The following is a 229,638-nucleotide window of genomic DNA, read 5'->3' on the forward strand; positions in this document are numbered from 1 at the left end:
ACAAGACGTTTCGACAACTCGTCGGTCACAAACCGAACATCATGCAGCACAACCGGATCCGATGCAGCGGAACCGAATCACAACCACGTAAGACGCCGTCTTAGTGCACATCCGCCGCCGGGATGGTGCGGGAGCGGCATTCGGCGGAGGACGTTGTGGCTGGTGGGCCCCTTCGGCACCGCGGCGCTGTGCGGGCAGCCACCGGCCACCCGCCTGCGGATCCTCGGTGGCGTCGTGCGTGTGCTGCGTCGGCGAGGAGGCTGAACGTTCGGCAGGTGATGTGCCACAGCGATTCGGACTCGTGCTGGAATCCTGCCGGGAATTGGCCTGGCGGATGCGCGAAGTGGGGACGCCGACACCCACCGATCCCGCCTCGCACGACGGCTGCGACCATGCTGCCCGGTTGCGCGTCGATGCCGGTAAACACAGCGCACACACCAGCGTCCTGTCACCCGTGTAGCTCTTGGCACGCAACGTGAGCATCCCGTGATCGGCGGCATCGATTGGCACACAGGCCATTCGCCCAGTCGTCGTGTCCAGCGCGACAACGAGATTGTCATATGGACACATCAGGAGCACCCCTTGTCGAATAGGCGAACGCCCGTCCGGAGATCCGGAGTGTCAACAGCACGCCAATCCGGGGTCTGGCACTGATTTGGTGATCTTGAATCCCGGGTTGTCCACTTGCTCAACAGGATTCGTTTGCGGAGGAGGTCGGTCTTCGCGCGGACGAAACATTTGCCGTTTGAGCATCTTGATGCGGTTGACGTGGCCCTTCGATCGTTCCACTGCTCCATGCCATGGTGAGGCCCGCGGTGACTGCGTCCTGGTCGCGGCGCAGTCCCCGGACGAACGAGTGCAGTGCCGGTCGATCGTCGGAGTCGACGGCGACCATCCACCGCTCGAGATCTCGACCGTGCACGGGGCAAGCGAGCCACACTCGAAACCGCTGGTCGGAGAGCGAACAGATATGGACTATTCACGCGGACCACTGTCCGTCTCCGGCAGTCCGCACCCAGAGTGAATGTGCGCCTGACGAATTGGTTCTTCCGGCTGGGGGTATGGCGGCTACTGTGAAACACAGTCACTACGAACTGCTTCGACACACTGCCGCAGGAAGCTACTGGAGAACTGTTCTGAGCACCCCCGATCAGATGGATGATACCGCAGCCGCCGAACGTCAGGCCGGGCCTGACCACGCAAGATCTGCGGCAGAAGGTCTGTATCCGGTCGTGAACCTGATTGGCTTTACACTGCTGGCGATCCCTATCTCGCTGTCCGGCTACCGTGGTTCGTCGGGTTCTGCGCCGTGGCGTGGTTCGCCTTCCACATCCGCACCCGAACCATATCCTGCGTCCCCTCAGCACCGGCAAACACTCCGAGAGGCCGCGAGTGTGCCGCGGCGTGCTCGCATCGACACCCCCGATTAAACACGGAGTTCACATTGCAGAGTAAATCACCTCTCGACCCCGACAACATTCCCCGGCATGTCGCCTGTATTCCGGATGGAAATGGAAGGTGGTCCCAGCTGCAAAATGGTTCCCGGATCGGAGGCCACAACCAGGGCGTGCGAGTAATTCGCGATCTAGCGATCAGCGCATCCGATCTAGGAATCGAATGGTTCACGGTATATGCGTTCTCAACGGAGAACTGGCAACGTCCCGAGCTCGAGGTCAGATTCATTGCAAGTACGATCGAACGAGCGATCTACCGGTGGCTAGACGAATGCGGTCGGCACAATATACGGATCCGATGGATCGGGCGCGCGGAGATGCGCATACCCCGCGCCCTGCGCAGGGCGATCGACTATGCGACATCGACGACAAAGAACAATACCGGAATGACATTCACCATCGCCTTGAATTACGGCGGCCGAGATGAAATCGTCGATGCCATCCGCAAAATAATCGAGAGCGGCGTAGATGCCGCGGATCTGAATAGTGAGCTGGTGAGTCGATACCTGTACGCTCCGGATATGCCCGATCCGGATCTCGTTATCCGCACATCAGGCGAGAGCAGGATCTCCAACTTCCTGCTCTGGCAGCTCGCTTACAGCGAACTGGTGTTCACACCTGCTCTCTGGCCTGATTTCACCGTTGATCACCTGTTGGATGCGATCCGCGAATATCAGCGACGCGATCGAAAATTCGGGAGCATCGATGACGGCAATAGAAAATTGGATACGCAGCTACAATAGGCCCCCGGTAAACCCATCACAACCCTCAGATGATAATTTGGAGGTATTCATGAGCACGGATTGGGCAGCTAAGATACCGAACCTACCGTTCGAGGATTCCTATATCGAGAGTTCCCTCATCAACCCCTTTCGGGAGCAGGTCGACGAGAAATCACGGTCATTGCGTACACAATGGTTTGGGACGCCAACAGCTACCGAAGAAGAACGGTTGCGCGGAATAGACTGCGCGAAAATCGTATGTCAGATATTTCCGGACTCCGATCCCGATGACCTGGTTATACTTACGATACTTTGCGAATGCAGCTTCCTGCTCGACGATCGAGTCGGATTCGATGAATACGACTCACCGGAGGATCTCCAAAGCCATATTTCCCGCTTCGACCGCATACTCGAAACAGGGCGGGCGGAAACGCCCGAGCCCGGACTCGAAACCGCGCTCGCAGAATGCCTGCAGAGGATTTACCCCAGGCAATCGCACAGCTGGAGGAGACGAATGCGGCAAAATTTTCTCGACTGCAGTTTTGCCATGGCGATCGAACTCGACAACCGGCGAGAAGGGCATTTTCCGGGTCTCCAAGAGTACATTTCGATGCGGCGAAATACGGTCGCCTTATACATTTTTCTGGATTTAGTCGAGTTCATGCAGCGCACAGAATTGTCGGACGCGCTGTACGATAGCACGGAAATGTGTGATCTTCGTGAAAGTTGGGTCGACATTGCGGCCTGGGTGAACGACATGGCGTCGTATCACAAGGAAGACGCAGCCGGTGAAGTGAACTTGATACACGTCATCAGAGCAGAGAAAGGTCTGACACTCGTCGCGGCATTCGACGAAGTGGCTCGCATGATCGAATCTCGGGTCACGGATTATATTGAGGCCGAACACTCATTGAAAGCTAGTTCCGCATATCGACACAGTACCGACAGTGAGCGCGATGCGGTCGATATTGTGGTGCAAACAGTACGGAACGGATTGGGAATGTACGTGCGACTACACCGGGAATCGCCAAGGTATGCGAATCAGGACAGCAGGGTGTAACTCGCCGGGCAGGCCCAGGGCCTGCGCTCGGTGCTGCTGGCGGCGAAAGCCGCCGGCTACGAGCTCGTGATGCTCGACGGCACCTTGATCACACCGACCGGGTGTCCGAACCGGGGATCCCACGCCCCGGAAAGGCAACCCTCCGTCACAGCGATATGAAGACTCTCGAGGTCGCATCACCGTTCTGGGTAGCTTCCACTTTCGGTCGCAGAAACCGCAATCTCGCTCTACGTTCGAGGGCTCCGCGGCCGTGCAATCTGGGGACAATTTGAGGCCACACTCTATGAGCGGCCTTGCGCGGAGCAGGCGCAAAGCGAGCGAATCCGAATGGTGGGCATCATGATTGACGTGCACAACGTTGGACCGGGATAGCGGGGGTCAGGTGGTCGCAGGTTCAAATCCTGTCAGCCCGACCGCTTTCTCGTTCGTGAGGACCGGGCGGATTCGAACGGTTCTCACAGAAATCTCACGTTTTCGGGCCGATGGAGCCCCGGGCCCCTCGTTCGAGCACGTCTCGATTGTCCGGAACGGTCTCGGGCGCGTCGATGTAGTGCGTCTTGGCCACCGCGCGAGTGTTGCCGAGCTGGCGTGCGGCGCGTTCGGGGTCACCGTAGGCGTGGTCCACCGCGGTCGCCGCACCTTGGCGGAACGTACGCGGAGTCACCCACGCGAAGTTCTCCCCTCGGGCCGCACGCCAGATCCGGCCGAAGTTGTTCGGGTTGCGCACCGACCCGTTGCGAGCGGGAAGCAGCAGCCCCATCGGGTTGGGTCGAGCTGATGTCTCCAGGTCCTTGATCGCCTCGCGGATCGCCTCGACGGTGTGGTCGGGCAGCAGGATGCGCCGCCACCCGTTGTCGGACTTCGGGGCCGGTTTGCGCACCCACTTCCCTTTCACCTCGACCAGCGTCCCAGTGACATCGAGATAGGAATCCCGCACATCGAGATCGATATCCTCGAGCAACAGCGCGAACACCTCGTGCGGGCACATAGCACTACCGGTGATCACGTCGACCACCCACACCACCGCCCAGTCCCGCGACGGTCCGCAGGTGTAGGCCGCAGTGCCGGGTATTGCTTCCCCGGCTGCCCAGGCCCGCACCTGGGCACGGAACGCCGGCAGCGCGTCTTGGTCCTGCACTTTGCCGCGGGCCGACGGTTTGCGCCGAGTGAACGCGGCGACCCGGTCCATCGTTTCTCGGCTACTTGCACAACACCGACGCGCCGATCAGCGCCGATTCCGAGTTGGCGTATCACCGGGCGGTCGAGATCTGCGGCAGCCTGGACTACGGCACGACCGTTGACCAGTTGCAGCAGGCCTGGACGAACGTGCTGACAAGCGATGGCGCACTGCTTACATCAACGATGCAACGACCATTGTGTGTACGGAGCACGCCGCGAAGTTGCGCGCTCGGTAAATAGCTGAGGGCATGAGATGTGCTCATGCCCTCACGCAACCCCCACTTGCCAGGGCGTTAAACCGCCTGACGGTACTGATCGATCACCGCCTGCGGCACCCTGCCGCGAGCGGGGACAGCGATCCCCTTTCCGATCGCCCACTGCCGCGCAGCAGCAGCCTCATTCTTGTCGTTCGGCCCAGCGGTGCGGCGCACACTCCTGCGCCCACCGACTCGCCTGGCAGCCGTAATGTAGGGGTCCAACAGCTTGTGGAACTTATCGCGGTTCTTCGCACCCAGGTCGATCTCGTACTCGACCCCGTCGACAGAGAAGATGGTCGTGGGTTTGTCGACGATGTTCAGATCAATTTCGTCGCCGCTGATGTCGTCATAGTGTTTAACCACCGTCTTTTGAGCCATCGCGTCAGATTAACACCGTACTGGCGCAATAGCTAAATGAGCTACGGGTGGCTGCTTTCCCATGCGAAATCGAACGGCCAGCCGCCGCCCACTTGGTCCATCCCAAATGGGAACGGCCAACAGATGTTCGGTGCCGAGTTGGTCAGGTGGCCGACCTGCGCCCCATGCCTGCCTCACTCGGTCGTCTTGCCACTTGCGCCTCCGCGCGATGACCATTGCGAGTGTTCAAGGTTGCGTCATGGCGGCTCACCGCTTGGATCGCAATGAGCTCTCATACTGTCTAGTACGACACCGAATAGACGGTTCGTGCCCGTCCAGGGGCGGTTGCTCGTGCGACCATGACTTCGGCAAGATCCGCGCGCGATATCCGCATTCCACCGGAAGGAAGCCCGGACGTCGATAACCGATATCGGCCAGTTGGCGGCTCGTCGGTAGCCAGTTTGGAACCCAGCTCGGATAAAGTCAGGATGACGCCAGGACGCTCGCGCCCCATGTGCGGTGCCACAGCCTTGCTCGTGATGAACAGCGTCCGCAGAAAGCCATCAATCGGCCGCATGAACTCCTCCAGCGAGAGGTCCGCCAGCAAAGTTCGCTGGTCGTGCAGGACACTCGCGGCGTTGAGGGCGATGTCGATGCTGCCGGCCGTCGCCGCGACCGCATCGGCGTGCTTGTCGACCGCCTGTTGATCGAGATTGTAAGGTCGCCGCAGGCTTACCCCAGCGACTGCGAGCCTCGGTCGACAGAGACGCCTTGCTATGGGCCGTAGCGATCAGATCATGCCCGGGTGCTCTACCACGCCGGCTCGAGCCCGCCATACTCGTAGGTCAGGCCGTTGATCGGAGTGCGCGCCCGCCATACCCGTATCGAGGCCCCCTCGGCGAGCGGTGGCACCGCGGCGGCGTTCCTGATGGTCGGAGCGCCGTTATCCACCAACAGCATCAACACTGTCGTGTCGGTCGTGATCTCGTGGTTGGGGTCCCGATTCCCTTCTCGCTGAGGTCGTGTACCAGTTTCAGTACCTCGCGCAGGTTTCGGCCGAGCAGGTCGAGGATGTAGGCCACGATGGTGTCGCCGGGCGGGCGAATTCGAGCAGTTCGGTCATGGCCGCTGCCCGCATCGAACGACGGACAGCCCCACCAACAGACTGCCGCGAGTCCCATTCTGGTCGCGGCAATATTATGTTGCCCGACTGCTAGGCAGGGGCCACGATCGTCAAATGGAATCCGGGCTTCCCCCAGCGCTGGCGCCGAAAGTTGCGCCGCCTCCGCGCATAGACCTCGGCGACATCCTGATCCGCCGCTGGCAGTCGCAGGACCTCGTAGCCCAATTCGAGGCGATCACCGCGTCGTTCGACCACCTCCACGCATGGATGCCGTGGTTGACCGAGCCTAGGACGCTGGACCAGCAGCGGGAGTTCAACGAAGTCGCGACCGCGAGCTGGCCCACAGCCGCCGGGGACTTCAACTATGGCATCTTCGACTCCAGGGGAACGCTGCTCGGCGCAATCGGCCTGCACGATCGGGTGGGGTCCGCAACGTTGGAAATCGGGTACTGGTGCCATGTCATGCACACCGGCCGCGGCGTGATCACCCGGTCCGCCGCGGCGCTGACCGAGACGGCGTTGAGTCTGCATGGGATCAGTCGCGTCGAAATCCATTGCGACGCAGCCAATACTCGCAGTTCTGCCGTTGCCCGCCGTATCGGGTACCGACTGGATCGGATCGTGCCGCGCGAACAGCATGCGCCGGCCGAGTCCGGCCGCGGGATGGTATGGGTGACACACCGATCTCGGCGTCGGGCCGGAAACCCTGCAACGACTGACCCGTGACAGCCGGATCTGACCACATCGCGACCCACCCATCTGTTGCGAATACAGCACGAAGCATATCGACCACGATGCTGTCTTCCTTGGCTGTTCCCAGCAGACCCTCCTTCGCGCAGATATTCGACGCGATGGCGACGACTTGCTGCCGCACTGGAAGGTGATCCCCGCGTCGAGCGGCATCGGCTGCGGTGAGGGCATCGCACCCAGGTGTTCGGCAACGGGAATCACGGCGCGCAGCCCGGTATTGTTTGTCCGTCAGAGATCGTGGGAGCGACGGAGTCAAAAGCCGTCACCGCCACCGCATAACGCGGGTAGGCTTGCCGCAGCTCGGCCAATTCGGCTTTGTCACCGGACATCTCCGTGAGAATTTGCCAGAGTCTTTCGATGAACCGCGTCGGACAGATGCCGAATTTGATAAAGGTCTCCTCCTCCGGGGCACCGCCGAAGGGTGCCCAGATGCGGGCGAAAGCAAGGATGTCTTCTACTTCTTTTTCCTGTTTGCTGAGCTGCTTCGGGCGGTGGCGTTCGGCTTCTCGTTGTCGTTCGCGCCGTCGCCGGTAACGCCGAATATCTGACTCCACCGGATCGAATCCGCCCGGTACCGTGTGGGCCGGTCGATCCGGGCTCCTCCTCGGGTATGCCCCATTGTCGGGTATAGACATTGGTTCTCTGTTCAACAGTGCGGTTCTAGGGTCGAGGCTGGCCGGACGGGGTGATCGGCTCGAGCGTCATATCTGCGGGTTTGCGTGACTTGGAGTGTCCACGGACGTCTCGACCTGCGAGTTGTTGCGCAAGTCTTGCTAGTTGCGCCGGCTGTGCAACCGTCCTGGATGTGGGGCGGAAGGCCGACTGGCGGAGAGTGGGAAACCGTCCGCCGGCACGGTGTTGGTTCAGGAACAGCGCCGGTCGTGTGCGGTGTTCGGTGGGCATGATCGTGAGTCCGGTGTCGGGAATCATGACGCGGAGTCCACTAGCGCTTGGCCGTCAGCGATCATGCGGTGTTCCGACAGAGTCAGGACCCGGCACCGCGACCGCAGTAGGCATCCCTTCCGTGGTGCGGGCTTGTGGATTGGCCAGGTGCTCGGGGCGCAGAATTTCGTCGAGCTCAGTGGCGGTGAGCAGTCCACTTTCGAGCACCAGGGAGGTGACGCTGCGACCGCCGGTCAGGGCCTGGCGGGCAATAGAGGTTGCTGCGTCGTAGCCGATCAGCGGGTTGAGGACGGTGACGACTCCGATGCTCGCTTCGACCTGGGAGCGCAGGAATTCCTTGTTGGCGGTGATTCCGTCGATGCAGTGGTCGGCCAAGCTGGTGCATGCCGCGGTCAGAGAGGCAAGGCTGGCGAACAGTGAGCGCGCGATGATCGGTTCGAAGGCATTCAGCTGCAACTGTCCGGCCTCGGCCGCCATGGTGACGGTGAGGTCATAGCCGATGACCTCGAAGGCCACCTGGTTGACCACTTCCGGGATGACCGGGTTGACCTTTCCGGGCATGATGCTCGATCCCGCCTGTCGTGGGGGAAGGTTGATCTCGGCGAAGCCGGCCCTGGGTCCGGAGGACAGCAGCCGCAGGTCGTTGCAGATCTTCGACAGTTTCACCGCGACGCGTTTGAGCATCCCGGAGAACAGTACGAAGGCCCCGCAGTCCTGGGTGGCTTCCACGAGGTTGCCGGCCGTCACCAGCGGCAGCCCGGTGATGCGTTGCAGGTGAGCGCAGGCTCGGGCGGCATACTGTGGATGAGTATTGAGGCCGGTGCCGATGGCAGTTGCCCCCAGATTGATCTCGTGTAGGTGAACCAGGGCTTCGTGGATTCGGCGTTCGTCCTCGCCAACCATCACCGCATAGGTGCTGAACTCTTGGCCGAGGGTCATGGGCACGGCATCCTGCAGCTGGGTTCTACCGACTTTGACCACATCATCGAACTCGCGGGCTTTGCGCGCCAAGGCCAGGCGGAGATGACCCATGGCGGCCAACAACCGTTGGGTGGCTTGGATGGTCGCGATCCTTATCGCGGTGGGATACACGTCGTTGGTGGACTGCCCCATATTCACGTCCCCGTTGGGGTGAATCCTGGAGTACTCGCCCTTGTCGGACCCGAGGATCTCCAGTGCACGGTTGGCGATGACCTCGTTGGCGTTCATGTTCGTCGAGGTGCCTGCGCCACCCTGGATGACATCGACCACGAATTGGTCCAGCAGTCGGCCTTGTTCGATGTCCTGGCAGGCCTGGCTGATGGCGTCCTTTTTTACCGCGTCGATCAAGCCCAGATCGAAGTTTGCCAGTACTGCCGCATGCTTGATCTGGGCGAGTGCCTTGACGAGCAGTGGATACGAGGATATTTCGATACCGGTGATCGCGAAGTTCTCTATTGCGCGCAGTGTCTGGATGCCCCAGTAGGCGGCGGACGGAACTTCGCGGGCACCCATGAAGTCTGTCTCGATCCTGCCTCCCTTGGCTTCCACCAGGGACGGTTCGGTCATCTGTGCCATTGCTCTCGGTTCTCGCGATGGTGGTCTGGGGTGAGTGAACGGATGTTGTCGGTGGGATGATCTCCCGGCCTGCCCGGCAGTCCGCGACCGTTGTGGCGCTGCTCCCGGGCCGCGGAATGCGGCGGATTCAGGTAGTGGGAACGAATCCGAGCGCTTTGTCTACGACATTGTGTAGTGGTTCGCGATCGCGGAATCGTTTCAGATTGTCGACGAACAATTTGCTGAGGTCATCGAGATAATTATCGGTGTCCCCGCTCATGTGGGGGGTGATGATGACATTGTCCATGCTCCATAACGGGTGTTCGTCGGGCAAAGGCTCGGGGTCCACGACATCAAGGGCAGCGCCGGCGATCGAACCCGATTCCAACGCCTCGGTCAGGGCGCCGGTATGAACAAGTTCCCCGCGTCCGACGTTGATGAGGCAGGCGGACGCCTTCATCGCGGATAGCACTTCGCCGCTGACCAATCCCCTCGTCTGATTGGTCAGCGGCGCTGCGAGCACGACGTAGTCGTAGTCATGGACCATCCTCGCCAGGTCCCGGGAGGAATGGATCTGGGCGAAATCGTCATCACCGGGCCGGCTGGAGCGGGCGGCGCCGCTGACCTTTATGCCCACAGCATGGAAGAGACGGGCGATTTCGCGGCCGATGGAGCCGGTGCCTACCACCAGCGCAGTTTGCCCCCGGAGCTTGCGAGTGACTCGGTGTTGCCAGCGGTGTTGTCGCTGCAGCCGGAATGAGTTCTGCGCGTCTTTGGCCATGTTCAAAACGAATCCGAGCGCGAATTCGGCGATGGCCCGGCTCAGGACGCCCCGGGAGTTGGTGTAGATGATGTCGCTGCCGATCAGGTCGTCGAACAGGAGTTGGCTTACCCCCGCCGCGGAGACATGGACCCACTGCAGGGAGGCGGCGGCATCCCAGTTCTGCCGCAAGGCCGGCGAGAACGAGTGCCATTGGTATAACACGTTCGCGCCGTCGAGCGCGGTGGCCAGACCGTCGGCTTTGGTCAGTCGAACCTCGGAGATCTCCTCGATCTCCGCCAACCGGGGCGGCAAGGCCTCTCGGTAGAGGACCGCGACGACGGGCCGGGTACGTTCGGCGACCGTCGTCATGACACCGGTGATGGCTTGGCGGCCGACTCTGGCAGGCCGCCCAGCAGTTGCCAGAGCGCCCCCGATTGTCCGAGGTTGACAATGGTGTTCTTGGGTTCGGTCATCGCGTGCACGGCGTACCGCACCCCTTCGCGGCCGACACCGGATTTCTTGAAGCCGCCGAACGGCATCGAATCGATGCGGACGTCGCTGGTCTCGTTGATGACCACGGCGCCGACGTGCAGTTTGTCGGCGATGGTCAGGGCGAGCTCTATCGATTGGGTGAAAATACCTGCTTGGAGTCCGAACTCGGAGTTGTTGGCGGCGTGGACGGCGTCGGAGACCTCCACGAACGGCAGGATGGTCACGACCGGACCGAACACTTCGTCGCGGATAACCCGGCACTCCGTCGGCACGTCGGTCAGGACGGTGGGTTCGTAGAAGGCGTTCCGTCGCTGGCCTCCCACGTGGACCGACGCCCCCGCGGCGGTGGCCTCATCCACCCATTCCTCGACGCGCCGGGCCTCGGCCTCGGAAATGAGCGGGCCGACGTCGGTGCGGCGGTCGAACTTCGGCCCCGTGCGGAGTGCCTGGGTGCCGCGGGTGACCTCCGCGAGGACCCGCTCGAAGAGCGATGTGTGCACGTACACGCGTTGCACCGAAAGGCAGTTCTGGCCGGCGACCCCGAACGCTCCGGCGACGATCGCGTCGGCGGCATAGACCGGGTCGGCGTCGGCGCAGACGATCGTGGCGTTGTTGCCGCCGAGTTCGGAGAGGATCTTCTTGGCGCCGGCGGCGGCAGCGATCCGTTCGGCGGTCCGGGGACCGCCGGTGAAGGAGATCAGGTCGATCTGGTCGTCGGTCACGAGCGCCTCGGCCACACCGGGACCGCCGACGATCGCGGCGATCCGTCCCGACGGGACTCCCGCCTCGAGCAGCAGCTGGACAAGGGCCAGCCCGCTCAGCGGGGTCCGCTCGGAGGGCTTGAGTACGACACCGTTGCCGGCGATCAGGGCCGGGCCCAGCTTGTGCGCGACCAGGTTGAGGGGATCGTTGAACGGTGTGATCGCCGCGACGATACCCACCGGTTTGCGGCTGTACCAGCCGATCTTTTTCCCGGCCGCGGTGCTGTCATCGAAGTCCAGGGTCGATCCGGACAGCTCACTGGACGCGGCTGCCGAGAGCCGCAGCGTCTCGATGCAGCGGACGACCTCACGCTCCGCCTCGGTGATGGTCTTGCTGCTTTCGGCGGCGATGATGGTGGCGAACCGCGCGGACTGCTCGTCGAGCAGCCGAGTTGCCTTTTCCAGCGCCTGCCGGCGCGAGCGCAGCGGCCATGGGTCGACCTGTAGGTGACGGTGGATGTGCGCGATAGCGCGCCGCACGTCCTGCGCCGTCGAAGTGCACACCCGGCTGAGCAGGAACCCATCCTCGGGATCGCGCACGTCCAGGGTCATCTCGGTGGACTGCCATCGGCCTTCGAGAAAGGCCCCTCCGGGCAGAGTGGCAATCCCTGACCGACTGTCGCTTGTTTTCGGACGCGAGTCGACGACGCTTGAAGACGGAACCATGAGATTGCCTACCTGCCTATTTGATGCGGTCGATGATCTTCGCGGCGCCGCCGATGATCGGCAGGAACCACGGGGGCCCGAAGTGTCCCGGGACGGGGGGATTCTTCAGGTCTTCCCAAACGTTCGCGGTTTTGTCGCCGCCCATGTAGCGGACCATCTTCTTTCCCATGTGGGCCGCCATCTGGACGCCGTGGCCGCTGTAACAGAGGGAATAGAACACTCCGTCGTGAACGCCGGCATGGACCATCTGGTCCATCGACAGATCGACCAGTCCACCCCAGGTGTAATCCACCTTGGCGTTCGACAGGTACGGGAACAGCTCGATCATCGCCTTGCGAAGAATCTTGCCGCTCTTGACATCCGAATCCGGGCTGGAGAGCGCGAAGCGGGCGCGACCACCGAACAGCAGTCGGTTGTCCGGGGTGATGCGGAAATAGTAGGTCAGCATCTTGCTGTCCGAGGACTGTCGCCGGTTCGGCAGAATGCGGTCGACCACCTCGTCCGGCAGCGGTTCGGTGACGATGATGAAACTGCCCACCGGAATCACGCGCCGCTGCAACCACGGCGTCACGGCGCCTGTGTAGCCACTGGTAGCCACCAGCACCTGCTTCGCTCGGACTACCCCGCGGGTGGTGTGCACATCGTGAACGGTTCCCGAGACCTTGTGCAGTTCGGTGACCGCTGCGTTTTCGCAGAGAACAGCGCCCGCGGCATCGGCGGCCCCGGCCAGGCCGTGCGCGAACTTCCCGACGTGCAGTCCGGCTCCCAGCGGATCGAGCATCGCTCCGTGATAGAAATCGGTACCGACCTCGCTGTGGATCTCGGACTTCGGGATGGTGATGACATCGTGGTCGGCCAGGGCGGCCAATTGCTCCTGCGACTTCAGCATTCCCTCGTAGTGGGAGGGATGAAAGGCCAACGAAAGCTTTCCGAACCGCTGGAAGTCGCAGTCGATGCCATAGTTCTGCACCAATTTCTCGATGGTGTCGATGGCATCGTTGTATTCCCGGAACATTTCCACGGCGCGGGTGCCCCCGTACCGCTTCACCGCTGTGTGGAAGCTGATCGCCAATCCCGTGGTCGCCATCCCACCGTTGCGGCCGGACGCACCCCAACCCACAGTATGCCGTTCGAGAACAGCAACGCTCGCACCTTGCGCGGCGAACTCGACCGCCGCCGAGAGCCCGGTGAATCCGGCGCCGATGATGGCGACGTCGACCTGTGCGGGAACTGGTGTCCGGCGGTAGTCGCCGGACGGCTCAGCAGTATCCAACCAATAGGGGATGAGTTTCACGATTGACCTTTCGCCTTGACCGCGGATCAGAGACCGAGCAGTTTGTTGAGTTCGTCGAGCGAATCGACGGTGGTGTAGTCGTAGCCCGCGGTGATGGGGTCATAGCCACGGTCCAGCAGCACCAGGTTCCGGAAGCCCATGTCGTGCATCGGCATCAGGTCGTACCGGGTGTGCGAGGAGACGTGGAGGAAGTCCTCCGGCTCGGCGTTCAGGGTGTCGAGCATGTACTCGAACGCCTGGTAGCGCGGCTTGTAGGCCTGGGCCTGCTCGGCGGTGAGGACGGCGTGGAAGTCTGCACCGAGCCTCGGAACGCTGATGTCCAGGAAGCTGTCGTCTGCGTTGGACAGAATCACCAGCTTGTAGTTGTCGCCCATGAGCTTCAGCGGAGCCGGCACGTCCTCGTGGGCAACCCAGCCGCGTACAGCCTCAGCGAACTGTGCGCCGGCGCCTTCGGCCGGCCCGATGCCCCACCGCTGGCACACCCGGTCGAAGGAATCCTGAAGAATCTGCTCGTAGGGCTTGTAGTCGCCGCAGACCTCGTCGTACCGGTACCCGCGGAACACCTTCTTGAACGCGGGCCACTGCTCTTCAGGAAGACGGCCCGCGAGCAGTCGGCGGGTGGTGGGATCGATGTCGAAATTGATCAGCGTGCCGTAGCAATCGAAGGAAACGTACTTCGGCCGGAAAGTCTTGTCTGCCATGGTCATCCGTTTCATTGAAGGTGGGGGTGGCAACAGTTCGGGGACCACTGCCGTTCCCGGGGGGATGCGGAGTTGCCGGGCCGTCGTGGCCACCCTCACTCAGGACTCTGTTGCCTGCTGATCTGACCCTAAGCGGCACAATTGTCAATTGTCAACAGTTCGCAAGAGGGGTAGTGTGATCCACTGCACTGCCAAACCGACTGGTTGGATATGGTCTATCCGGCAGTGCAGATGCCTCGCACACATGCCCCGCCACCTGCGGCGACGGAAGACCTACCGGCCGGGAATCCGAAAACCCGCGACCGTTCAGCAAACCCTCTTTCGCTGAATCATTCGAAGGAAACCCATGAAGACAAGAACAAGACTCCAGGCCGCAGTGGCCGGCTTCGCCCTCCTGGTTGCCCTGAGTGCGTGTAGCACGGTCGACAGCGAGGGGGCAGCGGGCTCGACGTCGAATACGGCCGATATCTCCGAGGGCGTGCAGCCGGACGCCGCCGCGGTCGCACTGCTGCCCGCCTCATACAAAGACAAGGGCGAACTGACGGTGGCGATGGACCTCCACTACCCGCCGACCACCTTCTTAGCCGATGACAACACCACTGCGATCGGCCTCAACCCAGACGTCGCCCGCCTGGTCGCCAAGAAGCTCGGACTGAAGATCAAGTTCGCGAACACCAGTTTCGACACCATCATTCCCGGCATCGAGGGCGACCGATACGACTTCACCGCCACGTCCATGTCACCCACACCCGAGCGGCTCGAGGTCCTGGACATGATCGACTACTTCGATGCGGGGGTGTCCGTGGCCGCTGCCGCCGGAAACCCGCTGGGCCTGAGCAATGACAATCTGTGCGGCAAGAACATCGCCGTGACAAAGGGCTCCAACGCGCAGCTCAAGCACCTACCCAACATCTCCGAATGGACGTGCGTGTCCCAAGGAAAGCCGGCGATCAATGGCATCACCCTGCCCAACGTCCAGGAAGCGCTGACCCAGCTGGCCTCCAAGCGGGTCGACGGTGTCTTCTACGACACCGCGGCCCTGGTGTGGGCAGAAAAGCGCCAACCCAACGCCATTACCGTCCTCACCCCCCAGGTCGACACGCACACGGAGCACATCGTCACCGTCGCCCTCAAGAAGGGATCGCCGCTGACTCCCGCCTTGCAGGCAGCCGTCCAATCCGTCCTCGACAGCCCCCAATACCAGACCTCCCTGTCCAACTGGGGTCTCACCGCGGGCCGCGTTACCGAAGCCAAGCTCAACTAGGGAAACACCATGGTGCAACCGACTACCCACGGAAGTAACGCGATAATGAACGGGATGGATCCTGCCCTCAAACCGAGGCTTCGGCGGCGAAGTGCGTTCGAGTACACGACTTGGGTGGTGTGCATCCTGCTCGCCATGGGGATACTCGTCTCGGTCTCGATCAATCCCAACTTTCAGTGGGAAGTGGTCGCAAAATACTTCACCCATGAATCAATCCTGCGCGGGCTGGTCCTGACGATCTACCTGACGGTGGTCAGCATGGTCCTCGGCACTCTGCTGGGGCTGATCCTGGCGATCATGCGGTCCTCGAGCATCAAACCGATCGCCGCAACGGCAGGGATATACATCACCTTCTTTCGTGGCACACCGGTGCTGGTACAGCTCATCTTCTGGTTCAACATCGCCGCGCTGTACCCGAACCTGTCGATCGGCGGCATGGGCATCGACGTCAATGCCCTCATCACCCCCATCACGGCCGCGGTTATCGGCCTGACGCTCAATGAAGCGGCGTACATGGCGGAGATCATCCGCGGCGGGTTCTCCTCGGTAGGCAAGGGCCAGATCGAGGCCGCTGACTCATTGGGAATGAGTGGCGCGATGAAAATGCGCAAGGTCATCATTCCCCAAGCGATGCCCTCGATCATTCCGGCAACCGGAAACCAGGTCATCGGAATGTTCAAGGAGACATCACTCGTCAGCGTTCTCGGCGTCGCGGAGCTGCTCCAAAGCGCCCAACTCATCTACGCACGCACCTACGAGACCATTCCCCTGCTGATCGTCGCCAGCCTGTGGTACCTCGTGATGACCCTGATTCTGAGCTACCCACAATCCCAGCTCGAGAAGAAGTACTCCCATTCAGCTTCCAGGCTTCCCCGGAAAGCCAAGAACGTTCTGCTGACAGACCCGGAAGGTATTGCCCGATGACTTGCGACGGTACGATCCACGGCCGAGGGATCCGTAAATCCTTCGGCTCCAAAACGGTTCTGCAGAACATCGATCTCGATATCGCCAGCGGGGAGATCTGTTGCATCATCGGCCCCAGCGGCTCCGGAAAATCGACCTTGCTGCGCTGCGTCAACGGCCTCGAGACCATCGATCTCGGAGTATTGAAGGTCAACGGAGAACACTTCGGCTACTACGAGACCGACACCGCATTCCATGCCCTGAGCCGCAAACGCCTGGCCGAACAGCGCACCAAGGTCGGCATCGTTTTCCAACAGTTCAACCTGTTTCCCAACATGACCGCCGCCGAAAACATCATGGCCGGCCCCGTACTGGTCAAGCGCGGCGACAAACAACAGGCCGCCGAACAAGCGAAGCAGCTGTTGGCGAGCGTGGGACTGAGCGGGTTCGGCGGCCACTATCCCGCGCAGCTGTCCGGAGGACAGCAGCAGCGCGTAGCGATCGCGCGAGCGTTGGCCATGAATCCACAGATCATGCTGTTCGACGAGCCGACCAGCGCCCTGGACCCCGAAAAAGTCGGTGAAGTCCTCGCCGTCATGCAGGACCTGGCTCAAAAGGGCATGACCATGGTCGTGGTCACCCACGAGATGGGCTTCGCGCGCGAAGTCGCCGACACCCTGCTGTTCATGGACGAGGGCTGCATCATCGAACGCGGAGACGCCCGCGAAGTCCTTGCCCACCCGAAGGAACGCCGGACCCAGGCTTTCCTCGAAAAGGTACTGTGACGATGAACGGACAACTCGCCGTCATCGGCCTGGGCAGCATTGGCAGCATGGCATTGTGGCAAGCGTCCCGCTCGTCCGACTCGGTGGTCGGATTCGAGGCGCAATCGCCGGGCCATGCCCGCAGCGCCGTCGGTGGTGACACACGCCTGTTCCGCATGCTGTATCGCGGAACGCCGAACTACTACCCCATCCTGAAACGCTCCCGCCGTCTCTGGGCCGAACTCGAGGCCGACTCGGGTCAGCACATCCTGACCCGTTGCGGCGGACTGTCGATCGGAACGGTGGACGGTCCGTATCTTCCGAGCCTGCTCGAAACCACCCGGTTGAACGGAGCGGACCACGAAATACTGAGCCGGGAGGCGATGGCCGAGCGGTACCCGCAACACAACCTGCGGCCGGATGACCGAGCGGTGTTCGATCCCCATGCAGGCGCCCTGCGAACCGACCGCGCAGTCACTGCCGCGGTGGCCGCCGCACAGGCGAACGGGGCAACGGTACTCACCAACACTGCGATCGACGACGTACGCGAAGCAGGCGACGGCGTCGTCGTCACGGCCGGCGACGATTCCTGGAAGTTCGAAAAAGTCATCATTTCCTCCGGCGGCTGGTCACAGCACCTCATGCCCGATTACCTGAAGGCAGCAACCGAAACACGCCGGATCTTCCTGTCGTGGTTCGTGGCGCGGGACGCCTCCGAATTCACGCCGGAGAAATTCCCCATCTTCATCCGCATCTCCGGAGATCGCTCCATGTACGGGGCCCCCAGCGTCGATGGGGTGACCGTCAAGGCAACCCTGGACGGTCGCGGGGCACCCACCCCGCGGGCCGAGACAGTGCCCAGGGAGCTCACGGCAGACGAGATTGCGGAGACCACCGAGACGGTCACCGAGTTCTTGCCCGGCCTTTTTCCCAATATTGTCCGCTCCGACGCTTTCCCGGACCTCTTTACCGCGGACCAGCACTCCCTTCTCGGCCCCCTGCGGGAGGACAGCGGAATCTATTGCGCCACCGGATTTTCCGGCGCCGGCTTCAAGATGGCCTCCGGCTTCGGTGAGATCGCCGCCAACGAGGCCTTGGGCACGCGGTCCTTCCGAGGGCTCGACTTCCTGCGGCCCCAACGGTTTCAGCCACCCCACCCGCGCGAGGGCTAGGTCCCTGCCGACGAGGTGCGTGGCAACCGTCAGCGCGCAAGGTCCCTACGGCTCGAGGTAGGTCACGTGCCGCGTGGCGAGCCAGGGGTTCAACCTCGCCACGCGGCACGTGACAAACCCATCAACCGAATTGTCGATTGTTGACAATTGACAATTCTCAAGAAAGAATGACTGCCATGGCAACTCTCAGCCCGGTTCTCAAGCAGGCCACCCCCGTCGTCGTCGAGTACGCGGCCGGCAGTTGGGTGTACGCGACCGACGGCAAGAAGTACCTCGACTTCACCACCGGCATCGGCGTCACCAGCACAGGGCACTGCCACCCGGATGTCGTGGCCGCGGCTCGCGAACAGGTCGGCAAGATCGTTCATGCCCAGTACACGACGGTGATGCACAAGCCACTGCTCGAGCTCACCGAGAAACTGGGCGACTTCCTGCCGGCGGGACTCGACAGTGTCTTTTACGCCACCTCCGGCTCCGAAGCGGTCGAGGCCTCGGTCCGTCTGGCACGCATGGCGACCGGACGACCCAACATCATCTCGTTCCACGGCGGATTCCACGGCAGGACGGTGGGTGCCGCCTCGCTGACCACCGCCGGCACCAAGTTCCGTTCCGGGTTCTCCCCTTTGATGGGCGGGGTGCATATCGCTCCCTTCCCCCATGCCTTCCGATACGGCTGGGACGAAGACTCAGCTGTTGCCTTCGCCCTGAAGGAACTCGATCACCTCCTGCAGACCATCAGCACCCCCGCCGACACAGCGGGCTTCATCATCGAACCCGTCCTCGGCGACGGCGGCTACATTCCCACCCCCGCCACCTTCCTGCAGGGGCTGCGTGAACGCGCCGATCTGCACGGCATCGTGCTCATCGTGGACGAAGTCCAGGCAGGCGTGGGGCGCACCGGGAAGTTCTGGGGACACGACTGGGCCGGGATCAGGCCGGATGTCGTCATCACCGCGAAGGGCCTGGCCAGCGGATTCCCCATCTCCGCGATCGCCGCCCCCACCGAGCTGATGGCCAAGGCATGGCCGGGCTCCCAGGGCGGCACGTATGGAGGAAACGCGGTCGCCGCCGCCGCGGGCGTCGCAACGCTGGGCGTCATCGAGCGCGAGAACCTGGTGTCCAACGCCCAGATTCGGGGCGAGGAGTTGCGCGCGGGCCTGGAAAGCCTCCGGACCGACTTCGCCGGGATCGGGAACATCCGCGGCCGCGGCCTGATGCAGGGAGTCGAGTTCACCACCGCTGACGATGCTCCCGATGCTGCGATGGCACTGGCCGTGCAACAGGCCGCTGTCACCGAAGAACTGCTGCTTCTCACCTGCGGTCCGTACGGCAATGTCATCCGCATCATTCCGGCGCTCAATGTCACCAGCGACGAAATCCGAAGCGGCCTGACCAAATTCACCCAGGCCCTCAAGACGGCCACCACATAGGCACATCCCCCATGGTTCCGCCGGCGACGGACTCACCCTCCGGACCGGCGGAACCCGTCTCCCTCGATCACTGAAAGTGTCACATGAACTCTTCCTTGGACCCCTCCACCTTCCACACGGACCTGTTCATCGACGGTGTCTGGCGGAAAGCCACGGGCGCAGCCACCTTCACCGTGGAAAACCCGGCAACGCAGGAAGTCATCGCCGAGGTGGCCGACGGCGGGCTCGACGACGCCCTCGATGCCATCGCGGCGGCCGGGCGCGCGCAGGCGACGTGGCGCACATCCACCCCTCGGGAGCGGGCGGACATCCTGCGCCGCGCCTTCGACCTGGTCATTGCCAACACCGACCGGCTGGCCGCCATCATGACCGCCGAGATGGGCAAGCCTCTTGCCGAAGCCAAGGGCGAAGTGGCCTACGGCGCCGAGTTCCTGCGGTGGTTCTCCGAGGAGGCCATTCGTATCGGTGGAGACCACACCACCTCCGTTGACGGCAACACCCGAATCCTGATCAGCAAGGAACCGGTCGGGCCGTGCGTGTTGGTGACGCCGTGGAACTTCCCGCTGGCAATGGGTGCCCGTAAGATCGCCCCGGCCATTGCCGCCGGGTGCACGATGGTATTCAAACCGGCGGAACTGACACCCCTGACCTCTCTGGCCTTGGTGGAGATCTTCCAGCAGGCCGGCCTTCCCGACGGCGTTCTCAACGTCGTCACGACGTCCGATGCCGCCAGCGTGGTGCAGCCATGGATGAGCAGCGGGATCGCACGCAAGGTCAGCTTCACCGGGTCCACCGAGGTCGGCAAGATCCTGTTGCGTCAAGCAGCGGAGAACGTTATGCGCTCTTCCATGGAACTGGGAGGCAACGCTCCCTTCATCGTTCTGGCAGACGCCGACGTGGACCGGGCCGTCGACGGCGCCATGAAGGCCAAGATGCGGAACATGGGCGAAGCATGCACAGCCGCGAACCGCTTCTTCGTACACCGCACCCTCGCAGAGGAATTCGGGGAGAAGCTGGCCAAGAGAATGGGCGAACTACAGGTAGGCAACGGCGCGGTGGAAGGAACCGAGGTCGGTCCCCTCATCGAACAGGCAGGACTGGACAAAGTCGAGGGTCTGGTCGCCGACGCCGTCGCCAAGGGTGCCCGCATCCTGACCGGCGGAAACCGACCGCAGGGTCCCGGGTACTTCTACACACCAACGGTCCTGACGGACGTCCCCCTGGATGCGGAACTGATGAGAACCGAGATCTTCGGGCCGGTCGCGGCAATCACACCCTTCGACAGGGAGGACGAAGCGGTGCACCTGGCAAACGACACCGAATGGGGGCTCGTCGGATATGTGTTCACCGAAAGTGTCGACAAAGCCATGCGGTTCTCCTCCGCGCTGGAAGTAGGAATGGTCGGCCTTAATACAGGCCTCGTGTCGAATCCAGCAGCGCCGTTCGGCGGCGTCAAGCAGTCCGGACTGGGACGCGAAGGCGGAAAGATCGGAATCGACGAGTTTCTCGAGTACAAGTACACCGCAATAGCGCATTAGATCTCTTTGCGCCGATGACTGAATCAAGGGAGTTCGCATGGCGACACCCGAGGGACCGCTTGTATTAGATGGACGACCCACTGCACAATTGATTGCCGATCACCTGCGGGAACGAATCATCCAAGGGGACTTCCGTCCCGGTCAGCAGATCAACGAATCTGTTCTGGCAGGTCAGCTGCGGACATCCAGGGGACCAGTCCGCGAAGCACTGCAGCGGCTGGCCCAGGAGGGAATCCTCGTCAGCTTCCGGAACCGCGGTGTTTTCGTGCCGGAGCTGTCGATCGACGATATCAAGGAGATCTATGCCGTCCGCGAGGCAGTGGAATCAGCATCCGCAAACATCCTCCTTGTCGCCGGACAGGAACAAATCAGCCGCACTTGCCAGTCCCTGAAAGAAATTTTGACAGAAATGGCAGCGCGGGTTGCTTTGTCGGACTGGCAAGCGCTCACCCGACTGGATATGAAATTCCACACCTCGTTTGTTGAAAGGACAGGAAACTCGCGTTTGATCCGGATTTACGACACGCTCGTAGCCGAATCGAGAATGTGCATTCTCAACCTCCGGGTTTCCTATCCGCGAGTGGACGTTCTGGTCCAGGAACACCAGAATCTCCTGGACTTGCTGGAAGCCGGCGATAACGAAGGACTTCAGCAGGCGATCAGTCGTCACATGCGCAAGGCCGTTGACGATCTCACCACAACAACGCACCAGAATTGACTGGGCCCAGGATCGGGATCTCGGGGATGGCACTGCTCCGACCTATCGGCGGGTAGGCCACGGCGTACGGCGTTCCACTGAAGTGTAGGCTTGCCAACTGTCAACATGTCGACAAAGGCGGCAACAACCGTCCATCAGGAGGTGCGACGGACCTGACCAACTTCGAGATCGCCACTGTGGGCCTGCCCAGCCGACGGCCGCCCGTCGCGGAACGTCATCGACATGCGACTCGGATTCGGTCACATCCTTGATCCACCACAGGTGACGGTGCACCGGGAAAGCAGCAGCAGATGACAGGTATCGATAACATGGTTCCCATGCCTCTTCGGGTCACCTCTGCGGTGATCGCGGAACAGCTGCGGGAGCGGATCCTCGAGGGCAGCTTCGCACCGGGTGAGCAGATCAGCGAGGCACAGCTGGCCGCTCGGCTGAAGATGAGCCGTGGTCCCGTCCGAGAGGCCGTGCAGCGCCTCGCCCAGGAGGGACTCCTGGTCAGCCACCGCAACCGAGGCGTGTTCGTCGTCGAGCTCGACGACGGCGACATCGAGGACATTTACCGTAGTCGTCGCGCCGTTGAGAAGGAAGCGGCGAGCACCGTGTATGAACGCGGAATTCCAGCCGGACTCACGGCTCGCCTCGAAGAAATCCTGGGAAACATCGCGCAATACATGGACGCCGGCGACTGGCCGAAACTGGCCCGCGAGGACCTCTTGTTCCACGAAACGATGGTCGAAGCCGCGCAAAGCCCACGGCTGATCCGAATGTTCTCCACGCTGGCCGCCGAGACCATGCTGTGCATGTCGTCTTTCGACGAGCGGTACATCCGGCCGCCTACAGCGGTCGAGGAACACCAGAGGTTGCTCGACCGGCTGCTCGGGGGCGATCTCGCCGAGATGCTGGCGGAGATCGATCGGCACTTGACTCACGCGGTCGACTCGCTGACCAGTGCACGCCGGGAGGACGGCGACGGAGCACCGAACGTGTAGCCGCGTCGTTCACCCAGTGCGCGGCAATCACGGAGTCGCTCTCGCGAATCAGCCGAAGTTCCCGCAGGCCGATGGCGCGGTGCAGGAAAGCATGCGGGCGGCGTGGGAAACCAGTCGTTTCCCACGGCCTGCATTGCGACTTCGCTGTCGCGGCGCGCGATGTACGACGAACATAGGATGGCGAACGACGAGCGAGCGCTCGAGGAATGGTGCGATCGGCTGATCGCGTTCCTGGACCAAGCGCAACGAGACAATGAACACCGGCGGGGATACACCACTGGTCAGATCATGATGGGTGCGCAGATCGTCGGCGTTCGCACGCCGCGGACGATTACCGTTCGGAACAGCCCACGGTCGGCGCCAACAGAACCGACGAGGCCGGAATTGGCACGTTACGCGCCTGAGGGAGCTTGTCCGGTGAGGGTGCGGTACAGCCAGGCCGCTGCATCCGGCTCGGTGTCGAACCGTTCGCGCACATCGTATTTCCCGCGCTCGTAAGCGCCGACCTCCCAGTCGCCGCGTGCTCCCTTCCGGAGGAACCAGAAGTCGGTCGGGAGCGGATCGTGAGTATGGGTGCCCGGGATCTGGAACGATTCCGGGGGTAGTCCGGCCGCCAGCAACGCGACGTTGAGTTGCTTACGATCCATGTCAGGCAGGCCTTTCTTCGACGAGGTATCCGTTCTGCAGGAGCCACGTGACGCTCAGCGCCGACCCGGCTTCGGGGAGGTACGTGGCCTGTAGGAGGAATTGGGTTCCACCACCGGGTTGCTCGAACCACGCGGCGATCGGACCCGCCTCGACCTTGAACGGTTTGAGAACACAGTAGAGGTGGTAGTTGCTCGGTGGAGTTCCCGTGGGCGTGTTGAGGTTCTGCGGCGGCAGCGCCCGCGCTTCGAACTGATCATTTGCCGGTGCGAGGAAACGTCCACCTGGGTAACCGAACCGGTCGATCCGCTTGCCGGGCGGCAATTCCCGCGGGTGCCGCACGGCCTGCCCACCGATCACCTGGAATCCGTCCTCAGGAGGGTAGATCCAGTCGGAGTCGTGGCGGTACTTGGCCACGAAGTCATCCGCGGTGAGCCTGCCGAACCTCTGGTACCCGATCAGCAGCGGCTGTACCGGCAGATCCTGTGGGAGCGGATCGGGGCCGAGATACTGCCGATTCGGGTCGTAGAAGCTCGTCGTCGGTGGTGCGTTATCCGGAATGGCTGGGGCGCAGGTCGACTGCGCTGACCCTGGTTGGGCAGGTGCCGTCCACGGTTGTCCGACCAGAAGCATTAGTAAGGTGAAGATCACGGTGAGGAAAGATCGGTAGCGCACGATACCCCCAAGCGCTTGAAAGTAGTTACAGCTCAGAGGATAAGGCCGATCAGTACCTGCCACATGTGGTTCGAGAGCATCTGGGGTCTTGGACCGGCGGGCCGCCGAGGTGTCGACACGAGCCTTGCGAATCGGCCTTCCGACCCCGAGGACGCGCACACGTCTGTGCAGCGACGGCTGGTAGCGCAACATCCGACCAGGTGACCGCCGTCAAACGGAACCGTCCGCCAGCAACCGCACCCGTACCACAATTCGCCTGTGACCCACCGCCCCCGGGGCAACAGCAAACCTTGTGTTTGTGGTTGTCAGGTCAAATGTCCAGTGATTACACGACATCATCCCATGAATTACACACATCCGAAACATATCAGCAACAGGATCCTTCTAGGTTCGTGGTGTCCATCCGCCGATCGAGATCACGAGGTAGCAGCATGAACAACGATGGCGGGCTCGACGCCGCTCAAACGCTGGAGCAAGGTCTCGGACGCCGTGGTTTTCTGCGAGCCGTCGCTGCGATCAGTGGTGGTGTAGGGGTCGCAGGTGCCGCCGCTGCGTGCTCACACGGTTCCGGGGCAGGGGTTTCGACGGCATCGACTTCTCCTGTCGGCGTGCTGCAACCAGGCAGGGGCGACGTCCCTGGCGCTCACTACCTGCACTCGAATCCCGATGAGGTGTTGTGGGGATATGTGCCGACGGTACACAGCACTCCAGTCATGCGGATAAAGTCCGGCGAAACGGTGACCATCGACAGCATTTCCCACGAGGGCATCCTGGAGGACCAGGGCCGTAATCCTGTGGAGTACTTCGGTAGTAAAGGGGTGGCCGCGTCGGACGTACTGGAGGACGCCATCGCCGTTGCCGCCGAGTACAACCGTACCCCGCGCTCCTTCGACAAGGACGGCCCGCACGTGGTGACCGGTCCGATCTTCGTCGAGGACGCCCGCCCCGGGGACGTTCTCAAGATCGAAACGCTCGGGGCCACCCCCCGCGTTCCATACGGAGTGGTATCCAGTCGGCACGGGAAAGGCGCGCTCGGGGTCACCGCAGATCGTGCCGCGCCAGCAGGCATTTCGCTGGACGAGGTGATGCCGCCGATCGCAAGCGACGGCCGCGCGAACGGCACCCCGACCGAATACGGCAATGTCTCGACCTTCACCGCGATCGAGGACGGACATGGGGTGCTGCCCGTCGGTGACAAATCCAAGGTGCGATTTCCCTTGCGGCCCTTCATGGGAATGATGGGCGTGGCGTTCGCGAGTGACACAGATCCAACGTCACCGAACGCGAATTCGATCCCACCGACCCTCGGCGGCGGCAACATCGACATCCGCCAGCTCGGCATCGGATCAGCGTTCTATCTTCCCGTTTTCGCGGACGGCGCACTGTTCTATGTCGGCGATCCGCACATGTCGATGGGCGACGGCGAGGTCTCGCTCACGGCGATGGAAGGGTCGCTGCGGGGAACGTTTCGACTGACGGTGTGCAAGCCTGGCTCCGGCGAAGCGCCGTCGGTCGCCTTCCACTATCCGTTCGCTGAAACCGACGAGTCGTGGATCCCCATCGGCCTGTCCGATCCCAACGGCGCCGTCGACGGCCAGATCAGCGACCTCAACGTCGCAATGCGCCGTGCGGTCGTCAACGCGCTCGACTTCCTCGAACACGATCGCGGCATGGACCGCGCCACCGCCTACGCGTACCTCTCCGCCGCCGCGGACTTCACCGTTTCACAGGTCGTGGACCGTACAGTCGGCGTTCACGGGCTGATCTCCAAATCCCACTTCGTCTGAGACCGACCAGGGTGAGTGCCTTCGGTGCCAACGTCGTTGACGGCCCGGGGGACGGCGGTACTGAACGATCGCTGGTCTTCATCGTAAGACCAGCCGAATCGATGGCGTCACCGCCAGGGCCCGTGCGTCCCGCCAGCGGGTAGGTTCGTATGAATGAAGGTCGGTGAACCCAGCCGAACAGCGCTGGCTACTGCATTTTCCCGCGCATACCATCAGATCGCCCCGGAACCGCGAATTCTCGTCGATCCTGTGGCCGTGCGGATCACAGGCGCCAGTCCGAAGGAACTGATCGACCGCGCCACCGCGATCCTCAACGAGGTCGGGATGGACCCGATGCTGCAACGTCGACGTCGGATGTTCCTCGCCGCGCGCAGCCGCTTCGCCGAGGAAACCATCGCCACAGCTGTCGCAGAAGGTATCCAGCAGGTTGTGATTCTGGGCGCGGGGCTGGACACCTTCGCCTATCGCAATCCCTACGACGGCGTCCGGGTCTTCGAGGTCGACCACCCCGATACCCAGGCGTGGAAGCGCGAACGCCTAGCAGCCGCTGGGATCGACATTCCGGACTCGCTGACCTTCGCGCCGGTCGATTTCGAAAGCCGAACCCTCGACGAAGGGCTGTCCACAGCAGGATTCGATCGCGGGCAGCCGGCCGTGTTCGTCTGGCTCGGCGTGGTGATGTACCTGACGAAGGACGCGATCGTCACCATCCTGGAGTTCATCGCCGGGCAGTCGGCGTCGACGCGAGTGGTTATCGACTACCTGTACCCGCCCACCAGCGATACCTCTCAGCAGGCCAGAGTCGACCGGGTCGCCGCAATCGGCGAGCCATGGCTCAGCTTCTTCACCGCCGAAGAATTCGCCGACCAGCTGCGGGCGCTCGGCTTCGACCAGATCGAGGACCACACAGGTGCAGTTCTGGTGGACCGCTACCTCGAGCGGCCCGCGCCGAGCACGGGCGGCGAGGCCGGGCCGCATGTGGTGCGGGCCGTTTCACTCGGTAGCAAACGCGAAGGACATTACGGCCCGGCCTCATAGCGCTCGACTCAGTCGTCCCCGAAACAGCCCGGTCGAAACGGAGATTTCCAGTTCTACGGCTAAATCACCTTGCCTGAGAACACCAGCGCATTCACCAGAACGACTACCAGGTCGCGGCCCGATCAACCGACAACTGCCCGGGACTGACCGAAACATCCCGCGCACAGCAGTTTTTACTACGCACGTCAATAACCCCGGCTCGACAGGTACGTGTTGGTGACAGCCGGGAGGTTTCCATGGACCAGAACACTCGATACGTGCGCAAGAGAATCGGCGAGAAATTTCCACTGCCGTGATCGGATAGTTCCGAATTGTGTCACAAATGATCTCCTCTTTCACCGGGATGACGGCGAGCCACCACTCCACTGATCTCAAATCACAACTACCCCGGCGAGGGCCGGAACTCGGAGTCGGCGTTCGACTTGCTCGGAAGGCCAGGATGCACTCGCACCAGGAAAATTCGGGAATCAAGCGGAGGTAAATTCTGCGCCTCGCACGCTCGGATGCCGTCTCGCGCAAATATTCTCGGCACATACGAGAATGGGCCGACGGCGAGTGCGCCGACGGCTCGCGGACTCCCCCTTTCACGCGTAGCGAGAGAAGCCGACGATGACACGGTCCACTGTTCCCGACCCGACCACGCACACACCGCCCTCCGCCGGTATCCGGCCCGGCCTGATCCGCGATCCCTTCCGCTTCGTCATGGACGCTGCCGCGCGCCATGACGGCTTGGTGCGGATCGGGGCAGGACCGCTGGAAACCTACATCGTGAGCCACCCCGAGTATGTGCGCCGGATCCTGGTGACCAACGCCGCGAACTATGTCAAGGGTTCGCTGATGAAACCGTTCCGCACCGCGCTCGGCAACGGGCTCGTCACCAGCGAGGGCGAGCACTGGAAGCGACAGCGGCGCCTGATGCAACCGGCCTTTCACGCCGCGCAGCTGCGGACGATGGAAGGACATATCACTGCGTGTGTCGAGCGTGCCGTGCAGCGCTGGGAATCCGCGGCCGACGCGGGCCAGGCGGTGAACTTTCTCGACGACTGCATCGAGCTCAACGTCGAGATCGTGCTGGGGGTACTGTTCAGCACGTCGATCGATACGGCGCGAGCGGAGCGGCTGCGCGAACTCACTTCCCAAGTGTTCGTGGGACTCTCATCGAAGGTATGGACGTTCTTTTTGCCCGGCTGGTTCCCGATGCCTGGCGCGGTCCGGTACCGCCGCGCGGTGGCGGCACTGGACGCCGAGGTGTACGCGCTCATCGAGGAGCGGCGCGCTGCGGATGCCGAAACCGAGGATCTCCTCGGATTGTTGCTGGACGCCGTGGATGCCGAGACCGGGGCGGGAATGAGCGATCTGCAGCTGCGCGACGAGATATTCACCCTCTTCATGTCCGGATACGAGACGACGGCCACCGGATTGACCTGGGCTGCTTACGAGCTCGCTCGAAACCCGGAGGTAGTGGCGGCGATGGCGGCCGAGCTCGATCGGGAGACAACCGGTGTGATCCCCACGTTCGCCGAGCTGCCGCGTCTCGAGTACGGAAAGCGCGTCATAGATGAGGCGTTCCGGCTGCACCCGGCGTTCCCGATCTGGTTCCGCAGTACCGTGGAACCAGATTTGCTCGGCCCCTATCAGCTGCCCGCGAACGCCAAGATCGTGATCAATCCCCATATCACGCACCGTGATCCGCGATTCTGGGACGATCCCGAGACATTCGATCCGCAGCGCTTCACCACCGAGCGGTTCGACGCTCGCACCCGGCACGCGTACTACCCGTTCGGCAAGGGTAGCCGCGTCTGCATCGGAGAACGGCTGGCGGTGACCATCACCCAGATGGTGCTGAGCGCGTTCACGCGCCGGTTTCAGTTCGCCGTGCAGCCGGATTTCGAGGTCGTACCCCACTATGTGGTCACCTGTCAGCCCAAAGGAGGGCTGCCACTGATCCTGCGCAGCCGCTGAGCCGATTCCAGTCGCACACGGACCTCGGCCTGAGATTGCAGTCTCGTCTGTCCAGTCCGTCCAGCGGATTCGTCCATGGCTCCGCCTGCGCGGCCGCTTGTTCGCGGAGCGGTGAATCGCTTTTCATCAGGAACTTTCTAGTCAGGCGAAGGTTTCGGTCGCTGCGGATTCGGTGTGGCGGTGTCCGCGCCGCAGGATGTTGTCGATAACCAGAACGCTGAGAATCAGCGCGATCTGCAGCGTCCCGTACGCGGCCGCGGTGCCGAACTCGGAGGAGTAGATGCGGTTGTAGATCTCGACCGACAGGGGCGGATAGCTGGCTGGATAGATCACGACCGAGGCGACGTACTCGCCGACACCGTCGACGAATGCCAACAGCGCACCGCCGATGATTCCCTTCGAGATCAGTGGGATGGTGATGGTGCGCAACACCATCCACCAGCTGGCACCGAGGTTGCGGGCGGCTTCTTCCAGCGACGGGTCGACGGTCTCCAACGCCGCGCTGGTCGAGCGGAAGACCAGCGGCACGAACCGGACGAGATAGGCGATCGGCAGGATCCAGAGCGTGCCGACAAGGGATACGCCGAGGTTGGACGGTTTCGGCTCGTTGAACGCGGTGACGAGGTTGAGGCCGATGATGGTGCCGGGCAGCGCCCACGGCAGCATGATCATGAAGTCGACCGAATTGCGCCCCGGCCCCCGCCAACGGGCGACGATGTAGGCACCGGCGACACCGAGCACGATGGCGCCCAGAGTCGCGAGAAAACTCATCTGGACACTGACCGAAATCGGCATCAGACTCTCCGGATCGGTGAACAATGCCGTGTAGTTGGCGAACGTGTAGTCCGGCGGCAGGATCTGTGTGGTCCACGAACCATCGACGGAGAACGACACCAGCACGACGGTGAGCACCGGAGCCATGAGCAGGATCGCGAGCGCCGCCGAGCCGGCTCCGGCGAGCCAACGGATCGGACCGTGGCTGACGACGCGATCCCGCTGCACACCCTTGGAGAGGCTGCGGTGCACGCGGCGGGCCTGGTACCACTTCATCGAGACCAGGAAGAGAATCGACACCATCGCGAGCACGGTCGCTTGGGTCGCGGCCAGTTCTTGATTGCCAGCGGTTTTCGTGGCGACGATCTGCATGGTGAGGGTCTGCACGTTGTAGAGCTGCGGCGCGGTGAACGATGCCATCGAGATCATGAACGTCAAGAGCGTTCCCGATACCAGCGCGGGGGTGAGCATGGGCAGAATGACAGTGCACCACACGCGGACCCGGTGCGCGCCCAGATTGTAGGCGGCCGACTCGAGTGAGGAATCCAACCCGGCCAGGCCAGCGGCGACCGGTAGGTAGAAGAACGGGTACATCGTGAAGATGTGCACCATGAGCACGCCGGCGACGCCGTTCACCGAAACCACCGCGGGATCGGCGCCGACCACAAGCGACAAGCCGCGGGCAACGATCCCGGTCTCGCTGTAGAGCAACACGAACGACACGGCACCGATCAGTGGGGGCAGCGCCATCGGTAGCAGGGCGGTGATCTCGAGGGTCCGGCGGCCGGGAAAGTCGAAGCGCGTGAGCAGGATTGCCAACAGAGTTCCGACGACGCCGCAACCCAGCACCGACCCCAGCGAGATACCGACCGACAGCAGCAGAGCGGTGCCTGAGGCTCCGCTGAGAAACGTGCCGTAATTCGTGGCGGCGCCGTCGCCATCGACGCTGACGACCGCAGTGCGGGCCATCGGGATCACGACGAGGAACGCGAGGATCACGAGCACCGGCGCCGCGAGCACATAGACGAACCGGTCGCCGGAACTGCCGGGCAACCGCGGCCGGCCGATCGGCCTCCGCCGGGGGCGCCGCACGTGCGCGGTGGTCGTGGTCACGGCCGCATCAGCTGTGGACGTCCGGAGGTGACGCCGACCGACGTACCGTCCCCGGTTCCCTGGCCCACGGCACTGTCGGGCACCGTGACCTGCAGGATCACATTCTCGCCGGCACCGATGGTGGTGTCCGTTCCGATATCGGCTGTGGCGCTGTATCTTTTGTGCTGTCGGTCGAAAGTTATCGATGTCACGCGTACTCCAGTCGATCCGTATTCGAGCGGGCTGGTCAGCCGCGGTTTTTGATGTTCTGCACCCAATAATTGACCCATCCGGACTCCTCCCGACTCACGGTGGTCCAGTCGACCGGCATCTCGCGCAACCCCACCTCGGCCAGCCACCCCGGCTCCCTTGGCAACGCGACCGTGGAAATCTGAAAGAATTTGTCCGAGAGCATCTGTTGTGTGGATGGACGGAGCAGAAACTCCATGAACAGATCCGCGGCGTCCCTGTGCGGGCCGTTCTTGATCTTGCCGACACCGTCGGGCAGCATCGGAGCACCCGACGCCGGCATCACCACCGTCAACGGCGCTCCCGCACCGCGCTGGACCAGCACGTCCTGCAAATTCCAGACGCTGACCGGCGCTTCCTGACGCCGGATCCGCAGATACAGATCGCTGGGATTGGCGACATAGTCTTTCGTATTGCGGTCCAGTGCACGCAGATACGCGTACCCGACCTGCGGATCGCCGGATCGCGCGATCAAGGCGGAGATAATACTGCGCATCGTCCCCGATGCCGCGACGTCGCGAATCAGTAGCTTTTCCCGCATATTCGGGGTGACCAGATCGTCCCAGTCCTTCGGCGCCCCGTCCGCTGTGAGCATCGTATGGTTGTAGAAGATGATTTCGGCCGTGCGCATCTCCGCCAGCCATAGCTCGTCCGGCCCTCGGTACCGTTCTGGCACCCGCGCGACGATATCCCGGCGAGCTTCGGTCAGCACACCGGCCTGTATCCCCTGCGTGAACTGTTGCGACGTGCCTCCCCACCACACATCGGCCTGCGGACGGTGCGTCTCCGCACGGACGCGATGCACCAACTCGCTCGCCCCCAGGGTGAGTATCCGAACCCGGCCCCGAAATTCGGGATTCGCGGCCTCGAAGGCATCCACGACACTCCGCGCGATCGCTTTCGGGCGCGCGGTGTAGATAGTAAGCGCAGTGGAGTTCGGCCCCGATGCCAAGCCGCAGGCCACCAATGTCGATACCAACACGATCAGCAGAGCGAGCACGGCCGGTCTGGTCTTCATCAGTTCGTGACGTCCTCTCACCGGCCCGCGGAGCAGCGAGCCCAGGCACGCGAACCGCAGGAAGACATGTGAGTAACCATGTTCCAAGGAATCGGGGCCGGCCGGTCCCACCCCGGCGATGTAGGTGACAGTTTTTACAGCCGTCTGATATTCGACGTTTCGGCCGCACATTGTCCATCCACTATCCGCACCGCGGTCGACACGAGCCGAAGCGTCCGAGTTCCCGTGGTCTCCGGCTGATCAGGCGGCGGTGAACGCCGCGCTACACGCACCGGCCCCACCGCGCCGCGTCACCGACTCGATGTGCTCGTACCAGCTCTACGTCGGCGTCGTATTCGACGCCAACGTAGAGCTGCTGGAACGGCGCCCGCCACCGACCGCCTCGACTCCGACCGCCTGCGCTCACAGCCGACACCCCAACCGTGGGCATATAGATTTGCACAACACCGGCTTGATGCAATCAGATTTGCATTACGCTACAGGGTTGCTTCCACCACCACGAACAGGCATGTACATGAACACCCTTCAACTAACCGCGCTAACGGTCATCACCGTGGAGATGCTCGCCATACTGGCGGCCCTATGCTGGCCCCAGCGGGGCGGCTCGGCTCGCCGGCGGCCTACGACTCCGGATCGCCTTCGCAGACGAGAACACGATGTCCATCGCTGACCGGCTTCCGGTGCAAACGTTCGCGGTGTCTCCACCTCAAATTGCTGTAAGTCCTCGGATTTCACTGGACATCATGGCCTTTGGCGACCGTATTCTCATGATGGGGAGTCGGCAGTCCCCTCATCCTGCCGACTCCCCTCCGCGCGGTGGCTGGGCTTTCGAGACGGCGAAGGCAGCCGCCTCAGCCGATCCCACCTTCGGGTCGCCTGCCGCGTACGCGTCGCACAACGCAACCGCGGCCCGCCGCGGATCCGCCGAGATATTCCCCGAAAATTGTTGCATGCCAGTACCTCCGGTATGCGATCACGATGTGCGTCGACACGATCTCCGCCGCCCGCCCGGAACCCGCTCACCGGACAACGGAGAACTCGTCGCGGCGGCGCACAGTCCGCAGACCGCACGCCTGCCCGACGCCGCCACCTTCTTCCGCCATCGCCATCACGGCAAGCAAGACGAAGCCAGTGAGCCACCGGGCGACCGACCGCCAGAAACCCGGTCGGCAACCGTCTTTCGCGCGCACCACTCGCAGACCGAACAGCAGTTTGGCGATACTGCCGCGGAACAGCAGGTTTCCGAACACGTGGTTGACGAACGAGCACACCAGTGCGCAACCGAGAAAGACCGGAACGAATGCAAGATCGCCGAAGTCGTAATGGAAGACGCCCACCGTGATGGCGGAGGAGGCACCCAGCGCAAAGAGGCCATCCGTCATCGCCGCGAAGACCAACCGCCCCTCACTCGCCTCCTCCGGCACGTGCACCGGCCGCGGAAACGAGTATGGTTGCCGACTTCCTCCAAGACCTGGGCGTGACACACTCACCTGCGCATTGTGCCACGAACACCGTCATGGAACACCGCTTGAATGAAGGGTTCCCGACACCCAGCCAGTGTTTTTACACATAGCTGAGATTCGCCCGCATGATGCCGGAACTTCAGCGAGACAGTGCATACCGAGCCGAAATCGGCGGCCCGACCGAGTCGGGGACGGAGGCGCAGAAAGCGGGACGATGCCGCACGACAGGACAGCGTCCCATATCCGTGCCCACCGGGATGCAGGAAGCACCGATGCTAAAGAGAATGTAAATAGTAATCCCGTTGATTGCCCAGCGGAGCCGCTCCCACCAGAATCTCCGCTCGGGGACCTTCCGATCCGAAATGACGACTCGGCAGCGACGCCGAAGGTGTCGGGGCGAAGATCGCCGACGATCGCACACCCGGAGATGAAAGGACCGCAGCCACCTCGCCGCTCGCCATCCTCCCGGTCGTGGCCCTCGCCGCGGCAGGCCTGATGAAGATCTCACGCACCTACTCGTCGAAGATCTGGCCGTAAATGCCACCGGCGCCCGGTCTTCGGTGTTCTGTTGGCGATCGCGGCCCTCCACAGTTCTATACATTTTCGGCCCCCGAAGGTGACTCTTGAATTCATCTCCCGATGGAATGCACCACAAGTCCATCTTTTCCACACCGTTGATCACCGCATACGGCCGAAGGCGAACTCGGTATCGCGGCGAAGTCCACGACCTGAACACGCTGCCGCTGCAAGAGGTGGCCATTGCGGCGACACTGAACGATATCCGGACCGGCCCCCAGGGTTCCAGCGTCGGGGCGTTCTTCGACTTCGACGGCACCCTACTGCAGGGGTTTCGTCGAAGCCTTTCCGGTCGTTTGATGCCGTTGCGAGCCAGGAGATCTCGAACTCTGATCTGGTCACTGCTCGCCGGACTTTCCGGCCGGAAGACCACCGCCCACCTCGACCGCATCCACCGACTGATATCTCAGGTATGGCGTGGCCGCACGGAGGAAGATTTCACGGACATCGAGGATCGGCTATTCTCCCGTTTCATTGCCGGACACCTGTATCCGGAAGTCTGCCAGTTGGTTCGGGCACACGTTGCTGCCGGCCACACACTCGTGATCGCGACGGCGGCGGTGCCCTTTCAGGTTCGTTCCACGGCTAGGGAGCTCGGCATCGATCGTATTCTGTGCACCGAAACGGCTGTTTCCGAGGGGATACTGACCGGCGGTGTCGACGGAGAAATCTTGTGGGGCCAGCGCAAGGCGGACGCTGTGTCGGGGTTCGCGACCGCCAATGGCATAGAACTCGCACGCAGCTACAGCTACTCCAACGGAGCGTCGGATATCCCGCTGCTGTCGCTCTTCGGCAATTCGATCGCAGTGAATCCCGGCCGCCGACTGTCCGCCGTCGCGGACCGTCGAGGCTGGCGAGTACTGCGATTGCGTCCACGCTGTTCCGCAGGCCCCCACCGCATAGTGCGAACCATCCTCGGGCTTCTTGCCGTCCTTGCCGCGGCGGCTGCGGCGGCGGTCTGCTCACTCGGTCGTGACCGACAGTCGGCGATCGACAGAATGTATGTATGGGTTTCCACCGCTGCGCTTCGCTGTGCTGGAGTGCGGGTGCGGATAACCGGGTCCGAGCACATCCGTGCCCACCGGCCAGCGGTCTTCATCTTCAACCATCAAAGCCAGATCGACGCTTTGATCGTCCCCTATGTGCTCCGAACCGCGTTCACCGGAGTCGTCGCCATGAAGGCGCGCCGCTACCCGATATTCGGTTCCCTGCTGCGATTCGTCGGAGTCATCTTTGTCGACCGGTCCGCACCCGACCGCGCCAAGCGGACACTGGAACCTCTTGTCACTGACCTGCAGTCCGGACGTTCGGTCGCGATAGCGCCCGAAGGCCGCGTATCACCCACCCCGCACCTGCTGCCCTTCAAGAAAGGAGCGTTTCACCTCGCAGCTCGAACAGGTGCTCCGATCATCCCGATCGTCATCCGGAACGCCGGTGAAATCCTTTGGCGGAGTTCGGTGTTGGTCCATCCAGGAACTATCGATGTAGCGGTACTCGAACCAATCGACATCAGCTCATGGAACCCGGACACTTACAACCAGAACATCGAAGAGATCCGCAACCTGTACCACGAGACACTCACCCACTGGCGAACGAGCAAAGATGACGAGTACTCGCACGGGCACGGAAAAACGTCAGGCACGAAAAAATACGGTAGAACGTCGATGTCCCAGACGGAAGCAGCGGGTGAATCCCGGACTCGTGCGCAGCAGTGAACGCCGAAGCGTCGAACCGGCCGGTTGGGTCCGACCGAATCGCTTCTACAGGACTGTCAGTTGTGGGAAGGCGAGCATGTCGTCGAAAATGTTGAACGCCAGCGGGTCCACAGTCACGGTGCCGGCATCTCCCGCGAAGTATTCGGTGATCTCGTTCTGCAGTGCGTGTAATTCCTCGTGTTCGGACGGCAAGGGCTCAACCAGCCGGTAGCCCATCGTCGAATGGAAGCGGTAAGTGCCGAACCCTGTGCGGCTGAGCCCGAGTAGCTCAGTGACCTGGTCGCGGAACCGGTTGAGTGCCTCGGCGGTGGCGATGTCGATCGGTGCCAGGGCTACGATGAATCCCGTGGCCATGTCGCGCAGCCCGTCGGCTCGCATCGTCACGGTGCGCGGCACGTCCAGCCGCGCGGACTCGAGGCGTCGCAGAAATGGGATGTTCGTGTCCACGGTCGACGTCGCGTGTGCCATCCAAGTCGGCCAGTCGGCCGTGCCCAGCTGGTCCTGGTTGACGCCATCGAGCACTGTCATGTGGAAGCTGTTGTACGGGGTGAGGACGTAATGCCGAGAAAATGCGCTGGCCCGCAACCGATCCTGGGCCTTGATCTGAGCGTGGAAGAACGCCGAGTTTCGCGGAATCGGAGATACGAAGGTGTTGCCGGTAAACCGTTGAGCATTGCCGTGGATGTCCCATTTCCGGCCGGGACCGGCGGCCAATGGTTCGTGTCCGTCGATCGGTAACGGCATAGCAAGCAACGTAGGGACGACCTCTGAGCCGGCTCCATGAGCGCGGCAGCCCGCGACCACGGAAGCCATCGTGAACACACCAGCCATGCTCAAGGCCGCCCGACGTTTCATGTACTCGCTCCTGATTATCTGCTCGAGCAGAACTCGACCTACCGCTGGCCGGTCGGCCCTGATGGGCTGGATTCAACCAGCCGCGACAGTTTCATCCGACAGACCGAGAACATGCGGGCCGACTATGTTGCGAAGTTGCTCATCGGTCCGGGAATCGATCCACGACGTCGCGATATCGTAGCCACAGTCGAAGAGTTGTCCAGGCTCCCGTGCTGTGGCCTGGAGTGCGGACCCGTACGGCTGGTGGGCGAAAATGGTCGACTCGCGCAGGGACCTGTCATGAAACGGGCGCGGGCGATTGGGAATCGGACGCAGGGACGGGTGGAGCAGCGGAAAGATCAATCCACCCCGGCTGTTGTATGGTCGCGGTCCGTAGAGATCCAGAACCAAGGCTGGATGCGGGGAGAAGACCTCGTGCGGGACGCGGTACTGGCAACCGCCGTCGAAGACGTCCTCGAGCCCCGCGGCAGCAGGCAGAGCTCCCGGGATGCGGGTCGCCGCGACCAGCGCGTCGGCGACCGGCAGGTCGGTCAAGCCCAGCTTAGGTAGGTCGCGCGGCAGCAGCAGTGTGCCGTGTTTTGCCGAGTAGACGGGAATGATCAACGACGATGCCGTCTCATGCGGTCGCGGTCCGGGCGGCTGCGACGTGAGAGCGAAGTCGGCGAATGTGCGGTCGCCGACGACGGCATAGGCGAGTTCGCGAACTCGCGCCTCGGGGTACAGCGCACGCCGTGTCAGCAGTGCACGAAAGCTCTTCCTTCCCAGCACGTTCTCTTCCGGGTGATCGACCGCGATCTGCCGTGCATGGTCGCGAGTCATACCCAGAGCCACTGCCGCACCGCCGATCGCACCTCCGCTCACGCCTACGACAACCGGCTGCAACGGGGCGGTCGCCAGCTGTTGCCGGCTGCTCCGCGCGCGCCGGGCAGAGAGCGCGTCCACCGCACCGATGTTCATCCCTGCCATCAAGCTGAGGCTGCGACCAGCCACCCCGGCGACAATACGCACCACCGGACCTTGTCGAGTCAATGATTTTCCTTCCGCTGTTCGGTCAATGCGTGCCCACAACCGACTTGATCCATCGCCACCCGGACCGGTCCTGTGCCGCCTTCCGCTGTGATGAACGGGCCGCTGCCAGAGCGGTTCGAAGACCACGCCGTTCGCCGGTGATCAGGTCGGACCCGTGCCAGTCGGACGCATCCCGGGTCGAAGCGAGCGAGACCGTGAGGAATTTTCGTTCCGAGCTGGTCTCCGGTGCGTCATCGGAGGTGCGACGCAGGAACCGGTCCGGCAGTGCGAGCTTGCAGATGGTGCGGGAGGTCAACCAGAACTGTTTGGGCAGCGAGCCGGTCGTATAGGGAATGTCGTACTTGTCACACAGCGCGCGAACACGCTCGGCGATCTCGGCGTAGCGGTTGCTGGGCAGGTCGGGGAACAAGTGATGCTCGATTTGGTAGCAGAGGTTTCCGCTCATGAACGCCAGCACTGGCCCGGCCTTGAAATTCGCGGTCCCGAGCAGCTGTCGTAGATACCACTGACCGCGAGTCTCGCCCGCGAGCTCTCCTGGCGTGAATTTCTCGGCTCCGTCGGGGAAGTGACCGCACATGATCACCACAAAGGACCACAGATTTCGGACCAGAAGCGCCGCAGCGTTGGCCGAGAGCGTGTGCCGGAAATGCCTACCCGTCAGGGCGGGAAAGATCAGTAGATCTTTACCGATCTGGCGTCCGAACTTTCGCGCCAGCTCCCTGGTCGGTGTCGACAGCAGATGTCGGTCCGGTGTGCCGGAGACCCTTCGCGTGACCGCCCAGTCGTGCACGGCGATCGCCCATTCGAAGAATGCTGCGATACCCACAGCCATCGCAGGTTGGGCAAGATGAACCGGGCGCCATGGTTCGTCGCGAGTCATTCGCAGGACAGCGAAACCCAGATCGTCATCCATGCCGTACACATTGGTGTACGTGTGATGGATGTGGTTGTGTGTCTTCTTCCATTGCGACGAAGGGCTGGCGAAATCCCACTCCCATGAGCTGGAGTGGATCTCGGGATCGTTCATCCAGTCCCACTGACCGTGGCTGATATTGTGCCCGAGCTCCATCATCTCGATAATCTTGGCAACGGCCAGTATTGCCGTGCCCGCCAACCACGCAGGTCTGCGCCCGCTCGCGAAAAGCATTGAACGTGCGGCCACTTCGAGGATCCGCTGCGCCCTGATGACACGCGTTACGTAGGCGGCGTCCCGCACCCCGAGTGATCGTTCGACGTCTCGACGAACCGTATCGAGCTCGGCGGCAAAAGTTTCGATATCCGACTCGGCAAGATGAGCGAATGTCTTGATATCGTTTATCGCCACGAGTGTCCTTATTCGATCCTCTTACAAAGCATTTGAATACACACAACTTGATCCAGGATCGACCACTCATAGACACCGAGCAAGTAGGCCGACGATCTTTTACACTCACTTGAGAAGCATCTCCGCGGAAATCCGCGAGGACGCTTGTCGACCAGAGTCCAGAGTGGCGCATCGAATCCGGCGAATCGAGTTACGGTCGGACGCCGTGGGCTTCGACCGAGCAGCCGGGCCGGAGCCGACGGGTCCTTCTCCGACCTCGGCGGCCACTTACTGTTCGCCGTGAAACGACGAGGTAGCCGATCACGCACGCCCGCACGCCATCATGAAGTCCGTCGACGTCCCGGTCAGCCTGCTCGGCCGCCGCTGCATAGCGTGCGGCTATACCTTTCCGGCGCGTTCGGCCCGGAGACTGCTTGCGTTCCCAACCCGACAGCAGCCCCGCATGAACTCACGCACCCGAGCCCGTCGCTCGGAGCGCGTGAAGTTTCAGTCCTACTTGCCGCAGGTCTTCGTGATGTGGTCCCCGATATTCTTCGAGGATTTGGCCAACTTGTCCGTGTTGTCCTGAGCGGAGGTCTGCTTCTTCTGCATCTGCTCCAGGGAGGATGTCGGATCGGAGGGGTCGATATCGAAGTTCAGCGCATCGAGGACGGCCTCGTGAGCATCGGCGAAAGTCTCCCAATCCGCTGTGATGTCAGCGGGGGCGATTCCGGCGATCTCCCGCGCTTTGATGACAAGCTCATCCGAGCCCTGCTGCGCGGTGAGGTCGCCCAGATCCTTGACCGCGGCGCAATATGCGGAGGTATCCGAACCCGCGCTCTCGGACGCGGCCGCATTATCACTTCCGGACGACGGCGAGTCCTGGCCGCATCCGGACAGCGCTCCGATACAGATGACAAGGGCGGCGAGGATGGTGACAGTATGACGCATGAATGCGAACCCTTCCGATTACCTGTCGTATTTCTTCATCACGGCGTCGTACGCCTGCGCGACTGTCGCGCCGGCGCCGAGTTTGTTGCATTCACCGTCCACCAGCGCAGCTGCGGTGTTGAACCGACCGTCGAATTTGCTACCGGGCCGCACCAGGTGCTGTTGCAACAGCGCCGCCTGCTCCGGGCGCTTCATCTTCAACCACACCGAGCACCTGGTGTTCGCGTCACCGGATGCCGACGTGTCACTCGGCGAGGAGGGGTCAGTGGACGACGACCTGTCGGAGGACGAGTTGCCCCGGTTCAATTCATCCACGAGCTTGGCGACCCGCACCGTATCGCCCGCGTTCCTCTTCCTGGCCACCTTGCAGCCGGCGTCGACTTTGCGCACAACCGTGGTGGGCTTCGACCCGTATTTGTGCCCTGGCCGTGCCTCCAGCAGATCCTTGATGGTCGACACCCGGCCACTCAGCTTTTGGCTCGAATACTCCGCGCAGCTGATGCTCTCCACATCAGACGGCGCCGCCGTAGCCGGCGCCGCGCATACGAGCATCGACAGCACGCCCCCCGCGAGCATGGCGGCCGAGATCGTACGTTTCATTGAGAATTCCTTTCGTCGAGAATTTGCAAGAGCCCATGAATCACGGCCCTTTTCCGTCTTCCTCCCTGCGACAGCCCTGGCAGGTTAACCAGAAAAAGACCGAGTGGCACCCTGGGATCACGTAATTTACAGTCGCTTGAGATATCGCCGCGAGCCCGAGAGAGCCAACGCCTTTCCCACCGGGGCTGCATCGGCCCAGTCGCGATTCGGCAAATATCAAGGGAGTGTCAATTCAGCACCGACCGCTGGGCGCCATAGCGATCGTGTGCGGATTGCTATGGTGGGTGGCCACAAGCCATTGTTGCCACTCTCGTGCAGCTCAAAATGTTGCAAATACATTCTCCCGACCTTGCTGCGGCAGATGCGGACACACCATAATCCATCTGCCCGGCGGAGAAACCGCTGATCGACGGCAAAATTCAATCCCGAATCGAGGCCGGCATCCTGATGCGTAGACGACTCATTGCTGCGGTCTTGGCATTGCTCAGCACCGCCGGCCTCGCGAGCGGGTGCTCATCGGGCCCGACGTCATCACCTACTGGGACGCCGAACGTCCGCGCAGTCATCCAGACAGGCAAGCCAGAGGCCATGTACGCAGACGGCATTGCCGTGCCCAGCGGAGCGACTATCTACAGGACAGCCGGAACGGGTCCGAAAGACCTGTACACGATCGCATCAGAGGGCACCCCAGAGCGCTACATCGACATCGATCTCCTGATCGACGGTCGCCTTCCACAGGGCGTAACGATCACCGAAGCGCAGGCCATCAGCGCCTTGAAACAGATCCGAGCCAACCTGCAATCCCAGGGTCTGAGACTCACGGATGTGATCGCGATGCACGCATTCCTGGCGAATCCGCCGGGCTCGGACAAAGCCGACTTCGCGGGCTGGAACCGCGCCTACCGCCAATTCTTTGCCAATACCGACCTCGATACCGGCGCTACATCTATGGTGCCGTTGGGTAGCGGCCGGCCCGCACCGCCGATCGAACGCAATCCCGCGAGACCGACACGTACAACACTGCAAGTCGACCTGGTCGTTCCTGGCTGGCTGGTTGAAATCGAAGTCGAAGCAGTGGTACCTGCATACAGATAGTGGCCACGGCTGGGCAAAGCCCCTGCTGACACCGCCAGGATCCAGGCCATACACCAGCCGAGTCGGCCTCTTCCCTTCCTCGCTCATTCTTCGTTGCCCACTCATCAGTTCGCGAAGCCCTCTCGCCGACCCGAAAAACTGCAGCAAGACCGTCGTCCATGCGAAGGCGGGAACGCGTGTCATCCTCGATGTCGTGACCGCGCGGCGATCGCTTCGGATCGCGACGAAGAACACGGTCGGGCTGATCCGGTGCGGCAGTTTCCCGTCGGTGACAGCGTCGCGAACAGTGGCAAAAGTGTCGGATCCGACACTTTTGCTCCCTTCGCGAGGCTCGTAGCGTCGACGCATGACAGCACCTCAGCCCCTCCGGCGACGGAAACCTCGGGTCGAGCCACCAACTCGAAGTCGCCGGGCGAACCGTCGAGGACCCCAATCCCAGCGAGCCTCCATCACGCCCGGACCTTCTATCCTGCGCGATGGTGCGGCGGCTGGTCCGGTCCCGGTCACGCCGCATCCAATCCGCCCCTTCGGGATTCACATGCCCTCTGTCAATACGACAGGGCCCGCACCACATCCGGCTGATGCGGCCGACATCGTGCGGTCCCGCGCCTTCTACCAGGACGTGCTTGGCTTCCAGGTTACGGCGGAGTCGCCCGGCAGCCCGGACAATCCACCGGTGCGCAGCGATCCACACCATCACGTGCGCGCAATATTTGCATCATTCGCATAGTATGCAATTAAACTTGCATCAATCCCGCTCCCCAACACCACGAACGAGCATGCACATCACGATCCTTCAAGTAGCCGCACTGACGGTCATCGCCGTGGAGGTGCTCTTCATCCTGGCAGCCCTGTGCTGGCCGCAGCGGGGCGGCTCGGCTCGCCGACGGCCTACGATTTCAGCTCGCCTTCGTCGGCGAGAACACGATGTCCAGCGCAGACAGGGCGTCCGGCACAGCCGTCGCGGCGCCCTCGAGCCGCACGACATCCGCTCACGCAAGCAACAGGACCACGTGGACGGGACCGATCTCTGCCTCCCAGCACCGTCCCACGTAACCCGCTGAGTCGATGGACACGCGCGATTGGTGTGGCAGCTGATGCGCACCAGGACCTCGGCGGTGTAATCGGCCATCGCCTGGATCGATGAGAACCCGTCGACACTCGGCGATCTGGGCTACGCGGGCCGTGGTGTGCTCGCCGATGAGCAGAAGGCGCCGAACACCGTCCTATCAACGGGCCATCGGCAACCGAATGGCCACATGTAGTCCATGCGGACTCGCCGCCGTAACCGTGAGCCGCCCCCGGTACCGTTGCGCCAGTGCCGCCGCGATAGGCAGACCGAGTCCGGACCCGCCCGGAAGCGCCGACCTACCACGGAAAAACCGGGTGGTGAGTTTGTCGATTTCCTCTTCCGCGACACCGACCCCGTTGTCGAACACCGAGATGGTCGCCCACTCGGGCTCCGCCCATCCCGACACCCACGTCCGGGCGCCCTCGCCCGCATAACGGCACGAATTACTCAGCACCACATCGAGAATTTGCACCAACGCGTCCTCGGGCGCCGCCACCACAACAGACGTCGGCAGCGTGTTCGCGGACAGGCTCATGCCGGCCCGCTCATAGGCCGCCTCCCATGCCTCCACCTGCTCCGCGAGGATCTTCCCCAGATCGCAGCGACTCGGCCAATCCATCTCGGCATGGACCGGATTGAAACCATCGGGCGTCTCCGCCACTGCGAGCCGCAGCAGGCCGTCGAGTATCGCGGCGAGCCGGTCGACCTGGGAACTGGCCCGCCGGAACGACTTCTCGGCTTTCGCCGGAATCACCGCATGCAGCGCCTCCAATCGAATGGAAAGCGCCGCCAGTGGATTCCGGATCGCATGCGCGGTATCGGCGACCAGCTGACGCTGCGACTCCACGGAATCGGACACCGTCTGCGCCATCGTGTCGAACGACTCCGCCAGATCGCGTATTTCCGGCGGCCCGCCATGCGGCTGCGTCATCGATGTGGGCGGAGTGGGCACATCCGACCTCGGCAGCGTTTCGGTCAGCGCCCCGACCGCCCGCGACAACCTCCCCAGTGGGCGCAGAATCCAACGGCTCAGCACCAGCGCCAGACCAGTGCACAGCGCCAGCGACGTCCAGGCCGCGACCGCGATCAACGACCACCGGTCGGCGATATCCTGTTGCGCCCGCCGCGCCGACGCCTCGACCAGCACCGCACCCCTTAGGTCCATGCCGACCCCGATCGGGCGGGCGATCAGCATCGTCTCCGGATCCCAGGTCAGCAGGCGCTGCGGCGGCCGTGTCGAATACCGGTTGCTGCGAGCCTCGGCCAGTATGCCGACCATCGCCGGATCATCGGCGTCCACTCCGGTGTTGGCGTACACGACACCACCGGCGTCGACCACAAGCACGCGCTCGCCGTACAGGCGGAGGTAGCGCTGCAGCTCGGCATCCAGATACTGCCGGTCACCGGTCGACATGGCATGGCTGGCGAGCTTAGCGAACCATTCGGCGTCCACGTAGCGGCTGAACCACAGTTGCTGAGTACGTGATGTGGATACGGCGGCTCCCAGCGGCACCGCGAATCCGAAGACCGCCAGACCCGCGAATATCAGGAGGATCACCAGCAACCGTCGTCGCAAAATTCACCCCGCACTCATTGTGCCCACCGGTACCCCAAACCCCGGAGCGTCTTGATCAGCTCCGGTTGGCCGAGTTTGGCACGCAAAGTCGAAAGATGCACATCCAGCGTGCGAGACACCGCCATGAGCGCATCACCCCAGATCCGGTCCATCAACAGTTCCCGACTCACAGCGGAACCCGGCCGTTCCACGAGCGCACGCACGATATCGGACTCCTTCTGAGCCGGCTCGACCGGTACGCCGGCGACCTCGACCTGCCGCGCCGCGAGATCCACCCGCACATCCCCGGTGACGATCACAGTGGGCTCAGGGCCGGACGACGTGATCGCCGAGTCACCTTTTCCAGTCGGGCCACCAGCTCGGCCATCCGCACCTCGAATCCACCGCCGAGTCGGTGCGAAGTCGGAGCGCCTAACCTCTGACCGTCCTCTAGAGGCACGTTTTCGACCATGGCTCTTGAATATTTCCCGGCGGCTGATGTCGCAACGAGATCGCCAATACTTTACAGCCGCTTGATATCTCCAACTCATCGCGATTCGACCGATCGAACTATTCCACCGGCAGAATCCGAAATCAGGACCGGGTTTGCCATTGCCGGCAACCGTCGGGTAGGGGGTTGCGCAGCGCGGCGATGGGCATATCTCCGCGCCACCGGACCAACCCCGCAGTGGCTACGCGTCGAGGACGGTCAGTCGAGCGACGGCACCGACGTGACGGCGTGTCAGCCGGCGAGGCATAGTCGCGACCCCTTCGAATGTCGGAGCCAGTGACGTGCTGTTCTCGCAGCCAACCTCTTTGGGCATCCGTAGCCCGCCCTCCAACACCCTCAGGCCGTACCGGCAGCCACGGCCGGATCAGCGGCACCAGCCTCCTCGAACAGGCTCGGCACACACCGCGGCGTGTGGAGCCTGTTCGACGTCTGTGATTCAGACCCGGCGCGCACGGTCGCGGCGGTAGCCACTGCGACTCCGAAACCTGGTGCGCTCCCGGGATTTTCCTTCAGCAATACTGGACTGCACAGCGAAAATCAACGAGTAGCCGCACTCGCCATCTCAAAGGAACGTAAAACCTGCAGCCGCGGGGTAACCGTTCCGCGATCGACATGATTGAATCGCGAAGGCGGAAACCGCGATCTGTCGTCGGCGAAGATAAGGAACTGCAGGACTTCGAATATGACTGGCCCACAACACCACAACCCCCACAGCCAACCCGGCGGATTGCCGCCGCAGCAACCCTACGGCGCGCAACCCCCGCCGCAGCCATACGGTGCTCCACAGCAGTACCCACCGCAGTACGGCGCGCCGCAGGCCTACGGGCAGCCACCGTACCCACCGGCGCCCGGCGGGCACTACCCACCGCAGCCCGGCAAGAGCGGGGGTGCCGCAGTGCCCCTGATTCTCGGTGGCGGCTTCGTGCTCATGGTCGTCATCGGCATCGTTGGCTACTTCCTGTTCTCCGGTGGCGGCATCCCTGGCACATCCAGCAGCCCACGTGAGGTGGCCGAGGCGTTCGTCAATGGCGGTGACAACAAGAAGGACCTGATCTGCAAGGCCGATCTGGCGAAGGCCGACGGCGCGCCGAAGCCGAGCTCCGCGCCGACCGGGGTGCCGAAGATCGACGCGAAATCCACATTGAAGAGCGTCGATGTGCCCGAAGGAAGCGACAAGGGCACCTTCACCGTCAGTGTCGCAGTGAAGGTCGGCGGGCGCACCAACACCCAGAACGTGACCTATGACCTCGTCAAGGAAGATGGCGAATGGAAGGTATGCGGCCTGCTCAAGGCACTGAACGCCGGTATCAGGTGATGGTCGGCCACCCTCTCACTTGTCCGCCGGTCGGTTTCGAATTCGCGCGGTTCGGCAAACCGCGCCCACACCATCGCCAGATACTCGGCACCTTCGATTAATTCCGCAGTGACCTGGGTTCGCCAATTCTGACGGTTCAGTATGTCGATACGCTGACTATCCTCGCTACGACGATGATCGCCTCGAATTCATCGAGACCGTCGATTCCACGCGCCAGCCGAAGCCGACAGGCATGCCAAAGATGGTGGTGGAGAGGCTGTTTCCTCTCCACCACCATGCACTCGTCTGTAGTCGGTCCGCGTACAGCACCCAAAGCGGGGAAATTCAGCTTCCTAGAAAATCCACCGCCTCGGACAGCCGCTGTGCGAATACGTCGGGCTCATTTCGGCCAGTTCGGTGTACAGCGACACGGAACGCTCCGCCAAGGCGAGAGCTTCCCGCGGGTCGCGCTCGCGGGAAATCGCCGCCTACATCCCGGGAACGTATAGCACCGAGCCCTCCGACATTTTCAGTGGCGACAAGGACTACGAAAAGTCCGCGCAGTGCACCTACTCGAACCAGAAGACATTCCGGACCCAAGGGGGACAGCTCGCGTTCCTCACCGTGACCACGCGTATGCACAAGGCAAACACGCGACAGTCCGGGGTCGACGGGGCGAAGGCCGAGCTGCGGCGCAAGCCCGGCAGTGCCGTCGGCGTCCCCGATGCCGACGATGACCGGCTCCGCGAGGTCAAGAGCAGCAGGGGTAACGTGAACCAAGCTGAAATATCGATCCGCCGCCACAACGTGGTCATCAGTATCGTCTACCACCACGACGGCCTCGGCGAGGGCAAGTTCACCATTGATGGCGCTGTCCACCCTGGCGCTGTCGAAGTTATGAATGGATCATCGCACCGATCGTTCGGTTGGCTTTCCCATCCGCTGGAGGCTATCGAGGCAATGCGGTACCCGGCGGTGCTGCCGCCCTGGATCACGATCGAAGCCGCTGCCACACAATACCTTCCCTGTCGTGACCCTAAGTGATCGTCAAATCGTGAGTGTGGCTGATGACATTTCAGGAGGTCCGGTGTTGAGTCGAATGCCAGGCTGTTGCGTGAGCAGGAGGGGCGGAGATCAGGCGCACAGCGAAGGAACCGCACTAGCCGGAACAGGCTGACCAGACCCCGGAATCCGAGTGGCGGCAGTCCTTCCCGACGTCGGGACGCCGCAACCAGCACCGGACGCAACCACCGTACTTCGCGACCGGGAAATGATCGTTCGCACCACCAGGAGATAATCTGTGTACCTCATGTCCGACTTCTCGCGTGTATCAGAGGCCGCCACCCGCGAACAAGTGATCGACCTCGTTCGATCCCTCGGCGAGGGAGAGAATTCGATAGCGATCCTAGGCCGCGAGGATCAGACCTACATTCAAACGGTGTACCTATCCGACCGCGACGTATTCGGGCTCGACTTCCGCAATGGTGAACCCCGCCGGCACTACACCGTGAACGTTCCGTCCAAGGCCACCGTTATGGATGCTTTCCTCAGCTACTTCGACGGGGACAATCGGTGGCGGACGATGGTCGAGTGGGAGCGCGATTCGCACTACGAGCAGATTCAAAGGCGGCCCGAGCAATTCGCGCACGACTCGAACGACGAGTTGCCGGCGGGACCCGGGTTGCGGCTGGTCGTGTTCAGCACCGACGCGAGTCCTGGAAGCCAAGTGCTCCAGCGGCAGCTCGCGGACCTCGAACGCGAGACGGGCGACCGCGTCGACATCGAAGTCGTCGATATCGAGTTGGCCCCACGGATCGCCGCGGCCTGGGGCGTCTCAGCGTCCGACCTGCCGGTCCAGGTCATCTTCGACGACGGAATCCTCCAGCACGTGGTACTCGGCACGCGATCGGCCCGCGATCTGATATCCGAACTCTCCCCACCTGAACGACCTCTGACAGCATGAACAACGGCTCTGCGCCCCGCGCGCTATCGGCGGAAGCGGCCCCCGGTGTCCAGGTCGACGATCAGGGCAGCTGAATCAAAAGTAGCCCGATTTGCTCAGAGCGGTCTCGATCGAGTCCGCCAGTCCCCCAGTCCTTCCGAAGACCGCGGTATACGCCGCACAGCGCAGCGGGCACGGACACAATGAGACTCTCCTTTCACTGTGCCGGGGTGACGAGCGGTCCGCGACCGATATCGGTGACGTACAAGGGCAGATAGGGCGCGAGATAGTCCAGCAGAGCCTTCGCCTTTCCACCCTGGGCAGCGGCGTATTCTTCCGGTGTCAGTCCAACGACCTGCAGGAACTGAAGACTGCCGTGCGGTGTTTCGACTACGCCGAGTTCCGGATCGATGGCGAAGGTCAGCGCACGGATGGTGCAGTGCGGGCGATCCGCGGCGATCGGTCCGTTGGCGTTGATGGTGTGACCGGGCTCGAACCACTTTTCGGTCTCGAATACGTACCGAGCCAGATTCTGCAAAAAGCCGGCCGGCCAGACCGGCGGATCGGTGTCCTCGGTGCGGCGAACCAGGCGAAAGGTGAATTCGAAGCCCCATCCGGAGACCTCCGTATTCGATGATTCCTTTTCATACAGCTCGGACATGCCATAGCTGACGTAATGCCAATGCGGTGCAGGGTCCGTACGCGCGAAAATGCTGATGCCGTCCAGCGGGTCCGGACCGCCGAGCGCAAAAGGATGTTTTGTCCCTAAATGAAAAGGGTCGATATCTCCGTAGATCCGTCGGAGGGTGTCGTCGATGGCCGCCGATCCCAATGCGTCACTCACCAGACGAATTGTAATGGCGATCCACCTCTGCAATCGACCGGCGCACGCTCAAATCGAGGTAAAATCATCGGCGAATATCCGTCACCACTCTGTCAGCGCGCCCAGTTCCGACAGCGGAACGGGTCGTCGGCTGGTAGCGGCTGGATTCTCCTGCGCCTCCCGGGTATTCAACGGTGGGTAGATCGAGATACCTTGATCGAGCCGAAGGTGCCGAGTCTCGTCCTCCCAGCCCTGCCAACGCAGCCCTTCATAGAAGGATGTCGATCCACCGGCGGCGATCCAGCTGAGCCAGGCACCGTAACCTTCCACATGAGGTTCCCACTCCAGGCTGTCGGGGGCGAAGTAGCAGATATCGCCAGGTTCACCGGGCCGCCCCAACGCATCTGGGTCGGCCCCGTTGACCTCGAAACGCCCACCAATGGCATCGACACCTACCAACAGCGCGGGCGGATGACCGGCCGACAGATCGTTCAGATCGGCCAAGCTCACCATCCATCGCGCGGCGTTGCCGCCACCGAGGACGCGCAACCACCCGTGATCGACCAATATGCCACCGGTATTGAATGCCAACGCCCCCAACGCGGACCGCGTCGTCACTTGCAACGCTTGCAGGCATCGCGCACCGTCCAACGAATGGACCGGCAGTATTTCGATCGCCACCGGGGCGTCCGCGAACTCCTCACGAATATACGGCCACGCCGGATCATCGACATCGGTCAGCTCCGCGAACGTTCGCACCAGCCAATCATGCCAAGCATCTGCCCGCTCGTGAACTGAACTAATTGTAAAATCTGTGCCGGAGAGCGCCCTGCGCCACCGCCTACACCACTCTGATCACGGTGCGTCACGTCGGATCGCCCACGAAATCGGGCAGGAGAATACCCGAGGTCTCGATCTCATGCGCGGCCTCGGTGTCCAAATCCCACCTGATCGTCGCCGCGTGATCACTCCAAGCCGAACTCCACAAGCAAGACTTGAATAAAGTCGATCCAAATCTAGATGAAACTCCGGATCGCCGACATCCTCGGTCGCCGTGTCGCGCACACCGTATGGCGCGGTGAAGACGCTGCGAGCAGAGTGTCGCTGGTCGCGGAACGTATGAATCAGCACCGTAACTGTCACCCCGACGAACGGCATCACAGGATCGGCGATCGAGGTTCGGCACCGGACGACCTCGTATGCGATGGACGCTCGGCTCACGTCGCGCGGGGCCAGATGTGTTCGGTCACCTCGGTGGAGATCGGCACGACACGGGGCAGGCGGGGTCCCGCGTACCAGCGGGCCTTTGCCTTTCGAAGGACGTTGTCTCCGTCGTGTTCCCAGGAGAAGTCCGGTTTGCGCAGCAGCTTGGCGAACAGTCGGCTGGCGTTGTGGGGGTAGGCGGCGGCGAGCCGGGCGAGAGGGACAGGTGGGAAGGCGTCGTTGTGCAGATACGTGACGACGGCATCGCGGTAGGGCGGTTCGTCGACCAGGTCGGGGTCGGCGAAGACCGCGCGCACTGTCGCGTAGTTGACGTAGAAGCTCAGCCCGTCGACCTCATCGAAGATCAATGTGACGTCGTCGGAACCAGTGATCGCCTCGGACAAAGGCGGAAAGGCCTCCTCGTTCCAGGCACGGCCGGCGTCCAGGCACGACTGACGGTAGGACACCGTCCAAGCGTCGTGCGCTTGTGAGCCGTGCACCATCACGGTGTCGCTACCGTGGTAGGCGATGAAATCGGCGCGTTGAGCGGCTTGCAGTTTCCAGCCCTCGGCGAGTTTGGCGGGGTTGCGGAACACCAAGTCGGGGTTCTCCCGCTGCAGTCGCGGCACCTTGGCGAGCTGCGCTTCTGCGGCTTCGGCGACGAAGGTCTGGGCACGTCCCATGACTATCCACTCGTCGGCCCAGGATGCGAGCCGTCCGATGATCAGCATCCCTGATGACAAGAGGGAAAGGGCGTCTTCACCGCGGGCAGTGCGTATCACATATGTCAGCTCATCGATGTGGTTGAACAGACGCAGGCCGTCGACGAGTACCTCCTTGATTTCGAAGAGGCCTTTGAAGTTGTTCCGCCAACCCAACAGCATCGTGCGGTCCGCATCCGACAAGTCGTCACGCTCGACGACGAACTGCTCGACGACGAGGTAGCCGGTGTCGAGCCGATGATTGAGCAGGACGTTGTAGAACTCGTGCGCCACAATGTCGTCGTTGCCGTGGTTTTCGGGTGAGATGCGCGCGAGCACCGCTGCCGAGACGGCGGCGCGATACGGCTCGGTTGTGCCGAAATCGTGTAGTTCTCGAAGGAGTTCCGCTGCCCGGCCGAACGATTGGCTGTTCACTGTGTCCTCTCGATTGCCCACGATGACCTTCGCGGATATGATTCCTCCGATCACACAGCCCGCCGGCGGGCAGACCCTCGATGCGGACAACCGCACCTACAACGTCCTCCTACGCGGTCTGCGCTGCCTGGGCGAACGCGGCTTCGCCGTGCTCACCGGCCGCTGGCGCACCCTGCACCACATCACCGCCGGTCCCACCAAGATTGGCGACATCGTCGAAGCCGCACTCGTACTCACCCATTTCGAACACCGCCGATTGAACTGAAAGTTGGTGACAGCACCTCTTTGCCAACTTCGCCGCTAGGTCCAGGAGTGTGAGCCGTGGCCCTGCGTCAACTCGGGCCCTCGAAGGTAGCGAGGGCCCACGCCATCTCCAGAGCAAGCAGCGTGAACGATGCCGCCGCGGCGATGCCGAACGGGCGCGTGTGTCTGCTGACGGACGCTGCGACGCAGATCGCGAATACCACCATGAAGGTGACGATCCAGATCATCCAAAATCCAGTCGCGCCGACACCGTGTCCGATGGGTCCATGGGGATCGGTGATGCCGAAAGCCCGTTGGAGTTTTAAGGCGGTCAGAAAGAGGTAGAGACCCGCCATCCCGCCGGTGGCAATCCCACCGACAACCTGCACGATGCCGATGAGCAGCGTCGCAAGACTGCGCTTGTCGTCCGTACGGGACATACATCTCCCCGATCGCTTATTACATTGCTCGCGTTGTGAAATCCGTAGGTAGACCACTGGTTTCGTGATCACTCTTGCCGATCGGCCTTAAGGAATCCTTAATGACAGGTAAGCACGGTCGACCGGTCGCGGATCCCGCACAAGCACTTTCTGACCGCAGCGCATCGAGACCGCCCGTACACGGCATACCGTCGTACCGCCGAAATCAACCGCCGAGCCTTGCTGAGATCACCTCAGTGCAGCCCGAATCTCCGGACTCGAACTCGCACATTCTCGTGATAGCGGCACGCGGTGCGTTGAGCAGATGTAAGGAAATATGCCACAGCATGAACCAGCGCTTGCCGCCCTCGAACGAATGCAATGGAATTGTGGGACGACTCGGCCTTCCCGGACCTCGGAGTGGAAATGACTGTGGCCACCACAACTCTTGCCCTTCTGCTCGCCGCCGCCTGCGCCGTAGCGGGTGCCATGAAGGTGCTCTCGCTGGCGTCGGCCGTGCTGACGCCGAGCGCTTCGGCTTCTCCCACACCATCTACCGGGGCATCGGCCTGCTCGAGATCCTGGGCGGCGCTGGACTTCTCATCGGCGCCACCCTGACCGCTTTCTGGTGGATCGGCGTCGCGGCGGCGGTTGGCCTGATCGCGCTCACTGTCGGCGCGCTGGCCACCCATCTGCGCGTCGGAGACCCGCTCGCCAAGGCCGCCGGTGCCCCCCTGTTCGGCATCGTCGCCGCGATCACCGCCAGCCTCATCTACCTCAACTCGTCATAGCGTCCGCCGGCCCATCGCTTCGCAGTCACCCGCCGGTCGCTGGACTATCCCACTCGACTCCCACCGCGGATTCGGTCGATGAGCAACGCCGGTTGTGTGGGTGTGGCGGCGCCGCGCCAGGCAATGCGCTGGTCGGGACGGACCAGCATCAGGAGTTTCTCGTATCGTTCGACGGCTTCCTCGGAGGGGAGGTCGAGGACGTCGACCGGAACCGCACGTTCGGCGGCCGCGCGCAGGATCGGGCCGGGATCAGGGGGATCAGGGCCGACGCGCAGGAGGGTGAAGTCGCGGCCGAGGCGATCGTAGACCGACGTACCGTCGGCGAGGGTGAGACGCGGCAGCCGGGCGCCGGGCGCCGTGGAGGGCTGGTAGGTGCCGATAGCGAATTCCGGGGGTGGCTGGTCGTCGGCGAGTAGAGGAGAGCCGTAGTAGTGGTAGCCGAAGCTGAGCCCGATCGGCTTGTGCTGGTCCGCGTCAGCGGCTGCCACGGCCCGTCCGAGCTGCTGACGTGAGCTGATCCCGAAGGGGCTGTCGTCCTCGACGACCTCGGTGTCGCCCAGGTCGAGCAGGGCTTCGCCGATACCGGTCGCGAAGCGTGAAATGGCCTCCGCGACAGGGCGTCGCTCGATTTCATAGGCGTCCAGCAACCGCGGACCCGCCCAGCCTGCGTGCACCGCGGCCAGCATCCAGGCGAGGTGCGCCGCCTCGCTGATTCCCGTGTTCATCCCCATGCCTGCCATCGGTATCCACAGGTGGGCAGCGTCTCCGGCGATGAAGACCCGATCACTGCCGTAGCGGTCGGCGACCAGGCGGCGCCCGGTCCACCGGTCGACGCCGAGTATCTCGTGCGGCACTTCGGATCCGACGGCCCGCGTGATCAGGGTTCCCGGATCGATGAGGTCGGTATCGGTGTCGGTGGGCAGGAAAGTGTGGGTGAGCCACAGTGCCTGTCCGTCGATCGCGATGGTGACGCCCAGCGCGTCACGATTCATCGACCAGGTCATCCAGGTGCGTGGGCGGATGTATTCGTTCAACGCCGGTGCCCGGAAATAGGTGGAAACGGCCTGGAAAACGGTATCGGTACCGGTCAGTTGCGCACCCAACTGCTGTCGTACCAGGCTGTTGCCGCCGTCGCAGCCGACGAGGAAGTCGGCGTGCACGATTCGGGTGGCGGCTGTGGTCGAGGAGGACCGGTTCGAGATAGAACTGGGCGATGCGATGCGTGGGTTCGACGGTCGGACTGTCGTGGCCACGACTTGTGCCGGCGAGGACTTGGGCGGTGGAGGGCAGCGTGACCCGGTGCAGCTCCGGGCCACGGATACGGGTGCGGTAGCTGACGTCGGTCGGGTAGTCCGCTGGCAGTCCGGCCGCGCGTATTGAGCGATTCCCAGCCTGCGGAAATGCTCCATCGATCGAGCACTGACCGTATTGGCCCGCGGGACAGTCAGAATCCTGTCGGTCTCCTCCACCATCAGGCATGGGACCCCTCGCCAACCGAGGTCCAGTGCGAGGGTCATGCCGACCGGGCCGCCTCCGACGATCAGAACCGGCACCTCGTTCACAGACTGGCCTCCCGGTCCGAGGTGATCACCTGGTCGGGGCGGGGTGCCACCTCCATGATCGCCATCGAGCTGTACGACGCGGTCGCGGTGACGCGGGTCAGCGTCAGGCCCGCGGCGGCGAACAGTTGCTCGAACTGCTCGCTGGTGCGTTCTCGCCCGGTGAGCAGCGCCATCATCATCATGTCGAGGATAGAGGGCAATCGATCGGGCCCGAATCATCGTGCCACCAGGTGATTCGAAGGACTCATGGGGATGTCCGGCACACCGGCATCCCACACCAAACTCTGACCCCGATCATGGGTGATTCAGGTGCGCCGCCCTCGATAGTCGCTTATTTCGAGTCGGCAAAGGACTCAGTCGTCTAAATCGAGTGCCTCGGCGATGGTGGGCCAAGATCGAGACAGTTCGTCGGCCCAGTACGGCCAGGAGTGGGTGCCGGTGGGCCGCAGATTCACCGTCGCCGGAATCTGTAGTTGTGCGAGCCGGTTCACGAAGGCGAGTGTGCATGTGAAGGCTCCGGCTTCGAGCGGGCCCCCGACGGTGATGGTGTCGGGGAGGTCGACCCGACCGGGTACGTCGTGTTCGCCGGGGACTCCCGTGCCGCTGGACAGGTAGAGTGCGGTACCGCGCAGCTTTTCCGCGTGTGCCATGACATCGTGGGCGAGCCAGTCTGGGTCGGTCGGCGGGCCGAACATATTGTCCGGATTTCCGCCATAGGTTGCCACGATCCCGCGGGCATGGGCTTGTCCGACACCGGAGGCGAGGGTGTAGCAGCTGCTGTGGGCCGCGACGGCCGAGTACAGGCCCGGGGTCCGGAACGCGAGCATCATCGCCGCCTCGGCACCCATCGAGACTCCTTCGATCCCGTTGCGTCCGTTGCCCTCGAAATGTGCGTCGATCAGCGGCGGTAGCTCACGGGTAAGGAACGTCTCCCATTTATTGGCGCCCAACACCGGATCGCGCCGCTGCCAGTCGGTGTAGAGATTGGCCGGACCGCCCGTGGTCAGCACGACGTTGACGTTCTTGGTGTTGAAGAACTCCACGGCACCACCGTGCGTTATCCAGTTGCTTCCGTTCTCCGGTGCACCGCGACCATCGAGCAGGTACAGAGTCGGTCGCGGCCGACTGCGGTCGGCCGGCACCAGCACCTGCACCTGCACGACGCGGTTCATCGCAGGCGATTTCACGAATACCCGCAGCCAACGATCGGTGATCGGCTCTATATGGCCGACCACCGGCCGCACCGGGAGACCGAGACCCTCCGAGGGGGCTTGGTAACCGCCCGATGACCCGGTATCCGGCGGCACCGCGATGGCAACCCCGGAAGCCATCGTCACAGCCCCCAGTATCACCACTACAGCCGCAGTCCACCGCCCACAAGCACCGACCATCGCAGCGAACGACCGCCATAGACAGACCTGAACCTGCCCGCACCGGTCACCGTTCTGCGGCAAGGCGGCTTCGATCGACATTTCTTCGCGGGCTGGCTCCGCCAGGGCGTGCATGAGGACCTCCGAAGGCACGAAACTTTCCCAAGTGAACCAGCAAAACTTCAGATTCTCATCATTGGGAAGATTGAACCATCCGAAGGAAAAGAAGTGTCCAAGCCGCCAACCTTCAGAGGTTGTAAAGGATGAGCCCCGAGGATGCGTGGAGTGATCCTGCACGCATAAGGGCGTATCGAGGTGTCGAACACGCCGCCACCAGCACACTCATGGCGAACATCCTTCTCTGCCCATCCAATGACAAATCAGCCTGTAATTCGGTACGCCTCGTGCGAATGCACTCGCCACTGAGCCAGCCGTCGGGCCCGGTCCCGACACCTTGGAACCGGCCCTCCTCCCAAACCCGCACGTACCGATCAGGCGGCCGATATGCACTGTCGTCGCGAGCGAACCCCGACACACTTATCAACACCGCTAATTGAATATTTCAATAGCGTCGCGATTTTTACATTCCCATAAGGTAATACGGTCCACTGCACCGAACGATCTCGTCCATCGTCGCCCGGGCGCCTCGCGTTGGATCAAATATATGTAAGGTCTCCATTTTACTGTCCGGCATTGTCGGCCGCGACAATATGCTCTTGCGCAGGTGGGGAAGCGCTTACAGAGTAAGGACTTCGATGAGCTGTCCTCCGGTCCTGAAACCGGTGAAATCCGGCGCCGATGCCGCCGCGCCGACGTCGGACGACAGATCTCGCCGATGAGTGCCGCGACAGCCCTCCGCCTCGGCGTCACGACCACACTCCGAGAAACTCCGCTTACGGTCCGGTATCTATTGGCCGGCGTCATGGTGAATCAGCTGGGCGCATTCACACAGGCCTACCTGATGCTGTACCTGACGCATCAGGGCTTCTCGGTCGGACAAGCCGGTTCGGCCCTCACCGTCTACAGCATCGGGGCCGTACTCGGCATCATGGCCGGCGGCGAATCGACGGCCCGGATGGGCGCACGCACCGCCATCATCACCGGCATGACCGGTTCGGCACTCGCTCTCGGTCTGATTCCGGCGGTGAGCACACCCAGCAGGTTCCCGGTGCTGATGGCGGTGGTCGCCCTTGCCGGGTTCGCCGCGCAGTCTTATCGCCCGGCCGCCGCGGTCCTGCTCGAGGATCTCATGCCGACTGAGCATCGGGTGATGGCGTTTTCGATGTTTCGTATCGCCCTGAACACCGGGGCGGCTCTCGGCCCCTTGATCGCCACCGCACTCATCCCGATCAACTGGAATACGCTGTTCTGGTTCAACGCGTGCACGGCGTCCTGCTGCGCACTGATCGCCTGGCGGCAATTACCGAAGGTCGCGGCCCCGGTGCCCGCCGATGCCCTAGTGACGCAACCGGAATCCGGGTACGGCGCGATAGTGCGCGACCGACGTTACCTACTTTTCCTGACCGCGACATTTATCACCGCGCTGATCTGGGTGCAGTTCCTGGCGACACTGCCGCTCAGCGTGGCGGCACATGGCCACTCGATCGCTCTCTACAGTGCGATGCTGACGACCGCGTCGGGAATACTGATCGCGTTCGAGCTGAAAGTCACCGCCTACGTGGAACACTGGCGGCCGAGCTCAGCGGTCGCGCTCGGCATCGCGATTCAGGGCATCGGTCTCATCACCTATGCGCTAGCGGGCTACGGCGCCGCGCCGATCGCCATCGGCACCATCGTGATGGTGGTCGGCATGATGATCCAGGGGCCGACCATGTTCGCCTACCCGGCCACCTTCCCAGCAGCGGTCAGAGCCCGTTGTGTCGCCGTGCATCAGGCGCTTTTCGGGGTCGGTCAGGCGCTCGGGCCCGCGCTCGGCGTGCTCGCGTGGCAGACAACCGGCCAAGGCGTGTGGCTGCTGTGCGGAATTCTCGGAATGGTCGGCGCGTGGTGCGCATACGCCGGAATGCGCACAGACACAACGGGATCGGCGCGACGAGCGCGCCAACTCGGCACGACAGGGGTTGATTCGCCACGACAGACTTCCGCGAAAAACGGAGGAGTACCAGCGATTCAGAACTCGGGCGCCGACTGTTGATCGGCCACAAGATATACATATGAGCCGGAAGAGGTCGGCATGTCATCGAGTCGGGGACAATTTCCACTAACGCGCGAGCAGGTTGATGTATGGCTTGCCCAGAAAACATTCGACGCCGGCAGCTGGCTCGTCAGTCAATTCCTGGTGATCGACGGAACGATCGACGAACCCCTCCTCGAATCCGCCATACGCCGCCTGGTGGACGAGGCGGAAGCGATCAGGGTTCACATTACCGAGACGAATGGCAGCCTCAGCCAGGCTCCGACCGATTACCCGGACTGGCGGCTGCCGTGCTATGAGCTCGAATCCGATGCGGACGCGTATGCGATCGCGACGCGTGAGTTGCATGCGAACATGTCGCTGACCGGGCCGTTGTTCAGATTCGCGCTCTTGCGGACCGCTGGTGAACGGTCCTTCCTCTTCCTGTGTGGACACCACATCGTGATGGATGGAACCACCCTGGCGCTCATCGGCAACAGGATTGCGGACATATACTCGGCGTCGAGGTCGGGGGCGGATCCCGAACCGCATTCCTTCGGCTCGTTGCGTGATCTGATTTCGATGGAGTCGGAATACCAAGAGTCCGCCGAATATATCGCAGACCAGAAATATTGGTCCGCGATCTCCCATCCGGAAAACCCAGTCGATTTCGACGCCCGCACCGATGTCGATCGGGATACGCCGGACACATTCTCAGCACCCATGAAGTTCTCTCCTTCCGTCCGGGCAGCCATCGAAGAAACATCCCGAACCAAAGGCATCGGCCGGGCGGCGATCATCACCGCCGCGTGTGGGCTCCTGACGTCCATAGCGACCGGGAACTCCGAGGTGTGCCTGGATTTTCCGGTTTCGCGACGAATCCGCGCGAGGTCCAAGAGCCTGCCCGGCATGATCGCCGGTGTGGTGCCCTTGCTGGTGACCATCCGGCCGGGCCAGACTTTCGCCGACCTGTGCGAGCAGGCCGACCAGCGGATACAAGAGGCATTGACACACAGCCGGTTCCCGGTGCGGAAGCCGCCTCACCGCGACTGCAGCTCCTATCGCGGGTCGAGTGTGGAGGTCAATCTTTTCCCGCCGTTCCCGACACGGGATTTCGGCGGCGCCTCGGCGACTCGGGTGTTGCTCTCCGCGGGCCCCGTACCGAGCCTGGGTTACTACGTCTTTGTCGACGACGGCGACCTGGTGCTCCGAACCATCGGCACCAGGGCGAGCCTCGATGCCGGACGCCTGCACCAGGCGTTATCGAGGGTGATGGCCGATCCGAAGGCACCGATCGTATCGGTCGGCCTGCTCGACGAGCAGGAACACCGAGAGCTCGACAGCTTCGGCAACCGATCGATCCTCACCGAACCGCGCAGCACCGGGATGTCCATCCCCGCACGGTTCGCCGCCCGCGTGGCCGACGCCCCGGACAAGATCGCGGTGGTATTCGAGAACAGTTCGCTGACCTACCGCGAACTCGACCTGAACTCCAACCGGCTCGCCCATCTGCTGTGCGACCGCGGCGTCGGTCCGGGAGACCGCGTGGCGCTGCTGCTACCTCGATCGCTCGACGCCATCGTGGCAATACTGGCGGTATTGAAAACCGGTGCGGCGTATGTGCCGATCGACTCGACCTATCCCGATCAACGCATTGGTTTCATCATCGGTGATGCCACCCCCGCCCTCGCGGTGACGACTTCGCAGCTGTCCGCACGCCTGGCCGCTCATGGCATGGCCTACGTCCGAACCGATGACTCGGCAATGTGCCGATATCCTGATTCGCCGCTACGGCATCCGATTTCGGAATCTCCGGCGTATCTGATCTACACCTCCGGAACCACTGGCACTCCAAAGGGCGTCACCATTACACATGCCGACGTATTGAATCTATTCCATGCTGCGGCACAGCATTTAGTGCTCGGGCAGCAAGTGTGGTCGCAATTCCATTCCTATGCCTTCGACGTCTCGGTATGGGAGATCTGGGGTGCGCTGCTACACGGCGGGAAGCTCGTCGTCGTCCCCGAATCGGTGGTGCGCTCGCCCGCAGACTTCCTACGGCTGCTCATCACCGAACAGGTCGACACCCTCAGCCAGACGCCGTCAGCCTTCTACGCGTTGCAAGACGCTGCGCTGCAGGGTGATTCACCGGACCGGCTGGCATTACGCGCGGTGGTGTTCGCCGGTGAGGCACTCGAGCCCCGCCGCCTGCGCCGATGGTTCGACAACGCGATCCGCGCGCCCCGGATGATCAACATGTACGGCACAACAGAGACAACGGTCCATGCTTCGTTCCATGAAGTCACCGCGAAGGACATGCTCGACACCGCAAGCAATGTCGGTGTCCCACTGGCCGATCTCGCCTTCTTCGTCCTCGACCCGAGCCTACGACGCACACCCGTCGGTGTGCGAGGCGAACTGTACGTCGCGGGCCACAGCGTCTCGCAGGGTTATCACAACCGACCCGCACTGACCGCGACACGCTTCGTCGCCAACCCATTCGATCCACACGGAGGTCGGCTTTATCGGACCGGCGATATCGTGTGTTGGGATACTGACGGCGAACTCGAATACGTCGGGCGCAGCGACGACCAAGTCAAGATTCGCGGCTACCGCGTCGAACTCGGCGAAGTACAAGCCGCGCTCTCGGAGGCCGCGGGCACCGACCAAACCGTCGTCATCGCCCGAGACGACAACCTCGGAGACAAACGCCTTGTCGGGTATGTGGCCGGCGATATCGATCTCCGGTCGGTGCGTGCCCGCATGGCCGACCGGCTCCCAGAATTCATGGTGCCCGCCGCCATCATCATGGTCGCCACGCTGCCTTTGACATCGAACGGGAAACTCGACAAATGGGCACTACCCGCACCCGACTACCGCCCAGCGGTGGCCTACCGAGCGCCATCGACTCCCACCGAAAGAACGCTCACCGAGATCTACGCTCGGATCCTAGGCGCAGACCGGGTTGGTGTCGACGACTCGTTCTTCGACCTCGGCGGCCACTCACTGCTGGCCATGCGCATAATCGCCGCCGTCAAAAAGGAACTCGATGCCGAAATCGAGATCCAGACCGTGTTCCAGAAGCCGGCCGTATCCGACCTTGCCGAGGTCATCATCGCACGGGCGGAACAAGATAACCGCACGCAAAACCCCGCGCTGCGAAGGTATTCGAGGGATCAGCTGGTGCACCGCTCAGGAGGTTCGCTGTGATTCCGTTGTCGTTCGCACAAAGTCGGCTGTGGTTCACCCATCGCATGGAGGGGCCGTCGGCAACCTATAACCTTCCGGTCGCGGTACGACTGCACGGTGCACTGCACGTGCCGGCCCTGACTGCCGCGTTACGCGATGTCGTTGATCGGCACGAAAGCCTGCGCACCGTGTTCTCCGAAACCGACGGAATCCCCGAGCAGGTGATCATCAGCTCCGGCGAGGCCGAATTCGCTTGGGCGATCACCGACGCGACGGATTGGCCGCCGCAGCAGCTGACCGACGCCATCGGCGAAGAAGCACGGAAAGCTTTCGACCTGACCCGACAGATCCCATTCCGGGCACGGTTGTTCACTGCATCCGCGCTGGAACACGTCCTGGTCGTCACAATGCACCACATCGCCACCGATGGATGGTCACTGCGCCCGCTGTGGCGGGATCTGAGTACCGCGTACTCGGCGCGCTGCACCGATCGCGAACCCGGCTGGGACGAGTTGCCGGTCCAGTACCTCGATTACACGCTCTGGCAGCGCGAATATCTCGGCGAACTCGACGACCCGGACAGTCGAATAACGAGAGGACTGACCTACTGGGAAGATACGCTGGCCGAACTACCGGAGCGGCTCGAGCTGCCCACCGATCGACCGTATCCGCCGATCGCCGACCACCACGGCGACAATGTCGCGATCGACTGGCCTGTCGAGTTGCACCGTGCGATCCAGCAGGTTGCCAAGGACAATAACGCAACCAGCTTCATGGTCGTCCAAGCGGCCTTGGCCGTCCTGTTGACCCGACTGACCAGCAGCACCGATATCGCGGTGGGAATACCGACGGCGGGCCGCACCGACGCCGCGCTCGACGATCTGATCGGCTTCTTCGTCAACACCCTGGTAATGCGGACCGATACCTCCGGTAATCCCAGCTTTCGAACGCTGCTCGACCGGGTGCGCCAGCGCAGCCTCGATTCCTACGCGCATCAAGATATTCCATTCGAAGTACTGGTAGACCGTCTACGTCCCACCCGATCGCTCTCCCACAGCCCCATTGTCCAGGTCTTGCTCGTCTGGCAGAACACCGCGGCGATCGAGTACGCATTCGACGACCTCGCCATTACCGGCATACCGGTTCATACTCGCACCGCCCGAGCCGATCTCACGATCAGCATCGAGGAACGCCGCACCAGCACCGGACTGCCGAGGGGACTCGGTGGCAGTGTCGAGTTCCGCACCGATGTCTTCGACACGGCCACGATTGCTCGACTCATACACCGTCTGCACCTGGTCCTGACGGCCGTGGTGACCGAACCCGACCGGTCGATCGGATCGATCGATATCCTCGATCACCACGAGCTGGCGCAGCTGGCGGTGCTGTCCAATCGCGGAGCCTTGGCTGAAGATGCTGCGGGCTACACCCTTCCCACATTATTCGCCGAACAAGTTCGGCGGAGACCGGATACGACGGCCGTGGTGTTCGAGGACAGGTCGTGGAGTTACCGTGAGTTGGACGAGGCGTCTTGGCAGCTCGCGCACCTGCTGATCGAGCGGGGTGCGCGACCGGGCGACACCGTTGCCCTGCTGCTGCCGCGATCAGCCGATGCGATCGTGGCGATTCTGGCGGTGCTCAAGACCGGCGCGGCGTATGTGCCGATCGATGTGAAACATCCTGACAATCGCATCGATTTCGTCCTTGCCGATGCGCGGCCGGTGGTGGCACTCACTGTCGCCGAGCATTCTCACCGGCTGGCCGGGCGCGGCGTAGTCGTGGTAGATGTCGATGATCCCGCGATCGCGTCGCAACCGGTGACCACCTTGCCCCCACCGCGCTCTGCTGATCTGGCCTACATAATCTACACCTCCGGTACCACCGGCACGCCGAAGGGCGTCGCCATCCCCCATGAAAGCGCGACACAGCTGTTCGAATCGGTACGCAAGAGTGGATTCGTGGCCGCGGCGGGCCAGGTATGGACCCAGTGCCACTCATACGCGTTCGATTTCTCGGTGTGGGAGATCTGGGGTGCGTTGTTGCACGGCGGGCGGCTCGTGGTCGTCTCGGACGAGGTCGTGCGGTCCGCGCCGAACTTTTACACGCTGCTGGCCGCCGAGCGGGTGACAGTGTTGAGTCAGACGCCCTCGGCGTTCTATGCGCTGCAAACGGTGGAAGACCGGTATCCGCAGCCGCATTCATTGTCCCTGGAGACCGTGGTGTTCGGCGGAGAAGCGCTGGAGCCGTATCGACTGCTTCCGTGGTGGCGCAGCCATCCCGCGGCACCGCAGCTGATCAATATGTACGGCACGACCGAAACCACGGTGCACGCTTCGTTCCGGGAGGTTCGCGAAGCCGATGCGAACGCGATGACCAGCCCGGTCGGTGTTCCGCTAGCGCACCTCGCGCTCAGCGTGCTGGATGGTGCGCTGCGCGAGGTGCCGGTCGGTGTCGTGGGGGAACTCTATGTCGCGGGCCGCGGTGTGGCACGTGAGTATCTGCGCCGGCCGGGACTGTCGGCATCGCGGTTCGTGGCATGCCCGTTCGGGCCGCCAGGTTCGCGTATGTACCGCACCGGTGATCTGGCGAGGTGGAACTCCTCCGGTGAGCTCGAGTACATCGGGCGCCGCGACGATCAGGTGAAGATCCGCGGTTTTCGAATCGAACTGGGCGAGATCGAATCCGTGCTGGTTGCGGTCGAGGGGGTCGTGCAGGCGGTGGTCCTCGCACGCGAGGCGCCGCCCGGGATGAAGCAGCTGGTCGGATACGTCACCGGAGCGGTGGACGCCGCCGCCGTGCGGGCGGCGGTGGCATCGCGACTGCCGGATTACATGGTGCCGGCGGCGATCATGGTGTTGCCCGCATTCCCACTCACCGTCAACGGGAAGCTGGACAAGCGCGCTCTGCCCGCGCCCGAATTCGATTCCGGCATGCCGTATCGGGCACCGTCGACACCGGCCGAAAAAGCCCTGGTCGAGATCTACTCCCGGATCCTCGGCACCGAGCGGATCGGTATCGACGACTCCTTCTTCGATCTCGGCGGCCACTCACTACTGGCCATGCGGGTCATCGCCGCCGTCAAAACCGAGCTCGATGCCGAGATCGGCATCCACACCCTCTTCCAGAAACCGACGGTATCGGGCCTGGCCGCGATCGTTGCCGAACGAGCCGGGCACCGCATACACACCAGAAGGGCGGCATTGAACCGACATTCGAGAAACGAACTGGGGCTGGATGTCATTCCATTGTCCTTCGCGCAGAGCCGCCTGTGGTTCGTGCATCGGCTGGAGGGGCCGTCGGCCACCTACAACATTCCCGTCGCGGTGCGGTTGCGTGGTCGGTTGGATCCGCCCGCGTTGGGCATCGCGCTACGCGATGTCGTCGGACGTCACGAGAGCCTGCGCACGACGTTCGCCGAATCCGACGGCACGCCGGGACAGGTGATCATCGCCGCCGCGGACGCCGATCTCGGCTGGAGTGTCACCGACGCGACCGACTGGCCGGAGCACCGCGTCGTCGAGGCCATCCGCGCCCAGGCGCGGTACGAGTTCGATCTGTCCACGCAGATCCCTTTCCAAGCCAGGCTTTTCGCCGTTTCCGCGGAAGAACACATCCTCGCGATCACCATGCATCACATCGCCGCCGATGGCTGGTCGTTGCGTCCGCTGTGGCGGGACCTGAGTACCGCGTACTCGGCACGATGCCGTGGTCTCACCCCTGGCTGGGACGAATTGCCGGTGCAGTACATCGATTTCGCCGTGTGGCAGCGGGATTACTTGGGCGAACTCAGTGATTCCGAGAGTACGATCACCGAACAGCTCGCGTATTGGGAGGACATCCTCACCGGCATTCCGGATCGGCTGGAACTTCCGACCGATCGTCCGTATCCGCCGGTAGCCGATTACCGCGGTGACAGTGTTGTGGTGGCATGGCCGGCCGAGTTGCACGAGGAAATTGACCGTGTCGCCAAAGACGCCAATGTCACCAGTTTCATGCTGGTCCAGGCCGCTCTGGCGGTCGTGCTCTCGAAGCTGAGCGGCAGCAACGACATCGCCATCGGGATACCCGCCGCAGGCCGTACCGACGCCGCGCTCGACGACCTCATCGGATTCTTCGTCAACACCCTGGTCCTGCGCACCGACACGTCCGGCAACCCCACCTTCCGCGCATTGCTCGACCAGGTACTCACCCGCAGCCTCGACGCCTACGTCCATCAAGACATCCCGTTCGAGGTACTCGTCGACCGGCTGCAACCAACGAGATCACTCACCCATCACCCGCTCGTCCAGGTCATACTCGCCTGGCAGAACAATGCGGCGGTCGAATTCGGTTTCGACGGACTCGACATCACACCGGTGCCGGTCGACACCGGCACTGCCCGCACCGACCTGACCTTCAGCCTCGAAGAAACCTTCACCGATACCGGACAACCAGCGGGAGTCACCGGCCTTGTCGAATTCCGAACCGATGTCTTCGACACTGCCACGATCGAGCAGCTCATCGTCCGATTCCGGCGGGTGTTGACGGCGGTGGCGAGGGATCCGGATGTACCCATCGGATCCATCGATCTACTCGGCGCGGACGAATTCCGGGTCCTCGACGACTTCGGCAACCGCTCGGTCCTGGCCCGGCCGCGAGCGGCCGGATCCTCCGATTCCCGCCATGTTTGCCGCCAGGGCGGCCGACACGCCACACGCGATCGCCGTGCGCTTCGAGAACAGGTCGCTGACCTACCGCCAACTCGCCGAGCACGCCAATCAACTCGCGCACCTGCTGCGCGACCGCGGAGTCGGCGCGGGTGACCGCGTGGCGCTGCTGCTGCCCCGTTCGATTGATGCCATCGTGGCCATCCTGGCCGTCCTCGAATCCGGCGCGGCGTATGTGCCCATCGATCCGGCTTATCCGGAACAGCGGATCCGCTTTGTCCTCGACGATGCCGCACCCACAGTCGCGATAACCACCCCGGATCTCGAGAACCGGCTGTCCGGACTCACCGTCCCCGTCGTCCGAACCGATGATCCCACGAGAGCAACGTATCCGGCCCGGCCGCTTCGGTATCCGAACCCCGAAGGCGTGGCGTATCTGATCTACACCTCCGGCACGACCGGTATTCCGAAAGGTGTGGCGATCACCCACGCCGACGTGGCGCGAATGCTCGCCGCAGTCGGAGCGCGCCTTCGGCTCGAAGGACAAGTGTGGACGCAATTCCACTCCTACTCCTTCGATTTCTCCGTCTGGGAAATCTGGGGACCGCTGCTGCACGGTGGGCGGCTTGTCGTCGTTCCCGAAGCCACCGTCCGCTCCCCTGCGGATTTCCTGGACCTGCTCATCGACGAACAAGTCACCGTGGTGAGCCAAACGCCTTCGGCCTTCTACGCCCTGCAGGAGTCGGCCCTGCGCACGGATTCTGGCGAGTCACCGGATGGCCTGCGACTCGATGCGGTGGTGTTCGGCGGTGAGCAGCTCGATCCGAGCCGCCTGCAGCGGTGGTTCACCGATCATCCGCGACCGCCGCGGATGATCAATATGTACGGTACGACCGAAACCACTGTGCACGCTTCGTTCCGCGAGATCACCGCGCAAGACGCCCGAGACGCCTCGAGCGTCATCGGCCGCCCGCTCGAGAACCTCGGGTTCTTCGTCCTCGATGCCGGTCTGCGGCGGGTGCCGGCAGGAGTGATCGGCGAGCTCTATATCGCAGGCCACAGTCTTTCGCACGGCTACCACAACCGCGCCGAATTCACCGCGGCGCGGTTTGTGGCAAACCCTTTCGGCCCCAACGGCGCCCGGCTGTATCGCACCGGCGATCTGGTTCGATGGAAGGCCGGTGGCGAACTCGAATACCTCGGGCGCGGCGATGATCAGGTCAAGATCCGCGGCTACCGCATCGAACTCGGCGAGGTACAGGCCGCGCTCTCGCGGGCAGCGGACACCACTCGCACCGCCGTCATCGCCAGAGAAGACCAGCACGGCGACAAACGCCTTGTCGGGTATGCCGTCGGCCCGATAAACGAACGCGCGGTGCGGGCGAGAATGCGCGAATGGGTCCCCGAATTCATGGTGCCCGCCGCGATCGTCTCGGTCGACGAACTGCCGCTGACCAATAATGGAAAGCTCGATAAGCGTGCACTTCTCGCCCCCGAGTTCACCTCGGACAACCAGTTCCGTGCCCCCGAGACCCCCACGCAGCGGGCCCTGGCCGAGCTCTATACCCGGGTCCTCGGCGTCGAGCGGATCGGTATCGACGACTCCTTCTTCGACCTCGGCGGACACTCACTGCTCGCCGTGCGTTTGGTGAGTGCGATCCGGTCCGAACTCGGGATCGACATGCCGGTCCGAATGGTGTTCGAAATGCCCTCGATCGGCGAACTGGCGACGCGATTCGATCGTCAACAGTGAGAAAGTCCGACCACGCCGGCGGTAGGTGTCATCCGGTACCGGAATCCACCACACCCCTCCGCGCCGCCCTGGCAGCCGCAGCAGACGACCGGATCATCTTCGACCTCGACGGAATCGCGGCGCAGTACGCGGCGCTGCGGCGGGAACTACCCGGCATCTCCGTCCGCTTCGCTATGAAGGCGTGCCCGGTGGACGAGGTCCTTGCCTGCCTGGCGCGGCAGGGCTGCGGCGTCGACGCGGCCAGCCCTCCGGAGATCGCGCAGGCCCTCCGCACCGGTGTACCGGCCGAGCGGATCCATTACGGCAACACCATCAAGTCCGACTCGAACATTGCCGAGGCGTATCGGCTGGGTATTCGGGACTTCGCGACCGACAGCACGGAGGACGTGACGGCGATAGCCGTGCACGCGCCCGGCTCCCGAGTGTTCTGCCGACTCGCCACCAGCGGGGACGGGGCCCTTTGGGGCCTCAGCCGGAAGTTCGGCTACCGGCCCCACCCCGAGGTCACGCACCCGAAGAGCTACGGCACGCACGCGGTCTACATGTCCATGGACTTGCAGGCCGCTCCGGCTGAACCGTCGAAGCCAGCCCGGCGCCCCGGAATAGGCGCCCCTGCCTCGCCCTGCGCCAGACAATCGGCTGTGACCCGGTGGACTCAACTCAGCCACGCCAGGGTGGCAGTCGAGCGGGTGTCGATAGCCACCCTTCGTGCCGGCAACTAGACCAGACTAAACTAAGTCGAGTACCCTCATGAGATGACAGCAGTGAACATCCACGAGGCCAAGACACATCTGTCCAGGCTGCTCGAACGTGTCTCGAAGGGGGAGCGCATTGTGATCTCGAAGGCGGGGGTGCCGATTGCCGACCTGGTGCCGCATCGGGCGGCGCCGGTGACAATCGGCGGGTTGAAGGGACAACTGCGGTACGACGACAGTGCGTTCGAGATCGATCCGGACATTCAGCGAATGTTCTACGGAGATGACGCGGATGCTTCTGCTTGACAGCCAGACCGCCTTATGGCTTTTGGACGATAATCCTCGGCTGGGCGTAGCGGCACGCAAGATGATCACATCCGCGTCGGAAGTGTATGTCTCGTCGGCAACGATCTGGGAGCTGACCATCAAGTCCATGCTGGGCAAACTAACGGTGCCGACGAACCTCACCGAGGTGTTGGGCGATCAGGGCCTGGGGATTCTCGATGTAACCGGACAACACGCGGAAGGCCTGCGTGAGTTCCCCGAGCTGGTGCGCCACGACCCGTTCGATCGACTGATTGCTTCGCAGGCGTTTTGTGAGCGATTGCTGCTGCTGACCGCGGATACTGTCTTGCTGGGCCTGCGGCGAGATTTCATCACCGACTCGACGCAATAGGGGCGTCGATGCATCGTGCCGATTCTCATTGGTCTGTTCGCCGGATCGGTGGCGATCACCAGTAGGTCCGACAATTCGTCTTCGTGGTGATCGCCGATGCTCCACGCCATGGTCTCCGTGTCATGAATCTCGCCATGTGACAACACAATCGCGGCGGGTCGGCCGCCGTCGGCCAGCTGCCGACAATATTGCTCGATCATCCGTATCCGGTGGTGGCCACCGATGCGTCGGGACCACCTCGACGTCCCAGTCGCGATGTCTGCGTGGATCATTCCGATAGCAAGCGAATTCAACCGCTATCGGATGCAATGGTCCTGCGGCGACCTGCGAAAAGGGATATTCGGATCCACAGGCTCAAATATATGTAAATTTCCGTGCGCGTGAACGGCTTACACTCGGAAATCTTCGGACCCGGCGGCATAATGCCAGGATGAGCGTGTCTGATTCGCACCGGAGCGGTTCTACCCGGGAAGTCCACCGGGGCGAGTTTCGGACCAGGTGGGGCCGGTTGTCGGTGGAGCACTGCTGAGCAGGTGACTTCCGATACCACACAGCAGATTCCGGTACTGCCCCGAGGAGTTCGCCGAACAGTTGAATCTGCTGCTGGCGGACGTGGTTTGGGCCGTTCGGCGGGACAACGATCTGAAACCTTCCGCGAATGTGACCGGAGCACTGAATAAGTGGCAGGATCACCCGCTGGTCTCCCGTGCCGCTGCACTGGCCTGCGATGTGGCATCGTTCCCGTCGTGGGGATTCGAGTCGCTATGGCGGGCACTGGTACGCGCCGCGTATCACACCTGGCGGCGGGATCTGGATCGGGCAGCGCGGATCGACCTGTTGAGCCTCCGCGCGAGGGACGAGAACGACGACGGCTCCGGCCCGCTGGCTGCCGAACTGCTCGGCACGGCGATCGCCCTGCGCGAAGAGTGGGAAGTCGACGGCCCGACCGAGGGGCTACCGGCGATCGCCGATCTCCTCTGGCAATTGCTGCGAGCCCTGGAGGAATACGGTGCGGCCGGGCCGACCGACCACGCCCGGGTAATGACGCAGGGCGCGCACGCCGGCCGACGCTTGGTGGCCATATACAGCGAGATGGTCGAAACCGATCGCGCCGCACACCTCTCGTCGCTCGCCGAAGCGATCACGACATCCGCCGGATTCATCACCGGGGTCGACGGGCCCCTCGCGGGCGCCGACCAGTCCGAACGCGGTGTTCTCCTGTTCGAGGAACTCGCTGATTCGTTCACCTCGAGGGGATTCCGACGGCTCAGCCGTGCCTGGTCCGAGCACATCGCCTTACTGGACCGGGCCGGTTTCGCGAGCCGGGCCCGCGAGTGGGAGCAGCACCGTACCGAGAAGTTGCGCATCCTCGCCACAGCGCGATCCACGGTAGGCGCCGGTGCGATCGCACTGCACGGGCTGCGAAGTCTGGCTCGGCTGCTGAACAGCCACGACCTGCACGCCGAGACCGCATCCCTATCGGCGCATATCGTGACACTCGCCGAAGCCGCGGCCGTCGACCATGCCACGGTGACCAACCTGGCCGACATCCTCCGCCAGCACGGTGTCTACCTGCATCGCGCCGGGCAGCGCGCCGAGGCCGTGGCCACCTGGCATCGTTGCGTCGAGGTGCAACGGCGGCTGATCGGCACCTCGGCCGATATCGACGGCACCGTGGTGGCGGACACCTATCACACAATCGTCGAGCAGGCCGAGAAGATCGGTGACCGTTCGGCGGCCATCGAATTCGGTGGCCGCGCGATCGATGAATTGTCACGATCTGCCGAACTGGATCGGGTAACACACCTGCCCCGTCTGGTGGACAAGTTACGTGCACAGGCGCGTCGGCTGGATAACGCCGGCCGGCGCGACGAGGCCGTCGAAGTGGCCGAGGAGGCCGTGGCTCGGGCCCAGGATCTGCTGACCCTCGATCCAGAGCAATACCGGCCGAACCTGAGCTGGGCACTGACCTGCGCCGCCAGCATCCACTTCGGTTCCCGGCGGGCCGAGGCGGCGGATCTGCGATCACGGCAGGCATTGGACCTGATCGAGGATCTCGCGCGAACCGGCGGATACACCGCGGCACTGGCCAATGCCCTGCACAATCGGGCCCTGGCCCTCAATCTCCGCGACGACTACGCGCTGTCCATGGAGTCATCCGCCCGGGCGGCAACACTATACGAGGAACTGGCCGCCGGTAAGGACGACCGTCGGGCCTCCTGGGCCAATGTGCTGTGCACGCGCGCCATCAGTGCCGAAAAACTGCGCGATTTCGATACCGCGCTCGATTGTGTCACCAGGGCCGAGCAGATCTACTCACGACTGGCCGAACGGAATCCGGCGAGGTATTCGGCCGATCTCGCCTACGCGCTCAATCGGCTGGCCTCGATTCACCAGAGTATGGGTACCGGACAGATAGCGGCGCTGGCCGCCCGGGCCCTGGAGATCTGCGCCTCGCTGCCTGAGGGTCAGGAACGTGACGATCTGCAGGCCTCGGCGCTGAATGCCCTGATCCGGAACCTGACCGGCACCGGCCAACCACGGGAGGCCCTCACCCATTCGACGGTCCTGCTCGAAGTCCAGGAGCGGATGGTGGCGCGCGATCCGGCCGAAACCATCGAACTCGTCATCGCGCTGGGCAATCACACTTTGTGCCTGTCGCAGCTGGGCCGCGAACACGAGGCGCTCGAATATGCCAGCCGCGCCGTCGATCTCGTCCGGCCGCTGGCCGAATCCGAGCCGGGCCCAAACCTGGCCACGATGGCCTCGGCACTGGGCCGGTACGCGACGCAACTCGCCGAGACCGGCCGGGCCGACCGGGCGGTCGAGGTGTCGGCCGAGGCCGTCGCCTGCTACGAACAACTACTGACCGACCACCGCGACCTGCACCTGCGCTCCGCCGCCACGTGCTTGGACAATTACGCGCTGTGGCTGGACAGGGCCGACCGCACCGAGGAGGGGTTCGCGGCGTCCGCGCGTAGTCTGGCAATGTTCGAGGAACTACTCGAGCGCGGTGGCGATCGCGCCCATCTCGGCTCCTGCTTGCTGAACCATGCCAACCGGCTCCAACGTCATGAGCGCTATACCGAAGCCCTCGGTTACGCCACGCGCGCGCTCGAGCTGTACGAAGAGTTGGCGCCCGAGAACCCGGGCGCCCATGTCCCCAGCCTCGCCCGGGCACTGCACCTGCAGTCCACCGCACTCGACGGCCTCGGTCGCCACGACGAAGCGCTACCACCGCAGCAACGGGCCGTACGAATCTGCGCGGCACGAGCCGCGCACGATCGACAGCTCAACCTGACCTTCCTGGCCAAGACCACCTGCGGACTCGGACGACGACTCGCCCATGCCGGGCAGTGGCCGCGAGCGCGCGACCAGCTGCGCACCGGGGTGTGGCTGTGGGAGCACCTGACCGAATTCGACACCCGGCTACACTTGGACGGACTTGCCGCGGCGCTGGGCAATAGCGCCCGATTCTTCCGCGATCACGACGAATGGGCCGACGCAGCCGCATATTTCGAGCGCGCAGCGACCGCATACGAGGAGCTGATCACCCGCGATCCGCGCGCGCATCTGGCGGATCTGGGCTAGGCCTTGGAGAACCACGCGTATGCCCTCCAGAAGCTGGGACGGCGGCGCCACGCCTCGGCGCAAGCCGATCGCGCGCTGTCCATCTGGCGGCGGGCCGCAGCGGAATTCCCCGCGGAGTTCCTGCCGAAACTAGCCGCCGGTGAAACATGGACGGCTCGGTTCCGGCTCGACAATGACGAATCCGAGCGTGCGGCCGGACATATGGAACGCGGTGTCCACCACTACTGTTCGCTCATCGACGCCGGGAGTGACGGCCTGGTGAACTTGAAGATCGCGCTGCACCGGTACGCACGGGCCCTGCACCGGGTGCGGCTGTGCGCGCGGGCCGCTGTAGCAATGGAGGACGCGGTGTACTTGGCGCGTCAGCTGTTCGAAACCGACGCTGCGCAACACCATTTCCGCTTGGCCGATACCCTGCGTGATCAAGCGTGGCTGTATTCGGATGCCGGCCGGCGCCGCGACGCGGTCGACGCGGGACGCGAGGCGCTCGACGTATTGACCGATCTCATCGCCTCCGACGACGAGGATCGCCGCTCGACCCTGGCCGATTATCTCGACTCCCAGGCCGACAGCCTCGCCGAGGTGGGACAGCTGACCGAGTGCCTGGAACTCAACGCTCGCGCAGTGGCGCTCTGGGAGCAGCTTGCGATCGAAAGGGAAACGACAGCGGTTGATTTGGCGTGGTCACTGTGGCACCGAGCCCGCTGGCTGGCCGAACGCGACGGGGACGTCGCGACACTACCCATCTCGCAGCGCGCCATCGAAATACTTCAGCGGACGTCCGAGAATCGACCGGACGCCGCCAAATACCTGGCGGACGCACTGATGGATCACGGCCTGCACCTCGCTCGACCCGGATGGCACACGCAGGCACTCGACCACAACAACCGTGCGTTGGAGTTGTGGGAGGCTTTGGCCGCGGACAAACCCCGGGAACACGTTCCGGGGCTCGCCGTTTGCCTGCGGCGGCGCGCCACCCATCTGGCCGAATCGCTCGATATCGAAGCCGCCCTCGACACTTCCTCGCGCGCAATAGAATTGACCGAGAAGGCGGTCGAATGGACCCGACGGCGCCACCTACCGGACCTGGCGGCATGCTGCCACGAGGCCGCACTGCTGTGGCGCGGCCGCGACTCCGATCAGGCACGCACCCTGGCAGGGCGCGCCGTCAGGCTGTACGCGGAATCCGTCCGGCACGAGCCCGATATCTTCGACGATCGACTGGCACAGGCGCGGATCACGGCGGCGCTGATCGAGAACGACGATCGATAAATCGCGGCCGCCTCCACCGAGGCCCAACGCGCCGTCGACGAAGGACGCCGATGTGCCGTCGTGCGGCGGCAGCGCCCCCGCGCCATGTGCTCGGAATCCTCCTGCGGATCGACGGTGCCGGTTTCGGACAACGCCCCAACCAAGTCCCGCTGCTGCTCGGCCAGCAGCGGCAGTGCGGTGGCCCGATCTCGCGCCACTCGCTCCGCCGGCTATTCTCTTGCGCCGGAATCGGTTCGTGCACTGAAGATATCGGTGCTATCGAGAAGATCGTACAAGAAGTCGCCCGACCGCATCGTTCCTGCTCGTTCCCGCTCGGCCTCGGTAATCGGCACGACATTCACGATCCGTACAACATCGTCGCCGATACGCACACAGTCCTGGCCGTCGGGGAGGAAAGGACCCGAAAGGAAGACCGCCCGGCAACCGGGAAACGTAGGAAAATCGTCGTCGAGTCTTATCATATGGCCCCAATCCAGCCCACCACCGGTGAGCCACGGATAGATCGCGACATTGGCCAGTTGGCGTGCGATAGCGTGCTCCTGTTCTTTGTCGACCGCTCCGCGCCGCGCGAACCGGAGTTCGGCGCGCAAGCCGCGGGTCTTCCCCGAGGGCGCGGGCATTTCCTCGATCGCCATGCCAACGGTGGCGAACGAAGTCATCTCGATGGCATCGGTTGGCCGATAGACGACCACATCGAGCCGATCGACGGGTGACGGCCCCTTGTCGAACAGGTAGCCGTCGTCTTCCGGGCCCCAGTTGGTCTGGAGGTCTTGGAACACGCCGCGCAGGATGGGTGGTGCGGGCACTGGGAAATCCTCTCGGGAGACTGCAATGACCACGATCGTGGGTCACCTATCTCGGTCAGCCGGTCACCTTGGCCAGTGCCAATGAGGATATCTCCATCAGCGGCCGGGTGACTTCGTCGTACCGAGACCCTCGTAGTGGTACAGAATATCGATGGTCACGTTGTGATAGAGAATAGTGATCTCCGCCTGGCTGGCCCTTCCCTTCGATCGGCGAAACCGTCGTCACGACCCGCGGTTTCAGATTCGTGGTCGGCAGATTCGATGAACGGTGTCCTCCGCGTCGGCCAGACGGTCGGCAAACGCACCCGGTTCCGCGGCAGCCAATTCCGCGTACAGCGTGACGGCACGCTTCGCAAGGGCACAGGATTCCACGGGATCGCGGTCACGCAGCAACAGCGCCGCCTCGCGAGATATGGCGGCCAACTGCGGCAAGTAACGCAGGCGCATCCACGCGACGGCTTCCTCCGCCAATCCCAGTGCCCGCCGGGAACAGTCGATGGCGGCATCATCCGCACCGGCCGCCGCCAGGTGAGTAGCGTGCCAGCGCAGGCAATCGCCGAGGCCGGGCCCGTGCTGGCGGGGTTCGTCCTCGACGAGGCTCTCCCACAACCGCAGCGCACGGGAACTGTGGTCCAGCGCATCGGCGTTGCGCCCGGCACGCGCGAGATGGCGGGCGTGATCTACCAGTGATCCGGCGAAGTCGGCACCGTTGTACGGCTGTTGCTCCCACGCCTGTTCGTATAGGTCGACAGCCTGCCGCGACAGTGTCAGCACAGTGCGATCGTCGACTCCGAGCTCCGCCTCCCAGCGTGCCCGATGCCACAGTGCCCATGCCAGCTCGCGGGATGCGTCGTCGTACTCCTCGACCAACTCCTCCCACAGCGGTACGGCCTCGTCGAGGTTGTGCAGAGCATCGGCCAGCAGACCCATATCCGCGAGGGCATCGGCGAGGGCAACGCGGAATTCGGCGAGCTGCCAATACGGGTCCTCGGCACTGGACTCGGGATTGTCCGCCACCTCTTCCTCCAGCAGCGCCAGCGCCTCCCGCGCTGCGGCGACGGTCTCCGGGCGCCGACCAGCTTCCGAGCAGCACGATGCCAGATCACGCAGTAGATCGGCCATGCGGAATCGGTGTGCGGCACGATCGCTTTCGAATAGTGCGCGCATCAGTCGAACCGGTTCCGCCAACCGCGTCACCGCCTGCTCCGAATATCCCGTTTCGCACAGAGTCGTTGCGTACCGGTGGTGCGCATCGATCAAGTCCGGCACCAGGTCATCAGCTCCGTCCGAGATGAGCGAATGGTACTGGCCGACACTGCATTCAAGCTGTTCATGCGCGGCCTCTGGTTCACCGTTGTGCAGCCACATCCGCGCCGCCCACGCCGCGCAGGCGGCCAGCGACGGCGACGACCGCTGCGGGTCTTCCGCGAACGCGGTACGCCAAATCGACAGGGCACGTTTGATTTCCGCCGCCGTCCGGTCGCGCTGACCGAGTTGACACCGCGCCCACGCATGCTGCTGTACCGCCTCCACCCATCGGGAGCGGTACTGCTCGGGATCGCGGGCGATCAGCTCCTTGCAGGCCGATACGGCGCGTTCGAGGTAAGCGGCGGCCTCCTCCCATTCGTGCTCCGCACCGCAGAAACGGGCATGTTCGCCGAGGACGTGCACCAGATCCGGTAGATGCAATTCGGCATCACCGTCGACAAGTTCCTGCCACAGTCGCACGCCGGCCCGCGAATGCTCGCGCGCCCGCGGCCAGTCGCCAGCGTTAATCAGCCGGCAGGCGAGATTGTATGTGGTCGTGGCCAACTGCTCCAGTACCGACCGCCGATCGTATGCCGCCTCGGTGGCAAAGATGCGGACGGCTCGCTCCTGAGCCACGACCGCATCGTCGTGACGGCCGAGACGATCCAGGGCGTACGACCGATTGTGCAGTGCCCGGGCCAGATCCAGCGCTCGGGAATCCGGTGGCTCACAAGCCAATTGCTCGAATATCGCGACCGCGCGATCGGCCTGTTCGAGTGCCTCCGCACTGCGTCCGAAATCGGTGAGCAGTCCAGCGCTGTTGAGCAGGCTCGTACCCAGAGACGGCCGATGGGTGCGCCCGTCGATCGCTGCCAGTTCTTCGAACATGGCTATGCCGCGCCCCGCGATGTCGATACCATCCGCGCCGCGTCCCACCGCATCCAGCCGCTGAGCGTGATGGTCCAGGCACCGGGCGGCAGCCTCGAGATACCGGGCTCGATCGTCCTCCAGTAGCCGATCGAACCGGTCGACGGCGTCAGCAGACACCTCGACCGCGTGCTCATGCCGACGTGTGTCGGCCAGACATTGCGCGTACCGGTCCAAGGCGGACGCGAGATGCTCCCGATAGGGGACGGGATTCGACTCCGACAGCTGTCGAAACAGCTCGAGCGACCGCCGCGCGTACTCGACGGCCTCGAGTGGTCGAGCGCTATCGGCGAGGTACACAGCGTGATTGCCCAGCGCGACCGCGAGTTCCGCGGATTCGCCCGCTGGGTCGCGGGCGGCCATCCGCTCCCGCAACTCCAGCAGCAATGTCGACTGGTCGAGGGCCTCCGACGGCCGGCCATCCTGCATCAGCGACCGCGCCAAGGCGTGCAATGCCGCCGCCCGATGCTCATCCTGGTCGGGTCCGGATGCCAATCGGTCGCAGATCTCCATCGCCGCCATGGCCGCGGCCCGCGCATGATCGCGATTGCCGATATCGATCTGGATCGCCGCCACCTTGCCGAGCGCATACGCGAGCTCCGCGGTGTGCCCTTCCGGATCGCGCTCGGAAAGCTCCGCGTAGATCGTCTCCGCGCGAGTGGCGTATCCCAGCGCTGCATCGAGATCGCCGAGACGCGCCAGTGTGGTGGCACACGTACACAGTATGTTGGCCAATGATGCGCGATCGTCGTCGTCACCGGATTCGACCAGCTCCTCGCATAGTGCGACGGCCCGAGCCAAAAGCGCTGTCGATTGCCGATAGTCGTCGAGCTGGTTGAGTACCAGGGCGCGGTTGTGCAGTGCGTCGGCCAGCGCCGCGGTCGCGTTGTCCGGTACCGCCGCGGCGACCTGCTCGATCACCTCGATCGCCGCGCGGGAACTGGAATCCGCGCGCTCGTCGCACACGTGCAGATGTGCCAGAGTGGCGCAGGTCAGCGCCCAGCCCAGCCACGGCCGGTACTGCTCCGGGTCGATCGCGTCCAGTTTCCCGGCCTGCTCGACCACTCGTTCCCAGAGATCAGACGCCTCGACGCCTCGACCGGCCGCACTCAGCCGATCCGCTTGGGCGCGAAGCGCATGCACCGACTCCGGCAGATGCCGCTGGTGTTGCCGGGCCAGCCGGGACCATTCGCGAACCGCTCCTGCACCGAACTCGATGGCTGCGTCCGGATCGTCGAACTCATCCGCCGCCGCGGCAATCCCGTCGAAGCCGTTCGCCACCGCGGTCGCACACTTCGTGCCCGGGCGATCGCGGATGCGCTGCCGAAGCTCGACGAAACGCCACCACGCCACCACCGCCTCGGGACGGCGACCGACGCAGTGCAAATCGTAGCCGTAGCCGCGCATCGCCTCGGCCAGGTGGGCAATCACGGACTCATCCGTCGCGGCGGCTGCCTCGGCCATCGACACGGCCCGCTCGGATACGGTCACCGCCTCGGTGTACAGGGTGTGCCGCCGTAGCAGCCGGGTGAGATCCGACAGCGCATACAAGGTGGCGGCAGGAGCGATCGCGGTGGCGTACCGGCGCAGCCGCTCGCCGCGATGCTGTTCCCATTTCCGCACCACGGACTCGAATCCACCGCGGTCCGCCAAGGCGATATGCTCCGACCACGATCGGTCCAGAGCGCCGAGCTTCGAGAGACCGCTGACCTCCGCCAACTCTTCGTAGAGACGAACGCCGCGCTCGGACAGCTCGGCAGCGGCCGCGTACCCGTCCACCGACTCCACGAAGCCGGCGGCCGTCATATGAGCCTCGGCGAGCGCAGCCAGGTGGGCGACCCGGTCGACCGTGACCAGTTCGGTGTAGATCTCGATCAGCCGCCGGCCCGCCACAGCACCCCGGGTGGTCACCTCGGCCTCGTCGTCCGGATCATGGCGGGCGGCCTCGGCAAGGACAGCCACCAGCTCCCCCAGCAGCTCCGCCACCCGCAACAGGCCCGGAACCCGATCGATGGCCTGGTCGTCGCAGAGCGCTATGGCCGCGGTGAGCAGATCCGCGGCGACCAGGGAGCATTCCTCCTCGTGTTCGCGCGCCGCTCGCCGTCGCAGCCTCTGGACACGTTGCGAAGGCCGTGGATCTTTGGCCCATTCGCCCTGCGCGGCCCGTACGAGTGCCCGATGCAGCGGTTGCAGCTCCGGCTCGAATGCGGCGGTATCTATGACTATTGCCGCCGCTCGCGCCACCAGCAGATGGTCCGCCCAGAGATCCAGCGCGGCAACCAGATCCGAGACCACAGTGGTGTCCGCATCCCGCGACACCTCCCACACCGCATCAGCCACCAGCAGGCGCAGCTCGTCGGCGAATTCTTCGGGCGACCGGGGAAAGCCCGCCGCCGGGACAGCAACCACAGGTTGCCTCAACGTCCGGTCGAAGGCACGACAGCGCCTCGATCCGCTCGGCGGCGCTCGTCGCAGCGGTGCTCAGTGCGCGGAGCCCGCCGACGCAACCCAGCCAAACCTGACCTCTTCACCCGATGCATTGTGCCAAGAGACGCACTCGACGGGTCGATCGTGGACGGTGAAATATCGACTGCCACAGGTATTTACCTGCAGCTGACATTCGTCACCCTGATATTCGAGCGGAGAAGGCGGAAAACAAGCCTGTGGGTCACCTGGTCTCGCCGATCAACGACGGCTGGTTCGAGACGACCGCCGCGTGCGGTGGCAGCATCAAAGTAAATTCTTTGTCGAAGAGCGCCGCGAATGCCAAGGTTCAGGTGTGTTATCGGGATGACAACTCCGGTGACAAGAAACTGCGCCCCGGCAGCAAGTGCGGGGAATTCACGACGCTCGAGAAGGACAAATGTCTCACGGTGGCGGAAGGCGTCGAACCGGGCACTAAGTACCGCTTCGAAGTCAGAAGTGTCAACAACAATGACGATTCCGTGCGTAACGCCGATGCCCCGTACTTGCGTAAGGGCTAACGACCAAAGGCCGCGGCTGACCGACGTAGCACGCAACTACGCTTCCATGGCCGGGTGGCAGTACCCGGCCATCGAAGCATGATCCGCTCGAGGGTTTTCAGGTCGAAGGCGGCGCGGGGCCATTACCCCCAGCAGGTCCTTTTCCGCGACGTGGAGGCCAATAAGGCCCGGCATGCCTTCATTGCGTCCGGAATGAGTACGTGCTCAGGCAACGTGTGGCTCAATGGGACCAGCGAGGACGGCCTCAACGAGCCCCGCGGCCATAACCGATGGAGCCAGAGGCTGCTGTACGACAACGCGAAGGAACTGCGCAGCCGGAGCGAGTGGGATTGGGTTTTCTCTCTGCATAATCGAGGCGAACCTGTTCCGGCCACCACGTCCGGTATGTGGTGATTTGTCAGGCCGCGGCGGGAATGGTGCGCAGTGCACGAATCGGTGACAGCAGGACGGGCACCACGGCCAGGGTGCCTCCCGCCGCCGCCAGCCACAGCACACCGCGCAGTCCGATCGGCCCGGCCAGTACCCCACCGAGAGCGGCGCCGAGCGCGATGGCACCATAATTCACGACACGAAAGGTCGCCGTCATCCGGCCGAGCACCTGGGGTTCGGTCACCGACTGACGGAGGCTGACCTGATTGATATTGGCCACGGCTACACCCGCTCCCACCAGCGCGAGACCGGAGGCGAGCACCGGTGGAGCCATCGGCCCGGCAGGTGCCACCGCCAGAATCGACAGAGCGGCACCGGCCAGGAGTACTCCACCCACTATGACCCGCCCGATCCCGGCGCGGTTCGTCACCCGGCGGTTGAGCAGCGAGCCGGCGAGCATCCCCGCGTTGCCGGCACCGAGCACGATACCCAGAGCCACCGGCGACACATGCAGCTCACGAATGCAGTGCAGCACCAGCACCGCCTGGCACATGCCGAAGAACCCGAACGAATTCCCTACACCGGTCGCCAACAGCAGCGGCCGCAACAGCGGATCGGTGAAGACAGCCCGCAATCCGGCCACGATCTCGGCGATCATCCCGGAATCGGTGTTCCGCGGCGGTAGCGGATCCGGGTGGCGGATCAGTAGCAGCGCCAGTGCCGAGAATACGTAGCTCACCGCATCGGCCACTATCGCGAACGGTGCGGTGATCCACTGTACGAGTATGCCGCCGATACCGGGTCCAGTCAGATCACCCGCCGTGCGCGACAACTGCAGTTTCGTATTTCCCTCGATCAGGCGCCGGGCGCCGACCAGCGTCGGAAGATATGCCTGCGAGGCCAGGTCGAAGAATACGCTCATCATCCCGACGACAATGGCGGCGGGAAACAGCAACCACACGTGCAGCACACCGGTCGCCGCGGCGATCGGCACTGTCAGGAGGACACCGAAGCGCACCAGATCGGCAACGATCATCACCCGCCTACGCCGGAGCCGGTCCACCCATACACCCGCCGGCAGGCCGATGATCAGATACGGAGCATAGTGCGCGGCAGCGAGCAGACCCACCTGGAACGCCGATGTGCCGAGCAGCCCGATGGCGGTCAAAGGAAGCGCCAGTTCGGTGATTCGGGTGCCGACGACGCTGATCGTCTGGGCACCCCACAGTTTCAGGAAATCGGGATGCCGGCGCAGCACACCGGACGGCGAGGGGGCGGTAGCGGTACTCATCTGCTGGATCACAGGCCTGCCGCCGCCGGCACGGCCGGTGCCGGCACGACTGCCTGCGGTAGGTCGCGCTGTCCGACGAAGGCGCCGGTCAACAGGATGCTCCCGGCGGACGCGACCAGGCCGAGCATGATCCACAGCGCGGCTCTCGTACCCAGCCAGGTACCGAGCATCGCACCGGCCAGCGCGCCGGCCGGGGCTGTCCCGGTCAGCAGGACCCGGGTCGTCGCGGTTACCCTGCCGAGCATTCCAGCCGGGGCATACGACTGCCGGAAGCTAGCGACGACGACGTTGCTCATCGCGACGCCGGTAACGCACACCAGCATGCCGATGACATAGAACACCACTCCGACCCCGGGTGACGTGAGCGGCACCAGCAGAACAGGAGGGCTCAGGACCAAGCCGCAAAGGAGAAGGCTACGGGCCGTTCCGAAACCGGCGGCAATACGCCTGGCCAGCAGTGCACCGAGAATGGCGCCGACTCCCCCGGTGGTGAGCAGGAGTCCGGCCAGACCGGGCCCCACACCCACCTCCCGGACGAGGAACAGCATGATCAGCGCGTCATATCCGGCCAGCCCGAAATTCGACACTGTGGTCCAACTGGTGATGGGTCGGAGATACGGATCCTTGACGACGAACCCGATACCCTCGGCAATGCTCCGCCGCAGCGGCTGCCGGGGATCACTCGGCAAAGGACGTACCCGGCTGTCCGATCGCCGACCACATACATCGCGAACGCGCACCAGGCAGGCGACCGATACCAGAAAGCTCGCCGCATTGACCAGCAATGCGGTTGCCGCGCCGATGGCCTGGGCGAGTAGGCCGCCCAGGCCGATGCCGGCCAGGTGAGCAACACTCGCGCTGCCACGGAGCTTCGCATTTCCTTCCATCAGGTCGGCGGCGTCCACCACCGCCGGGACCATGACCTGATAGGCGGTATCGAAGAACACGGCGGCCGTTCCCGAGAGGAATGCGACCGCGAGAACATGCTCGATGGTCAGCAGGTCCAGCCAGGCCGCCACGGGGACGCTGGCAAAACATGCCGAAGCGACCAGGTCCGTGACAACCATGACCTTTCCGGAAGGCAGCCGGTCGATCCAGACTCCCACCGGAAGCCCGATGAGCAGCCACGGCAGGTATCTGAGTACCGCAAGCAGGCCGACCTGGAAGGGCGTCGCGTCCAACACCGTCACCGCCAGCAGTGACATGACCACAACAGCCAGTGAGTTTCCGATCTGGTTGACCGATTCGCCGAACCAGAACAGCCGGAAGTCGTGCTGACGCCATAGTGCTCCGAGGCGCCTCCCGGACCCGTGCGACCACATATGCCACCGACCTTTCCACACCCATCAGCCGTCCTGCGCCGGATCCGCGCCGTTCGGCGTGAAGAATCGGCAGCGAGCTACCGGCCGTCGCCGGCGAGTGCGGGCAATGTGTGGATTCCCCTGCCGGTCGGCAACACCGGAACACCGGTACGGCTGAGAAAGAAGGTCTCCAAGCCCGGAACGAGTACGGTGACGACCGGGACTGCCGATTCCACGGAGTTCCACCGCAGGTAATAGCCTGACAGGCCAGCCTTTCCCAGAGCGTTAGTGACGGTCTCGAGCTGGGACTCCACCGAAACTGGTGGCGGATCCCACCATCCCGACGGCCGATGCGGTACCGGTTGGCTCTTCCCCGAAAGATGGGTGCCATCGAGCGTCATGCAGCGCTCGAGCACAGGCCAGGATTCGAGACGGGCAAGTTTGCGGTGCAGCTGAGCCAGGCGTTCGGGCTGCTCGGAATGAGTCACATGAGTCTGGAGAAGTTCGCCCAGGGCACGTTCGACCGCGTAACCGGGTGTCGTGGATGCGCCCGCACCGCCGGACACCACGTAGGTGGAACGCGACGGCAGTGCGCAGTAGGACGGCACCCCGATATCCGTCGTAATCTCACAGATCAGTGGGGAGGATCCCATGGCGTGCTCGATCTGTTCGCACATCTGCCGAAGGTCGTGCGGAAGGTCGACCGGGTCGACCGTCCGGGCAACCGAATTCGCGGAGGTACACCAGTCCAGGAGGGACAGGGAAAAGGCGTCGCCTTCGATGACCTCCAGCAGCGCGTGCAGCAGCGCCTCCGGCTCCGACACACCCGCAGCCGTACCGAAATTCGTCGCATAGCGCAAATACGAGTGATAACCGACGTCTTCGCCGGGTACGGGATACTGCAAAAACCAGGGGAATCGTGCGAATGCCGGATACCACAGTGCATCGGTGCCCGTATGAATCGGATCGAACCGCAAACAAGCGATCCGCGCATCCGGGAATTCGGCGGCAAGCCGAGGAATGAGGGCGTCTCCACGCAGTGCGGGCTGATCCGCTATTTGCTTCGCCGGAATCAACCGCATCCTATCGGCATTACCCCGTAACGCGTCGAATCCGGAATTGTGGCAGAAGTTCTCCCAGGCCTCGAATAGTGCACTGGCGTGGGCCTGCGGTCCGGCTCCGCGCCCCGAAGCATCGGCCACCACGCTGCCGTCCCGGGTGCGGAGCAGGCATCGAACGACACTTGTCCGCGTTTCGGACCGGGTGATCAGCTGTACCGAAAGAGCTTCGCGATCCAACTCCTCGTGCAGTACACCGACCGCGCTTTCCGGCGCCATATGGCGAGTGTTCAATACCCGCAACGACCCACTCCCTCCGTCGATCCCGACGAGAATCGGCCACCGGATGGCGCTCGGGCGGGTTGCACCGCCCGAGCACCATGCGATGGGTATCAGCGATCGGCTGTCACGAAACCGAAAGCGCGGTCAAGGCTTGTCGCCTCGTCTGCCGAAATTTGAAACTCTTCCAGCGGCAGACCTTCTTGGTCCTTGGGGCCGTGATTCTCGGGACCGGATGCCATGTTCCACTCCTTATGCTTGTACCGACCAGAATTACCTGCTACTGATCACGATAGTGACCGTAAATAGATTGTGATTTTATTCCTCAACCGTCAAGGGCCGAGCGGCACGGAACAGCCGATTTTACGAAGATTTGAGAGGGTGGATTCACGGTGCGTCCCAATCGTCCCGAGTCAGAAAATACGCCGCAACCCCATCCGCATCCACGAAACGGCCTGTCGCGCGTGGGAGGAACTGTACAGGCTAACCACAGCTACCGGCTCAGCGTAGGCCGGGCAGTTGCCACGGGCGAGAGGCTCAGGATTCGTCGATCCCACCGCGTTCCGCTCCGTTCCCGGTCGCCCCAGACTGCTCGGCCTCGTGGCCCGGAGTTCGCAGCGGTCCCACCGCCGTCGGGCAGCGATGTAGTACCGGACCGGGTGTCATCGCGGCCGGGCTCCAGGAATGTAGCTCACGCCGGCGGGAATGGGCGCTTCGGCAAAGTCGGTTCGACAATCTCGACCAGGCCGAGATTGCTCGGATCCGCCCCGAGAAGAACATCCAGCATGGTGATCGTATCGCCGGACCGGTCGTCGGCGAGCCCGGACAGACCGGTCCCGACATCTACCCCGATCCTCCTGTTGGCCTTCGGAAACCGAATACCGACTCCCTCGCCGCGAATATCGACCTGTCGCTGCATTTCGACAAGGTCGGTGACCGGGATGCCACCCAGCCGCTCGACGTCATCGGGCGTGAGCGGAACGTCGACCGCTTCGTGCGCGGATAGGGGCGAATTCGTCAACACGTCGATCACCAGTTGGTCCGACAATTCGTCTTCGCGATGATCGCCGACGCTCCACTCCATGGTGTCCGTATCACGAACCTCACCATCGGCGAAATGGTGAACGAGCACCCGGACAGCCTCGCTCTCGAGCCGTTCGACGATTCTGGTCGGTATCCCCAGCCAGCTCGCTGTGCTGTCGATCGCGAATCCGTATCGGAAGCGCATGGACGGGATTTCGCCCAGTATCGGTTTCCCTGGGAAGTCGTCCAGTGCGGCTCGTATCTCACTCTCCCTCGCCTGGAACACCGGACGAATCATCAGGTGATCGGTTCGCACATGCGCGTCGTTCACGAAGCGGACGGCGATCTTCCGTCGGCAGGCCCGCAGTCCCGCATGATCCCTGATCCGCCGCACGGTGATGCCACCCAACCACGCACCGAACGTCATCTGATCCGGGATATTGCGAGCATCGCGGCGGGCGATGTCACGGATCTCGGCGACGAGGTCCCCCGCGACCCGGGCACCATCATCGCGGGTGCCGTCGGCGTCGCCGCTCTCGCGGCCGTGCACTTAGCGGTGAACATCGGATTCGACACTGCCCCACAATTGTTCGAAGGCATGCTCGTCGCCCTGATTCACCGACCGCATCAGGTCCGTTTCCCGCGCATCCTCGCTACCGAATGCCGTATCCCACGGATAATCCGGCACGGTGCCTCACACTGGAGCATCTCGGGACACCGGATCCGATACGGCTACCTCCTCATCTGCCGCAGCTACCACCGCCTGATCGGCCGGCGCCAGCACGGCCCGGAATACCAGATCGGCGACTCGGCCGCCAGTATCCCCAGCAGGTCCGCCGTATTCGTGGATCTCCGCTCGGACATGAGCAACTCCACGCACCCGGGTGCAGCGCGTCCAGCGCCAAGGCCCGGGTGGGACAGGTTTCCACCACGGTCTTCCACTGACGCAGCGTCAACCGCCACACCCACTGCACTCGACGATCGGCCGCTTCGAGATCCACTACGAGCGTGTGGAATTCGGCCAGTGCCGACCGGCGCTGCCAAAAGTCGTAATACTCCGACAGCATGCTCAGTGTCCCGGAGCGCTCGATCGGTCGCGCCGAGCTGTCCGGCCCCGAGGTCGACTGCGAGGATACGAGCTGGAGAGCAAACTCGGACCGTACCTCGCGCCGGCAGGTGCGGGATATGGCTCGACTGCCGCACTGACGGCGACGACTTGACGGTGTGCGTCGCGCTGTACTCCGGCGAACTGATAGCACTGGATGCTGCGACGGGCGAAGTGCATTGGCGTCAACACCTGATTATCCGCGAAATACCCATAGTGGCAATGTCATTGGTAGCAGACGCGGGGCCGCCTACTGATCGGAACTCTCGATCGCCGAATCCTGGACTGCGCTGCCCGACGACAGTGCGCCCCCTCTTGATCGGTCGATGGCGATAAGGGCCAGCGGCGCCACCGTGCAGGATCAGCCGGTCACCTTCTCCAGCGCCTTCGTCGACATCTGCATCAGTGGTTGGGTGAATTTGTTCTGCCCCAAACGCTCATAGTGGTACGTGATACCGATGAGCACGTTGTGATAGATGAACCATATTTCACCCTGGCTGATGTTGTTATTGCTACTCTTGAATTCTCGGAATCGATCGTCATCGGTGCCGGGAACCCCGACCGCGTTACCCGGCTTGCGTTTCAGCTCGCTCTTGGCCTTCTGCACACCGGATTGGTTCTGATTCGCCTTGAGCAGCTTGGTGGTCACAATGACCCAAACAGCCGGCTGCCCCTGGGCACGGTGGGTTTTCTGGTTGGAGAAGCTGCACTGCGCCGATTTCTCGTAATCCCGGTCACCGCCGATGATGTTGGTCGGCTCGGTGGTGAACGTGCCCGGAATGAACGGAGCCAGTTCGGCCTCGGTGAATATGCCGCACCCCATCGGCGCGTCGGCGAGATCCAGCGATGTGTCTACCGCGGGCTTCTTGTTCGAATCCTCCTGGAAGAATAGGAAATAGGCACCGGCACCACCACCGGCCAGCACCACCAGCACGAACACCAGCACGAGCGCGATCAGGCCGCCACGCGCCTTGCGCGGTTGCTGTTGCGGCGGCCATGGCTGACCGTACTGCGGATGCGACTGACCGCCCTGCGGCGGGAACTGCGCCGGAGCTCCGGGGAATGATTGACTACCCTGCGGGAACGGCTGCCCCTGCGCCGGGAACTGTGCCGGGTCTACTGGGTACGGCTGTCCACCCGCCGGGACCTGGCCCTCCGGGAACAGTTGGCCGCCCACTGGGATCCGCTGTCCCGGCGGGAACTGCTGACCACCTTCCGGGAATGGTTGCCCCTGAGGGGGATACGACTGACCACCGTCGGGAGGCAGCCTGGGCTGCCCTTCGGGAGGCGCGGACGTCTGTTGCCCATGCGGCGGTGCCCCGCCTCCCTTCCGCAACGAGGGCGGCATCCCTTCCTGCGTGGCGGCGGGTTGCTCCCCCGGCGCCGGGGTGTGTTCCGGCACTCCGGGCTGAGACATGAAACCTCCTGACGGGGCCACGAGCTGGGCGGACCCGGCCCCGGCTCGGGAATGCATCGGTCGCCAGATTCTGGTCCCTGGCCTGTGCCCGAGACAAGCCGGCCGAGTATTTCTTACAGTCCATTGACCTTGCGCGCGGGGGATCGGATTCCCGCCGTTGGACACTGCGCCACCCACCGACGGCGGGCCGACACTGGAAACCTGCGCGAGGTGTTGAACCGGCTGTCGAAGCTGGCATTCCCGGGCCCCGGTGTCGGCACGAACCTCGGCGACCACGGGTAATGCCCGGGATGGACGAGCGTCGCACGGAGGTCGACGGTTGGCAGGCGACGTGGCGGATCGACCACCACCACCGCATTCGAATGATGCTGGTACGCAATATCTCCGAACTGCAGCCACTCCTGGCCGCCGCACCGGACCTGGCGCAGATGCGCGGCAGTACCGCCGCTTGCGCTCCCGTACCTCTTGGTGAGCGTCTTCACCAGACCGTCCATGTCCACGCCGCCGGAGACCGGCAGGCATGCGTGCCCGCCAGTATGCCCGGGCTCGTCGCATGTCAGGTCACCGGCATCTATTCGCATGGAGTGGTCCACGGTCGCCGCCAGCTGATCACTATCCATAGCGAGAATTCAAGCACCCACCATTGATGGAATCAATGTGGCCAGCGTGGCCCAGATAATCCGCTACATCAATGGATTGTAAAAAGTCGGCCGTTCCGTGCCCGATGAGTTTTATTCGGATCGGCGATGCCGATACTGCGATAAGAAACCAACGTCACGACGATTGGGCCCATGTCCTCGATAGTGAATAGGGCGGACAACGATATAAAGAAATGCGAGCGGTGCACAACCGAGCCACCTACCCTCGACCATCTGACCGCCGCCTTCCACGATGCCCATTGCACTGTCGCGAAAAATGGGCGACTGTCCGCCGCCGGCCACAAGATCCTGGACTCCTGCGAAAAGCTGGTCGCCGCGGCGGCGGTAGTGCGATAGCTCGTCGGCTACCTCGGTGGCATCGCGGCGATTCAGTACTTCACCGCGGTCAATTCCGTTCCCTGGGAAATGATCCCGATCGCCCTCCCCTGCGACGGGTCGGCGGATGGCGGCGCGCCGACGGCGCTGGAATCTCAAACGGATGTAAAAAGTGGTCGGCGAACTCGATTCGGCGATAACGCTGCTCTACGTTGAAACGGTAGCCAGGACGTAACACAATGCTGCTCGAGCTATCAACTACATCAATTATCCGAATGCGCAATGAGATTGGGAAACAATGGAAACATGGGCACCAAGGCGGTCGGTTCCATCGCCGCCGTTCTGCTGATCGGCACCGGGCTGAGCGTCGTGACTGCCGCACCCGCGAACGCGGCCGGGACTTGCGACTATTTCTACCGGTCCGAGGACAGCAGAAACCGGGTCGGGACGTTTCCGGGACCCAGCAACTGCTCGCTGTGCCAGGGCAACTCGAATGATGCCGTCAAAGCCCTCCAGATCACGTTGTGGAAGTGCTATGGCCAGAATATTTCTCGTGACGGCGTTTTCGGTCCCAACACAAAATCCGCTTTGATCCATGCCCAGGGGGAGGCGGGTGCCAGCACTGACGGCGTCTTCGGGCCCGAAACCTTCAGTAAGCTGAAATGGGCGTTCTTTGAAGGAACCGAGGCCAGCTGCCACCGGTACGGCCACGGCTAATACTGCAATCGCATACCGTGCGCTCCCGCGCCTCGAGTTTTAAGTACCCCGCAATGTTCTTTAGGGCGGCATCCGTCCGTGGCATCGTGGGAACTGAGCATGAAGGAGTCCAGGATGGCTGCCGACCCGACTATGGCCGACGAGCCGTCGAACCTCGACGAATGGTTCGACCACATCAGCGTGGTCGCCGGTCTGCTGGAGGACCTGCTGCCCGACGACATCGTGCTGGATTACTCGATGGAGTCGTTGTTTCCGCTGGAGGGGGCCATTCAGGCCTCAGGCCTCGACGAGATGGGGTCGTCGTTCACCGGCGCCGTGGCCGCCTATCTCGGCGAAACCCTTATCGGGGTCGCGAATGGTCGCTGGGACTGGGACGACACGCCGGGTAGCCCCACGGCCGGGCAGCCGCTGGTGTTTGCCGACGACGCGCTCGGCCTGCCGCCGGTAGCGCCGGTCGATCTCGTCGAGAAGTCCGGCGTCGACATTTTCGAGGAGACATACACGCTCTGGGCGAAAGCCGCACAGACCCACGCGGCAGCACATCCCGAATTGCAGCCGGTCCGGCAGCCCCCTCCCCGCCGGGACCCGGTTGCGCCGGAAGAACTGGAGTGGTTCGAAGGCAAATACCTCCAGGTCTGGTTGGTCGAATGCGACCGCGAGTTCGGGAACTGGGTCGCGCGCTTCGGTGCGGGTCACACCTGGGACTTCTCGCTCGACAGCGTCGATGCGCTTGTGCAGCAGTTGTATCGGATCACTCCCACACCGGAGCAGTTCCGGGATCCCGCGAATGCGGTGTTCGCCGACGGTGCCTCGTGGTACTTGGGGGAGATCCTGCGGCACGCGGCACCGTCGTATTGGGGCATTCGGCACCGTGGCGAGACGCGAGACGACTTCGACGTGACCCAGGAATCCAGACGCGGCCACAGCTGGTCGCCGGCCGCCGCGCTGCATGCCGCTGTGCAAGACGGTCATCCCCTGAACCTGCTGCGCCGGATCGAGTCCTGGGCTCCTCGAAAAGTACCAGCGGTGATCCCTCCGCTGACCGAATGTCTGTGGACCGGAACGGCCTGGCTCGCACCGTCGCACATGTGGGGGTACTTCTTCGCGTCACGCCTCGAGTCGCTCCGCGAGGTGGGCATCCCGCTGGACCACTCCGCGGATTCGCTCCGCCGGTTCGAGGAGTTGCTGCTCGACGCCGGCCCAGACCCTGAGCTGGATGCCGCTGTCGCCGCCTATCTCGGCGAGACGCTGCTCCTTGTCGGTGGTGGAAAGTGGTCAGGCACAACAGTTGAGATGGGCGGTGGTCCGGATCCGGTCAGCGTCGCACCGATCGACCTCGTGCGGCTGGCTCGCCGGCGGCGGGACGGGGTGACATTCACCCGTGTGCATTCGGCGTGGGAGCGTCGCGCACACGAGCTGCGGGCGAGAAGCCGGGACTGGCGTCCGATGAGGTCACCGGCCCCCTGCCCGGTCCCCGCACCGCCGGTCGTGCAGACCTGGGTCGCCGAGCGCGAGCGCGAGTTCCCGGACTGGGTCGCGCGTTACGGCGCGGACCACACCTGGGACTTCTCCCGGGAATCGCTGGAGGCGCTGACGTCGGTCATCCTCGCCGTCACACCGACACGCGGGGAACTGTTCAGCCCGGACAATGCCACATTTCTCGCGGGCGCCTTCTGGTACTTCGGTGAAGTCCTGCGCCGCGTCAGACCGTCACATTGGCGCTACATCCAATACCTCAGGCAACCTCAACCGGACGACCCGCTCCAGTGTCTCGAGATCGCCATACTCGACTCGTACGACAGTACGCAGAGCATCGTCTACCTGTGTCCCCGCGTGAATCCAGCCGTCTTTTTCGGTCTGATGCTCAGTCAGAACGACCGCGACCGACTGAACAGCATTTACCGCAGCTGGGTGAACGGCACCCGAGCGGACCGGGCGAAGAAGGCCATGGACCGGCGGGAACGCAAGAAGTCCCGGCGCAAGCAGTCCGATGCCGACTACCTTGCCTCCTGGCTGTCCGATCGCGAACGCGGCTTTCCCGATTGGGTCGCCCAGTTCGGCGCGGATCACACCTGGGACTTCTCGCCCGAATCACTCGACACGCTGGAGGATCTCATCCTCGAGGTGGCCCCGTTGCCAGAGCAGCTGCTCGAGGACAAGACCCACTTGGCGTTCCTCGACGGCGCAGCCTGGTACTGCGGTGAGGTCTTCCGGCAGGCCAGGCCGTTGCGGTGGCACTACAACCGGAAGGCAGGCATCGACTGCTACCTCGTACCGGAGTCCGGCGGTCCCGGCTCCCGAGAACTGGTCGATACCCTCGCCGGGATCTATCTGCACTACGACCGCGGAGTGCTTCGCCGCATCTTCGGCCGATGAAGGGTTGAACGCGAGTCGTACGGGTTTCGACCACATCTGGCCGACCTCGGCTGGGCGGAGCTCGCCGACGATGCTCGCGGCCGAACCACGGTGTGTCAGGGTCGATTTCAGGGTCATTCCTGATCCGGCGCGATCATCGGCGGCGAATACTCGACATACGGCCTCATGTCGGTGTCGAGCGCCGACCGTCCCTTCGAGACTCCTGTCGAGGCCGCCCTGATGACTGTCACACTCCCCGCCTTCGCGCTCGGCGGGACCGAGCAAAGCGCGTGGTCATTCGGCCCATTCTTCGTGGGCGCACTCGCGGTGTCGGTCCTCATGACGCCGATGGGCAACATCTCCGGCGGTAGCATCCTGATCCCGGCACTGTTCCATTTCCAGCTCAATGGGCCCGCCTGGCCCGAGGGCCAGCCGTGGGAGAACTACGTGTTCGCCGTCGCCGCGGTGGTTGTCGTCGTGCTGAACCGAAAGACGATGCTGAGCCGCGACGAGGCAGTCACCCAGGTGCTGATGCCGGGGAAACAAGCAGCTCCACGAAGTATTGTCGTACCATAACTTGTACGACTTGATAGGATGCGCTCATGGCTAGAGCCCTACCTATATCGACCGTGCGCCAGAACCTGTTCGGTCTGGTGCAGCAGGTCAATGATGACCACGAAACCGTGACGGTCGTGTCCAAGACCGGTGAGAACGCGGTCCTGGTAGCGGAGAGCGACTGGAATTCCTTGATGGAGACTCTCTACGTGCTGCGTACCCACGGCGGCGTGCAGTTGCTGCAATCCGCCGAGGACGCCAGATCTGGACGTACCGAAGCCCACGAGTTGATCGACCCGGACGCCGACTGATGGCGGACCGAAAACTCACCTTCACCGCGCAAGGCTGGAAGTCTTACAAGGCATGGCTCGCCACGAATCGCGACGTGCTCAAAGGCGCGAACAAGATGATCGACGCAGCACTTCATGACCCGTTCACGGGCATCGGCAAGCCCGAGCCGCTGAAGCACCAGCTGGCCGGACACTGGTCACGCCGCATCAGCCAAGAGCATCGGTTGATCTATCTGGTCACCGACGCCGAAATGGTTGTGGTGCAGGTGGGGTCACATTACGAGGATTGAGCCCGCACGTCGATCCAGATCGGCGCCGTGGACTGCCGAACTGGCGGCTATCCACGACCGGCATGATTGCCGCCACGGCGAATGCCAGGAATCGCTCCCGATCGTCCGCCGGCATCAACTCGGCGACCAGGAGGACTGCGTCGGGTCCCGGGTATACGCATCTCGCAATGCCGCAGGGTCGGCACCATCGTTCGGCCCATAGCCGCCGATGATTACCTTCCGCATCGCCTCCAATGCGTTACGCAGCAGAACCGCGATCCGAGCCACTGCAGTCCCGAGTGCTGCGAGTGCCCGATCTCGTTCGGAGATATTGTCGTTCCGTTGCTCACCACCTGAACGAGTGCCTGTATCTGAATGCCCTCGAGACGAAGGGTGTCCTGAGAACAGGCGCGCGGGCTGGCCGAATGCCCGCGGCGGCGCGATTCCCAGTTACGCGTCTGGATTCCTGCCGGTCGGCTTGTTCGACGTATCCGTGGGGCGGGTTCGTGCGATCCAGAGATAGGCGCGGCTCGTCAGGCCGGTATCGGTCAGTGTGGGAAGGTCACCGAGGGAGCGTGCTTCCTCGGGCCGGGGGCTGCGTTCTCGACGCGGCGGCTCGCCCGGACGGAAAACCGTCATCCGAGTCTGCTTGCTGAGCACTTGACGTTTGATCGCTGCCTCCGGTGGGGTCCAAGCCAGCCACCCGGCGGTCGCACCGTGCTGGAATAGACCCATTTCGTTCAGGATCAGCATCGCCACGTCGTAGCTGACAGGGTTGAGTTCGTGATCGAGCCCGTCGAGGACCTTCCATTCGGCACCGTCGATGTCCGAGCCGACCGGCAACCATTCTCCGTCGTCGTGACACATGTAAAGTACGTTGTCCGGGCCGATCACTACGTCGGCCGGTACCGGCGGCGGAGAATTGAGCCACATGACGTATTCGCCGCGACGGAGCTCGGCGCGTTTTTCCAACGCCGACCACTGCTCTGGTGTCACCAACGACCGCAACCACATCGGTAGCTGGGGCAGGTATATGCCCAGCTTTCCGAGATGCTGTCTCTCAGCACCCGGTATCCAGTCCAGCCGATCCAATGTTTTCATGAACATCCCGGCCGGTTTCGGAATGCACTTCCCCTCGGCACGCAATCGCGCGGCATCCGGATTGGAATCCCAAACGGCCAGCTGATAACAACCCCCGAGGCGGTCGAGCAAGTTCTGGATCTTTTCCTGTTCCTCGACCGCGATACCGTATTTGGTTTCGAGATCGGCGGGCGTCACCGGCCCCACGTAGTCGTGGTCGCGCGGGTCGAAGAATGCGTCCAGTACACGGCGAATCTCTTCGAATTCGCTGGGCGACCGCTCGGCGTTTTCGGTGGATTCGTCTCCGCCCGAGTCCGTTTCCGGATCGGGGCGGACCACCAGCACAGAACCCCGCACCGGGAACGGCCAGCGACGGGCGGTGACGTCGGGATCGATCAGAACCTCTGAACGCGGCATAGGTGCACATTCGGACCCGAGTTGCACAACCGAATCGGGCGTTGGGTGATCGGCGGGTAATCGTTGCTGGTTACGGGGTTGCTGGTGGGCGGTATGGGTCACTAATCGGTCGGTAGGATCGCTGGTCGTGGCGTTCATTCGCAAGGTGAGGACCGCGTCCGGGGCGACGGCGGTGCAGATCGCGGAGAAGGACGGACGCCGCAACAAGATCATCGAACACGTGGGGTCTGCTCATACCGATGCCGAGCTGGCTGCGTTACTCGAGACTGCTCGCGGCAGACTGCTGGCCGGGCAGCAGATGCTGGACCTGGGTATCAACGGCGCCGAGCCGGGGCCGGCGCGGATCACCGGCAAACGTGCCCGCTGGCTGATCGAGACCATCGCCACGGGCTGGCGGAGTCTTGGCTTCGGCGTCATCGCCGACGAGGCGTTCTTCCAGCTGATACTGGCGCGGCTGGTAGAGCCGACATCGATGAGTGACACCGCCCGCGTCGTCGGCGAGCTCGCCGATGACACCGGCGCACCGCAACACCTACGCCAACGCGCTGGTCCGCTGCACCACACGCGATTACCGCGACCGGATAGCAGCGGCATGTTTCGCTCACGCCGCGAGCACCGGCGGGCTCGCGTTGGTGATCTACGACGTCACCACTTTGTATTTCGAGGCCGAGACTGAAGACGGGCTGCGGAAGGTCGGCTACTCCAAAGAACGCCGCGTCGACCCGCAGATCGTGGTCGGCCTGCTCGTCGACCGCAACGGATTCCCGCTGGAAATAGGGTGTTTCGAAGGGAACACCGCCGAAACCACCACGATCATCCCGATCGTCACCGCGTTCCGGGAACGACACGATCTGATCGGCACCGACATGGTCGTCGCCGCCGATGCCGGGATGCTGTCGGTGACGAACCTGACCGCACTCGACCAAGCCGGCTGCAAGTTCATCGTGGGGTCTCGGCAAGTCAAAGCGCCGGGCGATCTCGCCTCCCACTTCCATTGGCACGGTGACCATTTCACCGATGGCCAGATAATCGACACCGTCACACCCCGGCGAGCCGGAACCACGGTCAACAACATCAACAAGCGCGCCGGACCGGTCTGGACGCCCACCGACGAGAAAGCATGGCGAGCGGTCTGGCACTACAGTTCGGCCCGCGCCCGCCGCGACACCGTCACACTCAACGCCCAGGAAGCGCGGGCGCGGGCAGCGGTCGACGGCAGCAAACCCGCGAAATCGACACGGTTCGTGAAAGTCGCCGGCACCGACCGATCGGTGGACGAGGCATCCCTGGCCAGGGCGCGATCCCTGGTCGGGCTCAAAGGTTATGTCACCAACATCCCCGTCGCCATGATGGCCGGCAGCGAGGTGATCGGGAAATACCACGACCTGTGGCACGTCGAGCAGTCGTTCCGGATGTCGAAGACCGATCTGAAAGCCCGGCCGATGTTCCATCACACCCGCGACGCGATCGAGGCACACCTGACGATCGTGTTCACCGCCCTTGCCGTTGCCCGCTACCTGCAACAAACCGCCGGTGTCAGCATTCAACGGCTCGTTCGCACCCTGCGGCCACTACAGGAGATCACCGTCGTCATCGCCGGGCACCCACACCTCGCCGCCGACCCGATCCACCGAGAAGCCACCGAAATCCTCACCGCCCTGCACATCCCACACCCCTGACATCAGACGGCACGAAGTGGGTCACCAAACCTGTGCAACTCAGGTCGAAGTGCGGCAGTTCTCGCAAGGGCGAGAACCACGGCGAGCCCGACGGATTCGTCGACGCAGCGTTCCAGAGGATGTCTCCACTCATCAACGAACGATCAGGCAGCAGAAGAATGCACACTGACCTGCGCGGGGCCCACAGTTCAAGAGCAGCCGCAGCGGCTGCAGCAAGGAATGCGTGGTGGTCACGTCCCTCGATGAAGGCATGGTCGGCGTGTGGTACAGGTCTTCCCACCGCACGGGCGCCGACCCGAATGCATGCCGCTACATAGGACTGACCGAGGGAATATCGTCGACGGCCGGATTCAATCCCCAGATCAGGCGTGGCGGCTGGTTCGGCATCAGCAGCAAGACCGGGGTACCGCCTTCCTTGTGTTCGTCCAAGAGAACACGTTTCGTCTCGAAGTGGTCGACATGCCAGACCAGCAATTGGACGACGGATCCGTGCATGAACCGGCTGCCCGGCTGGACGCAGAAGTACTCGATATCGTCTTCGTAGTCCTCGCGGTCGGTGACCAGCGTCCCGTCCGCGTTGTACACCGCGTAGATGTCATAGTCCGAGCTGACCGGCCGGCGGCGGCCGTCCTCGCCCAGCAGGTACAGGGCGCCGGTGGAGTCCATCACCACATCGGTGTCCCGCTCCAGTTCCGGCACTACATCGCGCCATTCGCGCAGCCGGTATTCGTATCGGCGGAGCAGCGCACGCCACCCTTCATCCCACTGCTCCCGCGTGAGATGCCGGGGCCGCGACGGCCGCGCGGGCATCACCGGCTCGAAGATGCTGGCCAATCCTGTGTTCCCCGGATCCGCACCGAGCAGCACATCGAGGTCGTTGACGGACTTGATGAATCGGTCGAGAATCAGCCTCGGCTTGGGCAGCGCCACACCGGCCCGCACCCAGCGCAGCCCGTGCCGACTCGGGGGCCGAACGGCGAGTCCCTTCTCGCGAGCATCCACCCATTGCTGAATCTGCTCCAAATCGGCTACCGGGATGTGGCACAGTTGCTCCACCTGCTCCCATGTCAGTGCGCCGCCGACCTCGATATCCACCGGCCGGTTCCACCGGGTGAGCACGTCGATCACCAGTTCGTCGGTCACTTCGACGATCTCGCCGACCAGTGTCGACGGGGTCGGCGCTGCTACCGCGTTTCCGATGCGAATCAGGTGGCGGACGAACGTGGTCGCGACAGTGCGCTCGAGATGCAGCACGGTCTGCTCGGGCATGTCCATGACCGTGGCGGTTTCCTTGACCGAGAACCCATGGAACAACCGCATCCGAAGTACGTCCAACTCCGCCGGCTTGTCTGTACACGTTTCCAAGCACTCGCGCAATTCCTCGTCGGTCGCCAGATGAACCCGCTGGGCTCCGATATCCTCCGGTCCCACACCGACATCGGTGAAGTAGCGATCTATGACCGCTTCGCGCAGACGTGCGAACGCGAGACGATCACGAGTGCGACGTACGGCGATGGCACCGAGCCATCCCCCGAAGGTCTGCCCTTCTCGCAGGAGCCGAAGTTCGCGTTCGGCGGCATCGCGGATGTCGGCAACCACCTCGTCATGACGAGACACATCGATGTGCTGTCCCTCGATGCCGTGCACGCGATCGGTCGACTGACGGTCCACGTACTCCGCTACTTGCTGAACCGTCGCCAGCCACAACGTCTCGAACGCCGCGATGTCCCCGCCGCGCGCACGGCGGATCAAATCCGCTTCATCGCGATGTCCAGTCGTGAACCCGGTCCCCCATGGGTCGTCGGTAGCACCCTCGCTCGCCGAATCCGAGTGTCCGAATCGGATTTCCGGCAACGGCACACCATCGCCCGTCATCACCCGCAGCACGTGGTTGATCAGCTTCTCGGCATGCTGGTGCGCTCGCGCCGCCGCCTCATGTCCGGGGAGGTCCAGGAAGTGCGCGATCCGTTCGGTCCCGAGCGGGAAGACGGCGCCGATCCGCCGCAGACCGAGCACGGTCGATATTCGACCCGAATAGTCGGATATCACTGTCTCCCAGTCGTCCTCGGTCAGCGCGAGCACCACTTGCACGCGGCTGTCCGTGTCATCGAGGTCGGATCGGAGGATGTCGACCATGCCGGCTCGGTAATTCAGGAAGCTGCGGTAGGCGCGCAGGCGGTCGGCGATAAGACGATCCAGCCGAGTGACGCGTGCGCCACCGACATCTTCGCGGGCAAGTTCTCGACGGGCCGTCGCCACGACGTCGCTGGTCAAGCTCTCCACTGCGTCCGAAACGCCGCTCTCATCATCGAGCCAAATCGCGTCCGGCCATTCCGCCAGCTCATGCCGTAGCTGTTCCCGCACCCGACGTTCGAGTTCGGACCAATCCCATTGATCGACGGCAGGGTCGACGACGTCGGGCGGCCGACCGATACCGAATTCCGGCGTACCGAACCAGTTGAATTCCAGCAGCAATGGCAACGCCGCTTTGGGCTCCAGGCCGCGCACTCCTTCCGGCGGACCCACCGGTGAGATCTTCAGTAGCCGTTCACCGTGCTTCCCGGGCCGGTATTTGACCAGCAACTCGCGGTGCTTCCGCTCTTCGGCCTCGTCGAGTGGCCACCAGTGCACGATATCGCCGTGGGTGATGAGTCCGCGCTCGACGAGCATATCCATGCACCGCTTCACCAGAACCGGATCGTCGACGGGCCGTCCACCCGGATAACAGATGCTGTAGACGTCCACGTCGGTCCTGAGCTGCTCCCGCTGCCCGTTCGGGCCGATGAGGTAGACCTCGCCACCCTCGCCGAGTTCGATGTCGTCCCGAATCCTGGCATCGATCAGATCCTTCAGCCGCTGCTCCCGCAACGCCCGCAGTACGGCTGTCTGTCGTGGCCCGAATCCCGGGGGGACCCGCCCGGGCTCGTAGCAGACCACTTTCCCGAGCGCCCAGCGCGGAGCCCCCAGCAGCAGATCGAGCTGTCCTATCGACTTGTACTTGACACTGCGAACTTTCGGCATGCCCTCGCTGGCGTTCAAGAGAGCGGACGCGTCGGTGTTCGCGGGGCACAGGTGAATCTCGACGCCCAGGTCCTGAGCCACCGCCTGGAAGGCGTCCTGCACTCCAGCCGGAATGCCATAGTGCTCCTCGGCCTGGAACTGGCTCAACACACCGAGCGGCCGATCGATGTCGACGGCGGCATCGACTGCGCGCTCGATGTAATGCTTCTCGTCTTCTCGGCTGGCTTTCTCGGCGTCTCGGCGCTGAGTGTCGCGCAGTGCTTGGACGGAACCCGGCCAAGCGGCACCGGTGATCTTGCCATTTCGCACGATCTCGGCACAGCGCTCAACGGCGAGACGAATGGCCGAATCCTCGATCAGCTGCGATTCGTCCACCCGGATACCCGCGATCATTTCCGTGAGACGATCCCGCAGCTCGGCCACCCGCGCGACTGTCTCGGGATGCAGTGGCCGGTCGATGGCCGCGGCGACCAGGTCCGATCGCACTTCGGAGAGCTGGCTCAGCGATACTCCCGCAGGCAGGAAGCTCCATCCCCGACCGTCGGGACCGCACACCGTGCCCGCGATGTAGTCGGCTGCGGCATGGTCGTCGAGCTGCTTGCCGGACAAATCCCTGGCCAGTAGGCCGGCCAGATTATCGCGGAATCCGGTCAGTGATCCCCACCCGTCCATCGAGAACCACATGGTGCTGGGCGGCGCGACATGGGAGTCCGGTGCCATGAACTCGTACACCAGCGAGTACGCGACATCACGGGGTGCCGCCGCCAGTTCGGGAGCGCCCGGGTACAGCCGGAACTTCTGTTCGATAGACCGAAAGACCGCCACGCTGTCGCCATGAAATATGTAGTGCCGACCATGTGGCGCCGGACCGTAGAAGTCGGCGGTGCTTCGGTCGTCCAATCGCGCCGGAATCGGCACGCCCTTGTCGTGCAAGTCCCGTTCCCAATCGCTGAGCTGGTAGGGCGGCAACAAGCGCGAGGACCGCTTCTTGACGATTCGCAGACGCCTACGTTCTGCTTCGGGCAGATCGCCCACGCAGGGCCAGCCACTGGGCGGCGGAAGCAGATGGCGGATCTCAGGGGCACGCCCCGGCTCGAACGCGACGGCGGCGAGCGCACCGCCCACCCGACCGAATGGTGTATCGCGTTGTAGAAGCGCGCCCGCTTCGGCTACTCCGAACTGCTGGTGTAGCGCGATCAGAATTTCCCGGTAGCGCTGCGGATCGCGAATCAGGTCGTCAGGAGCGTCGAGATCGTAGATGCCGAGCAACTCGATCCGGCGGCCGAGCGGTCGACGGCGTCCCTCGGTATCGGTGCCGTGCAAGATGTACTCCGCGTCGAAATCGAGATCGCACCGGTCCCGATAGTTCGTCCACTCGCGCATCCGCTGTTCGAATCGCGCGGCCAGCCGGACGGTCAGATTCGCCTTGTCCAACTCGGTGAAGTGCCCGAGGCCTTCGGGAAGACGCGGTGGGAAGGGGCCGACGAGCCCCATGGTGTGCCATGGCGCCCCGAGCAGATAGTCGAGCCGATCCCTCGGCTTGATCGGTACATCAGCGGGCGCGGGCCATGGTATGCCTGCTTCGAACCATCCGCGCCCCTCGTCGCCGTCCGGAATACCCCACAGCAGGCCGACGCGCAGCGCGTCCGCGGCGCGCTGCCTGGCTTGCTGCTCACCTCGGCTGAAACCGAGTTGCTCCAGCGACTCCGGGGTCGGATTCGAGGGCGTGTAGAGGTTCGGGCGGGATGCGCGGTCGAGCAACTGCAAAGCCACGTTGAACCACCCCGGTTCCGCACCGCCCATCCAACGCAGCTCCTCCGCCGTACCGGAACCGATGATGTTGTGTGTCCCCGGCGCCACCTGTGTGACGTCAGTGGTGAACAGCATGGCACGCATTCGCGCGACCGCCTCGAGTTGAAGGCGCGGCATATCGTCAGGGTCGAGACCGAAGTAGTCCGCTATTTCGCGGGGCAGACGGTGCACGACGAGCCACTGCTCGAGCAATAGTGCGGCGGCCTCGTCATGTTCGGCCAGCCGGAGTAGCGCGTCCTTCCACAGTCCAGGTGTCAATACCGGCGCCCAGGCGACGTCCTGCCATATCGTCAGTTGCTCCGGCGACGGTGCAGCCCCGCCGGCCAACTCGGCGAACAAGCGCAGTATGGCTGTTCGATACACCGGATAGAGGTGGTTCGGTAGCCTAGGCGCATCGCGGTGTAACTCGTCCTCCAGGATCATCGCACTCAGACTTTCGTCGCCCAATACGCGGTATTCGATGAACCGTCGCTGGTCGGTCGGATAGTCGGCGATGGCGCGTCGGATCACGTCGGCATTGGGACCGAGGCCCCGTGCTACCACCCGCAATGCCAGTTCCTGACCGCGCACATCTATGGCCGGCAACCACTCCTTGAGCCGGATGTGGAGTTGCAGGGCCGCCGCGGTCGGCGGCCAGGTGTCAGGTGGCAGCGGTGCCGTAGCAGCCGCCTGCGCCGACTCCGCCCGTACCAGTAGCCACAGGCTTCGCCGAATCTCGTCGGACAGATGCGCGATGGCCAGTTCGAAATATTCAGGATTCTCCCGGTGCGCGGCCCACACTTGCTCGGCGATATCCATACCGGTCTCACGCGCGAGTGTTCGCGCCGGATCGTCGTCCTTGGCGCCTTGCGGATCCTCTTCGAAACTGAGCGGACCGTCGACCAGCTCGAAATTGATACGTGTGCCGAGGAATTCCTGAAGCCAGTGCACCGCCGCCGTTCGTTTCGCGACGAAGTCGACCAGGTCGGCGCCGAGCCGGTCGAGGTCATCTACATCAGTCCTCGAGTCGGCCTTCGTCGCCGAGCCACCGGGCAATCCATCACCCCTATCGTCCAGTGGCGCATCGACGGTTTGCCATCGGCGCCCCTCCGACAGCACGCATTCCGGTTCGCCATCCGCGGTGAACACGATCGCCTCGAGGACAGTGCTCACTCGTGGCCAGTTTCCGCGCCTGTCCCGATAGCGGTATTCGTATACTCCACCGCCCAGATCGATTGCCGTTTCCGGGATATGCGAGGGGTCGGCGGTCCACTCGCGCACCCACACCACGCGGTCGGTACCCTCGCCTGCACAGTAGAACGACCATGCGTTCGGATTTCGCTGATCCGCGTCCGCCGCCGCGAACCGATCGGCCACCACGTTCACCAGCCCACCGTGTGCCAACAGCCATGCTTCGACAGCGTCGAACGTGCCGAATCCGCCAGGGTGCCGATCGGCGCCGAACACGGTCGCGAGCCACGCCATGCAGTCTTCCCACGGCTCAGGTGGTGTCTGATCCAGCAACCACGGTGCGAGACCACGCCATCCGGTCCGCTGCGCGGTGCAGCGCAGCATCTCCGCAACAGCGCCGGGGGGCAGGTTCGTCAACGACGCCTCGATCCGCCGGGTTAGCGCGAACCAGCGGTATTCACGGCTGGTCAGGCCCGGATCTGTGAGCGTGGGAAGGTCGCCGAGCGAGCGGGCTTCCTCGGGCCGGGGGCTGCGTTCGCGCCGCGGTGACTTGCCCGGCCGAAAAACCGTCATCCGGGTCTGCTTGCTCAGCACTCGGCGCTTGAGCGCCGCGTTCGGCGGAGTCCGTGCCAGCCACCCCGCGGTCGCTCCGTGCTGGAAGAGGCCCATTTCGTTCAGGATCAGCATTGCCCAGTCGTAGTGGACGGCGTCGACTTCCTGCTCGATACCGTCGATCACCTTCCATTCGGCGCCGTCGATATCCGAGCCGAGCGGCCACCATTCTCCGTCGTCCTCGTTGCGCATGTACAGCACACGATCCGGGCCGAGCGCCACATCGGCCGGTACCGGCGGCGGCGAATCGAGCCACATCGCGTAGTCCCCGCAACGGATATCGGCGCGTTCCTCCAATGCTGCCCATTGTTCCGGTGTCACGAAGGGCCGCAACCACATCGGCATCCGCGGTAGGTAGATCCCCAACTTTCCGAGGTGCTTCCACTCGGCACCGAGCACCCAGTCCAGCCGGTCCAGGGTTTTCATGTACAGCCCGGCCGGTTTCGGAAGACATTTCCCCTCGGCACGCAATCGCGCGGCGTCCGGATTGGCATCCCAGACGGCCAGCTGATACCGCCCGAGACGGTCGAGCAAATTTTGGATCTTCTGCTGTTCCTCGACCGCGATACCGTATTTGGTTTCCAGATCGGTAGGCGTCACGATCCCCACGTAGTCGTGGTCGCGCGGGTCAAAGAACGCGTCCAGTACACGACGTATCTCTTCGAGCTCGTCCGGCGTCCGCGCGGTGCTTCCGGTTGGTTCGTCTTCGCCCGCATCCGATTCAGGATGCGGGCGGACCACCAGCACAGTGCCCCGCACCGGGAAGGGCCAACGATGGACGGCAGCGTCGGGACCCACCAGGACCTCCGAACGCGTCATCGGCGCAAAGTCCGACACCGGATGCGTCAGATCGCCGTCGGCGTCGGCCACGATCGCCGCCAGCCATTCGACCTGGGGCAACAGGTCCGGCCGATAGGAACGCATCCGCATGGCACTCTCGGCGGAGCTGATGAGGATGTCGTCGCCGTCAACGGTCATGGTCACCACGTGCCCTTTGCCACGCGCGTCTTGTGCCACAAGCAGAGCAGACGGTCGCCCCCACGGATTCCTCCGCTGATCTGGACTCGCCAGCTCCAGCAGATGGTCGATCACACTCTGGTAGGAGTCGAACGGCCGCAGGCGCCCGCCCACCACCTCCTCCAGTTCCTCCTCATCGGCGGCGGTCATTCCGATTTCCCGTTCGAATCGCAATTCCCGGCCGATCAACGCCCCGAACCGGTACACCGCCATCGGCACCACATAGTTGGGCGGAAAGACCTCCGTCACGCCGTCCGGTCCGGGCAGTCGAGAGGCCTCGACGAACGAAACCTCTTCCGTGCCTGCCGAATCACGCCCCGCCCGGTGGGATCTGCCTCCCGCGATACGCGACATTGTCGCCTGCGTCGGTTTCAGGATCCGCGAGTCGTCATCGGAATATCCGAAGGGATCTGTCGTGGCGTGTGCGCGCCTGTGTTTCGACCGGCCTCGTGACCCGTCCCCCATGGACTGTGAACTATCAACGAGATATACGTCGTGGGTGTTGCGGACGGCTCGCCGGACCGCTGGTCCCGCGTCCATGAGGATCGCCTTCTCGCACAGGGAGTTTGCGGAGTCGCCGAGGCGCCGCAACGCGGCGTGTACCACGGCCGCGCCGGCACCCCAGCCCAGCCAGTAGTTCTTCGGCACCGTCGCCGCATCGGCGGTGTCATCGCGGACCTCGCGCATCGCCATGAATTCCTGGACTTCACGAATCAACGCGACGGCCATGCGACCGCGATGGTTGACCGAACCGCGGTGGCGGTTGTCGAGCAACATGACGGTGGCAGCAGTCAAGTCCGACTGCAGCGGAAGGAGTCTGCCGGGCGGCAGACCCGTGAGCACAGTCGCCTCGATATGTCGCCGCGCGTCGTCCACGCCTGAAACCATCTGCAGGTGCGTAGTGACGTGTGGCGGCAGGTACCACGTCAGCGATTGCGCATCGGGATTTCCGACCACCACCACCATTCGATCGCCGGTCTCATCCGCCAGGTACGAGAGTAGGCGAGCTGGCGCCGGCAGCCGCCCGGTCACGTAGTCGGCCTTCGAAGCCAGGGAATAGATCGCGCTGTTCAGGTCCGACATACGCCGCAACAGCTCCCACTGAACTATGGAGGAGCGCCGTTGTGCCTCGAAATATTGCGCGCGCACCTCGGCATGCTTTCGGAGCAGCTGCGCGAAATTCACGTCGTACCGTATCGAAAGCGGAACTCCCGGCAGATTGCCGATCAGGGTTGGATACCTCTCGATGATCGCGGACTGCTCTGCGTCGTCTAGTTCCTCCCACCACCGTTCCACGATCCGCACCATCGCGGCGGAGGTAGGTACGGCATCGAAGGCATCGGGAACCATTTCGATCAGGCCGCGTACCCAATCGCGGTCGGGAAGCCGGGTCAGCAACCGCTCGAGCAGCCGTTCCGGGTCGCAGGAACCCGGATCTGTCGCCTCGGCCACCTGATCACGTTCGGAGACACCGTCATTCCCCCGTGCGCCGTCCGCATCCTCGCCCCGCGGAAGACCTTCACCCGAATCACGCACGGCCGAACCGTCATCGGCCGGTGTCGCCGCATCGCCGGTAGGCACGGCCGCACCGATACGCGTTATCGGGAAGTCCTCCCCCGCCACGGTTCGTGATCGCTGTCCCTTCGACAATGCGTATTCCGGCGCTCGATCGGTGGTGAACACCATGCCACCGAGGACAGTTCCTACGTCGGGCCATTCCTGCCGATCTTCGTAGCGGTACTCATAGACGCCACCGCCCAGAGCGATGCGTGATTCCGGAAGCTGTGACGGGTCGTCGGTCCACTCGTGCACCCATACCTCGGGGTGCTCATCTGTGCCCCGCGCGACGAACGACCAACCGTGCCCGCGCATCTGATCGGCTCGTACCGCTCCGCGCACACCGGCGACGACATTCACCAGACCACCGTTCTTACGCACCCATTCGGCGACGTCACCGAACGACCGGAAACCGCCTTCGTGAAAATCCGCATCGAAGACCTCCGGCAACCATCCCGGATAGTGCCCCGGAAAAAGGACCGAGGCATCGAGCAGCCGAGGATCGATCCCGGCCCATCCCGACCAATCCTTGGTGAATCGCACCATCTCCGGCACGCAGTTGGCAGCGCCGAGCGGTGGTGCGCCCGGCGCGAGCGCACCGATCGGCATTGCCATGACCTCCGCCGGCATGTCGCCGACCGCCACCCCCTCGTCCGGCGTCACCCCCGACACCGCCCATGCGCACTCCTGCCCTGGGATGAACCAGATTATCGGCACCCCGTCGGGCGCATGGTCCTCCATCAGCCGCCGTTTGAGTTCGACTCCCGCCGCATCCGCCGGATCCCACTGGCGTAGCGCGCCGTGCTCGATCGGAAGCCGGTACACCAGCCGCAGCCGAGTCAGTATCCGCTCGTAGTCGGGTCGGTTGTCGATTGGAATCATGTACGGGTACAACAGCAACTCGTACAGGTCGGCATCGGGGCCGGTGGGTTTTTCCTCGCCGACCCGGCGCACGATCTGGTGTTCACCGATGGTCAGATCAGGCCGGGCGCGTGCTGCGCGCCACTCGCTCAACCGCCGTTCGTATCGTGTGAACAGTGCGATCCGGGCGGACGGATCCGCGGGAAGCACCGGCGGCAAAACCGGTTCGCCGGCCAGGACGAGGCCGATCATGCCCGGCTGACGACCGAGGGCGACATCCTCGACGGAAGAGGATTTATATTTGATACTCTGCGGTTTCGGTCGCGTGAGACCGAATCGCAGCAGACCTGTCCCCCACACACTCATGGGGCGGATGCCGATCACTATCCCTTCGGCGTCAGCGGCGTGCTGGAACATTTGTGCCAGTTCCCAGATCACCCCGTAGTAGCATTCGAGTTCCGCTGCGCCCAGCGGGCCCGGCTCGTAGGCGTAGTGCACCTGAGACCGCCAGTGTGCCGCCATCGTCCGCAGCGCCGTGGAAGGCGGAACCAGGTGGTCGGTCAGCGCCGTCGGGACCAGTTCCTCGATCTCGGGCCATGCCGCACCGGTGACCATCCCGTGCTCCTGGATCTCTTCCAGTCTGCGCACGCGGTCAGCGATCTCGGCTTCCGACAGCGGTGACCGCCGACCCGGAATCGACGTCTGACGAAACGATGCCGCGAACTCGTCGGGGTCGATCTCCAGCAGCGGCTTCAGCACTTCGGGCAACAGTGGTTGCCGCAGACCGGTCAGGACGAAGTCCGCCCATTCCGCGTACCGAGGAGGTGCGTCGTCCTCGGTCAGAATGAACGGCTGATACGGGAACGTTGGCATCCGACCGTTGGCGCTCATGTTCATCGATACGCCACCGCAAGGTTGGGTGAGATAGAACAGCACGAACATCTGCTGTCGATGCACCGGATCAAGAAAACACGCGAAGGGCGTGGGATCGGTCGTTTTGCCAGACCACAGGGTGGCCGGGAGAGTAGCGTAGGGCAGCTCGGTCAGTATCCCCCAGGCCGCCAGCTCCGACGAATAGTATGGTGTGGCAACGGGTGTCACGTCGAAGCCGAGCAGATTGCGATCCACCCGATGCAGATCGACATCCCGCATGGCAAAGGCCGCGGAGCTCGGGAGTTCCTCGGTGCCGTCCCCCAGCCGGGTGAACAAATAGGACTTGTCCGGGCTGTCGGCGAACCGCATGATCCGGTGCGCGTCACTGCGGCCGTTCACTAGCGTGCCGATTTCGATGGGTTCACCGTGCCGGTGTAGCGTGCGCTCACCATCCGTCAATGGCTGGCCCGAGAGCCCCGCGTTCCGGCGCTCCGACCCCGACCGCCAGGTGGTGAACAGGTTGTGCATCTGGTTCATGGCACGGTGGTGCAGGTTCTTGATCTCCGCCGCGTCCAGTTCCCACTCCAGCGCCAATTCCCTTGGTAGCCGGTTGCCGAACAACCACTCGACCAGGAAATCGACCGCTTCCTCGTCGGTTTCGTCGAGTTCACGCAGGCACGCCTGCCACCTTCCGGTGCGGGCGATGGCGTTTCGGCAGACTTCGTCCCACTCGGCCCGCTCTTGCGGCGACGGCGTGCTGCCGCCGACAAGGTCGGTGTACAGGTGGACGAACGGGTTGTTCCATAGAGATCCGTTGTTGATCGCCGCCCGGATGGTCGCGGCCGTCTCATCGTCGCTGTCCGGTCGCAAAACCAACAGTTCCAGCATCATTCGAAGATCGGGCGGGTAGTCGCGGATGACAATCCGAATCAGGTCCGGGTCGACCTGTTCGATCAACCGGCCGACCACGTGTTCCGCGAACTCCGCACTCGTGAGCTGACCGGCGGGCCTCGGGAAGAACGTGAACACGGTCGCGGCGAGGACGTATACGAAGGCCAGATCCTCGTCGCTCGTCTCCACTTGTTCGCCCTGAACCGAGCATTCCACGAAGGAAAGGAATCGCTCCCGATCCTCATCCGCCATCAGCTCGGCCACGAGACGGACGGCATCGGGGTCCCGGGCACAGGCATCGCGCAGCGCCGCAGTCAGGGTACCGCTTTCCTGCCCAACGGACTCGATGAAAATCCTCCGCATCTCCGCCAGTGCATCGTGCAGCGGAACTGCGATCCGATCCAGGTCCGCCCCGAGTGCTGTTATCAACTGATCGCGTTCGAACGCAATATCATTCACTCGCGGGACATTCGACTCCTCGTCCCCACGACGACCATCGCCGACCGAATTCCCCTGGGACATAGAGTGTCCGGCGAATAGGCGGGTCGGCCGTCCGAGTCCCCGCGGCGGGGCAATCCCCAGCAGCGCATCCGAAGCTTCACCGGTCGAAGGGCTTTCGTGCGCGCTGGTATTCGTCCGGTTGTCAGCACCATCGAACTCATTGTGGTCGGCGCGGTCCAACGCCTGAGCGCTGTCCACGGCACCGGCCGAGACCGGCGCGGCGAGCGGGGACGCCCCGCCGCTCGAATCGGGCCCTTCGCGCACGTATGGGGGCGTGAAGGGCATGAGCTGTAAGACCGGTTCACGCTCCATCGACATTCCGCTCCCAAAACGGGTGCCGAAATATGTTGTATCGGTCGGCAATTCGTCGGGGTCAGTCAGTGGGGTGCCGTCGCCATGATAGATCGCGGACAGGTGATAGGTCGCGGTGACGTAGCTCGGCCGGCCTTCCTGGCCGGTGCCGCGGATTGCGCCGGTCTCGTCCCGGTCGACGTCGTCGGCCCGCGCCAGCCGCCGCCATTCCAGCAATCGGTATCGGTATCGGGCCCGTAGCCGTCCCCAGGCCGCATCCCAATCCGCCTCGGACAGCCAGGCAGGCGGCGACGGGCGGGGTGGCATAACCGGTTCCACAATGCCGACCAGTCCGAGATTGCTCGGCGGGGCCCCGAGCAGGACATCCTCCATGGTGATGGGTTCAGCGAGCAGGTCTGCCGCCACCTGACCGGCGCCCGGTATCCGAATTCCGACTCCCTTGCCGCGGGCGTCGACCTCGCGCTGCATGGCGGCAAGATCGATGACCGGGATACCACCCAACCGCTCGACGTCGTCGGGGGTGAGAGGCACGTCGAGCGCCTCGTCCACGGAGAGAGGCGTCTTCGTCAACACCTGGATCACGAGTTGGTCCGACAATTCGAACCCGGCATGTTCGGGTTCGGTGGCCGTGTCACTGCGTTCCTCGGGGGCGAAATGCGCGACGAATACCCGGATCGCCTCGTTCTCGAGCGAGGCGATGACTCGATCCGGAATACCCAGCCAACGCGCCGTCCCGTCGAGCGAGAATCCGTATCGGAATCGCAGACGCAGGATCTCCCCCAGTATCGGCTTTCCGGGGAAGTCGTCGAGCGCAGTCCGTATCTCACTCTCGCTCGCCTGGAACATCGGGCGAATCATCGGGTGATCGACTTGCACATGCGCTCGGACCGCGAAGCGGGCACCGACGGTCCTGCGGAAAGCCCTGAACCCCACGTAATCCCGGAGCCGCCGCACCGCGATGCCGCCGATCCACGCGCCGAATGCCATCCCATCAGGAAGATTTCGAATATCGAGCCAGGCGGAATCGCGGATCTCGGCAACGAGGTCTTCCCCTATCCGGGCAGCTTCCGCACTGGCGATCGCGTCAACGGAGTCGCGAATAGTGTCGACCACACAGCGGTGAACCTCCGTTTCGATACTTCCCCATAATTGTTCGAAGGCAAGATCGTCGCCCCGCTGCGCCCGGTGCACCAATTCCGCTTTCCACGTGCGCCCGCGACCGAACCCCGTATCCCACGGATCCTCGCTCACGGGGTACCGGTCCGGAGCGTCACCGGACACCGGATCGGCCACAGCCACCTCTTCATCGGCCGCCACAATCACCGCACGATCGGCCAGCCGCAGCACGGCCCGGTACACCAGATCGGTGTACCGGCTGGCCGAGACTCCCAGCATGTCTGCCGTGTTCTCGAATCTCCGTTGGGACAGCAGCTTTTCCACGACGCCCGGATACAACACGTCCAGCGCCGCTGCCCGGCTGGGACACGTTTCCACGGCGGACTTCCACTGACGCATCGTCAACCGCTGCACCCAGCGCACCTGACGATCGGCGACATCGAGACCCACCACGAGCGTGAGGAATTCGATCAGTGCCAAGCGGAACTGCCAAAAGTCGTGATACTCCGACAATTCGCTTTCGGTGATGGCGCTGATCCACTCACGGTCGTCGACCGCCACTGGTTTGTCGGCAATGTCGCGATGTGATCGCTCGACAATCAACTCGACGATCTCGTCCACCGTGAATTCGCGAAGGTTCGGCATCTGTGCCGGATCGATCGACAGCGATCGCTCGAGCCAGTCGACGACGATGGTTTTCACCTGTTCGCGTACCTCTCGACCGTAAACGGTCCACAGGTCTTGGAATACCAATTCCGCGTACTCAGCGCCGATCGTCGCCGACGGCTCGTCGGACACGTCGTCCGTGCGCCGCGACATACCTTGGTATGCCGCGAATTCCGCCAGGCCGTCATTGTTGACCTCCATCACGAGCGATGTCCACGTGCTCGGCGGCAGACCGCGCACCGCGCACGGTGTCATGCCAGGCGCGATGCACAGCAGCGGCTCACCGTGGGGGCCGAACTTTTCCTCCAGCGAACTGCGCAGAGCGATCTGCTGCGGTGAGGCCGGCCACAGGTCGACGATGCCGCCGTGTTGGATGAGGCCCCGTTCGGCCAAGAAGTTCAGACAGAGCGCGAGGAAGGCGGGGTCGGCGATTCTTTCCCCACCCCGGAAGAAGAGGCCATAAAGATCCAGATCGATACGCTGTCGCCTGGGCACTCCGTCCGGACCGACGACGTACACTTCGCCGCGTGGCCCGAGCCGCAGATCTGCGCGACGCGTCGCCTCCTCCCGATCTCTGAGGCGCTGGTCTCGCCGCTTACGAAGAATCTCGGTGTGCCTCGAGCTGAGCCCTTTCGGCACTTCGCCGGGCACATAGCAAAACACCCCGCCCAGGTCGGCCTCCGTCAAATCCGGGCACAGGAGCAGATCGAGCCGGTCCAGGCTCTTGTATTTGACGGCACGCTCTTTGGCATAGCCGGCTCCGGAACGGAGCATCTCGTGGCCCGCTCCATTGGCCGGGCACAGCCAGGCCTCGATCTGTCGTCCGGTGAGCCGTGACAGCTCGGCGCAGGCCTGCTCCCACTGGTCCTGCAACTCCACGGGAATGCCGTAATAGGTCTCCGCGTCGGACGGTGTCAGCGGACCGAGTGGACGCACCGGACGGACGGCGCGATCGATCATCTCCTCGATCCATTCCGATTCCGACTGTCGGTGCGCATCCGGCGCGGGGAGAAGCATCTCGATGAATTCCGGCCACGCCGCGCCGGTGATCATGCCGTGCTCGAGAATCTCGTCGCAGCGCGCCAGCGCATGGTCGATCGCCGACTGCTCGACCGGCGGCGTTTGATCGGTGCGGATCATGGTGAGCAAGTCGGCCAGTTCTTCCCGCAGCGCACGCACCGCCTCCAGGGTGCCGGTATCGAGCTGTCGTCCGAGGGCATCTCCCACGAAATCCGAGCGGATCTCGCCGATGCGCCGCACGGAGACCTCTCGCGGAAGCAGGCACCACTGTCTACCGTCCGGACCACGCAGCAGCCCGGAGATGTAGTCACCCACCGCCCTGGCGTTGCGGTATTCGATCGAACAAGCCCACACCGGGCGTTCCAGACCGTCATCGAGGGGCTCGGTGAGCGATCCCCAGCCGTCTTCGGACCACCACAGTGTGCTGGTATGCACACCGGGATAGTCCTCGATGCGCTCGGCCAGGAATTCGTGCACACGAGACTTGCCGACATGCCGGACCGCGGGAGCAAGGTTCGGCGCGCCGGCGTATGGCGCGAAGGTGGTCGTTGCCTGACTGAACAGGCAGGTGCTCTGGTCGGCGAATGTGTACACCCACCCGTATGGTTCGGGACCGTCGAGCTCGTCATTCTCGGCCCGGTAGCGGTAGGGCGCGGACTCCATCGGCACGCCCTTGTCGTGGATCGCCTGCTCTCGTGGGCTGAGCGGATAGTCGGGGGAGAACCGGCTCGAACGGGCCTTGACAATACTGATCACGGGCCGCGCTTCAACTGGCAGGTTGCCGACACTGGGCCATCCCTCTTGCGGGCGGACCGCCGCCTCGAAGACCGGATTCTTCCCGGGAGTGAACAGGACCATTCCCCGCGTCCCACCCAGATCGTAGGGATGCAGAGCCGCGTTCTTGGCGCGTACTTCCGGCAGCCCGGATGTCTGCGACTGCATGAGGGCACCATCGGTCAGCAGCCCCTCACGCGCCAATTCCGCGAGCAGCTCCTGCAAAACCACCGTGTCACGAATCAACCGTCCGTCGGCGTCGCACAGCCCGGCAAGCACTCGACCGCGACCGAGCGGTCGCCGACGCCCGTCGGCATCGGTGCCGTGCAGGATGTAATGGTCATCGAAGTCCAGGTGACGCAGATTCTGGTACAGCAGCCATTCGCGCCGGCGATATTCCAATCGCTTGTTCAGCAATTGGTTGATCTGCGATTGCTCTTCGAGATTGAGACCGTCCGGAAGCGCGGGCATTCGCGGTTCGAACGGCCCGACGAGGCCCAGACTCCACCAGGGCGCCCCCAACAGCCAGTCGAGGACAGTGCGTTCTTCGATATCGATATCGGCGGGACAAGGATGCACGATTCCGGCTCGGGTCCACCGGTTGCCCTCGGGGTTGCCGGGCAGCCACCAGCTCCAGATTCCGCGCCTGGCCATGGCTTGCTTGATGGCCTGTTGGTCCTCTTGGGGAAATCCGAGTCGCTCCAGCCGCTCCGGTGTCGCCTTCGGCGGCAAGTCCTGGCTGCTGATGAATTCCTGGTGGAGAATCGCGAGGATCGCGTCGAACCTGTCTGGTTCGGGCGGTCCCAGCCAGCGCTGATGCGCAGCGTCGGTCGGATCGGCGCCGAACAGATCCTGTTCCGGTGACATCCGCACACCGGCGTCGGCAAGGAGGGTGTGCATCCGCACTACCGCCTCATCCAACAGGTGTTGCACCTCCTCCACACCGCGCCCGGATCGCTGGGCGATTTCCCGGTGTGTAAGGTGCCCGAGCACCCACTGCTCGAGGAGTTCCGCTTGCACCGGGTAGCCGACGGTCAACCGTTCCAGGGCCGACGCCCAATCATTCGGCCAGTACGCCTGCGTTCGCACAATGTCGTGCCACTTCACACGGCGCGCCGGTGTAGGCATAGCACCGCCGGACAGCTCGAGGAACAGCCTCGTAATCGTCTCCTGCCACGCTTTCCCCAGCGGCTTGCTCCGATAGAGGAGTCTGTCGAGGTCCGCGCCCCCCGGTTGGCCCGCACACGACCGCAGGATCCGATGCTCGATCAGCGCCCGCTCCGAATCCGAATAGTCCTCGAACGCGACTCGGAACTGCTCGGGTCCCACTCGCAGCGCCGCCCTGCGCAACGCCAGTTCCTGGCTGTGTATATCGAGCAGCGGCATCCGTTCGCGGAACCGCGCCAGCACCACGTACACGCCGATCTCGGACAGTCGGCCGCCCGAAAAGTCTTCGTCAGGAGCCGCCACGCTCAGCACACTCGTACGCACGTCTTCGTCGAAATGCGAAATGGCAAGCCTGAACGCCTCGGGGTCCGTCGCGTACGCACTGCGGAAGATGTCCATCAGCGCCTGCGGAAATGTGCGTCTGTAGGCGCCACGTCGTTGCAGAAAATCCTGCAACCAGTGCACCGCATCGCGATGGTCGGCGATCGCCCGCTCGAGTTCCTCCTCGAGCCTGGCGAGTACCTGGTCACGGTCGAGACCGCGCTCGGAGTCAGACCGCACCGAGGGGTCTTCATCCGGACCCGGATCGGCACTGTCCGCCGACCCGACGGTGTCGGCCAGCTCCGTGGGCGGCCTGGTTCCGAACCCGACGCCCGACAACTCCTCGATCAGCCGTCGCCACTCCGGAATATCAGACACTTCCACCGCCAGAATGGCCTCCGGCGATGGCACAGGCGACCACTCAGTGTCCTCGTCGGCAGCGTTCGACTCCCGCTCTCGCGCGGCGACATATTCGACGAGCGCCCCGACCACCTCATGCTTGACCATCAGCGCGCGGTTCAGCGGGATGCCGGCCAGAATCGCAGCAGCAGGTAATGCCAGCTTGTGTCGGTACGTCAGCCGCACCAGCTCACGCCACGAATCCTTGTCCGTGAACGCCCGCAGGACCCCATCGTCATGGGCCCGCAACAATGCCTGTATCCGCGGATCCGATCGATCAACGCGATATTCGAGCATAAAATCGTCCGCGATCAATTCGACGCAGGCGAGAAAACCTCGGTAGTCGGCCACCCGCGTGGCGGCGAGACCCCCGAGCCAGGTCCAGAACGTCGCGCCCTCCGGAATCCGAAAGATCTCGCGTGCTGCGGTATCGCGCAGCTGCGTGGTCATCTTCCATGCGATCGACCGGATATCGGAAACCGAGAGTTCATCGTCGTAGACTTCCTCGATCAGATAGTCGAAGACTGCGGCCTCGACGTTCTCCCACAACTCTCGAAATGCTTCGTCGTCACCGGATTTCGCGGCCTGCGCCAACTCCCACTCGGCGGCGTCACCGGTCCCGAGCACAACACCCCACCGTGGATCGAAGACGGAGGGCGCGGACCTGTTCCACGGCTGTATCGCCTCGGCGGGCATATCGCCGACGGTCGGCATCCCCGGCGTCGGTATCGGTCCCCATACCTGGCGGATCGGCTGGCTCGGCGCGAATCTCACCAGCGGTGTTTTGCCACGGACGTGCTGCCCCAGCAGCTCCATCCGAAGTCGATGCTCCTTATCGTTGTTCGTCGACCATTGCAGAACCGCGCCGTGTTCCACACGAATACCGAACTCATTGCGCAGGGTCCGCAGAATCTGTTCGAAAACGGGCTTGGAGGTGATCAGCGAACCGTCGCTGTGCCGCACCGCGAAAAGGTCGAAATCCGATCCGTACGGGCGGCGCAATCCCAACTGATCACGCCCGTACACGATGCCGTCCTCGCCGATATCGAGTTCCGTCTGCCCCTGCATCGTGCGCCACTCCTGGCGACGGTATTCGTAACGCCGCACCAGCACATCCCACCGAGCGCACCATTCGTCTTCGGAGATGTCCGCGGGACAATCGGGGCGCTCCGGCAGCGTCGGCTCGAAAATCCCGACAAGCCCGAGATGAAGTGGATGGGCCCCGAGTAGCCGATCGAGTTCGGTCAGCGTCTTCACCTTGAGCCGTTCCGGTTTCGGCAGAGCCAGGCCACTCTGGACCCAACGCACGCCCTCCGGATTGGCGGGACGGATATCGAGGATGATTCCCAACGTATCCACGGCCCGTTGCAGTCCGCGCTGATGGTCGACCGGGATTCCACAGTCTCGCTCGATTTCGGCGGGCGTCACCGGTGGAAGGTAATCCGTCTCAGGCGGCCGCATATTGATCCCGACCAGCGCCCGCTGAATATCGTCCGAGGTCACGGTCTGACCGGACGTACTCAGCTGAGTATCGACCGCATCGACATCTTCCGGGAAATCATCGACGTCCAGCAGATCAGCCACATCGGGCCAGACCGGTTCCTCCAGTCCCAACTCGTGCAGTAGCTTCGGCACCAGCCGATACACCAGAACCTCCACATACGCCGGCCGCACCCCCAACGCGTCGGCGAGCGAATCGACGTCAGGCCACTCCGACAGCGCGGAACGGAGGAGAAACGCGGGCCACGCACGATCGGACACTGCCGTCAGGGCGTCCCGGAATTCCGACCACGGCACACGCGCCAGCGCGTCCAGCAACTGCTGCGAGGAGTCCGCACCCCCGGCGGCGATAGAGCTGATGATCTCGCGGAGACCTCTTTGCACCTTGAAATAGGCCAGCTGATCCTGGACTTCGTGGCCCGCGATATCGAGAAGCCAGTTCTCGACATCACCTCCGATGGGCGCCCGCTCGAGTTCCCGACGTGCGCGCTCGGCGACACGACCGATCACTTCCTGGGTGATCGATTCCTCATCGTCGATGCAGAACTCCACATAGCCGACAGCGCCTTCACTGAAGCGTTCCCAGAGTTCGGTGAACTCCATGGAATCCGCGCGCTGTGGCGCATCACCGTTCGGCAACTGATCACTCGCCGCATCGTGGTTGTCACCGCGCTCCGGCCCATTCGGGGCGGAACCGCTCGATTGGCCGCTACCGGAGAACATCATGGGTGGCGCGATCCCTAAAGCCACACTCAACCGCATGGCTGATTCGGCATCGATCGTGCCATCGCGCAGCGCTGCCCCGATCCCCCGCTCCACATTGGGACCGCTTTCCCCTCCGGATCCGTGCGAGCCGGCGGACTGTACCTCTGGTTCGCTACCCGAAACTCGCCGCGCACCAGCCCTTTTCACAGAAGAAGGGGCCGGATCCTCCGGTCCCTTCCCAGCTGCGTCATGGTCTTGCGCAGAGCCATCGGGTGGGGGCGGGTCGGTATCGGACACGCCGGTATGGAAATCGGGTAAGTCGTCGGCGGCTGCCACTTCGTCCTGGACAGCCTGGTCAACTCCCGGTAGCGGTGTGCCGTCGCCCGCCCCCGACGGCCGCCCCCGATGGTGGCCGGCCCGCCGCGGAGCCCCTCTGAACGACATCCCACTCCGGGCACCCGACTCCAACGCCCCCACCGCCCCGCCGAAAGGCTCGTCCGCAGGGTGACATGCCGGAACGGAACCATTCGGCTGAAGCTCCGGAGCATCCGCATCGGAATCACCCTGTAGCCCAGGAAACTCCGGCGTAATGTCATCCGGATCGCGCCGACCGTCATTCCACCGCGCGGGGTCGGTACCCGACTCCTCCAGCTCGAACCACACCACCGTGGTCGGCTCCACGGCAGCGATCGAATACCAACCCGAGCTGTCGGCCCATACCCCGAATCTCCGCACCAGATCATTCCTGAGATCCGGATCCAATCCCGTGATCATCAACCCGACCACCAACCGCCGCGAACCCGGACTGCCGACAACCGCCGTCGCCAACCGCCCCGAATCCGCGCCGGACAGACCACGATTCAACAACTCCATCGTCAGGAACTGCGCCTTGCGGAAGACACCGCTCGGCACATCCAACGACCCCAGCATCACATCGAGAACGCTCGCCGATGCGCTCGCCGACACCGGCTGTTGGGATTCCTCGAGCGCGCGCATGAGTTCCCGCAGTTGCTCGGGAGTCAATCCGGCACCCGGCCGCGCCTCTTGCAGCACCTCACCCCCGCCCGTAACCGCGTCGGCCGGACGGCTGTCCTCCTGCCCGACAACAGCAACCGCCGCCGCCTCCACCGAAGGTCCTGCCGACGCGGGAGTGTCGATCGCTTCGATCAACTGCCGGAGAACCCGGTAGTACAGCGCATCGGCCTGGCCGCGGGACAAAGTTTCACGCAGCACGCCACGGGGATCCCGCTCCTCGTTCAACAGCCGCACAACCCACTGCTCATCGCCGGTGAACGAGTCGGCAGTGTTGCGGAGGACCGATGGATACCCCAACCGCAGCGCGGCAACGATATCGTCTGTTTCGCCGTCCCAGACAAAACCTTCGTCAAGGAGACGCTTTCCCAGAGCCAGAATCGCCTTGCCTAAGCCATTTCGGACGGTTTTGGGCGCCTTGCGCCGCTCGTCGGCGAGGTCATCGATATCCCGACTACCCACTACGCACTCGACGATGTACCGCTGCTGATTCGGACTGATTTTTCCGAAAGCGGTGGTATACGTCTCGCTTTCGGGTTCAGCCGCCGCCGCGTGAACGATCTTCGACCATCCGCCTCCGGAAAAGAAGTGTCCCTTTGTTATCCGCCCGAGCAACAGCCCTAGGATTTTATGGTCGTGCCGGCCGGTAATCGACGTCGCGGTCGAATCGGATGAGATCGACTTCAGCAGTCTTTCGGCACGTGTCCGATCGTGAACCGGCAGAGTGTCGATTGCCAGCTCCATCACACGCCGCAGGCGGTCGTAAGCTGCGGCGAGCAATGCCTGCCCCTCTACATCAGGGTCGAGGTGCTCAACAGTGGGCGGCCGCGAGTCACCCACTGCCGCTGCGGTATCAGAGGGGGCGGCTGGTATGAACTCGATCAGTTTTCGGGTTATGCGGAACGCCAGTGCCCACGCTTGCTCGGGATCGCTACCCAGCTGTGTGGCCAGCGCGCGAACCGACGTCCCGTTCTCAGCCAGCAGCCATTCCAGGACATCGAGTTCGCGCGGAGTCAGCGTGGATCGAACTTGGTTGATCGCCGACGGATGACCCATCTTTATCACGGCGATCACATCGTGCGTATCCAGATCGAAAACATACCCGTTGTCAATAAGGTGCTCGACCATGGCCTGGACCGCACGAGTGAGGGAGCGGCTGACCGTGGACTCACTCTTGCCCTTCTCGATCGCCATCTCGGCTGGTGACTTACCGTTCAGATATTCCGTGATATACCAACTCGGTTCCGGCTCGAGAGACCGTAGAAGGGCGCCGAGCGGGCCGGTTTTGCTGTCTCGTGCCACCATCTGGATGACCTTCGACCGTCCGTGATGGCGAAAGAAATCTCTCGAAGTCAGGCGCTTTGCCAACTTCAACGCAGCGTCGGATTTGTGGCGGTTACTTGAAACCCCTGCCTCGCGCCCCGAAACGAGGGCACTCAACACTGACTTGACATCGAACCGGTCGGATTGCCGAGAGAATTTACCAACGGCATTTTCCACTGCGCGCGGAAGACGATCGTGTGCGACCGTGATCAATGCCGACGCTTCTGCGACCGGGTCGAGGTACTCCTCATCGGCTCCGTTACCGGAAGGTTGCGTATCCTCACCGACCACAGCCTCGCTGGCGGCCGGTACCATCTCGCCGAATTCACTGATCAGCCGATCCACAGCGGCAACGAGCAACCTGCCGACACGGACGATGTCTGCTCTGGACGGTTCCTCGCTGCCGGTCAGATAGTGGGTGATCTCGCTGATCTTCCAGGTGTGGACTATCTTCAGCCAGAGGACAGTTTGATCGGCTTCCGACAGGGCTTGGATACAACTCCCGAAAACCGACGCACCGATCTGTTCGACAACATGAGCCAATACAGCCAATTCCGCACTGCGTCGCCCCGCCCCGACATTCTGCCCTATTGCGAGCGCACGAAACGCATCGAGAATCGAACCCGACCGGCGACTTGCCTCCAGTTCGCTCAGCACGGTAGCGGACATGATCGCAGTAACCGACAGGTCCCTATCCGCCAGCTCCTTCAACAGTCGCCGCTGAGAATCGGGCAGATATCCGATGGCAAGAAGGAAGCCGATCGGGTCGTGGTCGCGGACCTGTTGCAATGCCGCCAGCTGAGTATCAATTGGTTCCGACGCGAAGTCCTTCCCGCCGACGAGCTCCGCTATCTGGTCGTGCACTCGTCGCTGACGCTCGGTGGCCGGAGCGAAAGCCTCGGCAGCCATGCGCAACGCGTCCTGCAACGACGTGTCGGATACCTGCGGGGCGAGCTCATCGGACTCCTCGGAATCCGCTGCGCCGACCTGGACGAGATACTCGATCATCAAGGGCATGGCAGCTTCCTCGATCTGGCCTGCTCTTGCCTGAGCGATTCCCGTCTCCGTGGCCGACTCGCGGAACGCCATACCCAAGACGAAACGCCTATGTAGATATGACATCTTGTCAGGCTCATTCGAGAAGATACCGATGGCGGCCCGCAACTGATCTTCTTTTACCTCTGCCACGGCTTGGGCCTGCGAGTCCGTCTCGCCACTCTGCTCGTCCACGTAGAGCTCAGCCTCTGCCTGGAATTGGAGGAGGCCGAGATGAGTCGAAACCCGTTCGGCGGCAATAGCGAGTAGCCAGGCCGAGACCTCGGCGTCGTTGGGCCGCGACCCGAAGTCCCGTTCGGCGCGTTCGAGGATCTCCCTCGTCAGTCTTTGCGCAACCTCCTCGTTCTTCGTGCGGGATATCGCGTACCGCAGCACAGGATCTTCGAAACGGCGCAACGGCGGCGGCAACGCGCCCGTATCTTCGGTGCGGGCGCCCTCTTCCTCGCTGCGGGATCCAGCGTCGGTCGCGCGGTTTCGACCGGTAAACCGAGGACCGCCGCCACCGGGCCCACGAAACGAACGACCAGGGCGGAAATCCATCTTCGAGCCACCACGGGACAGTTCCATCAAGTCCGGTTCAGCCCAACGGTGGCTGCTCCCGCCCCGGCGAGGCGGCCCACCAGCCGCATCGCGTGGTGCGCCAGCCTGGTCACTGCTGTCGGGCGTTTCGGCATCGCCTGTCGACAGCGGGACCGCGAAGTGCACCCAGGTGTCGGCCCAACCATGGGGCAGGCGGTCCACGATGACATCCACTTCCCTCGCACCACCGGCAACCAGCAGATCGAGCAGCTGTGGCGTCCGGGAGTGCTCGGCCCGGGGTCGGTGGATCCGCGTCGAAATCCGCAGCATCGGCACACCGTCGGTATCGGCCACTTCCGCCGTCGTATCGGCTTTGCGCTCCCCTATCGGGTTCCCGGCGGTCCACACAACAGCACCGTCCGACTCGTTCACCACCGTCATGTACAGATCGGCCGCTTTCGCCACCGCGGCACCGTGCGATCCGTCAGGAACCAGGCATCCAAACAATTCCCTCAACTGTTCGATCGCAGGCGGCTGGCCGGGCAGCACTCTCAACCTGGTCGCGCTCGCCACCGTCGGCATTTGTTGGTACTCGAATTCGGCACCCCCATAACATTTTCCGTCGCGCATCTCCCCCCGCGCCACCGAAAGCCCCGAACCCCATGTCCGCTCGATCACCAACGGCTCCGTCGAATCGTCCAGCAGCCGCTCGAGCAGGTTTGTCGCAATACGCATCTGACCGTCGTCCTGACGGTCGTCGATCAGCTGCCGCCACTGCGCGCGGACGAGCTCATGCCATGCCGGATCGACGGGCAAGCCCCACCACTCGATCCGCAGCGAGTCTGTCGTAGCGCGCATTTCGATCTCGACACCGCCGAGCACAACCCGGATATGCCACCCAGTCGGGATACCCGCGGACTTGATCTCCCCCACGATCACATGCCCACCGAAGCGCCGCAACGCCGCCGACGCCACCGCCGACGCGGCCCCGAACTCCTGGCCCATGTCATCGAACAGGGCAGCGGCCTCCTCGCCCTGCTCCACCCGTCCCTCGAACCGGCCAGGGGAAGATTCGACCAGCCGCGCGGCAGGCCGGGATCCGCCGCCCGCGGCCTGGTCCGGCTCCGATTCCGGATCCGACTGTCCGGCACCGCCGATCGGCCGCAATGGACTGGAGCCGGACTCGAAGAGGCCGACCTTCTCCGACACCGCGACATCGGGCTCCCACACCCCGTCCGCGCCCCGCCGAACCTCCAGAACCGCACGGCCCGATCCGACACCGCCACCTGCGGTCAGTATCCGTTCGAGCCGACCTCGCAACGAATCGAGGTCATCCAACCGCCAGCCGGTCAGCTGCGCCACAGCCCGCACGACCGCCGGAGCGAGGATGAATCCAGCCATCCCGACGGTGCGCCCAGCCTCCATCTCGATACGCATCCGCTGCACCGTCGCCGTACCGAGGGTCATGTCGACGGTGACAACGGAGTTGCTCGATTCGGATCCAATTGATTCGAAACGCAGGACACGGTATTCCGCACCGTCGATGAACTTCCGAACCGGGCGAACAATAGGCCTAGTAGAAATAGCACCTACAAGTTCCGCCAAGGCCTTGTCCGCCGGCGCGATGGCCCGCCAGTCACTCTGGGTCATGGTCCGCTCGCGGCTGGTGCCGTCCGGATCCGTCGAGCGCTGGGCACCGGACCCGCCACCATCTCCAGGAGCCGAGCCAGCAGCGGAGTGGGATTCCCCGCTGTCGGGTGCATGCGGCTCTTCACCATCCGCTGCCGCGCCGGCCGCGAATACGCCGATGACCATCTCCGGCAACGGTTTCGACGGATCGAATGCGGGTGACGGATCTCCCGTCAGTGTGCTCTCCGTGACGCTGTTCGAGCCGGAGGTGGTCATGCCGTAGTTGTTAAATAGCTCGTTTTCGTAACGCCGGTATGCCCAACGGTACTCATCTGATTCGGTGTCATCGAACATGTTGTCGGCAACCCAGTCGCAGGCACGCTCCCATGCCTGCTTCTTCGCGTGCTCGATCTCCAGCAGATCATCGCGCAGGTCCTCAGATTCCTGCAGGTCACTGTTTTCGAGCAGAGCCTCGAGTCTCAGCTGCTCCTCGCGCAGATCCGATGTCTCCTCCAGATACCGCTGGTAGGCATCGGATTCGCCGTAGCAATTCGCCGCCGAATAGTCTTCATTCGGCTCGAACGCGAATATGTCGATTTCACCACGGCTACTGACCGAAATCTCGTCCTGGATCCACGCCGCGAAGACATTCGCTGCTGACCTCCGCCGGAAGTCGACGAGAATTCTGTCGGTGATCCATTCTTCGGCCGCACCCTCGCCCCGTGGTTTCCCCGGAACGGTGTAATGGCGTCCATCTTCGAGTTCTCCGAACTGGCGAGCCAGCTCGTGCACGACCATTTCCGGGCTCGACAGGCCGCTGCGATCGAGCCGGATCGTGAGAGTTTCGCGATCGAGGTCGGTCCGGGGCCCGAATTCGATCGTCCCGCCCCTCTCCAGAAATGCATTGACCTTGCCTGTCAGGGTGATCGAGTAAGCGATCATCTCGTCGAACTCGTCACCGAGTCCGGTGTGCGGCGGCGCTGTCGGCGGCACGATGGCACTGTCGCCGCGCAGGGATACGGCGGAACCGACCGCGATGCCCACCGCAGCCTGACCGATCCATCCCAATACGTCACGTCGAGTCGTGCCTTCGCGATTCGACAACCAGACGCGGGGATCCGAGGACCAGGGTTTGCCCGGACGACGCTCAGTGCGACGCGAAAGCCGTTTTGCGACATAGTCACCGAGTACTCGCACCGGGGCAGGCGCGGCGTCACCGCGCGCCAGCACATCGGCCAGCGCCCGCTCGACCGCCGCCGTCCCGCGTGTGTGCAGCGGGATATCGGCTATCTCGTACCCGGCTTCACGCAGCCACTGCGCACATCCGGTGTCCGGCTCCGCGGGCAGTGCACCGTCCAGAACGCCTTGATACTCCCGCCGATAACGACGGATCAGCGCGGCTTCGGTGACATACGAATTCAGCTGCGCCGCCGCGACCAATTTCTCTGCAACATGCTGCGCGACAATGACGGTTACGGGGTGCGGCCGCGCCGACACCGGATACCGCCGCTGCTCGATTCCACGCTCGGCTTCCTGCCGCCACAGGTCCGGATCGGTGATCGCCTGCCGATCCACGGTGATCGATACGGAATTACCGTCGTGCCACCGCACATCGAGCAACCTGCTGTTGGACCGATCGACCGTTTTGGACCAATCACCCGTTTGAGACCGATCGCTTGTTTCGGACAGATCGCCCGCCACCAGCTCACGCACATCCACACCGGATCGCTTCAGGCGTGCGATCACCCCGGCCAATCCGTTACCGACGGTCGAATCGGCCTTTATACCAGAGATTTCCAGCTCATGCGGCTCCGGCTCGGTCAACCGCTCCAACCGGCGCACATCGGCGGCCGCGACCAAGTAACGCAACCCGACAGCCGCCAATGCCGCTTCGGCCGCCATCCGGCCGTTATCGGGACTCTCCCCCAACCGGGTCGCATCGGATTCCGCCGCGACAGCGACCGAACCGCTCTGGAACGAGACGTCCCCGAAAGCGGCTCGTCGCGCATTCACATCGCGGACAAAGCGCAGTATCGCGGCATCGAGATTCCTGGTGGGACGGCCGACTTGCTTCAGGAGACCCTTCGCGATCTCCCCCAGCCCGTCTCGCCGAGCGAGCGCATCGGCCTTCGCATCCGACAGCCCCCACGGCACCGCCGCACCCCGCGCGGCCGACTCGCTATGTTCGGCGTCTGCCGCTAAACCGTTGATGATGTACGACGCCGCACAGCTCGCCTGCGCCCATATCCGCGCCGCAGCGGACGTCGGCCGCCATCCCTGCGACCGGCCCACCTCTTCCAAAGCCTTTGCGATTACCGCCAGTTCGACCCTGACGGCGTCCGCAGCGATCTGTTCCTCGGACCACGGTTCCAGCACGTACTCGGCGGTGCCCTCGTGGTCATCCGCACCTGTGATGCCGTTACCGGGTGACTTGCCTTGCGCCGCTGCGGCCGCGGCATCGGCGATCTGCTGGTCGAGCGACTCCGGAGACCAAGCAAATCCGCTCGGGGACCCGCCGTCACCCGAACTCGCCGATCCGAGAAGGAATTCACGCGGTTCGGTACCGGTGGGTGATGTGCCATCCGATTCGCCAGGGCTTTGATAGGTGGTGGAGTAGGCGTCGCGGAAGTCGGTATCGTCGGGGGTAGGTATGGGGTCGGGCGGGCCGTCACCGTCGGGGAGGGCGCGGCGCTGCGGGGACCCGGGCTCGCCGAGATCGAACTCGAACCATGAGCGGGTGACGTCGTCGCCGACCGATTCCGAACCGTAGCGGTCCGCCCACCGCGCCGCGTCTGCGCGGTCCGCGTCGGTGACGGCGCCGAGGTGGGAGTCGAGCTCGACATGCAGCGCCGGGCCGTGCGGGCCGGTGACGACCTTGGCGGTCACCGTGCGCTTGCGCTCCCGCTCGTGGAGCAGCCGCCGCAACAACGTGGCCGCATCGAAAACGCGGGGGTTGCGACTGCGCTCAGCGACCAGCTCGCCCAGCCAGTCGGCCAACTGCTCCCGAGATGCCGAGCGGGTGGCGTCCATCTTCAGGCCGAGGGTCGCGGCTGGGCCGTCACCGCCGTCACGGTGGTAGATGTAGCGGTACTCCACCCCGGGCTCGGCATCGGACCATTGCCATTGCACGCCATCGCCGTCGCCGTCGACCACAGCTCGCACCCGCAGCTGCGACGACCTGCCAGAGTTGCGGATATCCTCCAGCATGGCGCGCAGCCCGGTGAACCGGCCGCGCACTGCGTCACGGAGCGAGCGCGGTAGGTGACTCGCCACCACGTCCAACTGGTCGGCGGCAATGTCCAGCATGCCCGGGTCGTCTATCGACACCGTCCATTCCAGTTCCCACTCTCGGGTGTTGGTCACCGTCGCTTTCAAGGACGTGTAGTCCCCGCCGTGCGACACCGTTAGCTGTGTCTTCTCCGCCAGGGTGTCGTGGGTTGCCACAACGTCACCGGTGGCGTCGGCGAGCCCGCGCCGAGCCAATTCGGCTGCGGCCGCCACGACCTCCGGGTCGGGCCCCGGCAGCCCGCGCACTTTCGTCTCGGCCTCGTCGACGCCGGTACCGTTCTCGACGTGCGCGCTGGTGCGCCATGTCCTGTCATCGGTCCATTCGATACCAGACAGCGAGAACAGCAGCTCGGCGTCTGTGTACTCGTACTCGCGGAAGGCAGACTCGCCGTAATCGTCCTTATCCTCGTCGGAGGCAGACTCCCCGACTGGACCAGCCAGGCTCTCAACGCCCACCTCGGTGAACCCGAACAGGGATTCAGCCAATCTCCCAGTGAAGGTGTTGCTCGCCGAGTCCTCGCGCGAGTGGTCGTCTTGCAAACCCCCGTCAGGCAAACCCAAACTCGCGCTTTGCAACCCCGCGTTGAAGCTGTCCAGATTGTCGGGAAGATACTGACCCCACTCATCGAGCAGAGCCCGCACCCACGGCCGCAGAGCGGCCGCCATCTCCTCGAACATCTCCCGGCCGGTGGGTGTTGTCGTCTTACCCGCCACGATCATGTACTGGAGAACGCCGTCGCGGCGCACCCTAGCGCGAATTCCCTGGAAAACTCCGCTCGTCCCGTACCTGTTCTCGTAGGTCGCCAGGTACTCAACGGTCGGGTTGTCGTAGGCCTCGAACCATGCGGCGCCGTCAACGACGCCGCCGGGAAGCCCGGCGCGCTCCACCATCGCCGCCAGCTCGGCCTTATCGCTGTCGGACAACGCGTCAGCCGACATCTCCACGCGCAACCGAGTCGGGTCCGCGGAGGTCTCCACCGTCACCGGGCCGGCCGCGCCGCGAGATACCGCCAGCTCGGCCAACTTGGCTGCCAACGACGCGGCCACAGCGACCTGTCGACGATCAACCCACCCCGCCATCCGGGTTCCCACCAGCGACTCGACCGCGCGCGGTGCCGTCGCGTCATCACGCTGGACAGCCGGAAGACGTTGTCCGCCATCAGATTCGCGATACTCGCGGAATTCATTGCCGTCAGAGGAATAGAATCTTTCCAGTCTCATGGTCCGCGCCGGCGACTGACCCGATATCCGGATCGACGACAAACCGAAGTCCATCCAGGCCTCGAACCACCGGTTCGCGTCCACCGCCTGATCCAAGTCCCGCCAGTCGGCAAGCAAATCCCGCCACTGATCACGCAGCATCGCCCTTTTCGCCGAAGCCGAGCCGGGCGCACCCGAGTACGGCCCCGAGAACTCGAGCTCGCCGTCGAGAGCACACAACTTGTTCACCATCTTCGACGAGACGCCGTCCATGATCGACACCGTCCAGTTCCCCACGCCCTGGCTACGCCAGAACTCGAGACGGCTGCCGACGCACAGGGCTCGGGCGATGACGCCCAACACCGCCCGCTGTGTGACACCGTCGAGACCTTTGCCCAGCAACCGGGCCAGTTCACCGCTCACCGCCTCGGCGGCGACCGCGTCGCCGGGAGCCACGCTCGCCTTGAACACCCCTTCGCGGTAAACCGACTCCACCAACCCCGGATTGGCGTCACCTCGCGCGGGTGGGAACTCCGGCTCGCGGTACTCGGACAAAATCTCGCTCTCGCGCTGACGCAGGCTGCTGCGCAGCACCGTCGGCTTCAAGTCGTCGAGATCGACGACGAAGGTCACCGGGCCGTCCGCGACGCTGCAGGAGAGGGTGGTGTGCTTCAGCCATGCGGTATGCTCCGCCGTCCATTTGCCCGTCACCCATTGACGCAGGTGAGTTTCGACGATCTTCTGCCACCCGCCGGCACTGCCCCGCGCCTCATACCGCAGCCAAGGGACGCCTGGTTCACCCGACAGCGTCACGACGTGTGCCGCACCGGTCCGCGTGTTGACCATCTCGACGCGCAAACCCCAGGCGTCGAGCTGCGCCACCGCCTCGAAAACAGCCGTGTCCCAATCATCGTCGGGTGTTCTCATCGCAGCACGGAGCATCGCGGCTACTATGTCCGCGAGATCCCCGTCATGCTGATCTCGAATATCCCACCCAGCGAATTCCCAGTCATCCAACTGGCTTCGCAGGTGATCGACGAACCGCCCGACATCATCGCGCCACCCGAGCTCCCCTGACGCCCACGTCGCTACCGCCTTCGTCACCTCGAGCACCGCGGTGTCGACATCACTCACCGACAGCCCCCGCCCCATCGCGGCGACCACATCACCGGCGCTCTCGTCTCCCAGATACCGCCGACGAAACACCTCGGCTTCGACGGCGGTGATTTGCCCCCCTTCCTGCAGGGCTGCCACGCCCTGCTCGATATCCTGCGCCGACAACCCTTTGGGCCCCCATTGCAAATGCGCGGACACCACGCTCCGGTGGTCGGCCAGGGAGGTGCTGTCCGACTCGAAGCCGATGCGCGACGTCAGGTCCGCGGGTACTGCGGTGCCCGTTTCGTGCTGGTCGTTGTCCGCTGTGTTCTCGGGTGGCGGCTCCCCGACAATGTCGTCTCCCGCTGACAACTCAGCCCCGTCGGCATCCAACAGTGCCTCGACCAGGGCGGCCCGCGCACTGTCCGGTTTGCCGTCGGCGGCGGAGCTGGAGTGTTCGTATGCTCCAGTGCCCTCGTCCTCGGAATCGATCGGCTCCTCTCGCGGCCCGACGGGGAAGCGACCGTTCGGATGCGGCCCGCCCCGCACCGGTCGCCGCCAGGTCGAGTACTGATCGCGCGGTCCACCCTTCCGCATCCGGCGCAGGATCTCTTGACCACCAAGCGGCGCCTCATCACCGAGGTAAGGCTCAACGGCTCCTCGCCAGGACGAACCGCCGTCCGGCGCCCGGGTCGCGCCGTCCGGCTCCTCCTCCTGCTCGTCGTCGCCGGCGCGCACACCGGCAGCTGCCGCCATGTCGGAGGACGAAATCGCCGAACCGACCTCGTCCTCCCGCATGGCGGCAGCTGCCGCGGTCTCCTCGAAGTAATCGACGTCCGGCGCCGACCACGGCGCAGTCGGATCGAAATGCCACATGTCATCGGCATCCGATGCGACGGCGTCAGCCAGCGGCGGCTGCTCGTAGTCCCCGTCTGGCGGCACCGGCCATCTGCCGTCCGGATCCCACGACGGAATTTCCTGCGGCCGTTCCCATGTCGCGGACTCGGGAATCTGCCACCGCACTATGTCTGCGTTATCCGCGTCGGACCATACAGACTCGACTCCAGGCAGATACCGCATCGCCTGGACGATTCCACTATCAGTGACGCCGCGGCCGGCAATGGTGACGGTCAGCATGCGGGTGTCCGGATCAACCTGCAACGTCACCGTCGCGGCGACCGGATCACTTCCAACCAAGTGTGGACTCTCGTCCACCACGAGCCCGATGAGATTCTCGACCACCTCGGGATTGGGCCAGTCCAGTGCTTCCAGTGCCGCGCGCACCGGCGCGGGCTCGCCCAGCCGCACCGGCACCTCGACCGGGGTGGGCACTCCGCTGTCCTTCGCGGCGTCTGGCCGGTCCCGATCCTCCTCGGTTATTTCCGGCAGGGCAGAGTCGGATCCCTGGTCGGCGGCTTTCGGCTCCTGCCGAGCGCGACGCTCCTCTTCTCTGCGCAGCGCAGCGGCCTGTTTCTTCGCTTCGGCGGCCAGCCGACGCGCTTCTTTACCTTTGCTCTGTACCTTCTGGGCCGATTCATTGTCCTGCGTGATGGCCGCCAGCAACTCTTCTCGAGCCTGCTCCGCCTTCTCCGAATCTTCTTCGGGTGCGGAGATCCCGTAGTCGAGCACCAATTCGGGCAGCCGCTCCCTGATGTCGGTCGAGATCCGCCCGAGCGTCGCTCTGACCATGCGCAGAAGTGCGATCTCGATGAGCGGGACGATCAACCGCGCCGCGGCCTGCTCGCCGAGACCCGACGCATCAGCCGCAGCCTGTTCGTCGAGAATTTTTTCCACATCGTACGAGAAAGTCACGGGGTTGTAGTTGAGACCGAAGACCTCTTGGCCGGCCGCCACCGGCCGCATCTGCTTCTCCATGTACTTCGCGAGGATCAACAATGTCGAGGTGAAGCTATTGCGGTTCCGTGCGAGCAGATTGCGGTGGTACGTGGCAAGATCCAAACCTTCGCACGTTCCGCGACCCAGATGATCCAGAATTTCCACGACTTCGCCCTTGAAGCTCGCGAAGAAACTCAGCCCACCGCCGCACGCGCAGGTGCCCGGCACATCCGAGATGAAGGGGTCGACCGAGGCGAGATGATTCGGACAATCGGGGTCGGTACAGGCATAGAAAACGGACAGCACGTCGTGGTCCATGATTTGTGCCATGCGCTCGAGGTAAGCGACGAATTCCATGATGGGGACCTCAGCCTCGTCCACGACGAGGAGTTTTCGTTTACCGATTCCCTTTTTCTCGGACATATCCAATTGCCAGCGAATCGGATACTCATCCGAGAGTGGCGTGTACTGCCTGACCGTCTCATTCGTGGCCTTGTCCCGCTTCGTTCTCTTGACGAGGTACTTCGTGAGCGGACGAATGTTTCCGTCCTCGTCGGGAATGCCAAGGGATTTATGTTGCTCCAATTCATGGAATCTATCCAGTAGCAAAACCATAATCGACTCGCCGTTGAGGACGTCGTACAGAAGTGCGGCGATCGCCGCGCCGACGATCTCATCGAGCGGAGCGTCCGCGATACGTGCGGTCAGTGTGCCGTCCGCACTCTTCCTGGTCGCCTTCGACGCATAGGGTCCGACACATTCGATCTCGGACTGCAGTGCGCCGAGCACAAAATTGACAAAGAACTTATATAACGGGTCATTGCCCTCTTTGATCGGATCACCCACGGAAATCTTGAACAAACTCAGCAGCTTATCGACAAGATCCTTTGCCTCATCATCCGGCCTGATACCGTTTTCGGTCAGGAAGGCAATATCGGACTCGCTGAACGGCGCACCGCCCGGCAATGCCGAATCAACGCTCGAGCCTGCGAAGTTATCCGTCACCAAATGTTCTAATTGCGCGAGTTTCTCCTGCTCGGCCCAGTCGACCCCGTCCAGGGTGGCGGCACACCGGCGCTCCACACCACTCCTTTGTTGCTCGGCTACATCCTCCGACCATTCGGCAGCCCCCTCGATATCCCAGTCTTTCACGCCCTGCAAGTACTCCGCGCAGGTCGAGGCGAAAGCCTGTCCGACCATTTCTTCGGAATTTATGTACGCGTCGGCAACATAATCAGCGATGCTCCGTATGGAAATCTCCGACCATCCATACAATTCGGCCCAGATGGCTACGCCCTGCGCGCATAAATCTATGAATGCGTCCCGCACGATACCGCGCACCTCGCCTTGACCATCCAGATCGGCATCGGCGTCGAAACAATTCGCCACGTCTACTGGGCGCGACTCTGTCGCGTGAACAATTCGTTCGTAGATATCGGCGACAAGGCGGGAATCTGCCCCGGCCGCCCTGGTCTCCTCAGCAATACTGCCGACGATATCCGCACGTCGGGTCATGAAGAAGTCCAAACACTTACGCTGGGCCTGATACCGCTTGTTTCGGGGTCCGCCCGCATAGGTGTGCGTCGAATATATGCTTTCCAGCTGGGATTTCCGCAATTCTTGCCAGCGAGTGACGTATTTCACCAAGGCCGGAATCTTATCGCGGTCGATGACATCGATCTGCCACTCCGTGCCGGTCGCTTCCACGATAACGTTCGGGCAATCCACGCCGGGCCTCGCGGTCGAGACCCCTCCGTCGTCCAGGTGGACCCCGTACCCCTGCGCGGGAATCCCGTCGGCACGCAGCAGAACGCTGCTCTCTTCCGGCGGTAGTCCGTCACTGCCCTTGGGGATCTCGCGCCAGCCGTTGGCGTCCACGACGATGCCGAAGGTCTGGGTTCCCGGCGGGAACCACGCCGACGGTAGCGACCCATCCGCCGCGACAGGCTCGTCACGGACCCGGCCCTGAACCTTGTCGTGCCAGCGCACACCACCATCGGCATCCCGGTACAGCAGCACCGTGTGCGCTGCCCGCGCACCTGGTTTCTGGATGGCCAGATACACGCGGTCGCCGTAGTCGCGGACCAAGGCCACGGCCTCTTCGGGCGACAAGCCGCCGCGATGCCAGTCCCCACCCACGGCGGTCGCGAGGAAACCGGGGGTGGCGGCCTTGTCCCGGAACAACTCCAGCAGAGTGTGCAGCGGTGTGCTCGCGCCCTCGGATTCCAGGTCGGTCTGCGCCACGTCCCCGCCGAATGTGATTACCTCGACGACGCAGTCGAGCTGCTCGAAGGCCCGCTGCCGGGTCAGCGTCGCGGCTGCCGCGCCGTCCTCGGTCGCTTCCACGATGCGGGCCAGCAAGGCCTCCATCTCGGGATCGAATTCGGTGTCACCGTCCCGGGCCCGATCCTGCTTGACACGGCCCCACCCATACCAGCCGGTGGCCGGGTCCCGGTAGCGCGTCCATTCCACACCCAGCCGCTCGGCGACGGCCTTGACCGCGGGTTCTTGGTCAAGCCGGTCCAGATCGAGGTAGAGCGCGAGAACTTCAGCGTTCAACCGGGCGACAGTCAGTTCCAGGTGCCGCAGCTCGAGGATCGCGCGCACCTCGCGATTGCGTAACCTGGGCAGATAATCGCCGCTGAGCCGGTCGGGGTCATCGACACCCAGTGCCTCGATCAAGATATCGAGTTCGCTTTCACCCCAAGCATCGATCTGCTCAGGCTCCAGTCCTGAGCTGTCCACTGTTACGGCGAATTCGTTGAGCCAGTGGCTACGGAGTATCTCGATCGGCAGCCGATGAACCGCCGCCCCGGTAGAGCCGAGTTCCGGGCTGCGCTGAATCGCTGCCGTGAACTGTTTCAGTCTGCTGCCGCCCTGCGCCTTGGCCACCGCGTCCAGCATCTGCTGAGCGTCGAGTAACGTTTCTTTCGTCGCCTCTATATCGTCGAGAATCTGCTCGACCAGCGAGGTACGCGGCTCACGGCACTCGATCCGGAGATCACTGCCGGCCATGCCCACCGTCGCTGTGCCGGAGTCTCCGAAAAACAGCGCCGCCGTGACAGGGCGACCGCTCGCCGCCTCAGCATCGAACAGCCGCCGGAACAGGTTCTCCGGATTGTCGAGGTCGTCCAGGACGGCGCCGCCGCGCCATTCGTCGATCCCCACGCCGGTCAGCTGCTGGTGAGCGACAGTACGAATCCGGTCGCTGTCGACACTGCGGGTGGAATTCCACTCGGCGTGCCATCGGCCGCCCGCCACCGTCAGCGTGTGCCACGAGCTGCTTTCGTGGTTGTCGAACAGCTGGACCAGCACCTCGTTGCGGTCGGATATCGCTATCTTCACCCGCGAACCATCCGACAGCGCCGCCGACAACCATTTCGCCACCACATCCGGTGCCGCATGACGGCCCGACGCCGAAACCACCACCGACTGGATCAGCGCCACCATGTCGTGGATGGCCAGCCCGCCGCCCACTGTCGCGCCGAAATCGACCCGGCCGGTGTGCGGGTCGATCTCCAGCCGGATCGCATGAGCCGAGCCCACTTCCCCGGCATGGACGGTCATCAACTCCGCATCCGACCGACCTGAGACGTCGACCCGCACCGGCTCCGCGGGCCCCACCGCCTTCACTATCTTCTGCATCCACTCCGTGGCCGGATGCGGGAGGTCACCGAAGACCTCCCGCAGACCGTCCATCACCTTGCCGCCCAGTTCGACCCGCTGCGACGCGGGCAGCCCCACCCCTAACTCGACCCCGAGCCACGCACCCCACTGCCGCGGCTTGCCCACCACCTGCCACGCGCGCGTGTCACCATCGACGCAATCCACCTGTAGCGTGCCACCGACCACGTCCGGGTCGACTTGGGCGTGGTCGGCGCCCTCCGACACCGCCGCGATCACCTTCAACAGCGCGGTCCGCGGCACCCCGGACGGCATCATCCGGTCTGCGGTGTACATGGATTCGAGTTGTCGTGCCGCGACACGCGCCAGTTCCCGCACTGTGGGGACCGAAATCTGCAATACCGCCGCGATCTCCTCGACCGACTCCCCCGCCAGGAATCGTCGTCGCGCTACCGGAACCAGGAGTCGTCGTCGCGCTACCTCGGCGTGGCTGCGAGGCAAAACCACAATGCGAGGCAAAAGATCCACAAATCGACCCAGGACCTCGGACGGCACCGGCTGCCCCAACTCATCCAGAATGTGGGCTTGCGCCGGATCCGACTCGGTACCGTCGGGCTCATCCCCCCGCCGACCATCTCTCGGACCACCGGCACCCACCTCGACACCGAGGTACACACCCCGCAAACCTTCGGGGACGAACACCTCCCCATCGGCCAGTACCTCGTCCGCTGCGGTACCGTCCTGGTTCACGAAGATCGCGAAAGCCTGGTCGATCACCGCGCGCCGCGTCTCCAGCCAGGTGCGGAATTCGATCTGCTCGCCGTCTTCTTCCACCACCACGGTGCCGTGCTCGTTTTTGAACACCGCGACCGCGTGCCCGAATCCGGTGAGCTCGGTGATCCCGATATAGGTCACACCCATCAACGCCGCGCCACCGTTGTCCTCGATGTGCTGCCGGATCTGCTCCGGAGTCAAGTCTTCTCGATGCCATCCCGCGGCCATCCGCTGGGCGCCGTCGCCAGGCTCGGTGCCCGCCAATCCGGGATCGAAATCGGCCAGGGCCGAAGGCGGCACGGCACCCACCGCTTCCCACACCCGCACCCCGGAGTCTACGAAGCACGGCTTCGGCCTCGGGCCTGCCAGGTGCACGGTGATCGCCGATCCCGCCGTGTTCGGTTGCGGCGGAAGCCAGTGGTGGAACTTCTCGATGTAGCCCGCGACCTCCCACAATGCCGCGTCCAACTCGGCTTCCGAAGGCGGTTCCTCGCCCATCAGATTGCTGTCCCCGACAAATTTGATGAGCCCGTTCACATCGTCGGCCCATTCCTCGCGATAGCAAAGAACTTCCGCCATATAGTCCAGCAGCACATCCTGGCGCCAGGTTTTTGCCCGACCGGTCAGGTAGCCCATCACCCGACCGATCCCACCGCGCTGGGCGCGCCGGGCGGCCTGCAATTGTGCTAGCTGGGCGGGCGCTTCGGGGCCGATTCCCAATAGTTCTTCGTCTTTGGGGCGCTCGGCGAGGTACGTGTTCCGGTACCTCTGGAAAACACGATCTTTGGAGCCATACTGCTTGACCAGCTCGATCAGCGCCCGCTGCAGTTTCCCGACCAATTCCTGCCGCGCCTTGCCCAACCGGTGGGCTCGTTCCTCTGCAGCGATCTGGTCGAGCAGCTCCTGGCTCGCCGGCCCGAGCTCGTCGCGCCGGGCCTGGATTCGCCTCGACAGTTCCGAATCCGCCGACAGCGCGGCAGCGAATTCGCCATAGTCGTTGTCCCGCAACAATAGCCGGGCATGGTGGATTACGAGCTCGATCCATGCCAGTCCTTCCGAAGCGGTTACTTCTTCATCCGCATCGAAATCTTTGAAATCATTTATCCACCAGTAATCATCGATGGCCTCGTCCGTGCGGCCTTCCACCATCGCCGGCAACAGCCCGGGCGCGTCCAACACCTCCTGCTCTTGCGCCCCATAGCGGGCCATGAGCGTGTCATCGCTGTTGCGGCCGGTGATGTCGAGCAGGTAGCCGTCCGGGGTCCGCACGGCGGCGTGCACCGGCCCATAAGTCTCATCCGATTGACGCGGCCCCTCGAGGACCACGATGGGCCAGCCGGTGATCCGGTTCATCGCCGAGGCCAGTCGGTAGCACTGCGAATGGGCGAAGGTGTGTTCGGCCTCCGGATGAACGTAAGGCGATGTGGTGTCGTACAGATAGTCCTGTTCGGGCGGAAGCAAGTCATCGCTCAACATGTCCACCCCGAGGGCGAACATCGCCCACGGCAAGGCACGGTCCATCACACCGGAGTTGCCCTGGGTAGCCGGTTCGTCCTGCTCGCGGTCACTCGCTTGTTCTTCGTCATTCTCGACCGTCGAGCGACCACCAAGATGCGCTGTCGCCGGTGACGAAGTGTCGGCGTGCGCCCCAGCAGGATCCCCGGTGGCGCCGATCGGGTCGTCGCCGTCGCCGGGTCGTGCTGCATCTGTTGAGAAGGCTGACGAAGGCTCGTTGGATTCGCGACGAGACCCACCCGCCGGACGATGCCCGCTGCCATCATGGCTGCGCCGATAGGGGCCGCGCCCGAACAGATCACCCAGCCGCGGACGACGGGGTGTGTCGGCGGAGCCGATGTCCGACAACGGAATCCGTACCGTGTAGCGCAGACCGCCGTCGACTCCGATGACATCCGCGCCGTCGCGCAATACCCGTGGCCGGTGGTCGACGGCACCCGCGTCGTCAACCTGTATCACCAATGCCGGCCCGGCGGTCGTATCGGTGATCGAGAGAGCGACACTCAGTTCGGTACGGACATCGAAGGACTCGAGTATTCGCTGCACTTGCCGAGCGGCTGCCTGGATCGCCGCCTGGTCTGTTTCGGGTGGCATGGCTTGGGCGAGGTCGTCGCGCAGACGGTTCGCGGTGGGCATCGTGCCGGCAACGCGCGTGAACTCGACACTTTCGTCCGTCCCTGACCCGCGCCCGGACACCGGCGCCGCGTACGGGGCGGTGGCCTCCGAACTACCTTCGGGGGCGAGGACAACAGCATCAGCTGAGTGATTCGGCCGCGCTGGTGAGTCGGTCGGCAGGTTCTCCTGCCGCCACAGTTCGAAGATCCTCTGGTCCGGTACGGGAACAGCGTCTACCACCGTGGTGGCGACGACATCCGCACCACTGAGCCGCTCGATGACGATCCGCAGCCGAAGATCGCCCGGAACACCTGTCACGGTGCTGGAAATCCGCACCTCCGTGTCCTTTGGCACCGGGCCATGGGCGTCGAGGATCTCATCTATCAACAGCGGTATCACGTCTGCATGGTCGGCCTCGGAGACCAGTCCGTTCTCGGCGACAAGATCGCGCAGGCGGGTACCGAACCCGGGCAATCGCACCTTCGACAGCCGACCGGTCCAGACGAACTCGTCGCGTCGGAACGGAACCAGCCGGCCCTGGTCATCCTTCGGCGAACCCGGTCCGGACTCGTCCGGTTCCCGGTACTCCAACCGGAGGGTGCGGGCATTAATTCCGCGCTGGATCGCAGCAGTCTGGCAACCCGGTTCACCATCGAACTCGACGGTCAACTTCATATCGCCGACCTGTAGCGCCGGTTCCCACAGGTCGAGTTGCCGATCCATCTCCCGCGCGGTCGGCTCGTCCCACCGGTGACCTGGTTCCCCATCCAAAATGGGCACGCCGTCGATACCCGGTACCGGGGCCACCGGTTCCCGCCCAGTGAGCACCCGCAGCCAGTCCGCGACGATATCCAGACCAGTCCGGTCGCCCTCTGCCACCTGCGCTACGGCCGTGATCCGGGGCGCGCCGTCGACGTCGGTGACCGACACCTGCATAGACGCCGTTCGGCCGTCCGACGACGGCAGGAGAATATCGATCCGGCAGCCACCGCCGGGCAGCTCATGCACCTCGGTCCGCAACCGTCCATCGGCCATCGCGAGCGCCACAAGTACCGGCACCACCTGCCGCACGCGCTCGCCCGCCTGCGCGAGCAGCTGAACAAAGCGACCGGATTCGATGGCGTCCGGCACCTCCGACTCTGCACTGGACGGCTCAGGATCGCTGGTTATCACCTCTTCCCCGCGGCTACTGCCGTGCGGGGTATCCGTGCTGTCCGGACCGCGGTCGGCATCGTCGGGATCCGGGTCGTCATAGGCGAGCATGTCCGCGATCACCTCGGGGCGTGACCGTCCTGCGGGTGCTGAGCGCAGCAGGGGCTCGTCGGCGGTCCGTTCATCGGCGTGCAAATCGGACAACAGACGGGGCCGATCAAGCGTCCGCTGTGTCGCTTCGGTCCGACCGATCACCTGCAGTGTCACGTCCCGCGACCCGGCCGGACCGGAGGACTGCCACACCATCGTCATCTCGCGGATATCCCTGCGGTCGACGAATCTGTCGGCGTAGGCCTCGGCCTCGGCGATCCGCGCCGGATTCGACCAGCGCCGCATCATCCAGTCGGCAATGCCGGGGCCGAAGAACAGGGTCCACTCCAGGCGCTCGGCCCCTCGCACCGTGGATGTCACCGCCAGTCCTCGCTCGTCCGCGGAACCGAATACCTCGATGGTCGCATCCGCGTCGCCCTCGTAGGCCGCGACCTCGACGATCAAAACCCCATCGGCCACCCGAGCCGACGCCCACCCGTCGCCGATCCGCAGGGCGTCGGCCACCAACCGCCGCACCCGGGCTGCCACATCGGCGAACTGCCGCTCGCCCGTCGCCTCGTCGATGGGAAGTCCGGCGAACCAGCTATCCAATTCCGGCAGATCTTCTTGCCGCCCCCGCCAGATTCCTTCTTCGCTGTTCCCGCTGGTTCGTGCGCCGTCGAAGCCCATTCGCGGGCTCCCGCTGTGCGGCCGCGGAACGATGCTGACGTCTTTGCTCGATCGGTCGAAGTACGCCGCACGGGCAGTTTCGAGCGCCTCCACCCGCGCAAGGCGATCCGCGAGGTCTCGCGCCTGTGCCTGCGCCTGCTGCAACCGCAACTGCGATGCCCGCAGTGCGATCACTCGCTCCATGAGGCTCGTCGACTCCGCATCGGAATGCCAATCGCTCAGTGCCGCAATGTCGTCCGTCCCCATTGACGCCGCCGCACGTCCGAGGGCCGCCAGGTCGATGCCCGACTCCTGTGCCATCGCGACCAGCACACCGAGCTGCTGTTCCAGCGCTGCCCGGCGCGCCGCGAAATCCGTCCCGGACACCAAGGCCAACGAGGCGAAGACATCATGCAGCTGACGCGCGGTCTCGCACATCTGTGTGAATCCCGGCGTCCCCGCGAACGTGGCGAGCAAACTCTCGTGGGATTCGAGCAGGCGGTCAGCCTTGGCTTGCGCCTCGGCGGACGCCGCCCGCAAACGCTCCCGACGATCGGCCAACTGCGCAGCCGTGCCGTCGAGAAGGTCTTGTGGTCCAACAAGATCCGATCCGACGACGTCGGAGACCGAACCGGCCGGATCCGTACGGCCATCGCCTCGTGCGTGGGGCGCGGACGCAATGGTCGCCGCGGCCCGCCGATAGGCGGGAAGAAAGTCCGCGACACGCTGATCGGCTCCGGTGACCGCCGGAACCCCACCGGTCGACGCCAGCAACGCCACTACCCGGCGAACGGCGGGCGCCGCCTCGGCGATCTGCTCGTCCCCGATCAGCCTGCCCTGCTCACGATGCCAGAACAACTTTTCCACCAGGAAACGAGCATGCGGGTCGAGCTGGTCCAATGCGCGCGCCCACTCCGGGGCAGCCACGGTATCGAGCCCGACGGCCCAGTGCCCGAATACCTGTTGGGCCCACCAACCGAAGTCGCGAGCCCGTTCGTTCGCCCGGACGACATACGGCGCGAACCGAAGCAACCACTCGCCGCGTTGCCGGTCGTCCAGACTTTCGAGCCGATTCATTGCCTGGGCGTGGATATCGGCATCGGTTTCCCAGGCGATCCGCCCCGTACCGAGGCTCTTCTTGATCAGCGCCTGCACGTCGTCTTCATACAGCTGCCACCACGCGTCGAACCGCTGCGAGTATTCCGCGACAACGGACGGCGCCAAACGACCGGGCAACCACCAGTCGCGCCGGGTCTCGAGCCCCTTCTGCCCCGCCCGCGCGTAGATACCGGCGACCTGCTTCTCCACCCGCGTGAAGATATCGGCGATGACATTTTCGGCCAGCTCCCCCATGCCGAGGGATTCCTGAACCAGCGCCCGCACCTCGGATTCATACACCCGCGGGAATATCGCACTCAGGAAGCCGAATGCCGCTTTCACATCGCCCGGTACGCTTTGTTCAATAATGTGGCCATCCTGCGGATTCTCCAGCAGCCCCCTTATTTCGTTCACGATCGCGACCGCGATCTCATTCGGATCGGTGGCCGTGTCGGGGTCGGTGCGCAGTCCGTACCTGAGGTACACGTCCACTGGCACCTGAGCCGTGACCACGGCGACGTGTTCGACCCCTGGAGCCCACTGATCCGTCATCATCGTCGACCACATACGCCGCGCATGTTGCGGTGCGCAGACGGCAATGACGGATTTTACGGGCCCAGGAAGTTCCAGTTCCTTGCGCCGCTCATTCAGCTTATCGACAGAATTCAGCGCATTTTCCCGAGTGTTCGTGGCATTCGGCTCCACGATAATCACTTCAGGATTCAGGCCCATTTGCTCCGCGGCGAGTTCGAATCTTTCGGCCTCACCTCGATAACCGGAGAACACCACGGGGGTATCGCGGAGTTCCGGGTTGGACGAAATAAGATCTCGGAGAAAGTTGGCGAGCACAGCCGCGCCGCCGATATCGTCGCTTCCGGGCAGGATGATCGCGTCATACTCGCGACTCGGATCGTACCTGCTCTGTGACTTGAATTCGTCCTGCGACTCGGATTCGGGCTGCGAGGCGGATACCTCAGCTCCATCTGCAGCAGGCCGCAAGAAATCCCACGCCTTTGTCAGCGCGGACATCACCTCATCAGCATCGGCCCGGCTACTCAGCTCCCGCAGCCATCCCGCATAGCTGTCCGGCTCTGCCGCCGGCTCCACCTCGAACCACGCCGTCTCGCGGTGGTGGTCTCCGGTGTCGTGCCGTTCGATGCCCCATCTCGACGTCGCGGAGTCGAGGGTGTGAGTCCAGGCGGGTGCTGCTCCGGTCATGTTCACGGGCAACGGTTCTCGGGTTGCCAGCGCCACGCGGACACGGTCTCCGAAGACCGCGATAGTGAGGTCACGGTCGTCGACCGTGCCGAGCACCGCCCCGAACACCAGGCGATGAGCGGCGAGCGCGATCGCCTCGATGGCTTCGGCGTCGAATCTTCCTACAGCCCGGAGCCTTTCGCGGACGTTCAGCAGAATCGTCCTGCGGGCACTGCTGGTCCACACCCGGTCTCGAATAACGATCCGGTACGGGGACGACAGGTCCGGACCAGCGGACCGAGTGCCGCCGGCCGCCGAAAGGAGGTTTCGCACCGCACTTCGCTCGAACCCGGTGACCATGGATTGCGAGATGCCCATCTCTCGGGCTGTCTCCCGCACCGTCAATCCGCGCAGGAACCGGTGCGTGACCACGACTTGCAGCACCGTCGGCAGCGTCGACAGGTGCCGCCGTATCGTCGCCAGACCCACCCCCGCGACCGACGCCTGATCATGACCTCCGCGAACCGACGGGTGCTCGAGGCGGGCCTGAGCGACATCACCCGGATGCCGCGCGCGCACACCGTAGAGGCCCGGGATCGTCACCAGACCCGCCAGTTCCTGGCCGGATGCGTCCGAGCGCGGGGCGATCGCGATCACTGGTATCCCCTTGGCCTCGGCCGCCCGCACCAGGGCATCCACCGACTCCGTCGTCGCCTTGTCGACGACAAGCAGTGTGGCCTCGGCGTCCCCGACTCTCCGCAGTACCGATCGGGCCGAGATGCCTTCGCGCACCGACACAATGAGTCCCCGAGCGATCTGCGGGGCCAATCTGGCGGCGGCCCGGAGAACGTCGGGGTTGCTACTCTCCAATCGGACGCGCAGATCGTGCCGGTTGACCACCGCCAGAACAGTTTCCACCAGCGTGTCGGCATCAACCGGCCCTGGGCCGACCGCCAGATCCACCACCAGCGTCGCACCGCTACCGGCCAGGCTCCGAGCGGCCTTCTCCAACGGCCGCGCTGCGGCGGAGGCGACACGCACGACGTACTCGGCAGGCCGCGAATCAGCTGCTAGCGCCATGTCGTTCAGGTGGACGGACTCGACGGGGCCGTCGGATTCGGCGGGTGTCGCAGCGACCTGAGATGGCATGAAATCCACTGCTGCTTTGACGATACGATCGGGATGCGCGGTCTGGAATCCGGACACACCCTGCGCCATCAACTCGCAGATATCACCGACGCTCGGATCAGCGTCAGCGTCGAACCGCACCTCGACCGGAATCCGCGCCTCCACCGGAACGCCCGCGGCGGCAAACAACACCGACGGTTCCACCGTCCCACGGCTCACCGACAAGGCGCTCACCCCCGCGGCACAGGCCGCCGCCACGGCATCCGCCCCAGACTCCGACCCGACCAGCGCGACCACATCGACACCGTCCGGAGCGTTCGCCCACACCCTCCGGTCGAAGCTCGAAACCTGAAAACGCACATCAGATTCCAACACCTCTGCTATGGCGGCCTCGAGGAACTCGGACACCTGGTCGACATCCGACGCGGGATCGGTATCCAGCCACAGATCCAATGTCACCGGCTGCGCGGCCGCCGCCACCTGCCCAACCACCTCGGACAGCGGCACGACCTCCACACCGGACGCCACCGACTCGCTCAGCGACACGCCCTCCGGCGCATACACCGCAACCAGCTGCCCGTCTTCGGCAAAGCCCACGCGGACACGTACTTTCGCTGCACCCGAGTCCGCAGCCGCTGACACCCCGTCCGCACCGACCACCGGCGCCACGACGTCGTATCGGCCCGCCCGAATCGCCACGTCCTGCACCACCGGACCGATCAAGCGCACAGAGGCCTCATGACCGGGCGCCGGACCACTAGCGGGGACGGGATCGTCAGCGCGGCGGGATGGGTTGGGTGGGGTGCCGATGCGACCGGAGACCGGAAATTCACGGTCCGACACCAGCGCTGGCAACTTGCCGGGAGGAATCGGATCCGTCGGGTTGCCCGAGGCATCGAAATTCCAGTGATAGCCCTTCGCACCGGCGTAGTGCTTGCGTTCGTCGAATTCCTCGTGACGCAACAACGGCGGCCCCTCGAGCCGACGCCCCTCGTCGTCGACAGGGAAGATCAGCTCGTGAATCCACGGCTTACCGTCGACACCTCGATACAGCGTGAAAACATGCCACTCTGCTTCACCCTTCGGCGCGTCGCGATTTTGCACCGCGATTAGTGAGAAACCACCATCACGCACCTGCTCGGCGATATCCGACAGCAAAATCGCACCACCGCGAGCAATATCGGCACCCAGCGCATCCGAAGCCGTCGGGAACGTAACACCCCGATCATGAGCGGCCGCACTATCCAGCTTCGCCCGCGTACCCGCATCCGACCACCGCTTACGCAGATACTGCGACAAGCCTTTCTCCGTAAGGAAATCCAACTCCGAAACCAGACACACATTCGCGCCGTTGCCGTCCTCCAACAACAAGTGCGCGTCCTGAACCGGCCCCAAATCCGCCCGGTTCCAGGTAACCGCCCACCGGTCACCGGACGGATACGAACGGAAGGAATGCGGCATCCACTCGGGACGCGGCTGCTGCGTCGACTCCGGGAACTCCTCCTCGTCCGGCCGGTTCTCGGCCGCGGTGACCTTCATCTGGGAGTCGGTCACCAGCACGGTGACACTTCCGCTGGACCCCGCATCGCGAAGGCGACCGGCGACGTCGTTCATGAATTCCAGCGCTTCATCGACCACATCCGCGGGCCAATCGTCCCCGATCGTCCGCAGCTGGGCCCCGGCGACACGCTCCACCCCGTCGTGGTCGAACTGGAAGTCGACCTCGAAATGGACCGTACCGTTCGGCTCGATGCGGGTGGCTGTCCGCTCAAAACCACCGTGCACGCTGATCGCCCGGACCTCTATCGTCTGGCTGCCCGGCTTACCCGTCGCCGTGATATCGAGACGGTAGCCGCTGTCGATCACGTTGCGGGCAAGTGCGATAACGGCCGAGCGCGGACCGTCGAATTCGATCTCGGTCAGCCACTCGTCCAGCTCAGCCTCGCGCGCTTCGGCATCGGTCGCGGACCTGGCGGCAGGCGAGAAGAATCGGTAACGGTCGACCGCCCGCAGACCAGTGTGCGATGCGTGGTCGGTCGGCTGGGTGCCGGTCTGGATATCGGAGTGGAGCGTCGCATCGATTTCGGTGGCGTTCGGGGTTTGATCTTCCGCCTGCGGACCCGCCGCATCAATGAGGTACTCGGCGCCACCATCTATCACGTCCGCGGCGGACGTACCGGTCTGCGCACCAGCGGCCCGCGTGTGCGTCGAAGTCCCTTGCAGTCCTCTATGTTTCCGCACGATCCGGGGGATGTCACCGGGTGCGCCGGAATAGCCACCGGCGCCGGTACCCGGATGAGTGCCCAGCGTCCGGGTCCGATCCAGGAATAGGGCGCGGCCATCCCCGTCCGGTCCCGGGCCGGGAACCGTGTCGTCAGGCCGGTCGGAACCGCCGTCCCGATCCGACTCCACGAACGTCGTCGTCTCCGGGGCGCCGCTGATCTCCTCGTCCTCGACGGCAAGCACGAATACCCGCTGGCCGATCCGGTCTTCGGGTTCAGGTGCCGGGCCGGTAAGCATCGCGGTGATCTTGAACTCGTGGGCGCGATCCAGATCCTTCAGCTGGTCCTGGATGCGGCGGACCTGCGTCTTGTTCCGCCACCCCCACCCCCGCGAATCTCCGCCGAGGAAACCCGACACCAGCTGATCACCGGCGAGGAAGCGGCCCATCGGGTCGTCGATGCCACGACTCAGCTTCCAGACGCTCTTCCAGTGATGCCTCCCCTCGTCGACGGACATAGTGAGCTCGACACCTTTACCCGCCGTATCGAATACTGCGGCGCGCACCGTATTTCCGTCCTGCCACACCCGAACTGTCGCATCACCTCCCTCCAACGCCTGTGCCACGATCGTCGAAATCGCACGATTGATATCGGGGTCGACATCGCGCTGCGGGTCGGCCAACCACTCGGCCAAAAGGTCGCCCACTTCCAGGCGCCCGGCGGCCTCGAATTCCTGTTGCCCATTACGCACGCCCACGGCGTGCCCATCCCGGACGGATACCGCGAACGCATCATCGCGGGATGCTTCGTCGAGCCACGTACGCAGCTTTTCATCGGTCATCGGTTGGTATTCATGCGCCGTGGGAGGTGTCACCGCCGAAAATGGGGCAACCGCGCTGGCCGAGGGTTCTTGCATGAAGACACTTCCCGAACCGGGACGTGCGACAGGCACGGATGGCGCCACCGGGTCCGGCGGCACGTAATCGAAGCTGGGCAGACCACCATCCACCGACGTGTCCGCCACACGCGTATCCGGATCGGAAGTACCTTCGCCGATCGACGCTGACAAACTATCCGACGCCGGCAACCCTGCCTGTTCACCGGACGGAGTCGTCCATCCGGCATTGCCCGACTCCCCACCTGACTCGGTCATGCGCCGCGCCCGGTCGGCCATCAGACGGTGCAGTCTTCGTTTCAGGCCCGAAGGTTCCGCAGTGGTCTCCACATCGGCGAATGCGGTGACCAGCACCGCAGAGGGGACGACCTCGCCCTGATCGTCGATGCTGCGCGGACCGAACTCCCGGCGCACCCAATCGCGGTAGACATCGTCGGCCAGCTCACCGAGATCCAGATCCAGACCGCTCAAATACTCCTGCCGGAAATGGGATTGGAGCAAGCGGCCGACATCGTCGGATTTGGAAGTACCGCCGATCTGATCGATCAAACGGGCAAAACTTTCGACGGTGTCGCGGTACGCGTGACCGACGCGGGGTATCGCCAGGATCCATTCCGAGGGGACCATCACGCGATGCAGCGACAAGTCGGGAACGTGATAGTACGGGACCACTTGCACGATCCGCGTGAACCCGTACGAGTGCCGGGTCCACATGTCATCGGCAGCCCGCGCGAAGTCCTCGAACGCCGCATCGTCGATCGCTTCCAACCCGTATGCGGTGAACCCACCGTGCCGCGACAGTCGTTCGCTGAGCGCCCGAGTCCGCTCGGCGCCGCTGTCCCCGGAACCTTCTCGCAGACCATTCAGAACCGTCCGAAATTCTTCGGATACGTGATCGGCATGGAAATCGAAAGTCAAACGGTGGCTCCACCGTTCGGCTCCCGGGCGCAGGTGTTCCTCGGCCATTGAACTGCTGGACAACGCTCGGATGAACGGCACATCCCAGCTGTCCGAACCTCTCCGGCGGTTGGCGAGCACCTCTACCTGCGCCCACGGAGCCCACTCGACACGATCCACTCGCACAACCAAGCGCACGTTGTCGCGCGAGTGCGCCAACGCGTCCAGCAACGCTTGCTCGATCATCATGTCCAACTGGGCGATACCGGCGGGCGGCAAATGACCAACTATCGCTTTCACCGCACTCGACGCCAGTTCGATATCGCGATCGTTGGTGATGGTCACGGCGATTCCGGAGACTTCACCCCGCAGAGCGTGAACGTCTTCGGCCCCGGTGATCTCGACGATCCCGTCCGATACCGCTGCCGGCTCGTCCGCCGACTCGGACTCAACCGCAGGCTGGAGATGCGACCAGAGGAACTCGTCACCCTGAGCAACGAATCCGTCGGGAGGTAGATGCAGGGTTGGGCCAGCGGCCGGGGCGGAGTCGCCGGGACTCCCAAGCCCTGGGCTGGCGAGCGAAGGCTCGTCGTCACTCTCGTCGGAGCCCACTTCATCGTCTTCGGACGCGGAGATCCCGTGCTCGAGCACCAACTCGGGCTGCCGCTCCCGGTCATCTTTGTAGGCGCCCTGCCCCTCAGGGGGCGGCCATCCGTAGCGCGCGTTCACCTCGGCCGCTACTTGTTGTACTCGTTCCAGCCCGCCGTCGACCCGTTCGAGCAGGTGTCCGAAGGTGGCGATGATCTGCTCGGGCGGGGTGCGGTATGAGGTTCCCCTCCCTTGGTAGAAACCGTAGCGTTCGATCATGTGGCCGCTGAGGTCGGATACTCGCACCGTCGCACCCGTACCCCGGTTGGTGACCTGATGGTCGCTCGAGCCAACCGTCCCGTCTCGGAAAGGTGACTCCTGGTAGCCGAGGCTTCCCGTGCTGTGGACGTCGTAGGTGTGATCGCCTTCGCCGATGTAGGTTTGCACGCCACAGGTCGACACCAGCTGTCGAGTCAGCTGGACGGCCTCGGCGAGATCCTTATGGCTGAGTCCCAGAGCTCGCACAAGGTCGTTGTCGCGGGCCAGGGTTTCGATCAGCCCGTCGTCGGGACCGAGGAAGCCATCCGACGAACCAATGAACTCATCTCTATCGGTGTGATCCCCAGCATGTTCCTCATCGAATGGCCGCATCCAGCGTTCGAGGTCGCCGACAGCATGCCCGTTTATTGTGGTGAGACCCAGGATCACCGTGGTCGGATTGTCTCCGCCGACGACGAAACCGCTCTCCTCGGCATACGCGGAGATCGGGGTCAAGCCCATGTCGGCGGCAGTGACCGGACGCACCACCCGGGCATCCGTCGGAGAAGTGTCGGCGAGCGTGTAGTCCAGCCAGCCGGTCGTCAGATGCAGGGCCGGCAGATCTCGGTCCCGCGCCGGCGTGGTGCCGACACCCACGATTTTCGATTGCGCGATCAGCTTCCGCTCGCCATGGTGGCCAACCTGCTCGTAGAAGACGATCGTTTCATCAGGAAGGACCGTTGCGGTCAATACTCCATCGCCGCGGCGCAGTTGCATGATGTTGTCGGCAATAGGCACGAACCCGCACTCGGCGAGTTGCTGTTGGAGCGGAACCTGTGCCCTCTCCATACGGTCGAGGGCAGATTTCGCCGCCTCCGCCTGGAAGCCCAACGGCGACAAACCGTCGCCACGAAGTTCATAGTCGGATTCGTCGGTGCGCAGATAAAGGTGGATTCGGCCTCCGCGCGCTTTAGCCGCCACAGCCAGCACACGGTGTCCATTGCCGATGTTCCCGCTGAGCTGCCGATGCAGCCTGAGCCCGTCTTCTCGCGACTCGATCAGGAACCCATCGCAGCGATAAAGGCCGTCGCTCAGCCGTTCGATACCGGGAATGGCAGCGAGATACTCGGCGTCCGGTGCCGAACCCTCGCCGGCCGCAGCCCCTGGCAAGTCCGGTGGCCGCTGGTCTGGCGCGAGCCTCAGCGCCTCTGCCGTGGACGAATCGTCGCTGCCCGGGGTCGGTTCGACCGGCATCAGACCCAACGCCAGATCACCGAAGAGCGGCTGCACTATCGGCTCATCGAGATCCAGCGACACCCGCAACGTCATCCGCACGGTCAGATCGTCGGTGTCGAGACCATCCTCCAACGCTGACAGCGGATCGGACAGCCGCCAATCGAGCGAATCCGCCTGGCTCACCGCTTTCTCGAAATGCTCCCAATTTCCCTGCTGCACTCGCAATATCGCCGTGACGTGGTCGTCGGTCAGCCACATCGTGAGCAGGATGGTGTCGCCATCGATCACTTCGACAGCCACCGCACCCGACACGTCCCTACCCACCCGCACCGCGTCGGATCCTTCCAGCAATGCGCGACGCGCCACACGCCCCACCACGTCCGCGATATCGGGATCCCATCCAGCGATAGCCGGCCTGACCTCGTGGGCGCGAGTAACCGTCACTGAAGGTTGTTCTTGTTCCCACTCCACAAGCGAAGGAACGGGTCCCAGCTCGACCTCAGCCGCTCGACCACTTTCTTCTGGGCTGTAGTCGGATTCGCCGCCCACGGGGTCGTCGTCGAAGTCGAATCCCCCGCCCAGCCGAACGTTCGGGCAATCCACGCCGGGCCTCGCGGTCGAGACCCCTCCGTCGTCCAGGTGGATCCCGTACCCCTGTGCCGGAGTCCCGTCGGCACGCAGCAGAACGCTGCTCTCTTCCGGCGGTAGGCCGTCACTGCCCTTGGGGATCTCGCGCCAGCCATTGGCGTCCACGACGATGCCGAAGGTCTTGGTCCCCGGCGGGAACCACGCCGACGGTAGCGACCCGTCCGCCGCGATGGGCTCGTCACGGACCCGGCCATTGATTTTGTCGTGCCAGCGCACACCACCATCAGCATCCCGGTACAGCAGCACCGTGTGCGCTGCCCGCGCACCCGGTTTCTGGATGGCCAGATACACGCGGTCGCCGTAGTCGCGGACCAAGGCCACGGCCTCTTCGGGCGACAAGCCGCCGCGATGCCAGTCCCCACCCACGGCGGTCGCGAGGAAACCGGGGGTGGCGGCCTTGTCCCGGAACAACTCCAGCAGAGTGCGCAGCGGTGTGCTCGCGCCCCCGGATTCCAGGTCGGTCTGCGCCACGTCCCCGCCGAATGTGATCACCTCGACCACGCAATCCAGCTGCTCGAAGGCCCGCTGCCGGGTCAGCGTCGCGGCCTCGGCGTCGTCGACCGGGCCGGTGCGGTCGTACCACTGCCCGCCCGCGCGCACCAACACGGGTTCATAACGCGACGAGTACCCCACCGACACGCGCAGCGGCATCTCCTGGCGCACGTTGCCATCGATATCGACATGCGTGACCGTGCCGCGCCATGCCGCCAGCTCGAGGTCGGGATTTTCGTCCAGCAGCCTGGCCAACTGCTGCGCCACATCGGCCGCGCCGTGCGAAACCACCACCAGCCCTCTAGTGGACAGGTCCAACTCCTCGGACCCATGGCGGTCGAGCACCGTCAGCCCGTCCGCCGACAGCACCGCCACCATCCGTGGGGTGGACGCCGTGTCCGCCCCGTCGGCCCCCGCACGCTGAGCGTCACCATCTTCGATCTCGTCGAAAACCTCGATACGCACGTGGGATTCGCCGTCCATCTCGGCAGTGATCCGGCCGTGTGTGCCGACCGCCTCGTGCACCCGCCCGGCAGCGGCGGCCGCGAGATCGTGATCGAATCCCCACGCGCGCAGGTGATTGTTCAGCACAGATGCCGCGTCGTGTGCCCTACGTCTTTCGCTCACCCGCGCCTGGAACGGCCCGCCGGTCAGCAACCGCCACAACGCACGCTCACCCTCGGTCGCGGCCCGATATCCCTTGTGCAGCACCGTGACATACGCCGATCGCGCCGCCGCACGCGGGTCGAACGACGTGGCCGTGCTCTGGCCGAACTGCTCGTCCCGCCACGATGTGTACGGCCCCGGGGTCCTCGGCCAAGCCGCGTCTCGCTGGCATTGCTGCAACACGTTGTTGATCACCACGTCGGCCCGGTCGCCGAGACGCTCGAACGCGGCGTCGACCCGCATCGCGGCGGCCTGGTTGAGGGCCGCGCCGTACACCGGGCGGTCGGCGGGGCCCTGATAGAACCCGTTGGTCGCCCCCGCCAGCCACCTGGCCTGGAAACTCGCCGGATCGGCGAGGACCGTCTCGGCCAGCTTCAACGACGCCGCGCCACCGAAGTCGCCGACCCCGACCTCGGCCACATTCGCCCGGGGATCCGCGGCGAGCACATCACGGACCGCGCGCGCCAGCTCCACCAACGTCTCGAACTCGACTCCGTCGGGTGCGGTGACCGCCACGCCGTGCGCGTGCAGCACCGCGATCACCTCGTCGGTGGTGGCCACATCCCGCAGCCCCCAATCGTCGGCAGGATGACTCACCATGGGAGACGAAGGAACCCAGACCCCGCGCTTGCGCCGACCTGCGTCCGAATCGGGCTTGAACCACGAATCCCACTGCGCCCGGATACGACTCGGCGGTCCTGGCACCTCGATGGGCAGCAGTTCGTCGTTGTCCAGGTCGACGACGCGCTCCACCGCGGAGGCCAGCCGGGTGATGCCCTCGCTCTCCATAGCCGCCACCAGCGCGGAGTCGACCCCCATCTCGATCGCGATGTCGACTACCGAGTACTGCTGCCAGTACCGCAATACCAGGACATGTCGCAGGTCAGCGGCCCGGTGGTCACCGAAGGTCTGCAGCGACCGCAGGCCGCGCAGCAACTGGTCGTCCGTAGCCTCTTCGAACGTCCGGTACAAATCGTCCGACTCGTACCGCGCGGTCTTCGCAGCCAGGATCTCGTCGAGTATCGGCTTCGTCCACGACGGGACCTCGGTCGGACGGTCATGCAACGGGCCGATCCGGTCGCCGTACAACATCCGGTGCGCAAAGAAGACCGCGCGAGTCAGCCGGGTACGCATCGGCTGCGGGCCATCGGGCCACTGCGAGCGCTGGGCCCGCTCTTCGGCGGACAGGTTCTGTTGGAAACGCAGCCGCAGCGCTTCGGCGTGCTCCGGGAGCAGCCGCGCCATAATCGGGTCCCACACCGCCGGGTTCGCGGCCGCCTCGGTGAGGAACGCGGGCACGTAGCCGTCTGCCCAGTCCGACGCCTCTTCCGCTGGCGACCACAGCGACTTCCGCAGCCGGAGGTAGTGGGCGATGCCGATCAGCCACTCCCGCACATCGCGGCCACCAGCGACCGCCAGGTCGGCCGTGCCGTTGGCCACCGCGGTGAACACCTCGTCGACGATGGCTTTGCACCGGAAGCTGCCGATGTGGCCGACGGCCTCGGTGACCGCGGCGAGAACCGCGCGCATGTGCCGGGTCTTCAGCTTGTCCAACGCGGTGCGGTCCCCACCTCGGGCCGCCGCCACCAGGTCCCGCTGGTGCGTGTCCAGGGCGCGCAGTGCGAGAAGCCGCGGCATCTGGTCGTTCGTCACTCCCGCGGCCGCCGCGTCCCTGCGGAGGTTGTCCTGCGCCTCGATTGTCAACTGTCCCCGGCGGTCTTCCGCAGCCGCTGCGATCGCGGCGATCAGATCATCCACCGCTGCGATCACGGCGGTCAGATCGTTCGCCGCTGCGATCACGGCGATCACATCGTCGACCTCGTCCAGATCGTCCGCCGCTGCGATCGCAGCGATCACATCGTCGACCTCGTCCAGATCGTCGAGTACCTGCCGGATCAACTGCGGGTCGCCGAGCCTCCCGACGGCGGTGTCGTACGCCCGACGCATGCCGACCATCGCTTCCGACCGGTCGTCATCGGTCACGCCGACCGTCGGCTGCGGCACCGGCAAGCCGTGCGCGGCGAGCACGTCACGCAGGATGTCGGGGTGGTCGGTGACAATGCCGACGACGCCCTTAGCGATGAGCTCGTGCATGTGCTCGGCGGCGTTCACCGTCCACACGGTGGGGTCGATCCCGGCGGCGCGGGCGTCCTCGAGGAACTTGTCGTCGACTATCTTCCTGTCCGCCGAAATCCTGGTCGCGAGCACGGCTTTGGCGGCGGCGGGGATATTCGAGACATCGACGTCGGGACCGAGGTTCATCCACCGGATGTGGTCCGCCGGGGACCGGCTTTCGACCAGCGCGACAGTGTTCAGCGGCGGGTTCCCGGCATACTGCGGGGCAAGTTCGGTGGCGTACTTCGGCACCCGCCAGTCGAAGCCCAACACCTCATAGCGCAGCTTGCGACCGGCGTAGGCGCGCAATACCTCGCCCGTGAACCTGCGCACGGCGGCATTATTCGACTTCCGCTTACCCGCCTCGACCTCAGCCGCAGACTGGATTGCAGGGTTGGACTTGACCTCGGTCAGAATCTTGCCGCGGTACCCGATCCGCTCGGCCTGATCGAGATGGTCGGCCAACGTGGCAATCCGCGCGACGCCCACGGGTTGCTGCTCGGGGTGCTCACCGTGGTTGAGGACTCCGATGTCGACCGTTTGCAGCTGCTCCCATGTCAGGTCGCCGATGTGCTTGCCCACGTATGGCCACATCGGGTCGCCCTCGAATGCCGGGCCGGTATCGGTGGCGGTGTTCGCATGCAACACCGCGTCGTGGTAGACGACCAGGACGCCGTCGGCGGTGCGGTGCACATCCAATTCGATGGCGTGCACGCCCATCGCCATCGCACGTGCGGAACCCTGCAGGGTGCTCTCCGGCCACAAGCCGCGCGCGCCCCGGTGGCCCTGGGATTCCACCAACCCGCTCTCGACCCGGCTCTCGGCGTCCACGACACGGGCGGCGCTGACGGCCAGCAACCCGACCGCTTCGGCCTCCAAATCGCGCACCCACTGGGCGGACTCACTCAGCGTCGCCGCGGCGACGTTGACATTGCGGAGATTCCAGAACCGCTGCACCAGGACTCGGTGCATATCCCGCCCACGCGGATACAGCTCGGCCAGCGATTTCATGCCCGCCAGCAACTGCTTGTCGGTCGCCTCGGACAACACCCCGAGGTACGGGCTATCGCTAGCAACCTTCCGCAACGCATTGACCAACAGCACCCGCGCCTCACCGGGAACCTCGCTTGGCGTTGCCCTGCCGTCTCCGAAGTCCGAGCGCTCGTAGTCCTGCACACCCATGCGGGAGTACAGCTGCGTACCGGGCGGACCAGGTACGCCGGGAGGCAGGCCGCCGCCCACATCCCCGGACGATCCGGCTGTCCCGGTGGCCGGAACGCGGGCCCGCCCGATCGCCCTGTCACCTGGATCAGTAACGCTCGCCCCAGCGACCTGCTGCTCCCCGTCGACCGCACCGATCCACTGCTCTGCCCAAGAGACCTGACTCTGTGCCTCGTGATATCTCGACACCGCCGCAACCAGCATGTCGTCGTGCCCTACCCGCGCCAACACCTGCGCATATCGATCCGACACCAACTCGGCGAGATCAATCTCGGGCCGCCGACGAATCGTTTCTTTCAACGACGACAACGCGGCAGCACGGTCAGCGACCAACGCATCCACGTCCCAGACACCCGGTACGAAACCACGTTCGGCTACATCCGGTCCAGCGAAAAAGACTCGGACAGCGGTGTTCTCACCCAAAACACCGTCCATGCCACGGCGGTAATAGATCGCAACCTCGGTATAGCCGAACTCAACGGCCCGCTTCCCGGTGAACGTATTCCGTGCCGCATCCTCAGGAGAGAAAAACAGTTCTTGCACACCGGCATTGAAACTGTCCAGGTTGTCAGCGCCCGCAGCATCGGACTGCCAAACGCTGCCGATCACCCGCACTCGATGCCCAATGGCAGCCATGAGGCCTTCGAACATCTCCTGCCCGGTCAGCGTTCCATCGGCCACCCTGATCCTCGAAGTCAGGACGCCGTTCTCATCGACCCTGCCCTGAATGCCCACCAACCCGCCGTAAACACCCTGACCGGCGTCAGCCCGCCGATACATGCTGAAGTAGCTAGCGCCGTGCTCGTCTTCGTCATGCTCAACGCCTTGCGGTACCCACGCCGCCCTCGTCACTTCCGGACTGCTGTCGTCCGCATCCGCCTGTCGTTCGGCGTCCTCAACCAGGGCGTCGTTGACGTCGCTTGAATCAGAGGCTCTGGAACCGTCGAACTGCGCAAAGTCACCGAGTCCACTCGGGCCGGTATCGCCCAGCCCACCCGGTCCCCTCCGTGGAATCCGCGGTCGAGGGCCTCCCAGCGCTGGAGCCTCACCGTCGTGCCGAGGATCGTAACCGCGCAGACCGCCAGCCGAGTGGTAGTCGAGCACACCGTCGGGCTTCCTCGTCCGCGCAGCGCCCTCATCCGGACGCGCGAACATCGCGCGGTTATCCGACACACCGACCACCACACCGGAGGCACCATCATCATCCGTAACCAGCCGCACCACGATCGCGGTGTCATCGTCTTGAATGCCCTCGATCAGCTCATCGACTCTCGCCATCGCTCCGGCTACATCGTGCACATCGAACAGCTGCGCCAATGAGCCAACGGCATCGCGAACCGCCGCGCCGAACCGGGCCGACCGGAGATCACGGACCGCGATGCGGCAGGTTCGTACATCGCCGTCATCCACGAAATCGACCCGATACCAAGGCCTGCCACCGCTATCGGCAAACAGCAAAGCCATCCCGCCGATCTCGGCGATCAACCAGACATCCTGGTCACTACGCCCCACAGCCAACGCGTCGGCCGCCGCCCGCGCGGCCAACGTTACGGCCAACTCTTCATCGACAGGTCCCACAACTCGGTTGGCATAACGGAAAGCTCGATCGGTATGACCAGAATTGAGCCCAGCTATTGCTTCTTCAAATTCCTCGGCCAGCCTAAGAGCGCCACCCGAACCGTTCGGTGCACCGAACGTCAAAGTCCGTGGCTCCAATTCAGCCCCATCGGCGAGCGGGAACACCGGCAGCCCGTTCTCGTGATACCGGATCACCACCATCCGCTGACTGTCCAATGGCTGTGCGGCCAGATACTCCGCCAAGCCGACCTCGTGGTCACTCAGGTCGAGTACCTCGCCGTCGTCGATGCGGCGCAACTCGTCATTGGAAAGCGGGGACACCCCGGCACTCGGCTGCGGGTGCAGATCCAGCACGACGAACCGATCGTCATCCTCGTCACCGCCATTGCGCACCTCGATCGCGCGAAATCGGGCCCGTGCATCGCCCAGCGCACCAGCGCTGTACAAAATCACCTCGAACCTCGAACCCGGCCTACGGCTCAGCCAGAAGGCGGCGGCTTCCGCGAGCCCCAGGTGGACCGGACTCCCCGCCGCACGTACTCGCTCCTCGTAGTACTCACCCCACGCATCGTCGTCATCGCTGGTTTCCGAAATCTTGAAAGCACGTAGTGCATTCGCTTCGGCGATCTGCGGATCGTCCGCATTCTCCGCTGCCTCCAGCGCACGCATCCGCGACAGCCGCGCCATCCGCGCCGCGCATTCCCCCAACTCCGACAGCTCACGATCCGCCGAGGCCCGCTCCAACGAAGCCTGCGTCTGGCCGACGCCGACCGCATCAGACGCCTGGTACGGCGATGCGCCATCCTCGAGCAGCTCTGTCAGGTTCTTGTAATTGGACCTATTCCATGGAAGACCGGAATTCTTCCCACTGATATTCCAGAGGGTCCGGGACCCCCGCGGCCAAGGCAGCCCTTCACTAGGTTCGCTGATCCCAGGCACCGCGGCCATCCCGACACCGAGAGCGATTCCTTTAACGATCGTGCGCCGACCCATTCCGGAAGCCATTGCGGCTGAGTGGGTCTCGGCCGCCGACTCGTCGGCATGCACGGTCTTCGAGGCCGCCGGCTCGTCGCCGCCAGCACTGTCGTTGTCTCCCAATGGTTCGAAGGGAGCACTGTCATCCGGAGACGGCTCCGAATGACCCTCCGGCCCGTCCTCAGGCGGAACGTTCTCCGGAAACCTGCGGATATTGCGGTGCCCGTACGGCCCCCGCATCATCTTGCGGTCACGACCACTCCAACCGCCCAGCCGGTCCGTACGACTGACCCCACCCTCAGGTCCGCCACCCACCCCGGTATCGGTCTCGTCGTCTCGATTTGTGCCCTCGCCAGGTGCGCTGTCGGGCAGCTTCTCCCGCTGTTCTCGCGACGATTCCGTCGATTCGGTCTGCCCAGCCGGATGGCCACCCATCAGCTCGTGGATCGCCTCATGCCCCTCGGTGGCGCGTGCAGGTGCCAGCTCCATCGTGGCCCACGATTCGGGGCACGCCTCGTTCAGATCGAATGATGTCGTGCGCGGATTGATCGACCGCTCACTGAACTGCGACTCGAACCACGACACGAAGTCGACGTCGCCGCGGGGACGTCCATGGAAGCGCCCCACCAGCACATCCATGACACGGCTCTCGGTTCGTTGCTGGTGGGTCCAGTACACCACCCGCCCGAGTTCGTAGTACACAGCCGTCCGGCCGGGATGATCGCTACTGTCGGCGACATAACCAATGGTTTCGGCCACAGCGGCGGTGAACAATTCCCGGTTGCTCATGAAAACCTCGTTGAACACGATCCGGGTCGAAACACCACCCCTGCCGTCGGACTCCTGATACGTCCAAACGACATCGTCCTCGCGAGCCGACGGCAATTTGCGACGCATCTGCACGAATGTGGCGACGCCGATGCCATCCAGCCCGAGCCACGGGTACTTGGCCAGAGCCGCATCCGCACCAAGCACGATCTCGTCAACCGTTTCATTCGGAACCAGCGACCGAAGGCCCGACACCTCGACACCTCGACGCTCGAGCGAGTCGAAAATCCGATCGATCTCGGTATTCGTGCCGTCAGCAACATCCGGTGACGGCTCCGAAATGCCCTCCGGTCCAGCGGTATTGCCCTGCCCCGGGATGCCGGGCCGATTCTGTCGCGCCGCATGTTCGAAGTGGGAGTCGATCGGATCGTCCAGACCGCCGCCCCCGTAACCGACGTGGTCGGGCGGCAGTCCAGGCATCGACGGATTTCCCAGCGGCGTCACACCGTCGATCTCGGATGTCGACGGCATGCTATCGGCGGGCATATCGTCGGGGCTGCCCGACAGAGCGTTCTCGAACTCCTCAGCAGTCTCGTACGCGCTGCGCCAGCCGGGATCCGTATTCGAGGTGCCAGTCGCGCCATCCGACGAACTGGGTCCTCCCAGGGCATCCGCCCACGACAATGCCTCATCCGAGTTCGAACCGGTGCCCGCCCCCGACTCAGCCGCGGCGGCGGAATCCTCCGGTATATCGTCCTGAATCTCAACCCACTCGACACCAGCCTCACTCAGCCACGTCACCAACCGCTGCAGCAGAGCGGCTTCCGCCTGCGCCACCCAGTCCGGGGCCAGCCCCAGAGCGGGTTTTCCTCGATGGATCTCGACTCGACCGATCCCGGCTTCAGACTGGTCTCCCTCGCGAATCCCAGCGATCCGCAGGGTGGTGATCTCATCCACGCTGCCATGCACCGAATGCAACGCCAAGGTCAGTGACACCCACTCCGGCGTGCCCTTCGCCCAGCGGACCGATCGCAGCCGAACCGAGAAGTCATCACCGTAACCGGCAAAGAACTGTTCGACGTCCCGGTCGGAGCCATCCATGAACAGGTGCTCCACCGAGAATGCGTCGCCCCCCTCGGCCCACAACCCGCCCAACGGGTTTGCCACACCAGAGGCAGATGTGAACACGACGTCAGAAACGTCCACCCCGCGCAAGCCCAAGTCGAAACGCAGCTGCATAACGAATTTCGGATCAGCATTCGGCGACCCGATCAGCTCATCCCCGGTCGCGACCTTCCGAAGGTGGCCCTGCTCGACCACCCAGGTCCCGAATCCGGCGGGCCCGCCGGCCGCCGAAGGCCACGACTCGCGCAGCTCGGCCAGCCCGGAACCCGTGCGGTAATCACCCGGTCGGGTACCCATCGCGAACGGCTGCGGCGCACCGTCGGTGTCGTACAGCGCGCCATCCATCGTGCGGATCCGCCCGTCCGGGCCGATGAATACCAGAACAGGTTCTGGCGCACCGTGTTTCGGGGTCAAGTCCGCGTCCGGCCGCGCCGCCTCATAAGTGTCCCGACGCAGCTCATGCCCAGCCTCGCGCTGCTGAACACCGACTACCGACTGCCGGAAGCCTCCGGATTCTTCGCTGGTATCCGGGACCTGGCCCACGGCCAGACCACCGAGACGCCAGGCAGCCCGCGGCTCGAGATGTGGCCGCTCGACAACCTGCGCGGTCAGATCATGGACGTCGAGGTGATCGGCCAACCCGGCCAGCGCCCACTGCTGATCGAGTGCTTCCGCCAGCTCCAGCACCGCACCGAATCCGGCATGATTCCCATGCCGCACACGCCATACCGCCGCAATCCGATCAACGGTCAACGTCATCGTGACAGGGATGTCGGTACCATCGATCACCTCGACAGCCAACGCCCCCGACGTATCCGTACCCACCCGCACGTCACATCCGGCCTCGAACGAGGCACCCGCCAGCTTCATAACCGTCACTGTCAGGCCGTCATCCCAGCCGGTCACGACCGACGCGACCTTCTCGATATTCCTCGCCGTCACCGAGTCGGGTGCCCAGTCCACAAGTGACGGAACGGGGTCGAAACCGGTGAGGCTCGCCGTACCGGTGGAACGCGGGGGCCTCGGATGCTGCGACCCGATCTGCGCAGGCGCCCGCCGCGGCCGGTCATCGCCGCGCCCCGAGATCTCAGGGCCTGCGCTCAGGGCGTCTTCGAGCGAGTCCGGGGTCGACTCGTCTCCGGGGATATCGTCCAGATAGTTCGGGTTCTCCGAATTCGACTGTTGAGATGACCCCATTGCCATCGGGCGCCGCCGATCACCTGCCCCGGTATCGCTCGCATTGCGCCGATCACGACGAACCCGGTTCCCCCTGACGACCTGTTCGACCACCTGCTCACCGATGGTGACCCACCGGCTCCCGGTCTCCTCGCCCGTCTCTGCGGCACGCACCGCCGCGCGCGCTTCCGGATACGCTTCGTGGAGGTTGATCACGCGTCGCTTGCGGAAGCTGATCGAACCGTCATCCTCGACATCGACCGAAATCTTCTCGATGCTGTATCCACTCAACTCGCTCAACAGCCACGTCCCCGCGGTGCTGGACGGGTCGGTGGTGGTCGCACGGAAGGCCAGCCCCAGCGACAGCAACATCCCCAGACGCTCGAGGAGCAACTGCCGGATGGCTGCTTCCTGGTCCTCGGACGGGGCTCCGTACGGGAAGCCCTGCTCGGCGTGCTCGAGGTACTCATCCAGCAGTTTGTCGTCGTCGGTGTACGGACGGAGAAGATGGGCGAACTCGTGCTCGATGATCATCCGCACCACATGGGCCAGATCGCCGGAGATACCGGGGTGATAGCCGGCATATTTGCCTGGACCCGTGTACCGGGTCTTCCCATTCTGGTCTGGTTCGAGCCGGTACCACAGGTCGTTCACCCAGAGTCCCCGCAGATACTCCGGATTGATCGCGAAGCGTTCGTTGAACTCCAGGATCCAGGTCTGGAGGCCGGGAACAATTCTCGCGAAGGCGTACTCGTCCTTACCGCCGAACGGCACGATCCGGAACGCTTCCAGCCGGACCTCGGGGTGCTCGGCAAGGTTGTCCCGGAGAGTGTCGACGACCGCGCCGCCGATTTCCGAGTCCATGTCCCGCAGGTTGAAACCGGTGGTTTCAGCACCGATTTCGGCAGCAAATTCCGCCACGGATGGTGGGTTCGGATTGTTATCGATACGGTCGCGAATGCTGCTGTCACGCCGCTGCTCAGCCTTCTCGAGCAGCAACCGGTACAGGGTCTCGTGTCCTTCGGTCGCCTGTTCCGGGTGATTCCGGACCATCCGAAACGATTCCCGCAGCGCTTCACGAGGATTCAATGTTCCGTCCCGGAGGAAGCACCGTGCGGAGAACTGCTTATACTCCTTCCATGCCTGGAAGTTGAACTGCTTACGGTCGCTGTCGATGGACTTGTACTTCTTGACGAACAGGTCGCGCACCGCTGTCTCGGCCGCTGCTTCCGCGCGCCACCATCCGGCGCGAATAAGCGCATCACAGAATGCGTTCTCCACGGCGGCAGGCAAATCCTGCAGATCGATCCGCGGGCTGATCCGGATCACATCACGTTGCCGAGGTGTCCACCCTTGGGATTCGAGCGCGCAGACAACCGATGGTTCTGCTGCGTCCAGCAGGTCCTCTTCGCGCACATTCGCGTCACGCAATCGCTGTCGCAACGACTCATCGTCCCGCAGCTGTTGTTCGATCAGTTTCTTATCGGGTATTCGCTTGTCGAAACGGATCTCTGCCAAATTCAAATAACGTCTGTATTTGCTCAGCATGTCCGCAACGATGCGCTCGGTCTCCTCCGCCAGACCCTCCGAAACGGCGTGCGACCCGAACCCGGTGAACTGTACATCCGGATAGGCTTCCCGCAGTCGCAGCCCAGCGCCGTCTTCGATCGAGTCGTCGCCCGCAGCGCGCCGCCGCCAACCGAAGCGCATCGTGTTCCAGAAACCCGAATTCCGGATCGCACTGCCATCACTATCCGCAGACACGTCACTGTGGGACGTATCCGAGGCAGCATCCGTTCGCGGCGAGTCCACGTCGCTGGGATGATAGGTCGGCGTAGGCACCCCCGAACCGGTCGGCTCAGTGCTCGCCCCCCGACCCTCGGGGACCGGGGAGTCAGCACCGGGTCGACCGGTTTTCTCGTCGGCATCCGAAAGATTGTCCGAGTCCTTCGCGGGGTCCCGACCGAACCAGCCGTTGCCCAACCTCCCCATGATCGAATACGAGTTGCGCCGGTCTGGCCCACCGGCAATGCGCGCCAGCGAATGCCGAACCTCCCGGACCGCGGACTCGTCGTCTATCTGCGCGCCATCGCCCTTGTACCAGGTGTCGTCGATTCTGACCAGCACCGTACCGCCGTCGGTCAACAGCTCACCGATCCGAACCGCCGCGCCGGAATCCGCACCGGCCGCACGGAACTCTATCGGCACACCGGGCACCTGAGTGTTGGCACCGGTCATCCGCGCGTTGTGCACCTTGCGCAGCAGTGCATCCTGCACGCTGCCCAGCCCCGACTGCTTGCCCGGCAATCTCTCCCGCAACGCCGCCACCATGGTCCGTACCAGTTCGGCGGCGTCCACCGAACCCGGATCCGCACCAAGGGGGTCGAGCACGATCACCCGGGTACCGGCGTCACCGGTATCCACCTGCACACCCAGATCGTCGGGCACGTTCCGTCGCGATGTCGGCCGAGCCTCGAACACCGTCCAGGGGTGCCGGATCGAGCCGTCGGCATTGAGTTCGACCTTGGTAGCGATGTCGGCGACAAGACTCAAATGCAGCGACGAGTCTTGCAGCAGCGTACGGACGCTGGACCTCGGTGCGATCGCGTCGACAACTAATCCAGCAGCATGCAGCACGGCGACGGCCCTCCGGGCCGCTGACCCCCGAGCCGAATTACCGGACAAGAACATCAGTGCCATTGTTGGATCGGCATCGACGGCGGCGCGAAAGTGATCGTTCGCTGCGAGCAGCAATCCGTATGTCCACCCGTCGACCAGCAACTCCCGCGTTCGGCCCGGCGCGTACTCGACGGTTATCACGAACCGGCCCGCCATCATCTCGGCCCTGGCATAGAAGAACCGCCGACCGGCCAACGGTGCCCGCAGCGGAACACCATAGGACGGATCCGATCGGGCCCCCCACCTGTTGAACCGAGACAGCCAATCCTCCGGGTAGATGGGCAGGTATGCGATGCGGTCCTGCCGTATGCGCTCCGCGGCCCACTGCTCGTATTCCTCGGTACTTTCGTCGAAGACGAAATCCACCCCGTTGATCTGCCCGTCGGCGTCCATCGTGGGACGGCTGACGACCTGGCCGGGCTCGAAGTGGTAGGGACCCCCGAGCGTGGCCGGAGCAATCCCCATGGGCACCGGATCAGTCCCCATGAGCAAGGGAGGCTTGCCGGTGTGGTACCAGTCCTCGATGATCGCGCGAATCTCGGTGGGGACGTCGGGGCCGCGGACAAAGGTCGCGGCCGGCGCGGCAGGTTCCGACAGTTGATAGTCGAACCACACCCGCTCGGCACCGTCGACATCGGCACGGTAGGCGCGGCGACGCAGCAACTCACCGATCGCCGGGTCGAACCGCTCACCGAAGTGATGGATGGTGGTGACAACCCGCACGGTCGGCACTCCGTGGACTTCGTGGAGCCATACTTCGATGGTGCCCGGGTGCGGCGTCAGCAGATCCGATCTGTACAAACGGTCCAGCAGTTCCGCGACCAGATCGGCAGCGTCGTCGACGCGGCTGTCGTCGACCCGGCCCGGAAGCAGGCTGCCGAGACCGGCGCGGAACCAGGCCCGGGCTTCCTCCACACTCGCCCATCCCTTGAACCCAGCGGGTATGTCGATTCGGCGTGCCTGAACAACTCGATCCTCGTCATCGAGCGGCTCGATGACGGGGTGGGCGGTCGACGTATCGCCCGCAGCGCGGGAATCGGCCTCGTCCCGGAATTCGCCTACTAGATCGAAGAATTCGTCCGCAGCTGTCCGGCTTCGATTCAGCGGTGAGGGCTCCTCGTTCCCGGTCGCATGGTCACGGATCTGGGTAAACTCCTTTATTATCCGGTCAAGCCACATGGCGCGGCCCCGCCGGACGAAGGCGGGCTGCAACGACGACTTCAGCCTTTTCGCGAGGGCACGCCTGGACTCGTTCGGTCTGGCGTAGTAGTGCTCGAACTTGCTGAGTACACCGTCTTCCCTGAACGCCTCCGCATCCCCCATCAACGCAGCGACCAGCCGACGCAACAATTCGGAAGGCGCGTAAACGGGGCGATCGGATTCGCGCGGCTGCAGATACCCGGGCACCAGTAATTCACGCAGCAGTCCGGAATACCTCTCCCCCGACTCGATATAGACGACGAGGGAACCACCTCGCACCACACGCGGCACCGACGCCCCGATCGTCCGGCCCAGGAGTGCTGCGAGTTCAATCGCGTCGGCACTATCGATACTGTCGCAAACCACGCGCACCACCATCGAACGATCGGCGAAGGCGAATACACCGCTGCGATAATCATTTAACAATCTGGGCTTTACGCGGGCCTGCTTCTTCAAAGTCGCAATACGCTTCAACCGCTGTGTGGCAGTCGATGATTCGCCGTCGTCTTTCTCGACCGACACCGCATACAGCGGTTCATCGCCGGACGGTGAGCCGGTCTCCTCGCGCGGCCCGGACCGATCCGGCTCCGAGTCCGACCTCCATCCCCCGAAGCGATCGCCACCATGATCCAGTCCACGCGGCCCCCGCCTCGGAATCTGGCGACCCGACCTCGGGGGCCGCTGATCGTGCCGCGGATCGTAAGCATGTGGGCCCCGTATCGGGCGCCGGGCGGGCTCGCCCCCGGCCTCCGCGTCCATACCGGCGGCGAAGTGGGCCACAACGGTGTCGTATTCCAGCTCGGGGCCGATGTCGACCTGGTTACCGCCTGTCCGGGCTGTCTGGGCGTGGGCCAGCTCGGTCGTCACCCGCTCCGCCGATTGCAATGCGATCGGCACCGGATCGGACACAAGGTGCAGAATCGTTGCCCCACTCCCGCTTTCGTTGTCTGCCGAATCCGCGTGCAGGTCGGCGCCGTAGGCGGCTACGACGGGCGCCATCCGCCACTGCATGCCCCACACCTTGGTCGAGCGGGCGCGTTTCGTGGTGGGATTGCCTATCGAGATCGCGACGTGCCGGATGGCCCTGTCGTCGGTTCTCGCCCGGTGGGTGCTCAACACCGGATCGTCGATGTGGAGCAGGTACACGCGTTGCCCCGAGCGTTCCTCGGCGACTCGCAACGCTCGCAGAATGGCCTCGAGATCGGCAAGGCGCTGCGCGACATCGTCATCCGCGCCAAACGGAAACTCGAGGTAATACCGCAGTCCGGCAATCTCGCTGTCGAGCCACGCTCGCAATGCCTGGTCCCGCCAGTTTGCGGGCACACCGTCCCACGCCATGATCCGCGATATGTCCTGTGCGGCGGCGGTGTGAGTCCGTTCGTCTTGCTCATCCCATGCGGCAACAGACGCTGTGAACGGATCGGTCGTGAGGCAGTGCAGATCCTTGGCTTGCTCGAGCCGACTCCATGCCTCCCACGTCGCGGCCGCGGTGTCCGGGTCGTCGACGTCGTATATGGCGTCGGCAGGAACGCGAACACGGCGGTCGATGAGGTCGCGCAGTTCTGCAGGCGGCTCGTCGTGGGCGTCGAGGACTGCGAAATCGTCCACCAGTCCGTCGAGCAGGCCGCTGTCGGCAGCGAGCTCGGCGGTGACAGCACCGCCGGATCCCACGCCACGGACACGGATCTCTGGCGCTGGTCCGTCGGCGGCACGATAGCGGGCTTCGGCAGCGACCGCGGCGGCCAGCGCCGTCACCGCGTCCGGGGTGAGGTCCACCGCCATCACCATTGCGACGCGGCGGTGTGGATCAACGGCGATCACCGAGTTGTAATGCGCGGTAGCGGCACGCGCCACCGCGCCAAGGCCACCGCCCATCGCGGCGGACGCCTCGCCGACGACCACAACCACCTCGTCGGCCGCGGCGAGGTCACCGAGTCCGATGACTACACCATCGCTGCCCTCGGCCAGCGGAAGCGACAAGATATGCATATCGGGGCGATCCGGCTGAGACGCCCACTTATGCAGATACGCAAGGCCGTCCGCACTCTCCGGCCGCAGGAAGTCCAGACCGTGTATGCCGAGTTCGTCTGTATCCAACGAGAACATCCGGCGGATGTCACGGTACCGGTCGGACCAATCGATGCCGCAGAGCGCCGCCACCGTGTGGCCGACCTGCGTCAGCATCGTCACCAGCTGCCCCGGCTCCAAGAGCCCCTCCTGCGCCTGACGCTGCCACAGGGCCTGCTTCATGTTCTCCGGCAATGCCGTCCACGCCTCGGCGAGTGTTCGGACCGACTCGATGATCGAGTTCACCGATTCACGATCGACCGACGTGAGGGCTTGCAATGCCGGATTGAAGAGGTCGTTTCGGTACCAAATGGGAGCCTGCTTCTGGACCGCATCGAGGATGAGGAAGCTGATTCGATCCAGCTCCCCGTGGTCGGGATCATTGCGACCGAGCGTCGTCTTCGCCAGTGACACAGCATCATTCGGTACGGCCATCGCTCCGAAATCCGGATCCGACGGCATCGTCCTTTCCAAGCCCGGAGACGACGGCATCGTCCGACGTGTCGCCCCAGACAGCGGAGCTCCTGCGACGAACACGCCGATGTCGAGCTTGACCGCGTTCCGCACCGCGGGCCCGGCAGTAGGCGATTCGACATAGGTGACGCGCTGGATCAGTTGTGCCAGTTCGCGACGCGCATCCTTGCCAAACTCCGGCACGATCAACGAACCGTCACCGTGCATCACCAGGTGATCGATCACGGGCTCGGGATGTCCGTCCCCCGCCCCGACCGGAACTCCCGACACCATCTGCATGAAAGTGAGCTCATCGCGCAGTGAACGCCCATGACGCGCCAGGAAACTCGGATCGCCGGGCCGGTACGGCCCGTCGATCTCGAACCGCAACCCCACCACCGTCGGATCATCAGGTGCGAGCCGACGCAACTCACGCTGATGCGCGACCGCAGCGGCGATCGCGGACTCGATATCGGCCCACGAGGCATTCGGAGGCAGTACATGGAGCGCCCGCCGCACCGGCCGCGGTTCCGAACCGGTGCCCCCAACCGACCCCGCATCACCCAGCCACAGCAACAATTTCCGTGGGCGCAGATCCGCGGGATCGGAACCCGGCAGCTCGGGCGTACCACCGACGAGCGGACCGGTCAGCGTCAGGCTGACATCGTCACCGTCACCTACCAGCTGCTCGACTCGCTCACGCAGTTCCCGCTCTCGCGCCGCGTTCCACGATTCGCCCCCAAGGTCTGGCCCGCTGCCGGGACCTCCCGGCGTGCCGACAGGCGCGGTGCGAACTTCCGACGGATACTCCTCGTGCGGGGAAGCCTCATCGTCGGTAGCGCTATCGACAAGCCCGTCACTGAAGGGCTCCGAGGGGGCAGACTCCGCATCCGAAATGCCCGGTCCGCGCACCGGAGTCCCGGGTCGGAGCGAGGTATCCGGATCAGCTGCCGCTCTCACCTCATCGGCGAGGGCGTCGATTGCGCGCTGCTCGAATTCACGATACCGCTCTTCGTTGCGTCCGAATCCCATCTGGAAGGCTGCGGCCGCGACCCTCGCCGGGCGGGGACCGAATCGCATGAGCAATGCCCGACGCTGGTCGTCGGTGAGCCTGGTCAGCGCCTCATCGACCTGTTCGACATCCGCCTGCGCCAGGAGTTCAGAGGCGTTCGACCGGTCCAGACCGTGGTCCTCCCGCAGCCCATCGAGTAATCTCTGACGGCCGTCCTCGCCCAGGCTGGTCGGCTCTTCCGCACGCCGGCCATCGCCGGACCCTCCGTCGCCCATCGAGCCCCTGAGCGAGAACAGGCCATTCGTGCGCGGGCCCGCAGCCATTCGGCGCAGTGAATCCTTGACATTCGCAACAACATCCCGGTCCACCCGGACACCGTCCCGGTCGTACCAATCCCCGCCAATTCGGATCAGTACGGTCTGACCGTCGACCAGCAACTCACCGGTCTGCACCACCGAACTGTCATCCACGCCGACCCGGCGGTACTCGACCGGGATCCCCCACGTCTCACCGGCGCTCGGCAGCCTGGCGCCCCTGCTGCGCACTCTGCGGAGCAAGGCTTCCTCCATATCGGCCGACTGTCTACTGGTCAGTGCCTCCAGCACGACGCGAATTCGCTCGGCATCATCGACCTGCGGCGAACCCCCTTCCGTCACATCGGGTTCCAGCACGACCACCCGCGTGTCCGCGCCATCGTGAAGCCGACCCACCCGATCCGACATCGGACGAGCCCCAATGCAACGCATCAGATCTCCGCCGACCAAGGGCGCTGACCCCAGCTGGGTGATCGAGCCGTCGGCGTCGACTTGCCAGAATTGGACCGGTCCCGTGTCGTATTGTGGCGCCACACCAGGCTGCGCTACGGCCTCCCAAGCCGCTGCGTACCGGGCGGGCTCATCGTCGCCGGGACCGACGAGCACGACCAGCTCCTGCGTCGTGCCCGTCGTGACGAATCCCGCTCGCTCGGAAATGAACTGGGCGTTGGCCTCGGCCAATGCGCGCATCCCGGCGAGCCGGTGGTGGCCGAAGGCGGGCAATTCCGCCCAGCCCTGCGGATGATCGGGCAGGGCGGGTCGGGCACCCTCAGCCGGATCCGTGGTCGCCGATGTCGACATCTCGCCGAGCGCGCGCTCGAATTCCTGGTCGGCGTCGGTACCGTCACTGACGTCCACGGTGAGGGTTCCCGATTTCGGGTCGAGGGTGACCGTGACCTCGACGTCGCCCCGAGCGGCGTGGCGGGTGGCGACGTCCGCGCACAGCGCCGCCACCATATTCGGTTCGTCGGTTGACACGACATAACGCTCGGGCCGACGTGATGAATCGGCCGACTGCTCGGCATCGGTGTCGCCGGCACGGACCGTGACCGCGAGCCGACGGCGGCGGCCATCGGAATCGGCGACCTCCTCGAGTCGCACCTCGGCGGTGTCGACCGGACCATACACCTCCACGACCAACTCGTCGGCCGCCACCGATCCCAGCAACAGCGGAAGCAGCCGTTCGCATCGCTTCAGCACCTGCACGTCGGCGAGCGCGCCCAGCCGATCGGCGAGGTCGGTGCCCGTCCACTTATGGGTCTCCCGCAGCGGGTCGCCTTGGTGGAATTCCATCCGCATGGTGGTGGCGGACGCGTCACCGGATCGCGGGGTTTCGGTGGCCTCTATGACGAACGGACCGCCCCGCGCGACGTCGGACATGTCAACCGTGGCCGACACAGTGTGGTCGGGCAGTCGCGGGCTGTGCCAGCGGGCCGCGCGGCCCGCTGCACCGCGAATGTGGTCGAGCCGCAAAAGCTCTGGTGTGTTATCGGCGGCGGTCAACGGGATATCGGTCCACCGCCGCAAAGTCCCCAACATGGCATCGAAGTCATCCTGGGTGTCCACCGCCCACTCACCGTGCAATTCGCCGCTCGGCGTGGGGAACAGCGCGGCCAGCCGCTCGAACGCTGCCAGCACATCGGCCGGAATCTGCTGTTCGGCGATGTAGCCGCGGCCGGGGTACACCCGCAGACAGGTGATCTCACGAATGATCTTGGCCAGGGCGTCGGCGGGATGGGGGAACCGCGCGTCGGCGTCGGAGGCCGGCCGAATCCGCATACCGTTACGCAGGTAGGTCTCGACCGGGACATCCTGGGTGATCACCGCGATATGTTCGACGTGAGGAGCCTTCTGGCGAATCGTGTTGTACACCCGCCGCGCGTGCTGCTGGGTGGTGAAAACGATCAGGTTCCGCACCGGCTTGTCGGGCATCACCTCGGCGAGCTTCGCCATGGATTTCTCGACATTGGACTGCGTGTTGTTGGCTTCCGTTTCCAGGATCACCCGATCCGGGCGCACCCCGTCGTAGGTCACCACCTTGGCGGCATTCCGGGCTGCCTCCCCGAAACCACCGGTCGACACCAGCAGCATGTCGTTGTCGGACAGGAATTCGCCCGCCCGTTCCGCATTCCCGTCGTCCTCACCGGCGAACAGAATGGCGGCGTCGTAGTGGATTTCGGGGTCGAACCGCGCCTCCGGGACATCGCAGAGGTAGTTCCAGACAATCGCGGCGTCGGCGAGCCTGGCGCCGACGTCGACGCCGCGCGCGGCCAACGCGGCCACCCAGCGGTCGTAGACGTCGGACGCCGTGTCTCCAGTTGGCTGCGAACCGGACCTTCCGGGGCCGGGGGCGGCGGAAGGCCCGGACTCCAGGTTCGCATCGCCGGCCTTGCTGCGCTGCGAATCGACTGGAACCGGCGCACCGCCGTGCAGCAGGTCCGGATCGGCCCCCACCACAGCGGCCCCAGCCCTCAGCTCGGCCTCCGCCGCCGGATCGGCACCCTCCGGAATGGCGTCCAACGTCTTCGGCTCGGCACTGGAAGGTTCCGGATCGCTGGTCTCTGGTGTCGCTGCCTTCGCTTCGATCGTGGGCAGCACCGCCTTCAGCAGCAACCGCCACCACCGCTGGCCCCGGGGCAGCGCCCGCACGGGTTCGGACACCGGAATCCCGTCCCGGTCATACCAGTTCGCTCCGGCGCGCACCCGCACGTCATCGCCGTCCATCTCCACCGTCATCGCAACGACCGTGCCGTCCCGCAGCCGACCGGTGATCGACTCACCGGTCCGCACCGCGTCGCGCGCGGCGTTTCCGGCCGGCGGCTGCGACGCCAGGGCCTGGCACAATGCCACCGCCAGGCCGGGCTCGGATTTGCCTGCGACCTCCACTTCGCCGGCCTCGTTCTGGCTCACTGCCGGGGCGGTGAGCTGTCGCCGGTATTCGGCGACCACGTCCAGGAATTCGCTCGCCATCGTGGGTTCGCCGGGAGCGGACTCGTCGTCCACATGCGACAGCAAGTTCTCCGTGCCGGTGGCGCCGGCGCGCAGCCGGTCGAGCTGGGCCATCATCTGGTTGAACCAGGGCAGTCGGTCGCGGCGTTCGAACTCCGGCTTCAGCGCCTCCAGCCGGGTCGCGAGGAAGGCGATGTCGGCTGCGGTCAGCCCGTTGTTGTCGACGAAGACGCCCGATTCCAGGGTGTAACTGCGCTCGAACAGGCCGATCTTGCGGTGTTTGGCGAAGCTGTGGTCGAGATCGATTCTGGTGAGGGGATCGACCAACCAGTTGCCGCTGTTCTGGTCGCCGTTGTCGACGAGCACATCCAGCAGTCCCAGCAACCTTCCCGATCGAGAGTGCAGAATTTCCGCGAGTTCCGCTTCGGTCAAATCCTGCAACGCGATGCGGGCCGTCACCCCTTCGACATACTCGAAGTACATCGTGTCGCCGATGCGCAGTCCCTTCGGCACCGGCGCGCCGAACGCCGATCCGACCATTCCGGCCAATTCCTCGGCGTCGGCCTCCTTCCGCAGGAAATACCGTTTCTCCACGACTTTCGAGCCGTCCGCGAAGGTCAGGGCCTTGACATCGCCCGACAGCTGCTCCTGATAGGTATTGGCCCGCAGCCCCGCGAACCGTTCCGCGATGGGCGGCTCGGAGTCGTTCTCGCCGCGGTTCACGTCCGGGTCTGCAGGACGCTCAGCCGTGTTCGGGTTACCCAGCGCAGGGGCGCTATCGGGCACATCGGGTTCGACGTCCGGGCCAGTCGCCCCATCGAACGAACCAGTCGATACCTCGGCGCCGGACTCCGGGGTGGACCGCCAATCCCCGAAGCGATCCGGGTCGGCGGGCCTACCAGGCCCCCGCCTCGGAATTCCGGGCCATCCCTTGCCGGGGCGACGCCCGTCGTGCCGCCGATCGTAAACAATACGGGCGGGAGCGTTTTTGGACTCCACACTCTGCTCAGAGCCCTCGTCCGGGCGCGCGAAGAGTTCGTTTGCGGCTATCGAGCCAACATGGCGGTAGGTCGTTCTGTCTGAGTCGAGGTGCACCTCGACTTGCATCGCCATGTCGGCACCGTCGCGCAGGTCGTTGATGCTTTGTTCGGCCGCGAACAGGTTGAGATCCGTGGCGTACTCGCCGAATACCTGCGTGGTCCAGCCCAGCGTGGATCGAACGGCATCCAACATCCGCGGGTTCGGCAGATCGCGGATCGCGACCCGAAGCCAGCCTGCGCCGCCACCTTCCACGACATCGGCCCGATACCACGGCCTGCCGCCGTTGTCGGCGAACTCCACGCGCCACCCGTCGGACTCGACGGTCAGCCAGATCTGCTGCGCGGAGCGGCCCGAACCCAGAGCACCCGCCACGATCTGATCGACCAGTTCGGCTACCGGGAGCCGGTCTCGAAGTCCGAATCCTGAGTCGGTTATCGCATCCCGCAGGTCTGTACTCAGTTGGGCTACACCAGCGTCGCTGGATGGTGCCGCGAAGGTGTAGGTCCGCGGTGCGGGTGTAGCACCAATGGTCCGTGTGGTATCGCCCAGACGCTCGAGTCGTCCGCGCGGGCGGCGGATCTCGGGAACGCCGGGTTCGTGGAAGCAGATCGCTTCGACCGCGCCCCGCTGCCTGTGCCGCTCCCAGCTGCGGAATTCGACCGCACGGCCGAATCGAGTGATGTCATCGGTCTCGTAGACCACGACATAGCGTCCGATCCTGCGCATGATCACCAGCGAGTCCTGCTTGAACACCACGGCAAAGGCCTTGGGCCCCTGGCGGCGCAGCCACTCGTGCAGATCGGAGTACGAGTCGAAGCCATCCGGGTGGAACAACCCACCGAACACCTGCTCGGCATCCTGCCGCGAGCGCTCGCGCTGCCCGGCCGGGGGCGGCACCCGCATGCCCGTACCGAAACCACCGTCGATCGCGGTCAATACGGCGGTGCGTATTCCGTCCGCTCGATCTCGTAGCGGGTCCGGTATCTCCCAATGGCGTACGACGTCGCTCTCGCTCGGCTCGCCGTCCCGGTACCGCGCCGCGCTGCCGACGGCTTCGGCATCGCTGGTGATGAAGGTGGACACGCCGTGCCCGGTGAGGCGGGACAGTGCTGCCTCGATCTCCGAAGCGGACAGTGTCGCAACGACTTCGACCTTGCCGAGGGCCGCGTAGGCCATGAACCGGTCATCCACCTCCGTGGCGTCGACGACAAGTGTCCCGCCACCGTTCGACGTCCGGTGAAAGACCGGCTTTCCGTCGGCATCGGCGTACTGATCCGGTACGACCATGACTCTGCGGCGAGCTTCCGGATCGTCGAACGCGGAACTGCGGGTGCGATCCACGGTATTGCGCAGAACCAGATCGACATTCGGCATCTTCGAAATGCTCTTCTCGAATTCGTCGAACGCCCAACGGCTGCCGACTTCCAATCGATAGGAGCCGATACGCTCATGCGCGAGGAAACCGATGAGGTCATACTCGCGGTCCTCGGTCAGGCAGGACACCATCGGTGTCGCACCGCCGCGGGAGACCATCCGCACCGCCGCCATCAACGTCGGTATGCCTTGCGCGCTGGCTTCGGCAAAGGTCATCGAGGCGGAGTCGGGACCTCCGACTATCCAAACATCGTCCGACGTCTTGGTCGCGGGCAGGACCACCACATCGGCTCCCGCCGCGATCGCCTGCTGGGCGGCCGCTTGATCGGTTCCGTCCCACAGGTACCGAATCTCGATCTCTCGACGTTCAGCGGGAGGCAATAGTGCAGCTCCGGTCGACTTCGAGTTGTCGATCATGGCCTGGGTCATCAGATCAACGACGAGGTCGAGTGTGTTGTCCGACGCCAGGTACTCGGCCAGCAGACCGCGCAATTCGGCGATTTCCAGCGGTTCCGGGGATTCCCTGAGGTCACGCCCCAGCGCGGCAGCCAGACCAGGCGGCAGGCCGCGATGTGTCATCCACACAAGTCCTCGTGGAATACGCTCGCTTTCGTCGAGCGAAGCGGCCCTCCGACGGGCCAGTCGATAGATCGCGTCCGACAGGGCATCACGGCGCGCCACAAGACTTTCGACCATACTCAGCGTCAATTGAGCCAGAGCAAGAGACTTTTCGGCCTCATCAACCTCCGTGACCAACTCGTCGCGAAACTCGCGCGCGGGCTGCAATAACGCCTCGTGAGACTCCAGTTCCCTCTCGTAGCGCAGCAGCCGCGCTTTCTCGCCATCGATCTTCCGCTGCACCTCGTCCCACTCGCCCCATACCTCCGGGCTGTCTGTACGCGCTGACTTCAGCTGACTCGCTGCACGAGCGATCGCGTCGAACAACGCCAACCTCGCGCGTGCCTCCCCGATCCTTTCGCGCAGGAAGCGAGCCTTCTCATCGACCTCGGCGATATGGTCCGCAACACTGTCCCGCGCGTGCCGCAGACGATCCAGGCGAGAAGGCTCCGAGTCGCCGTCGTCTGACTCACGCGATTCACCATCGAGCGCACCTTGGATCAGAATGTCGACCGCCGGTGGTTTGCCCACACCGCGATCGTTCGCGGCCGGGTGGCCGGTGTCGCCGTCGACAGCGCGGATGGTGTGGACGACGACCTTTGTGCCGGGAATGTTGTACGGGTCGTTGGCGGCGTCGTAGGGGCGGGCGTGCTCGCCGACGAGATACGGGGCCAGATCGATGGTCTGGCGGGCGCGCAGCAATTCGATGTCGGCTTCGGTGAGACGGTCGATGACCATCGCCTTACCGCCGATCTCGACGAACAGCATGGCATGGCCGGTCGTCGCGCCCTCGGCATGGACGACGATCAGCGCCAAGCTGTTGGGCGTGCTGGCGACCCATTCGGCGACGTCGGAGGTCTTCTCGTAGGGCTGGCCGTCGTAGGTTCCGCGCATGCCGGCGGACAAGGTCGCGCCGGACAATCCCGCCGACCACGTTTCGTCGAGGCCGACAGCAACTGCGAGCGTCCTCGAGGCGCAGAACAAACCGCGCCCGGCGGCGGTGAGCGCACGGTCGGCGGCCAGCAGATCCTCGTCGCCGTAGCGGTAGTAGGCGATGGTGCCGGCGTCTGGGCGGGTGTGCAGATTGCCGACCTGCTCCGATGTCACGGTGTCGAGTTCGTTGGGGTTCCCGGACGCCAGCGCTACGGCGTCACCGCGATCGGGGTGATAGTTCCACAGGTAGGTGCCCGGCCCGTGTGCCTCGACGATCGCGAGCAAGCTGACCAGGTCGCCGCGACGCCGCCCCGCAGCGCCGGACCGGCCCGCCAAGCCAGCGATTTCGAGGCGCAGCGCACGCATGTTGGCATCGTGGCGAACTGCGGCCGGCAACGGCAGGTTACCGATCACCGCGGGATACGCGCGAGCGACGGCATCACGCTCCAGTGTGGTGAGGGCGTACCAGCGGGTGACAACCTCGGCGGTGAACACGGTCGTGTCGGTCGAGTCGGGCGATGACCCCAGCAGTCGGTCGAGCACATCGGCGGCGTCGACCGGGCGGGCAAGCAGAGCGGCCAGTTCGCCGGGTGCGAGACGGATCGAATCATCGGTTCCCATACCGGGATTCGATGGTTTGCCGACGACGATCACTGGAATGTCGTGGTGCTCGTCCGAGCCCATGGCCGGAGTCAGGTACGGGTCGATGTGTACCAGCGCGTCGATGACCCCGGTCAGTTTGCGACCGACCGCGGCGTCTCCGGCCGCCCATGACGTCGAGCCCAGCGATGCCAGGATTATCCGTGGCGCCTCGACCCGGGACCACGACGGCGCAGGGGTATCCGCGATCTGGTCGACCAACCGGTGCAGGGGCGCGCCCACCATGTTGGTATCAACGTCGCCCTGGTAGCCGAAAGCCACCACGATCGACACCGTGCCGCCGTATTCCTCTGTCGCACTGCGCCACAACTCGAACGCGCGGGCCAGCGCGGCGTCCACATCGGCCCGCGATGTCGCCGATCCGTCCGCCGCGAGCACCAGGATGGTGTCGGCGTCCCGGTCCGGCGGATCGATCGAGACCAGTGCCATGTCACCGGAAACGCCACGGACGGCAACCTGGATATCGTCGAGATCGGCAACCGCCTGCCGTACCGTCTCTTCGGCCCGTGTCCCTGGTTCGTCGAGCAGTGTGGTCGCCGCGAGTTGTGCCGATCCGATAGCGCCGAGCGACGGCAACCCCGTCACTATTCCGACCAGGCTTCCCAGCTCCGATTTCGCGCTGTCGGCATCGGTCGCGTTGTCACCATGCAGGATCAGATGATTCACCCGCGGCATCGGCTCGTCCGCGGTCGCCCCGACCGACCACGCACCGGCGCGCAAGGCCAGGTTCTGTCCCAGCTCCCCGAGCCCGGCCCGGTGGTCGAATTGCAGCGTCACCGATACCGGCGCGCCGTCGGCTTGCGCCCGCAGCAGCCGATAGTGCTCGGCGACCAGGGGCAGCGTCGCTTCCAGTTCTTGCCAGGTGCGCACGACGTGCACGGCACGGATCTGCGCCGCGTCCTCGTCACCGAAGGTGAATCGAGCCGAAGCCGGACCCCGCAGCGTCCGGATTCCGTCGAACCGGACGTGGGCTTCCTTCTCGCTGAACGACACCTGCGTCGGTGTGCCGGGCTGGATCGCCTGGGCCAGGTGGTCGGCCCGGTTGGTCAACCCCGCCAGCAGTCCGGCGAAGGGCCCACCGAGCTGTATCTGTATACGGCTCGCCGCATTACGTGCCTCGTCCGGGACGCCGGGATGGTTGTGCAGGAAGTTCAGGACCTGCGGGTTCAACGACCACATGAGCCAGCGCTGCTTCACCGGTCCGAGCGCGGTCCACCATTCCCGCACCCGCGCGGCCTGCCGTAGCAGTGATTCCGCATCGAGTGCGCCGGATGCCGGATCGGCCAGGTTCGGGAATTCGGCCCGCAGCGCCTTGAATTCCCGCACACCCCGGGTGATTTCGGCAGCGAGGGGACCATCATCGGTGGCGGGCCACCGACCCGACACCGGGCCCGGTGTAGCGCCGGGGTCGTTCGGATCATCGAGCGGGTCGAACTCACCGAAGGCGAACCCACCGAGCAGATAATTCCGCGAGTCGTCCGCGCCATCGTCCGGCTCGACGTTCGAAGTGCCCGCAGACGACGCCTCCCGGAGGAGCATGACGTCGACCACTGTGTCGGCGAAGTCTCCATGGCCCACGCGGTATTGGTTGAGATACTCGCCCACGGAAATCAGTTCGCCGCGCTGCAACGCCTCGAAATCAGTGCGCGACAAGTCTTCGGGGTCGAACCACACCAGTTGTGGTTTACGGCGAGTACCGAGATTAACCAGTCCCACCACATGCGCGCTCACCGCACCGGGCTCGGTCTCCAGATCGGGACGACGAATCGAGATCAGAGCGGGAACACCGGGCCGATCAACCAGTTCCAGAGCGACATCGAGCACCGACGTCAGATCGGACCGACGTTCGAATTCGGCGTCCCTTGCGATCTGCTCGAACTGTTGCACACCCAACGGACCGTCGGGCAGCTCGGTGTGCCCGCCGAACATCATCCGCACCATCCGCACCGCGCACTCGAGCGAACCGTTCTCACGCCGCTCCGCGGTGAATGGATACGGCAACTCACGCAGCGGCTGCTCCGCGACCGGGTTGATCGCCATGTGCACGACATAGGCATAGACGAGCCGCGCGACCGGCTCCGGGTCCGGCAAGACATCGACCAGCGTCTCGAGCCTGGCGGCCAGGTCACCGATCGCCGGACCGAACTGCGGATCGGCGATCGGCGGCAGCGACCGCAGATGGGTCAAGAACGCGATGAACGAATCGGCCAGCCGCTCAACTGCCTGCTCACTGTCGGAATCGCTGATGTCGAAGGGGCCCGCGAGGCCCGCCACGGTCGCCCGCACCGCGTGGTGATCGATCCCGTTGTCACTGCGCACCAGTTCGTCGAGTGCGTCACTGGCTCGGTGCAGCCGCACGGAGTCATGATTCTCACCTGTGTGCTGTCCGCTTCCGTCCGTGGGCGGGGGCTCATTCGACTCCGGCCCATCATCGGTGCGCTCGACGGCGGCCTTCGCCAGATGCGACGGGAATCCCGCACCCGACAAACCTGTTACCGCACCGAGGAATCGACCGGTGTTGCTGCCAGCCGATCCGCCGGTGAATCGACCGATCAACCCACCTGTGGCTCCGTAGGCCGAGATATCCAAACCACTGATCGATCCACCGAATCCAGTGACCGCTCCGCCGACCACTCCGCCGAGCAACGAGGGATTCCACCACGACCCAGCACTGTTGTCGGCACCATCACCGCCGTCGCGAGTCTCCGAGTGATTTTCGGCACCATCGACATCCGTTGCACCAGAACGGTTCTCGGATGCCGCCGGCGCAAGGCTCGGCGCCTGTTCGAACACGACGATCGACCGGCGCCCATCGATGCCGACCCATTCCCCTTCCTGACCCAACCCCAGACCGTGCAGCACCGCGGTCTGCCAGACGACCGAGGCATCGTCACCGTGTCCGATGTACCTGATCGTCGGAATATCTTCCGCCCACCGCTGATTCACCAGCAGTGTCGCGATCGAAACCAGCGGGTCGGGCGCGACCCACGGCTTACTGCCTCCCAGTCGCACGGTGACGACTACTGCGGTCCGATCCGGATCCTCCGCCTGCTCGAAGCGGGCACGGACGGGCGCGAACTGCTGGTCGGCCAACGCCGGAAGCGTGGTCGCGTGATCGACCAACCACACCAGCTCATCAGCGGTGTCCATATTGCCGAACACGACCGCCAGTTCGCCTCTGTCGTGATCCACCGCGAGAACCTGTGCGCTGGCTGCGGACGTCACCAGCGCGGTGAAGGCATCCGCTTCGTCCAGCGCCGGCAATTGCTCGCCGGCAATGCGGAAGAAGGCCAATCCGCCGACAACCGTGTCGAGGTCCCGCAGCTCGGCAAACTGTGCCCGGGCCTCCTGATCGGCATGGGCGCGCAACCATACCCCGTCGCGTGGGCTCATGATCTCGGGCCGTCCAGACGGGCTCAGCGGAACCACGGACTCGGTTCCGGCAGTGCTCGATTCGCCGAGCCGGGTCCCCATAATCCTGGCCCGCGTGTCGAGAACTTTGAGTTCCATTACCGCGCGGATGAACTGTTGCGGCTTGCCGTCATCGGACCACAATTGCTTCTTGCCCAGCATCTGGCTGACGGCCGTGGTAGACGACGACACCAGATCCGCAAGCTTCATCGGCAGTGCCATGTCCTGAACCAGCGAAATGGCACGCGCGAATGCCTTGTCGCGTTGGTCTACTACATCTTCGTATTCCCACCGGAGAGCCTCCCGGCCGCCTCGCCGCATCGCGTGATCGGCGGCAACCCAATCTCCAACGGCAGCGAGGTGAGCGTCGACTGCGATCAGTTCGGGTCCCAATACCTTCGCCAACCGCCACCACCGCAGCTTTTCGGCAGCATCCAGGTCGGAATCCGCCAAAGCCTCGAGAGTTGCCGCTATCTGTTCCGGTTCCAAATCATCGTCACTGAACCCGTGCACAAACGCGGCGATACCCTGTGCTTCGGAGCGGCAGGCGAGCGCACACTGCTGATAGACGGCTGCGATGCGGTCGTACATCCGCTGTGCCGGTGGAGTCCACACCTGCTCCGCCATAGTCACGAAGCCCCGCAGCAGGGCTTCCTCGAACTCGACCCGGGAAACAAGACGCCGCAGCTCATCCAGGTCCAATCCGACCGTGTCCTCCGGTCCGGTGTCCGGAATTCGCTCAGGATGGGGCTCGCCTGCTGCGGTCGATTGCCCCCCGAAGGCGTCCAGACCTGTCAGCCAGTCCAGAACGCTCCCGTGATCCGCAAAGCCGAACGCAGCTCCGAATGACTCGCCCAATCCCAGCTCGTCGGGCCGAGCACCTCTGAGCGTGGCGTCGGAAGGCATGTTGGCGGGCGCGCCGTGGTTCCGGCTTGAAGCATCATCCGCATCGGCACCGATCGCGGCGATGGGCAGCCCGGTGCGACCATCGGAATCGGCCGAACCGTCGGGCGAGCCGCTCGCAACGGCGACATCACCGGACGAATCGCCTACGGCAGCAGGCAACTCCCGGACGGGGTCTCCAGCATCTGTGGCGGATCGCGGATACACCACGCGATCCGTCCCATCGGGTCGGCTGACCGTCAAGACCCAGCCATCGTTGTCGGGGGTCAGTTCGAGCAGTACCGCCCCTGCTTCCAGCAGACTCGCGGCGTGCACTGCCGCTGCGGCGGTGTCCTCCGGGCCCACGCGGCCTTCGGCGAGTGCGCGCACCTCGTCGGCGGCGAGGTAGCCACCGATCCAGTCGCCCGGCATCCGGGTCAGCGCCAACCGTATCCCGGTCTCCTCCCAGCCTCCGACGATGTCCATCGTGAAGCAGACTTTGCCGGTGTTGCCGTCGAGCACGGTGACCTTCGGCTTGCCTGGCAGATTCTCGGCGCCGGTGACACTGTCGGCGTCCGCCGTGACCCGATCGCCGGGGCGCAGCGCATTGCTCAGCAACGTCTTCGCGAGCGAGACGTGGCCGAAGTGGTTGCCTTCCACCATGTCCGCCCAGCGCCGGGCGACATCGGCGGCGGAGTGGATGTCGGAAACACGTGTTTCGATCCGATCGCGGCGGATCGCGGCGGGCTGCGCGGCCGGGTCGGGGGTGATCCGGTAGTACTCGACCTGCGAGGACTGGCCACCGTGACGCTTGGTCACCTCGAGCGGCTCACTCTCGGTGTTCGGCAACGTCACTGTGACAGTCAGGTCACCGGTACCGGTCGTCCCCTCGGTGAACAGCTCCGTCAGGCGGTCCGACGCAAGCGGGACAGCGGGATTGTCCGGCAGCAAGCCGCCCATCCACTTCGCGGACGCCGCGGCGCCGGCTGGCGCGTGTTGCGACATTGTCCACGTCGCGGTCCACTTCGGCCCGAAGAGGGTGTCGGCCACCTCGACCACCACAGTGGTCGACGCGTCGTCGGAGATCGTGACCCGCAGGGTTCCCGCGCGCTGGGCGGCAGTGCCGACATCCGTCGGTCGGTCGATCTCCGCCCGTACGGTGCCGGACCGGCCCGGTTCGCCCAGCCACAGCAGATCCACGATGGATTCCACTACGGCGGCGTCGATCTCCGGCAATTCCCGCAAACGCGCGCGGACCGTCTCGACGCCGTCGTCCACACCGACCCGCACCTGCGGCATTCGCACGGCAGGCGGCACCATCATTCGGCGGCGACGGTTGCCTTCGGCCTCGTCACCCAGGGCCTCGGCGAATTCGGCATTCGACACCCATCGGGGTCCACCGGCTCGTGGCCCCAGCTCCCGAAGGTGCACGACGAAGTCGACCGCACCCCCGTACATCCCGGCTGCCGCAACCGTCGGAATGCGCAGGTCCAGGACGAAATCCTCACGCGCACAACCTGCCTCGGCGGTAGCGTGCAGCAGAGTGAACCGTCTGTCCTGATTGTCACCGCCCGTGAAAGCCACGGAGACGACATCGGTGTCCCCCAAGCTCTGAGCCAGGCTCTGGATGCCGGGAACCAGGCAGACGACTTTGGCGTCGGCGTCGCCGTCGGTCAACGCCTGGATTCGGTCGATCCGATGCGCCGTCTGCGCTTCGCGAGTGTCGGCTTGGCCGCTGTCGAGTCCGACGATCTTGATCCCGTGGGCCGCCATTTCCCGGATAAGGCGGTCCGGCCGGGGACGATCGACATGGCCGAAGCTGAGGTAACCCGGATCCGTGCCGAACACTGTCGATATCACACCCAGAACCGCAGGCCCCATGTCGATCCCGGTCAGATCGACATCGTCGCCCGCATTCAACCGGTCGAACGCCGGATGGTGCGGTGCCGCGATCGCGAAGTGGGTGACACCGGCCGCACGCAGCGCCCGGACATGCTCGACCAGGTGGACCCGAATCGCCAGGTCGTTCCGGCCGTCATCGCCGAAGAGGGCGATCCGCTTGCCGTCCAGAATAGTTCGGTAGTCGACCGCTCTGCGGTGCGCCGTGATCGCCGCCGCCAGGTCGTCGGAGCCGGCGTTCCGGCCGGAATCCGCGTCTCCCCCATCGGATCGTTGCGCACCGAACCGCCCGGTGCCGGAACCGATCCGATCCGATCCGTGGTTCGCCGGGTTGCCACTGCGATCGTTGAACAACGCCCGGAAGTAGCGTGCCTCGCGGTCCTGCGCATCGTGTGATTCGGACGGATCACTGCTTCGGTACACGCCGTTCGAGCCGTGCGCAGTCACGATCCCGTCATCGATGTCGACCGTGGCACCGCGGTCCGAACGCACCAGCGACGACCTGGATACCCACTGGAACTCGACCGCATGACCGTCAGCGACAGCCGCGGCCAACTCCGGATCCGATTCCACCGCCGCGATGAGCGCCTGGCTCAGATCCGCCTCGGATTCGCCCGGTGCGCCGACGACAATGACCCGCTGACCAGGTTCGTGGGCGACTCGGCCGGTCACCATCCGCGCGTCGGCGTAGTAGGCCAAGACCGCCAAACCGGCAAGCCGATCCTCGAGCAGATTCCGGTCCACCGCGGCCTGGACCACCCGCAGCCTGGAAGCTCGGTGGGCGATAACCTGCTCGGTCAGATTCGTCGAATCGATGTCGTGGTGCCACCCCGCCAGCGCGTCCGGCGCATCCGACCCCGCCGCCGCCACCGCGTCGGCAAGCGCCGCAAGCGCGACCCCGTGCGCACCGGCCTCGTCGACGAGGGAACCCATCCATTCCAGCATGGCCAGACGTGCTTGTGCGTCACCACCCGTCAGCGAACGGAAGTCGCCCACCCGCCGACGCAAGTCATGAACCAGATCCTGCAACGCCAGGAATTGACCGGTCCTGAATCTCGTGTCGAGATGCCGATGCGCCCGCGACTGCTCCTCGTATTCCCGGTCCGCCGTGGTGATCGCGGCACGCAGGCGGTCGGCCACAGCGCGAATATCAGCATCCTCGTCAGTGCCACCGATCGGCGCCTCGGAACCCGGGCGCGCGAGAACCGAAAGCGGGTCGGTCAGCGCGGTCAACCCGCGCCCCCGGCCCCCATCGCTTCCCGCGGCGGTGCGCTCCGAAACATTCAGTGCGGTAAGGAATTTCGTGGCGAGAGCACGCGCCGCCGCAGATTCGGCCGGTCGCTCGTCGGCAGCCGCGACGATTCGCGCGAGGGCGTCGTCGAGTTCGGCATCGGCGGCGTCGGGTGGACTGACGGGGGTTTCGGGCGCAGCGTCAGTGGTATCCGGGTTGGCAGACTCTCCCCGGCGGGGGTTCTTCCCGGACGAGGCAAAGTGCTCGTCGAACACCGAATCCCCCATGGCGGCGAAGTCGTCCCGCAGCGGACCGGACTGCGAGCCCGGCGGCCGCGGCGCTTCGGTGTATGCGGCCCGGTCCGAACCGTCCGCCCGGCCGACCGTCAGTACCCGTGAGCCGGGTTTCCCGCTGATCCGCACCACCACGTCGCGGTAGTCGCGATACAGCCCCTCGGCATGCCGTTGCGCCACGCTGAGCAGGGCGGGGTTGCCCTGCCACCCACCGGCCAGACTCTCGACGGCGACCGGCACCCGGTCGTCCAGTCTGCCACCGTTCCACCGGTACTCGCGAACCACATGATCCGGATTCGCTGCCGAGAATTCCAGCCGTCCCGACCACGGCGTATCTTCGTCACGATTCCGATTTTCGACAACCTCGAAGACGGCGACCCGCGCGTCCGCCGGTCCGGATACCTCCATCGACACCGTGAAGTCGGATCCGGTCGACCGGCCGCCCATCAGCTCATCCAGCAGCGCCGACATCGCATCGATGTCGCCCGGCGACCACACCCCGCGACCATCGGCCAGCGCCCACAGCCGCAGCTGTCGCTGCACGCCCTCCAGCGCGGCCCGGAACGGCGCCACCGTCCACCGGACGCGCAACCGATTGTCGGATGCGCTGGCTTCCAACGTCACCCATGCCGATTCCAGGGTTCCGATCTCGACCAGGGCGCGCCCGTCCTCGGACACTGCCTTCGTCAGCGAGGGATTCACCCCATCGCCCGAGACCGCATCGTCGATGGTCGACTTGCCAACCTCGGCAAGGTCGTCGGAGAGGATGGCCGACAACGTGGACGCTGCCGACGCGGTGTCCGACTCGCCGTTGAAGCGAGCATTGGCAGACACCGCTTGCGATTGATATGCGCCGACACCGTCATGATCCTCGACCGCCGAACGAGCGTGCGAATCTCCCGATCTCCGACGCACGACCCACGACGGATCGATGGTGCCGTCGGCTTTGCGGGTGAGGTAGGTAGCGATGCCGGCGGTAGAAACGCCGTGCAATCTTCCGGTTAGGCGTGGGCTCACCGAGTGTTTGGCGGTCCACACATCGCCGGTGCCGCCGACCGTCTGCATGACAGCGACGAAAGCATCCGCTTCGAGCTCCGACTTGCAACCCCACAGCATCAGCTGCGAAGGATCGGCGGCCATGGCCGAGGAGAATTCGTGGTCGATGGCCGTCAGCAAGCCCAGCTCCCGGCCTCCGACCATGAGCTTCTTGCGGAACCCGAACGGGGTCACCACCTCGATGTCGAATCCTCGGTCCCCGCCATGAGCGCTGACGATCTTCATGGGTTGTCCGGTCCAGGGCGCACGCACCGGCGTGCCCGTCGACGGTCGGGACGTAGGGTCGAAGTCGCTGCTCGGGTTGATCGGTGTATAGACGAGATGGTCTTCACGGACATCCATTCCAGCCCACTTGTGGGCCAGCTTCTCGTCCTTGTCCTGACTCGGGAACGCGATGCCGAAGTAGTGCCCGTCACCGTCGATCATCGGCGTGCTGACCACCCAGTTCGCCCGGAACGGCCACGGCACACCGTGCTCGTCGCGCCCCCACAGCCACGGGACCTTCCCGTTCTTCGATGCTTCGATGACCGCGCGAGCCGCAGAATCGGCATCCGGCGCCAACCGCACGTCGGCATGCGGATCGCCCGGCGCAAGTTGTTGCTCGAACCAGATACTGTCGCGGTTACGGCTGAAATCCGCCCGGTATGACCGACTGCGCAGCAACTCACCCAGATCCGGACCCAACGCCGGCTCCCCGAAGATCGCAGACACGTGCAGCGTCGGCGCGCCATCCACGTCGTGAACCCGCACCTCGACCGTCACCGGCGGCATCGACTGTGTCGCAACCAGATCCGCCAGCAGATCCGCGGCCGCGACGATGCGATCAGCGTTCGTTCCGGCCGGCACCAGCGGCTCGAAATGCCGCGCGAACCATGCGCGGACCCCGTCGTAGTCCTGCCACGGCACGTCGCCACCGCCCGGGACACGATGCCATTTCGGCGGATCGAACTCATCCGTCTCCGGCTCACGGTCGTAGCGACCGCGCTGGTATAGCGCCTGCTCCGATTCGTCGGCAAATTCGTCGGCAAATTCGTCGGCGTGTTCGTCGGTACGAATGTAGGGCCGCAGCGCCCGACCACCGATAGCCGCCGCGGCCCCCGCCTCGACAGCGGCCTTCCCGTGCTCTCCCACCCCCGCATCGTCGGCGGTGGGCACACTATCCCCGCCGGAACCCCAGTTACCGCTCGACTCTTGGTTTGCCCACCACTCTTCGAGTTCCCGCTCTACAGCGTAGAGCGTCTCCAGGTCACGGCGTTCGAGCATGTTCTCGAGGACCTCGTCAAAGACATGGCCCTCACTCCACACACCTTTTCGGTCCGTCCCGAGGCGACTGACCGCTGCCGTTTCACCGAAGACGCCCTCGGTGCCGTATACCTCCTCGGTATATGAGCCGATGTCGTGGCCGCTGCTCGTGCGAATCTGCTGGCGGACCAACTCGGCGAACGTCACTGCTCCTGCGAGAGGCCGGAACCGTTCCGCCAATTCCCGGTCGAGCCAGTCGTCGTAATGCATACCGTCTGAGGGCGGCTGCAGGCTGTACGCGGGCGCCCCCCGCCAGGCGTGGTCGACAGCCGCAGCCAACGCCCGTGCTACCGCATCGCTGTCGCCCTCCAGATCTCTGTCGATACTGATAACTCGGGTTCCGCCGGGATAGACGCGAGCAGTACTGGCCCCGGACGGACCGTACTCGATCTGCCACGGCACCTCCTCCCGCGGAAATGCTCCCGTGTCCACCAGCAGTTCACCGACCCGAAGCGCAAACGTCGGCGAATCATTGACCAGGGTGTCAACATCCTCGCCCAGACCGGTTTCCACCCATTCCGAATCGTCGACAGAGTGATCGTCGACAACGTCGGAATCGGGTGTGTCCTCAGCGACCTGGTCCTCTACCGTCGAAATCCCAAACACGCCAGCGGCTGCGGCGGCCACTGCCGCTGTACCGCGCAGCACCTTGCGTCGATTCAGGCCGGAATCAGCTTCGCCGCCTTCGGTATTCGCCGCCCCCCGGGGCTCCGGCCCGCTGTCCGTAGACTCCACGCCCACGTCATCGGAAGTGACGGAAACGCTGATCTCTGTCTTCCAGCCGTCGTCGTTGCCGGGGAGATCTACTTGATCCGAGCGACCTTCGCTACCGGTGGAATCTGCGGTATCCGTGACGGATGTCGATGCCCCCGCCCCGCCATCCTCGGACCGACCGGAGTCATTCCCACCCGCATCGATGTCCGTGCGGGACAGTGAATTCCCCGCCTTCTCGTGGTAGGCCAACAGCGCCTCGGTCATGGAGCGGACCACGGGGTGCCGGACCGTCACCGACTGATCGATGGGAGCCAGCACGTCCGCCTCGGTCTCCGATTCCGCAGCCCCGGCAAGCTCCGGCGCGATCCCCGCATCCGAGTCCACCACCGAATTGTCGAGCAGCAGGTACGCACAATTCATGTACGAGTCACGGATATACGTGCGCCCGGCCCCACCGGGAACAACCGTATAGCGTCGCAACAGCTTCGGCGGCTTCAGCGACTCGACATCCAGACTCTCAACCGTGAACGCCGCCACCGTACGAGAACCATCGGGGGCCGGCTCGAGATCGACCTCGTCCTGGTCCAACAATTCCGCGTCAACGTCGAATTTCTCTTTCAAATACGCAGCAAACCTGGTGTGATCGGGCGACGCGGAACTCGATGCACCGTCGCCTCCGGCAGATTTCGGCGAATTCGGCAACCAATCACCGAAACCGCGGAAGCCCAGGGCGTCACGCGGATCCGCGTGACCCGACGGCGCCGCTGACGGCTTGCCATCGGCTTGCGTCGGCGCGGGTGCCTTGGGCTCGCCCGACAGCGAATCGTAGTTGTCAGCGCCAGTGCTTCCGTCGTCGGCGGGTGCACTAGCGCTGTCGTTGGACAGCGTTATATCCCTGGGAGGCCGATCGGCGTTGATGACCTCCGCGTGGATGTCGTGACGTGTGTAGGTCACCTCGTTGCCGTCGACCACCGTGGTGATCGTGGATTGCTCTTTCCGCAGGATCCGGATTTCCAGATCACGTCGCAGGAGCAGCTCGTTCGAGTCGAAAAAGTTCGAGCCGTCGCCGATATGACCGAGAAACAATGCCGGAGTTCCGGCCGGAACATCCAGGTGCAAACGGCAATCGAAACCGTCGGCGGCGTTGGGTCCCCAATGGCGCAGCGGCCCGAGACTCGTCGACGTATAAGGCGGCAAGCGACGGGTATCGCCGACCTCGCATTCCGACAGTGACAGCAGATCGAACAATTCGGGGCCGATATCACGACCCACCCGAAGGTTGTCTGGTGTGACATTCATATCGAGGATGCCGTCGAGCAAATGCACCTGCTGTGCACGTTCGTCGCGTACGGCGCCGATGGCGAGCGCTGAATTGATGCCTTCCGAACCGAGAATATAGGGCAGTATCCCGCCGATGACACTGTCATTGGACAGGTGCCTGGTCGTCCGGTGCCAAATATCGCGACCGTACTCGAAGGCCTCTGCACCGGTGTCGAAGGTCCGATATCCGTCACGCAGCGGCTCGTAGTCGCGTGGCCAATTGCCCTCACGAGCACCGGGACGTTCTTCCCACACACCGTTATCCCACCGGTACGGCATCTCGACTAGGATGCTTGCGAACCGCGGCCCCATTTCTTCTGATGCCGCCCGTCCTACAGCGGGGGTGAACTGTGCTACCAAGGAGCTATAACCGCCGATTTCGAATTGGCTTCGACGGAAGTCGACCCTGACCTCCGTGAAACCGCATCTGGACGCCAGATCTCCCATGAGTGTCCGGAACCGTGCGCTGTGATGTACGCCAATGCCCTGGCGAACTGCTTTGTTGACATCGTCAGCCCTGTCGGCCTTGTGCGGTGAATCCAAGGTCCATGTGCTCTCGATTGTCAGCACCCGCTTGCCGAGTACCGCCCACATGTCCGACCACATCCGCTCGCCCGCGGATATGTCGGGTTCGTCGTCAGCATCCCCGCCCCACCGCAACTGGCCAGAAAGCACCCCGTTCTCGTCTACCCGGAATTCAATCGTTTGTCCAATAACCGGGGAGCTCACGTATTCAATGGCACCGTCAGCGAACCACGACACGGACCACTGAACACCACCCCCTGACACACGCACCCTGACGCCCGGAACATGCGGTGACAATATCGACTCCACCACCAGCGACGCGGAATCGTTGTGCTGCAGAAGTCTCGATGCCGGTCCGGCAACCATCTGTCCGACGAAACGACGCTCGTCCGGTGTCGACCATCCGGCCATTGCATTCGTAATGCGCCGCTGAACATCGCTTTCCAAGTCGGGTTCAGCCGGTACAACCGGCGGGTTCGCCTCCACGCCGTCCTTCTCCGATTGCCCATCCCAATTCAGGGTGAACTCGTAGGTCCCACCGTATACGTCTGATCCATTGCGGGCCTCTCGCCAATCTGCCTCATCGGCCAGCTCGCGCACCACCCCGAGCACCATATTGTCGCGCGAGGCGTACGACTGCCTGCCGGGGATTCCAGTCGTCACGGCCCCCGTCAGCGCTTCCGCTCGGGAGTCGATGACCACCGATCCCAGTCCGTCACTCTGCGCTATCTCTTGCAGTAACGTCGTCATCATTCGCCGAACCGCAGCCTCTTGTTCGGCAGACCGGTTACGCAGGACACCGCGAAGGTGTTCGTATACCAGGCCGCAGTCCATCAAGCGATTTAGCGTGCGCACGTCAATGGCCAAGTGGTGACGGCCAGCATTGTCAAGCTTGGCGGTCATCCTCGTATGACCGAACCGGTCGATACCCGATATCGAAATCTGATCGTGCTGCGCTCCGCTCAGCTCCACCAGTACTGAGAAGCCGCGTCGCAACAGCCGGGTGACAATCTCCGAAACCATATCGCGTGTCTCGGGGCCGACTGCAGCATCGCTGCCCCACCACCCTGACAAGGAGTCGATCTTGCTTTCGATGGCCATACCAAATCCGGCAGCATCATCTTCGGCGCTGACTACAGCGGAGAGCTCAAGCGCCCGAATGGAATCCAGATCATCCGCGGAGACGTCGAGAACGGTGACCTCGTTGTCGAGAGGATCGTCCGTTTCACCCTCAGCCTGCGCGTTCCCGCGGTCCTGAACTTCCGGCACGGACTCCCCGTCCACCTGCCGCGAGTCATCGTCCAGCGCGGCCATACGCTCGGCGAGTCCCACAACCTTCTGCGCGGCGCTGTCGGGCAGCTTCTCCCGCTGTTCTCGCGACGATTCCGTCGATTCGGTCTGCTCAGCCGGATGGCCACCCATCAGCTCGTGGATCGCCTCATGCCCCTCGGTGGCGCGCGCAGGTGCCAGCTCGTGATGGACCGCCTGGTACTGCTGCTGTATCTCGGAACCCGTCGGTCCCAGGTCAATCATCACCTGACCACCGGTACGATTCACAACAAGCTCTGGAGAACTGCCGCCCGCCCCGCCACGGTGAACCTGCAGCGCTTCGAACAGAGCACCACACAGGTCATCACGGTCCAGATCGCTCAGGCCGAACAGCGACTGGCTCCCGAGCAGCATGTCCATCAGCAAGATCAATTGTTCACTGTCTGCGCCGGTCCATGCGCTGTCCCAACTCAGTGACAACAACAACTTGCTGTCATCGGGCCCCTCGCTGTCCTCGAAGCGCAGCGTCAGCGTCAGGTCGCGATCACCTTTCACACGGACCACTCGGCCTGTCGCGTCGTCGGGGACACTGACGACCGCAGACCCACCAGGCGCGGTCAGCACGCACATGACCGCGGTTCGAGCCGCTCGAATCCCGCGCGGCGTCAGCCCCCGCTCGGTCAGCATGGCTGACATCGGGCCGTCGTCCGCCATGTCGCCCACCCCGGATACCCGCAGGCTCCGGCCCTGCTCGTCAGCCACGGTCGCTGCGTCGGAGACAACCCCATCGAAGGGAGAACTGTCATCCGGTGACGGCTCCGAAATGCCCTCCGGTCCAGCGGTATTGCCCTGCCCCGGGATGCCGGGCCGATTCTGTCGCGCCGCATGTTCGAAGTGGGAGTCGATCGGATCGTCCAGACCGCCGCCCCCGTAACCGACGTGGTCGGGCGGCAGTCCAGGCATCGACGGATTTCCCAGCGGCGTCACACCGTCGATCTCGGATGTCGACGGCATGCTATCGGCGGGCATATCGTCGGGGCTGCCCGACAGAGCGTTCTCGAACTCCTCAGCAGTCTCGTACGCGCTGCGCCAGCCGGGATCCGTATTCGAGGTGCCAGTCGCGCCATCCGACGAACTGGGTCCTCCCAGGGCATCCGCCCACGACAATGCCTCATCCGAGTTCGAACCGGTGCCCGCCCCCGACTCAGCCGCGGCGGCGGAATCCTCCGGTATATCGTCCTGAATCTCAACCCACTCGACACCAGCCTCACTCAGCCACGTCACCAACCGCTGCAGCAGAGCGGCTTCCGCCTGCGCCACCCAGTCCGGGGCCAGCCCCAGAGCGGGTTTTCCTCGATGGATCTCGACTCGACCGATCCCGGCTTCAGACTGGTCTCCCTCGCGAATCCCAGCGATCCGCAGGGTGGTGATCTCATCCACGCTGCCATGCACCGAATGCAACGCCAAGGTCAGTGACACCCACTCCGGCGTGCCCTTCGCCCAGCGGACCGATCGCAGCCGAACCGAGAAGTCATCACCGTAACCGGCAAAGAACTGTTCGACGTCCCGGTCGGAGCCATCCATGAACAGGTGCTCCACCGAGAATGCGTCGCCCCCCTCGGCCCACAACCCGCCCAACGGGTTTGCCACACCAGAGGCAGATGTGAACACGACGTCAGAAACGTCCACCCCGCGCAAGCCCAAGTCGAAACGCAGCTGCATAACGAATTTCGGATCAGCATTCGGCGACCCGATCAGCTCATCCCCGGTCGCGACCTTCCGAAGGTGGCCCTGCTCGACCACCCAGGTCCCGAATCCGGCGGGCCCGCCGGCCGCCGAAGGCCACGACTCGCGCAGCTCGGCCAGCCCGGAACCCGTGCGGTAATCACCCGGTCGGGTACCCATCGCGAACGGCTGCGGCGCACCGTCGGTGTCGTACAGCGCGCCATCCATCGTGCGGATCCGCCCGTCCGGGCCGATGAATACCAGAACAGGTTCTGGCGCACCGTGTTTCGGGGTCAAGTCCGCGTCCGGCCGCGCCGCCTCATAAGTGTCCCGACGCAGCTCATGCCCAGCCTCGCGCTGCTGAACACCGACTACCGACTGCCGGAAGCCTCCGGATTCTTCGCTGGTATCCGGGACCTGGCCCACGGCCAGACCACCGAGACGCCAGGCAGCCCGCGGCTCGAGATGTGGCCGCTCGACAACCTGCGCGGTCAGATCATGGACGTCGAGGTGATCGGCCAACCCGGCCAGCGCCCACTGCTGATCGAGTGCTTCCGCCAGCTCCAGCACCGCACCGAATCCGGCATGATTCCCATGCCGCACACGCCATACCGCCGCAATCCGATCAACGGTCAACGTCATCGTGACAGGGATGTCGGTACCATCGATCACCTCGACAGCCAACGCCCCCGACGTATCCGTACCCACCCGCACGTCACATCCGGCCTCGAACGAGGCACCCGCCAGCTTCATAACCGTCACTGTCAGGCCGTCATCCCAGCCGGTCACGACCGACGCGACCTTCTCGATATTCCTCGCCGTCACCGAGTCGGGTGCCCAGTCCACAAGTGACGGAACGGGGTCGAAACCGGTGAGGCTCGCCGTACCGGTGGAACGCGGGGGCCTCGGATGCTGCGACCCGATCTGCGCAGGCGCCCGCCGCGGCCGCTCATGGCCGCGCCCCGAGTTGTCGTCCACGTCACCAAAATTCCACAGCTTGCTCGCGGTATCGCGCCACAAGCCGCTTTCATCGGTCATCAGCGGCACCCTGCGGAAGAAGCCCTCCTCATCGGCCTCCACCGGTACATCGTCGAACATGAACGCACGCGGCACCGGCCACGTGATCGACCCATCGGCGTCGAGCTCCCAGAACTGCAGCTTCGTCTGGGAGCGCCGGGCAGGGTTGTCGGCGGCCAAACGAGCGAAGGCCTCGAATGCGATACCGCGCCGCACGGATTCGTCGCTGCCGGGTGGGACAACCACGACCAGCACCCGCTCCCCACGCAGGGTCATGAACGCCGCGCGCCTGGACACGAACTCCACATCGCTGTCACCGCGAGTGCCGATCAGTGCCCGCAGTTCGGCGAACTCGTCCGGCGACGCGGCGGAATCACCCGGATCATCGGCATTCTTCGCCCCGGGCGTCGCCGCCGAGCTGTCGACCGACTTCGACCACACTGTGATCTCGCCGTCCGGCTCTCCGGCTTCGGCGCCGACCGGATTCCCGCCGCGAGTGCCTTCGTTACTATCGCCGCCGCCGTCGGTCTGGGCACCGGCATAGACCCCGTTGGCGGTGACCGTGTCAACGATGTCAGCCAGCTCGCCCGACGCCATCGCGGCGGCGACCGTCACCGCGCCCGAGCCCACGCCGACGATATGGATCTGCGGCGCCGGGCGGCTGTCGCCCGCGCGGCGCCGGGCCTCGGCGGCGACCGCGGCGACCGTCGCCCGCGCGGCGGATGCGCCGTCGCCGATGCGGCCGTGGCCGAACGCTGCGACCACCGCCACCCGCCGGCCGGACTCCGCAGCCTCGGCCTGGACTTCGGCGGCAGCGCGAAGGAACCCCGCCGCGTCCGTGTCGAGCGAGCCCTCGCCGAAGTAGACGATGATCGAGTCCGGGTCGGCGTCGCCGACGGCCGCCGTCATCCAACCGTGGTCCGGGTCCAGCGACAAAAGGAGCGCGTCCACACCGTCCAGGGCGGCCTCCAACCCGGACTGCCGCTCGGCCTGGCCGGTCGCCGCTGGCGACGCCGCCTCCGACTCGAGCCACGCGCGGTTGTCGGCGTTGCGGATATCCCACGGCACGCCCCAAGAGCCACGTGCGAAGTACTCGCCATATTGCGCGCGGTACAACTCGTACCGACCCCGCAGCCGCTCCTGCATCCGATTCGTCGGCCGCTCCGACAGCGAATCCCACAACGACACGAGCTCGGCTGCGGCGTGGGCCGCCGACGCTTGATCGACCTCCCCTTCGAGGGCGAGATGCTCGGGACGCGAGTTCGTCACCAGGACAGCGATGGCCTTTTCCGGCTGTATGCCGGGATCTTCGGCGCTCGTCGTGATCCGCGCCGTATCCTGCCGAGACTCCGCCGCGAATACTTTCAGGCTCTCGGGTGTCGCCGCGTTGAGCGCGTCCACCTGCTCCGGCGGGACGTCGACGACGGTGATCCGCTCGACCAGTGGCTGCCCGTCGTCGTTCAGCAGGCCGGCGCCGACGCCGGCCACCATCGCCGCCGCGGACGAGCCGTGCAGCACAAGATTCTGGACTTCCGGAATCGCCTCGCCGTCCACGTCCACGACTGCGGAATCCCACGCCGCCTGCATGCCCGCCAGGTCGGTCACCAGCTGCGGCCCGTCGTCGGCACCCAGGCGCACCACCACCGCCACTGGCACGCCGCCGGAGTCCTCCCGCAGCCGCTCGTAGTGCTCCCGCGCGTAGTCCAGCACCGCGCGCATATCGTCCACCCTGGCCGGAACCGCCACGTGCACAGCCACCAAGGGAGTCGTGTTCGGCTCGCCGCCGCTGGGGTCTCCGATCTGGATCTCCAGCTGCCGCGGAAGCCCGGCGTCGTCCGGGGTCGGGTCGATGGAGCGCATATACACCGGTATCCCGTCCGGAGCCCATGCGTCGAGCTCGTCCACCAGGCCTGCCGCTGGCGTGTCCTCGCCCAGGCGCGAACGGTTCAACTGGTCCCGCACGTCGTCGGGCACCCCGTCGAGACCGCCGATCAAGGCTGGGTAGCGCGTAACCAGCTCACGCAGCTCGTCGTCGTCGAACTCGGCGTACGACTGCGCGACCGCGTCGACCCGATCCCACGCCGCATCAATGTCGCCGGGCGGCAGCTCATCGCCGGCCAGCACCGCGACCCACCGGCGCACTCGCTCTCCGCCGGGGTCGTCCGGCTCGCGATCCTTGTCCACCGGCGGACCGGGCATCGCCGCCTGCGCCGTCACCATCGGCAACAGCCGCTCCAACAACCGCTCCCGCCACGACCGAACCCGCAGCTCCGGGGCGCCCGGGCCGGCGAACGCCATGCCACGAATCCCGGGCATGTGTGGCGGGCGCTGCCAGTCGTCGAACGGAATCGGCTCGCCGAAGCGGACCGGACGGCTCTCGTAGACGACAATCTCGTCGCGGCCGTGCTCACCCCGGTTCGCGACGATCACAACGTCGTGGAGGTAGCCTGGGGGCAGTGGATGCGGCACGAACGCGACGAAGAACGCGCCAGGCTTACCCACGAGTCGCTTCTCGATGTCATAGAAGCTGCCGAGCGGCTGCAGCTCGCACTGCCCACCGAACGCGCGCTCAGCCCTGCCGATGTCGACGCCGACCCACCCCGGCAGCGGCGCGGGCCGGGACTCGTCGATCAACCCCAGCTGCTTGGCCATCAGCACGGCGTTGCGCAGGGAATCGGGGGGATAGGACTCGCCTGCCAGGTCCAGCGACGGCCGGTCGTGACCACGCTCGGTGGCAGGCCCCACCGGCGTCGCGGCGCGCCAGGTCATCGCCTCGTCACCGTTGACCGTCACGACCGGACCCGAGTAGCGTGGTCCGTCGGGTCCCCACTCCGGCGCGCAGCGCTCGATCGTGATGGTCGCCTCGCCGTCGCGCAGCACAGTATTCACCCAGCCGCGCAATCGATCGAGGCCCTGGGTGATCTCGGCCACGGGAAGCAGCCCGCCGAGCACATCGGCCACCGCGCTCAACGGCTCGGTGTAGGCATGCGGATCGTCGACGGTAACCCTGACAGTCCGGGCGCGGGTGACCTTGCGGCCGTAGCTCTCCCGGCCCGCCTCCAGCACGAGCGCGTGCAGCTCCTCCTGCCCGGCAGTCGGCCACACACCGCTGTCCGGCATGACTGCCAGTTCGCCTGCCTGGAACGAGTTCATCACCGCGAACTCGAGGATCAGCTCACCCTCGACCGGGTCGAACAGATGCGGGTCGACGAACTGCTGCCGCAACCACGCCGAGAACGCATCAGGAGTGTCAATGCCGCCGTCATCCAGATAACGCGTGCGCAGGCGGTCCATCCCGTGGTGATCGACGGTCCACCGCGTCGCCCAGTAGGCCGCCTGCCCAAGCGCGGTGAGCATGACCTCGCCGTGCGGGACAGGCGCCTGGTCGAGCAGGTCCCGGTTCCACACCAGATACGTCCCGTGCTCGGTCTGGAAAGTCCACACATCCGTCTCCGGACGAACCCAGCTGAGATCCAACGTCGGATAGGCGCGGCGCATGCGGGCGATGAGTTCACCGTGGTCGGCCATGCCCAGCCCGGCGACGTTCAGCCACGGATGCCGGGCGAGCGTGCGTCGGAACGCATCATCGATGTCCAGCTCCGCAATCACCTGCAGGTCGCTGTCGCCGCTGGGGATACTGCCGAAACCCCACACCCCCACCCGCTGCGAGACCGCCTCCCCACCATCACCCGGGGAATCAGCATCATTCGATCCCGGCTCGGACGGATTCGACGACGTAGCCCCGACCTTATAATCCGGAACCGCCCCCAACGACTCCCGCGATACGACCTCCACGCCACCAGGTACGCCCTCCACCAAACGAACCGGCCGGTGATTCGAGTCATAGCGGACGATGGACCGCTTCTGCACCGAATTGTGTCGGTCGCGAACCGGATTCGGGTCCTCGGTATGGAAGCGCAGCACGCCCTGCTCCCGCACCAGCACCCGCCGATAGGCATGCACACGCATGTCGGGGAATTCAGGGTCGAGCGGACCCTCATATTGGTCGAAGACAACGGCGCTCGCGATGACACCATCACCCTGAGTTTCCTCGGCCAATTCGCGCAAGCCCGCATCGACAGCATCAAGATCGGCATCACCCGACCCCACGCGGACCTCCTCCGCATAACCACCGGTCATGTACACCGCAGTCGCCGGATCAGTACCAGTGGGGTCCGGCGTCACACTCAGGTCGATCGGAATCCCAGCCCCGGCAAGTGTTCCCGGGACACAACCATTACGCGGCTGACCCGACCGATACAGCAGGTATCTCGCGGTCCCATCAGTCTCGGAACCACCAGGATCCGCAGCGACCTGGCGGAGTTGCTCGACGATGTCCACCATGGTGGCCAGAAGCAGCACCTTTTCGATGTGCGCACCGAGTACCTCGTCACTGGGTACATCCCGACCCCGAGGCCGCGACGCCTCCTCACCCCGGCTACGCAGATCGATCCGCGCCAGCTCGAATTCGAGCAACCCCCGCTCCACCAGATGCGCGGGCACACCCAACCACGAAGCGACCGTACCCAACTCCGTCTCGCACATCCGACGCAACTCGGCAGCCCGGGGGGCCCAGCCCGAGGGCAACTCATCCAGGTCGACATCCGCCTCGACGGCCAGCGCCTCGAACATCGCCGGGGAAAAGATGCGCGCCCCCAACGCCCAATTCCGCTGCCGCAGCGTGTCATCGTCAAGCGCCAGTCTGAGCTGGTGAAGATCTTGCAGAAGCTCTATTTCCAGCTCCCCGTACACGTCGCTGTGTTTTCGCACCAACTCCAGTTCTTCTTCGGTGCGTACGAGCGCTGCTATACGTTCGGCTGAGTTTCCATGCTCGGCAACAGTCCTGTTGTTCACGACACGCCACTCGACACCGGATCGCTCGAGTGCCGCCCGCAACGGCTCGCCGGGCTCCTCGTGTAGAGCGATGAAATCGATGTCGTCGACTGTGACATCACCGTGGATCTGCGCTTCCACGAAGCCCCAGGACCGGAACCGTCGCCCGAGGTAGTCACGACCGAGGCCAGGGGGCGTCACCAAATTCCCCATGTAATTGCCGTAGGACCATTCGAACGGGTCGGTCAGTGGAGAGGGCATAGTGAAGCACTTTTCGGTAAGCGAATCACCTACCGTGACTGTGGAACGCTCGCGAACCTCCGGCTTCAGAAAGATCTGTACCTGGCCGTAATAGTTCAGCTCGTCGAACAATTGCAACGAGTCAGGACCCATCCCGCTCGGACGAACTCCGTCGATGGCGACGTATCCGTAGATCGGCTCGCTTCCGAACCACTCGCTTTCGCAAAGGGCTCGTTCTCCCCCTGGTGTACGCCGGGACTTGTACCGCCCCTCGTCGAGCATGGAGATCAGGGAATCTGCTTCAATCCTGATGGCGACCGGTTTGTCGCGAAGTAGCGTGCGCAGCTCGTCTCGCATCTGAGCCCGCACCTCATCGATGCTGCGACCGAGGTGGTTCGCTAGCCGCTCTATCTGTTCGTAGATGTGAGCGTACTGCTCCAGAAGGGACATCTTTTCCCCGGACAGGTCCTCGAGCTCGAACTCCGTCGGCCTTCGATCTCCGAACCGCCGCCGCATCATCGCGTCGATGACACGCCTCGCCCTGTCGAGGGTATGTCGATCAGGCGGCGGGGTTTTCAGGAGGGACGCGGGGCCGGCGCCGGAGCTGATCGGTGTGCCATTGGACTCCGTGTCTCGCCGTACCGGCAGCGCTTCCTTGAAGAGATAAGCACCAGCGGCCACCTCGGCTTGCCGGAGTGCGAGCAAACGCAGGCCGTCCTGCTCGAACTCCCGCACCATCGCCTGGCTGAAGCCGGTCTCCCTCGCCGTCATACGTACGGTCATGCCTTCGAGATGGCGCAGGCGCACCACCTCCTGCTTTACGGCGGGCAAGGTCCGAAGCAGTGTGCGGATCGTCGGCAGGCCCAGTCCACCCGCCGGAGCAGCCGGGCGTGCCGGGTTCGGGCCGGAGCGGCGGAACACCGGAATCTTTGCCTCCAGCTTGGCAAGCTGGCCCGGGCTGACCCCGCGGCTGCCGTCGACCATCGTGGCACCCGCAGCACGGGCTTCGCGCAGGATCTTTGCGGCCGGCATCGGCTTGAATGATGCTGGGCCGTAGACGCGGTCGACGTTCGGTGCGACGTCCTTCGCCGCGGCAAGGATCAGAGTGTCCCAGCTCTTCAACTGGTAGCTGACATCGTGGCCGTTCAGCACAGCTACCACTGCCTCAACTGTTTCCCGCGCCGCGGACACTTGGTCGGCAGCATTGCGGATGGACCCGGGCCACGCCGCCGCCGACACATCTAGGTCGAGCAACAGTGTTGCGCGCAGACCCGACACCAACCTGGCCACTTCCTCCAGCGGCACGGGGTACTCCCCGTTGTTGTCTCTCGCATAGAGCACCGGCACCCCCTCTTTGAAATGCACCCGCACCTCATAGACAGCTGACTCGTGCTCCTCGAGGTGGCGCTGGTGCTTCTCGATTGCGCGCCGGACGGCACGTGTATCGATGCGCAGGGCCTTTTGCGACGCGGCGGAATCGTTGGCCCCGGCGTGTATTCCGTTGCGCTGGGCGATGTCTCCGGGCGGGGAAAACTCCGCCGCGGCGGCGTGGGCTCGCGACGGGGATTTGGTCGCGAAGCGGGTGACGCCCAAGGACATCCACCAGCGCATCTCGTAGAGGTCCTCGGCATACACCGCTACCGGCATACCCCGGGCAGCCACCAAAAGTCTGGGGCTCGGCGCATCCGTGAACGCCACGCTCGTGGCGCCAGCCGCCCGCACCGCCGCCATGATGTCATCGCGACTACCCGCCCCGAGCCAGGTCTTGTTCGCGGTGTCGGGACGGATGAGCGCGACCCGGCCGGCGAGGTCTTCGCCTCTGGGGTGCTGGGCCGCGTAATGCCAGACCCGCCAGTCGTATCCGGCAATACGACACGACTCCGCGGACCCGCCCAAGCCCTTCATGACCGACGTGACGAACTGCTCGACGTCCTGGTCGCTCCAAGTCGGGTCGGCGTCCAGGATTACCTGCGCCGTCACAGGCGGCGTGGCGGCGGCGAACTGGGCGGCGACCTCGGCAAACGGCACCACCTGCACGTCGGCGATCGCGCCGTCTGATCCGAGCTCAGCCAACTTGACACCGCGAATTGCCTCGATCACCGACTCGCCGCCGCCGAAGTACGCCACCAACTTATCGTCGGCTGTCACCGCGACCCGCACCCCGACGACGTCCGCACCGGCCGCTACCGCCTGCGTCACCTCGTCCGGGGACTCGAGCGCGTCGATGACGGTTTCCACCCCGTCAATTCGCGGCGTATCGCCCTCGGCGCGGATCGATTCATCGGCGTCGCTGGGCCCCAGGTCGGCTTCGTTCTGCGCAGCCGGACCGGTGGCTCGGGGGGTTTCAGCCGGGGCCACTTCGTCCTCAACAGGCCCACCATCAGGCCCCCACGAGCCGCGCCCCCCCGGCACGACGACCACCATCGACCGCGGTGCCGCACCGCCGGAAACACTGACCGTGATCTGCTTCCGCGCACCACCGAGCGAACCCTGCAACCAGCGCGCAACCTTGTCGACGGTCTCCTCGCTGTCATGCCAGTTCGACACCATCGAGCTGAGCAGTCGATACGTGAATTCGGTTGGCCACCCTTGGCTGTCGCATTCGACCGTCCAGGTGAATTTCGCGTCCGCGCCGTCGGCACCGCTGGGGGCCTCGACCGTCAGCCAGTGCGAGAAATCGGCACCGGCCCCGTGAATCGTCAGCTGCCGGGAGTTCTCGTCGTAGGCGACGTCCGCGTAGCCGCCGCGTTCGCTGACGCCGGATGCGAGCGATTGCCGCAGGATCTCTGTGGTGTCGTCACCGAAACCCCAATCACGCAGCGCTGCAACGAGTTCTCCATCCGGCAGCAGCGAATGCGCAGGCGCGATCAGGTTCGATTGCCTGCTGTTCTCGTAGACTTGGACGCCGGGGATGAACTTGCGTTCCTCCGCAGCGCCAGCCCTGCTGCCGGGGCGGACACCCGGATACTGCTCGAGGAGAATATGTTCGCCGTCGCGCAGGGGCCTGCCTCCGGGTAGCGCCTGGAACAGTGTGGCGATGACGGCCTCGCGGAGTTTCAGGCCGTTCATGTCGGAGTAGAACTCCGGGAACTGCTTGGGCTTCCACATCGCGTACTCGAATTCGTCGAAGTCGCCGCCGCCCGGACCGTCTTGATAGAAGCCCTGCAGCGCCGACTCGACATCATCGACCTCGGGATGGCGCACGACCGACTGATACGCGACATCCGCGATCCCATATGCGAGAACAGTTGTGAGGTCGTCGCGCGACCGTCCCTCGGCCCACGGGTGAACCTTCCGCTTCGCCAACTGGTCCGCCAGCCATCCGGGCTCGGCGAACACCCGCTCGCTCAGCACGAGCACCCGCTGCTGCCCACCCGGCACATCCTCCACCCAGGACTCGCAGAAATTCCCGCTCTCCAGCGGTGTCACCGCGATCGCATGCGGCAGCGCCACCTCACCCTGCCTATGCGCCGCCCGCAGGAATTCCGTGATCTTCACGAGATCAGCGAGCGAGATTTTTCCGTTCGCAACCAGCCCGCCGAGGTGCACACGGGTATCCGACACCTGTTCGGCAACAACCTGTTTCGCCTGCCTGTTCTGGGCTGCGACTCCAGCCTCCGGTCGCGGCGCGGGTGCACCCGCGCCCGAGCCAGGAAGGTCGGCTGCCGCGAAACCGGCGGCCACCGCCCCGGTTATCGCACCCGCATCCAGTCCGCTGGGTTGTTCACCAGGCCCCGGGACCTGCGTACTATCCATCCCCGGCTCCAGGGACTCGAAACCGGATGCGAGCGGATCCGCATCAGCTCCGTTGGGCAGGCGGAATTCATCCCACAGGCCCTCCACTTGCTGCCGCATTTGCTGGTGGGCGGGCACCTCGGGCTTGCTTTGGATCTCATCGACAAGCCGTTGGACTGCCTGATCCCACGTGATGTGGTCGGCGGCGAAATCGTCGTAAGCGCCCGCCGCTCCGAAGGCGTCCGGCTCGCCACCCCATTCGTCCTCCGGGAAGTCGCTGATGTCGACACCCCTGTTGTTCCAGATTTCCCGCTGCGCTTCGAAGGCGACAAGACAAGCCACGGCCTCCATACGGAACTGCTTCAGCAGTTCGCGATCGATCCATTCCTGTTCCGTTATCCCCGGACCGCGCGGCTCCACCTCGATCCCGGACATAACGCGGCCGATAGCTTTCGCCAGGAAGAACACCTTCTGCTCAGCCGAGATCAGATCGGAAACCCCGACGCTGATTGCCTTGCCCGTGGGATGAATCTCAGTCCGGCTCGCATCCTCAGACGGTTGGAAGGTCCAACCGTCAGCCTGGAGATCACGCATTCGTTGTGCCAGCAGGGGTGCGTGTGCAAGGAGCTCGTCGATATCGCGACCGAGGCCGGTGGGACCGCTGTACCAATAATCGATGAGACCTTGGCGGTAACCGCCGTAGTCGTGCCCGTCTTCTTTCAGACGGTAGAACATCCGATCCGCGACGCGATCGATGGCCTCCGGGAGGGTTATCCGACCGATGTCGTCATATGCCTCCATCTCGCCATATTTGTTCGTGGTGAAAGCATCCGGTGGCAGGCTGCCCAATTGCTTCTCGAGCTCACGACGCACTCGGGCGGATACGAGCGCGGCGTGTGCCTCGTTCTCGTAACGCTTGCGCAGCTCAATGGCGATCCAGTGTGCCCTGGTCGTCCCCACTTGCCAAGGAGCCTTGGCGGTGTCCACACCATAGTTTGCGTGGCCGAGTTCATGCGCGAGTGTGAGCAGGATTCGCGCCGCGATCTCATCGGCAATCCGATCCGGATCAGTCTCCCCTCGCTCCATCGCAATTTCTTGCGCACGGTTCGCTATTTCGGCACAGTCCACCTGAACCAGCGTTTTATCACGGCTGTACGTACCGTGGGTTCCATCGCAATGGCACTTGTCGCCACCATTTTCGATCGTCTGACCGTTGCCGCGAGCACGGTTGAACTGCACCATGAAATATTCGGACCGCCGGGCCAGCCCGTCGACCAGGGCGTCGATTTCCGGACCGAGTCCGGTCTCCAGGATCGGTGATTGCGGAACATCGTCGAGCGAAAGATTGCCGTCCTCGCCGGATGGAACCGCAACAGCTGTCGCAACGAGCGCGGCTACCCCACCCTTGACCACTGTGCGTCTCGTGACGCCGCTGTCGTTCGCACCGTCCGATTCAGCCAGCTCCCCAACCTTTTCGGCAAGGTTTTCAATCGCGGCCCGCTCGTCCTCCAGATATTGCGTTCTGTGTGTCATGCGGGCCTGCCGAAGTGCTCTCACCCAGACATCTGCGTCGTCCGCCGGACCAATCCGTGCACTCAGGATCTGCCGATCGAATCCGCCCAACTCGAGGCGTGCCGCCTCAACTTGCTCTGCGTCCGCCTCCGCCAATATCCGATAAACAGCGTCGGATTCGTCGAGGTGGTGGACTTCCCGCAAAACCCTCAGAATTACCTGAAGGTTCTCTTCGAGAAGGTCAGCTGGTACTTCCGCACCCGGCTTGGTCGCCGAATGCGGCATGGGCGGTGGCGTGTACGGAGCGTCCCCCTCATTCGAGAATCCGCCATCACGACCCGAACCACCATGCTCATCACCACCGAACCCCGCAACACCAGCACCCACCGCAGCTGCCCCCGCAACCACCCCATCACCAGGCGCACCAGCAATACCAGCCCTGGGATCCTCAACGGCCGCCACACTATTGCCACCGGAGCGCTCGCCACCATTGGCCGCATCCCACTGCGACTCAGCCTCTTCCACCCAAGAGTCGTAATAGGGCGCGTCGGGATCCTCCATCAACTCCCGCGCAATCCACTCACGCGCAATCTGCGGATCCCAGATTCCGATCCTCAACTGCTCATAGGCGACCTCCTCCCCATGCTTATTCGGCTCGATGTCGAAATCAACAGGCTCGAACTCGACAATATCGACCGGCGCACCCTCGGCACGGGACCCCTCCAGAATCTCCCACCGAGCCTGCGCGGCCACCAACAGATGATCCGCGTACTGCGAGAACCGCGCCAGCAGATACGCCTCTACAAAATCCTCGCGAGACATCCCCTCCGGATTCGGCACAAAAGCCAAATACCGCAGCGGATCTCCACCAGCCTCCCCAACCGCCACCGCGAGCAGATACACAACCTGCGCCGGATCCGACTGGGCATCCTGGTCGATCAGAATCATTCGGGCATCGTGATCCACCACGGTCCGATCCCCATACCCGATCGTCCAAGGCCGCTCGCTCAGCAGCAGCTCATTGATCCGCCGACACAACGACTCCGAATAATTGACGAGCTCGGCGACCTCAGTACCGAAAGTCTCATGCAACCAACTGGATTCGGCGGCACTATCACCACCCCCCACCAACCCGGACCCAACCACCACCGCCCCACCTGCAACCCGGCCAGCCGTAGTCAATACACCACGCCGACTCCAACCCGCACCACCGGATGAGGTGTATCCAGCAGTGCCATCGGCAGGTTCCGTTTGCCCGCTGCCGTCATCCGATGGGAAAGTCTCACCGCGATCGAGCGCGTCCGGAGTCACGGCATCGAGGTCCTCGGGCCCCGACACCTCGGAGAAGCCGAGCCCGCGGGCGCCTTGGAGCGGTGTCGGCTCCGCAGTGCCGGTTGCCGCGTTCACGGAGGTGTCGGTCGCCGCGTCGTCCGTGGAGAGCCCGCCCGTGTCGTCGGCGTTCCCCACAACCGGCTCGTCGTAATCGGCCAGAACCTTCGCTATCAGACCCCAGTGATCTTCCGGCAGCCCAGGACGTGTCATGACCTCGCGTGCCGCAGCCAACAGCTCGTCAGGATCATCTGAAGTATCCGCCAGCCCGGCGAGCTTATCGACCAGCGGGGCGAGGATCCGCATCCGATCCGCACCGGCTTCTTCGGCGCGAGCCGCGACTGCCGCAAGCATTTCGAGCGGCGCCCACCGGCCCAGGAAACGTTGTGCGGTCTCCCCCAACCGGTCCGGGGTCAGGGTGGCAGGCTGACCGAGCATCTCCGCGAACTCGGCGCGTTCGCCGCGCAACCTGTCCCGATCGGCCAGCCGGGACGCGAGTTCTTCCCTTGCGGCTACGCGCCTTTCGGCCAGCCGCCGCCGCTCGGCTTGATCGGCCGCGTTAGCGGCCCGCTGCTTGTCCACATCGCCGCTGAGGTTCAGCTGATGAATAGGCGGATCGCCACGCAACCGATAGTCGAGTTCCTCGACTTCGGTGGTCAACTCATCGATATCGTCCTCCGCCGCGATGAGCTGATCGTCCAGCGTGGTCAGCAGTTGCGGGAGTTGGTAAGGCATCGGAGCGGTCTCGTGCGCGCCCAGCCGCGGCGGATCCAACTGCAAACGGTCGGCGTGCGCGTACCAGTCGATACGGGCCCTGGCGCGGCGAGTGACGAGTTCGTCCCGCTCCGCGCGCAATGCCGCGAGGGTAGCGTTCTGCTCGGGCGACAAGCCGGAGGTCTCGGCCGTCTGCTCCAGGAGCTGGATGTGCGCAGCGATATCGGCTAGTTGCGCGTCCGTGGCATCGACGGCGCGTGCCGCGTCGAACATCCCCGCCACCTCGGCCACTGCCGCTTTCGGAGGAGTCGAGGTCCGAATATGTTGCGCGGCAACAGATTCTGCTACCAACTGCAAGTTTCGCTGCCGAAGTCGCAGCGACTCCCCCACAGAGCCGCTCAGCCGCACATATTCATCCGGCCCGAATACCGCACTGAGGCGGTCATAGGCCTCGCGCACCTCCTCTGGTACCGCTTGTCCGAGACCGAAGCCCTCACCGAGGGGTTCTGCCAGCAGTCGCACTTCGTTCAGCAACACCAACGCGATGTCGTCATGATTCGGCGTCTCGGATGGGCCGCTCGGCAATCCGTAACGAAGGAATGCCTCGACCGAAACATCGACCGACACCACGGCAATCTGGTCGAACCGTGGGCCGAACTTCTCCACAATCAAGCCCCCGCGCCGCCCGTGGGGTGGCCGAGCGAAAACGAGGATGTTCTTACCTGCGAGATCCTCGACACCATCCAGACCGAGATGGTCCGCCAGCATCGGCATCGATTTCTCGACGTTTTGGGGAGTGTTCACGGCGTACCGTTCCACGATGATCTGGTCTCCGGGGAAGCCCACCCGCTCAGCGAAGAACTTTGCCGTGTCCGCCTCGCCTTTCCAGCCGGAGACAGCCATCACAACATCACCGAGTCCCTGCGCAACAAGGAACCTTCCGGCAAAAATCGCGTGTACGGGCCACTTGTGCCCCAACAAGAGCGCGATTTCGTACTCACGCGCAGGGTCGAATACCCGGCCGGCGTCGAACCCCGGCGACGCCGGGTCATTACGCAGGTAACCCCACACCGTCCTGAAGTCTTCCACCGCCTGGGGCACATCGGACGGCTCGTACAGCTCCCCCAACCAGTCCTCGAACCATGCGTAGACGTTTCCGTCAGCATCGTCGGGCATCGCCAACTCACGACTCGACGACACCGCAGTCCTCCAGTCGCCGCGGATCCACCGCTCGACCACAGGCTGTTCGGAGGCATCGAGCCGAATCCGCAAGCGCTCGACTGGGATGTGCGCCTCGATCGCCTGCCGCACCTGCGGATCCAGCACCGGGTCATCCACGCCCGCCGGGGTGAGCACCACAACATGGTCATCGAGCACTGTGGCCCAATCACCAACCGGCACACCGCCCAACCGCTGCCGGTGCGCCGATACCGCCGCCGCGACCACGGCATCGTAATCGACCAGCACCCCGGCCACCTTCGCCCACTCTTCGCCGGACAACTGCGGCCACGACGTCACCTCGCGCGCTACCGCGACCAGGTCATCGAGGGACATCCGCTCGGGATAAGCGATAAGAGCCTGCAGCGCTCTGCGCAGAGGATCCCGGGTTGGATCGTCCGCGTCGGCCCCGAGCGCTTCCCACACGAGGGGCATCCGCTCAGGACCATCCCGCAGCCCCACGAGCGCTTCCCGCAGGCGGGTTGTCAAGGGTGCTGCTGCTTCCGGATTCCGGTACGTCCCGATGGACTCGGCCGGACTGATACCCAGATCGTCATTCGGGTTTTCGGGACGCAATCCGCTGGGGGATGTCGACGGCTGGTACGCCGCAGGGCCACCATCGGCATCCTCGGGCAGCACGCCGAACGGCAGATTGCCGACCCGCCACACCATGTGCGGAATTTGCGCCACGTGCGGAGGTTGCTTACGCAACGGCACCGTCACCCGCACGGTCAGGTCATGGGCGCCGACGTAGCGGTTCAGGACCGCCATGACCTCCCGCAGCGAGTATTCGCCGACACGATCGGCGTCGAACTCCGCCGTTTGCGCGAGCGCGATATCGAACCCGCTCCGGTTCTGCTGCAGCACTTGCCATGTCGCGGTCAACTCGGTGCCCGACACCGTCACCGTGAGCAGCACGCCCCTATCGTCGTGTACCTCCACAGCCAACTCACCGGATTCGGTCGTGCCGACTTGCACCCGCACCACCCCACGCCCCGCATCGAATGCGGTTCGCGCCAGGTTCCGCAACACCGATACGACCGCGGCGTCTTGCTCACCCAACGCTGACACGACCTCATCGACAGTCCTTGCCTCGAATGGCGCACCTTTCCACGAAAGGAATGACCTACCCGGTGTGGCGGCGAATGCTGTGGTCGTCGGCAGGAACGCGTGTGCGGCTGCGGTCAGGATCTTCCGCCAAAGGCTACCTATCCCCCAGAGACCGCCTTCTCGCCTATTCCCCTGTTGTGCAGCAGTGTTCGCGTCGATATCCGCACCCACACCGCCAGAGGCGGCGAGAATCTCGCCAGGTTTGGAAGAGGTGTAAGCGGCGGTGCCATCGGGTCGGTTCGTCTGCACGGCGTCATCCGCAGCACCCGAACTCTCGATCCCGCCAGTTGCGGCCTGCGGCCCCTGCTCCGCCGAGGGCACGCTCTCGTGGCCGTCGACCGTGCCGCCCTCGGTGAATGCACTCCCCGCGGCGCCGGTCACACCGGTCACGGCGACCGCCGCCGCCAACTCACCCGCCAGCGCCATCACACCCCGACGGCTGAAGCCCCCACCAAAACGATCGACCGGGCCGACACTCGCACCGGCTTCCGGCTCGTCTGTCGTTTCCGATGGTTCATCATCATCTCCGGCTTGTTTCCGCCGGACCCTGTACAGGATGTACGTCGGCTCTTCGATCGCACCGGTCGCGTCCCGCTTCACCTCGGCAGCAACACCGGCGACTGCGGCGCCGCCATACAGCGGCGCGGGCCACCGAAAGAACGTCAAATTGCGCTTCGGTACCCACACGTCGAAATCCAGCCCAGCAGCACGCAACGCCATGACGGCCGCCAACGCCGCGGGCCCCCCTCCCGGACTGCATGACAGAAAGCTCACCATCGCCGTGGGATCGGCGACGACCGCCTGTCGGAAGTGCTGGTTCGCCGCGAGCGCCATCCCGAAGGTCCACCCGTCGACGTAAAGCGTCACCAACTTTCCCGACCGAGGCGACTTGACCGCAATCGCGAACCCGTTCTCGTCGGCGTGCGCGTGAACGTAGACGAATCGTCGGCGCATCGCGTCGTCCGCCCACTCCGCCCGCACCGGGAATCCGTACGACCAGTCCGATTCGGCTTCTGAACTGCCGACGTCATCCTTGGGGACGTATGTGGTGTGGTCCAGCCGAATGGGCTCGCGGGACCACTCATCGACGCCCGCGATCTCACCAGGATCGGTAGCGAAGTTGACGCCGTTGATCTCTCCGGCGGCATTTTTCGTCGCGACACTGCAAATGTCGTCGAGCCGGAACCGGCGCGACCGGCCGTTGTGATCGGTGCCCGCAAACGAATAGCGTTTCCCGTCATTCAATTTCTCGATGACCCGACGGGCGTCGGCACCAGGGTCTTCGGTGTAGACGAGGGCAGCCGCCGATGCGGCGGGCACCGTCAGCTGATAGTCGAACCACACCTCAGTGCGGTCTTCGCCCACCACGGCGTCGGCGCGGTAAGCACGGCTGTACAACAGGTCACCGATCACCGAGCCGGTCGGACCAGGACGATCCGGGGGATCGTCGAGACGAGCCACCGGAAGATCGTCCACCTGTGGACCGAGCTGCAGAGCAGGACCGAAGGTCGTAGCGACGCGCACAGTCGGTGCACCATCGACATCGCGCACCTGTACCTCGATCGTGGCCGGATACACCGGGCACGCGTCAACTAGATCCGCCAGCAGATCGGCTGCCGCATCGACACGGTTGGAGTCGATGCCCTCGGGCAGTATGTGCCCGAACCGAGCGCGGAACCAGGCGCGGGCATGCGCTCTGCTGGGCCACGTGTCGAACCACTCGGACAGCTCGACCCGAAGCGCTGGAACAGGTTCGTCGTTTGGACGCCACCCGATTCGGACATCCGACTCCGGGCAGTCAACGCCAGCCCGCGCCTTCGAAACGGTCCCGTCCGACATCGAAATCTCCGGCAAACCACCGGCCGTCATAACGATGTGGAATGCCTTCTCCCCCTCCGCCAATGCCTTCGGTTTGTACGGCTCGTCGCGCGGGACGCCACCGATCTGCTCACGCTGGTAGATCACACCGTCATCAGCGCGATACAGCAGGACCACATGTGCGACCGGATCACCCTGTTTGTGCACCGTCCGCCATACCCACCCGCCAGCGCGGACAATATTTTGCGCGTCTTCCTCGGACAGCTCCCCCCGATGCCAGTCCGCACCGAGCGCCACCGCAAGCAACCCGGCGCTCATCCCCTGCCGCAGAATCTGGTTCACCAGGAACTCGGGCAGCTCGGGCAGCACCTCCACACCCGTTGGTCCCAGCCGCTCGCGCATGAAATCGATCAGCCCCAGCCCGCAATCCCACGCATCGAACTCGGTCCACCCGAAGTCCGCACCGAATTCGGTGACCAGCGCATCGAACTCCACCAGACACCGGGAGAACTGATAATGCGGTGCCCCCTCTGCTGTTCTGCGGGCCTGCTCCAGCACCCCTGGCTGGACCTGCCCCGACATCCCGGCCGGTAACTCCGAGCGCAGCGCCTGGACTGCTGCTTCGCGTATTTCCCTCAGTTCGACGACTCCGCGCGCTCCCCCATTCAACGCCCGCTCATTCGAATCCCACCGCACACCTATCCCGGTGAGCCGCACAGCCAGCTCGAGGGCCCGTCCCGCGATATCGAATCGCCGCACTACGGCCCTGGCACGCATCTGCCCCGGTACGGCGAACTCCGCCAAACCGTAGTCGAGTGCATCCTCCACCGTATTCAGCCGCACACCGGCTTGGGCGGCGCGGGCACGAGACCGGGCGAACTCATCGAGCCGTCGCATCCGCTCCCTGAACTCCGGCAACCGCTCGTCGGCGATACCCCGCAGCAGCGCCTCCAGACCCGCGATCCGCCGAGCCCGCTCATTCAATCGGATGACACGCTCAGCCAGCCGGTGAATCTCTACGACCTGTTTGGCCAAGGCTTGCTCGACCGGTCCCCGCACGCTCGCGAGCACCGCACCCAGCTCCGGTGGCTGCTTGTGTCGCGCTGCGTCCGATTTCAGGTCCTCAGCCAGTTTCCGCACCGCCGCATCACACAACGCTCGCAGATCCGCAGCCTCTGAGCCCACCTCTCCGAGCCGGAGTTCCGCCGCGAGCTCACCGAGACGGGCCGAGCTCGACTCGCACTCCCTCACCGCCTCGGCATACGCGCCGGCCAAGCCAGCACCGACCGTCCCCTCCCCCGGGGCGCCGTTCGATCCCGACCCGACGTCATCGCCGTTCGGTTGGGACGCTCCGTCCGAACCAATCGCGACACGGCCGATCTCATCGCCACGAATCGACTCCACTCCGGCCGGCAGCGAAACCGCGCCCGATATGTCCTCTGCATCGGCAGGCGCCACCGCGAACACATCCACCCCGAGCCCAGACAGCAACCTCACGTCCGGCGCACCCGCCACACCCCGCAACACCACCGCAGCCACAGACCTCGAGCTGGTCGCCGCGTATACCTTTCTATCCGCGTCAGGCCCGTCCCCGACGACAACGATCCGCGGCGCTCGATGCCCGACACTCGCTAACGCGTCGTCCAGACCCGACACACCTCCGCCGACCGGAACGACTACCGCCACACGACCACTCGGATCAGCCGCACGCACCTGCGCCAACACATCGGTGACACCCGCCGTCTCGGCCGACTGCGGATTCAATCCCCCCGCACCCGCATACACCACCACCGAATCCGCATCCGCCAGGCTCCCCGCCACGAACCCGAGATGGCCCCCACCCAGATCAACCGGCGTCAACCCCATCTGCGCCAACGCCAGACCGTAGGTACCGTCCGCCCCGTCGACGTACTGCGCCAACGCCACCATCAAACGCGTACTCCACTCGCGCTCCCCGGCGTTCTGCAGCTGTTTCAGGTAATCCCGCGCCGCCGCAACGACATCATCGGAAGCAGCACCGCCAGACAACCCGGCAAACATTGAATCGAAGACACCAGGTTCCCAACCGGAATCCCAGCCTTGCCCGGAATCCACTGCACCCGTGGCACTCTCACCCGATGTGTCCACATCATCCGACGCCACAGCATCGGATGATGAAGACGCACCGGGCGCCGATTCCCCACCAGTAGCCACCGTAGGTGACAAGCTCGTCGAACCCGGCACGCCCGCAACAGGATCGGGCCCATCCACAGCCTCCTGCCGGGGATCCGCAGCGGTCGCGGGAGACCGACCAGCCTGCCCCGCAACGCCCGCACCGGCCCGCCGTGCCGCCTCGAGCGCCTTCTTCAACACCGCAAGCGGCTGGTCCACCGCCTTAACAGCGTCCTCCCTGACGGGCTGCTCCTTCAAAGCCTTGGAACGTAGCTCTTGGTAATACTCCAATTTCTGCTCGGCCAGGCGCACAGCCAAAGAATCACCCGCCTTCACCCCCTCGAGGATCAGCTGGATCTGATTGCCGTATTTATGGCCGTGCACAGCCACATTCCGGGCATCGACAGCGATCACCTCGTCGACGGATCCCTGCCAAGCGACGTCATTGGCATCCAGCCAGCCCGCCATCTGCGACCGCATTGCCCCCAACATTGCCCGCATACGCTCGGAACTCGGCTCGCCTCCCTCAGCCCGCCCCTTCGAGTCCAATACAGGGGCCGTCGACTCCCACCACACCTGCCACTGGCCACCGCGCTGATACATCATCAGCTCCGCCACGAACTTCTCCCCACCAGCCGAATCGAAACGCAAATCAAGCTGGAGACCGATCTGCCCTTCGCCGCTGACCTGCCGCAACGAACGCGAAGCCGTCACCGAGAATTCGTCGTCACCAAAAACCGAGAACATCTCCGCCAAGCGGGAATCAACCGCCTTCTTAAAGGCCTCCACCTTGGAGATTCTGGCGAGATCGGCCATCGTCAGCGCCCCGGCGCCCTGCCCCCGACCCGCGGCCGCCGCCCCGGACCGCTGCCCGGCAGACTCATCTGTCGCGAGACCATCGGACCCGGCTTCCGGATCCCCGCCACGCGACTTGCTGCTCTTACCCGCCAGTTCCGCAACTTGCCCGGCCCCCTCGACCGACCCGGCATTGCCCGTCACCACAGAGGTATCGACGGCCTGCCCCATCGAATCCGGCGTCTTCGGCGCACCAGCACCCGAGTCACTGCGGCGCATGTCCCGCTGGCGTGCCCATAGCGCCTCGAGCTCTTCCAGCTTCGCCGACGCTTCCTCCAGCCGGCCTTGCGCTTCCTCGGCCGCATCCCGAGCACTCCGGGCATGCAGCAACGCTGACGCCTGAACTTCGGGCACCCCCGCACCACGCGCGGCGGCGAATGCCGCGCCCCGCAACGCACCCGGCCCCGATTCCTCCACATCCACCCCGAGTTCGGCCAGCAACACACGCATCTGCCGCAACGCCGCCGCTGCCACCGTGGACTGATGCCCACGCTCCTCCCGGACAGCGTCCGACAAATCCGACACCAGGACCGCAGCCTCGGCCATCATCCCCACCAACGCTTGCGGATCACCGGACAACACACCCGAGGCGTCGTATTTCTGCGGCAGAGCCTTCAGCTTCGCCAGCACCCCCCGCAGCCGATCCCCCGCCTCCTCAGCCGCATCCCAAGCAGTCCGCGCATACAGCAACGCCAACCTCTCAACCTCGGGCACCCCCGCACCACGCGCGGCGGCGAATGCCGCGCCTCGCAACACGCCTGGCCCCAATTCCTCTGCATCCACCCCGAGTTCGGCCAGCACCGCACGCATCTGCCGCAACGCCTGCCGCCCCACCATCGATTGATGGTCAATCATCTCCTGGGCATCGCGCGCCAAGTCCGATACCAACGCCCCGACCTCGGCCGACAACACATCAAAGTCCGGATCCCCAGCAGTCGAGGCAACCTCACCCTGTGAATCCATACCGCCCGACGAAACCGCAGACGTGTCGACAAGAGAGGTGCTGTCGGCAGACACAGAGGTATCTGTTTCCGCAGGCATGGACGTATCACCAGGTTCGAACGGCCCGAATTGTGGTGATGGGCTGGCCGAGCCGGCGTCGTCCAGGAGCTCTTCCCGCGTGGTCTCACGGTCCATCGTCCCGGCACGGCAGGATTCGCCGACGGACTCCTGGAATATCAACTCCCTGTCCGGCATTCCCCCCACCGTGACCGTCACCGTCCGGTTCGGCTTCGCACCGGACAGGGTCGCGGTAACCGGCCGCGCCGTCCCGTCCGACAGGTCACCGAACTTTTCCTGGAATTCGCGGTCGGCTCTCTCGAGGACATCATCGACGTTGCCCCAGTCCGACATCAACGTGTGCCATCCGACCGGAGCGCTTTCGCCCTGCACCCGCCACTTCACCTGTCCAGCCCCGGTGGCAGGCTCGATGGTCGAACTCAACCAACGTTTACCCTTACCAGTAGCACCGTCTGTGTCGGCGGGATAGCCGGTGATAATCACCGCCCCACCCGACAAGCGCGACACCGTGACATTTCCCCCATGAGTCGCGACACCAGCCGCTATGAGCGCCCGCAGCGACGTGGACATATCGCTCAGCCCCCACTCACGGAGCACCCGGCTGAGTTCCTCATCAGCCACGTAGGGAAGCACGCTCATGGCCGTGGATCCGTCCCGCAGAGTGAGTGTGCCTCCCGGCTCACCGGACAGCGCGGCGGCGACAGTCTGCTCCGCACCGGCGCCATCGGCAGGTTCCGACGCACCGCCGGAACCAGGATCGACGTGGTTGCCGTCCGGCTTCGGAGCAGGGCGGGATCCGCCGCCGGACTCCCGGAACGTCTTCTCCCCCCCAGGAACTCCCTTCACAGTCACGGTCAACGCCCGGTCCGGCTCCCGCCCGGACAACGTCGCCGTGACAGTGCGCGCCGTCCCATCCGACGGGTCACCGACCACTTCATGGAACCAGTTCGCGGCCTCCTCGCGGATATCGTCGGAATTGCCCCAGTCCGACATCAGCTGGGTCCACCCGGTCGGGTCGCCCTCAGCCTGCGCCCGCCACCTGACCTGCACTTCCCCGGTATCGGGATCGGCCGTGACACTCACCCAACGCTTACCCCGACCACCAGAGCCATCATCATTGGCCGCGTAGCCGGTGATGGTCACCGCTCCACTCGGTAGGCGCGACGCCCTGACATCTCCCCCGTGCGCCGCGAAACCAGCCGCTACCAGCGCCCGCAACGATTCGGATACTCCGCCCAAACCCCAATTCTCGAGCACCTGATCGAGTGCCCCACCCGGCACCATCATCTCCGGCAGTACGCGCAGTATCGAAGATCCGAGACGTTCAGTGAGCGTGTACCCCGGACCGCCCTTGCCCGACCCGGAACCTCCCGACTTCGACGCGGCAGCACTCTGCACGGGGGTGGTGCCCTCGACCGTCGCACCGTCCGCAGCGTCACCCAAGCCTGTGATGTCGACCAATTCCGCGCGGGCCCGCGCCAGCTCGGCGCGCAAGTCGCGCACGTAGGCGACCTGCTGACGCATTTTCTCGACAGCGGCCGCCGAGCGGTCCTCTTTTTCGTCAGTGGGTTCGGCGCCCAGCCTCCCCAACTGGTCCAGCGCAAACTCTGCCCGCTTCAGCCTCGCCTCGAAATCGGCTACCTCCTCAGCTTTGGCCTCAGCCGCAGACTCCCCATCGACCGGACCGTCATCAACTGGAGCATCAGGTTCAACGGAACTTCCCAGGCCCGCGACCGCGGCAGAGACAGCGGCGAATTCCGCTGGCGAGAGGCGTTTTCGGAGGTCACGAAAACCCGTCAGCAGCTTCCGCAACCGCTGCGCCTGGCCCCCTGGTCCCTTCCCGGTTCCGCCCGACGCGACACCATAGTCGGACAGCAACTGTTCGAGACCATCGGCATAGGAGCACAGCGTGGCCTCGATGTCCTCGGCGCCGCGAACATCGGCCGCCAGCAGGTCGATGATCGCGTGCACCTGCGCCGTCCGCCGGTCCTCCGGCGGCAGTTGTTCGGGCAGCAGCTCAGCGAACAGGTCGGCAACCTGCTGACGCGCTTCCATGACGTCGGCCGCGGCGGCCGCCCACTCCGGCGACTCACCACCGAGTCCGGCGGCCCGTGCCCGCAACCGGGCCAGACGCTGCTGAGCCCGCTGCAGCACCCGCAGCCGTTGTTCCTCCCGCGCGACCGGCATTCCCTGCATTCCGGGCGGCACCCGGAATGCCTGCTCGATCAGCACATCCCGCAGCGTTCGCAGCGCGTGTTCCTGCAGCAGCGCGGTCAGAACAGGGTTCGGCGATCCGGCCTGCGTAGCCATCGGCCGCCCAGCCACCGACTCACCATTCCGCTGCGTGCGCAACGTCGGCCGACCCGCAGCATTGACTCCCGCCTGCCACAACTCGATCTCGACCCCACGCCGATCCGCGGCCTGGCGCACGTACACGTCCAGCACCGGGTCTTGCACCCCGGCGGGCAGGATGATTATCAGCCTGCCGCCGATCAGCCGACCCCAGGTGCCGATCGGGAGGCCACCGAGGCGTTCCAGTTCCGCCCGCACGGCGGCGTCGGTGAGCCGCTCGACCAGCGCGTCGAATTCCGCGAGCGCCTCGGAAAGTTCGCCGTGGTGTTTGTCATCGGGGTCCAGCAGAGCCAGCTGGAGGCGAACCTCGTCGGCCAGCTGGTCGAGTGGGAGGGCGCCGATGCGGTCCGGACCACCGCCGACCGCCGAAAGCGCACCCGTCAACATGCGACGGACCTCCGACTCGGTCTGCTCCGGATCGTCGGTCTCCGACGCAGTCGTCCCCGACTCGGCGATCCCCTGCGCGGTCGTCTCCTGCTCGGTGGCCTTCGAATCAGCGTTCTTCGAATATTGCTGCTCCGCAACCTCTTTCGGATCGGTCGCGGTCTGATTGCCACTGTCCCAGGCAAGAGCGAATTCATGGTCGGCCAGGATCTGGTCCAACGCCGTGTAGTCATCCAGCGACAGCTCGACGCCCTCCCGGAGCTCGACCCGCCCGGTCAGTTCGTCAGACTCCCCCGACAGCACCGCTTGCGCCGCGGCCCACATTTCGTCGAATGTCAGCCCGTCGCAGTTGATGAGCAATGAATCGAAAGTCTCCGCCAAACGCATGGCGGTCTCATTCCGGACCTGGCTCGGCGATGTGCCATCCGAGATCGCGTCCTCGTATCCGGCCGCCGCGAGGGCCAGGGGCTCCCATGCCCATTTCGGCAGGTCCATACGCCCCAGCTGCTGACGCGCCAGCTCCAGCAACTGCGACGGAGTCATCCGCTCCGGGTACTCGACCAGCCCCTCGAGCGCCCGCACCAGGGCAACTACCTCTGGACGGCGCATTTCGGCGCGACGCCGCTCAACGGCGTCGACAGCGGCCTGTTCCAACATGTTGCTCTGAGCACACAAGCGCTCCGCCCTGGACAACCGCTGGAACGCATTGGCGCCATTGGCTTTCGCATCATCCGCGCGGCTGAACTCCTGCAGTTTCGCCCGGACGGCGGCACGCTGCTCGGGATCCGGGTAGCCCATGAAGACCCGCTGGTACAGGCGATCGATCAGATTGGCGGCCTGCCGGGTGGCCATCCGGGCGAGCCGGTTACGTTCGCGGGTGATCTGTTCGGCACAGGCATTCGCCTCGGCCAGTGCGCGCAGCAGTCCCGACCGATCCGAGTTCTGGGTGGTCGAATCAGGCGCGTCCGGACCCATCAGCTTGTCTCGACGTGCCTGCAGCCTCGCCTGTTGGGACCGCAGTGCGTCGAGTTCGGCTTGCAGCTGGTCCCGCATGACGATCTGGGCCGCCGCGCGGGCCTGCCCCAGTTCCCGGAGCACCTCAGTCGGCTCCGGCATCTCGTCGAACTGCTGCAGCGCGGCAACGAGCTCGGCGTGTTCGGCCGCGAGCTGCTCGATCTCGGCCTCGATCTGCGCCACTTTCCTGGCGACGTCATCGAGTTCAGCATCCAGACGCTCGACCTCAGCGGCCAGCGTGGTGGCTGCGGCCACCGGATCGATGCTGCTGTCCACATCCGACACCCCAGCGAGTGCCTGGGTCGCCAAGACCTCCTGCACCCTCCGCAGGGTCTGCAGTTGCTGTGCCAGTCGGGCGTCGAGACTGCCCAGCACGGCGGACTCGGTGCTGCCCGCGACCCGCTGGTCAGGTCCGATCACCTGCGGCGGTTCGGTTCGCCACGCACCACTGTTCCAGTAGGCGACGGTCACCGTACCGTCCGCGGCCACCGCACGCCGCTCGACCACGACCCCAGCCGATTCCAGCGCCGTCAGGGTTCCCGGATCGCTGATCGGGTTGCCGCCCGAGGTTTCGTCGGCAACGATCACCAGTCGATCGCCGACCACTTTGCCCCAATTGCCGATCGGGGCGCCACCGACCTGCTCACGTTCGGCGCGGATCGCGGCCGACTGCCGAAGCGACCGCTGGAATTCGGCTACGGCCGCGGTCAACTCTTGCCGCGTCTGGTCGGGGATATCGGTGCGCTGCGGGTCGTTGAGCGCCCGCTCCGCCGCGGCCAGCAAGAACGTCGCCGTCCGCTGTTCGGGCAGCTCGACGCCCGCTGCGGCAAGTACCTGGGCCAACTGTTCGGGGCCCATCGGCGCAGCGCTGGGCTTCCCATCGCGGCCGGAAACCTCTGAGCCGAATTGTGTGTCGAGGGTGTGCAGGCCCGCCTCGATCGCCTGAAGCCGCTGAATCGCGGCGTGCGCGTCGTCGCCGGTGATGGCGTCCGCGGCGGCGACGGCATATTCCGAAACAATGTGTGCCGCAGAGGGATTCATCCCTACGGTGAAGGCATACAGCTGCCGTTTCGCGATCTGATACGCATCGTCCGCGGCGGCGGCGATCTCGTCGTCGGTGCGGACCTGCTGTTGCGACAGCCCGACCGCCGCCCGCGACTGCGCCAGCCGCGCCAACAGTTCGCCCGCCTGGTCCAGCACCGCCGTCAACCGGTCCCGCTCGGCCTGCAGCCGCGCCCGCTCCTCTTTGCGAGCTTCGAGTTCGGCCCGTAATCGCGCCAGCTCGGCCTGCCGAGCGTTCTGCGCCGCCTTAGCGCGACGCCCACGCGGTACCTGATCCGATGCGTCGAGGTCGAGCCCGAGGAGTTGGGCCTCGATGCCGCCGATCTCCGTGTCGAGGTCACCAATCTGCGTCTCGATGTCGCTCATTGTCTGCGGCAGCTGTTCCGGCAGCACCGGCAACTCGGACGCCGAGGCGGCCAACTCCGCGGAAATGAGCTGCATGCCCTGCGCCCGCGCGAACCAGTCCGACCGGGCCCGCGCCAGCTCGGCGCGCAAGTCGGCGACCTGCCGACGCATTTTTTCGACAGCCTCCGCCGAGCGGTCCTCTTCTTCGTCAGCGGGTTCGGCGCCCAGCTTTCCCAACTGCGCCAGCGCGAACTCGGCCTTCTTCAGTTTCTTCTGGAGTTCGGCTACCTGCTCGGCGAGCTCGAGCAACTCCGAAAGCTGTTGTCCCGCAGTCGGCGACGGTCGGCCATTGCGCACCTGCAGGGCCCGTGCGACCAGCACATCCCGCACGGTCCGCACGGCGTGCTCCTGTGCCAGCGCAGTACCCGCGGTATCCACCATCTCGGTGTCCGGTCGACCCGGCAGCCATTTGCCGTTCTGCCACTGCTGGTACACCGGTAGACCAGCGGCGTCGACCAGCACCCGCCAGTGCTCGATCTCCACGCCCCGCTGCGCCGCAGCCCGTAGCACCGGATCGTCCAGGACCGGATCGTCGCTCTGTACCGGGCGGATATGCAGCAGCTTGCCACCGACCACCCGCGCCCACGGACCGACCTCGACACCACCGAGTTGTGTCAGCCGCGCCCGTGCTACGGCTTCGGTCACCAGTACGACCAGTGCGTCGAAATCGGCGAGCGCACCGGTCAGCTGCTGGCGGATATCGGCGTCGAGGTCCTGCTGCTCCAGCGCATCGCGCGCCTCGGCCACCAACCGGCCGATGGCCCACTTGCGCACCTGCTTCGACGCATCCGGGCTATCGGCCAGCTCTCCGAACGCCGCCCGCAGCCGGCCGGCGATGGCGGGGAGACCGGATTTCTCGGACCGCACCGCCGGCGTCGCCGGAATCTCGAATCGCAGTCGGTAGCGCCAGCCGAATCCGTTGCTGTCGGCGACACCGACGTCGACGCCATAGGTGTCGGCATGCAACGTGACCGCTGGGACGTCACGCCCGCCGTCGCCCGGCCGCGCAGACAGCTCGGTCGGCATCCCGGCGCCGAGATCGAACAGGTGCACCCGCAGACGCGATCCCGTCTTCGGATCGTCGGTCACCTCGGCTTCCACCCGCACCGTGTGGCCGGACCGGGACGCGGCGTCGCGCAGGGCCTGCTCCAGCGCGGTCTTCGCATGCTGGGCCTGGGTAGGCGACCAGTCCGCGGTCATCGCGTTCAATGCCTGAAGCGCCAGTGCCACACCGGATTCGAAGTGGTCATCGGTGATCGTCAACCCGAACCCGGCCAACCCATCGGTGATGACTTCGCCCAAATAGTCGCGCAGGTCCAGATCCTCGGGCCCGGTCACTTCGTGCACGCCGCCGATCGGCCGCCCACCGCCCTGGTACGCCATCATCTGGCGGAATGCTTCCTGCATCCACGGCATTTTCTGGCCGTCTAGCCAGCTGGACAGATGTTTGGCGAGATGGTCGACTTTCCGATCGCCGCCGGGCTGTGCCGTCAGGAAAGACATATCGGGGGCGAATTCGGCGGGGACGGGGCCGACCATCTGCTTCAGCGCGGTGAGGTCGCCGAACTCCGAGGACGGCGCCGCACCAGCGCCGGACTGCGAAGACGGCGCGGCGGGGTCGCCGAACTCCGAACCCGGTGACGCACCGACCAACTCGGCGAAATCCCCCCGCAACCCCGCCACACCGGTCCAGCCGTCGAAGACCGGCGCCTTCGAAGCGGTCGCCGCCGCGCTACCTCCCGGCTCGGAGCCGGTCGGCGCGGACGCCGTGAAACTCGGTGCCGTCAGGTCAGCCTCGAACCGAATCTCGTTGTGCCCGGATGAACTCCACCCATACGCCCACTTATCCGTGTTCGCGAAAACCAAATCGAGTTTTCGGTGGGCGGGCTGATCGCCCCGTCGACTTCCGATCAGCTGGTCATTGGCACGCAGCTCCAGATCCGCCTGCCCGTCGACCACCCGGACCTGCACAACCCCGTCTCCACCCAGTGCCGCGATGACCCGCGCGTCCGGACCGGTTCGCCGCACCGCGTCACCGATCGCCTGGGTGAGCGCCGCACGGAAGCCGTTCCGCCGGAACTCGAATACCCGCAACTCCTTCTGCCGTTTGCGCCGTTCATTCTCCGGCAGTCCGCTGAGGTCGACCTGCGAGACCTGCGGCACCAGTTGCATCACCTCGTCCACAGCCTTGGTGATCGCGATAGAGAAACCGAGGTTGTCGGCGCCGACGATCCGCGAGACGAAACCGGGGCCCGAGGACTGTTCGGGCTGTGCGACCGTCGCGGTGGATTCTTCGGCTTCCTCCTCCTCTTCTTCTTCCTCCTCCGCGGGCGCTTCCGGCTCCATCCACTCCTGCAGTGCCTCATCGAGCTGCTCGAACCGCGCCAACCGCTCCGCTTCGGACAGCGAGGAATCACCGAGACTCGACGCGGCGATACCGAACAGCATGTCGTCGATCAGCCGATGCGCGGCGAACTGCTCGGCACCCTCCGGGAAGCGCCCGTCCACCTTCTGATGCAGCCCGGCCACGATGCCGTCGGCCTGCCCCCGGGCCTTGACGGCGTCGACATCGGCTTCGGTCGACACTCCGGCCAGGGATGCGCCCTGATCGATCCGCTCCGCGACATTGGCTTGAAGCTTGTCCATCAGCATCCGCCGGGCATGCTGATTGACCTCGGTTTTGCCCTCGTTATCGAAGGTGACGCTCTGGCTGACCTCCCGGACGACGGCGTCCAGCGTCTGGTGCGCGCTCTCCCGCTCGTCCGCGGCCTGGAGATAGATGTCGATATCGCGATGCATCTGCCGGACGAGGACGTCGGCCTGGACGTCCGCCTCGACGTCGCTCATCCAGGTCCGGAGATCGTGGAACTTCTGCTGCTCCTCGATCGGCCGTCCGCCGAATTCCGAATAGCCACGGAAGCCGTAGATCATGCTCGACGGCGCGCCCGACACCGCACCACTCAGCAGTTGCAGCCCGGTGATCGAGTCGAATGCCTCACTCCATGACAAGCCGTCGTACCGGCCCCCGGCCACACCACCGAACACCGCGCCCACGAGACCCGCCAGCATTCCCTGTATAGCGCCGCGGCCGAGCCCGCCATACTTGTTGTAGGGCAGTATCTGCATCAACTTGGTTGATTTCCCCATCAACCGCTGCAGAAGGTGGCCGAAAAGGCCGGCCGCGGCACCACCCCAGGCACCGGCCTTCATAGTTTTCTCGAGTGCCTCCCAGTCGAGCTCGTCCTGGCGGCCTTTCTCGATCAGCGATTGCTGTACGAGCCATTCCTGCAGTCCGCTTTGAAAAATTTCCTCGAGCATCTCCTGGATACCCTCGTAGAGGTAACCACCTGCACGGGATATGTACTGAGCGATCTTCGGAAACTTGGTTACCAAACGTTTGGCCAGGCCGCGGGTGATAAACTCGATACCCTTCTCCAGCAAGCCACCGAAAAATTTCGCCGCCCAGCGGCCGCTGAGGATCGCTCGCCATGCGGCCACTTCTCCGGCCGGCCCCGCCAAGCTTGCGATGGTTACTTCGACAAAAACCCACGCGAGCGTAAAGAGTAGGTTCAGTTTCGTCGCATAGATTTGATTACCGAATGCGCCGATGGCATCAGCCAGCAACTGAGCATTCTCGAGAATGCCGGCCCCCGCCATGCCGAGCTGGCTGATCTGTCGCTGGAGTTCCTCCGAACCCTCTCCCTCCGGCCAGGCCAGGGCCGTCTTCTTGGCCCACTCGGCCGTCTTCTCGACGAGCGCGGCGTTACCTTCATCGACAAGATCTTGCAGATCGTCCGCAATCGCCCAGACCTCCTCCTCGTCGGTCGCCGGCCAATGATCGCCAGCCACCACAGGGAAGAGCGGCTTCAAGAACGGGGGTACTTCGAGTCCCACGAGCGGCTACCCCCAGCCGCGATCCGAGACCTCAGAGCTCTCCGCATCACCGGCTATGTGCCCGTTGTCGACAGCATCCGCGAACCACGATCCCTCGTCCAGGTCCGCAGCAACCACGGACGTGCTCGGCTCGGGCAAATCGACCGCATCCGCGATCCGCAGCTCCGGAGCTTCGTCATCCGGGTGTGCGGCTACCGGCGAAGCATGGTTCGACTCGGGCGGCGTGCTGTCCCAGATCTCTTCACCGGTTTCGGTATTCGTCCGTGCACCCGTCACCGACGGCCTCGATACGGCACCGCCCTCGATGTCGGGCAGCCCCTCGATCAGCTCCGAAAGCTTCGGCATCCGAGCCCGGTGCTCGTTCAGCGGCTCGAACAGCTCACCGCCGCGGCGAGTCACCTCCGCCACTGCCTGCTGCGCGGCGGAGACAACCGCCGCCGCGATCTCGTCATAACTGAGCTGCTTGATGTCGGCGGAGAACCGGAGATCGGTCAGATGGCCGTCGGCATCGACCGTCACCGTGACCCGCTTATCCTGTGTCGCCGCACTGGCGGTCAGCTCGGCGCGCTGTTGCGCGACATCGGTGACATGTCGCAACTGATCCTGCAGTTCGCCCAGCATCGCCTCCATGCCGGACCCGTTGCCCTTGGCGCGCCCATTCCACATCTGAAATCCCTCAACCGATCTCGAATCCGCACTGCCCAATGGCCGTGCGTCTACCTCATCACCCCTGTGTCCAGCCGAATCTCAGCGTCAGTCGAACCCCCACGCCGACGCTTCTTCGGCCTGTTCCAACATGTTGACTATGTCGAGTTCCGCATCACGAACCACCACGGCTGACTGATGCACGCCGTCAGTCGCCTCCACCGTGGCGTTCCCGCTCTCCTCGACCCCCGGCTCACCGTTGCTGCCCCCGAGAAATTGTTCGGCGGGCTTGCCAGTACCACAGGCCTCGGGCAGCCGCCCCAATATGTCTTTCAGGCGCGCACCGAAGGACGCGATCCCATCGCACACCTCGTCGCCGTACGAAGCCGCATCCCGTAGCGCATCGAGGTCGACCTCGATCCGTTCTTCCATGACAAACCTCCGCATTTGCCGACCGCACAGGTATCTACCCCAATGCTTGCACAGTGGGCTCGAATTCATATCTAAAGGGAATGTCAAATCTCACACCCGCCGGGCTTAGTCCCGAATCGCGCGCCCTACATCAAGGGACCGTAAAATATTTTCCCCTACGATCGAATACGCACCCTCCGGCCGGACGTACCGCGACATTCCCAGTGAAATCCCCCTCCGCAGATTGGGCGGCCGAGACCCCGTCGGCGGTATTGTCGGACCGGCAGACGAAGAGAACCGCTATGTCCGAGGGGCGTAAAAGTGACAAATGGACAAGAGGAGAGCGGTCGAGGCGACCTGCCCCAGAATGACGCGGCGGAGTCGGAGCCCGCTCCGGATATCGCATTCAGCCTGCTGAACGACGACGCCCCGGCATCGGGTGCCGATGAAGCGGCGGACGGTATCCTCCGTCGCATTGTCGACGAACTGAACACCGCGGCGCCGAACGAATGGCAGCGACTGTACGCCGAGTTCGCTATCACGGTGTCGACCGAGACGGCGCAGGCAGTCTATTCCATCGATGACACCGAGGTCGCGGTGGCGGTACCGAAGTCGGCGCTGCGTGTGGTCCGCGAGCATCGAGAGATTGCCGCGGGCTCCAACAGTTCCGGCTCGAGCGCCGCGCCATGGTGGCGGATGCTGGTACACGCGACCTCCGACGGTTCGGTCGATGTCGATTACGACTACGGTGATCACCCTTTCCCGGACAGTCAGTTGTTCCCGCCCGCCGCGTATCGCGCCGACCTGGAAACCTATCCGCGCGAACGCCTGCCGGTATGGCTCGCGGCCTACATCGGACACGCGGACCGGCAGTCCCGCAGTCCTCAGCAGGCGGCGATCGCGGCTCGCGCCGATCGCCGCGCGGCAGTGTGGGCGACGGTGGCGGAGCATGAATTTCCGTCATTTCCCGTGATGTGGGCGCGGTGGGCGACGATCGCGGCCGGATTCGTCGCCACTGGTTCGGAGTTGGGGCCGCGAATGCTGCCCGCACTCGGCTGGTTCGAAAGTTCCCGGCGCAGCGGTTCCACGTTGTACGCACTGCCCGATGGCCGTGCCGTACTCTCCGGCGGGGTATGGGACGCGCCGACACTGGACGCCACCTACAACGACGGCAATGATATGCCGAAATTCTTTGCCGGAGCACCGGAATGGGTCGCCGATCCGGTGCTGAACCCGCGCATCGGCATGGGCCTGATGTCGTTCTGCTACTGGTGGGAGTCCGGCCGGTGGTACCGGGGCGAGTCACCCCCGGCATCCGAATGCGCCGCCGCCTTGCCCGGGGTGTGGTCGGCGGATACGGTCGCCGACATCCTGGCGCGAGTAGTCTCCAGCCAGCCGAGCAAGGCCCAGCTTCTGGCCGCCTCGACCCTGGTTTCGGCCGCGGAAGTGGGTGTCGTGACCCGCGAGACCATCCTGAATGCCTTCGGCCACAACAGTTCACTCGATATCGACGGCGCCCTCTTCCAGTTCCGGATGGCCGGCCTGGTCACCGCGGTACCGGAAACAATGCCCAAGCAACTGGCCATCGCCCGAGTGCGGCAGTACATCCTCGGCCTCGGCCTGGACACCACCGGCTACGCGCTGGGCGGCCTGGTCGCCGACCGGCTCAGCTGCGGCTGGATGGTGTCCGTGCCAGGACCACGCGGGGAGATCGCGGGCAGGCCGGCGATTTTCTACATCGCCGACGACGGGGTCCTCGAGCGGCCATCATCCTCGGTGCCGCCGGTGCAGTTCGTCGACGAGTTCGAGAAGCGGTTCCAGCACCGCCAACGATCGGAAGTATGAACGTTCCGAACCTGCCCGGACCGCCGCACACGGCGACGCCTCTCGATCGGGACGCGACAAGGATCCGATAAGCGAAGCCCAAGACCTCCGTGAACAAATCCATTGGAACTGGTGGCGCCTTCTCGCGTTTACCGCCATAGATTCCAGGTAATCACCTGTCCAGTCGGACGTGAGACACGGTCTCACATCGGGACAATTCGCACCGAGTCTGCTTGGGCAGCAAGTTTCTTGTCGAAGGTCCACAGCGGCTTCGCGTTCGACAGCTCCGCGTAGGTTGCCAGGCAGCAGTCCTCGAACGACAACTTCGGATGTGCGACGAACAACGGCAGCGCCTGTGCGTATAGCGCACGGTTGCCATCGATCTCCGTCAACGACATCAGACCTTCGATCGCTTCGGCAACTGCCTCGCGGCCGAATTCGTAATAGCGGCACAGGGCAAAGACAACCTCGATGACAGCTGTGTCGGCCACGGCGAAGGGCGCATCTGCGCCTGCGAGCAGATTTACTACCGCAGCATGCTGGTCGGGGACGTCGTTGAGCAGCAGCCGAAGCACAACATTGGCATCGAGCGAACCGGCCGACACGGGCATCAGCTCCGCAGCTCACGCTGGGACTGGTAGAACTGGTCAACGTTCAGCAAGGGGCGGGTACCCGGCTTGATATGACGGCTGATGCGCTCACTCAGCTCGCTGATGGTCGGCGGCTTGGTGAGAACGAGCTCGCCGGTGTCCTCATCCAGATGCGCGTGCAAAACACCCCCGGAGTCGGCCAAGCCAAGCCGACGGCGCATGGCAACGGGAAGGGTCGCCTGCCCCTTGCTGGTGACAGTAATGGTCGCATCCATGCCCATTACAATACCACTATCCATTACCTCAAGGCCAAGGTAATGGACTGCTGCGACACCCCGGCCGCAGGTCACCCCCGCCGTTGCTGCTTCGGCGCCAAGCATCCGCCCGGAGCCGAAGCAGCACCCTCGGACGCTCTCGCTCGGGCGCCACCCGCCAAGCCGAACTCTTCGGCGACGTCACAACCAGGACGCACCAGTGCCCACGCGTTGCGCCGAGTAGACCGGACCAGGAGGAAGTTGGCAGCGAGGCTTCGCGCTTCACCGCCATGGATTCCACGTGATCATCTGTCCAGTCGCGTGCCGCGTTCGTCCTTGATGGCGCGGACTATTGCGGCGAGTTCGGTGTTGATCGCTGCGGGCAGGCGGTCGGCGTCGGCCGGTGCCGCGATCGGGGGGTGCCGCGGGTGATCACATAGCGTCCGTCGTCGGCGAGGTCGCGCCACGCCAGTGCGCGCCTGGTGATGCCACGAGGGCCGAAACGCAATCTGCCCTGCTCGATCCCGATCATTCCCACCCGAGTCGCTGGCGTGCGCGGAAGTGGGTGTCGCGACCCGCGAGACCATCCTGAATGCCTTCGGCCACAACAGTTCACTCGATATCGACGGCGCCCTCTTCCAGTTCCGGATGGCCGGCCTGGTCACCGCGGTACCGGAAACAATGCCCAAGCAACTGGCCATCGCCCGAGTGCGGCAGTACATCCTCGGCCTCGGCCTGGACACCACCGGCTACGCGCTGGGCGGCCTGGTCGCCGACCGGCTCAGCTGCGGCTGGATGGTGTCCGTGCCAGGACCACGCGGGGAGATCGCGGGCAGGCCGGCGATTTTCTACATCGCCGACGACGGGGTCCTCGAGCGGCCATCATCCTCGGTGCCGCCGGTGCAGTTCGTCGACGAGTTCGAGAAGCGGTTCCAGCACCGCCAACGATCGGAAGTATGAACGTTCACCCGAACCTGCCCGGACCGCCGCACACGGCGACGCCTCTCGATCGGGACGCGATAACTGGTCCGGCCATACAGCGACAACACTGGAGCCTTGGACACAACCACCAGCGGCCGTTGCGGCGGGGCGGGCCCGCAGATCCTATCGGAGTGGTTCCGCCTCAACTGAGTGTAAATAACTGCGACCGTGGGGCCCCGGACGTTGACCGGGAGCCATTGATCAAGTGCGATGGGATCAGACGGTTGGCGACCCGGTATGTCCGAGGGGGCGCTGGGGTTATTAGGAGTGTGCAATATGCCTCCCCAGGAAGAGGCTGGAGAAGAGAGCGCGGGCGATTCCGGCACGGAGGTCACCTCCTGGTCGACGTTGAACGAGTACACGGACGCCGCCGAAGACCCGCTGCTCATCGACGACGGTATCGCCTTTACATGTGCGAATCTGTGTGCCGACTTCATCGAAGTGTTGAGGGGCATCAGGGATCAGCAAGACGTCGAGGGGGCGAGCTCGTATGTGGCGTACGCAAAGGATGCCGGGTACGGTGGCGCTCCGCTGCCTTCGCTGGAGACGCTCGACATGTATCTCACCAACCTGGGAACCAAACTGTACGACATAATCGGCAGCGAAGACAAAGAGGGCACTCAGCTGCATGATTTGAACAATTTGAAGGACCTTTTCATATCGGCCGGGAAGGCATACCCGGCAGCTGATGAAACCTCCGCATACGATTTCGACAGCATCAAATCGGGCGGCGCCGCCCCCTTGATAGATCGCACTCCGGGAAGCTGGGTTCCGACGAGTAGTCGGATCGACGAGCTACTACCCGAGGGCGAATCATTCGAATCTGTCTCGGACGATATCGGCCCAGATCATTCGAGGCAGAGTTACGAAACACTGTACAATTTGGGTGAGTTCATCCGGGGGATCGATCTGCCGTACCACTATGAGTCGAGAGCCATTCTCTGGTATCGGATGGGTGACACTCTCCGTGACAAGTCCACAGAATTCAAGAACGATCTCGTACTGGCCGCCGCCGACTCGTGGGAGGGGAAGGGAAAAGAAGCTGCAGAAACGGCCGTCGGCAATTTCAAGAAACAGCTGGAACCATTGTGGCGGGCGATGCATCAGGCTGGTCATGCGTACACTAACGCAGCTTATTGGCTCGATGAGACACAGAAGGTTATGCCACCCGATCCGGATAATCCTGCCGATCGGCTCTACACTAACAGTGAAATGACGAGTTTCGCCGCACAGGATCACACGGTAGAAATTCAATTTTCGAAAGTTTCCGATTCCGGCGGCGGCTACGTACCCGGATATACAGGTAGCATCACGGGCGGCCCCCATCATCTCAATAATGAGTCTCTCTACGAATTGGAAGACCCCACACCCGAATATCAGACCAATTACCGACAAACATACAAAGCCGGTTACGAGGATACAACCGAGTACTTTCCGAAACTTCCGGAGTATGCAAGCATTGCCGCGCCGGACGACACGTCAGCGACTGATACCACCGACGATCAGAACACCAAAGCGGGTGGTGGCGGTGCTGGTCTGAATGGCGGTCTCGACGGTTCGTCGCTGGACAACCAACGTGCGGCGCTGGATTCATATGCCGACAGCCTCGAGCAACAAGCTGCGGATCTGGACGACTATGCGAACGCGCTCGATCCTTATGGTGCCGACCCTGCCGCCGGGCTCTCGAACGGCATGGGCGCCGTCACCGACGCCCTGTCGACGGCGTCGAATGCGGCACAGAACGCACTGGGTGCGGCGAAGAATGCACTGCCCAGCGATCTGATGAAGCCGCCAGCCGCCGGCCTGCCGCCGACCTCGGCGGAGCTTGATGCGGCACGGAACTCGGTTGGCGGCATGGTCGGCGGTGGTGGTGTAGGTGGAGGGTCGTACGGCGCACCGAAGGCGCTGTCCGACCCGTCGCGGTTGTTTCCACGCGTGAACGCGGGCGCGACCATGGCCGGGTCGGCGGCTGCGATGCCGCGGGCCGGTGCTGCCCCGATGGCGGGTCAGGCGCCGATGGGCACGCCCGGCCCCGCGGGCGCGCCGGGTGCCGGTGCGCGTGGCGGTGGCCAGGAGAGCAAGCACGAGCGCCCGAAGTACCTGGATTCCGCGGAGCATCTCGATGAGGCACTGGGTGAGGCGCCCGACATGACCCGTGCGGTGGTGGGAGGGATACAGGCACGGCACATGACCGAACAGGCGCAACAGCCGGTGCCGCCGGAGCAGCAGCCGAATCGGCCGCGGATGCCGCGCTCGGACCCGTCGCGGGCGCCGCGTCCGGAGGAGCCGGTCATTGTGCGGCAGCCGGAGGCGCCCTGATGCACCGGAGCTGGACACTCACCGACGTCGAGTTCGTCATTGCCTGGGACCGCATGCGGGAACTGCGGCTGCCCGCGCCTTTCACCGCTCTCGTGCGTGATCTGGATTGGGACGAGCAACACGAAGAACGCCAAGCGTGGCTGGGGTTGCGGACTCGGTGGAGCAGCGGGCTCGATGAGGTGTTCGACATCGTAGCGAAGCCTGATTTGCGTATCATCGCGCACGGTTGGGATCAGCGCGCTCCCGCCGATCCGACGTCACATATCCGTCTCCATGCCGTACGGCGCGACGACCGAGGCTACCTCCTCGAACAGATTCCGGCCGAGACCACTTACGGCAGCGGCCGAGTCACAATCACCGAGTGTGATTGCTTTGCCCTGGCCGACGGGATCGCTACCCGTCTGCCGACAGAGGAGCGCGGGCGGTTCGACAATGTCGTGCTACCCCGCAGATCTACCGACGCGGAATTCGATGCCGAATTCGGTACGTCGATGGTGCGGGAATCGAAAGAAGCTCCGGTCGACCAGCATGGTGCCGAACTTCTGCGCAAACCGGTGGCACGCCAAGGTATCGTGGAGGTCCGGCAGGGAATAACGAGATTCGGTCCACGGAATCTGGCTCGACGTGGACTGCGGTGGCGCGATATCGCCGACGACGGACGCTATGTGATCACTCCTGGCAATCCGGCCATGGCAACTGGCGTCGACACGGCGCGGTTGGTTGGCTCGATAAATCGTGCTGTTGCCGACGTGATCCGTCTGATCAAGGACGAGCGGCGCTGATCGCGCGGCGATCACTCGGACTCCTCACTCCGCTGGCCTCCACACTTTCGATCGCCTGTGGCAACAACGTCATCGGCTGTCCGTTCGCGGCGTCCGAACCGGCTCCTGCCGCGGCATCCGCGGCCGCGCCAGGTATGCCGACTCGGCCCCCAGCGCGGGCCGACGCCGCGCACAGAGAACGCGGCGCGCGCACGCCGTCGGCCGCCGCGTTGCCGGAACCATTCCTGGAATTTCGGCACGAACCTGGTCGGCGGCGCATGAACACGGCGATCTTATCCCGTCGGCCGCTGACGTCGCCGGAACCGTTCCTGGAATCCCGACACGAATCTCGTCGGCGGCATCGATGACGAAGACGCTTCCAGCACACCGTCATCGGCGATATAGAAGATGGCACGGCCGATCGCGATCTCACCGCGCGGCACCGGCGCGAACACCATCCAGCCGCAGCTGAGCCGGTCGGCGACGAGTTCGTCCAGTGGGTAGCCGGTGGTATCCAGCCCGCGCCCGAGGATGTACTGGCGAACTCGGGCGATGGCCAGCTGCTGCGGCATCGGCTGCGGTGTGTCGGCCACCAGCCCGGCCATCCGGAACTGGAACAGCGCACCGTCAGCATCGTTGTCACCGAACGTCTTCGCGACGGTTTCCGGCGTCACCACGCCTACTTCGGCGGCCGACAGCAGAGTCGCCGCCGCCGACCGTTGCGCCGCGCCAGGTCGCCGCGAGATGAGCCGGGCGACAATGTCCACGCAGGTGTCGGCACTCCAGACGCCGGGTATCGCCGGGGCGCATTGCTCGGCCGGGGGCGATTCACCTCGGTACCACCGGCCCGCATCCCACCAGTAACAGAACGACATAAGGCCGACGCCAGCGCGCGGATTCAGCACCGGGTCGGCAACCCAGTCGGGGGCTCCGGCAAAGAAGTTCGGCATCTCGGCGTCACCGTTGTAGGTGTCCTCCAGCGCCGATGCGTTCCACACACCGCCCGAGAGCACCGCCCGGCCACCAGCGAGCGCGCAGAGGGTAGCGCCGCTGCGCCGCGAACTTTCGAACCCGCCCAGCGACAGCGACATTCGCGGCCCCCACGGCGACCGCGCCGCGACGAATGCCGCCGCGATCGTCGTCCACCGCGCCCACATCACCGGGAACGGCGGAAACTCGTTCTCCGCCAACGTCGACCACACCGCGGCCTCGCGGTCCGCCCGTGCCGCGGCGGCGGCCTGTTGCGGGCTGCGGGTCTGCCGCCCGCCGTGGCCGATGTAGGCCGCAAGCCACACCGGAAGGCGCGCACGCGGATACGCCGCCAGGTCGGCGCGATACGCCTCGGGCGCCAGCAACTGCTCGTCCGGAAACGGCTCGTCGCCGTAGTCGTAGTCGACATCGGCACGGCCCTCGGCGGTGAGCTGCAGCAGTAGTCGCCACCACGGACCGGTGAGCGAATCCGCCGCAACCTCTCGATGTTCGCGAACCAGCTCCAGCACCCGATTCGGCACATCCACCTCGACCTCGGCGTCGTCGGTGGCGCACACCGCCCGGGCACTACCGGCCGTGACGGTTATCGCGAACTCCGCGGTCAGCCGCTGCCATCCGACAGGCGCTACGCTGCGTAATTCATCGGCAATGCGGTCGATGGCATCCGCCGCACCGGCATCGGACGGTGATTCGGATTCCGCCTCGGCCACGTTGCCGACCACGGGACTACCGGGCACGCCATTGTGCACCGCGAAATCACCGGCATTCGCCGGTCCGCTCAATTGGGCGAGGGTGAACGCGATATCCGGAGTTTCATCTGCTATTTCCTCGGCATCTCGGCTGGCCTCGCCCGTCACACGTGAACCCTTTCATAAATTGCGCCCGATTTCCCTCGAGGGGAGGTAAAACTCATGCCCAGGGGAGGCTCGGCCGTGCACCGCCACTCATTCGAAACCACGGTGGCGGTGCCGCGGCTTATCACCGGAATCATCGGGAGACACACCTTAGAATCGTGGAATTGCCTTCGATGGGGTCAGCTTGACGTTGCCTGTCCAGTATTCGGAATGCGCCATGATCTGTAGTATTTCCGACGCTTTGTGGAGGTCGCCTGCGTTGGCGGCGGACAGATATTTCTGGCTGAGATGCGGCATGATGAACCTGTTCATCAGCAGGCCACGTTCCTGACTCCAGCCCTCGAACTCGGGAGGCAGCGGGTATTCCTTATTCGACTGTACAACGTTGCCCTGCCGATCTCGAGTGATCTGGCTGCCACTGGCGAGGGCTTCGATGCCTCTGATCTTGTCTCTCGTGGGGTTGTCGAAGTAGTCCTGGAGATAGGCCTGTTCTTCATGAGTGAGGGCGGTCCATGGCACACGGTCGATATAGCGCCGGTTTGCCAACCGGTGCGCGGTGTGCTGAAAGATAGCCATGTTCGCCGGTGTTTGACCCAGTTTGAGGAGCGACATCGAGGCCGCGGCCTCGCCGATGTACGCGTCACCGTCCCAGACGCTGGGGCCGAATTGCTCGCGGTAGTTGTAGGCTCGCATGGCTCCGACCATCATGTCTTTGTCCTTGAACCCGGCGTCCATCATGGAGGTGACGACGTCGCCCAGGGATCCGCCGCGGTTGATGACGCG

Annotated in this window: 89 protein-coding genes and 1 pseudogene; 42 read left to right on the forward strand and 48 right to left on the reverse strand. The window is 64.4% G+C overall.

The annotated features are described in order from the left end of the window. Positions 1-280: 280 nt before the first annotated feature. The 3 genes from AB0H00_RS13940 to AB0H00_RS13950 all read left to right on the forward strand — a co-directional run bounded on the left by AB0H00_RS13940 (position 281) and on the right by AB0H00_RS13950 (position 3,236). Complete coding sequence (locus tag AB0H00_RS13940) at positions 281-460, forward strand: hypothetical protein (protein WP_357265579.1); 180 nt, start codon at positions 281-283, stop codon at positions 458-460. 984 nt (positions 461-1,444) lie between these two features. Further along, on the forward strand, positions 1,445-2,197 hold the full coding sequence (uppS, locus tag AB0H00_RS13945; protein ID WP_357265581.1) for a polyprenyl diphosphate synthase: 753 nt from the start codon (positions 1,445-1,447) through the stop codon (positions 2,195-2,197). A gap of 49 nt (positions 2,198-2,246) precedes the next feature. After that, on the forward strand, positions 2,247-3,236 hold the full coding sequence (locus tag AB0H00_RS13950; RefSeq protein WP_357265583.1) for a terpene synthase family protein: 990 nt from the start codon (positions 2,247-2,249) through the stop codon (positions 3,234-3,236). Positions 3,237-3,702: 466 nt separating this feature from the next. Here the strand turns inward: AB0H00_RS13950 and AB0H00_RS13955 are convergent, their stop codons facing one another. The 4 genes from AB0H00_RS13955 to AB0H00_RS13970 all read right to left on the reverse strand — a co-directional run bounded on the left by AB0H00_RS13955 (position 3,703) and on the right by AB0H00_RS13970 (position 5,989). Further along, complete coding sequence (locus AB0H00_RS13955) at positions 3,703-4,425, reverse strand: hypothetical protein (protein WP_357265585.1); 723 nt, start codon at positions 4,423-4,425, stop codon at positions 3,703-3,705. 283 nt (positions 4,426-4,708) lie between these two features. Further along, positions 4,709-5,050 carry an Lsr2 family protein gene (locus tag AB0H00_RS13960; protein WP_357265587.1) on the reverse strand — a complete coding sequence of 114 codons (342 nt, stop codon included), beginning with the start codon at positions 5,048-5,050 and terminating at the stop codon, positions 4,709-4,711. 280 nt (positions 5,051-5,330) lie between these two features. Then, entirely contained in the window at positions 5,331-5,807 is a 477-nt protein-coding gene (locus AB0H00_RS13965; protein WP_357265747.1) for an SDR family oxidoreductase, read from the reverse strand. 32 nt (positions 5,808-5,839) lie between these two features. Further along, positions 5,840-5,989 carry a hypothetical protein gene (locus tag AB0H00_RS13970; protein WP_357265589.1) on the reverse strand — a complete coding sequence of 50 codons (150 nt, stop codon included), beginning with the start codon at positions 5,987-5,989 and terminating at the stop codon, positions 5,840-5,842. 277 nt (positions 5,990-6,266) lie between these two features. Between AB0H00_RS13970 and AB0H00_RS13975 the strand changes: the two genes are divergently transcribed. Next, positions 6,267-6,878, forward strand: a complete 612-nt coding sequence (locus tag AB0H00_RS13975) for a GNAT family N-acetyltransferase (RefSeq protein WP_357265591.1) — start codon at positions 6,267-6,269, stop codon at positions 6,876-6,878. A gap of 221 nt (positions 6,879-7,099) precedes the next feature. Here AB0H00_RS13975 and AB0H00_RS13980 read toward each other — a convergent pair whose 3' ends face one another. The 6 genes from AB0H00_RS13980 to AB0H00_RS14005 form a co-directional block, all read right to left on the reverse strand. After that, positions 7,100-7,456: a hypothetical protein gene (locus tag AB0H00_RS13980; protein ID WP_357265593.1), complete on the reverse strand. Its 357-nt coding sequence runs from the start codon at positions 7,454-7,456 to the stop codon at positions 7,100-7,102. Between the two features lie 403 nt (positions 7,457-7,859). After that, a complete protein-coding gene (gene aspA, locus AB0H00_RS13985) occupies positions 7,860-9,362 on the reverse strand; it encodes an aspartate ammonia-lyase (RefSeq protein WP_357265595.1) in 1,503 nt (500 codons plus the stop codon). A gap of 127 nt (positions 9,363-9,489) precedes the next feature. After that, the gene (locus AB0H00_RS13990) at positions 9,490-10,473 is read right to left on the reverse strand and encodes a D-2-hydroxyacid dehydrogenase (RefSeq protein WP_357265597.1); all 984 of its coding nucleotides are present in this window, start codon (positions 10,471-10,473) and stop codon (positions 9,490-9,492) included. Beyond that, positions 10,470-11,909 carry an aldehyde dehydrogenase family protein gene (locus AB0H00_RS13995; protein ID WP_357265599.1) on the reverse strand — a complete coding sequence of 480 codons (1,440 nt, stop codon included), beginning with the start codon at positions 11,907-11,909 and terminating at the stop codon, positions 10,470-10,472. Before AB0H00_RS13995 ends, AB0H00_RS13990 begins: the two co-directional genes overlap by 4 nt. 130 nt (positions 11,910-12,039) lie before the next feature. Then, positions 12,040-13,317, reverse strand: coding sequence for an FAD-binding oxidoreductase (locus AB0H00_RS14000; protein WP_357265601.1), 1,278 nt, complete (start codon positions 13,315-13,317; stop codon positions 12,040-12,042). 26 nt (positions 13,318-13,343) lie between these two features. Beyond that, complete coding sequence (locus AB0H00_RS14005) at positions 13,344-14,024, reverse strand: haloacid dehalogenase type II (protein ID WP_357265603.1); 681 nt, start codon at positions 14,022-14,024, stop codon at positions 13,344-13,346. A 340-nt stretch (positions 14,025-14,364) separates the two neighbouring features. On the opposite strand from AB0H00_RS14005, the gene AB0H00_RS14010 reads away from it, so the two are divergent. The 8 genes from AB0H00_RS14010 (at position 14,365) to AB0H00_RS14045 (ending at position 22,793) form a co-directional block, all read left to right on the forward strand. Further along, positions 14,365-15,282 (forward strand): transporter substrate-binding domain-containing protein, encoded by a 918-nt coding sequence (locus AB0H00_RS14010; RefSeq protein WP_357265605.1) that lies wholly within the window; start codon positions 14,365-14,367, stop codon positions 15,280-15,282. Between the two features lie 54 nt (positions 15,283-15,336). Beyond that, positions 15,337-16,206, forward strand: a complete 870-nt coding sequence (locus AB0H00_RS14015) for an amino acid ABC transporter permease (protein WP_357265607.1) — start codon at positions 15,337-15,339, stop codon at positions 16,204-16,206. After that, positions 16,203-16,970 (forward strand): amino acid ABC transporter ATP-binding protein, encoded by a 768-nt coding sequence (locus AB0H00_RS14020; RefSeq protein WP_357265609.1) that lies wholly within the window; start codon positions 16,203-16,205, stop codon positions 16,968-16,970. The genes AB0H00_RS14015 and AB0H00_RS14020 overlap by 4 nt, the downstream gene beginning before the upstream one ends. Positions 16,971-16,972: 2 nt before the next feature. Further along, positions 16,973-18,121 (forward strand): N-methyl-L-tryptophan oxidase, encoded by a 1,149-nt coding sequence (gene solA, locus AB0H00_RS14025; RefSeq protein ID WP_357265611.1) that lies wholly within the window; start codon positions 16,973-16,975, stop codon positions 18,119-18,121. A 176-nt stretch (positions 18,122-18,297) separates the two neighbouring features. After that, positions 18,298-19,551: an aspartate aminotransferase family protein gene (locus AB0H00_RS14030; RefSeq protein ID WP_357265613.1), complete on the forward strand. Its 1,254-nt coding sequence runs from the start codon at positions 18,298-18,300 to the stop codon at positions 19,549-19,551. An 83-nt stretch (positions 19,552-19,634) separates the two neighbouring features. Next, positions 19,635-21,089 (forward strand): NAD-dependent succinate-semialdehyde dehydrogenase, encoded by a 1,455-nt coding sequence (locus tag AB0H00_RS14035; protein WP_357265615.1) that lies wholly within the window; start codon positions 19,635-19,637, stop codon positions 21,087-21,089. A 37-nt stretch (positions 21,090-21,126) separates the two neighbouring features. After that, positions 21,127-21,807, forward strand: a complete 681-nt coding sequence (locus AB0H00_RS14040) for a GntR family transcriptional regulator (protein WP_357265617.1) — start codon at positions 21,127-21,129, stop codon at positions 21,805-21,807. Between the two features lie 317 nt (positions 21,808-22,124). Next, positions 22,125-22,793 carry a GntR family transcriptional regulator gene (locus AB0H00_RS14045; protein ID WP_357265619.1) on the forward strand — a complete coding sequence of 223 codons (669 nt, stop codon included), beginning with the start codon at positions 22,125-22,127 and terminating at the stop codon, positions 22,791-22,793. 392 nt (positions 22,794-23,185) lie between these two features. Here AB0H00_RS14045 and AB0H00_RS14050 read toward each other — a convergent pair whose 3' ends face one another. Both AB0H00_RS14050 and AB0H00_RS14055 read right to left on the reverse strand, forming a co-directional pair. Then, complete coding sequence (locus AB0H00_RS14050) at positions 23,186-23,440, reverse strand: hypothetical protein (protein WP_357265621.1); 255 nt, start codon at positions 23,438-23,440, stop codon at positions 23,186-23,188. Position 23,441: 1 nt separating this feature from the next. Next, positions 23,442-24,071, reverse strand: coding sequence for a TNT domain-containing protein (locus AB0H00_RS14055; protein ID WP_357265623.1), 630 nt, complete (start codon positions 24,069-24,071; stop codon positions 23,442-23,444). 473 nt (positions 24,072-24,544) lie between these two features. Between AB0H00_RS14055 and AB0H00_RS14060 the strand changes: the two genes are divergently transcribed. From AB0H00_RS14060 to AB0H00_RS14070, 3 genes are all read left to right on the forward strand, one after another. Then, the gene (locus AB0H00_RS14060) at positions 24,545-25,900 is read left to right on the forward strand and encodes an acetamidase/formamidase family protein (RefSeq protein WP_357265625.1); all 1,356 of its coding nucleotides are present in this window, start codon (positions 24,545-24,547) and stop codon (positions 25,898-25,900) included. 153 nt (positions 25,901-26,053) lie between these two features. Next, entirely contained in the window at positions 26,054-26,938 is an 885-nt protein-coding gene (locus AB0H00_RS14065) for a class I SAM-dependent methyltransferase (RefSeq protein ID WP_357265627.1), read from the forward strand. A 609-nt stretch (positions 26,939-27,547) separates the two neighbouring features. Further along, on the forward strand, positions 27,548-28,900 hold the full coding sequence (locus AB0H00_RS14070; RefSeq protein ID WP_357265629.1) for a cytochrome P450: 1,353 nt from the start codon (positions 27,548-27,550) through the stop codon (positions 28,898-28,900). A gap of 141 nt (positions 28,901-29,041) precedes the next feature. Here the strand turns inward: AB0H00_RS14070 and AB0H00_RS14075 are convergent, their stop codons facing one another. The 4 genes from AB0H00_RS14075 to AB0H00_RS14090 all read right to left on the reverse strand — a co-directional run bounded on the left by AB0H00_RS14075 (position 29,042) and on the right by AB0H00_RS14090 (position 33,523). After that, a complete protein-coding gene (locus AB0H00_RS14075) occupies positions 29,042-30,787 on the reverse strand; it encodes an iron ABC transporter permease (protein WP_357265631.1) in 1,746 nt (581 codons plus the stop codon). Further along, complete coding sequence (locus AB0H00_RS14080; protein ID WP_357265633.1) at positions 30,784-30,978, reverse strand: hypothetical protein; 195 nt, start codon at positions 30,976-30,978, stop codon at positions 30,784-30,786. Before AB0H00_RS14080 ends, AB0H00_RS14075 begins: the two co-directional genes overlap by 4 nt. 35 nt (positions 30,979-31,013) lie before the next feature. Further along, positions 31,014-32,033 carry an extracellular solute-binding protein gene (locus AB0H00_RS14085; RefSeq protein WP_357265635.1) on the reverse strand — a complete coding sequence of 340 codons (1,020 nt, stop codon included), beginning with the start codon at positions 32,031-32,033 and terminating at the stop codon, positions 31,014-31,016. A gap of 1,019 nt (positions 32,034-33,052) precedes the next feature. After that, positions 33,053-33,523, reverse strand: coding sequence for an RDD family protein (locus tag AB0H00_RS14090; RefSeq protein ID WP_357265637.1), 471 nt, complete (start codon positions 33,521-33,523; stop codon positions 33,053-33,055). A gap of 596 nt (positions 33,524-34,119) precedes the next feature. Between AB0H00_RS14090 and AB0H00_RS14095 the strand changes: the two genes are divergently transcribed. Next, a complete protein-coding gene (locus AB0H00_RS14095) occupies positions 34,120-35,787 on the forward strand; it encodes an HAD-IB family hydrolase (RefSeq protein ID WP_357265639.1) in 1,668 nt (555 codons plus the stop codon). A 45-nt stretch (positions 35,788-35,832) separates the two neighbouring features. Here the strand turns inward: AB0H00_RS14095 and AB0H00_RS14100 are convergent, their stop codons facing one another. From AB0H00_RS14100 to AB0H00_RS14120, 5 genes are all read right to left on the reverse strand, one after another. Continuing rightward, positions 35,833-36,531, reverse strand: a complete 699-nt coding sequence (locus tag AB0H00_RS14100) for a DUF1868 domain-containing protein (protein ID WP_357265640.1) — start codon at positions 36,529-36,531, stop codon at positions 35,833-35,835. Between the two features lie 183 nt (positions 36,532-36,714). Next, a complete protein-coding gene (locus AB0H00_RS14105; protein ID WP_357265642.1) occupies positions 36,715-37,632 on the reverse strand; it encodes a patatin-like phospholipase family protein in 918 nt (305 codons plus the stop codon). A gap of 61 nt (positions 37,633-37,693) precedes the next feature. After that, the gene (locus tag AB0H00_RS14110) at positions 37,694-38,995 is read right to left on the reverse strand and encodes an acyl-CoA desaturase (RefSeq protein ID WP_357265644.1); all 1,302 of its coding nucleotides are present in this window, start codon (positions 38,993-38,995) and stop codon (positions 37,694-37,696) included. 492 nt (positions 38,996-39,487) lie between these two features. Then, the gene (locus AB0H00_RS14115; protein ID WP_357265646.1) at positions 39,488-39,925 is read right to left on the reverse strand and encodes a hypothetical protein; all 438 of its coding nucleotides are present in this window, start codon (positions 39,923-39,925) and stop codon (positions 39,488-39,490) included. An 18-nt stretch (positions 39,926-39,943) separates the two neighbouring features. Further along, positions 39,944-40,525, reverse strand: a complete 582-nt coding sequence (locus tag AB0H00_RS14120; RefSeq protein ID WP_357265648.1) for a hypothetical protein — start codon at positions 40,523-40,525, stop codon at positions 39,944-39,946. A gap of 588 nt (positions 40,526-41,113) precedes the next feature. On the opposite strand from AB0H00_RS14120, the gene AB0H00_RS14125 reads away from it, so the two are divergent. Continuing rightward, on the forward strand, positions 41,114-41,620 hold the full coding sequence (locus AB0H00_RS14125; protein WP_357265650.1) for a Rid family hydrolase: 507 nt from the start codon (positions 41,114-41,116) through the stop codon (positions 41,618-41,620). Positions 41,621-42,849: 1,229 nt separating this feature from the next. Here AB0H00_RS14125 and AB0H00_RS14130 read toward each other — a convergent pair. Then, positions 42,850-44,250, reverse strand: a complete 1,401-nt coding sequence (locus AB0H00_RS14130; RefSeq protein WP_357265652.1) for a HAMP domain-containing sensor histidine kinase — start codon at positions 44,248-44,250, stop codon at positions 42,850-42,852. Between the two features lie 32 nt (positions 44,251-44,282). Further along, a complete protein-coding gene (locus AB0H00_RS14135; protein WP_357265654.1) occupies positions 44,283-44,567 on the reverse strand; it encodes a winged helix-turn-helix domain-containing protein in 285 nt (94 codons plus the stop codon). Positions 44,568-45,440: 873 nt separating this feature from the next. On the opposite strand from AB0H00_RS14135, the gene AB0H00_RS14140 reads away from it, so the two are divergent. From AB0H00_RS14140 to AB0H00_RS14150, 3 genes are all read left to right on the forward strand, one after another. Beyond that, the gene (locus AB0H00_RS14140) at positions 45,441-46,073 is read left to right on the forward strand and encodes a hypothetical protein (protein ID WP_357265656.1); all 633 of its coding nucleotides are present in this window, start codon (positions 45,441-45,443) and stop codon (positions 46,071-46,073) included. Between the two features lie 396 nt (positions 46,074-46,469). Next, positions 46,470-47,096, forward strand: a complete 627-nt coding sequence (locus AB0H00_RS14145) for a hypothetical protein (protein WP_357265658.1) — start codon at positions 46,470-46,472, stop codon at positions 47,094-47,096. A gap of 394 nt (positions 47,097-47,490) precedes the next feature. Then, positions 47,491-48,015, forward strand: coding sequence for a thioredoxin family protein (locus tag AB0H00_RS14150; protein ID WP_357265660.1), 525 nt, complete (start codon positions 47,491-47,493; stop codon positions 48,013-48,015). A 196-nt stretch (positions 48,016-48,211) separates the two neighbouring features. Here AB0H00_RS14150 and AB0H00_RS14155 read toward each other — a convergent pair whose 3' ends face one another. From AB0H00_RS14155 to AB0H00_RS14165, 3 genes are all read right to left on the reverse strand, one after another. Beyond that, a complete protein-coding gene (locus AB0H00_RS14155) occupies positions 48,212-48,838 on the reverse strand; it encodes a suppressor of fused domain protein (RefSeq protein WP_357265662.1) in 627 nt (208 codons plus the stop codon). 81 nt (positions 48,839-48,919) lie between these two features. Continuing rightward, positions 48,920-49,576, reverse strand: a complete 657-nt coding sequence (locus AB0H00_RS14160; protein WP_357265664.1) for a DUF2625 family protein — start codon at positions 49,574-49,576, stop codon at positions 48,920-48,922. A gap of 458 nt (positions 49,577-50,034) precedes the next feature. Then, on the reverse strand, positions 50,035-51,156 hold the full coding sequence (locus AB0H00_RS14165; protein WP_357265666.1) for a hypothetical protein: 1,122 nt from the start codon (positions 51,154-51,156) through the stop codon (positions 50,035-50,037). A gap of 22 nt (positions 51,157-51,178) precedes the next feature. Between AB0H00_RS14165 and AB0H00_RS14170 the strand changes: the two genes are divergently transcribed. Continuing rightward, the gene (locus tag AB0H00_RS14170; RefSeq protein ID WP_357265668.1) at positions 51,179-51,421 is read left to right on the forward strand and encodes a transposase family protein; all 243 of its coding nucleotides are present in this window, start codon (positions 51,179-51,181) and stop codon (positions 51,419-51,421) included. A 67-nt stretch (positions 51,422-51,488) separates the two neighbouring features. Here the strand turns inward: AB0H00_RS14170 and AB0H00_RS14175 are convergent, their stop codons facing one another. Further along, the gene (locus AB0H00_RS14175; RefSeq protein WP_357265670.1) at positions 51,489-51,839 is read right to left on the reverse strand and encodes a hypothetical protein; all 351 of its coding nucleotides are present in this window, start codon (positions 51,837-51,839) and stop codon (positions 51,489-51,491) included. A 368-nt stretch (positions 51,840-52,207) separates the two neighbouring features. Between AB0H00_RS14175 and AB0H00_RS14180 the strand changes: the two genes are divergently transcribed. Continuing rightward, entirely contained in the window at positions 52,208-52,609 is a 402-nt protein-coding gene (locus tag AB0H00_RS14180; RefSeq protein WP_357265672.1) for a DoxX family protein, read from the forward strand. Between the two features lie 44 nt (positions 52,610-52,653). Here AB0H00_RS14180 and AB0H00_RS14185 read toward each other — a convergent pair whose 3' ends face one another. The 3 genes from AB0H00_RS14185 to AB0H00_RS14195 all read right to left on the reverse strand — a co-directional run bounded on the left by AB0H00_RS14185 (position 52,654) and on the right by AB0H00_RS14195 (position 55,502). Beyond that, positions 52,654-54,171: an FAD-dependent monooxygenase gene (locus AB0H00_RS14185; protein ID WP_357265674.1), complete on the reverse strand. Its 1,518-nt coding sequence runs from the start codon at positions 54,169-54,171 to the stop codon at positions 52,654-52,656. Continuing rightward, positions 54,168-54,353 carry a hypothetical protein gene (locus AB0H00_RS14190; protein ID WP_357265676.1) on the reverse strand — a complete coding sequence of 62 codons (186 nt, stop codon included), beginning with the start codon at positions 54,351-54,353 and terminating at the stop codon, positions 54,168-54,170. Before AB0H00_RS14190 ends, AB0H00_RS14185 begins: the two co-directional genes overlap by 4 nt. A gap of 171 nt (positions 54,354-54,524) precedes the next feature. Beyond that, positions 54,525-55,502 (reverse strand): alpha/beta hydrolase family protein, encoded by a 978-nt coding sequence (locus AB0H00_RS14195; RefSeq protein WP_357265749.1) that lies wholly within the window; start codon positions 55,500-55,502, stop codon positions 54,525-54,527. Positions 55,503-56,376: 874 nt separating this feature from the next. On the opposite strand from AB0H00_RS14195, the gene AB0H00_RS14200 reads away from it, so the two are divergent. The 9 genes from AB0H00_RS14200 (at position 56,377) to AB0H00_RS14240 (ending at position 73,497) form a co-directional block, all read left to right on the forward strand. Continuing rightward, entirely contained in the window at positions 56,377-57,696 is a 1,320-nt protein-coding gene (locus AB0H00_RS14200; RefSeq protein WP_357265678.1) for an MFS transporter, read from the forward strand. A gap of 39 nt (positions 57,697-57,735) precedes the next feature. Then, positions 57,736-60,885 carry an amino acid adenylation domain-containing protein gene (locus AB0H00_RS14205; protein WP_357265680.1) on the forward strand — a complete coding sequence of 1,050 codons (3,150 nt, stop codon included), beginning with the start codon at positions 57,736-57,738 and terminating at the stop codon, positions 60,883-60,885. Further along, positions 60,882-65,666, forward strand: coding sequence for an amino acid adenylation domain-containing protein (locus AB0H00_RS14210; protein ID WP_357265682.1), 4,785 nt, complete (start codon positions 60,882-60,884; stop codon positions 65,664-65,666). Before AB0H00_RS14205 ends, AB0H00_RS14210 begins: the two co-directional genes overlap by 4 nt. Next, positions 65,569-67,263: an amino acid adenylation domain-containing protein gene (locus tag AB0H00_RS14215; protein ID WP_357265751.1), complete on the forward strand. Its 1,695-nt coding sequence runs from the start codon at positions 65,569-65,571 to the stop codon at positions 67,261-67,263. Before AB0H00_RS14210 ends, AB0H00_RS14215 begins: the two co-directional genes overlap by 98 nt. Continuing rightward, positions 67,260-67,985, forward strand: coding sequence for a hypothetical protein (locus AB0H00_RS14220; RefSeq protein WP_357265683.1), 726 nt, complete (start codon positions 67,260-67,262; stop codon positions 67,983-67,985). Before AB0H00_RS14215 ends, AB0H00_RS14220 begins: the two co-directional genes overlap by 4 nt. Positions 67,986-68,018: 33 nt before the next feature. Next, positions 68,019-68,264, forward strand: coding sequence for a type II toxin-antitoxin system prevent-host-death family antitoxin (locus AB0H00_RS14225; RefSeq protein ID WP_329412224.1), 246 nt, complete (start codon positions 68,019-68,021; stop codon positions 68,262-68,264). Further along, complete coding sequence (locus AB0H00_RS14230) at positions 68,251-68,634, forward strand: type II toxin-antitoxin system VapC family toxin (RefSeq protein ID WP_357265686.1); 384 nt, start codon at positions 68,251-68,253, stop codon at positions 68,632-68,634. Before AB0H00_RS14225 ends, AB0H00_RS14230 begins: the two co-directional genes overlap by 14 nt. A 660-nt stretch (positions 68,635-69,294) precedes the next feature. After that, positions 69,295-72,225 (forward strand): tetratricopeptide repeat protein, encoded by a 2,931-nt coding sequence (locus AB0H00_RS14235; protein WP_357265688.1) that lies wholly within the window; start codon positions 69,295-69,297, stop codon positions 72,223-72,225. A gap of 3 nt (positions 72,226-72,228) precedes the next feature. Then, on the forward strand, positions 72,229-73,497 hold the full coding sequence (locus AB0H00_RS14240; RefSeq protein ID WP_357265690.1) for a hypothetical protein: 1,269 nt from the start codon (positions 72,229-72,231) through the stop codon (positions 73,495-73,497). Positions 73,498-73,706: 209 nt separating this feature from the next. Here AB0H00_RS14240 and AB0H00_RS14245 read toward each other — a convergent pair whose 3' ends face one another. Both AB0H00_RS14245 and AB0H00_RS14250 read right to left on the reverse strand, forming a co-directional pair. Continuing rightward, the gene (locus AB0H00_RS14245; RefSeq protein WP_357265692.1) at positions 73,707-74,303 is read right to left on the reverse strand and encodes a suppressor of fused domain protein; all 597 of its coding nucleotides are present in this window, start codon (positions 74,301-74,303) and stop codon (positions 73,707-73,709) included. A gap of 237 nt (positions 74,304-74,540) precedes the next feature. After that, entirely contained in the window at positions 74,541-78,887 is a 4,347-nt protein-coding gene (locus tag AB0H00_RS14250; RefSeq protein WP_357265694.1) for a tetratricopeptide repeat protein, read from the reverse strand. Positions 78,888-79,141: 254 nt separating this feature from the next. On the opposite strand from AB0H00_RS14250, the gene AB0H00_RS14255 reads away from it, so the two are divergent. Further along, positions 79,142-79,462 (forward strand): hypothetical protein, encoded by a 321-nt coding sequence (locus AB0H00_RS14255; protein WP_357265696.1) that lies wholly within the window; start codon positions 79,142-79,144, stop codon positions 79,460-79,462. 397 nt (positions 79,463-79,859) lie between these two features. Here AB0H00_RS14255 and AB0H00_RS14260 read toward each other — a convergent pair whose 3' ends face one another. The 7 genes from AB0H00_RS14260 to AB0H00_RS14290 all read right to left on the reverse strand — a co-directional run bounded on the left by AB0H00_RS14260 (position 79,860) and on the right by AB0H00_RS14290 (position 87,925). Continuing rightward, the gene (locus AB0H00_RS14260) at positions 79,860-81,122 is read right to left on the reverse strand and encodes an MFS transporter (RefSeq protein WP_357265698.1); all 1,263 of its coding nucleotides are present in this window, start codon (positions 81,120-81,122) and stop codon (positions 79,860-79,862) included. An 8-nt stretch (positions 81,123-81,130) separates the two neighbouring features. Further along, on the reverse strand, positions 81,131-82,444 hold the full coding sequence (locus tag AB0H00_RS14265; protein WP_357265700.1) for an MFS transporter: 1,314 nt from the start codon (positions 82,442-82,444) through the stop codon (positions 81,131-81,133). Positions 82,445-82,521: 77 nt separating this feature from the next. Continuing rightward, positions 82,522-83,760 carry a YcaO-like family protein gene (locus tag AB0H00_RS14270; RefSeq protein WP_357265702.1) on the reverse strand — a complete coding sequence of 413 codons (1,239 nt, stop codon included), beginning with the start codon at positions 83,758-83,760 and terminating at the stop codon, positions 82,522-82,524. Between the two features lie 113 nt (positions 83,761-83,873). Beyond that, positions 83,874-84,002, reverse strand: coding sequence for a hypothetical protein (locus AB0H00_RS14275; RefSeq protein WP_357265704.1), 129 nt, complete (start codon positions 84,000-84,002; stop codon positions 83,874-83,876). A 449-nt stretch (positions 84,003-84,451) separates the two neighbouring features. Further along, positions 84,452-85,333, reverse strand: coding sequence for a hypothetical protein (locus AB0H00_RS14280; protein WP_357265706.1), 882 nt, complete (start codon positions 85,331-85,333; stop codon positions 84,452-84,454). A gap of 916 nt (positions 85,334-86,249) precedes the next feature. Continuing rightward, positions 86,250-87,065, reverse strand: coding sequence for a hypothetical protein (locus AB0H00_RS14285; protein ID WP_357265708.1), 816 nt, complete (start codon positions 87,063-87,065; stop codon positions 86,250-86,252). A 353-nt stretch (positions 87,066-87,418) separates the two neighbouring features. Continuing rightward, positions 87,419-87,925 carry a hypothetical protein gene (locus tag AB0H00_RS14290; protein ID WP_357265710.1) on the reverse strand — a complete coding sequence of 169 codons (507 nt, stop codon included), beginning with the start codon at positions 87,923-87,925 and terminating at the stop codon, positions 87,419-87,421. Positions 87,926-88,585: 660 nt separating this feature from the next. Between AB0H00_RS14290 and AB0H00_RS14295 the strand changes: the two genes are divergently transcribed. The 5 genes from AB0H00_RS14295 to AB0H00_RS14315 all read left to right on the forward strand — a co-directional run bounded on the left by AB0H00_RS14295 (position 88,586) and on the right by AB0H00_RS14315 (position 92,486). Next, entirely contained in the window at positions 88,586-88,996 is a 411-nt protein-coding gene (locus AB0H00_RS14295; protein ID WP_357265711.1) for a peptidoglycan-binding domain-containing protein, read from the forward strand. Between the two features lie 114 nt (positions 88,997-89,110). Further along, positions 89,111-91,372, forward strand: coding sequence for a hypothetical protein (locus AB0H00_RS14300; RefSeq protein ID WP_357265713.1), 2,262 nt, complete (start codon positions 89,111-89,113; stop codon positions 91,370-91,372). 219 nt (positions 91,373-91,591) lie between these two features. Beyond that, on the forward strand, positions 91,592-91,927 hold the full coding sequence (locus AB0H00_RS14305; RefSeq protein ID WP_357265715.1) for a hypothetical protein: 336 nt from the start codon (positions 91,592-91,594) through the stop codon (positions 91,925-91,927). Positions 91,928-91,953: 26 nt separating this feature from the next. Next, on the forward strand, positions 91,954-92,217 hold the full coding sequence (locus tag AB0H00_RS14310) for a type II toxin-antitoxin system Phd/YefM family antitoxin (protein ID WP_357265717.1): 264 nt from the start codon (positions 91,954-91,956) through the stop codon (positions 92,215-92,217). Continuing rightward, on the forward strand, positions 92,217-92,486 hold the full coding sequence (locus AB0H00_RS14315; protein ID WP_357265719.1) for a Txe/YoeB family addiction module toxin: 270 nt from the start codon (positions 92,217-92,219) through the stop codon (positions 92,484-92,486). The genes AB0H00_RS14310 and AB0H00_RS14315 overlap by 1 nt, the downstream gene beginning before the upstream one ends. A gap of 429 nt (positions 92,487-92,915) precedes the next feature. Here the strand turns inward: AB0H00_RS14315 and AB0H00_RS14320 are convergent, their stop codons facing one another. Next, entirely contained in the window at positions 92,916-93,962 is a 1,047-nt protein-coding gene (locus tag AB0H00_RS14320; protein WP_357265721.1) for a hypothetical protein, read from the reverse strand. A 127-nt stretch (positions 93,963-94,089) separates the two neighbouring features. On the opposite strand from AB0H00_RS14320, the pseudogene AB0H00_RS14325 reads away from it, so the two are divergent. Beyond that, positions 94,090-95,563, forward strand: a pseudogene (locus AB0H00_RS14325) (IS1634 family transposase); the annotation flags it as partial. A 387-nt stretch (positions 95,564-95,950) separates the two neighbouring features. Here AB0H00_RS14325 and AB0H00_RS14330 read toward each other — a convergent pair. The 3 genes from AB0H00_RS14330 to AB0H00_RS14340 form a co-directional block, all read right to left on the reverse strand. Further along, positions 95,951-219,226: a glycerophosphodiester phosphodiesterase family protein gene (locus AB0H00_RS14330; RefSeq protein WP_357265723.1), complete on the reverse strand. Its 123,276-nt coding sequence runs from the start codon at positions 219,224-219,226 to the stop codon at positions 95,951-95,953. Positions 219,227-219,232: 6 nt separating this feature from the next. Next, positions 219,233-219,892: a YbaB/EbfC family nucleoid-associated protein gene (locus AB0H00_RS14335; protein WP_357265725.1), complete on the reverse strand. Its 660-nt coding sequence runs from the start codon at positions 219,890-219,892 to the stop codon at positions 219,233-219,235. Between the two features lie 87 nt (positions 219,893-219,979). Continuing rightward, positions 219,980-220,303 carry a hypothetical protein gene (locus AB0H00_RS14340; protein ID WP_357265727.1) on the reverse strand — a complete coding sequence of 108 codons (324 nt, stop codon included), beginning with the start codon at positions 220,301-220,303 and terminating at the stop codon, positions 219,980-219,982. 300 nt (positions 220,304-220,603) lie between these two features. Between AB0H00_RS14340 and AB0H00_RS14345 the strand changes: the two genes are divergently transcribed. Next, positions 220,604-222,127 (forward strand): hypothetical protein, encoded by a 1,524-nt coding sequence (locus AB0H00_RS14345; RefSeq protein WP_357265729.1) that lies wholly within the window; start codon positions 220,604-220,606, stop codon positions 222,125-222,127. 182 nt (positions 222,128-222,309) lie between these two features. On the opposite strand, the gene AB0H00_RS14350 is transcribed toward AB0H00_RS14345, so the two are convergent. The 3 genes from AB0H00_RS14350 to AB0H00_RS14360 form a co-directional block, all read right to left on the reverse strand. Then, complete coding sequence (locus AB0H00_RS14350) at positions 222,310-222,717, reverse strand: PIN domain-containing protein (protein ID WP_357265731.1); 408 nt, start codon at positions 222,715-222,717, stop codon at positions 222,310-222,312. Continuing rightward, positions 222,717-222,971, reverse strand: a complete 255-nt coding sequence (locus AB0H00_RS14355) for an AbrB/MazE/SpoVT family DNA-binding domain-containing protein (RefSeq protein ID WP_357265733.1) — start codon at positions 222,969-222,971, stop codon at positions 222,717-222,719. The genes AB0H00_RS14350 and AB0H00_RS14355 overlap by 1 nt, the downstream gene beginning before the upstream one ends. A 328-nt stretch (positions 222,972-223,299) precedes the next feature. Beyond that, positions 223,300-223,482 (reverse strand): hypothetical protein, encoded by a 183-nt coding sequence (locus AB0H00_RS14360; protein ID WP_357265735.1) that lies wholly within the window; start codon positions 223,480-223,482, stop codon positions 223,300-223,302. Positions 223,483-223,511: 29 nt separating this feature from the next. On the opposite strand from AB0H00_RS14360, the gene AB0H00_RS14365 reads away from it, so the two are divergent. The 3 genes from AB0H00_RS14365 to AB0H00_RS14375 all read left to right on the forward strand — a co-directional run bounded on the left by AB0H00_RS14365 (position 223,512) and on the right by AB0H00_RS14375 (position 227,032). Beyond that, positions 223,512-223,910 (forward strand): hypothetical protein, encoded by a 399-nt coding sequence (locus tag AB0H00_RS14365; RefSeq protein WP_357265737.1) that lies wholly within the window; start codon positions 223,512-223,514, stop codon positions 223,908-223,910. A 297-nt stretch (positions 223,911-224,207) separates the two neighbouring features. Continuing rightward, positions 224,208-226,250, forward strand: a complete 2,043-nt coding sequence (locus AB0H00_RS14370) for a hypothetical protein (protein WP_357265739.1) — start codon at positions 224,208-224,210, stop codon at positions 226,248-226,250. Beyond that, positions 226,250-227,032: an ESX secretion-associated protein EspG gene (locus AB0H00_RS14375; RefSeq protein ID WP_357265741.1), complete on the forward strand. Its 783-nt coding sequence runs from the start codon at positions 226,250-226,252 to the stop codon at positions 227,030-227,032. Before AB0H00_RS14370 ends, AB0H00_RS14375 begins: the two co-directional genes overlap by 1 nt. A gap of 272 nt (positions 227,033-227,304) precedes the next feature. Here AB0H00_RS14375 and AB0H00_RS14380 read toward each other — a convergent pair whose 3' ends face one another. Together AB0H00_RS14380 and AB0H00_RS14385 are read right to left on the reverse strand one after the other, a co-directional pair. Further along, entirely contained in the window at positions 227,305-228,858 is a 1,554-nt protein-coding gene (locus AB0H00_RS14380; protein WP_357265743.1) for a hypothetical protein, read from the reverse strand. Between the two features lie 147 nt (positions 228,859-229,005). Next, positions 229,006-229,638, reverse strand: a 633-nt coding sequence (locus tag AB0H00_RS14385; protein ID WP_357265745.1) for a hypothetical protein, incomplete at its 5' end; no start/stop codon positions are given.

The organism is Nocardia sp. NPDC023852, from assembly GCF_040639505.1.
GTDB lineage: Bacteria > Actinomycetota > Actinomycetes > Mycobacteriales > Mycobacteriaceae > Nocardia.

Coding starts and splice junctions, on each gene's coding strand:
- AB0H00_RS14050 (WP_357265621.1), bottom strand. CDS start 23,440: ATGGATCGTAAGCAACTCAACGTCGCGTTGCTGGCGGCCGGACTACCC.
- AB0H00_RS13975 (WP_357265591.1), top strand. CDS start 6,267: ATGGAATCCGGGCTTCCCCCAGCGCTGGCGCCGAAAGTTGCGCCGCCT.
- AB0H00_RS14305 (WP_357265715.1), top strand. CDS start 91,592: ATGACTGTCACACTCCCCGCCTTCGCGCTCGGCGGGACCGAGCAAAGC.
- AB0H00_RS14375 (WP_357265741.1), top strand. CDS start 226,250: ATGCACCGGAGCTGGACACTCACCGACGTCGAGTTCGTCATTGCCTGG.
- AB0H00_RS13955 (WP_357265585.1), bottom strand. CDS start 4,425: ATGGACCGGGTCGCCGCGTTCACTCGGCGCAAACCGTCGGCCCGCGGC.
- AB0H00_RS14360 (WP_357265735.1), bottom strand. CDS start 223,482: ATGATCGGGATCGAGCAGGGCAGATTGCGTTTCGGCCCTCGTGGCATC.
- AB0H00_RS14030 (WP_357265613.1), top strand. CDS start 18,298: ATGGCAACTCTCAGCCCGGTTCTCAAGCAGGCCACCCCCGTCGTCGTC.
- AB0H00_RS14045 (WP_357265619.1), top strand. CDS start 22,125: ATGCCTCTTCGGGTCACCTCTGCGGTGATCGCGGAACAGCTGCGGGAG.
- AB0H00_RS14315 (WP_357265719.1), top strand. CDS start 92,217: ATGGCGGACCGAAAACTCACCTTCACCGCGCAAGGCTGGAAGTCTTAC.
- solA (WP_357265611.1), top strand. CDS start 16,973: ATGAACGGACAACTCGCCGTCATCGGCCTGGGCAGCATTGGCAGCATG.
- AB0H00_RS14015 (WP_357265607.1), top strand. CDS start 15,337: ATGGATCCTGCCCTCAAACCGAGGCTTCGGCGGCGAAGTGCGTTCGAG.
- AB0H00_RS14335 (WP_357265725.1), bottom strand. CDS start 219,892: ATGTGGAATGGGCGCGCCAAGGGCAACGGGTCCGGCATGGAGGCGATG.
- AB0H00_RS14035 (WP_357265615.1), top strand. CDS start 19,635: ATGAACTCTTCCTTGGACCCCTCCACCTTCCACACGGACCTGTTCATC.
- AB0H00_RS14070 (WP_357265629.1), top strand. CDS start 27,548: ATGACACGGTCCACTGTTCCCGACCCGACCACGCACACACCGCCCTCC.
- AB0H00_RS14005 (WP_357265603.1), bottom strand. CDS start 14,024: ATGACCATGGCAGACAAGACTTTCCGGCCGAAGTACGTTTCCTTCGAT.
- AB0H00_RS14300 (WP_357265713.1), top strand. CDS start 89,111: ATGGCTGCCGACCCGACTATGGCCGACGAGCCGTCGAACCTCGACGAA.
- AB0H00_RS14320 (WP_357265721.1), bottom strand. CDS start 93,962: ATGCCGCGTTCAGAGGTTCTGATCGATCCCGACGTCACCGCCCGTCGC.
- AB0H00_RS14370 (WP_357265739.1), top strand. CDS start 224,208: ATGCCTCCCCAGGAAGAGGCTGGAGAAGAGAGCGCGGGCGATTCCGGC.
- AB0H00_RS14225 (WP_329412224.1), top strand. CDS start 68,019: ATGACAGCAGTGAACATCCACGAGGCCAAGACACATCTGTCCAGGCTG.
- AB0H00_RS14120 (WP_357265648.1), bottom strand. CDS start 40,525: ATGAAACGTACGATCTCGGCCGCCATGCTCGCGGGGGGCGTGCTGTCG.
- AB0H00_RS14205 (WP_357265680.1), top strand. CDS start 57,736: ATGTCATCGAGTCGGGGACAATTTCCACTAACGCGCGAGCAGGTTGAT.
- AB0H00_RS14230 (WP_357265686.1), top strand. CDS start 68,251: ATGCTTCTGCTTGACAGCCAGACCGCCTTATGGCTTTTGGACGATAAT.
- AB0H00_RS14060 (WP_357265625.1), top strand. CDS start 24,545: ATGAACAACGATGGCGGGCTCGACGCCGCTCAAACGCTGGAGCAAGGT.
- AB0H00_RS14020 (WP_357265609.1), top strand. CDS start 16,203: ATGACTTGCGACGGTACGATCCACGGCCGAGGGATCCGTAAATCCTTC.
- AB0H00_RS13970 (WP_357265589.1), bottom strand. CDS start 5,989: ATGCTGTTGGTGGATAACGGCGCTCCGACCATCAGGAACGCCGCCGCG.
- AB0H00_RS14340 (WP_357265727.1), bottom strand. CDS start 220,303: ATGGAAGAACGGATCGAGGTCGACCTCGATGCGCTACGGGATGCGGCT.
- AB0H00_RS14175 (WP_357265670.1), bottom strand. CDS start 51,839: ATGTCCCGTACGGACGACAAGCGCAGTCTTGCGACGCTGCTCATCGGC.
- AB0H00_RS14265 (WP_357265700.1), bottom strand. CDS start 82,444: ATGTGGTCGCACGGGTCCGGGAGGCGCCTCGGAGCACTATGGCGTCAG.
- AB0H00_RS13990 (WP_357265597.1), bottom strand. CDS start 10,473: ATGACGACGGTCGCCGAACGTACCCGGCCCGTCGTCGCGGTCCTCTAC.
- AB0H00_RS14275 (WP_357265704.1), bottom strand. CDS start 84,002: ATGGCATCCGGTCCCGAGAATCACGGCCCCAAGGACCAAGAAGGTCTG.
- aspA (WP_357265595.1), bottom strand. CDS start 9,362: ATGGCACAGATGACCGAACCGTCCCTGGTGGAAGCCAAGGGAGGCAGG.
- AB0H00_RS13960 (WP_357265587.1), bottom strand. CDS start 5,050: ATGGCTCAAAAGACGGTGGTTAAACACTATGACGACATCAGCGGCGAC.
- AB0H00_RS14310 (WP_357265717.1), top strand. CDS start 91,954: ATGGCTAGAGCCCTACCTATATCGACCGTGCGCCAGAACCTGTTCGGT.
- AB0H00_RS14170 (WP_357265668.1), top strand. CDS start 51,179: ATGACCTTCGCGGATATGATTCCTCCGATCACACAGCCCGCCGGCGGG.
- AB0H00_RS13995 (WP_357265599.1), bottom strand. CDS start 11,909: ATGACCCTGGACGTGCGCGATCCCGAGGATGGGTTCCTGCTCAGCCGG.
- AB0H00_RS14115 (WP_357265646.1), bottom strand. CDS start 39,925: ATGCGTCATACTGTCACCATCCTCGCCGCCCTTGTCATCTGTATCGGA.
- AB0H00_RS14200 (WP_357265678.1), top strand. CDS start 56,377: ATGAGTGCCGCGACAGCCCTCCGCCTCGGCGTCACGACCACACTCCGA.
- AB0H00_RS14140 (WP_357265656.1), top strand. CDS start 45,441: ATGACTGGCCCACAACACCACAACCCCCACAGCCAACCCGGCGGATTG.
- AB0H00_RS14195 (WP_357265749.1), bottom strand. CDS start 55,502: ATGGCTTCCGGGGTTGCCATCGCGGTGCCGCCGGATACCGGGTCATCG.
- AB0H00_RS14290 (WP_357265710.1), bottom strand. CDS start 87,925: ATGGATAGTGATCAGCTGGCGGCGACCGTGGACCACTCCATGCGAATA.
- AB0H00_RS14350 (WP_357265731.1), bottom strand. CDS start 222,717: ATGCCCGTGTCGGCCGGTTCGCTCGATGCCAATGTTGTGCTTCGGCTG.
- AB0H00_RS14055 (WP_357265623.1), bottom strand. CDS start 24,071: ATGCTTCTGGTCGGACAACCGTGGACGGCACCTGCCCAACCAGGGTCA.
- AB0H00_RS13950 (WP_357265583.1), top strand. CDS start 2,247: ATGAGCACGGATTGGGCAGCTAAGATACCGAACCTACCGTTCGAGGAT.
- AB0H00_RS14065 (WP_357265627.1), top strand. CDS start 26,054: ATGAAGGTCGGTGAACCCAGCCGAACAGCGCTGGCTACTGCATTTTCC.
- AB0H00_RS14085 (WP_357265635.1), bottom strand. CDS start 32,033: ATGAAGACCAGACCGGCCGTGCTCGCTCTGCTGATCGTGTTGGTATCG.
- AB0H00_RS14270 (WP_357265702.1), bottom strand. CDS start 83,760: ATGGCGCCGGAAAGCGCGGTCGGTGTACTGCACGAGGAGTTGGATCGC.
- AB0H00_RS14190 (WP_357265676.1), bottom strand. CDS start 54,353: ATGATGATGATGGCGCTGCTCACCGGGCGAGAACGCACCAGCGAGCAG.
- AB0H00_RS14355 (WP_357265733.1), bottom strand. CDS start 222,971: ATGGATGCGACCATTACTGTCACCAGCAAGGGGCAGGCGACCCTTCCC.
- AB0H00_RS14100 (WP_357265640.1), bottom strand. CDS start 36,531: ATGCCGTTACCGATCGACGGACACGAACCATTGGCCGCCGGTCCCGGC.
- AB0H00_RS14125 (WP_357265650.1), top strand. CDS start 41,114: ATGTACGCAGACGGCATTGCCGTGCCCAGCGGAGCGACTATCTACAGG.
- AB0H00_RS14010 (WP_357265605.1), top strand. CDS start 14,365: ATGAAGACAAGAACAAGACTCCAGGCCGCAGTGGCCGGCTTCGCCCTC.
- AB0H00_RS14260 (WP_357265698.1), bottom strand. CDS start 81,122: ATGAGTACCGCTACCGCCCCCTCGCCGTCCGGTGTGCTGCGCCGGCAT.
- AB0H00_RS14295 (WP_357265711.1), top strand. CDS start 88,586: ATGGGCACCAAGGCGGTCGGTTCCATCGCCGCCGTTCTGCTGATCGGC.
- AB0H00_RS14040 (WP_357265617.1), top strand. CDS start 21,127: ATGGCGACACCCGAGGGACCGCTTGTATTAGATGGACGACCCACTGCA.